The organism is Ruegeria sp. SCP11 (assembly GCF_040329455.1).
GTDB classification, from domain to species: Bacteria; Pseudomonadota; Alphaproteobacteria; order Rhodobacterales; family Rhodobacteraceae; genus Ruegeria; species Ruegeria atlantica_E.
Window position 1 is genome coordinate 112635 of sequence record NZ_JBDZYG010000005.1, and the last position, 213683, is coordinate 326317.

Below are 213683 nucleotides of genomic sequence, written 5' to 3' on the forward strand. Positions count from 1 at the left end.
GAGCACGGTACACGTCAACATGGACGCCGCCGCACGGTCGCTGGGCCAGACCCCGCTGGGCACCCTGCGCCGAATTCACTTGCCGATCCTGACGCCCTCACTGCTGACGGCGCTGCTGATCGTCTTTGTTGACGTGATGAAAGAGCTGCCCGCGACCCTGATTATGCGGCCTTTCAACTTTGATACATTGGCTGTGCAGGCATACAGGCTGGCTTCGGATGAGCGGTTGGAGGGCGCCGCCGTGCCGTCCCTGGTCATTCTTGCGGTGGGGCTTTTGCCAGTGATTCTGATCTGTCGCCAGGTTGGGCGGCGCTAGGACACAGCGGGCCAAAATATCACACCCTTGTGTGCTCGGGCTTGATTCAAACGCATTTTCCGGCAAGGCTAAAGGTATGAACATGCAGCCTCCCAGCCGGTTTTCTGCAAACTCGGCCCAGATGCCCGTCGCGTTTAACCGGCACGAGATGTCCCACATCCTGTCTGTTTATGGCCGGATGGTCGCCGCCGGAGAATGGCGCGATTACGGAATTTCCAACCTGCGAGATATGGCGGTATTTTCCATCTTTCGGCGCACGGCGGAACACCCGATTTACCGGGTTGAGAAACATCCGCGTCTGCGCCAAAGGCAGGGAATGTATTCCGTGATTGGTATGGATGGCCGCATTCTGAAACGCGGACACGATCTGCGCACAGTCCTGCGGGTGCTGGAGCGCAAACTGATCCGCTCTATTGACCTTGATTAGAGCCTTTTATGGGAGGTGACAGGTCCGTCACCCTGATCCAGAATGCGCGTGATTGCCTGATCCATCGGCTCGAACGTCACATCCATATGATAGGCATTGGCGTGTAGCAGCATATTCTCGCCATAGACCCAGGCCACGTGACCTTTCCAAAACAGTAGATCTCCGTGCTTCGGTTCCGTTCCCGCGGGCAGGGCCTCGCCTAGTTCACGTTCCTGTTCACTGCTGTCGCCCGGGCAGGGGATGCCACACGCTAACAATCCAGCCTGCACGAGGCCCGAGCAGTCCAGTCCAAACCGGCTGTTGCCACCCCACAGATAGGGCGTGCCCAGAAACAGCTCGGCAACGGCGACCGGATCGGTCAAATGTGTGGCAATGAGCTTGGCGTGCACAGCAGGGATGAAACCCAGTTCGGTTTCCAGAAACCGGTTCTGTTCCGACAGGACCTGAACCCGGCTGCCGAAACTCAACGAGATTCGGTCCGGGCTTTTCATATCCGGCTGCGCATAGGCATGGGTCGCGGGGGCGGTAATCCAGTGCGTGTCCGGCACTGGCGCGCCCAGTTGGTCCGAGGCCACCCAACCGCTGTACTTGTCCTTGTCCGCTGTGACTCGGCTCCAACCGCCTTGGGTTTCCTCAACGGTTACCGTGTCTCCAAACAACAATTGCCGGTCCCGCGGGCCTTCGGGTTGACGCAGCAGATCAACGACCGGGTTTATGATGCGCCGCCGGGTCATAGGCTCAGAATCTCGGGCAGAGCCGTCAGCAAAGCGCGCGGTCCCTGCCCGAGACCGCCTTTGCTGCGACCGGGTGCCTTGCTGGGTTGCCAGGAATAGATGTCGAAATGCATGTATCGACTATCGCCCACAAACCGTCGCAGGAACAGCGCGGCGGTGATCGATCCTGCAAACCCACCCGAGGGCGCATTGTCCAGATCGGCGATGCCCGGTTCGATCATCGCCTCATAGGGTTCGTGGAAGGGCATCCGCCAGACCGGGTCGGCGGCCTGCTGTCCGGCCCGCGTCAGCGCGTCGGCGGCACTGTCATCATCGGTGTAGAATGGCGCCAGATCACCGCCAACGGCCACCCGTGCCGCGCCGGTCAGCGTGGCCATCGAGATCACCAGATCGGGGGCGCCCTCATCCGCCAATGCCAGCGCATCAGCCAGCACCAGTCGCCCTTCGGCGTCGGTATTGTTGATCTCAACCGTCAGACCTTTGCGCGAGGTCAGGATATCACCGGGGCGGAACGCATTTCCGGCCACCGAGTTCTCAACCGCCGGGATCAGCACTCGCAGCTGCAGCGGCAGGTCCAGCGCCATGATCATCCGCGCCAGACCCAGCACATTGGCTGATCCGCCCATGTCCTTTTTCATCAACGCCATCGAGTTGCCGGGCTTCAGGTTCAGGCCGCCGGTGTCGAAACAAACGCCTTTGCCAACAAGGGTCAGCTTGGGACCGGCACTGCCCCAGTTCATCTCGATCAGGCGCGGCTCTTGTGCGGCGGCGCGGCCGACGGCGTGGATCATCGGGAAATTCTGCTCTAGCAGTGCGTCACCCCGGATCACGCTGCACGAGGCATTGAAATCCTGCGCCAGTTCTTCAGCGGTGGCTTGTAGCTGGTCGGGCCCCATATCTGCCGTTGGTGTGTTGACCAAATCGCGGGTCAGGGCCTCGGCCTGCGCCAGAATTTCAATCCGCGCGGCGTCAACGCCTTCGGGTGCGACCAGACGCGCCTTGGCCGGAGATTGCTTGGCATAGCGGTCGAACGCATAACCAGTCAGCAACCAGCCCAGACATTCCGTGTGCAGAGCGTCCTCGGGCAGACCTGATGCGATGTGATACACACCCTCGGGCAATGCCTCGGCCGCGCCGGCCAGCGGAAACCGCTTGCGCGCGCGACCTGATGCCTTGCCGTACCCTGCCACCGCAAAGTCTGGTGCCCCATCCCTACCGGGGATAAGCGCAACTTGGCCCAACGCGCCGGTGAAACCACTGGCTCCAATCCAATTTGCCACCGTCTCGGACTGGTCTGCCAGCCAAACATCCAGATCGGGTTGCGCGATGACATGCAGCGGCAGGGACGGGTCAGAGGGCGAAGCGAAAGACAGGGTCATGGGTATCTCGGCTGGTTCGATTTGCGCCCAGCCTAGCTACCCACAGCCCGTCCGCAAGCCCCGTCAGACCGAAAGATCCTGCTGATCCCAGATCACTGTCAGCGATTTCTCACCGACCCGGATCAACCGCGACAGGGTGGCGCCTGTTGCCACCGCATCTCCGGCATCCACGGACTGCGCCACATCCCCTGCGACGCGGGCCAGCGCGACCATGCCGATCTGATCGGCAATCGCCACCAGTGAGCGCGCGCATTTGCGCAGCCCTGCCCAATCGCGCTGTCGCCAGAAGCGCTCACAATTCGACAGCCGCACGGCCAGTTCCTCGACCGTGCGACACAGCACATCCAGTGCATTCTTGTCGCCCAGTTGCCGGTACAACCCATTTAGCTGGTCTGGGTCCAGACGGACGGTTTCTTTGTGTTCAAGCGTGAGTATTTTATCCACCACATTCACCCAAATTTATTTTGCCCCCACGGCACAAAGCGACTTTGACGGGGAATTTCTTTGCAAAACCTTGCAGTCGTGCAGGATAATTGCTCGAATTTTCCGCGAATTCGGGCTAGAGCAGCGGGAACGACTATTCGAGGAACTACTAAATGGACTATGCCAAACCTTTGCCGTCCTATCTGGTAAATCGGTATCATGGCTGGAAAGCCACCACTTATTCAGAAAACCAGGTCTGGTATCGCCGTCTGGCGACCGAAGGGCAGCGTCCGCGCGCGATGGTGATTTCGTGCTGCGACAGCCGGGTCCATGTTACCTCGATCTTTGGGGCTGATCAGGGTGAGTTCTTTATTCACCGCAATATTGCCAACCTTGTGCCGCCCTATGCGCCCGACGGCGACCATCACGGCACCAGTGCGGCGATCGAATACGCCGTAACCGCGCTGAAAGTAGCGCATTTGATTGTATTGGGTCATTCTCAGTGTGGCGGGGTGCAGGGGTGTATCGACATGTGCAAAGGGCAGGCGCCGCAACTGGAAGCCAAAGAGAGCTTTGTCGGACGCTGGATGGATATTCTGAAGCCGAAATACGAACTGGTCGCAGATGTCGAGGACTCCGCGGACCAGGCACGCCAGTTCGAACGGCAGGCAGTTGTTGCCTCGCTTGAGAACCTTATGACCTTTCCGTTCGTTTCGTCAGCGGTGCAGGACGGTTCGCTCAGTCTGCATGGTTTGTGGACCGATATCGGTGAAGGCGGTTTGCAATGTTACGACCCGCAGGAGAAAAAATTCGTGGTCGTCTAAGCCACTGGCAATTTCCCATATTTGAAGGGCGCTGGGTCAAGTCTCTGATTCAGCGCCCATTTTTTTGGTTTAGTCGCTCAATCCGATGTTGGGTTGAACCTGATAGGCTGTCAGCCAGAGAGCGCGACTGGTCCGCAACTAGCTGTTGATTGAAACCGAGGCGTGGTTCGCCGGTGTAGAAATTTGTGCATGCGGCGCGGTTCCTGACAGCACATCTGTTCGACCGCGAAGATCGTTAAAAAAATAATCACGATGCAAATTTTTTAACTTTTCCGTTGCCGAAACCGGTTTCGGAACAAACAAATGGAAAAAATGAATGCGAATCTCTCATATCCTGCTCGCTCGACGATGAATCGCACCTCGGTTTCGGGGCGCGTAAAACTGGATGAGCTGGCTGCGCATCTGGGTTTGTCGAAAAGCACAGTGTCGCGCGCATTGAACGGCTATTCAGATATTTCCGAGGTCACGCGTGCGCGTGTTGAAGCCGCGGCGCGAAAGCTGGGATACCGTCCGCTAAGCCATGCACAGGCGATCCGCACCGGGCAGGTGCGCGCGATTGCGATGGTGCTGAATGCGGATGAACCGGACCAGCACAATCCCTTCCTGCAGGATTTCCTGGCTGGTGCCTGCGAAGCCGCCAGTAGCCACGACTGGACCATGACGATTTCCACTGCGACCTCCGAGCAGGACACGCTGAAAGTGCTCAGCCGCCTGTATGAGGAACGCAAGGCCGACGGTTTTATTCTGCCGCGCACATTAGTGAAGGACGCCCGGATCAGCCTGCTGCGCAACCTCGAAGTGCCACATATCCTGTACGGCCGCACTGGCTACGGTAACCCGAAAGACTGGTTGGACGTGTCATGGTTCGACATTGCCGGTGAAACTGCCATTTGCAAGGCGGTGCAACGTCTGGCGGGGTTGGGGCATGAGCGTATCGGCTATGTTGGTAGCGATCTGAAGTTCAACTACAGCCACCTACGCCGGGATGGCTATATCGAAGGGCTGCGGGCCGAGAGTCTGCCGCTTGATCCTGATCTGATCCGCGACGGTGCGCGCACGCGGGATGCAGGTGCGGTACAGGCCCGCGCCCTGATGGCTTTGGATAATCCGCCCACGGCGATTGTCTTTGCCACTGATCTGGCCGCTTTGGGCTTTTACTCCGTGGCCGAGGATCTGGGGCTTGAAATCGGTCGTGACGTGTCAGTCATCGCCTATGACGGCATTCCCGAAAGCCGTTATGCGCGCCCGGCGCTTACCACCTTTGCCGTTGACTCGCGAATGGCCGGTCAGCGGCTTGCGACACTGCTGATCCGTCAAATTCGGGGTGAGCCTCCCGCGACGCTTCGCGAGTTGGCCGAGGCCAGTTTGATCGAAGGGGGGTCGGACGGGTCGCCGAACCTGACGCCCAGTGAATTGGCACAAAAAATACAACATCAAGAGTGAACACAACCGGGGAGGAAACCATCGATGAAACTCACACCCAAAGCCGTGAAGCTTATGCTTGGCTCGTCGCTTGCAGTGGTACTGACCGCGTTGTCGGTGCAGGCCGACACGATCCGTTTCTGGACTACTGAGGAACAACCCGAGCGTTTGGCCAAGCAGCAGGAGATGGCGGATCAGTTCAAAGCTGAAACCGGCACCACCGTCGAGGTGATCCCGGTCACCGAAAGCGATCTGGGCACCCGCGCCACCGCCGCCTTTGCCGCAGGCGATCTACCGGATGTGGTCTATCACACGCTGCAATATGCTCTGCCCTGGGCCGAGGCCGGTATTCTGGACACCGAAGCCGCGACTGAAGTGATTGAAGAACTGGGCGCAGACACTTTCGCCCCCGGCGCTTTGGCGATGGCTGCGTTCAACGACGAAACCGCCTCGGTGCCTGTTGATGGCTGGACCCAGATGGTGGTTTACCGCAAGGACCTGTTCGACGAGGCTGGTTTGGAAGCGCCGGACAGCTTTGCCGACATTCAGGCTGCGCTGGAGGCTCTGCACAATCCGCCGGAGATGTATGGTTTCGTCTCGGCTACCAAAGTGGACGAGAACTTCATGAGCCAGGTGTTGGAGCATGTCTTCCTCGCCAATGGTGTGTCACCCGTGGGCCCGGACGGTTTCCAGCCGCTGGACGAAGCCAAAACCACCGAGGTTCTGGACTTTTACAAAGCGATCTCCGAGGCCTCGCCTCCGGGTGAACTGTACTGGAAGCAGTCGCGTGAACTGTATTTCGACGGCAAGGCCGCGATGATCATCTGGTCACCCTTCATTCTGGACGAGCTGGCCGGTCTGCGCGACAGCGCCCCGCCGACAATCAACGACGACCCGACTTCGCGCGATCTGGCGGGCAAAACCGGTATTGTCACCAAACTGTCCGGCCCGTCGAACCCGGATGGTGCAGCCTGGGGTGACGTTCGCTACTTTGGCATTACCAATGATGCGGATACCGATGCAGCAATGGAATTCGTGAAATATGCCATGGATCAGGGGTATACCCAGACGCTGGCGATTGCGCCCGAGGGCAAGTTCCCAGTCCGTCGTGGTAATGCCGACAACCCAACCGTGTTCTCCGAGGCCTGGGCCGAGCTGCCGGTGGGTGTCGACCGCAAGGCACCTCTGGGTGAGCTGTACGAACAGGCGATGATTGATGAGATCGTTGGTGGTCTGGACGTGGCACAGCGCTGGGGCGTGGCCGAGGGCCAACTGGCGCTGGCGTCGAAAATGATTAACTCACAGGCCGTCAACCGCGTTGTCCGTCAGTATATCGACGGCGAAATTGACGCCGCCGCCGCCGTTGCGGCGATGAACGAAGAGCTGGCCAAGGTTCAGTAATCCACCAGCACCTGCAGCGGCGTTCGCGCTGCTGCGTCCCAACCCTTCGAGGTACCCCATGACTTCGGCCACCCCACCGACCGGAACCGGGGCGTTAGCCAAACGCGAGGCGCGTTTGGCCTGGACGCTGCTGGCTCCAACCATCATCAGCGTGTCGCTGGTTGTGATCCTGCCCTTGCTGGCGATCATCTGGATCAGCTTCAAACCCTTCACCCTGTCCGATTTGCGCCCGCCCGCACCGGTCGTGCGTGAAAGCCTGCGCGGATCGGGTGACGATCTGCGGATCGAATACCGCCTGCGCAACTCCAGTCAGGAAATCTCAATCGCTGGCGTGACATTTCGAGATGTTTTGCCTGACGGTGTAACGCCAATGGGCGAAGTCGCTACCCCCTGCGTACTGGACGGGCAGGAGTTGTTCTGTGACTTCGGCACGCTGGAGGGGGGGCAGCGCGAACGCATTCGTATCCCGGTTTCGCTCGATGGCGACCCCGATGCATTTGAAGATCTGGTCGAAGGATCTGAACCCGATGTCACTGGTAGCGGGCCGAGTGTCCTGACAAATTTCGAATTCAGCCTGGAAAACTTTGCCCGAATTTTTGACGGGGACGAGTTCTGGGGCGTGCTAGGCGTGACCCTGTTTTATACCGTGTTCGGCACCATCGGCGCGCTGGTTATGGGGCTGTTTGCCGCCTTGCTGCTGAACAAGAGCTTCAAGGGGCAGGGCTTCATCCGCGGCCTTTACCTGTTCCCCTATGTGGCACCCGTCATTGCCGTCGCCTTTACCTGGGTGACGCTGTTTGACCCGTTCTCGGGCTCGGCCAACGCGCTGCTGGTGCAGATGGGGCTGAGCAGCGAGCCGATCAATTTCTTTGGCGAGCGGCCTCTGGCGCTGATCATGGTTACTGTGTTCGAGATCTGGCGCTATTTCCCGCTGTCCTTCCTGTTCATCCTTGCGCGGATGCAGTCCATCGACTCCAGCATGTATGAGGCGGCGGATATGGACGGGGCCTCTCCGTTCCAGAAGTTCTGGCTGCTGAGCATACCGCAGCTGCTGGGCATCCTCTCGGTGTTGTTCCTGCTGCGCTTTATCTGGACCTTCAACAAGTTCGACGACATCTTCCTGCTGACCGGCGGCAATGCTGGCACTCGCACACTGACCGTGAATGTCTATGAACAGGCCTTTGCGGTCTCGAACATTGGGGCGGGCGCGGCGGTGGCCGTGGTGATCCTGATGTGCCTGATCGCCTTCAGCTTCGTCTTCTTCCGCTTCATCAGCCGTGAGGAGGGTCTGTGATGCGCAAAGGGTATATCACTGGCCCGATCCTGGGCGCGCTGTGGTTGGTAGTGATAGCCACCACCATCGCGGTTACCATGTCCTTCGCCACGGGGGCAGCCTTCCGTCCGCAGGTTCTGCTGAGCTTGATTTGGGGCGCATTGGCAGGTCTGGCTTATGTTCGCTTTCCCGCCCGTCATGCCCCGGCGCGTCTGGGCGTGTCGGCCCTGCTGGGTCTGACCTGTCTGACCGGCTTTGGCCCGGTTCTGATCGGCTCGGACACCACGCTGCAGGCGGTGCTGGTCACTATAGTGGCGATTGCTGCCGTCATGCATCTGTCGATGGCGGAAATCCTGAAAGAGCTGCCCTTCGGCGAACTCACCCGTCACGAATACGAAGACGCGGTGATCCGCTTCTGCACCGGCTTTGGCTATATCTTTTTCACCGCCATCGTAATCATCCCGTTCTACGTGATGGTGATGACCAGCCTGAAATCGCAACAGGCGCTGTTGCAGAACCCGCTGGACTTCTCGGTCGACCTGTCTCAGGGCTGGGCGTTGTTCCGCAGCTATACCGAGCTGTTCCGCGACTTTAATTTCGGCACCTATCTGTGGACGTCTTTCTATGTCTCGTGCCTGACCGTGTTCATCACGCTGCTGTTCAGCGTGCCGGGCGCCTATGCCGTGGCGCGGTTCCGGTTCAAGGGGCAAAAGGCGTTCTCACGTTCGATTCTGCTGATCTACATGGTGCCGATGATCGTTCTGGCGCTGCCGATCTATATCGCATTCTCGTTGACCGGCCTGCGCAACTCGATCCTTGGCATCGTGATGATCTACCCGGTCACCACGATCCCGGTCGCGCTCTATATGCTGCAGGGCTATTTCCGCGGACTGCCGACCGAGGTGGAAGAGGCCGGTCTGATGGATGGCCTGTCGCGTCTGGCGGTGATCTGGAAGATCACCCTGCCGCTCAGCCTGCCGGCACTGGCGTCGGTGTCGCTCTATGTTTTCATGATTGCCTGGAATGAATTCCTGCTGGCCTTCATGCTGCTGGACGACCCGTCGAAATTCACTCTGACCCGAGGCGTCACGATGCTGAACTCCTCAGAAATCCCCCGCCAACACCTGATGGCCGGGGCGGTGATAGCCACCGTTCCAATCATGGCCCTGTTCCTGGGGCTTGAACGTTTCATGACCAAGGGCCTGACGGCTGGCTCGGTCAAAGGATGACAGACATGAACTACTATACGACGCCGAGTGAATCGGCTCGCAACATCCTGATTGCCAATGATCGGGGCGGTTACACGATCCCGACCAGTGGCCTCTATCCCTATCAGTGGAACTGGGACAGCGCGGTTGCAGCGGTAGGCTTTGCCGAGTTCGACATCGACCGCGCCTGGGTCGAGCTTGAGACGTTGTTTTCGGGCCAGTGGGCGGACGGCATGGTGCCCCATATCCTGTTCCACAAGCCTGATCCGGGCTATTTCCCCGGGCCGGACGTCTGGGGCGGCACCGGGCCGGTTGCGTCGTCGGGCATAACCCAGCCGCCGCTGGCCGCCACCATGGCACGGCGGGTCTGGGACAAGGACCGCGTGGTGGGTGAGGCACGCCTCCGCGCCCTGTTCCCGGCCATGCTGGCCTGGCACCGCTGGATCATGAAATGGCGTTTAGACGAACACGGCGCCGTCTGCACAACCCATCCCTGGGAGGCCGGACGTGACAACGCGCCGGACTGGGATGGCGCAATGGCGGGGATCGATGCCTCGGACGTGGGTGAATATCAGCGCCGCGACACCAGCCATGTGAACAGTGCTGACCGGCCCACCAAATACGACTATGACCGCTATATCAAACTGGTGCAAATCGGGCGCGAGGTCGGATGGGATCAGGCGCAACTGCTGGAGCTGAACCCGTTCCGCGTTGCCGACCCGACCATGAGTTTCACCACCCTGCGCGCCGCCCGCGATCTGCTGACCATCAGCCAGAAACTTGGCATCGAATCCAAGGGTCTTGACGCGGATGTGGCCCGGCTTGAGGCGGGCGCGCGGTCGCTGTGGAACGAGGCGCTGGGCGCCTTTGACGCCCGCGATGCGCATACGGGTGAATGGGCCGAAAGCGTCTCTAACGCGAGCTATCTGTGCTGGTACGGGGGGGTTGACTCCCCGCAGATGCTGGACCGAGTGAAAACCGTTCTGACCACCGTGCCGCATCCGATCCCCAGCTATGATCCGAACATGCCCAAATTTGATGAACGCCGCTATTGGCGCGGACCGACCTGGGCCTTCATGAACATGCTAGTGGGCATTGGCCTGAAGGATATGGGCCACGGCGTCGAGGCCGAGGCCCTGCGCCTGAAAACCGGTCGCCTTATCGCGGGCTACGGCTTTGCAGAATATTACGACCCGATCACTGGCAGCCCGGCCGGGGGCAATTCGTTCACATGGACAGCCGCCGTTTGGCTGCATTGGGCAGGGAGGAACTGATGGGCAGCATCGAACTCAAGGCCGTCGAGAAATGGTTCGGCGAAGTACAGGTGATCAAAGGCATCGACCTGCAGATCGAAGAGGGCGAGTTCGTCGTCTTCGTTGGCCCCTCGGGCTGCGGCAAATCCACCCTGTTGCGGATGATCGGCGGGCTCGAGGATATTTCGCGTGGGTCGCTTCTGATCAACGGGAATGACGTTACCGATCACCCGCCGTCAAAACGTGGGCTGACCATGGTGTTCCAGTCTTATGCGCTGTATCCCCACCTGACCGTGGCCGAGAACATGGGGTTCTCGCTGAAGGTGGCGGGCGTTCCGAAGGCCGAGATCGCCGAGCGTGTGGGCAAGGCCGCCGAGGTGCTCAAGCTGGAACCTTATCTGGAACGTCGCCCCAAGGATCTGTCAGGTGGGCAGCGTCAGCGCGTGGCGATTGGCCGGTCCATCGTGCGCGACCCCACCGCGTTCCTGTTCGACGAGCCGCTGTCGAACCTCGACGCCGCCCTGCGGGTCGAGATGCGGTATGAGATCGCCAAGCTGCACCAGAGCCTCAACCGCACCATGATTTACGTGACCCATGATCAGGTCGAAGCGATGACTCTGGCCGACCGCATTGTCGTGCTGGAGTTCGGCAAGATCGCGCAGGTCGGTACGCCCCGAGAGCTGTACGAACGCCCTGCCAACCTGTTTGTGGCGCAGTTCATCGGCAGCCCGAAGATGAACGTCATCCCCTGCACCGTATCGGGGGATCAGTTCCAGCTGGAAAACGGTGGCAGTGGTCCATTCGACCGAACCGGCACAGCTACGAAGCTGGGTATCCGCCCAGAACATATCAGCGTGGTCGAACCCGGCGCGGGTCACAGTAACGGGATGGTTGAAGTGGTCGAATACCTCGGCGCGGACATGTTCGTCATCGTCGATTGTGGGACCGAGGAAAAGGTCACCGTTCGCCTTGGTGGCGACACCCAGATCAAGGCGGGGACCAAGATCGGACTGCATTTCGCGCCCGAGAAGCTGCAGTTCTTTGATGCAGAAGGGAAGGCGCTGTAAGCAGGAGGGGTGGTGATGAGGGTTACCTCAACACCATCCCCTCCGGCCAGCTGAGGGTAGTATTCAGCTCAATGATTTTGGATTGGCCTGGTGTCAACTCCATCTCCCAGGCCAGAATGCCGCGTTTGTTATCCACGTTTTCGTCCGTTGGGATTGGGTTTGCGGTCCAAGAAATTTCCAGATCGCTCTGTTCCGAGAACGGGACACGGTCGATGACGCGCAGAGGCCAGGTTTCGTTCGTGAGATTCTCAACTTGAATCTGGGCGCGCTGCAGATCCTCGTTAGATCGCGAAATCAACCCGACATCACCACTGCTACGGCTCAGAACATCGCGGTCGACCACCAAGCCATACAGTGGGCCAAAGCCAAGTTCGATCTCTTCGCCGGGGCCGATTTCCGGGCCGATATCAGCCGCTACCAGGGCACCGTTAACGAGATACCGCGCCAGGCTGGAGGCCAGTAGGTTCTGATCATAGGGGTTTGTGAAGCGCGCAGTGCGATAGGCAGTGTCATCATAGCGCGGTGTGGCGAGAGCGAAAACTTCGGCGCTCTGGGTCAGGCTGTCGAGCTCAAACTCGGCAATCGACTGGCCACTGGAGATCGAAATCGGATTGGGCAGTGTATAGGTGACGCCTGTGCCCTGGACTGATGATGGATCAATCATAAACCCTTGTGTTTCTTCAACAATCACCGGCGCTTCAACCACCGGCTCTTCCAGATTGCCAAAGCTGTCGCTAGCGGGTTTCTGCACGACCTTTTCTCGGATGAACATACGCCGCGAGTTCATTCTGCTTGCGCTGTTTTGACCCGCAGGTTGTAAGGTCGAAACATTCAGTTTGACGTTCTGCCAGTTCTCACCGGTGTCTTGGCTGACCAGGACGCGGCGCGTTATCTGAACTTCTGGGGTTTCGCCAGTTGTCAAGTCAAACTCATAACCAGGGTACCAATTGGCCTCGTAGAGGTTCAGGTACGACAGCGACAGCGATCCCTGGGTGGCTGTCTGGGCTGTGACGTCCACGGCCACAAACAAGAGATCTTCGGTCTCAGGGAGCAAGGCAACAAGATTTGCCTGTGCGGCCTCCAGTTCAATTTCCAGGTCTTCAAGCTGGAATTCGACGTTGCGGGCCTGGATTTCCGCGGACTGGGCTGCGGCTTCGGCCTCGAGACTTTCATCGCCCACCATGCGAGCGATGCTGCGCAGGGCGTCAGCATCCGACCCGGCCAATCCTTCGTTCCGGCCAAGGTTTGACAGAAACGCAATCTTTTGGCGGGCTGCTTCTGCGGTCAACCGCGCGGTTGCCGCCTGATCTTCGACCGTCCTGATAGATCTTCGATGCCAGCGATACGATCTTCGGCTTGTTTGATCTCATCGCTTACATAATCGTGCCAAGGCACATCCTCGGCGCGCATGATCAGAGACGTTTGTGTCAAACCCTCGGCCTGGAATTGCATCGTCCAAAGCTGCTGCTCATCTTCACCGGCGGGAACGCCCAGCAGCACAATGCGATGATTGCCTGCTGGAATGTCGAAGGTGCCGGTGCGGAGAATCTCAGCGCCCTCGGGATAAATCGTCACTTCGCTGACCGTGGTATCAATGGTGAAGGTTTCGGAATTCAGAAACGTGGGCGCAAAGGCCAGTAGAAAAGTCAGGTGTTTCATAAAATCTCGCGGTAAACATATATGTCTACCGCATAAGTTGCAGCCGTTCCCGGACACATCAAGCAAAAAAGGGCCGCCTGGAAAAGGCGGCCCTCGTGGTTTTTCGGTTGGGACCCACCTCAGCCCTTTTTCAGAACCTCACGGCCCAGCAGCTCGGCGATCTGGACTGCGTTCAGGGCTGCACCTTTGCGCAGGTTGTCCGAAACGCACCACAGGTTGATGCCGTTCTCAACGGTCGAGTCCTGACGGATGCGGCTGATGAACGTGGCGAAGTCGCCCGCGCATTCAACCGGCGAGACGTAGCCACCGGCTTCTCGCTTGTCGATCACCATGATGCCCGGTGCTTCGCGCAGGATGTCGCGGGCTTCGTCCTCGTCCAGGAATTCCTCGAACTCGATATTCACGGCCTCGGAGTGGCCAACGAACACCGGAACGCGGACGCAGGTGGCTGTGACCTTGATCGACGGATCGACGATCTTTTTGGTCTCGACAACCATCTTCCACTCTTCCTTGGTCGAGCCGTCTTCCATGAAGACATCGATCTGCGGAATGACGTTGAAGGCGATCTGCTTCTGAAACTTTTTCGGCGGAACGTCGGTGGTGGGGTTGTAGACCGCTTTGGTCTGATCCCACAGCTCGTCCATACCTTCTTTACCGGCGCCTGAAACCGACTGATAGGTCGACACGACAACGCGCTTGATTTTGGCGCGGTCATGCAGCGGCTTCAGCGCAACAACCATCTGCGCGGTCGAGCAGTTTGGGTTGGCGATGATGTTTTTGTTTTTGTAGTCGTGGATCGCCTCGGGGTTACATTCCGGTACGATCAGCGGAATCTCAGGGTCATAGCGATACAGCGACGAGTTATCGATCACCACGCAACCGGCCTCGGCCGCCTTAGGGGCGTAGACCTTGGTTGCGTCCGAGCCGATGGCGAACAACGCCATGTCCCAGCCGGTGAAATCGAAGGTGTCGATGTCCTGGGTCGTCAGTGTCTTGTCGCCAAAGCTAACTTCTGTGCCCAGCGAACGACGGCTTGCCAGAACGGCGAGTTCATCGACTGGGAACTGGCGTTCCGCCAGGATGTTCAGCATTTCGCGGCCCACGTTACCCGTGGCGCCGGCGACAACGACGCGATAGCCCATTTCATGTCTCCAAAGTTAAGGACGCGCGTTCATAGCCGCGTTGCAGCAAAGAAAAAAGGGTTTTCGGTGCCAATTTCCGCGATTAACGACGAATTGACACGGATCGGTGCGCCTTAGGCAGTATTCAGCAGCGACCGGTAGACTTTTACGATGGCTTCGGCCTCGCCTTCGATTCGAAAATTCTGCTCAACATGGTCCCGTGCGACCCGTCCGGCGGCGGCCAGTTTGGCGGGGTCCTCCAGCATTTGGGCCAGTGCGTCGGCCAACGCGGTGGCATTGTCCTTTTCCACCAGACGACCCGTCTCACCATCTTTGATCTGAGCACTGAACGCCCCCACATCGTGGCAGGCTATTGCCGGCACACCCGAGGCCATCGCTTCAAGCGGGGTCAGGCCAAAGCCTTCGTGGCGCGCGGGGGCGACGAACAGGTCCAGCGCCCGATAAGTCTCCACAATTTCGTCCCAGGGGCGTTCCCCCAGAAAATGCACTCGATCTCTAATCCCTGCCTCTTGCAGCTTTTGTTCCTGCTCGCGTTGAAAAGCTTCGAATTCAGCGGTGGTGCGGCCTGTGAAGATGATGCTGGCGTCCGGATGAGAAGGCAAAACAGCGATCGCGGCGTCCACCAGAAGATCGACGCCCTTCTGCGGGCGTATACGACCGAAACAGCCGATCACAGTTCCACCGGGCAAGCCCAGCTTGTCGCGCAGCACCTGCTTGTCTTCGGCGGGGTGAAACAGCTTGGTGTTCACGCCATGCATGATGACGGTCGACGGGTGCTGCAAGAACGAGGCCGCTTGCGGAGTCGTGGCGATCAGCGCGTCCATCTTCGAGATCAGCCATTTCGTGAAGCCGGAATGATCCCGCTGTGCCGCTGAAGTGAACAGCAGTTTCAGATTCCGGCGCAGGATATGGCGCAAGAACAGACCCATCAGCATTTCGGTATTGCGACGCGCGTGCCAGACCCGCAGTCTCCGGTTCGACAGGAACGGAACCTTGATCAGCCGGATATGAGGCAGATTGTCCGGCAGGCCGGGTCCTGTAGCAACAATGCCGATCATATCTTTTTGGATCGGCAGCAGACGAATAACCGTTGTGGTCACCCCTGACAGGCTGTGTTTCAGGTTCGGCGCGATCACCTCGATGTCCTGCACAGCGCTCTCCATAGTTGATGTCAGTTCACGTTGTCCCGGCTGAATAGATAAATCACGCAGCCAATGGCAAGCGTGACCGCGAAAAAGCCGAATATCGCTGTGTAGGGTGCAGTTGGGCTGATGTCCACTGTGGCGGCATGTATGCGACCGGTGACGAATTGCGCCAAGCCGACCCCACCAACACCGAAGAGGTTCAACAGGGTCATGCCGCGCCCAACCAGATGTGGCGGGGCAAAAGCCCGGCCATGGGCCATGATGACCGGAAAGCTGGCTCCCAGCAAACCGATCACTGCCATCAAAACCACAGACAGCCAGACCGCGTTTTCGACCCAAAGGTACAACAACACCAAACCGGCCACGGTTAAAGCATTGCCGCCAAAGATCACCCATTTGCGGGTGCCCAGCATCCTGTCCAGCGGTCCATAGGCAAAGGTCCCGGTGATCATTGCTGCGCCCATGATCAGCGTGGCCTGTCCGATCTGGGTTGTGCTCAAACCGAAAATGTCGCTGAGATACGGTCCGGCCCATAATCCGCGAATTGCGCCAGATGGTGCATAAGAGACAAGCATCAACGGCAGAATTGTCCAAAGTGCCGGTTCCCTGAGCAGGTCCAGAAAGGAACCTCTTTGTTCCGTTTCGACTTTCTTGGGGTCCTTTACTTTGGTCCATATGCCCAATGCGATGGCCGCCGAAAAAACAGCCAGCGAGACCATCGTGGCACGCCAGCCCATCAGCTCAACCGCCAGCGCGGTGGGGTAAGAGGCCACCAGATTGCCCACCGACCCAACACCCAACATTAGTGCGGCCAGCGTCGCAAAGCGTGCCGGAGGGTATTCGCGCGCAAAGATGTAGTAGGACGCCATCAGGACCGGAGAGCAGCCGATCCCGATCAGTGCCATGGCAATAGCGATGTGAAAGGGCGTGCTGGCCGCAGCAAACAGCGCCGCACCGCCAGCCCCCCCAACCATCAGCAATACCGCCGCTGTCAGGCGCGGCCCGACCCGGTCCAGTGCCCATCCCACGGGCAATTGCATGGCGGCAAAGATCAGAAACCAAAGGCCCGAGGCAAATGCCAGATCTTCGGGAGTTGCCCCGATATCGCGACCCAGATCAACACTGAGCACCGCCAGAAAAGCGCGAAAGAACTGGCTGAGCACGTAGCCCAGACACAAGACCACCAGACCCGCTTTCATGAAATGCCCCTACTACCCCAAGCTTCGGAGAAATGCTTGGCACGTTGCAGTGCCTTGCACAAGCGCGTGTGCTATACTGATTGCACCGGACAGAGATCACAATCGGGCTACCTTTACTCTGACACATCGCCCCGAGGTATCGATGAAAGACGCACAGGCTGCATTTTACGAAAACCTGCCCTTGCAGCGGGATTTCACCCGCTTGACGCACCCCGGGCGGTTCGCCGCCGTTCCCGATGACTGGGCGTTGGGTGTGGCCGATATCGTCGATTCCACCGGTGAGATTGCCAAAGGTCGCTACAAGACGGTCAACATGGTCGGCGCGGCGGTTATTTCGGCCATGATCAACGCGTTGAAGGGGCAGGAGTTTCCCTATGTTTTTGGTGGTGACGGGGCGGGATTCGCCGTTCCTGCAAGCGCGGTCGATACAGCCCGATCAGTTCTTGCCGATCTGCGGCGCTGGGCGGACGAAGAGTTCTCGATCTCATTGCGCGGTGCACTTGTGCCAGTGTCGGAGCTTCGACAAGCCGGTAAGGATTTGCGTGTAGCACGCTATGCGCCCTCGGACGGGGTGGATTACGCCATGTTCTCCGGTGGTGGGTTGGTCTGGGCCGAAGCGCAGATGAAAGAGGGTCAGTTCGAAATCACCCCTGCTGAACCCGGCGCGCAACCTGATCTAACCGGGCTCTCCTGCCGCTGGTCCAACAGCAAAGCACGGCATGGAAAGATTGTGTCCCTCGTGGTGCAGCCTACGCCCAAGGCAACCGAGAGCGATTTTTCCGACTTGGCCCAATCGGTCCTGTCTGCGGCCGAGCGGCTGGAACGTGCCGGCCATCCAGTGCCGGAGAACGGCCCTCCGATAAGCTGGCCGCCGCCGGATACCACGCTCGATGCGCGCGTGTCGCGGGCCGGGGGCAATCTGTTTGCACAGAAGATGAAGCTGCTGGGGCAGAACCTGCTGATCGCGCTGTTGTTCAAGACCGGCAAACGCTTGGGGCAGTTCGATCCTGAGCATTACAAGCGCATGGTCAGCCGCAACGCCGATTTTCGTAAATTCGATGACGGGCTGAAAATGACGCTGGATTGTGATCCGACGACCCTTTCACAGATCCAGGTGATGCTGGAACAGGCGCGCGGGCAAGGCAAGGTCCGCTATGGTCTGCACGCGCAGGATGAGGCGATGATGACTTGCTTTGTGCCTTCGGCCACGCGCGACGACCATGTACACTTTGTCGACGGGGCCTCGGGTGGCTATGCACAGGCCGCCGCCACGATGCAGGGCTAACGGGGGTTATTTCGCCTTCCATTTGGCGGCCAGCGTACGTGCTGCTTGTGTCAGCAGCATCACGTCGATCCCCACGGCCAGAAACTGCGCCCCCATGTCCATGTAAGCTTGGTTGGCTTCGTCATTGGTGCCCAGAATACCGGGAGCTTTGCCCGCTGCCCTGATCCGCTTGATTGCATCAGCAATGGTGGCCTGCACCTCGGGCGCGGCGCTGTTTCCCTGAAAACCCATATCGGTGGACAGGTCCGCGGGGCCGATGAACACACCGTCAACACCCTCGACTGACAAGATATCGTCAAGCGCCGTCATGCCGGCACGGTTTTCCACCTGTACCAGCAGGCAAATCTGCGCATCTACGGTTTGGATATAGTTGCGGACCGATCCGTAACCGGTGGCCCGCGCAGCGCCAGCCCCGACGCCCCGCACACCTTCGGGCGGATAGCGACAGGCACGCACCAGTTCACGGGCCTTCTCCGCGCTTTCCACCATTGGCACTAGAACGGTCTGTGCACCGACATCCAGCACCATTTTGATCAGCGCCGTATCCCCAATCGGCACCCGTACCACCGGATGAGTAGGGCTGGCCGCCAGCGCCATCAGCTGATCGCGGATCGAGCGGATGTCATTCGGCGCATGCTCACCATCAATCACCAGCCAGTCGAAACCGGCGGTGCCCATGATTTCGGCCGTAACGGCTTCGCCGAAACTACTCCAGCAGCCGATCAGTCGATTCCCTTCGATCAGAGCCTGTTTGAAGGCGTTATTTGGCGCAGGCATAGTAGGACCTCTAGATCAATGAACGGGCGATTTCTGTGATGACATCATAGGCCATGCGAACGTCATACTCGGTGGTTTCGAACTGGCCGGCCTGAAAGCGGATGACCAAATCGCCGTCGACTCGGGTTTGTGTCAGATAAATGCGTCCATCGTCGTTGATGGCGTTGACCAACTGAAGGTTCAGATCGTCCAGACCGGAATATCCTTCAGGTGCGTAGCGGAATGTCCAGAGCGACCACATCGGTGGCGTGACAATCTGGAAATCCGGCTCAGCCGCCAGCCGGTCATGCAGATTGACAGACCAGTTCACATGATTGCGCAGCCGTTCGCGTAGCCCTTCCAGCCCATAGGCACGCATCACAAACCATAATTTCAGCGCCCGGAACCGGCGGCCCAGAGGTACCGACCATTCCGAGTAGTTAATGATCCCGTCCTTGCCATGGGTCTTGAGGTATTCCGGGCTGATCGCAAGTGTCTGCACCAGATCGTCCGGGTCTTTCAGAAAATGCGCGCAGCAATCGAATTGCACGCCCAGCCATTTATGCGGGTTGAACACGATACTGTCGGCTTGATCGACACCCGGCCAGTAATGGCGGTATTCCGGGCAGATCATCGCCGATCCCGCCCACGCTGCATCTACATGGGAATAGAGGCCATATTTTTGCGCGACCTTCAGGCATTCATCCACCGGGTCGGTCGCCCCAGTGCCGGTTCCTCCGACACATAGAATGACGCCAGCGGGCTGTAAACCAGAGTCTAAATCAGCTTGAATTGCAGTTTCCAGTGCTGTCGGATCCATCCCGCGCCAGTCGCCTTTAATTGGAATGCGAACCAGATTGTCCTGCCCGATCCCCGCAACCCAGATGGCGCGATCCACAGATGTATGAACTTCGGCAGAACAATAGACCCGTAACGGTTTTTGCCCGAACAACCCTTGTTGGTTGCCTTGCCAGCTCAACGCCTTTTCTCGCATGGTCAGCACTGCGGCCAATGTCGCGGATGAGGCTGAATCCTGAATCACACCCGCAAATCCATTCGGCAGGTCCAACGCCTGCCGCAGCCAGTCCATCATCCGCGTTTCCATCTCAGTCGCGGCGGGTGAGGTCTGCCACAGCATACATTGCGGCGCGATGGCGCTGGCAAGAAATTCTCCCAAAACGGACGGGGCCGAAGCGTTCGAGTTAAAATAGGCAAAGAACCTGGGATGCTGCCAGTGGGTGACCCCAGGCATCACGATCTCTTCGAAATCGCTAAATATTTCTTCCATCGCCTGCGACTTCTCGGGCGGATGGGCGGGCAGGGCGTTCAGGACGTCCCCCGGCTCGGTCCGGGCGCGTACCGGTTTGTCGCCGACTGTCAGGTGATAATCCTGTGTCCATTCGGCAATCTTCTTGGCCCAATCCGAGAATTCATCCCATTTCATTTCAAACCTCAGTAGCGTTCAGCAAAGGGTAATCCCCCGCTGACAGTGATGGGCATCTGCTGCCGAAGGTCAACGATCTTTCGATTTCTCGCCGCCCAGAGTGTGACGAGTGACGAACTGTTTCGAGCCTAACTTGAGCTAAATCATCATAAACATGCAGAAAAACAGATTGTTGAGTTGCTAAAAATGTGGATTTCGGCAAGAATTTCGTATGACCAATGAAGTACCATTGACGTCACGTTCACTGCCCATTGCGTTGCTTCGGGCTCGGGAACGGGTCATGGGACCCATTCGAAAGATGCTAGCGGATGTTGGTGTAACCGAACAGCAGTGGCGCGTTTTGCGTGTCCTGAATGAGGAAGGCCCGCAAGAGCCGACCCATATTGCGGATCGGGCCTGTCTGTTATTGCCTAGCCTTACCCGTATCCTGCAAAAGCTAGAGGCCAAAGGGCTGATCGTGCGGCGTGTGCACCCTTGCGACAAGCGGCGACAGATTGTCGACATTTCTGACAAGGGTAAGCAGATTATCCGGGACAATATCCAGGTTACAATTCATCTAGCCGAGGATCTGCGTACTAAGCTTGGGCCCGAACGCCACGAGGCGTTGCTGGACCTGTTGAACGAATTGCGTGATCTGGACTCGTGATGTCCCATATTTGAAACCCGCCAGAGACTGGTGCGGTCTCTGGCGGGGTGGCCAGACGTGTACTGGATCTTGTGCCTGGCCTGAGGCCGGTTGAGTCGGCTAGTTTCCGACGGTCCGGCCCGCGATTCAGAGAACGCTCCAGCCCGAAATAAGACCGGCTGTCTGGCACAAAGACATGTGGGGGCGTGCCTTTGACCACTGTTCCCTGAAATAGTTACTCCAACATTGCCGGTGCGCTGCACCTATGTGTTGGGCCGTCTTCGCGTTGTGGCGGATGTTCGAACCTCCGCCAACCTGAGAGCGGTGACCAGAACGCGTGACACCCCGATTTGTCAGCTGTTGATCGTTCTGTCACCTCACTACGTAGAGCTCTTCAGGTCGTTTTCAAAGGTAGGACATCTAAACTGTGAACGCAAGATTAACAAGCAATTTAACCTAATGAAAAATTTTCAAATAATTCCGGTGAAGCTCATGTGAAACGCCTAACTTGCTCCGAAGGCCTTCTGCACAAAGATGCGCGCTGAAGGATAGTTTTAGGGGTCGAAATGCCTGACAGTTTGTTTTCTCTCCCCAGTCTGATTGAAACACCGGTGCAGGGGCAGGACCGTCTATATCCGGTGGGCCGGATTTTGTGTCGTCGCAACTATGCGGCACATGCGGCTGAAATGGGACAGGACGTTGCCCTGAGGTGCCAATTTACTTTACCAAATCGGCACCAAACGCGGTGCTAACCGGGGTAAGAGGCCCATACCCGCCAGGAACCGAAGATTTCCACCATGAGATGGAACTGACGGTGGCCATCGGCAAACCCATGTTCCGGGCTACCGGCGCGCAAGCTTGGGATGCGGTTTATGGCTACGGCTGCGCTCTGGACATGACCCGCCGAGATCTACAGATCCGTGAGCGCAACAAACAGCGCCCGTGGGATTTGGGGAAGGATCTTGAGGCTGCCACTGTGCTTACACCGCTGATTCCGGCTGCGGATTGGGCGCCTAAGGACGACATTCGCATTTACCTGAGCGTGAACGGCGAGACCCGGCAGGATGCAACGCTGAGCGAGCTGCTCTGGAAGGTTGACGAAATCATCAGTCATTTGTCTGGCTATTATCATTTACGCCCCGGAGATATGATCCTGACCGGCACACCTGCTGTCGTCGGCCCCGTTCAGGCTGGGGATGTGATTGAAGGCGGAATGGATGGGTTGCAACCGATCCAACTGACCCTGTCCAAGTCAGAATAATCCCTATTTAGGGTCTTTTAGCCAGTCCTTCGCAAATTCCACGTCTTCCAATCCGGCAAAGCGGCGAACACGGTCCAGCTCTGATTGCGAGCGTCGGGTGCGAGCGTCTGACCAGCGCACTGAGCGTTCCGGCCACAGTGCGCTCACTTGAAGGATACCGCGGTCTCGGTGCGCTTTCATGTCGATACGACCGATCATCCGGTCTCCTTCCAAAAGCGGGAAGACGTAGTATCCGTAGGTCCGTTTGGCGGCGGGGACAAAAACTTCGATCCTGTAATGGAACCCGAACAGCCGCTCGGCCCGGTTGCGGTCGCGCAACATCGGATCAAAGGGGCTGAGTACCCGGATGCGGCCTGGTGGCGATGGTGTTTCAACTTCGGTCAAGCCCGGCTGGGCGACCAGTTTGCGGAGCCGCCCATCAGCGCAAGTGATTTCGACTTCCTGCACTAATCCCTTAGTTAGAGCCTTTTCACACCATTGCTTTGCTTCTGCCACGCTAACGGTATCCCAGAAGGCCGCAAGTTCTCCGGGCGTCGCAAAACCCAACCGGTCCAGCGCGGCGTTGCACAGCCAGTCCACGGTTGCCTCGGCATCGCAAGCCAGGTTGCCTGGGCACAAATGCGTGTCGATCACCCGTTCGGTCAGATCATATCGTTTTTGAAACCCGTTGCGGCCAATCACTGTCAGGGCACCCGACCGCCACAGGAATTCCAGCGCAGTTTTCGACGGGTGCCAGTCCCACCAGCCGCCCGAGCCTTTCTTTTCGTCCTGACCCACATCCGAGGACGAAACTGGCCCATGGTCGCGGATGTGTTGCAGGACAGTGGCAAACTGTTGTTCGAACCCATCCCGGCGCCAGTTCTTCCAGCGTGATTTCAGCAGAGCCTCATCGCGCTGAAACCGCAGATGCCAATGAGGATAGAACTCCATCGGGATGACGGCGGCATCGTGGGTCCAGTGCTCGAAAAGAGCTTTGTCGCGTTCGTAAAGGCGCTTGAGGTTGTTCGCGCGATAGGACGGCCTGCGCGAGTACAGGATCATGTCATGGGCGCGGGCCACGGTGTTGATACTGTCCAGCTGCACAAACCCCAGCCGGTGGATCAATTGCAGCAAATCCGCGCCCTTTGCCCCGCCCGAGGGCTGTTCGGCCAGCGCGTGGCGGTCCATGAACAGGGCACGGGCCGCCTTGTTGTCCAGCCGGGGTAGTGTCACAGGTCAGCGCCGTTTCAGCGTGTCGCCGTAGCTGATCTTGGGTGTCAGTGTTACACGGGTCTCAACCTCGGCATTCGGGTCAGCCAGCTGAGCCGCGATGATTTCCGCCGCCTTGCGTCCGATCTCTGACCGACAGGCATCCATCGTGGCCAGTTTACGCGGCAGCCCTTGCAGAAGCTCGACATTGTTGAAGCCGGCCAAACCGATCTGACCCGGTACATCGATGCCTTGTTCCAGCAGGTACAGTAGTCCACCTGCGCCGATCATATCGTTGGAATAATACAGGAAATCCAGTTCCGGTGATCGTTCCAGCATGGCCTGCGTCATCTCGCGCCCCTTGGCCAGGGCAGAGCCGCCGGAATAGAACTCGCGATCTTCGATCTCGACACCGTTTTTGCCCAGCACTTCGGTGAAGCCTTCAAAGCGCTTCCGTGCCCGGTGGTCCAGCGGCATTTTGGTACCCATGAAGCCAATATGCTGATACCCGGCCTTCAGGATCGCCTCGGCCATCTCGCGCCCGGCGCGTCGGTGAGAGATACCGACCATTGCATCAACCGGCTTGCCGTCCGTATCCATGATCTCGACCACCGGGATACCGGCCGAGTCCAGCATGGCGCGGGCCGCTTCAGTATGCTCCAGCCCGGCAATGATCACGCCCGATGGTCGCCACGAGAGCATCTCGTACAGCACTTTTTCCTCTTTTTCAGGCAAGTAATCGGTGACGCCGACCACCGGCTGTAGTTCGGTATCCTCCAGCACCTGGTTGACACCGGTCAGCACCTCGGGGAACACCATGTTAGACAGCGAGGGGATAATCACCGCGACCAGATTCACCCGGCTGGACGCCAACGCGCCCGCGATCTTGTTAGGCACATAACCCAGCTCTTTTGCGGCGGCCAGAACACGGGTGCGGGTGGCGTCGGACACGTCGCCCCGGTTCCTCAGAACTCGGCTGACCGTCATCTCAGATACTCCGGAAGCCTCTGATACATCGCGAAGGGTAAGCGGGCGTTTTGTTTCTGTGGTCACGGAGAGCACCTGCACTGTTGTTTTGCCCGATGGTAGCGTGAACAGGACGCGATTTACAACTGTTCAGCAAACCCCATGACAAGCAGAAAAAACACAGGTACAGAGAGCCTTGCGCGGCCCCGTGGCTCAACTGGATAGAGCAGCCCCCTCCTAAGGGGCAGGTTGCAGGTTCGAATCCTGCCGGGGTCGCCAGTGTTAATTCGCCTCAAGTTGAGGCCGGACGGTACTTCAGACGACGCCGACGTCCGACAGCGGGGTTCTCGTGGCGGAGATAGAGGTCAGATACCCGTCTCAACAGGCGCCAATCCGTGGCCAGCTAGCCAGTCGAATTTGCTTATCAATCAGGTGGCCATTTTGTAGCCCCGGTACAGTGAACACCCAATTGACCCGTCGGTTGAGCCTGTCATCGACCTACTTGGACTTTGGCTGTTAGAGCCCGGCAAAATGAGCGAGTCCCTTTTGGCCGGCAGTTGTCTTGCCGTGCCGAACACATTGATCACCGCTAAGGCTTCAGCTCTTCAACGTTGAGCGTCGCCAATGGCTCTGGAAACCGGGCACGAGTGCGGTTGGCAAATGCTACCAACGACAGCATCACAGGCACTTCGACCAGAACGCCCACGACTGTTGCCAGCGCCGCGCCCGAATTCAGCCCGAACAGGCTGATGGCAACAGCAACTGCCAGCTCAAAGAAGTTCGATGTGCCTATCATGGCACAGGGGGCCGCGATCCGGTGGGGAACTTTCAAAGCATAAGCGGCACCGTAGGCCAGCGCGAAAATACCGTAGCTTTGGATCAAGATAGGCACTGCGATCAGGGCGATCACCAGCGGTTTGGCCAGAATGGTCTGACCCTGCAGACCGAACAGGATCACCACCGTTGCGATCAAGCCCATGATGGACCACGGTTTAACGCGAGCAGAAAACGCATCGATGGCCTCTGTTGAACCCAGTTTCCGGCGGGTGATCAGCCCAGCGATCAGCGGTAGGACGACGTACAGCACCGTCGCCAGAACCAGTGTCTGCCATGGGACGGCGATATCGGTAACACCCAACAAGAAGGCGACGATGGGCGCAAAGGCCACCACCATGATCAGGTCGTTCACTGAAACCTGCACCAGTGTATAGGTGGCATCCCCTTTGGTCAGTTGCGACCAGACGAAGACCATCGCGGTGCAGGGGGCGGCGCCCAGCAGGATCAGGCCGGCGGTGTATTGCGCAGCGTCTTCGGGCTGAATCCACGGCGCAAAAACATAGTCGAAGAACAGAACGGCAAGAAGCGCCATGGTGAAGGGTTTGATCAACCAGTTGACCACCAGCGTCACGATCAACCCTTTGGGTTGGCGCGCCACGCCCGCGACGGCACCAAAATCGACGCCGACCATCATCGGATAGACCATCGCCCAGATCAGCAAGGCCACCACCAGATTGACACTGGCCACTTCGGCAGAGGCGACCAATGCGACAAGACCGGGCGCAGCCAGACCGATGAGTATCCCTGCGATCATGGCGAGGGCGACCCAGACGGTCAGGTAACGTTCGAAGATGCTCATGTGTACGCCTCAGTGGTTTGATCGGTCAGTTTGCCCGAGGTCAGCGCGGCCAGCGCCACCATCACCGCCGCAGTGCCCAGAACAAGGGGCAGGCCGCCTATCTGATAGGTGAAGCCAGACAGAACGGTGCCCGCTAGACGGCCCGTTGCGTTAGCCATGTAGTAAAAACCCACGTCCATCGTGACCCGTTCCGATTTGGTAAAGGCGAGGATCAGGTAGGAATGCAGTGAGGAATTGACCGCAAAGATCGCCCCGAACACCAGCAGACCAACAACAAGTGTGGTGGTCAGCCACTCCTCCTGCCCTGAGGACATCAGTACAGCCACAGTCAATACGGCAGGTACGCAGAACAGTGCGGCGGCCCAGTTGCGGGCGGCGCGGATCAGGTCGCCTTCGCTTCGTTCGTTTGCACGCAGAATTTTGGGCGCGCTGGCCTGAACGGCTCCGTATAGAATGATCCAGACTGCCATGAAGGTGCCGATCATGAAGAAAGCAGCGCGGTTGCCCTCCTCTGTGCCGTCCGACAGCACGGCGTAGAAATAGATCGGGATGCCGACCACGAACCACACATCCCGCGCGCCGAACAGGAAGACTCGCGCTGCCGACAGCCAGTTCACATTTGCGGATTTCGAAAAGACCTCGGAGAACTTCGCCCCCTTGCGCCCTTTGGGCAAGCCCGGCGGCATGAACAAAATGACGGCAATTAGTATCACGGCCAGAACCGCGGCCATTACCAATACGGCCCAAGTGAAGCCCAGCGTCGCCAACAGCGCCGCGCCGAGCAAGAACCCCAGACCTTTCACGGCGTTCTTAGACCCGGTCAGTACTGCGACCCAGCGGAACAACCCACCATCCTCGGTCGGGGCCAGCAGTTTGACGGCGGATTTCGAGGACATCTTGGCCAGATCCTTGGCGACTCCACTGGCGCCCTGTACCAGCATGACAAAGGCAACAGATGCACCAATCGCCCAGTTAGGGTCTAGTTGCGTCAGTGCAAGCAGAGCAACAACCTGTAACCCAAGTCCGGCATATAGCGTCGAGGTCAATCCGAAACGCGCTGCGATCCAGCCCGCCGCAAGGTTCGTCACCATGCCGGCGATCTCATACAGAACAAAGAGATAAGCCAGTTGCACCGGCGAGAAACCCAGCGTATGAAAGTGCAACAGCACCAACATCCGCAAGGCTCCGTCGGTCAGCATAAAGGCCCAATAGGCCGCCGTAACCGCGATATAGGCCGACAGTCCCTCGGGCCTCTGGGTCACAGCGAGGCCCCAACCATCAACGTGACGTCAACCAGACGATGTGCATAGCCCATCTCGTTGTCGTACCAGGCATAGATCTTCACCTGCGTCCCGTTCACCACCATTGTCGAGGGCGCGTCGATGATCGAGGAGCGCTCGTCATTGGTGTAGTCGGTCGAGACCAGAGGACGGGTCTCATAGCCCAGAATGCCCTTCATCTCGCCGTCGGCCGCGGCTTTGAAGAGGGCGTTGACCTCTTCGACCGTGGTTTCACGCTCAACCTCGAACACGCAATCGGTCAGTGAGGCGTTCAGCAACGGAACGCGCACGGCATGGCCGTTCAGGCGTCCCTTGAGCTCCGGGTAAATCAGCGTGATCGCCGTGGCCGAACCAGTGGTGGTCGGGATCAGCGAATTTAGGGCCGAGCGCGCGCGACGCAGGTCTTTCGCAGGGCGATCAACGATGGTTTGAGTGTTTGTCACGTCATGGATTGTGGTCATCGAGCCGTGGCGGATACCGAGATTCTCGTGGATCACCTTAACGACAGGAGCGAGGCAGTTGGTGGTGCAAGAGGCCGCCGTTACGATATGATGAGCGGTCGGATCGTAGACTTCGTCATTGACCCCCACAACAATATTGGCGGTCGGCCCGTCTTTGACAGGGGCCGAGACGACGACTTTCTTCACGCCAGCCTCGAAATAGGGTGCCAGCTTGGCCTCGGTCTTGAACACGCCGGTGCAGTCGATCACCACGTCGACACCGTCCAGAGGCAGTTCGTTCAAATTCTTGGTGCCGATAAAGGGCAAGCGGGTGCCGTTGACGGTGACGCTTTCGGCATCGTGCGAAAACTCAGCGTTCCAACGGCCATGCACGGTATCGAACTCCAGCAGATGCGCGTGCATCTCGGGAACGCCAACCCCGTCGTTGATCCAGGCGATGTTCGCGCCCTTTTCCAGCAGCGGCTTCAGGGCCAGTTTTCCCATCCGGCCCAGGCCGTTCAGTGCATAAGTCGTCATTTTTGGTCCTCAAAAGACTCTCTGCCGATGTCATCGACAGCAGATTGCAAAGCGATCCGGTCGAGGCTTTCGACCGGCAAAGAGGTAAAAGCCTGAATCCTGCGCTGCAGCGCGCCATAGGCGTTCTGGAAAGCCAGGCTTTTTTCGGCATCCGTGCCAGTTGCCTTGACCGGGTCTACCATGCCCCAGTGGCCGCTGATCGGCTGACCTTCCCACGCCGGGCATTCCTCGTTTGCGGCCTGGTTGCAGACGGTGAAAACGAAATCCATCTCGGGTGCACCCTCAGCGGCGAACTCGGACATGTGCTTGGACCGCAACACCGAAGTATCGTGCCCCTTGTCCTTCAGGACCTGCATGGCGAAGGGGTTGAGCTCGGATGTCGGTTGAGTTCCAGCGGAATACACATTGAACCGTTCACCGCCCAATTCGCGCAGCAGCGACTCAGCAAATATCGAACGGGCGGAATTGCCCACACATAGAAACAGTACATTGAATTTGCGGTCCGTCATGGTGTCATTTCCTTGATTAAAGGGCATGCAAATATCGGGGCGACCACGGCAGCAATCGAGAACCAGAAAATCCAGCATCTGCTGCACGTTCTTCATATCAACCGAATAGAGCAGAGATGTTCCCGACCGCTCCTGTGTCACCAGACCCGAGCGTTGCAGCGCGTTCAGGTAGTTCGACAGGGTGCTGGCCTTGATGTTCAACTCAACGGCCAGCTCTCCTGCGGGTACAGCGTCAGGAAAGCGCCGCATTAACATGCGAAACACGGAAATGCGCTGAGGGTGGCCGAGGATGGCCAGTTGGCTTGAGATCTCTTCTATCATATTTCATGAAATATTGAATTAATGAGGATGCGTCAATCAATGAAAGAGGCTGTAATAAAAAATTCACAATCTGAATATGCTGCTGGATGCCGTGCCGGCTGAGGGATCTATCGGGCGGTAGATGGGGTCACGGATCTTCACCCTTCTTTAGAAGAAGCTTGAATTCCCACACAACGAGACTTGCGCGTACAACTCCGACCGTTTAAACGAAGCGTCGCTTGCCTCAATAGCTCTACAGCACAGGCGGTTCCTTCGAACCTCGAGAATACCTTTTCGATTGACCTGTGAAGCAGAAAGTTAGGAGTGCAGGAGAAGAAATTTGGGGCCATTCTATGGCCCGGAAAGCCGCTGTAGCTCAGCTGGTAGAGCACGTCATTCGTAATGATGGGGTCGGGGGTTCGAGTCCCTTCAGCGGCACCACTTCTCTCAACAATCCGCTTTCTGAAAGTCGGTGCCATTTCGGCGGTCCCAGACCTTTCAATCGGAAAAGGCGCGTTTGCTCAAATTCGCGTCTGGATCGGTCGGTGTTATTGATATGCTGCATCCGGCTCGCTCGGAGCTCCAAAAAATTTCCCAAATAGCGTGTGGGTTTGTGAGAAGGGGGGTTCGCGCCAAACGTGGCGGCACTGTATGATGGTGATGCGAGCCCAATTCAAAGGACGAGTATCATGCAGACATTTTGGATGCGGCGCAGTTGCAACTTCGCCGCTGTATTAGGATTGGTTCTTCTTTTTTCTCCGGCGACCTTGGCTGCCGATCAAAGTGACGCGGACAAAGCTGTAGACACCTTCAATCATGCGATGCTTTCAATATTCCATCGTGGTCAAGGGGCGCTGTCAGAAGATACCCGACCGATCATGGTGATTGCGCGCGATGTCATCGTGATTTCAAAAGATGGTAAAGCAACATATCCAAGGAGCGCTCCGCGCTACCAGCAACTCAAGTCCACAACTCATGTTTTATTGGGGATCATTGGGGCGGTGACGCCCTGGCCTGATGACGATGCTGGCAACGACCGCTGGAAGCGTGAGTTTTCAACGATTTCTGCCGAGATTGATGCGCTTTTGGCCGCGATTGATGGTCTTGGGCTGTCGCAAGACTCGTTGGCCAGTCAGAAGGAAATGCTGGAGAAGGCCCGAGCCTTTACCGAACAGGCACTGGCCCAAGGCGAACTCACGCGCGAGGCGGTATCTAAGGTCATCAACGACACGCGACCGATTTGGGTGGAAAACATGCGCGAGACCGCACGCGCAGAGCTAACGGCGCTCCATTCTGCTGTGTCTTCAGCGCGCGCCGCAATGGATGAGGAGGATTGGGCCAAGATGTACATCGTCCACCACGGAGGCTCCAGCGTGGAAGACGTCAATGTGGTTCTCTTGTATCTACAGCGCGTAATGCCCGAGAAAGTTGCCGCAGGACAAGTGATGTTCGCCGAGAACGCTCATGGGACGGATGCTCTGGCAAACCACGTGGGCTACGTGATCATGCAGCGAAATGTAGGCGCATGGGCGTTCGGAGATCCAGCGCGCATGGAAGTTGATCTTTTGGGCTACGAGGCCGGATCAATCTTAGACGAAATGATCGAAGCTCCTCCGCCTGCTGACGTTGAATAAAACTGCAATGCCGGGAATACTAAAACCTGATCTTCCGTTTCCCATACTTACGTTCGGGCAAATCCATTTGGGGAGGCTCAGTGTGTTGTGGCATTGGCACTAGATCAGTGCCTCAATGTGCTCGCCGTTTTTCTGATCGAATAGGTGACGGATGATCGCTTCACAAGCGGATCTCTTGTTGAACTTAACAGTTACGTGAGTTTTCAGCGTTAAAGCGAAGTAAGCTTTGCTCTTCGACCTGTCTCAACTCAATACTGAAGCACATGTCGCTACTTTCGGAGCTTTAATGCGAATTAGCGTGGGCATCGCTGTATCAATACTGGTTGCCATATCCATCGGCGTGTCGACGGTTATTGTCCATTCCCTGTGGTGGAAGACTGCGCATGACAATAGCCGCATGCTCGCAGCCGAGATCAACAGTCAAATTGCAAACACCGTCCGCATAGAGGTGGGCGTTACGCTCAGGTCCGCCGAAGCCGCCTGGGCAGCCGTACGCACGATCTTTGTCCAGAACGTTATCGCGACGCGACAAGCCGACAAGAGAGAGTTTGTGTTTTTATCTCAACTACAGGCGCAACCGAATATTTCATGGATTTTCTTCGGCTGGCCGGATGGGAACTTTTTCGCGTCACATCGCTTAGGTAACGGCGGGCTTGAGATGATTGAAATCGACAAGGATATCCGTGACAGGATGTTGCGGAAGGACCGCTATATCTTCATTCCGGGTGACATCCAGTTCGAAGAGCGAACCTTTACCGAAACATCCTACGATCCACGCGCACATGCTTGGTTCGAAAACTTTATGGGCCTTGAGTCAACGGGGTGGATCGAAGCGCGCGACCTCCCGGGTAGTGACAAAACCGTCTACGCATTTGCTGGCCCGATAGACGTCAACCGAACTCGGCAAGGTGTCCTGGCTGTGGCGATCGAAACAGATCGGCTTTCGCGCTTTTTGGCGACAATTGCGCCCGGCGAGTTTGGCGCGGCGTTTATTCTGGATTCCGATGGTAAAGTGATCGCCGTACCGGACGCGGAAGCGGATGAGGTTACACCCGCGGGCATGGGTGAGGGCGAGCTTTATGAGGTCGCTAAGATCGCAGGGGAAAAGCTGTTGGGTGACCCTACAACAAATGCCCCGGGCGCATTGACAAAGCGTGTTGTCCTAGGAGGCGTGCCCTATGCAGTCGCTCTTACGCCTTTGGGATTTTACGGCTGGCGCGTTGCCACAGTCATTCCTGAATCTGCCTTTCTTTCGGAAATAGACAAGACGTTGATAAACCTGATCTATATACTGATCGGTGTGGTTGTCGTTGCCACCGGCTTGGCGATATGGTTGGTGCGCAAAATAGTCGCGAACCCGTTGGCGTATATCGCCGAAGACCTGAGCAAAATCGAACGCTTCGATGTCGAACGCATTGCGCGCAGGCCTTCCAAACTGTCTGAGCTTGCAAATCTTTCCGCGGCGACCGCAAGCATGGCTGCGGGTCTATCAGCGTTCCGCAAGTATGTACCTACCGACTTGGTGCGCATGCTGGTTGCCGAGGGTATCAAGACTCAGCCAGGCGGAGACATAAAGCAGATTTCCGTATTATTTTGCGATGTTACGGGTTTCACAGGTCTGTCTGAGAAACTGGGCCCCAAGATCGTCCAAATGATGGAACCCTTCTTCAACGCGTCCTCTACGGCCATCGCCCGTAATGGGGGAACTATCGACAAATTCATGGGCGACGCTGTGATGGCCTTCTGGGGCGCACCGCGCAAGGATATTAACCACGCCGAAAACGCCTGTCGCGCGGCACTGGACCTTGTCGCCGCTGTAGAGGAGGCCGGCATTGAAGACGATGCTGGCAACCCCCTGCGCGTCAGGATCGGGCTAAACAGTGGCGAGGCTCTGGTTGGTAACATAGGGTCAGAGCAGCGTTTGAATTATACTGCTATTGGCGATGTGGTGAACGTTGCCAGCCGGTTAGAGGGAGCCAATAAGGATTACGACACACTGATCCTGATTGGTCCAGAAACCCGACGCCAAGCGGCCGATAAGATCGTAGTGCGCGAACTGGACACGTTAACAGTATTTGGGCGCACAAAGGAGTTGGTGGTCTACGAACTGATCGCGATGGCGGATGGGATTGACGGATCGCTTGCGTGGATTGAGCCCTACGAAAAAGGCCTTGCACATTATCGAGCAGGGCAGTTTGAAAAGGCCGTCGCTGCCTTTAGGGCCGCTGATCAAGCACGAAACGGAGATCCCGCCTCGGCCGTCATGATGTCCCGCGCCCAATTTCTGTTGGAAAATCCGCCACCGGAAGATTGGAGTGCAGTTACGAACACCAACAAGAAGCGGTAGATTGCGGGGCCCGTAGACAGTAATTGTCCGTTGAATATTGGAACACAAAGAGTTTTGCACCAACAAACAATTTCAAGGTATGCTTTGCTGCGCAATGTTACTGTTCGATGTGCTTGGTGCCGCAACCGCAGCGAATGACAACTGTGCGGCCTGACCTGTCCCGAATATTGTGCCCCCGCGTCCCAAAGGTCGCGCCCGGCTCTAGCCACAGCCAATAACCGTACCGCTGTCTGCCGATAGCCGCGCCGCGCTACGACTATATCGTCTATCTGGCATTCCTACCTGCGGTCATTTGGCTGTTCTACAAGTATGCGACACCACTCAGTGCATGGCTTGATCAGCAGACGGTGTTCCTTAACGTAATTCTCGGCATTTATGGCCTGTTGCTATCGCTTTTACTTGCACGTTTTCTGTTTCAGTATGGCAGGTGGCTATTTCCACCAATGGAGTATTACAAACGCAACAGGTGGCCCGCGTTTATTCATCGAACGGCGGCAGGGTTTGTCGCAGCTGCGATTGGTGGGGGCGCTGCCTATGATCTCGCGAAGGCCATTTGGGCCACGATATTTCCGTGAAAGCGTCTTACACGGAATGTGATGTGCCTTGCCTTTTTCGTTGCAAACTTTGAGCCGATTGTTGTCGTTTCCAAAGTCATTTCGCGGTGTTGTTGAGGCGGGACAGTCACAACCTATAAGCGACAATTGACCCCCGCGAATGGGGGCTCGCTTTCACCCGCAACTTGGTCCAGAAAATCTCTACGCCGCAGCAACTAACAGGCATCATGTCCATATGCGCTATGACTTTTCCAATTTGTCAGCCCTTGATTTTGAAGAACTTGTGCACGATCTGTTGCAAAATTTGTGGGGCATTCGCCTCGAACTCTTTAAGCCGGGCCGGGATGGAGGTATAGATCTGCGCGCAGGGTCCGATGGTAAGGACCTAATAGTCCAATGTAAAAATTTTGCGAAATCGACTTATTCCAACCTCAAAACAAAGATGCGGGAAGAGGAATTGCCGAAGCTTCGACGACTGAAGCCCGGCAGATATGTTCTCGTTACTTCGCTTCCTCTTAGTGTCAGCCAAAAAGATGATCTTTTGGCTTTGCTGTCGCCTTATGTGCTCAACGGAAACGACATCATTGGGGGGAACGAACTGGAGAGGATGCTTGAGACTGAAGAACAAATTGTCAAACGGCACCATAAACTCTGGCTTACGAGCATCCCGGTTCTTAAGACTATCCTTCATGCCGCCGAACATCACCAGACGAGTTCATATTTGGAGCGCATCAGGAGAAAGCTTCCACTTTACGTGCAAACTAGTGCTTTTTCTCGCGCCTCAGATATCTTGGCAGACACAGGAGTTGCAATCATATCAGGCCCCCCGGGTATCGGCAAATCAACGCTTGCCGATATGCTGCTATATAACCACATGGCGAGCGGTTTTAGCCCTGTTGTAATCAGAGGAGGACTCTCAGAAGGCAGGCGCTTAGCCATAGGCAACGAAAAGATTATCTTTCATTTCGATGACTTTCTGGGTCAAACAAATCTTGGCGACAGGCCTGAATTCCTCGGTAGACGCGAGGATTCTGATTTAGTCGATTTCATTGATTGGGTCGTTTCAAGCCGCAGGCATAGATTTGTCCTTACTACAAGAGAGCATGTCCTTTCTGATGCTCTTCAGCGTTCAGAAAAGCTCCGCCAGCTTGAACTCACAAAGAAACGATGCTTAGTCACGGTGGCGGATTATGGCCGCGATCAACGGGCGCGAATTCTTTACAACCATCTATGGTTCAGTGAGCTACCCACGGAATACTTGCAAGAATTACTTCGTGACGACTTCTTTTTCGAGATCGTTGATCACAGAGACTTCAACCCGCGGATCGTGGAATGGTTGGCTAGCTATCAGCGCGTCCATTCAGTTACGTCAAACCAATACCAAAGTCATGTGAAAAGACTGCTCGAGAATCCGCACGAGATCTGGCGCCATGCCTACCGCTACGAGCTTTCGCAGGCAGCGCGTGATCTTCTTTCGACGATGCACTCACTCGCCTATGTTGTCTTCCTCGATGACCTTGAAAGAGCCTTTGGGAAGTTGCACGCAGCATCTTTAAAGCGCACAAACCGTCAAGATGTTCCCGCCGCTTGGCGAACCGCCATGAAAGATCTGGAGGGATCATTTATTACTGTTCGCGATGGCGTCGTAGAATTTCTAAACCCTTCGCTTCGAGACTTTATGGCGACCATTCTAGATGAGGATCCTGACGTATCACTTGATATCGTTGCTTCGGCAACCCGTTTCCATCAGCTTGAGCGGCTATGGCGCGGATCAAAATCGGATGGGCCATTCCCTTCCGTCCGTGAGCGCCTCCTAAGGGACCGCGAAAACCTCGTAGCGGGATTCCATCGACTTCTTCAAGAACCGAATCTGCGATGGTTTCAGTTGCCAGCAGGGCGCTCTGGTCACTACGTAGATGCGGGGTTTGCCGAGCGCGCAGAAATTCTACTTTTGATGCGTTTTGATATTCCCGAAATAGCACCGGTGGCACGCAAGGCAGTCGAACTAGTGGCAAGGAAACTCAAGTCTTGGAAGCTCAACATCGATGACGTAGCAGGCTTCCTCCAGCGCGTCGTCATTGGTGAAGTGAAAATTGACATTGAGGACGTCGTTCCGATTTTCAATGAGATTGATGCGCGTCTTCTCGAAGCACGGGCGGAAGAGTGGGTTTACCTACACAAACTGCGCGAGGCGTTGGGTGAACATGCATCCTTACGTTTACCGAGCTTTGGCGAGAGTTTTGAACACTTCTGTCAGAGTGGGCTTTCTGATGAGGCGCTAAATTACTACGAACCATCCGATTTCCAGTTACTCCAGCATGCGCTGGAACAGCTCCAAGATCTTTCAGATTTCGACTTTTCTTATGAGATTAGCGCAATTGATGAGCGATTGAGCGAAGTGGAATACGACGATTATACAAGTTCGAGTTTTATCAAATCCGGCGCAGGTAGCCTAGAAAAAAATAGCGTCTCAGCTATCGATGATGATGAAATTCGAGAGATGTTTTCGACCTTGAACTATGGTTGAGAAAAGGACGCCATTACAACGCTGCGCCATTTGGTTCAAAAAGGCCGTGAAGATTTTGATCATCGCTGAAATGCAAAACCAAAAAAGACGGGCATGCTAGCTACTGAGCCTGCCATTGGAAGTTATTTAGTGAAACCACGTTTCGTGGTAGCCCGGTGGTAGCCAAGCCTTCTCAAATCAGACACTAAGGTCATCTAAGTTATTGAAAAAGTGGTGAGCCGTGCAGGATTCGAACCTGCGACCCACTGATTAAAAGTCAGTTGCTCTACCAACTGAGCTAACGGCCCACTCTTCTGTTGGATCTTTCGATCCGTGGCGCTCTCTAAGGCATTTTCCCGACCGGGTTCAAGTCCTTATTTTGCACCTCGTTTCGCCATCACTTAACTTGTTTCCGGCGCCCCGATAGGCGGCCTAATTAGGCAGGTGGCGCGGGGGGGTCAACCCCTTTTTTCAGGAATCTTCACCGCAGGGTGGATTCCTTTGCTGCGCAGCGTTATATGCCCGCCATGCAACGAATGCTGACCTCTGGTTTGCCCTTCATGAAGATGCACGGGCTGGGCAATGACTTTGTCATCGTGGATGCGCGCGCGCAGCCCATTGAGATTTCGTCCGCCCTGGCCAAGGGAATCGGGCATCGGCAGTTCGGTGTGGGTTTTGACCAATTGGCCGTGATCGAAAATGGCGAATCGGATGCGCATCTCGTGTTTTTTAATGCCGACGGATCGACGTCGGCGGCCTGCGGAAACGCCACGCGCTGTATCGCGCGGTTTCTGATGGACGAATCCGGCAAATCCGACCTGACCCTGACCACCGAACGGGGCACGCTTTTTGCCCGTGATGCCGGGGATGGCTTGACCGCTGTGAATATGGGGCCGCCGCAGTTGGACTGGCAGGAAATTCCACTGGCTGAAGAGGTCGATACGTTGGAACTGCCGATTGAAGGTGGCCCGACGGCGACAGGCATGGGCAACCCGCACTGCACGTTCTTCGTCGAGGATGCCGAGGCGATCCCGCTGACCGAGTTCGGCGCGCGCTATGAATATCACCCGCTTTACCCCGAGCGCACCAATGTTCAGGTGGCTCAGATCATCGGTCCGGATCATATCCGTATGCGCGTGTGGGAGCGCGGCGTTGGATTAACGCTGGCCTCCGGGTCATCATCCTGCGCGACAGCCGTGGCGGCTGCGCGGCGCGGATTGACGGGGCGTAAGGTGCGGATCGACCTGGACGGCGGCACCATCTGGATCGACTGGCGCGAGGATGGCGTCTGGATGACCGGACCGACCTGCCATGTATTCTCGGGCACGCTGACGCCGGAATTTCTGAGGTCGCTGGCATGAGCGCTCCTAAGTTCACCACTCTGGGCTGTCGCTTGAATGCTTATGAGACCGAGGCGATGAAAGAACTGTCGCAGCAGGCCGGTCTGTCCGATGCCGTGGTGGTGAACACTTGTGCAGTGACAGCTGAAGCTGTGCGTAAGGCACGGCAAGAGATACGCAAGCTGCGCCGGGAAAACCCCAACGCACGGCTGATCGTGACCGGATGTGCTGCACAGACCGAACCCGAGACCTTTTCCCGGATGGACGAGGTCGATGCCGTCATTGGCAATACCGAGAAGATGCAGCCCGACACCTGGAAAGGCATGGCGGCAGATTTCATCGGCCAGACCGAAGCCGTACAGGTCGATGACATCATGTCGGTCACCGAAACGGCTGGTCACCTGATTGACGGCTTCGGAACCCGCTCGCGCGCCTATGTGCAGGTCCAGAATGGCTGTGACCACCGCTGTACCTTCTGCATCATTCCCTACGGTCGTGGGAACTCACGCAGCGTCCCTGCGGGCGTAGTGGTGGATCAGATCAAGCGGCTGGTGGACAAGGGGTACAACGAGGTCGTTCTGACCGGTGTTGACCTGACTTCATGGGGCGCAGATTTGCCCGCACAGCCCAAGTTGGGCGATCTGGTGATGCGCATCCTGAAGCTGGTGCCCGATCTACCGCGCTTGAGGATCAGCTCGATCGACTCGATCGAGGTGGATGAAAACCTGATGCATGCCATCGCGACGGAACCGCGGCTGATGCCACATCTGCACTTGTCGCTGCAACACGGGGACGACCTGATCCTGAAACGGATGAAACGCCGTCACCTGCGCGACGATGCCATCCGTTTCACCGAAGAGGCTCGCAAGCTGCGCCCCGAGATGACCTTCGGCGCGGATATCATCGCAGGCTTTCCGACCGAGTCCGAGGCGCATTTCGAGAACTCGCTCAAGCTGGTCACCGACTGCGATCTGACCTGGCTGCATGTCTTCCCTTATTCCAAACGTGAAGGCACTCCCGCGGCCCGGATACCGCAGCAGATCAACGGGAACATAATTAAAGACCGCGCGGCCCGCCTGCGCGCTGCAGGCGAGGCTCAGGTGGCCAACCACCTGAGCGCCCAGATCGGCAAAACCCATCACATCCTGATGGAGAATCCCCATATGGGCCGGACTGAGCAATTCACCGAAGTCACATTCGACACCCCACAAAACGAGGGGCAGATCGTGACAGCAAAAGTGCTGGGTTGCACCGAGACGCAGCTGATTGCCTGAGGCAGGCTCAACTAGCTGGTAACCGCAGAAACAGCGGCGGTATCGTAGTATTCATCGTATTCGCAGATCATCCCATCGCGGAACCGGCATATGATGACGATCGGCGTCTCGACCCGTTTGCCGGTGCCTTTGTGGGTCCAGGCGCACGCGCCGATGCCGACGACACGATCGTCCTGTGCGATGGTATCTTTCAGGGTCCAATGCTCCATTTCGAAGGCGCTGGTCAGATCTTCCAGATATTTCCACATCTCGGCTCGGCCATCGCGGGCACAACTGAAATCCAGCCCGTATTGCCCCCGACCCAGTGAGCGCATGCACAGATCCTCGGTCATGTATTTTTCCCACATCCCGACGTCCGACGCTTTGCTGTCGTGCCACTCCGCGAATGCCTTCCGCAACATTGCGACATTGCCCTGCGTGTCCATAATCCGTTCTCCCAAATGAAATTCCCTGAAATAATGCCCGCCCTAAAATTGACCGGAGCTTTGGGAGTATAGCACTGTCTGACACACCAACAAAAAAGGCCCGGCGCTAAGCACCGGGCCTTTTGAAACCTAAGAGGGGCCGATCAGACGGTCTTCTTGCCTTTCACGCCTGCCCACAGGCGCTTGTTGACCAGGTACAGCAGCACCGACAGCACGGACAGGAAAATCACGCCAACGAAGCCAGAGTACTTACGCTCCATCATCTTCGGCTCGGCTGTCCACATCAGGAAGGCTGCGATGTCTTCGGACATTGCTTCGACCGTGGCCGGGTGACCATCGGCGAATTCAACCTGATCTTCGGACAGCGGTGGTGCCATCGAGATCCAGCCTCCGGGGAAGGCTTTGTTCTCATACAGGATGGTGCCTGCCTCTTCCTTTTCCTCACCAGTATAACCATCCATCAGCGAGGCGATGTATTCCGCACCACCCATGCCTTTGAAGAACTGGTTGATGCCCAGACCGTAAGGACCATGGAAGCCCGCGCGGGCCTTGGCCATCAGGCTCAGGTCCGGTGCGCCAACGCCATTGTTGGCCGGGAAGTGGTCGGTCGGGATCGCCGGGCGGAAATCGTCCAGCTCGGGGTCGAACACTTCAAAGTTGGCTGCCGCATAAGCGATGACTTCTTCTTCCGAATAACCCAGCGCTTCCAGATCACGCAGAGGCACGTATTGCAGGCCGTGGCAGGCTGCACAGACCTCTGTATAGACCTGAAGTCCGCGCTGCAGTTGGTTCTGGTCCCAAGTACCAAACGGCCCTTCGAACGAGAAGTGGAAGTCCTCGACATGTCCCTCGCCACCTGCCGCGAAGGACGCGGCTGGGGTCAATGCGAGGGCAAACGCGGCACCGATTGCAAGTTTCTTGAACATGTTTCCGGTCCCTCTTCTTACTCGGCCGGCGTGGCGTCGGCGTCAGCCTTGCCATAATGCGCGTTGAAGTCTTCTTCGATGGTCTCGGGCTGGGCCAGAGGCTTCTCGATCACACCAAGGATCGGAAGGATCACGAAGAAATAGGCGAACCAGTAGGCGGACGCGATCAGCGAGAAGGTCGCATAGGGCTCTTCCGCGGGCATCGCACCCAGCCACATCAGGGCAAAGAAGTCGATGACCAGCAGGTAGAACCACCATTTGAACATCGGACGGTACTTGCCCGAACGCACGGTCGAGGTGTCCAGCCAAGGCGCCAGAGCCATCGCCAAGATCGCACCGAACATCGCAATCACACCAAAGAACTTGGCGTCGATGATGCCGCCGGTGATGAAGCTGGCGAATTGAACAACCCAGACCTCACCGGTAAAGGCCCGCAGGATCGCGTAGAACGGCAGGAAGTACCATTCGGGCACGATGTGCGCAGGTGTAACCAGCGGGTTGGCTTCGATGTAGTTATCCGGGTGGCCCAGATAGTTCGGCATGAAACCGACAATCGCCCAGAACACGACCAGGATCACGGCCAGCGCGAACAGGTCCTTGATCACGAAGTACGGCCAGAAGGGCAGGGTGTCTTTTTCTGCCTCGGCTTTTGAACCACGACGCACTTCAACACCTGTCGGGTTGTTGTTGCCGGTGGTGTGGAAGGCCCAGATATGCACGATCACCAGCGCCGCGATGACAAACGGCAGCAGGTAGTGCAGTGAGAAGAAGCGGTTCAGCGTGGCGTTGTCCACCGCGGGTCCGCCCAGCAGCCAGGTCTGGATCGCGTCACCCACAAACGGGATCGCGCCAAACAGGCCGGTGATCACGGTCGCACCCCAGAAGGACATCTGACCCCAGGGCAGAACGTAACCCATGAAGGCGGTGCCCATCATCATCAGGTAAATCAGCATCCCGATGATCCACGTGATCTCACGCGGGGCTTTGTACGAGCCGTAGAACAGGCCGCGGAAGATGTGGATGTAGACTGCAACAAAGAACAGCGACGCGCCGTTCATGTGCAGGTAGCGCAGCATATAGCCGCCATTCACGTTGCGCATGATGTGCTCGATGCTGGCAAAGGCCAGATCGACATGCGGGGTGTAGTGCATCACCAGGACGATACCGGTGACGATTTGCAGCGCCAGGCAGAACGCCAGGACGATGCCCCAGATCCACCACCAGTTCAGGTTCTTGGGGGTGGGAATCATCAGGGTGTCATACAGCAGGCCGACGATGGGCAGGCGGCTGTTCAGCCACTTCTCGCCGTTTGTCTTCGGCTCGTAATGATCGTGGGGAATTCCGGACATGCGTTGGGTCTCCCTTAGCCGAGTCTGATGGTGGTGTTGTCCGTCCATTCCGCAGGCGGAACGGGCAGGTTTTCAGGCGCGGGGCCCTTACGGATACGACCGGCAAGGTCATAGTGAGAACCGTGGCAGGGGCAGAACCAGCCGCCAAAGTCACCGGCATCACCCAGAGGCACACAGCCCAGGTGCGTACACACGCCCATCTGAACCAGCCAAGCGCCGGGTGCTTCGCCTTCGGGCGAAGGCATCACGCGGTTGGCGTCGGTCGCCGGGGCATCTGCCGCCAGATTCAGGTTCCGCGCCAGCGGGTCGGGCAGCGCAGCAACGCCTTCGGCGTCCTGTTCTTGCGCTTCTGCGATCTCGGCACCGGTGCGGTGACGAATGAATACAGGCTTACCCAGCCACTTCACCGTCAGCTGCGTGCCCGGCTCAACGCCGCTCACATCCACGCGGATCGAGGACAGCGCCTGAACGTCTGCCGATGGGTTCATTTGGTTGATCAGGGGCCATACGGCTGCACCCGTCGCAACGACACCTGCGCCGCCAGCGACGTAATAGAGGAAGTCTCTGCGAGTGCCTTCGTGGTCTTCTGCGTGGGACACGAGGTTTTCTCCGGTTTTCTGGCGCCCGCGTACGGGCAAATAGCTCGCGCACCGCACGAATGCGGTGTCTCAACGCGGGTATCTAGCTGGGAGAAATCGGTTCGTCCAGCGGTCATAGGCGCGCACTACGCCGCATCTGGGCATTCATGTCACAACGAGGCGGTATTTTTTCAAGATACAGGTGGGTTTAAGTGGTGAAAATCGCCGAGCATCCGGACTCAGAAATCATGTGATTCGGACCGGCCAACCACCCGTCAAAAAGTGTTGGTTGCGACGGTCCACACCCATGCTAAGAGCAGCTGGCGGGCAAGATTCTGACCAGTTTTCGCCACGCAATTTCCCACTTCTCGGGAATGTGTGGCTGTAAAAAATCTGAGTCAAAAATAGATATTTTATAAAGACTTACACGTGTCCGATTTCGATTGCACTTTTAACGGGAATCCTTGAAGGCGCGGGAAATTCCCAACCTCAGCAGGACGTTTCCCATGTCAAAGCTCATTGCCCCTACTCTGACCCTTGTTCTGACCCTTGCGTCTCAGGCCGTGGCCGCTGGCGATCCGGCAAAAGGCGAAAAACTCTATAATCGCTGCTCATCCTGCCACGCGATCATCAAAGATGGAGAAGTTTTGGTCAAAGGGGGAATCACCGGGCCGAATCTTTACGGCGTCGTCGGTCGCGTGGCCGGTTCCGAGAATGATTATCGCTATGGCAGCGAACGCCTGCCGGTCGGCATGTTCACCGATGACATGATCCGCGCGGGCGAGGAAGGGTTGATCTGGTCCGAGGAGAACATAGCCGCCTATTCGCAAGACCCCATCAACTTCATCAAAGAGTTTCTGGACGACGATACCGCGCGTCCGAACATGAGCGTCAAACTGAAAAAAGGCGCCGAGGATATTGCTGCCTATCTCGCCACCTTTAACGCTCAGTAACTGTAAAACGCCCTGCGCCACCTGAGGTGCAGGGCAGACTGCCTAGCTCGGCGGGCGCGTAGTGGTCATGCTGGGCCGCTCGTTGAATTCGGCAAACCACGCGGCGAGTGCGTCGTTGCCATTGCGCCAGCCCCGCGCGTCGTGACGCAAGTCCAGATAACCCAACGCGCACCCGATGGCTATCTGCCCCATATCCAGAGAGCCGGACAAATGTGCCATCCAGCGCTGGTTCAGCGCGGCGCAGGCGCGTTCGATCTTGACCCATTGCGCTTCGACCCATTCATTCCACCTCTTGTCTTCGGGGCGCAGGCGGGATTCGTAGGTCATCAGCAAAGCGGCATCCAGAATGCCGTCGGCCAGCGCCTCAAGCGTCAGTACATCCCAGTGTGCAGAACCGTCGGGATATAGTCCTGCCTTGGCACGTGAATCCAGAAAGGCACAGATCACTCGACTGTCGAACAGGGTCGGACCATCCGGGCGCTCCAACGCCGGAACCTTGGTCAGCGGTGCCTTGCTCAGTAAAGGCGTGGCCGGTGAAACCGGTGTGTTCTCAACCGTCTCCAGCTCAACATCCTGTAGCTGATCGGTTTCGTGCAGCAACACCATGACTTTGCGCACATAAGGTGACGTCGGACTGTGATAGAGTTTCATTCGCGATCTCCCTGCTTGCGCCGACCTTACAGCACAAGGTCTGAAACAGAACCCGCCAATTCGCTGACATTAATATCCCTTGCGGAACCCCGCGTGTCTTGGCAATGTCCGCCCGTTCTCAGGGCGGGGTGGAATTCCCCACCGGCGGTAAGCGGGCTGCGATCCGTAAGCCCGCGAGCGGCCCCGTTTGTCGGGGTGACAAGCAGATCTGGTGAGATACCAGAGCCGACGGTTACAGTCCGGATGAAAGAGAACGTGCAGCGCGCCATTAAACCGGCGTGTCTGCTCGTGATCGCCTTGGGTGACGTGTCTGTTGCGAAAGGAGATCATGATGACACACACCCGCTATGCTTTTGTCAAAGCCAACTGGCATTCAGATATCGTTGACCGTGCGCTTGATGGGTTTCTGGAACTCATCCCTGCCGAGCAAGTCGATGTTTTCGACGTTCCTGGCGCGTTCGAAATGCCCCTGCTGGCGCGCGATCTGGCCCAAACCGGCAAATATGCCGCCGTCGCCTGCGCCGCCTTTGTGGTGGATGGTGGCATCTACCGGCACGATTTCGTGGCGCAAGCGGTGGTCGATGGCCTGATGCGCGTAGGGCTGGACACAGGCGTTCCTGTCCTGTCGGTCTCGCTGACCCCGCATCAGTATCAGGAAACTGACCATCATAATGCCATCTACCGCGAGCATTTCATTGAAAAAGGTCGCGAGGCCGCGCAAGCCGCGCTCAAGATCACACAAACTCGCACCGGATTGGCATCGGCTGCGTGACGTGACTAAGGTTGGGGTCAAACCGCCCCAACCGCAAATCCGCTTGAGGCTGCGGGCCTTGCCCGCTAATCACGACGCGCAAAGGAGCATGCCCCATGTCGATGAACAGCTTTGGACACATTTTCCGCGTCACTACCTGGGGTGAAAGCCACGGACCTGCGCTGGGCGCAACCGTCGACGGCTGCCCTCCGGGCGTCGCGATTGACGAAAGCATGATCCAGCACTGGTTGGACAAGCGTAAACCCGGTCAGAACAAGTTCACCACCCAACGGCGTGAACCTGATCAGGTGAAAATCCTGTCCGGCGTTTTCGAAGGCCAGACCACCGGGACGCCTGTGCAGCTGATGATCGAGAACACCGATCAGCGCTCGAAGGACTATGGCGATATCATGGACAAGTTCCGTCCGGGCCACGCCGATATCACCTATTGGCAGAAATACGGCATCCGGGATTATCGCGGCGGTGGGCGCAGCTCGGCCCGGGAAACTGCGTCGCGTGTCGCCGCGGGTGGGCTGGCGCGCGAAGCGATCAAACAGATCGCGCCCAATGTGCAGATCACCGGCTACATGGTGCAAATGGGACCGCGCAAGATTGACCGTGCCAATTTCGACTGGGCGCAGATCGAGCAAAACCCGTTCTGGACGCCCGACGCACAAGCCGCCGAGGATTGGGCCACCTATCTGGACGACCTGCGCAAGTCCGGCAACTCGGTCGGCGCAGTGGTCGAGGTTGTGGCGCGTGGTGTCCCAGCCGGGATCGGAGCGCCTGTTTACGCCAAGTTAGACACTGATCTGGCCGCTGCGATGATGTCGATCAACGCGGTCAAAGGCGTTGAGATCGGTGAAGGTATGGCTGCCGCGGAACTGACCGGTGAGGCCAACGCGGACGAAATCTTTATGGGTCAGGATGGCCCGCAATACAGCTCGAACCACGCGGGTGGCATCTTGGGAGGCATCTCGACCGGGCAGGACCTTGTGGTGCGCTTTGCGGTCAAACCGACATCGTCGATTCTGACGACCCGTAAGACCATCACCAAATCGGGCGAAGAGACCGAAATCATCACCAAAGGCCGCCACGACCCCTGCGTCGGCATCCGCGCGGTGCCAGTGGGTGAGGCGATGATGGCCTGCGTGATCCTAGACCACCTGCTGCTGCACCGTGGCCAGATCGGAGAGAACCGTGGACGGATCGGCTGATCTGCGCTCGCGCCTACGCGCCGTTGTTGCGCAGCGGATGGAGACCGATCCGGCACATGATCTGGCTCATCTTGACCGGGTTTGGGTGAACGCGCAGGCTATTGCGGACGAGCAGACAGATATGCCCGTCCTTCTGGCGGCCTGCTACCTGCATGATCTGGTAAACCTGTCCAAGGACGACCCTGACCGTCACCTGGCCTCTCGTCAGTCTGCGCAGGAATCAGATCCTATTCTGGACAAACTCGGTTATTCATCTGATCAGATACGCGCAATTCAACATGCGATTGAGGCGCATAGCTTTTCGGCCAATATCACCCCGGCAACGCCCGAAGCCTGTATCCTGCGCGATGCAGACCGTCTGGACGCTCTGGGTGCGATTGGCGTTGCCCGGAACTTTTCTGTTTCGGGCGCTTTGGGTCGCGCGCTTTATGACCCGGCGGACCCGTTTGCCGCGGATCGACCGTTGGACGATCTGACCTATTCGCTGGATCACTGGAAGGTCAAACTCCTGTCTCTGCCGACCGACATGCTGACCGAGGGCGGGCGGGTTATCGCGCAAACGCGCGTGCAACGCATGATCCGGTTTCTTGAGGAATTTTCCGAAGAAATCGGCAGCGCTCTGCCCTCCGACTGGGTCAATGAATGACCGCGACGACGGGCCGTTGATCTTTTCCCGCTAAAAGCGCAGGGTCGCGCGCATGGCAAAATCGTTAACATCGCATCGACCTCTTTTGTCCGTCGCTCTGAAGACGAGTGCGGTGTTTCTGTTCACCGTCATGGCGGCGCTAATTAAATCGCAGTCCGATCACTTCCCGCCGGGTGAGATGGTATTTTTCCGGTCGCTGTTCGCCATTCCGGTGATCATCATATGGCTGATCTCACGCGGAGAATTGGTACAGGGCTTTGTCGTGCGCAAACCCATGGGCCACTTCTGGCGTGGCGTTCTGGGCACAACCGCGATGGGGCTGACCTTTACTGGTCTTGGTCTGATTCCTCTACCCGAGGCGACAGCAATTGGTTACGCCACCCCGATCTTCACCCTGATTCTGGCGGCGATCATGCTCGGTGAGCGTATCCGCAAGATCCGAATCGCCGCCGTCGCCATCGGGCTGTTGGGGGTTCTGATCATGATCTGGCCCCGACTGGGCGGCAACAATTTGGAGACCGCCGCCACCATCGGTGCTCTTTGTATTCTGGGCGCGACCATCGCCCGTGCTTTCGTGCAGATCCACATCCGGCAGTTGGTGCAGGTGGATCACCCTGCGGCTATCGTGTTCTATTTCTCGATGACAGCAACGCTCCTGTCCGGGCTGACCGTCTTTTGGGGCTGGGTCCTGCCCACATGGGAGCAAGCCGCCGTACTGATCATGGCCGGGCTCATCGGGGGTGTGGCACAGATTCTGGTGACCTCGTCCTATCGCTTTGGCCAGGCCTCGATGCTGGCGCCCTATGACTATACCTCGATGCTGTTTGCCATCGTCATCGGCTATGTTTGGTTCAGTGAATTGCCGACGCTGGTGATGCTGGCTGGCGCGGCATTGGTGATTGCGGGCAACATCGTCGTGATCTGGCGCGAGCATCAGTTGGGGTTGGAACGCGGAAAGGCCCGCGCAGTCACCGATCCCAAAGCCTGACCTTTACCTTTGCAGAACTTCCCCTAGGGTGTGCCCAACAAAAGATGAGGGTTTCCCATGAGCGACGCACAAGATCACAAGGAAAAGATGCAAAAGGTGCAAGCCCAGCACCGCAAGAAAGTGTCCGAGGCCGTCGACCCGGAACGCGGACTGGTTCTGATCAATACCGGCAAGGGCAAGGGCAAATCCTCGGCCGCGTTCGGCGTCGTGATCCGTGCACTTGGATGGGGTCAGAAAGTCGCCGTAGTGCAGTTCATCAAAGGCAAATGGAAGACCGGTGAGCGGCGCTTTTTCGAGGAGCGCGATCTGGTGACCTGGCACACCATGGGCGAGGGCTTTACCTGGGACACGCAGGACCGCCAGCGGGACATCGCTGCCGCAAATGCCGCCTTCGACAAAGCGCGCGCCCTGATGTCCAGTGGCGACTACGATCTTGTGGTGTTGGATGAGATCAATATCGCGCTGCGTTATGAATACCTGTCGGTCGAACAAGTGATCGACGGGCTGAAAGGGCGTTCCGAAAAGACCAGCGTGTTCCTGACCGGGCGTGACGCCCCGCAGGCGCTGCGCGACTATGCTGATCTGGTCACAGAAATGACCGAGGAAAAGCACCCGTTCCAAGCCGGAATCAAAGCCCAGCGTGGTGTAGATTTCTAGGATCAGAGTCAAAACAGCCCCAAACGGGGCTGTTATCCGGGTCGGGTTTCGTTCAGAAACCGGACCGAACCGCGTCGGCTGGCGGCACTGGCCGGTAAGGTGTTTTCTGCCTTGCGGTCGTCGATGGCGTCTTTCTTGTCGACATAGGCGCAAAAATCATCGTCGCAGCAGCATCCGCACGCGGTAGCCGCTTCGTGCCGTGCCATGATTTCGTCCAGCGGATCACCCATACCCAAACTCTTGACCTTGCCAACGACGGTTCGTTTCCGAGGCGGCGGCGTGCTCTCACCATTTCATGCGCTAAGCCCGCAAACCGCCTCGAAACTCTGTGCCTGACGCTTCTGCATCTGGTGTCGCCTTTTATCTGATTATTTTTGTCGGGAATTGCAAGGGCAAATGCGTCGCGCCCCCGAGTCAAACCTCTGAGGCGCGAAGGCACAATCAGATGCCTTGTGGCTGCGGGTCGAGCGTAACCGACCACAATTCGGTATCTGCACGGTCCATCAGGCGGACGGTCATCTGTTGCGTTGCGCCGTCGATATCCACCAGCCCAAAGAACTGCAGCCCTGCGCTGGGTGGAAGATTCACGCCTTGGCCTTCAATCGGAGCTTTGACGAACTTAACCTCGGGGCCAAACGTTCCATCCAACGCGTTTGGACCAAAAGTACCAGCGTGAAGCGGCCCGGATACAAATTCCCAGAAAGGTTCAAAATCTTGGAATTGAGCCTTATTAGGGTCATAATAGTGCGCCGCGGTATAGTGCACATCAGCCGTGAACCAGACAGTGTTAGTGACCCCCGCCGTCTTGATAAAGCGCAGCAGATCCGCAATCTCCAGCTCTCGCCCCTTCGCCGGGCCACTGTCACCGTTCGAGATCGCCTCGGCTCCGGCCTGCTCTTTCCAGTTATCCCACACGATCAGACCGATGGGCATGTCAGAGGCGATTACTTTCCACGTGGCTTGGGACCCGGCGAGTTCCTGTTTCAGCCAGACCAGTTGCTCGGCCCCCAGAATGCGGGACTGATCAGTGATCTCATCTTCCATTGATGGGCCATTTGCGCCGCGATAGCTGCGCAGGTCCAGGAAGAACACATCCAGCATCGGACCGTAGGAGATTTTGCGGTACACCCGCCCCGGTTCCGCGGGCGTAATCCGCAGCGGAGTCATCTCATGAAACGCTCGCCCGGCGCGGGATTGCAGCACGTGCACCGATTTCTCGGTATAGCGATCATCCGAGATCAGGTCCTTGGCATCCGACCAGTTGTTGACCACCTCATGATCATCCCACTGGAAAAAGGTCGGGCAAACGGCATTCATCGCGCGCACATGCGCGTCCATCATGTTGTATTTCCACTGGGCGCGAAATTCGTCCAGCGTTTCGGCAACCTTGCGTTTTTCATCGATCAGAGTGGTGTTCTTCCAGATCACTTGACCGTCTTTTTCAACCTCATCCTGCATCGGACCGTCGGCATAAATGGTATCGCCAGAGTGGATGAAGAAATCTGGCTTGTGCTGGGCCATGGTCGCATAAGTGCGCATGCCTTCGTTATCAATGCCCCAGCCCTGACCTGCCGTGTCACCCGACCAGGCAAAGCGGATATTGCGGCGTGAGGTTGGCGCGGTGCGGAATTGGCCAATAATAGGTTCTGATACGACGTTGATGTCGCTCAGATCGGCAGCCACAAAGCGATAGAAGATATCCTGATCCGAAGGTAGCCCCTCAACCAGCCGTTTCACTGCAAAATCGCTGTTCGGGATCGCGTCTATCGGAGTCAACTGGCGGGCATCGGCGAAGCTTTCGGTGGTCGATACTTCCATCATCACCCGCGCCGGGCGGTCGGTGCGGGTCCAGATCATGCCCGAGGTCGTATCCACATCACCCGACTGCACACCATGGGTGAACACGGGACGCGACGAAGCGCGGCTGATCGCGGGCATGGACAAAGACGCGGCAAATGCGGTGCTGCCGGCAAGAAAGGCACGGCGGTTGGGGCGAAGGATTCGGGTCATCTGGGCTCTCCTGTCTGGTGACCTGTGATTGGTCACGCGATTGGTGAGCGGCAGTGAGCCGCCTGTTTGTAAAACAAGCGGCTCAGATTTTTGAAAGTATCACGATGATATTGTGACACTTTGTGGACTACTTGCTCAGGCAGTTACGCCTTCTTCCGGCGCACTAAGCGAGATGACGGCGACCACCGCCGCGCCGTTCAGCCAGTAGTATATCGCATCCAGGCCTGAGAACCCAAACAGGCTGGGCGCGGCCAAAAACACGACACCGACCAACAGATCAACGGCCAGGTGGAGCTTGTAGGGCAGCACCCGCCACAGTCCCAGATGGTGGTCAGTCAGAACGGTGAGTACAAAGGCCGCCGCGCCGGTGGCCACTGACAGCCACAAGGCCATTGGATTGGATTGCCCCAGCCCCAGAACGAAGGGCAGCACCATCAGCGCGAAGGCGACGGGGTAATCCAGATAAGCGTGCACAGTGCGGGTAACGAAACGGACAGACATTGAGTTTTCCTTTCCTTGCTTGGCATGACCTCAAGCTAGGACAGGTGTATTGAACGCTTAATTCCGGATCGTTCGTGAAATTATGCAGATCGTTCAGATCTGAGGTGGATCAGTGCGTGGACCGGTAAGCAGCCGGCGACAGACCAATCTGCTTCTTGAACACGCGGGAGAATGCAGCCTCGGAGGCATAGCCAACCTCGGCTGCTGCATCGGCCACGTTCCAGCGGGCCTCGGTCAGACCGTGGCAGGCGATCTGCATCCGCCAGTCCGTCAGGTATTGCATCGGCGTCGTGCCCATCTTCTCGGCAAAGAGCTGAGCGAAGGCAGTGCGCGACATGCCAGCCTCACGGGCCAGCAACTCGACGCTCCACTCCTGCGCCGGGGCTTGATGAAAGGCGGTCAGCGCGCGGGATATGCGCGGATCGGCGAACCCTGCCAACGCTGTATCGCTGGGGCTTTGATGTTCCAAATGTGCGCGGATAGCCTGTGCAAACAGCACCTCGGACAGTTTCAGGGCGATCAGATCACCACCGATCCGGGTTCCGTTAATCTCGGACCCGATCATGCGCAGAGTCGATTCGATCCAGGCCCCGGCCTCTTCGCCGTAATTTTCGATCAGGATGTAAGGAGGTAGCCGGTCGATCAGCATATGTCCGGTACCTTGCCGCCCCGGTGGGCCGGTGAACGAGAAATGTCCGCAGATCAGCTGAGTGTCGCGGCTTTTGTCCTCCCCGCCATATATCAGGACGCCATCGCCCCGATAACCGGCGTCTTCCAGAACTTGTTCCAGTGGCAGAGCATCCAATGGTTTGACCTCATTACACAGCAGAGCATGGGCAGCTCCGTGTGGAATCAGAATCAAATCGCCCTGCTTCAGGCGCAGCATTTCCCCTGAGTTAGAGACATACACTTTCAACTCCCCTCGTTGCACAAAGTGAAACCGGGCGACGTTCTGATAGGCCGGAACCTGAATGCCGAAAGGCGGCGTGAAGGAGGTTCGGAAATAGAACGTCCCGCGCAGGGACAGGCGGGTAAGAATATCGCTGAGGAGGTCCAACATGGGTTAAACCTACACCCGCTTGCGCATTCGTCCAGCAATCTGGACGATCTGCACAAAAGCTTGAACGGCGGGCAAAGAAAAACCCCCGCGAAACGCGGGGGCTTTCGAATTCGTCGTCTCTTTTTTGATCAGGCGCGGACCAACGCCTCGTAATCGGCAGCGATCTCACGGGTGATGTCACCAACCTCAAAGGTATAGTCACCGATCTGACCCACCGGAGTGACCTCGGCCGCGGTGCCGGTCAGCCAACACTGTTCAAAATCGGCCATCTCTTCAGGTTTGATATGGCGCTCGATCACGTTGATGCCCTTGTCTTTCAGCATCTGGATCACCGTCTGGCGGGTGATGCCGTTCAGGAAGCAATCCGCCAGCGGCGTGTGAACCTCTCCGTCCTTGACGAAGAACACGTTGGCTCCGGTCGCTTCGGCCACATACCCGCGGTAATCCATGAACAGCGCGTCCGAACAGCCCTTGGCCTCAGCCTTGTGCTTCGAAATGGTGCAGATCATGTAGAGACCCGCTGCCTTAGCATGGACCGGAATGGTTTCCGGGCTGGGGCGTTTCCATTCGGCAATGTCCAGCTTGGCGCCCTGCATCTTGGCGTCGCCGTAATAGGCACCCCACGGCCAGACCGCGACGGCCATACGCACAGGGTTGCGGGCCGATGCCACGCCCATATCCTCACCGGAACCGCGCCAGACCAGCGCACGGATATAGGCATCCTGCAGGCCGCTGGCTTTCAAGGCTTCTTCCTTGGCGGCTTCGATCTGATCGACCGTGTAGGGCATCGGGATGTCCAGCGCTTCGGCCGAGGCGATCAGACGCTCGGAATGTTCGCGGCTTTTGAAGATCTTGCCATTATAGGCGCGCTCACCCTCAAACACCGAAGAGGCATAGTGCATCGCGTGGGACAGGATGTGCACATTGGCCTCACGCCAAGGCACCAGTTCGCCATCCATCCAGATCACGCCGTCACGATCATCATACCCCGCCATGCGAAACCTCCTGACTTGGGTTGAATTTTGCGATTGTTGCGCCATTTAAGTCCGATGCGGACATAAAGTTGCGCAGAAACTGAAGTTCGATACCTGTCCACTCTTGGAATGTCAATAACGCTGACATAAAGTCGATCCCGAGTAACGAATGAGGCATACTATGTCGGATACGCGCCCCGCCCAAGTCTTTGGCGGTGAAAGCCTTTTGTTTCTGACCGACGAACAGTTGCGGCAAGGGATAGAAGCGATGTTTTTCGCCTATCGGGGCTTTACCGCCGATCCTGACCGTATTTTAGCCCAGCTGGCCTATGGCCGGGCGCATCACCGTGCAGTCCATTTCATCAACCGCGCACCGGGTACGACCGTGAACAACTTGCTTGCCATTTTGGGGGTGACAAAACAGTCCCTGAACCGGGTGCTTCGGACGCTGATCGAAGACGGTCTGGTAGAAAGCCGCGTGGGCACGGTGGATAAACGTGAACGGCACCTGTTTTTGACCGAAAAGGGCAAGGCGCTTGAGGCGAAACTGTCCGAGGCCCAGCGCGTCCGGATGCGTGCCGCCTACAAGGATGCTGGTCCCGAAGCGGTCTCAGGATTTCGTAAAGTACTTGAAGCGATGATGGATGCTGATATGCGTCATGCTTACACGAAACTGCGGGATACCACCTCATGAGCGATATGGACGCCCATCTGCTGATCGTCGACGACGATGAGCGTATTCGTGATTTGCTCAAGAAGTTCTTGATGCGCAGCGGTTTTCTGGTCACCGCGGCCCGCGATGCGGCACATGCGCGGCGGGTGTTGTCGGGATTGGATTTCGACATGATCGTGCTGGATGTGATGATGCCGGGCGAAGATGGCGTCAGCCTGACGAAGACACTGCGCGAAACTCATAGCACGCCGATCCTGCTGCTGACGGCGCGCGGCGAGACCGAGCATCGCATCGCCGGGCTTGAGGCCGGGGCGGATGACTACCTCGCCAAACCTTTCGAGCCGAAAGAGCTGTTGCTGCGGATCAACGCGATTTTACGGCGAATGCCGGAAACGCCGGCGCAGGATACCGCGACCAAGATTCTGAACCTCGGCCCGATCCGCTATGACGTGGAACGTGGTGAAATGTGGCAAGGCGAAGAGCCGGTCCGTCTAACCGCGACCGAGAGCCAGTTGATGAAGATCTTCTCGGCCCAGCCGGGGGAACCGATCAGCCGGGCCAAGCTGGTTGAGGATCTGGGCCGCGATAAGGGTCAGGCGCAGGAGCGCGCTGTGGACGTGCAGATCACGCGTTTGCGTCGCAAGATCGAGCAGGATCCGAAGCAGCCTAGGTATTTGCAGACTGTCCGGGGTGCCGGATACATGTTGGCGCCGGATTGATTTGGCCGCTGCGTGGCGATTCCATTGCCTTCGGCGAGAAAATTAATAGCCAGATGAACAGGGGATCGTTATGAAGACAGCCCTTTTGACCCATGCCGATTGTTTGGGACATGTGACACCGGACGGGCACCCAGAGCGGGTGGCGCGGCTGGAGCATATTCTGCACGCGCTTGAGGCTTTGGACCTGAACCGGGTGACGGCCCCTTTGGCGGCGGACGATGACCTGTTGCGGGTGCATCCCGAAAGCTACATCCGGGATGTTCGTCAGGCGTGCCCGGCGGAGGGGTTTGCGCAGATCGACGGGGACACGTTCATGTCACCGGGTTCGGTCGATTCAGCCTATCGTGCCGCAGGGGCTGTGGTACGGGCGGTGGATATGGTTCTGGTCGGAGAAGCTCCGAACGCGTTTTGTGCGATTCGGCCTCCGGGGCATCATGCGGAGACAGACACTGCGATGGGGTTTTGCCTGTTTGGCAACGCGGCGCTGGCGGCGAAACATGCGCTGGATCATCACGGGCTAAAGCGCGTCGCTGTGGTGGATTTCGACGTTCATCACGGAAATGGCACGCAGGATTTGCTGTGGGATGAACGGCGCGCGCTTGTGATCACCAGCCAGCAGATGCCTCTGTGGCCCGGATCGGGGCGACCGGATGAGACCGGCGCTTTTGAGACCATTCTCAATATACCTCTTGCACCCGGGACAGGCGGGGCTGAGATGCGCAGGGCTTATGAAACGCAAGCCTTCCCGCGCCTGCGTGCTTTCAAGCCGGAACTGATCATCATCTCGGCCGGGTTTGACGCGCATCAGGACGATCCGCTGGCCAATCTGAACTGGTCCACCGGCGATTTCGCCTGGGTCACGGCCGAACTGTGCAAGATCGCCGATGAGCTGTGTGAGGGACGTATCGTCTCGACTCTGGAAGGCGGGTATGATCTGAACGCACTGGCCGAGGCCACCCGCGCCCATGTGGAAGAATTGATGAAGGCAGCCCGATGACCGATACTCCCGTTGATCAGATGACATTCGAACAGGCGATGAAAGAGCTTGAGGCCGTGGTCGGCCAGCTGGAGCGCGGCGACGTGGCGCTGGACCAGTCCATCGCGCTCTATGAACGTGGGGCGGCGTTGAAAAAGCGCTGCGAGGATGAGCTGAAGCGGGCCGAAGAAAAGGTCGCTGCGATCACTTTGGACGCCAATGGTCAGCCGACCGGGACGACACCTGTCGAAGGTCAGTAAATGTTTCGCGAAAAGTTAGCGCAGGATGCGGCGCGGATTCAGGATCAGTTCGATCTGGTTCTGGGGGCGTTGGACGATCTGGATGTGACCCGTGCGATGGCATATGCCACCGAGGGCGGTAAGCGGCTGCGCGGATTTCTGGTGTTGGAAAGCGCGCGCCTGCACGGTGTGGACGAGGATTGCGCGATCTGGCCCGCCGTGGGGATCGAGGCGCTGCATGCCTATTCGCTGGTGCATGACGATCTGCCCTGTATGGACGACGATGACTTGCGCCGCGGGCGGCCCACTGTGCATATAAAATGGGATGAAGGTACTGCCGTTCTGGCTGGAGATGCGCTGCAAACGCTGGCGTTTGAGCTGTGCACCCGGCCCGAGGTTGGCGAGGCAGAGGTGCGGGCGGAATTGGCTCTAACACTGGCCAAAGCCAGCGGAGCGCAGGGTATGGTTCAGGGTCAGGCGCTGGATATTGCGGCTGAGACGGCTGCGACCCCGCTGACGCTGGACGACATTACGCGCCTACAGGCAGGCAAGACGGGGGCGCTGTTCGAATGGTCGGCCTGCGCCGGTGCGCGGCTGGCGCAAGCAGACCCTGAGCCGTTGCGCCAATATGCCCAAGCTCTGGGCCTTGCTTTTCAGATCGCAGACGACATCCTTGATGTGGAGGGTGATGCCGAAAAGGCCGGAAAACGCCTGCAAAAGGACGCGGGTGCGGGCAAGGCGACTTTTGTTTCGCTTCTGGGGCTGGACGCGGCCAAAGCCCGGGCGGTGGAACTGGTGGAGCGGGGGTGCGCTGCGTTGGACGGGTATGGCGCATCTGCTGAAACCTTGAAGGACGCCGCCCGCTTCGTTATTGCCCGGGACAGCTAAGCCAGGAACGCCATATGTCTGACCGCCCGAACACGCCTCTGCTGGACCTTGTGAGTCGCCCTGCTGATCTCAAGCAGTTCTCGGACGCGCAACTGCAGCAGGTGGCGCAGGAGCTGCGGGCTGAGACGATCTCGGCCGTGTCCGTGACTGGCGGGCATCTGGGGGCGGGTCTCGGCGTGGTCGAGCTGACCACCGCTCTTCACGCGGTGTTTGACACGCCCCGCGACAAAATCATCTGGGACGTAGGGCACCAGTGTTATCCGCACAAAATCCTGACCGAACGCCGTGACCGTATCCGCACCCTGCGGATGAAAGACGGCCTCAGCGGCTTCACCAAGCGCAGCGAAAGCCCCTATGACCCGTTTGGTGCAGCCCATTCCAGCACCTCTATTAGCGCTGCACTGGGTTTTGCCGTTGCGCGCGATTTGGGCGGCGTTACCCCCGAAGGTCTGGGCGACGCGATTGCGGTAATTGGCGATGGCTCGATGTCGGCGGGTATGGCCTTTGAGGCAATGAACAACGCAGGTCATCTGCGCAAACGCCTGATCGTGATCCTGAACGACAATGAGATGAGCATCGCCCCACCAGTCGGCGCGCTGTCCAGCTACCTGTCTCGGATTTATACCGAGGCTCCGTTCCACGACTTGAAAGCCGCTGCAAAGGGCGCTGTTTCGCTGTTGCCCGAGCCCTTCCGCGAAGGCGCCAAGCGAGCCAAGGAAATGCTGAAGGGCATGGCCGTAGGTGGCACATTGTTCGAAGAGCTCGGCTTTTCTTATATCGGCCCGCTGGACGGGCACGACATGGATCAGTTGTTGCCGGTTCTGCGCACAGTCAAAGCGCGGGCGACTGGCCCTATCCTGATCCACATACTGACCAAGAAAGGCAAAGGCTACGCCCCCGCCGAACAGGCTCGTGACAAGGGACACGCTACGGCCAAATTCGATGTGGTGACGGGAAAACAGCACAAGACACCATCCAACGCACCGTCTTATACTTCGGTCTTTGGCAAGGCACTTGTCGAAGAGGCCGGGCGCGATGACAAGATCGTCGCCGTCACTGCTGCGATGCCGGATGGTACTGGGCTGAACCTGTTTGCGGAGCGCTACCCCTCTCGCTGTTTCGACGTGGCGATTGCCGAGCAGCATGGCGTGACTTTCGCGGCGGCGCTGGCGGCCGGGGGGATGAAACCGTTTTGCGCGATGTATTCGACATTCCTGCAGCGCGGTTACGATCAGGTGGTGCATGACGTGGCCATTCAGCGCCTGCCGGTGCGCTTTGCCATTGATCGCGCGGGTCTGGTAGGCGCCGATGGCGCAACCCATGCAGGGTCGTTCGACATCGCCTATCTGGCGAACCTGCCCGGCATGACCGTCATGGCCGCCGCAGATGAGGCCGAACTTGTGCATATGGTTGCCACCGCAGCCGCCCATGACGATGGCCCCATCGCCTTCCGCTATCCGCGCGGAGAAGGGGTGGGCGTCGATCTGCCGGAGCGCGGCGAGGTGCTGGAAATAGGAAAAGGCCGCATGATCCAGTCAGGCGCGCGCGTGGCGTTGCTGTCGTTTGGCACCCGTCTGGCCGAAGTTCAAAAGGCCGCCGAAGCCCTTTCGGCCCGGGGGATCACCCCCACCATCGCCGACGCGCGGTTTGCCAAACCGCTGGATCGCGAGTTGATCCTTGATCTGGCCGCGAACCACGAGGCCCTGATCACCATCGAAGAAGGAGCTGTCGGTGGTTTCGGCAGCCATGTGGCGCAACTATTGGCGGATGAAGGCGTGTTCGATCACGGGCTGAAATACCGCTCGATGGTGCTGCCGGATACCTTCATTGACCAAGCCAGCCCTGCCGATATGTACGCCGTTGCTGGCATGAATGCCGAACAGATCGAAGCCAAGGTGTTGTCGGTTCTGGGCGTGACAAGCATCGGCGAAAAACGCGCCTGATCGATCAATGTGTGCTTAGCTGAAGCAAACTACACTGCCTAATCGATGCCACCTGCCAATCGATCGCCTCTCATTTCCTCGGTCTTTGTTGCCGTCATGGTTGAACGGGCCGAAAATCGTCCTTTATCACAATGATGTCGGCAACCCTTTCGCGCCCGAACGGTCTTGGCTAAGACAGATCAATACCGTCAGAACCCCGCCTGCGTTGAACAACTGGGAGCGCATTCATGAAGTTTTACCGTACGGTTCTCGCCGCTATCGTCTGTGCGCTGCCAATAGCGGCTCAGGCTCAATCCGAAAGCGAGACCGCACCCGGTTTGATGGTCGAATTGAATGCCGTCCAGGACGTCGAAGGTGCCTGCCGGTTGACCTTTCTGGTTGAGAACGAAACCGAGACGTCAATTGATGCAGCCAGCTATCAAGTGGTGATTTTCGACGCAGCCGGTGTTTTTGAGCGCCTCACCCTTTTCGGTTTTCGCGAATTGCCCGCTGGGCGCCCACGTGTGCGTCAATTCGATGTTCGAAACATCACTTGTGAAAACTTGGGGCGTGTTCTTATCAATGGTGTCAGCAGCTGTGTTGTCGGTGGGTCCGAAAGCAATATATGCGATCAGACACCGACCCTGCGCAGCCGAACAGAAGTGGAGCTTTTGGGATGAGTTTTCTGGACGCCCTCCGTGAAATCCTGGCCCTTGGCGGGCCGGTTGTGGCCATCCTGATCGCCATGTCCGTGGTGACGCTGGCGGTGACGCTGTACAAGCTCTGGCAGTTTACGGCGTCGGGTGTTGGGCGGCACCGGGTGCTGTCGCAGGCGTTGGAGGCTTGGGACGCCGGTGACAAGCAAGCGGCCCGTGCGCGGCTGGCGAAAAGCCACAGCTATCTCGCACCGCTGGTGGGTGTGGCAATGGACGCGCCGGATGCGCCCGGCTTGGATCAACGATTGGACGCCGAAGCCGGGTTGGCACTGGCCGGGCTCGAACGTGGATTCCGCCTGTTGGATACTGTGGCGCAGTTGGCACCTTTGCTGGGTCTGTTCGGCACGGTTTTGGGCATGATCGAAGCGTTCCGCAGCTTGCAGTCCGCCGGGTCTTCGGTTGATCCGTCTCTGCTAGCCGGTGGTATCTGGGTGGCGCTGGTGACGACGGCGGTGGGGCTGGCTGTGGCGATGCCGACCTCGATGGTGCTGTCGTGGTTCGAAAGCCGCACAGCGCGCGAACGGGTGTTCGCTGACAAGGCGCTGCGCACGGTTCTGGTGCCGGGGCAGGCCATCCCGCTTGCTGAGGACGCGCAAGGCATGGCGGTCGCGCCCGGACATGCGTAACGTCGCACCTTTTGTCAGACGGCCAATGGCGATGACACCGCTCATCGACGTGATTTTTCTGCTGTTGCTGTTCTTCATGCTGACCTCGACCTTCTCGAAATATGCTGAGATCGAGCTGAGCAACGCCACGGCCGGTGGGGCGCCCTCGGACGCGCCCCAGGATCGCGCCTTTATCCAGTTGGGGGCCGAGCGGGTGGTCCTGAACGGCGCACCGATCACGCTGGAGGAGCTGACGGAACAGGTCACGACCGGGCAGGTGTTGATCAGCCTTGATCCCGATACGACGGCGCAGCGTCTGGTGGACCTGCTGGTGCTGCTGCGCGGTCGCGAGGGCCTCAGCGTTCTGGTGCTGGAATGATCCGTGTTAACCGCCCCCGCCGCAAACGAGATTCGACCATTGCGCTGATCAATGTCGTTTTCCTGATGCTGATCTTCTTTTTGATCGCAGGTACGGTGGCGACGCCGTTGGACCCTGATCTGAATCTGGTCGACACATCCGAGCTGGACGGGCGCGAGCCGCCCGACGCGTTGGTCTTGCATCAGGACGGAACACTCAGCTTTCGCGGCGCGCCGATAGACGCCGAAACCTACATGGCAGGTCGTGACCCCGGGCCGGTGCGGATCGTGCCGGACCGTGAAGCATCGGGTGCGCGGCTGATCGAGGTGACCGGCCAGTTGCGCCGTCTGGGTGCGCAATCGGTATTTGTCGTGACCGAGAAGGCGCTGGAATGATCCGTGGCTCGGTCGTCATAGCGGTTCTGGCAGCGCTGCTGTCGCTGCTGTTGCACTTGATGGGGCTAAGCCTGACCGCGCCGCGATTGGCGGAACAGCCCAGTCAGACCGGTTCATCAGATGCGGTCGAGCTGAGCAACAGTTTTGAAGATCTGGTCGAAGCTGTTGCCGAACCGGTCGAACCCGAGCCTGAGGCGGCTCCAGAGCCTCCGGTCGAGGAACCGCCGGAGCCCGCGCCTGAACCGGCTGAGCTTCCGACCAGCGAGGTACATGTGGCCTCAGACGACCCCAAGCAAACTTTCGCCCCCGATACAGGTAAGTCCGAGGTCTTGCAGCCGGTTGCGCCCGAACCCGTTGAAACCGAAGCGCCAAAGACCGAAGACACAACCGATGGCGAGGCAAATGCCAGCGACGATGTGGACGAGACCCCACCCACTGAAACGACTGAGGTTGTTGAGGCGCCCGAGGGCAACCCCGAAGCGCCTGAACCGGCTGATGAAACCCCGGCGGCACCCGAACCCACTGAAACCGAGGAGATTGCCACGCTGCCCGAACCGTCCGAAGATCCCGTGCCATCGGTAGCTCCGGTTGTCCCATCCGAAAGCGACGTGGTTGAGGCTGACATCCCCACCGCCGAGGAAGAACCGTTGCCTGAAACCGAAAACAATAGAGAAGGAACGGAATTGGCTGTGACCTCTTCGATCCGACCGAAATTGCCGGACCGGAATCCACAGGCAGAACCACAGGGCACGTTGAACGGGGCGCGGGATTTCAGTGCTTTACAGTTTCCAACCCGCGAGGTCGAGTCGCCCTTGACCACGTATAGACGCAGGGGCGTAGATGTTTTTACCTCGGGCGACAGTGGAGCGCGTTCGGGCGGTAGGAACCCCGGAAACTCGGACCGCACCAACTATGCCGGGCGCGTTCTGATCCACCTGAACCGCTCACCTATCGTCTACACCGCAGCGCGGGGTTTCGCGAGAGTGTTCTTTGTGATCAACCCGGACGGAACTTTGGCTTATGTCGAAGTCGTGGATACCAACGGCTCGCCAGATCTTGAACGGGCAGCCAAGGCGCAGGTTGAAGCGGCCTCTCCCTTCCCAAAGCCACCTGGCGGGACCAGCCGGTCGCTGTCTTTTGTGTATTCCAGTAAATGAGCGGTCTAGGGCGTCCAGGGGTGATGACCTTATTCCTTTTCAAAGAACAGAATAACTTCGCCCAGTCGCACACCATAGCGCGAGACATAGGCGCGGTTCAGCAGGCGGTCATCGCTCAGCAACCACATCCAGTCGTCGAAAGTTACCCGCATTGTGCCATCTTTTACCGGCAGGTCGATCTTGTATTTCCAGTTGAACGTATCGCCGCGCTCAACCCCGCTGGCAGTGCCCAAAACGCCCGGCGCGGTGCCGGTCCAGGTATCCTCGCCGGTCTTGGTCAGGGTCCATATGCGCTGTTCTGTGGCGCCGTCATCATAGACGAAATCCTCGACTAGGGTCAGGGTTGTGCCGTCCCAAGTGCCCTCGATTTCGACGGTAAAGCGGCGGGGGATATTCCCCAAGACGTCTTGAAACTGACCGTAGGCAACCGTTTTGCCCTCAAAGAATTCCTCAAGGTTCAATTGCCGGTCAGACAGGAAACTCTTGGGCACACGCGGTTTGGCCGAACAGGCCGCCAGTGCCGCCAGTCCCGCAACGGCAAGCGCCAAGATCAGAAATCGACGGGCGATCATTGCAGAGTCCTCGTCTCTGCCGCGGCATCATAGCCGTTGGAGCCGCTGACATGCGCGGTTTTAGCGTCCGGTGCCGGGCGCATAGTCGCAACCAGTTCGGCGACCTTTATGCCAAACTTGCGCATTTCGGATCGGTTCATGATCACGCCGTTTTCGGTCAGGTACATCCAGTCAGTGACGTCCAATGTGTGCCCGCCCGCGTCTTCGGGCAGGATGATGCGGTAAGACAGCTTGACGGTCGAGCCTGAGATGGTGCCTTTGCCTTCACCGACAATATCATCCGCCGTAGCGGTAAATGTGTTGCCAGTGCCCAGCGTCAGATACCATTTGCGAGTCATCTTCTTGCCGTTGGAATAGGTGAAGTGCTCGGCCAGCGTGCCGGTATTGCCGTCCCATTCGCCAACCATGCGGGCGACGAAGCTGTTCGACATCTTGCCATTGGGTCCATAGATCAGCCCTTCGGACAGGATCTCTCCATTTAGCGCTTCTTTCATTTTAAATTCCGGTCCGGTGCCTGTGTAGTCCGACGGCGACTGCGACCGAAAGCTCAGGAAACGGTTTTTTGCGACGAGCAGAGCCAGGATGGCGAGGAGTAAAACGACAAGCGTTTTCATTTGGCTGTGACCTCCGTAGGCAGCGTCAGGACCAGCCCGAACGCGCCGAGTTTCAGGATGCAGGGCAGCACGGCATAGGCGAGGGTGAGCGTCCTCAACGCTTCCGTTGAATTGGCTTGCCCGGGAGTGAAACCGCTGCGTTCCAGCAGCGGCAGGGTGAAAAAGGCAGCAAGGGCGAGGCCCAGCTTGCCTGCAAATGACCAGATGCCGAATGCAGCCGAGGCGTTCAGCCCGGCGCGTGTCAGCACGACCGAGAACATGGCCGGCAGCACCACCATATCCGCCCCCAGCGCCGCGCCGGAGGCCAGACAGATCAGTGCAAACCCGGTGAGATTTCCGGCTGACAGCATGGCGGCACCGACGAAACTCGCGATGGACAGTGGCATGGCGATCATCAGGGTCTGTTTTGGGCCAATTCTGTTGCTGAGCTTGGCCCAAAGCGGCACCGTAACGCCGGCGCTGAGAAAGAACAGGATCAGTAGCGGCCCGGCTTTTCCGGTCAGTTGCAGTCGATCTTCGACGAAGAAGAGAAACAGGGTCGAGGTGATCGCCACAGGCAAGCTGTTGACGAGCGCCAGCAGCAGCAGACGCAGCGCTCCAGCCTGACCGAGCCCTGCAAACGAGAGACCTTCACCGGTGATCGGCGTGCGCCGCCACATTGGTAAGGTCAGAGTCAAGGTCAGGATGGCTAGCAGTCCCAGAAACAGACCGAACGCCGGATAGCCCTGAGCGCTTGCCCCGAAGGCCACGAACAGGGCCGGAGCGCTGGCGGCGAGGATCACGCCGGTCAGTTGCCCCCCTTCGCGCCATGCGGCCAATGTCATCAGTTCCTTTGCGTCCGGGCGTTTCGCCAGCGTTGCGCTGCGGCCATAGAGCAAGATAGTCCCAAGGCTATAGGCCGAGAACAGAAGCACCAAAACAGACACTAAAACGGAGATATTGGCGCCTTCGGGCAGGCCAAACAGTAGTGGAAACCCTATCGCCAAACCAATCGCAGCCGTTGAGGCGAATAGCAGTTGCGCGTGCGGCCATCGGTCGATCGCCCAGCCGATCAGCGGATCCTGCACCAGATCAACCAGCCGGATTACCAGCAAGACGGTACCGATCACCCCCAACCCGATGCCCAGATTAACCGCCGCAAATCGTGGGAGATGGATGTACAGAGGAATACCCGCTGCTGCCAACATCAGGGCATAAAGGCTGACCCGAGGATACAGCATCACTGGCCTTTCAGCTGCCGGGTGAAGCTGGCGGATCTGGTATCACTGCCCAGGAAAATTGACATAAAGGCCCGTTTGGCGCCCGGATATGACAGCGTGCAGGTCTTTTGGCCGTTGCGCCAGAACCCGACCTTGTTTGCGCCCTCCGAGATCGCAATGTAGTTGTCGCCCTTGCTGACGGCTTTGAAACATTGCTCCAACTGGCTCTGCGTTGGGACTGGATTTCCTTGGCGGGCCATCTCATCCAACGTGGATTCGACCAGAGCCTTTTGCTTCAGGTTCTTGCGATAGGTCAGTTGCAGGCCGACATCCTCATTCCAACTGAACGCTGCGCCCTGCGGCGTGTAAAGCTTGGCGTCGTATACCGGTACACCCAAAAACCGGAACGTCGCGCTGCCCTTTAGCTGGGCGTCGGTCAGTGCCTGCGTAATAGGCGATGCTGCCAGCCCAGCCGGGGCCAGTATGACAAAAGAGACCAGAGCCGCACGGCACATGTCGTTGATTGGCCTAAGCAGGGATGGCCGGGTCTTTTTCAAGCAAGCCATTGTCAGCTCCGAGTGTATGCGGGGTGCCGTTCAGGCGCTCGACAACATGCATCGCGCTGGCAATCCCGTCTTCGTGAAAGCCATGCCGGTTGTAAGCACCGGCAAACCAAGTTCGGTTCTGTCCCTGCATCTCGCGGATTTGCCCTTGTGCTTTCAGGGCCGCCTTGTCGAAGACCGGATGGGCAAATTCGACCTGATCATAGGTTTTATCCGCGGCAATCTCTGACGACGCGTTCAGCGTCACGAACAGCGGGTCGCTGTCCGGAATGTTCTGTAGCCGGTTCATCCAGTAGGTGACGCCGACGTTCCCGGCTTGCGAGCGGTAGGTCCAACTGGACCAGCAGGCGCGCCGCCGGGGCATCTGACGCGGGTCACAATGCAAGATGGCGGTATTGGGCTGGTAGCGTATAGACCCTAATGCAGCTTTTTCTGCCTCGGTAGCCGCTTGACCCAGGATGGCAAGGGACTGATCGGAATGAGTGGCAAGAATGATCTCGTCAAACAGATCGGCCTGTCCCTGGCTGTGGACGGTAACGCCGGTTTCATCGCGTTGAATGTGGCCGACAGGCGAGGCCAGACGGATTTCGCTCCCGCGCGCGCGAAGGGCAGCGTCGATGCGACGGACATATTCGATACTGCCGCCTTTCACCGTGTACCACTGATGCTGGTTTGCGCGTCCGCTGGCCAGCAGGGCGTGGTTGCGGAAGAACTGTACCAGCGAGCGGGCCGGGAACTGATCCACAAACTCCACCGGAGTGGACCAGATCGCACCGCACATCGGCATCAGATAGTTGTGGCGGAACCAGTGGCCCAGACGCAGCTGGTCTACCAGCTCTCCGATCGTGGTGTCATCGTCTTGGGCAGCCTCGGGGGCCTCTTTACCGAACCGCAGAATGTCCGCGATCATCTTGTAATATGCAGGTCGGGCGAGATTGCGTTTTTGCGCTGTCAGCGTGCGCAAGTTGTTCAGCCCGTATTCGATGCGGCCATTGTCAATGGTGGCGCCAAAGCTCATCTCAGATTTGATGACCGGCACGTTTAACTCGTCAAACAGGCGCGTCAGATACGGGTAGGTGACATAGTTGAAAACGATGAACCCGGTGTCCACGGGCTGTTCCCCATTCTTTCCAGCCATTACGGTGCGCGCGTGGCCGCCAAGTCGGGGTTCGGCTTCAAACACGGTCACATCGTTAATTTCTGAGAGATAGTAAGCAGCTGACAGACCTGAGATACCTGCACCTACCACCGCGATTTTCTTGCGTACGCCTCGGGTTTCGTCGAACATGCCATCCTCTTTGTGCGACATTTTACAATAGGATACGCATGGTATGCGGGGGTGGATCAATCGGATTAGAAGTTTTTCGCAGACGCGCTACGTCGTGATGTCTGGTGATGTGATCCAGCCCCCTGCACCAGCCGTAACACCTGCATCACAACGGAAGTGGCCTGGGCATGAGCAGCTTTAACGGAAAAACCTATTGGATCATCGGCGCCAGCGAAGGTCTGGGTCGTGCGTTGGCCGAGGCGTTGAACCGTAAGGGCGCGCACCTGATCCTGTCCGCGCGCAATGCCGATCGTCTGGCCGAGATCTGCGCAGCCCTGCCCGATGCACAAGCCGTACCTTGTGATGTGACCGATCTGGACTCGGTGCGCCGTGCCGCGGTTGAGGCTGGAGATGTCGATGGGCTGGTCTACAACGCCGGGGCTTATGAGCCGATGCGCTCGGGTGAATGGGATACAGAGGCGGTTTTGGCAATGACCGATGTGAATTATACCGGCGCGCTGCGGGTTCTGGGCGAGACGGTGCCCGGGTTCGTGCGTGGGGGCCGGGGGGATATCACTTTGATTGGCTCGCTGTCCGGCTATCGCGGTCTGCCGGCTGCGGTGGGGTATGCCGCCAGCAAGGCAGCGTTGGTCTCGCTGGCGGAAACGATGCGGTTCGATCTGGCGGGCACTGGGGTGACGGTCAGGATCGTCAATCCGGGTTTCATCAAAACTCGCCTGACCGAGAAGAACAGTTTCAAAATGCCGATGTTGATGACGCCCGAGGACGCGGCAGAAAGGGTGGTCCAGGCGATGTCACGCCGCCGCTTCCGTACCGATTTCCCGGCGCCGTTTTCCTGGGTGATCCGGTTGCTAGATTACCTTCCGGATTGGCTGATCTATCGCGGATAATAGACCCTAATAAATGCATTTCAACCGAACTGCCCTTGGCAAAACCAGCCTGCCGACATGGTGCCGCCATGGCCGTAGAACAGCCACAGCCGCTCACCCTGTTCGGTCACCACGACCCAGTAATCGCGCACACCGCTGCGCCAATTGGGATCGTCCAGCCACCATTCCGGCGCGATGCGCTCCGGGCCGGTGGCCTGCGCCAGTTGCCAGTCGCGACCACGCCAGCGGAATGCGCTGGGGACGTCCGGGGTTTCCGGCGCCATCACCGGTTCGGGCTGCCACATCTGCAAGGGCCGGGGGCGCGGCGGCGCAGGCCAGTCGCGCGCTGGCTCCGACCACGCCGCTGCCAGCGTCTGCGCGGTTTTCTCGGGGATATGCGAGGCGGCTGGATGTCGCCGTGTGATCGCCTCAAGCCCGACCCGCGCGCCCAGTTTGCCGATCAGGTCATCCACGGCGGTATTGCCCTCAAGCCGGTCGCGGACGGCGCGGCGGGCCTCGGCATGTCCGGTGCGGGTGCGGGCGTGGATGGGTTCGGTCTGGATTGCCTCAAGTCGCAGCATGTCGATGCCATAACCTGCATCGATCTTGTCTATTTTCATCTCTAACAAAGGACGAATACGATGTTTATCATAGGTCGGGCGGGCCAGACCGACCTCAATGATCTCGGCGGCTTGATCGGCGCGATGCGCCTCAAGCCGAAGCGTTCGTACCCCACGATCTTTTTCTTCCAGTTTGGCACAGAGCGTCGGCAGAATTCGATCGACGGCAGCCATGACGTCCTCAATCAACCCGATCGGATTGGGTAAGGTCATCCGCACCGCAAAGTGATGTGGCGAACGGGCGGGCGAGACCGGCTCGGGCGCGCTGCCCATGGCCTGATCCAGCCGCAGCACCAGCCCGCGTCCGAACCGACGCGCCAGCGAGGCACGCGGTTGGCCCAGCAGATCGCCGATCCGGCGCAGACCCAGACGGTTCAGCTGCGCGATCACCTGATCCTCCAGCCGCAGTGCCGCGATGGGCAGGGGGCTGAGCGCACCATAGGACTGCCCCGACGCGGCGATGCGGGCACCACCGCCCAAGGCCATCACCTGCGGCGCGGCCCCGCCCTTGGTCCAGTGCCGCCGCTTGGTGGCGCGGGCGCGGGTGGCGCGGGCCTCTTGGCTGATGGCGTCGCCGTTGCGGTCGGATGTGGCCTCTTGCCCGGCGTAGCGGGCCAAAGCCCAGGCCGCGCCCAGCGTGTCGGCGATGCCCATCTGCACGCTCAGCCCCATATCGGCGCAGTCGGTTTCAAGCACGCTCAGCAAGGCCTCTTCGCCGCCGAACAGATGCGCGCAGCCCGACAGGTCGACGATCAGTCCGTCCGGAGCCTCTTCGGCCACCCACGGGCTGAACTTGCCAGCCCAGCGGCGCAAAGCAGTCAGGAATGCAGCCTCGGCCGGAGCGTTGCGGGGGCGCGTTACCAGCGTCGCGCACATGGCGTGGGCGTCGCGTACTGGCTGGCCCACACGCAGACCGGCAGCCTGAGCCTCGGTATTCAGCGAGGTGACCACCTGCATGTTCGACTGTTCTGCCACCACGGCCAAAGGCCCATCCTGCAGGCCCCGCGCGGCGCGGACCAGCCGTTCAGCCCCCAGACGGGGAAACCAGAGCGAGAGTATTCGGCGTTTGGGCATCGGCAGACATCAAAATGTTCCCATTTTGTTCTTACCGTAGAATCATGCCCTGAGTCCACGCTTACCCGCAGGTCAGGCGTTGAATGATCCCGGCGCCATTGACGAACACGTTCAAACGGTCGATCCGGTAATCTTGCGTGGCAATGTCATCCGGCCCCAAAACCCTGGCGCGTTCGGGAAGCGCCGCCTGAATGGTTGAGACCGGCTGACCAATGGAATCGGCGAAGGCGTCACCCTCACAAAAGGCCAGACCAACGGGCGCGGCCTCGGGCGAAAGGCGGGCGTCTTCCGGCGCGGGAGATGTCTCGGCGCAAGCGCTCAGCAGGATCAGGATCGGGATAAAATGGCGCATTGGCGTTCCTCTTTGGGGCAATGTCGTTTCTGCAATATCAAATCATTAGCCAATCTGTCACCAAAGCGCAGTTGAAAACGTCCTGCGATTGACGCAGGGTCGGGTCAAAGATGACAGGGAGATAACGATATGCGTACCCGTGCCGCCGTCGCCGTTCAGGCGGGCAAACCTTTGGAAGTGATGGATGTGAACCTCGAAGGCCCCAAAGCGGGCGAGGTTTTGGTGGAAATCAAGGCCACCGGCATTTGCCACACCGATGAATTCACCCTGTCGGGTGCTGACCCCGAGGGCCTGTTTCCAGCCATTCTGGGCCACGAAGGCGCAGGCGTCGTGGTTGAGGTCGGTCCGGGCGTGACCAGCCTGAAGCCGGGCGATCACGTGATTCCGCTCTACACTCCGGAATGTCGTGAGTGTGAATACTGTCTGCACCCCAAGACCAACCTGTGTCAGGCGATCCGTGAGACGCAGGGCAAGGGTCTGATGCCGGACGGCACCTCGCGTTTCTCGACGCTGGATGGCGACCCGATCCTGCACTACATGGGCTGCTCGACCTTCTCGAACCACACGGTTCTGCCTGAAATCGCGTTGGCCAAAGTGCGCGAGGACGCGCCGTTCGACAAGATCTGCTATATCGGTTGCGGTGTAACCACCGGCATCGGTGCGGTGATCAACACCGCCAAGGTGGAAATCGGCAGCCGTGCCATCGTGTTCGGTCTGGGCGGCATCGGCCTGAACGTGATCCAGGGCCTGCGTCTGGCCGGAGCCGATCAGATCGTCGGTGTCGACCTGAACCCCTCCAAAGTGGAAATGGCCACCAAGTTCGGCATGACCGACTTCGTGAACCCCAAAGAGGTCGAGGGCGATCTGGTTCCCTATCTCGTGAACCTGACCAAAGGCGGCGCGGATTACACATTCGATGCCACTGGTAATGTCGGCGTGATGCGCGACGCGTTGGAATCGGCACATAAGGGCTGGGGGGAGTCGATCATCATCGGCGTGGCGCCTGCGGGTGCTGAAATCTCAACCCGTCCGTTCCAGTTGGTCACCGGCCGATCCTGGCGCGGGACTGCCTTCGGCGGCGCGCGGGGGCGGACCGACGTGCCCAAGATCGTCGATTGGTATATGGAAGGGAAGATCGAGATCGACCCAATGATCACTCACACCATGGGTCTGGACGACATCAACCACGGCTTTGATCTGATGCATAAGGGTGAGAGCATCCGCTCGGTGGTGATCTACTAAGCCACTATACCGAGAGTTTTTGAGGACGGCGCGCTGTTTCGCGCGCCGTTTCTTATTTTCCGGGCCGTGTCGCGCCAGTGTCCGACCGCGGCGACCGGACCCGCAAAACCGGAGTATTGACCGATGACGTGTTGGCCCGGCTCTCGCGCCAAACCACGAAAACGCCCGACGCAATGATGATGCTGGCCCCGACCGCAACCCAGATGTCGGGGGTTTCGCCAAAGAAGATCATGCCGAACAGGGTGGCCCAGATGATCTGGCTGTACTGGCTGGGTGCAACGACTCCGGCAGGGGCTGCGCGGTAGGCGAGGATGATCAGGTGCTGCGCGATGACCGAGAACACGCCGACCAGCGCCATCATCGCCAGATGCAGCAGTGAGGGCGGTTGATAGACGGCGGGTTGCACTAGGCTCATCACCACGATGGCCAGTAGCATAGGATAGAGGATTAGTACGGCCGAGCGTTCCTCGTTTCCGATCTTTCGGACCAAAACAGACCCTAGTGCACTACAAAACGCCGCTGTCAGGGCTGCCATGTGTCCCAATGTGATGTCGGTCGCACCAGGGCGTAAGACGATCAGAACGCCGATCAGACCGACGCCGACGGCGGCCCAGCGTTGGGCGCGCACGACCTCTCCCAGTATAGGGATCGACAGGACCGTGACGAACAAGGGGAAGGCAAATAACAGCGAATAGACCTCGGCCAGAGGCAGCACCGAGAAGGCGTAGAAGGCGCAGACCATGGAGGTCACCATTAGGGCCGAGCGCAGCAGCACCAGCCACGGGTGATGCGGCAAGAAGTTGCCCGTCGTGCGGTCCGTCAGGATCGTCACAGCCATCGGCACAAAGGAAAACAACGTGGCGAAAAAGATGATCTGCATCACCGAATAGGTCCCGCCCAGCACTTTGATCAGTGCGTCATGGCTGGCAAAGACTGCGAATCCCAGAAACGCGAAACCAAGTCCCCGGAGGGTGGTGTTTTGAGTGCTCATCGGTGTGGCCTCGGGTGATGTCGGTGTAGTGGCACTGTGCCGTCGCAGCACAAAAGGGCTGTCTTGCCCCTGAGTAAACCCATTTCGCTGGTCCGCATAGCCCCTATTTTACCGCTAACATCGCAAAGCCGCCATGTTCAGGGATCAACGCAGGATCGGCGGCGCGTCCTTGGGTTGGCGGGCCGTTTGCACACCGGCCTTCATCCCCACCCCGATACGCCGGGCCAAAGCGACCCATGGGGTGGCAGTTTCCGGGGGCAATGTCTGGGTGGCGACCTCTTCAAACAGGTCCAGCCAATGGGCGAACATCTCGGGCTTCACGTCGGGCCGTTCGATATGGACGCGTTGGGGATTGCCGTCATAGCTGCGCTCAAACAGGATGGCGTTGCGCCAGAAGGCAGCGATCTTTTCCTCATGGCTGGGCCAGTCGGTGACATGGTTTCCAAAGACCGGACCCAGCACAGCATCCTCGCGCACGCGGGCATAGAAGGCGCGGACCTGAGCGTTGATCTGATCGGGCGTTGCCTGAAAGCGCGGCGGCAGGGTGGGTCTGGTCATAAGGGCGCCGAATTCGACTCTGTTTCGGGCCAATACCCCGTTCAGCCGTCATGCAACAGGCGTGGTTTTGTCGCGTGCCTCTGGCGTCAGCAGATGCCGCAGCAGGGCGACCGGATGCGCGCGCAGGCTGAGGCGGGTGGCGACGTAATCTTCGACCACCTGCTCGCCCAGTGTCATCTGCGGAAGGTAGGTTTCGGGCTCGTCCAGTGCCTCACCCTCCAGATCCTGCGAGAACAGCGGTAGGGGCTTGGCGGTCGCAATCGCCTTGGCCTGCCACAACGCCTCGCGCCGGGTCAGGTCGCAGGCGGCAAAGGCGTCGGCCTCGGTCAGTCGTTCGATCACCGACGGCCCCAGCCCGGCCCTGCGCCAGACATCGTCGACCTGATGGTAACCGTTGCCGCGCGCGGCGGTCAGCCAACTGGCGTCTTCTTCGCTCAGCCCTTTGATCTGACGGAAGCCCAGCCGCAGGGCCAGCCCGCCATGGCCGTCAGGCTCCATCACATTGTCCCAGAAGCTGGCATTGATGCAGACCGGGCGCACCTGAACCCCGTGTTCGCGCGCATCCCGCACGATCTGGGCGGGTGCATAGAACCCCATCGGCTGCGAGTTCAGCAGCGCGCAGGCAAAAATCCCCGGGTGGTGGCATTTGATCCAGGCCGAGGCATAGACCAGCAGCGCAAAGCTGGCTGCGTGGCTTTCGGGGAAACCGTAAGAGCCGAAGCCTTCGATCTGCGAGAAACAGCGCTCGGCAAAGTCATCCTCATATCCGTTGCGCTTCATACCGCGCAGGAACAGGGCGCGGAACTCGCTGACATTGCCGTGCTTCTTGAACGTCGCCAGAGACCGGCGCAGCCGGTCGGCCTGTTCCGGGGTGAAGCCTGCGCCGACAATGGCGATCTGCATCGCCTGTTCCTGAAACAGCGGTACGCCCAGCGTTTTGCCCAGAACCTCGCCCAATTCGTCCGAAGGGAAGCTGACCTCCTCCTCTCCGTTCCGGCGGCGGATATAGGGGTGGACCATGTCGCCCTGAATGGGGCCGGGGCGGATGATGGCGACCTCGATCACTAGATCATAGAAATTGCGCGGCCGCATCCGGGGCAGGAAGTTCATCTGCGCGCGTGATTCCACCTGAAACACGCCGATACTGTCCGCCTTGCACAGCATGTCATAGATCGCTGGGTCCTCAGGCGGGAGGGTGGCCAGCGTATAGCTGGTCTGGTGGTGCTGTCCGATCAGGTCGAACGCCTTGCGGATACAGGTCAGCATCCCGAGGCTGAGGACATCGACCTTGAGAATCCCAAGGCTGTCGATGTCGTCCTTGTCCCAGCAGATGACCGTGCGGTCCTCCATCGTAGCGTTTTCGATGGGGACAAGTTCGTCCAGCCGCCCCTCGGTGATGATGAATCCGCCCACGTGCTGAGACAGGTGCCGGGGGAAGCCGTCGATCTCATACACTAACATTAGAGTCTGCTTCAGGCGCCGATCCTCGGGGTCGAGGCCGATTTCACGCATGCGCTGGGCTTCAAGGCCAGAGGCGGAAAAGAAGCCCCAGAGCTGCGAGGAAAGCGCCGAGATGGTGTCTTCGGTCAGCCCCATGGCGCGGCCAACCTCGCGAATGGCGCGTTTGCCGCGATAGTGGATGACAGTGGCACACAGCCCCGCGCGGTGGCGGCCATAGCGGTCATAGATGTGCTGGATTATCTCTTCGCGGCGTTCATGTTCGAAATCCACGTCGATATCTGGCGGCTCGTCCCGCGCCTCGGAGACGAAGCGTTCGAAGACCATGGTGCCCAGTTCGGGGCTGACCTCGGTAATGCCGAGACAGAAGCAGACCACCGAATTGGCCGCTGAGCCCCGCCCCTGGCATAGGATATCGCGGGACCGGGCGAATTTGACGATGTCGCGGACGGTGAGGAAATAGGGTTCGTATTTAAGCTTGCCGATCAGGGTGAGCTCATGGGCGAGCATCTTTTTTGCCTTCTCTGACGCGCCCGCCGGATAGCGCCATTTCAGCCCCTCATGTGCCAGACGGTGCAGGCGTTCGGTCGGGGTTTCCTGCTCGCTGCCCTCGCTGGGATATTCATAACGCAATTCGTCGAGCGAGAATTTGAGCTGTTCGCTGAGTGCATGGGCGCGGGCGACGGCGCCCTCATGGCCTTTGAAAATGCGCAGCATCTCGGATTCGGACCGTAGGCGCTGTTCACCATTGGCCAGCGCCTCGCGGCCAAGATCGTCGACCTTACGGCGCAGGCGGATGGCGGTCACCACATCGGCCAGCTTGCGGCGGGTACCGTGATGCATAATCGGTGTTGCGCTGGCGAGGGTGGGGATGCCGAGCTGTATTGATTCAGCCTCTAATGCAGAGAAATGTGTGCTATCTGCGCCATCATACCGGGGGTGCATCAACAGATGCATCCGCCCGGTAAAGCGGCGCGTCAGCTGTTGCGCCTGTGTCCGCCAGGCGTCCGCGCCGCCCGGAGACAGTGTCGCTTGTGGCCAGAGCAGCAGGTGGAGGTCGTCGGAGAACTCCAGCAGGTCGGACAGGTGCAGGATGCAATCGCCTTTTTCGGCGCGCAGGCGACCTTTGGAGAGGATGCGACACAGGTTGGCCCAGCCCTGCCGGTTCAAGGGCAGGGCGGTGACGGTGGGCGCGTCGGTGAAGGTCAGGCGCGCCGCTGGGATCAGACGGGGGACCGCGTGGACCGGGTATGACGGCGGTTTCGGGATGTGATCGGGGCAGGGCGGGCCGATTGCGGTGTTCTGTGTTTCCCACGTCAGCCGTTCGCGCACCTTGCGGGCGATTTCGCGCCCTTGGGTGTGGGCGCGGACGATCCCGGCGACCGAATTGTCATCGGCAATTGCGATGGCAGGCAAACCGAGGGTGACGGCACGCTCCATGTACTCCTCGGGGTGCGAGGCCCCGGTGAGGAAGGTGAAATTCGACGTGATCGACAGCTCGGCATACATGGCGATTCCATATTATATTCACGTTTTGTTCTTTTTCGAGTCCTTTGCGCAGGAACCGGGTCGATTGGATTTACTCAGCTAGGCATGGTTGGGAAAAAGGAGACCCGATATGTTCAAGATTACCGCATTGCCGACCGACGATGTGCGTGCCCTTCAGGCCGGAGGGCCGGATGCCTATGGCGCCACCCCAGAGCGCACCGTTTCGACGGGGGCAGGCAATCCCTGCCGTCACTGCCTGCAGAATATCCCAGAAGGCAAAGAGATGCTGATTTTGGCGCATCGGCCTTTTTTAGAGACACAACCTTACGCTGAGACCGGTCCGATCTTCCTATGTGCCGCGTCCTGCGAACGGCACGAGGGTGCAGGGATGCCGGAGATTCTGACCACATCACCGGACTATCTGATCAAGGGCTACGGGCTGGATGACCGCATTGTTTATGGAACGGGGGTCGTCACACCTATGGATCGGATGAGTGCGGCGATAACAGAGATATTTGCACGACCAGACGTAGCTTATATCCATGTCCGTTCTGCCCGGAACAACTGCTATCAGGCGCGGATCGACCGGGCTTAAAGCTTGACCCGATGCATCCCCCGGCGGGGTTGATCCTCATCCTCAGTTGGAAGGTCATCCGCGCGACTGGACGTCAGTGCGAGGAAGACATCCTCAAGGTCTGCTTCTTCGGTTCGAACGTCGCGGATGCGGATACCAGCGGCGCGTACGGATTCCAGCACCTGCTCGGCGCTGGTCTGAGTGCTGCGGTATTGCAGAACGAGGTTGCCGTCTTCGCGCAGCGTGGCTTCGACGCCTTGCGCTGCGGGCAGATCAACAACCGGGCTGTCGGGCGAGATGACCATCGTCCGGCTGTCCATGCGGCCCAGCAGGTTCGCCGTGCTGTCCTGAGCGATCTTTTCGCCGTGGTTGATTATGGCGATCTCGTCACACATCTCCTGCGCTTCTTCTAGATAGTGCGTGGTTAGGATAATGGTCATTCCCTGCTCGTTCAGTTTGCGCACATTGGTCCAGAGCATCTGGCGCAGCTCGATATCCACACCCGCCGTGGGTTCGTCCAGCACCAACACTTTGGGGTGATGGACCAATGCCTTGGCCAGCAGCAACCGCCGCCGCATCCCGCCCGACAAGGTACGGGCATAGGCTTCGGCCTTGTCGCTGAGGCCGACCAGTTCGAGTATCTCATCGCTGCGGCGCTGCGCCTTGGGCACGCCGTACAACCCAGCCTGAACTTCCAACGCGCCGCGTGGAGTGAAAAACGGATCGAGATTCAGCTCCTGCGGCATCACGCCGATGGCCGCACGGGACTGGCGCGGGTTCTGGTCCTGGTCGAATCCCCAGATCGAAACATTGCCCGCTGATTTCACGACGAGCCCGGCCAGAATGTTGATCAGAGTCGATTTCCCAGCCCCGTTCGGCCCCAGCAGGCCAAAAACCGAGCCACGCGGGACGGTCAGATCAATGCCTTTCAGCGCGTGTTTCTCGGGCTGGCCCTTGCCGCCCCGATAGGTCTTGCGCAGCCCGTCGATCCTGATTGCCGCATCGGTCATGTGGCTCTTGCCCCCGGTTTGCTCATCGCTCATAAACGCACCTAATACATGCCCGCGAGGCCGACAACCGCAGAAGGATCGCCAGCCGTGAACATCGAAGCGCCGGAAACCAAGATCGTCGAAACCGCCCGCGTCGCCTGTGACGGCGGCGAAGGGGCGCTGGGCCATCCGCGCGTCTGGTTGCAGATCCCTGAAGATATCGGGTGGGTCGAATGCCCCTATTGCGACTGCAAATATGTTCTGAAGGGCACAGAACAGAGCTGACTGACTGTCAGGTGCCGGGTTTGGCAAAACTCTGACAGAGCGCGCCCGCGTCCACATCGCCGTATCTGTTGATCAGGAACTGATCCACATTGGCGCCAGACCAAACTTGAAATGCCTCACCATTGCTAAGCAGGCCAATTCCGCTGGCGGTACCTGTTTCTGCATGCTGATAGGTGAAAAATGCGTTTCCCGTGAGTCCGTTATCACATTCCAGAGTGGCTTCTCCGAAGCCCAAGCTACCTTGCGCGCGCCACTCGCCGTGGCAACTGAAATCGGCACTTGTTCGGCCAGCATGGGTGCCCTGCCCCCATCCAACAGCGCGGCCGGTGAAGTAAACGCCACTGCTGCCCAAACAAGCCAGAATAGGAGCGCAATTGGACGAACTCCCACGGTTTTCAAGACAATCCGCAGGCAGTTTTGGGCCCGCTTGGGCCACCGTCACGACAAGAGCGATTGCGGTTGCTGGCGCGATGGCCGATAAAACGTGCAGACTTAACATGACCACGATCTTATGAGGCACGCCACCATGAGCAAGAGCAATTTCGGAAAAGGCTGTCACCTGCATCTGATCGATGGATCGGCCTTTATTTTCAGGGCCTATCACGCATTACCCCCGCTAACGCGCAAGTCTGACGGGCTGCCGATTGGCGCGGTTTCGGGCTTTTGCAACATGCTGCAGAAATATGTCGAAGGAAATGCCGGGCCGGATGCGCCGACCCACGTGGCGGTGATCTTCGACAAGGGGTCGCACACGTTCCGTAACGATCTCTATGACCTTTACAAAGCCAACCGCGAAGCGATGCCCGAGGACCTGCGCCCGCAGATGCCTTTGACCCGCGAGGCAACCAAGGCGTTCAACATCGCCTGCAAAGAACTTGAAGGATACGAGGCCGACGACATTATTGCCACTTTGGCCGTTCAGGCCCGGGACGCGGGCGGGCGTGTGACCATCGTCAGTTCGGATAAGGATCTGATGCAGCTGGTCGGCGGCGGCGTGGAAATGCTGGACGCGATGAAGAACAAGCGCATCGACACCGATGGTGTGTTTGAGAAATTCGGCGTGGGTCCTGACCGTGTGGTTGATGTTCAAGCCTTGGCCGGGGATTCGGTCGATAACGTGCCGGGGGCGCCGGGTATTGGTGTGAAGACCGCAGCTCTGCTCATCAATGAATATGGCGATCTGGAAACCCTGCTGGACCGTGCGGAAGAGATAAAACAGCCCAAACGCCGCCAGACCCTGATCGAAAAGCGTGATCAGATCGAGCTGTCGAAGAAGTTGGTGCAGCTGGACGAAAATACGCCGCTGGACTTCACGCTGGACGATCTGGAGGTCAAAGACCCCGATGCCGAGACCTTGCTGGGTTTTCTGGCTGAGATGGAGTTTCGCACCCTCACCAAGCGCATTGCCGACAAGCTGGGGGCGGAAACTCCGGTGATCGCAGATGCGCCCGCGCCTGTTGCCGAAGTGGAAGAGGCTGAAGCACTACCGTTTGATGCCTCGAAATACGAATGTGTGCGCGAAGCGGGCGCGCTGCAGAAATGGATTGACCAGGCCTATGAGCGCGGGTGGGTGGCGGTCGATACCGAAACCACCGGACTGAACGAAATGATTGCTGATCTGGTCGGGATTTCTCTGTGTATCGAGGCGGGCGAGGCCTGCTATATCCCGCTGACTCACCGCGATGGCGCGGCGGATGACCTTTTCGGATCGGACGCGCTGGCCGAGGGGCAGATGCCGCTGGATGAGGCTCTAACCCTGTTAAAACCGATGCTCGAGGACCCATCGATCCTCAAGATCGGGCAGAATATGAAATACGATGCCAAGATATTTAAGCGCTACGGCATCGATGTCGCCCCGATCGACGACACGATGCTGATGTCCTACGCCATGCATGGAGGCGAACATGGGCATGGCATGGATACGCTCTCCGAACGCTACCTGAGCCACACGCCGATTCCGATCAAACCGCTGCTGGGCTCGGGCAAGTCGGCGATCACCTTCGATAAGGTGCCGATTGATGAGGCCACCGCCTATGCCGCCGAGGATGCGGATATCACCCTGCGCCTATGGAAGCTGTTCAAACCGCAACTGCATCAGGTGCAGGTGACGACGGTGTATGAGACGCTGGAACGGCCTTTGGTGCCGGTTCTGGCCGAGATGGAGATGCACGGCATCAAGGTCGACCGCGATGTCCTAAGCCGCATGTCGAACGCCTTTGCCCAGAAAATGGCCGGGTTAGAGGCTGAAATCCACGAACTGGCCGGAGAGAATTTTAATGTGGGTTCCCCTGCTCAGTTGGGTGAGATTCTGTTCGACAAGATGGGGCTGGAAGGCGGCAAGAAGGGCAAGACCGGGAAATATTCGACCGGGGCCGATATTCTGGAAGACCTCGCCACCGAGCATGAACTGCCGCGCAGGGTTTTGGATTGGCGGCAGCTTTCCAAGCTAAAATCCACCTACACCGACGCGCTGCAGACCCATATCAACCCCGACACGGGCCGGGTGCATACGTCTTACTCAATCACCGGGGCGAACACGGGACGTCTGGCCTCGACCGATCCGAACCTGCAGAACATTCCGGTGCGGACTGAGGAAGGGCGGCGCATTCGTGAGGCCTTCATTGCCGAACCGGGCAATGTGCTGGTCAGCCTCGACTACAGCCAGATCGAACTGCGGATTCTGGCGCATATCGCCGATATCCCCGCCTTGAAACAGGCGTTTGCCGATGGGTTGGACATTCACGCCATGACCGCGTCCGAGATGTTCGATGTTCCGCTGGACGAGATGACACCGGATATCCGCCGTCAGGCCAAGGCGATCAACTTCGGTGTGATCTATGGCATTTCGGGCTTTGGTCTGGCGCGGAATCTGCGCATTCCGCGGGCCGAGGCGCAGGGCTTCATCGACCGCTATTTTGAGCGTTTCCCGGGTATCCGGCGCTATATGGATGACACCGTCGCCTTCGCCAAAGAGCACGGCTATGTGCAGACCCTGTTCGGGCGCAAAATTCACACACCCGAAATCAACGCCAAAGGGCCGCATGCGGGCTTCTCACGCCGCGCGGCGATAAACGCGCCAATTCAGGGCACGGCGGCCGATGTGATCCGGCGCGCGATGGTGCGGATGCCGGATGCAATCAACGGTCTGCCCGCCAAGATGCTGTTGCAGGTGCACGATGAATTGCTGTTCGAAGTGGCCGAGAATGCGGTGGATCAGGTGATTGATGTCGCGCGCGACGTGATGGAGGGTGCTTCGGACCCGGCGGTGAAGCTGGATGTAAAGCTGAGCGTGGATGCCGGGCAGGGCGCCAACTGGGCCGAGGCGCACTAAGGGTTACGTTGGCGCGCTGCTCATCAGGCCCGGCGGGCCCTCTTCGCAGCGGGTCAGTCCTGTGGCCTGACCAGACGGTTCACAAATCGTTGCACGGAAGGGCCAAACAACAAGATGACGGTGAAGGCGATGGGCCAGGAAAAGGCCCACGAGGCCATCCAGTCGCCTGCGGTGCTTGTACCGAACCCGATGGCCTTCACCGTTGCGATGCCGGTCACGACGCAGGACATCAGGCCAGACATGATCAGGCTAAATAGGGCGCGGGCGTAACGGGCAGGGATCATGTCAGGCATCCTATCGGTCGCAATGCCTGAGATGTGCTGTATTTCTCGCCAAAATGCCAGTGCTAGACCGCCATCCAGCCAAGGCTGTCGGGGGTACGCGGTGTCGAAGGCGTATATTCGGCGCTGACCCAGCCGGAATAACCTGCGGCGTCGATGGCAGAGAACAAGCCTGCGAAATCGGTCTGCCCGCGCCCCGGTTCGGACCGGTCAGGGGCGGCACCTATCTGGGCGTGGACAATTCGCGAGTGGAAACGATCCCAGATCGTTTGCGCGTCGCCATGGATCATGTGGGCATGGAAACTGTCATATTGCAGGCCCACATTGGGGCGGCTCACGCGGTCCAGCACCTGTACCGCCAGATCATAGTCATTGAGGAAGTAACCGGGCTGCGAAACAGGATTGAGCGGTTCGATTGTGAACTGCTGCTGGGGCGAATAGTCGGCGGCCCATTGCAGGTTGCGCACGAAACACTCCTGCGCATCCGGCCCCGAGGCATAACCTGACATGATGTGGATCAGTCCCGGCTTTAGGACTTCGGCATAGCGCATGACGCGGCGGATATCTGATTGGAACCGGGCCTCGCCACCCGGAACCGCAGCATAGCCGGGTTCGCCGCCGGTGTAATTCGGCGGAGGCGCATTGATCAGCACCAGTTCCAGCCCGTTGGCCAGCAGGGCGCGGCGGGTTTCCTTGGCAGCAAGCTCATAGGGGAACAGGATTTCGACCGCTTTGAATCCGGCTTCGGCCGCGGCCTGGAAACGCTCCAGATAGGGAAGCTCGGCAAAGAGCAGAGAGATATTGGCGGCGAATTTAGGCATGAGGAATCTCGGGCAGTTATTGGACGAACCTTACCTGCGCGGCATTTTTTGGGGAAGAGGATCAAAAACGACAGATTGTCGAAAATCGACCAGATCGCGCACGGTGAATCAGAGACCCTTAAACCCATTGCGGCGAATCATTTTTAAAGCGCCAAGCCAACAGAAGGTCTGAAACCCATGGCGATGAGCCCTGACCCCGTGCGCGGGACCTCTTTGTCGATGTCTGCAGGTCGCAATTCCGCCTTGTCTGGCAACGGCTTGGCGGTGGCCTCAATGCTGACATGGGCGGCCGGATTTCCGGCGGCTGAGGTGTTGTTGCAAACTTGGCCACCCGTAGCGCTATTTGCGGCACGGCTGGCGTTGGCCGTGGCGGTCATGTTTCCGATCTGGCTGTTGATCGACGGACCTCGGCGTGTGGTGAACGCTCGCTGGATGCGCGCGATGGTGGTCGGTGGCTGCGGCATTGGGTTGGGCATGTTCCTTCTAATCGTGGCGCAAAAACTGACCGATCCGGTGACGGTGGCGATCATTGCCTCGTGCGCGCCTTTGGTGGCGACTCTGTTGGAGCTTGCTGCTGGTACCCGACGGATACGCTGGAATTTCGCACTGGGCGTGCTGGTGTCGATTGTAGGTGGGTTGATAGCGACCAGCGCGATGGCCCCGGGACAGTTGGGGCTGGGGGCTGCCCTTGCCATTGCATCGACTGGCCTGTTTTGCTGGGCCAGCATGGCTACCGCAAGAGATTTCCCCGAACTCAGCCAGACTGGCCGCGCCACAATCACCTTTACGGGAGGTTTGGTCATGGCTTCGGTGCTGCTTTCAGGGGCTGCGCTATTGGGAATGGATGTCATGCCTACGACCGCCTTTGACATTCAACAGGCCGGGATGCTGGCCATATTTGCGCTGATTGCGATGGGACTGAGCCAGGTTTTGTTTGTTGCCTCCATCGGCAAGCTGGGCGTTGCCCTGTCCTCATTCCACATCAACATTGCGCCGTTTTACGTGATGATGATCATGATGATGTTAGGCGAGGAGTGGAACAGCACCCGCGCGCTGGGTGCAGGGATCGTCGCGCTGGCCGTAGTGCTGGCGCAGGATCGCAAGGCGCAACGTACGGCTTAATCCGGCAAATCTTCCGAGCGGATCAGCGGAAAGAACTGCCCGCCAGACCAGACGCCGAACCAGTTGTCCTGATGTTCGGCGATATCCACAAGGCGGTAGAATGTCTTGCGGTCGATGCGCGCCTCAAGGTTTGCGCGAACCAATACGTAAGGTGACGGCTCTTCTGTTTCCGGGTTTATGACAATTCGGATCGGATGGTCCGGCCCGGTAACTGCGGTATCTCCGACCTGAGTGGTAAAAGTCAGGTTTTGCGTGTCGCCTGCGCCTTCGGTGTCGAAATCGACGGCAACAAAGGGCGCGTCTTCAACAGTGATTCCCACCTTTTCGACCGGGGTCACCAGATAGTATTTCCCGCCTTCTTTCTTAAGAATTGAGGAAAATAGCTTCACAAGCTCGAACCGGTTGATGGGTGACCCTAAGTAACTCCATGACCCATCTTTTGCGATCCGGATGTCCAGATCGCCGCAAAACGGAGGATTCCACAGGTGAACGGGCGGTAAACCCTTGGTTTTTGACGCTTTGACTGATGCAGCCAGGCCATCAGGAGAGGGTGTCACAGGTTTTTGTCCGCTCATTGCTTTTGCCATTTCATATTCGCGCGATACACTTCAATCATAATAGTCCACGGAAGGGAAAGTCATGACCGAACCTGCCGACCTCGTGTTCGAGATCGAAGCGCTGGAAAACAAGCTGCAAGAGGCCAAGTCCTCGATCACCCGTCGCTTTATCGGACAGGAAAGGGTCGTGGATCTGACCCTGACCGCCCTGCTGTGCGGTGGGCACGCCCTGCTGATCGGTCTGCCGGGTCTGGGCAAGACGCGGTTGGTCGAGACTTTGTCGACCGTGATGGGCCTGCACGGCAACCGAATCCAGTTCACGCCAGATCTGATGCCTGCCGATATCCTCGGGTCCGAAGTTCTGGATACTGCCGATGACGGCTCGCGTCATTTCCGCTTTATCTCTGGCCCCATCTTTTGCCAGCTGTTGATGGCGGATGAAATCAACCGCGCCAGTCCCCGGACGCAGTCGGCGCTGCTGCAGGCGATGCAGGAACGCACTGTGACCGTGGCCGGGGAGGACCGCTCTTTGGGGGAGCCCTTCCACGTGCTTGCCACGCAAAACCCGATTGAACAGGAAGGTACCTATCCGCTGCCCGAGGCGCAGTTGGACAGGTTTCTAGTGCAGATTGATGTGGAATACCCGGACCGTCAGACAGAGCGCGAGATCCTGATTTCGACCACGGGTGTTGAAGAAGATGATGCGCATCAGATTTTCACCAAAGAGGAATTGCTGGCCGCGCAGGTCCTGTTGCGGCGGATGCCGGTGGGCGACTCGGTTGTTGAGCTGATCCTTGATCTGGTCCGCGCCTTTCGGCCCGAAGAGGCGGGCGTATCTGATCGCGTAGCCGAGACCGTCGCCTGGGGCCCCGGACCCCGTGCGGCGCAGGCTTTGATGATGACAGTGCGGGCGCGGGCAATGTTGCAAGGGCGTCTGGCTCCAAATGCCGAGGATGTGCTGGATATGGCCCGGCCGGTTCTCAGCCATCGGATGGCGCTGAACTTCGCGGCGCGGGCACGCGGCGATAGTCTGGCTGACCTGATCGAAACGACAGCCACCGGTCTGATCCGTGCTGAGGCAGCGGCGTGAATGCCGCGCTGACCCTTCGCGAAAGATCCGAGGCCGAGGCGTCCCGGCTACCGCCCTTGCTGGCGCGCGCCGAACACCTGGCCGGAACCGTTCTTCTGGGGGACCACGGGCGCAGGCGTTCGGGTCTCGGGGACGATTTCTGGCAATACCGTCCGGCGCAGATCGGTGACAGCCGCCGAATGATCGACCACCGGCGATCGGCGCGCGGAGATCAGCAATTCGTGCGCGAGCGGGAATGGCAGATCGCGCAATCGGTGATGCTCTGGGTGGATCAGGGCGCGTCTATGCGGTTTGCCTCGGACAAGAACCATCCCACCAAGGCGGATCGTGCGCGTTTGCTGGGGCTGGCCACAGCCATCCTTTTGGTGCGCGGAGGCGAGCGTGTGGGTCTGACCGGTACGACCCTGCCGCCTCGGCGCGGAAACGCGCAAATCATTCGGTTGGCAGAAGCGTGGTCCGAGGATGTTGAGACGGATTATTCTCCGCCTGAACACCGCGCAATGATCCCTCATGCCCGCGCTGTCTTCGTTTCCGATTTCCTCGGCGCGATGGACGAAGTCGAGTTGGCCCTGACCAAAGCCGCCGATCGCGGTGTACGGGGTGTTCTGTTGCAGGTTCTCGATCCGAGCGAGGAAACCTTCCCGTATCGGGGTCGCACCATCTTCGAGAGCGTCGGCGGCACGACCCGTCACGAGACCCTAAAGGCCGGAGATCTGCGTGACCGGTATCTTGAACGCCTCGCCAAACGCAAGGACGCGCTGACGCAGTTGTGTCGTGCGACCGGCTGGCAGTTGGGCTTGCACCATACAGGTGACAGTGCACAAGCGGCTCTATTGTGGCTCTATCGAGCGTTGGACGGGGGCACGCGATGACGGTTCTGGCGGGCATCGGCTTTACCGCCCCATGGGTGCTGCTGGGGTTACTGACCCTTCCGATCCTGTGGTTGATCCTGCGCGCGGTGCCACCCGCGCCGATCCGCAGGCTGTTCCCGGCGGTGACACTGCTGCTGGGGCTGAAAGATGACGAAAGCGTCTCGGACCGTACCCCGTGGTGGCTCTTGTTGCTGCGCATGCTGGCAGCGGCGGCGATCATCATAGGGCTGGCCGGTCCGGTCCTGAACCCCTCTCGGGACGAAACCGGAACGGGGCCGTTGTTGCTGGTGTTGGATGCCAGTTGGGCCGGGGCGACACGGTGGTCTTCGACGCTGGATCAGATCGACGTGCAACTGACCGAGGCCGGTCGGGCAGGGCGCACCGTGGCAATCCTAAGCCTGACCGCACCCGAGACACCGGTGTTTCAGGCGGCTGAGGCGTGGCGCGGGCGTTTGCCGGGCCTGACGCCGACACCGTGGCAGCCAACAGAAACACAAATCGAACAGTCGCTGGCCGCTTTGAATCAATTGGACGGAGGCTTTGACACGCATTGGTTCAGTGACCGTTTAGCCTATGAGGGGCAGGACAGGGTTCTGTCAGAGCTTCAGGCGCGGGGCGCGGTGATTGTATATCAGTCCGCAGCGCCGGTGGTTGCGATTCTGCCCGCCGCTTATCAGGACGGTGTCATCCAACTGACCGCTCAGCGGGCTGAGCCGGGTCCGGCTGAGAGCCTGACCTTGCTGGCACAGGGTCGCGATCCTGCCGGTGCGATGCGGGTTCTGCAATCGGCCGAGATGGAATTCCCAAGTGGAGAAACACAGGCTCAAGTGGATCTTGCGCTCCCCTCCGAGCTGCGCGCCCGCATCACCCGGTTTGAAATTCAAGGAGAACGCTCGGCTGGTGCAGTGACGCTGACCGATGACAGCCTGCGCCGCCGGGAGGTCGCTCTGATCGCCGGAACGCTAAACCGCGAAGGGCTGGAGTTGCTCTCGCCACTGCACTACCTGACCCAGGTTCTGAGCCCAACGGCGGATTTTGTTGAAGGTGGACTGTTGGAAGTACTGCCCGCGAACCCCGACGTGATCGTTCTGGCCGACGTGGCGAAACTGTCCGAGGGCGAACAGGCTGCTCTGATCGAATGGGTTGAACAGGGCGGGTTGCTATTGCGCTTTGCAGGCCCGCGCATGGCCGCCAGCGATCTGGGTCGCGATGCCGAGGATACTCTGCTGCCGGTACGCCTGCGCAGCGGTGGCCGCTCGGTTGGCGGCGCGATGAGCTGGGGTGAGGCCAAGGGGCTGGCCCCCTTCCCCGAAAACTCACCGTTCTACGGATTGCGGGTGCCTGGAGATGTCACAGTAACCACACAGGTCATGGCGCAACCAGACCCTAATCTGGCGGATCGAGTGATTGCATCGCTGTCGGATGGCACGCCGTTGGTCACGCGCAAAACGCTGGGACTGGGGCAGGTGGTACTGTTCCACGTGACGGCGGATGCGGAGTGGTCCAGCCTGCCGCTCTCGGGTTTGTTTGTTGAGATGCTGGACCGTCTGGCCGTGGCTTCCGCCGCGAAATCCCGTGAGGACGCGCAGTTGCAGGGGACCACGTGGGAGCCGATCCAGGTCATGGACGGGTTTGGTACCTTGTCTGATGCGGGCAATCTGGCTGGTGTGGATGGGGTTGAACTGGTGTCCGGTACGATTGGTCCTGAATTGCAACCTGGGCTTTATGAAAGTGGCAAACAGAAACTGGCGCTGAACGTTCTTTCAAATGAGATGGTGCTGAACCCAGTAGTCTGGCCTTCGGACGTTCCGATCAAAGGGCAGGAAGTCAGCAATGAGACACCCATTGGAGGCATCTTGCTCAGCCTTGCGCTGCTGCTTCTGACGATTGACGTGATCGCTTCGCTGGCCCTTTCAGGACGGCTTGGGCTGGCTAAAGCGGCCGCTGTTGCGCTGGGCACGGTAATGCTGGTGCCAGAAGCGCAGGCGCAGACGCCCGAAGAAACTGATTTTGCACTGAACGCGACCAAGGAACTGGTGCTGGCCCATGTATTGACCGGAAATGCGCAGGTCGATGATGTGGCTCGCGCAGGGATGCGCGGGCTGGCGCAGGTACTGTTCTATCGTACTTCGGTCGAACCCGCTGAACCCATCGGCGTGGATTTGGAACGCGATGAGCTGGCCTTCTTTCCCTTGCTTTATTGGCCGATCACGCCGGACCAGCCGCAGCCCTCTATCGAAGCTTATGCAAAGCTGAACACCTATCTACGCTCGGGTGGTATGATCCTGTTCGACACACGCGACGCGGATGTGGCGCGGTTCGGGGCGTCCAGCCCCAATGGCCGCAAGCTGCAACAGCTGGCCGCACCGCTGAACATCCCAGCGTTAGAGCCTGTACCCCGCGATCACGTGCTGACCCGCGCCTTTTACCTGTTGCAGGATTTCCCGGGTCGTTACGCAGGCACTGAAGTCTGGGTTGAGGCAGCGCCGCTGGATGCGGAACAGATCGAAGGCATGCCATTCCGCAACCTCAATGACAACGTGACCCCGGTGGTGATCGGCGGCAATGACTGGGCTTCGGCTTGGGCAGTGGATCGCAATGGGCAGGCGTTATTGCCGGTCGGGCGCGGCTATGCCGGCGAACGTCAGCGCGAGCTGGCCAATCGCTTTGGCGTCAATCTGGTGATGCATGTGCTGACCGGGAATTACAAATCGGATCAGGTGCATGTGCCTGCGCTATTGGACAGGTTGGGACAATGACTGGAACCGTCATCTTTGATCCGCTGATCCCGTGGCCCGTTCTGGCAATCGTAGCTTCGATAGCGGTTGCCGGGGTCATTCTAGCCCTGTGGCGCGGCCTGTCCGGCTGGGCTTTGCGGGGGTTGGCAGCCTTGGTGGTGATCGCGGCGCTTGCGGGCCCGGTCTATCAGGTCGAAGACCGCGCGCCGCTGACCGATATCGTACTGATGATCGAGGATGAAAGCGCTAGTCAGACCCTCTCGGACCGTGCTGATCAGACGGCTCAGGCGGCCGAGGAACTGGCTGCCGAGATTGAATCTCGTGACAATACCGAGCTGCGTCGGATCAAGGTGGGTGACGGCGATGGCGACGAAGGCACGCAGGTCATGGCGGCCCTGAACGCTGCGCTGGCCGAAGAACCTCGCGCGCGGATCGCCGGGATTCTGGTAGTGTCGGACGGCATCGTGCACGACGTCGACCAAGCCCCCGACTTGCCCGCGCCGATGCACCTGCTGCAAACCGGGCGCGAAAGCGACTGGGACCGCCGCTTAATTGTTCGCAATGCTCCGGCCTTTGCCATTATTGGCGAACCGGTCACTTTGACCCTGCGTGTCGAGGATAGCGGAGCCGCGCCCGTTGGCGCTGCGAGCGCGCCGCTTGAGATTTCCGTGGACGGGGCCGAGCCCGAGCAGTTCAGCATTCCCATCGGCGTCGACGTCGAATTGCCCATCACGCTGCCGCATGGCGGGCGTAATGTCATCCAGTTCACCGTGCCCCAGGCTGAGGGCGAGTTGACCGACCGCAACAACACGGCGTTGATCCAGATGAACGGCGTGCGCGACCGGCTGCGGGTTCTGCTGGTTTCGGGCGAGCCTCACCCGGGCGGGCGTACATGGCGCAACCTGCTGAAATCCGACAGCTCGGTCGATCTGGTGCATTTCACCATCCTGCGTCCGCCCGAGAAGCAGGACGGTGTGCCGGTTGACGAACTCTCGTTGATCGCTTTCCCCACGCGCGAGCTGTTTTTGGAGAAGATCAACGATTTCGACCTGATCATCTTTGATCGCTACAAACGCCGCGGCATCCTGCCCGCGATATATCTGGACAACGTCACCAACTATATCAACGACGGTGGCGCGGTTCTGATTGCCGCGGGGCCGGATTTTGCCAGTGCCGACAGTATCTTCCGGTCTCCGCTAGCGCCGATTTTGCCCGCACAACCCACAGCCCGTGTGATCGAGGAGCGCTTCGTACCCATGGTCACCGATCTGGGCCACCGGCATCCGGTCACGACGAATTTGGGCGACTCTGAGGATTGGGGCGCGTGGCTGCGCCAGATTGACGTCAATCATCGCACGGGTGAGTTGTTGATGACCGGCGTCGATGAACGTCCGTTGCTGGTGCTGGACCGTGTCGGCGAAGGGCGTGTAGCTCTGCTGGCCTCAGACCACGCCTGGCTTTGGAGCCGTGGGTTCGAAGGCGGCGGGCCGCAGCTGGAACTACTGCGCCGTCTGGCCCATTGGATGATGAAAGAGCCGGAGTTGGAAGAAGAGGCCCTGTGGGCCGAGGCCAACGGCCAGATCATGCGTATCATCCGTCAGACACTAGAGGATGAGGTCGGGCCGGTGACTGTCACCCGTCCCGACGGGGAAACGCTTGAGATCACGCTGGACGAGGTGTCCCCGGGCCGGTTCGAGGCGCTGTATTATGGGCCTGAGATCGGCCTCTATCGCCTGCAGGAAGGGGATCAGATGGCCGTGATCGGCCTCGGCCCCGCCGCGCCGAAGGAATTTGAGCGCACCATCGCCACCTCTGAGGTGTTGGACCCGGTATTGGCCCAATTGCGCGGCGGCGCGGTCCGGCTGGAAGAAGGGCTGCCCTCGATCCGCAATGTCCGCGCCGGGCGCCCGGCTGCCGGGCGTGGCTGGATCGGCCTGACCCCACGTGAAGCCTATGAGACGCGCGATGTCACGCAGGCCGGTTTGCTCCCGCCCTGGCTGGTACTGGTGCTTGCAGGTGGCTTCCTACTGGGCGGGTGGCTGCGCGAAGGGCGACGCTGACTATTCGAACACAACGCTGACCGTCGGATCACCGGGCAAACCATCATAGGTGACGGAGGCGCCGCCCTTGCCCTTTGCGGGCGGTACGAGCGGACCGAAAGACCCGACCGAAATCAGGTCTCCGGGCTGAAACTCGATCCCTTTCGACATCAACCACAGGGCAGCGTTGGCCGGATGCCCCAGAACCGCCACGCCCGGTGCCTGCGCCAGAACCTCACCATCTGCAGCGCGAAGCGTGATGGTCATTTCCGCAAGTGCCTTCGTTATCGCCTCCGTGTCTGTGACAGGAATTTCAGAGCCTAACACTCCCAGTTTCGGCGCGACCCCGATGGCAGTCAGTGTCACCGGCGTGATCGGTTCACCTTCGGTCAATGTCAGGTCGGGCAGTTCGATAAAGGGGCGGACGGCCGCTATATTCGCGATGATCTCTGAAGGTGTAGTTGCCTGATTGATCCCTGCGTCCCCAACAACAAGCACCAGATCCGCCTCAAAGACCGGACGGGCGCCCCATGCGGAGGGAACCGCCGCCCCGTCTTCCAACATCATATCTCGGAAAAGAACACCCTGGACTGGTTCGGATGCACCGAACCGCTCCTGTGCGGGGGCGCTGGTCAGGCCCGCCTTGTAGCCGATTACCGGGCCCAAGTGAGGTTCTAGCGCTGAGACTATTTTGGCTTGCGTGCAGAGTGCGTCTTCCATGCTGCCGCCCGTAGACAAAGCGGGTGTGGGGGTATTGCTCAGGTAATCCAGCACGTATTGATCCACCTGCGCATCCGTGGCGCACTCGGCCGCTACCGACGAAGCGAAACTTGCTAGGCAGAAAAGTGCTAAGTGCGAGTGAATTAGTCGCATGGCAGACCTCCGGTTTTCAAAACTCTGACACGGGCCGTGCGAGTCCGACAACGGCTTAAACACTTGTTCACGCTCTGAGTGGATGCTGTTCGTGGATTGTTCCGGGGTCACCAAAGATGAGTCTTGCAAACAAACTGGCACAGGAGCGGCGCGCAAGACTGGCGGCCGAGCGCCTGTTGGAGATGAAGCAAGCCGAGTTGTCGGCGGCCAATCGAAAACTTGGCTTGCACGCGATGGCGCTGACCAAACGCATCGGCGAGACCCAGGCCGAGGTCGAGACGGTCCGCGATGAGAATGAAAAGGTAAAATCCGACCTGACTCGGGCCAACGCCAAGATCGAAGTGGCCGAGCGTCGCCTGTGGCATTCGATGCAGACTATCCAGGATGGGTTCGCGTTTTTTGATGACCAAAGCCGCCTGATCGGCGCCAATGCAGCCTATCTCAGCGTGTTTGACGGATTGGATGAGGTCGCGCCCGGCATCACCTATGCGCGTATCCTCGAGATCCTGACTGATGAGGGCTTGATCGACATTGGCGCCGAAACTCCGGTGGATTGGCAGGCACGAATGCTGGTGCGCTGGGCGCAGCCCCAACCGGATTCGGTGGTGATCAAGCTGTGGAATGGTGAGTATTTCAAAATGATCGACCAGCGCGGCAATGGCGGTGACGTGGTCAGTCTGGGCTTGAACATCACGGCTTCGGTTCGGCATGAGACCGAACTGAAAGCCGCCCGTGAACGAGCCGAGGCTGCGAACCGCGCGAAATCGGCCTTTCTGGCCAATATGAGTCACGAGATCAGAACCCCGATGAATGGCATTGTCGGGATGACAGAGTTGATGTCCGAAACTCCGCTGGATGATGAGCAGAGGCTGTATCTCAACACCATCCGTAACTCCGGCGAGGCGCTGCTGGTGATCATCAACGACGTGCTGGACTATTCGAAGATCGAGGCCGACAAGTTGATCCTGCACCCGGAACAATTCGATTTTGAACGCTGCATTCTTGAGGTCGCGATGCTGATGCAGCCTAGCGTGCGCGACAAGGGGCTATCCTTGCTTGTGGATTACGACCTCTTCTTGCCGACCCTGTTTGTGGGTGATCCGGGACGGGTTCGTCAGGTGCTGACCAATTTGGTGGGCAACGCAGTCAAGTTTACGTCCGAAGGGCATGTTCTCATCCGTGTGACGGGGGTGCCGAATTCAAATTCAGAGACGTGTGATATCCATGTTGCGATTGAGGATACCGGCATTGGTATAGAAGCAGAAAAGATTGGGCACATCTTCGGCGAATTCAATCAGGTCGAGGGCGAGAAAAACCGCGAATTCGAAGGTACCGGGCTGGGGTTGGCCATCACAAAACGGCTGGTCACGCTGATGGGCGGGTCGGTCTGGGTTGAAAGCGAGCCAGGGCAAGGGTCATGTTTCGGATTCCGGGTCTCGTTGCCAACGGCTGAAGGCCCGCAGCCCGGGCCACCCGATCTGGCGGGACGTCTGAGCCACGTGATCGTGGTCGAGGATTTGGCGGCAAACCGCGCAATCCTGTCGAAACAGCTGGGGCGGTTGGGAGCCAGAGTAACGGTGTGCACATCGGGTGGAGAGGCGCTTTCGGCCATCGATGACAGTGTGGATCTGCTGCTATGCGACCACGACCTGCCGGATATGGACGGGCTAGAGTTGGCTACGACACTGAAAGACCGGGGCTGGGGGGAATTGCCGGTTGTCGTGATGTCGGCCAATCCGGGCGTAATCCATGCCAACCCGGCCCGGCACCTGATTGAAGGAGTGCTACACAAACCCATTCCCCGGGCCGAACTCTATTCACGCCTGACCATGCTGGGGCGTTCGCCCGCCACGCCGGAGGCCGCGTCAATCGCGGAGAAAACACCTGTGACGCAGCAGAGTGGTGGTCACCGGAAAATGCGTGTTTTGGCGGCCGAAGATAATCGAACCAATCAACTGATACTGCAAAAGATGGTCAAGGACCTGAACATTGACCTGCAGTTTGCAGGCAATGGGATTGAAGCGGTGGAGCAGTACCAGACCTTTGATCCGGACCTGATTTTCATGGATATCTCGATGCCCAAGATGGATGGGAAACAGGCCACGGCGGAAATCCGGCGGCGCGAGATTGAAACGGAGCGCCACGTACCGATTGTCGCTCTGACCGCGCATGCCATGACCGGGGATGATCAGGGTATCCTGTCGGCTGGGCTGGATCACTATCTGACCAAACCGCTGCAGAAGCAGAAAATCCATCAGATAATCGTCGATCACCAGCCGGTGGGGGTCTTGCCAGTCATTGCCGAAAATGCAGAGGCTGACTAGGTTGTAACCATGTCAGAACGTGGATTTCAGCCTCGTGCTCTGGGCGAGATAGCCATTCGCTGTGCCGATATGCGCGCGATGGTCGAGTTTTATGAAGACGTGATCGGGTTAGTGCGTCTGACGGGTGATCATAATAGCGCCATCACCTTTTTTCGCATTGCCGAGGGGTTTGGCGGGCACACGCAGGTGTTGGCCCTGTTCCATTACACCGCCGATCCGCGCCCCGGCCTGCATCCGACCGGGGACAACACGCCAGTGACAGGGGCTAAATCATCGCTGCATCACATCGCGCTCTCGTTGCCATTTGATGAGCAAGAGGCCGTGATGCACTGGTACGACAAGATCGGCCAACCCTACCGGGTCGAGCAGTTCGGCTGGATCGGATGGCGCGGCATTTTTACCGAAGACCCCGAGGGAAACACCGTCGAACTGGTTGCTTATAACCCGTCGATGCTGGATCAGGCCTGATAGGGGCGCACGAAGACAGGTTTGTCCTCTTCTGACAGGTCGGGGCGATATTCATAGCCACCGGTATCAAAATCCAGCAAACTTTTAGGGTCAGTCAAGCGGTGCTGAATGACGTAACGCGCCATGGCGCCACGCGCTTTCTTGGCAAAGAAGCTGACGATTTTGGGTGTGCCCGCTTTATCTTCCATGAAAACCGGCGTGATGACCTTCAGTTTCAGCGCCTTGGGGTCGACGGCGCCGAAATATTCCTGACTGGCGCAGTTCACCAGAATATTTGATCCGATTTCTTCGCCCTGCGCGTTCAGTGCCTTGCTCAGTTGATCGCGCCAGTATTCGTACAGGTTCTTACCGCGGCGGGTTTTCAGCTTGCTGCCCATCTCCAGCCGGTAGGCCTGAATGGCGTCCAAGGGGCGCAGCACGCCATAGAGACCGGACAAAATACGCAGATGATCCTGCGCCCAAGACATTTCCTCGGCATCCAGCGAGGATGCTTCAAGACCTTGATAAGTGTCGCCTGCAAAAGCCAGTGCGGCGGGGCGGATCAGATCGGCCTCAGGTGCATCGGAAAAAGCACGATAACGGTCGCGGTTTAGGCGGGCCAGATCATCGCTGAGGTCCATCAGCTTTTTCAGATCGCCCAGAGTCAGATTGCGGGCGGTTTTCGACAGGCGGATCGCGTCATCCTGAAAATCGGGTTGCGTGACCTCAATATCCCGTTCTGCCCAGTCCAGCCGCTTGGCCGGGGAAATGACTACCAGCATATCCGCCCTCGTTTCTTACCTGTCGTTGGGTATCTAGCCCGCCTGACGCAACACGTCCAGAAAGGCGGCACCAAACCTTTCGTGACGGCGATCACCCAGTAGTTTCTCCATCGCGCGCGGGTCGTCGCTGCGAAGCTGAGCGACCTTGGCCAGTTGCGAGGCGGAGCAGGTCAGTGGCTTGTCGATCCCGTCTGGTCCCCGCGAAAGTTGCGTCTGAATTTCCAACAATTGGTCATAGATTTCGCCCTGATTACGCCCTGCCAGTTTGCGCCGAGCGGGGTGGACCTCTTCGGCGGCTCCGGCCAGCACCTCGAGGAAAGTGTCACCGTAGCGTTCCAGCTTCTTGGCGCCGATGCCGCTGATCCGGGCCATGTCGTCCAGCGTCATGGGGCGTTTCTCGGCCATTTCGATCAGGGTTCGGTCGGGGAAGATGACATAGGCGGGGACACGTGCGGATTCCGCCAGCGCCCGGCGTTTGGCCTTGAGCGCGCTGAGCAGCGGTGCGTCTTCTTCGGACACCATCATTTTGACGGCGGGGCGGCGGGTGGCCTTACGGATCGTGTCCTTGCGCAGGTTGATTTGCGCCTCGCCCTTCAGGATCGGTTTGGCGGCTTCGGTCATCCGCAGCGCGCCGTGGCGTTCCGGGTCCGGTCGAACTAGATCGTGGCCCATCATCTGCCGGAAAATTGCCTGCCATTGCGACCGCGACCAGTCCTTTCCGATGCTCCACGTGGATAGATTGTCATGCCGCCGCGCGCGGATCTTGTCGGTTTCATTGCCCAGCAGGATGTCGATCAGATGGCCCGCACCGAACCATTCCTCGGTCCTCAGGATCGCGGACAGGGCCATGCGGACGGGTGTGGTACCGTCGAAGACTTCGGGCGGGGCATCGCACAGATCGCATTTGCCGCAAGGTTCTGCTTGTTCGCCAAAGTACCCCAGCAAAGTTTGACGGCGGCAGACCAACGCTTCGGCCAGACCCAACAGGGAATTTAGCCGGGCGTGGTCAGCCATACGCCGTTCGGGCGGGGCTAGCCCCTCGTCGATCTGCGAGCGGCGCAGTCGAATGTCGTCGGGGCCGAACAGAGTCAAGGTCTCAGCCGGTCCGCCATCGCGCCCGGCGCGGCCGATTTCCTGATAATAGGCCTCAATGGATTTCGGCAGGTCCGCATGGGCAACCCAGCGGATATCCGGTTTGTCGATGCCCATGCCAAAGGCGACGGTGGCGACCACGATCAGCCCGTCCTCGCGGGCAAAGCGGGTCTCAACAATGCGGCGGTCTTCGGCGTCCATCCCGCCGTGATAGTGGCAGGCGGTATGGCCCTCGGCGCGCAGAGCCTGGGCCAGGACTTCGGTCTTGTTACGGGTGCCGCAATAGACGATGCCGGATTGCCCCTTTCGGACGGCGGCGAAATCGAGGACCTGTTTGCGCGGCCCGTCCTTGGCGGCAAAGGCCAGATGGATGTTGGGCCGGTCAAACCCGCGCAGGAATTTGCGCGGCGGGGTGCCATCGAACAGCTTCTGAACGATCTCGTCCTGCGTTTCCGCGTCCGCCGTGGCGGTGAAGGCGGCGAGAGGGACGTCTAAAGCGCGCCGCAACTCTCCGATCCGCAGATAGTCGGGGCGGAAATCGTGGCCCCACTGGCTGACGCAGTGGGCTTCGTCCACGGCGATCAGGCTAACATTGATCCGCCGCAGCATTCCTAGCGCCGATCCGGCGGCCAGGCGTTCGGGTGCCATGTAAAGTAGTTTGAGCCGCCCGGCCTCCAGCGCCTCCCACACCGCGTCGGTTTCTTCTTGGGTGTTGCCTGAGGTCAGCGCACCGGCCTCAACGCCCGCCTCCTGCAATCCGCGCACCTGATCTCGCATCAGGGCGATCAGCGGGGAAATTACCACCGTCACCCCATTGCGTAACAGGGCAGGTAGCTGATAACACAGGGATTTACCACCGCCCGTAGGCATGATCGCCAGCACGTTTTCACCTGCGGTCACGGCATCGACGATCTCTTCCTGCCCGGGGCGGAAGTCGTCGAATCCAAAGACATCTCGCAGCAAAGGCGCGGCGTCGAACATGTGCGGGGTTGCCCTGTTTTAAGGTTTATCTGCTCTTAAGACAGGACAATCACATACTAAGATTCGGTGAACAAGAGGTCAGACGAAATAGACCATATTGTTGATCAGGATGATCCGCAGCGCATAGACGCCGACCAGTACCACCAGAGGCGTCAGGTCCAGCCCGCCCATCGCAGGCAAAAAGCGCCGGATCGGGCCATAGATAGGCTCTAAAATCCGGTTCAAACCGTACCAGATCTGCGCGACCAGCTGTTGATGCAGGTTGAGCACCTGAAAGTTGATCAGCCAACTCATGATCACATGGGCCAGAATGATGAACCAGACAATGTCCAGGATCAGCAGCAGAATTTGGATCAGCGACAGCATGGGGCCTCCGGTAAATACGTGAGACGAGAGGTAAGCGCCCCCGCGACAAAGAGCAAGCCCGCGCCAACACAACGCTTGCGAAACAGGTCAAAGCCCCGTCTTATAAAAGCAACAATAAACAGGGGCGGTTATGGCAGAGATTTCCAAGCGCAGGCGCATTTGGGGCTGGTGGTTTTTCGACTGGGCCAGTCAGCCTTATCACACCCTTCTGGTCACTTTTGTCTTTGGTCCCTATTTCGCCGGGGTCGCGGCTGGATATTTCTCGGGCACCGGGCTGGACGCCGAGGCCGCAGCGGCACGGGCGCAAACGATCTGGGCCAATTGCCTGACGATCACTGGGCTGATCATTGCGTTTGGGGCGCCACTCTTGGGTGCAATGGCGGATGTATCCGGCCGCCGCATTCCGTGGATTTTTGCCTTTTCGGTGATGTACGCGGTGGGGTCCGCCGCGTTGTGGTACACGTTGCCGGACGGCTCGAACATGTGGATGATGTTATCGGCCTTTGGGCTGGGCTTCGTAGGCGCGGAATATGCGCTGATCTTCATCAACTCGCAGTTGCCGGATCTGGGGGACGACAATGAGGTCGGTGAGATCTCGGGCTCGGGCTTTGCCTTTGGCTATTTCGGCGGGTTGATCTCATTGGCGATCATGTTGGCGCTGTTTGTCGAACAGCCCAATGGCAAAACGCTGATCGGAATAGACCCGATATTCGGGTTGGATGCTGCCCAGCAAGAGGGCACGCGCTTCGTCGGCCCCTTTACCGCCGGGTGGTTCATTCTGTTCATGGTGCCGTATTTCCTGTGGGTGCGGGATGATCCCGACAGTAACAAAACGGGCAGTCTGGGCGAGGCGCTGCGTCTGCTGGGTAAGTTAGTCTCGGACCTGCGACATCGCGGCAGTCTGGCCTGCTATCTGGGTTCATCCATGTTCTATCGCGATGCGCTGAACGGGCTGTACAGCTTTGGCGGCGTCTATGCGCGGCTGGTGTTGGAATGGGACCTGATCAAGATTGGCGTGTTCGGAATCGTCAGCGTTCTGGCCTCGGCCATTTTTGCGTGGATCGGCGGCAAGCTGGACAAGAAATACGGCCCTAAACCGGTCATTCTAGTGACGATCTGGGTGCTGATCTTCGTCTGTGTCACCGTGGTGTCGATGGACCGGACGCAAGTCTATGGTATCTCGCTGCCCGAAGGGTCGGGTCTTCCGGATCTCGTGTTCTTTGGCTGCGGTGTCCTGATCGGCGGCATGGGGGGCATCCTGCAATCGGCCAGCCGTTCGCTGATGGTGCGCCATACGGACCCCAAGACCCCGGTCGAGAGCTTTGGTCTTTATGGTCTGTCTGGGCGCGCGACTGCCTTTGCCGCGCCGATGCTGATCGGAATTGCTACAACCGTGACCGGCAGTGCGCGTCTGGGGGTGTCACCGATCATTCTGTTGTTTATTCTGGGTCTGTTCCTAATACGCTGGGTTAAACCGGAAGGGGATCAGAGCAGATGATTTTACTACGTTTTTTAGCAATATTGGCCACGATCACATGGGCAGGATCGGCGGGGGCCGCTCCCCTGGCCAAGCAATTGTTCGGGGCGCAAAAGCAAAGTTCACAGCAGAAACCGGCCGCTTTCGGCAGTTATTCGCGCGGATGCGCCGCCGGGTCTGTGCAACTGCCCGAGACGGGGCCGACATGGCAGGCGATGCGCCTGTCACGCAACCGCAACTGGGGGCACCCGCAAGCAATCGACTATGTGCAGGACCTCAGCAAGTTTGCGGCCAAGCAGCCGGGGTGGAATGGTCTCTATATCGGGGATATCAGCCAGCCACGGGGCGGACCGATGACCTCGGGCCACCGATCACATCAAATGGGATTGGACATCGACATCTGGATGCTGCCCGGAGACAACATGCGGCTGTCGCGAAAGGCGCGCGAGAATATCTCGTCTATTTCCCTGCGCCGCTCTAACGGAGCCTTCGTGAACAGCAACTGGACCAAGCAGCATCACGCCGTGTTGCGCGAGGCGGCCAAAGACAAACGCGTGGCGCGGATTTTCGTCTTTCCGGGTGCCAAAGTTCAGATGTGCAAGGATGAGAAAGGGAACCGCGCCTATCTGCGCAAAGTCCGCCCCTGGTGGGGGCATCACTACCATTTCCACGTGCGTTTAAAATGCCCCAGAGGCTCGCGCGGCTGCGTCGACCAAGATCCGCCCCCCAAGGGTGATGGCTGCGCACAAGCGCAGGAATGGGTAAACAATATCCTCAACCCGCCTCCACCTGATCCAAACGCACCACCACCCAAGAAACGCCGGGAGTATGTTCTGGCTGATTTGCCTCAGCAATGCGCCTCAGTTTTGCAATCCAACTAAGCTCGGCCTTGCTACTGGCCGCGTCGGCCTGGGCGGTCGAGGTCAAAACGGCCACGCACCTGAGTAGCTATACGTGGCGGCACAGTGCTGACTGGTTTGGCGGGTTTTCGGCCCTGCAGGTTTCGGATAATGGCCGTCAAATAGTTGTGCTGAGCGACAGTGCGGTTCTGGCTCGTGCGGTGATCGAACGGGATGGGGACGAAATCACCGGGGTTCGGTTCACCGGCGACTGGCCTGTTCTGTCCAGCAAAGGTCGGCCTATGTCGGGCAAAGCGGGGGATTCCGAAGGTATCGCGGTGGCACCGGATGGTAGTTACTATATCTCATTCGAAGCTTTGCATCGTGTCGCATGGTACGCGGCCTCTGATGCCAAAGCAGTTGTTTTGCCGCGCCCGGAGGCTTTTGAAAATCTAAGCGACAACGGGTCATTGGAAGCGCTGGCAATCGACGACAAGGGCTGGTTGTATACCCTGCCCGAGAAAAGCCGGACCAAACTGGGCAAGATTCCCGTCTATCGCTGGGACGGACAGGCTTGGTCGACACCATTCGTACTACCGCAGCGGGGTAATTTTCTTCCGGTGTCTGCCGATTTCGGACCTGATGGTCGATTTTATGTGTTGGAACGCAGCCTGTCCCTGATTGGTTTTCGTACACGGCTCCGTAGGTGGCAGATCACAGAAGACGGGGCAGAGGCCGAGGAAACCCTCTTTGAATCAGGCACCGGAACCCATGACAATCTCGAAGGACTGTCCGTCTGGCGCGACGATCAGGGCAGGCTACGGGCCACGATGGTCTCGGATGATAACTTTATGATCCTGCAACGCACCGAGCTGGTGGAATATCTATTGCCCGATTGACACAAGGCTATCGAAGGTCTAAACGCACGGCTTGCCTTGGGATGAGCCCGGGGCCAAGTCGCCGCTACCTTGTCAAAACGGGCATCTGAAAATGCAACGCGCTTATATTCCCGGCATTCTTGCCATGGCCGCCATTGTTGTGGCCTCAAACATTCTGGTTCAGTTCCTGATCCTTGACGGGCTGCTGACCTGGGGTGCTTTTACCTATCCGCTGGCCTTCCTGGTCACAGACATCATGAACCGCGTCTATGGCGTGGCAACGGCCCGCAAGGTTGTGTTTGCCGGATTTATCACCGGCATCATCTGCTCTTTGATCGGCAGCCAGATCATGCTGCAGGGCGATGGCTTCACCTATGCCGCCGTACCACTACGGATCGCGGTCGCGTCGGGTACTGCTTTCCTGATCGCGCAATTGACGGACGTCACCGTGTTCAATGCGATGCGCGGTGGCCGCTGGTGGCGCGCACCTCTGGTTTCGACTCTGGTTGGCTCGGCTCTGGACACCGCGCTGTTCTTCACTATCGCGTTTTCGGCTTCGATCACCGTTTTTGGTGCCAATGCTGATGCTGCGATCAACTGGGCATGGGAGCCTGTTCCGTTCATGCTTTCAGGCCCGATGGCCCCGCTGTGGGTCACGCTGGCATTTGCGGACTGGCTGGTGAAACTGTCACTGGCTTTGATCGCGCTGATCCCGTTCAAGGTGATCGTTGCGCGCCTGACTGCGCAGCCCGCGTAAAAAAACGCTTTGAGAATAGCACAACTTGTGTCACCATCCTTGTTAACCGCAACAGATAGAAAAGGAGGTGATCCAGTGTCGAGAAAGAGATTGGAGAGAGGTGTCGGAACAACCGGGGGGATCGCCTGTTAAGGCAGCCCTTGGCGGAGCGAGCGCTCCGGCTGGTCGATTGATCTAACCGACCCGACCTCCTGAACTTTCGAAGGGCCGTCCCACCGGGGCGGCCCTTTTTGTTTCTGCGCGTGCTTAGTAAGGTCCGGCTCATGTTGCGCATCAATGACGATATCACCCTGCAAGACTGGGAAATGACCGAGAGCTTTATCCGTTCGTCCGGCCCCGGCGGGCAGAACGTCAACAAGGTCTCAACCGCCGTTGAACTGCGGTTCGAGGCTGCGCGCTCGCCTTCTTTGCCCGATCCGGTCAAGGCGCGGCTGAAACGGCTCGCCGGGCGGCGTTGGACCAAGGATGGCGCGATCATCATCCAGTGCGATGAGACACGATCGCAGGCCCGCAACCGAGAGATAGCGCGCACCCGTCTGGCCGAACTGATCACCCGAGCGCTGGTCAAACCCAAACGGCGCATTGCCACCAAACCTACCTATGGTTCGGTTAAACGGCGGCTGGCGGCGAAAAAGGCTCGCTCGGACGTGAAGGCGCTGCGCGGCAAGATCTCGGAAGATTGATCTGGAAACTTCGCGGGGCCTTGCTACTTTGGTCTTATAGGGGAGAGTAAGATCATGAGGTTAGAGGGGAAAACCGCCATCGTGACCGGCAGCGCCTCCGGTTTCGGCGCCGGGATTGCGCAGAAGTTCCTGTCCGAAGGGGCGCGTGTCATGATTGCCGATATCAACGGTGAGGCGGCGGAAGTGCAGGCCAAGCAACTCGGTCCCAACACGCTGGCTCAATTGGTTGATGTTGCAGACGCCTCTTCGGTGCAAGCGATGGCGAATGTCGCGTTTGAGCGGTTCGGCCATCTGGACATTCTGGTCAACAATGCGGGTGTGACGCACCTGCCCACACCACTGGATGAGGTAACCGAAGAGGATTTCGACCGGGTCTTCAATGTGAACATGAAATCCGTCTACCTGACGGCAAAGGCGTTTGTCCCCGCCATGAAAGCGCGTGGAGCAGGCGCAATCCTGAATGTTGCCTCCACCGCTGGGCTCTCACCCCGGCCGAACCTGAACTGGTACAACGCCTCCAAGGGCTGGATGATCACGGCAACCAAAACCATGGCTGTCGAACTGGCCCCGTCGGGCGTACGGGTAAACGCGATCTGCCCGGTGGCTGGGGAAACGCCCCTGCTGAAATCTTTCATGGGGGAAGACACGCCCGAGATGCGCGCCAAGTTTCTCTCAACCATTCCGTTGGGTCGTTTCTCAACCCCCGATGACATGGCCAACGCGGCCCTGTTCCTGTGTTCGGACGAGGCCAGCATGATCACCGGCACAGCATTGGAGGTCGACGGTGGCCGTTGCATCTGATCCACTCTTCAAACGGCTGAGAATTTCTTCGCCGGAAGCAGCGCAAGTGTGCGCTTCCCGGCCACAACACCAAAGATCGCAATGACCCCCGGACCCAGAAACCTGATAACCGATGTCCCCGGCCTGCGGGTCGGAAACGCGCAGGATGACATATTGAAGTCCGGCACAACCGTGCTGACCGCGGAACAGGCGTTCACCACGTCAGTCCACGTGATGGGCGGTGCACCAGGAACGCGGGAAACCGATCTTTTGGCTCCGGACAAATCTGTCTCGCGTGTGGACGCGATCGCTCTGTCCGGTGGCTCGGCCTTTGGGTTGGATGCCTGCTCCGGTGTGTCGGACGCATTGCGCGCGCGGGGGAAGGGGTATGCCGTCGGGAACGCAATTGTGCCCATCGTGCCCGGAGCGATCCTGTTTGACCTGCTGAATGGCGGTGACAAGGCGTGGTCCGAAAACCCTTATCGAGCCCTGGGGCGCACCGCGTATGAAAAAGCCGCCGAAGATTTTGAACTCGGTACGGCCGGTGCGGGGACCGGAGCCTTGGCAGCGCGGCACAAGGGTGGGCTGGGCTCAGCTTCGCTGGTGTTGGAAAACGGCATAACTGTCGGCGCGCTGGTGGCAGCTAACCCGTTGGGAAGCGTCACCACTCCGGGCGACCGCCATTTTTGGGCCGCGCCTTTTGAATTTAACGCAGAATTCGGCGGATTAGGGCCTGATCCGAGCATTAGCCTCGGCCAACCCGCGCCCAGCCTTAAGGCGCAGGCGATGCGACCTGCCGAACCGGACAAGGGCAATACCACCATCGCCATCGTGGCCACCGATGCGGACCTGTCCAAACCGCAATGTCAGCGATTGGCCGTGGCTGCACATGACGGTATCGCGCGGGCGATTCTGCCTGCTCACACGCCTGGAGACGGAGATCTGGTCTTTGGCGTCAGCACGGGCGAACGCGCTGTCAACGCCGAAGCGGAACTGGGGCTCATTGGTCACGCGGCTTCGATCTGTCTGGCAAGGGCTATTGCGCGGGCGATTTATTTGGCCTCTCCGGCTGCAGGCGATCTTCTGCCCTGTTGGTCCGCGCACATGACTTAAGTTAAGGACGACCTATATGCCGCAGTGGCACAGTGCCCGCGCGCGGCAATCTGCGCGTTGACTCTTTTTTGCGCCGACGGTCCATTCGGCGCAGCCAATTCGTATCGGAGCAAAAGCTATGAATCGCATCCTCGCTACCGCCATCGTCGGCCTGCTGGCCCTTCCAGTTTATGCTGAAGGTGACGCTGAAGCCGGTAAAAAGGCCTTTAACAAGTGCAAGTCCTGCCACCTGATCGCTGATCCTGCTGGCGAAGTGATTGTCAAAGGCGGCAAGACTGGTCCGAACCTCTACGGAATCGCAGGTCGTACCGCGGGTACTGTTGAAGGGTTCAAATACGGCGACAGCATCGTTGCTGCCGGCGAAAATGGTCTGGTTTGGGACGAAACAACCTTCGTTGAATATGCTCAGGACCCCAAGGCGTTTCTGAAATCCTACCTGGATGACACCGCCGCCAAGTCAAAGATGACCTTTAAACTGAAAAAAGGTGCCGAAGACGTTTACGCCTATATCGTAAGCGTGTCGGGCGAATAACAACGTCCGAAGCAGATTAGTTTTGCAGTTACAAAAGGCCGCAGCCCCTGCGGCCTTTCGTGCGATTGATAACTGGATCAATCAGCGCCACCTTGGGTTTGCGCGGTTCATCATGCGTTGCGCGCATGGTTTCGCAGAGCCAAGCCGATCCGGCCGCAGCCAATTTCGAAAAACCGGCCTATCACGCAGATCGGCAGCAGGAGACAAGACATGGGAATTCTGATCCCAGCCTGGGTTGATGGCGAATTAACCCCCGTGGACAAGCTTGAGGCGCATGAAAAGGGCCTGCGGCACAAGGCTGTGTCGGTCTTTGTTGTGCGCGGCACCGAGATTTTGATGCAAAGGCGGGCCTTGGGCAAATACCATACGCCGGGCCTGTGGGCGAATACCTGCTGCACCCATCCCGATTGGGGTGAGACGCCTTCAGAATGCGCCGTGCGTCGTTTGCGCGAAGAACTGGGGATCACTGGGCTTTATCCCGAATACCGTCACCGGCTGGAGTATCACGCCGATGTCGGCAACAACATGATCGAGCATGAGGTGGTTGATATCTTCCTCGCGCATGTCCGCGGTCCGCTCAAAATCGAGCCTAATCCGGACGAAGTCATGGATATCCGCTGGATCGATTACCATGATCTTCTGGCGGAGGTGAAACGCCATCCACAGCGGTTCACTCCCTGGCTGAAGATATATTTGCACAACCACGCGGACACGATTTTCGGCCCTGATTTGATAATCTCGGCGGCGACCTGAGTTCTACCGCTTGCAAGGTCTGCCCAAGCCGCCTAAATCAACGCGTCATGGCCAAGCAAAAGCAGAAGACAGACCCGAACTACAAAGTGATCGCCGAAAACCGGCGTGCCCGCTTCGATTACGCGATCGAAGAGGATATTGAGTGCGGCATCGTGCTGGAAGGGTCCGAGGTCAAATCCCTGCGCGCGGGCGGGTCGAACATCGCCGAGAGCTATGCCTCGGTCGATGATGGAGAGTTGTGGCTGGTCAACAGCTATATCGCGCCGTACGAGCAGGCGAAGGTGTTCAAACACGAAGAACGCCGCCGCCGCAAGCTGCTGGTGTCGCGCAAAGAGTTGTCGAACCTGTGGAATGCGACCCAGCGCAAAGGCATGACGCTGGTGCCGCTGGTGCTGTATTTCAACCACAAGGGGCGGGCCAAGATCAAACTCGGCATCGCCAAGGGTAAGAAGCTGCACGATAAGCGTGAAACTCAGGCCAAGCGAGACTGGTCACGTCAGAAACAGCGGCTGATGAAGGATCACAGCTGATCCTTCACCCGATTCAGAACGCCATGGCAGCGGACACGGCGCGTTTCCAGCGGTCATAGGCGGCGTCTCGGTCCTCGGCAGACAATTCCGGTTTGAACCGGTGATCCAGCGCCCAGGTTTCCGAAAATCCCTGTTGATCCGGGTAAACACCAGCCCGCATCCCGGCCAGCCAGGCCGCGCCCAAAGCGGTGGTCTCCTGCATCACGGGACGGTCCACCTCGGCTCCCAGATAGTCTGAAAGACCTTGCATCGCCCAGTCCGAGGCACTGGCCCCTCCGTCCACACGTAGCGTTACTTCGGTATCTGCACCCCAGTCGCCCTGCATTGCGTGCCACAGGTCGCGTGTCTGGTAGGCGATGCTCTCCAGCGTGGCCTTGGCGAATTCTGCACGACCCGAATTGCGGGTCAGGCCGAACACTGCGCCGCGGCAGTCGGGCTTCCAGTAAGGCGCGCCGAGGCCGGTAAAGGCAGGTACCAGAACCACATGTTGGTTCGGGTCGGCTTGTTTTGCCAGCTCTCCGCTTTCGGGGGCTGAATCGATGATCTGCAGCGCGTCGCGAAGCCATTGCACGGCGGCGCCAGCCACAAAGATCGACCCCTCCAGCGCATAGGTCCGCTTGCCGTCCAGCTGATAGGCGATGGTTGTCAGCAGGCGGTTCTTCGACTCAACCGGTTTGTCGCCGGTGTTCAGAAGCGCGAAACAGCCGGTGCCATAGGTCGATTTCATCATGCCCGGCTGGAAACAAGCCTGCCCAATCGTGGCGGCTTGCTGATCCCCAGCTACGCCCAAAATCGGGATATTTCCTCTAAATAGAGTCGTATATCCAAAATCCGAGGCGCAATCGTGCACCTCGGGCAGCATGTTCATCGGCACGTCCAGCAGGTCGCAAATCTCGGTGCTCCACTCACCCTTATGGATGTCAAACAGCAGAGTGCGCGCGGCGTTGGTGGCGTCGGTGGCGTGGCTGCGCCCTTCGGTCAGGCGCCAAATGAGAAAGCAGTCGATGGTGCCGAACATCAACTCCCCGGCCTCGGCTTTTTCGCGCGCACCCGGCACGGAATCCAGCAGCCATTTGACCTTGGTGCCCGAGAAATACGGGTCCAGCAGCAGCCCGGTCTGGGCGGTCACGTCATCCTCGCACCCAGCCTGCTTGTACCGCGTGCAGATCTCGGCAGTGCGGCGGTCCTGCCAGACGATCGCGTTGTGGATCGGCTTGCCGGTGGCACGGTCCCAGATCACGGTGGTTTCGCGCTGGTTGGTGATGCCGATGCCCGCGATTTGGTCGGGGGTGACGCCGGTGGTTTGCATCACTTCACGACAGACGTTCAGAACGCTGTCCCAGATTTCCTCGGCATCGTGCTCGACCCAGCCTTCCAGTGGGAAATGCTGGGTGAATTCATGCTGCGCAGTGCCTGCGCGCTGCATCTCTGCGTCGAATAAAATGGCCCGCGATGATGTAGTGCCCTGATCAATGGCGAGAATATAGGTCATTCCCCGCGCCCCTCCCGTTTAGTTTTGCGGGACTTTAGCGCAAACAGTGACGTTCGGGCCAGAGGCTCAGACAGGAATATTATCGATCAGCCGAACCCCATCCGCCCAGGTCGCCGCAAACAACCGTGCTGGACGCGTGGCGTGGGTCAGAGGCTCGAGCGTTTCGGCGCAGCGCAGGTGAACATATTCAACCTGCGTAAATCCTGCGGCCAGCAGATCGGACTCGGCCTTGGCAGCCAATGTGTCAAACGCCGCCCCGGCTTTCAGCGACTGGGCCAGGCCTTGCATAATCCGATGCTTGTTGGCGGCAATCGCCAGCCCTTCGGGTGAGAGCAACAGGTTGCGTGAGGACATCGCCAACCCCGAGGGTTCGCGTATCGTTGGGCAGCCGATCACTTCGATCGGAATATCCAAATCACGCGCCATCCGGCGGACGATCATCAATTGCTGATAGTCTTTTTCCCCAAAATAGGCTCGATCCGCCTGCGTTTGCAGGAACAGCTTGGCAACCACCGTGGAAACGCCATCAAAGTGACCGGGCCGGAATTCTCCCTCCATCACATTGGTCAGGCCGGCGACGGAAACGGTGGTGGCAAAGCCTTGCGGGTAAATCTCTTCGGGGTCAGGCACATAGATCGCGTCAACGTCATAGGGGGCCAGTTTTTGCGCGTCTTCATTCTCGGTGCGAGGGTATTTGGCCAGATCTTCGGGGTTGTTGAACTGTTTGGGGTTCACAAAAATCGTCACGATTACCTGGTCTGTCCCGGCCTTGGCGGCCTCGACCAGAGACAGGTGCCCCTGATGCAGCGCGCCCATTGTGGGGACAACACCAATCGTCTCGCCTTTGCGGTGCCATTCGGAGGTCAGGGCGCGCAGGTCTGACAGGCGGCGCAGGATGGGGGCGGTCATGTCTTGGATCCTTTGACCGGAGCCTGATCGGAAAATACGTGTTCGTCCGCCGGGAAGGCGCGGGCGCGTACTTCTGCGGCGTATTCGGCGATGGCGGCTTCGGCCTGTGGGCCAAGCTCGGCATAGCGTTTGACGAATTTCGGTTTAAAGGCAGTGAAGAAACCAACCATGTCGTCGACCACCAGAATTTGTCCGTCGCAGCCAGCCGACGCGCCGATGCCGATGGTCGGGATCGAGACCTCGGCCGTGATCTGGTCGGCCAAACCCTGAGGCACCTTCTCGAGCACAACAGAGAACGCGCCAGCCTCGGCCACCGCACGCGCATCGGCCAGCACAGCCTCGGCCTGTTCATCCCGGCCTTGGACCTTGTAGCCGCCCAGTGTGTTGATCGACTGCGGCGTCAGGCCGATATGGGCCATCACTGGGATGCCGCGCTTGACCAGAAAGCGGATGGTTTCGGCCATCTCGACCCCGCCTTCCAGCTTGACCGCACCGGCGTTGGTGTCGGCTATCAGGCGGGCCGCGTTGCGGAAAGCGTCGGCCGGGGAATGCTCATAGCTGCCAAAGGGCATGTCGATAACCATCATCGCCTTGTCCAGACCGCGCGAAACGGCCTGACCGTGCATCACCATCATCTCCATAGTCACGCCCAGCGTCGATTCTAGCCCGTGCAGCACCATTCCGACGCTGTCCCCCACCAGAACAAAGTCGCAATGTGCATCCATCAGCCGCGCCATTGGCGTGGTGTAGGCGGTCAGACTGACCAGAGGTTCACTCCCTTTGCGGGCGCGGATGTCCTCGGCATTCGGGGCTTTTTTTCGGGCGGTGGCGCTCATGGTCGCTCCTCCGGTGTTCATATTGCAGCGCGGCATAGCAGATTGCACAAGCTTATAGAAACCCCGGTTGCGCGAACATTTCCTTGAATGACCCAAGGTTTACAGAGACAGTACTCTTAGAAATGCCCAGAAAACAGCGGGTTCAGTTATTTCAACGGGGAGTTATTTTCATGACAAAGCAGACCTTTCGGACATTTGTCTCGGGATTGGCCCTCGGCGCCAGCCTGTTCGCGACGCAGGTTTTTGCAAAATCCGATATCACAATTGCGATGCAGTTGGAGCCGCCACATCTGGACCCCACAAGTGCCGCGGCACAGGCAATTGATTCCGTGGTCTATACCAATATCTTCGAAGGTCTGACCCGGTTCATGGGCGACGGCTCGGTCGTGCCCGGTCTTGCCGAAAGCTGGGAGATTTCCGAAGACGGCACCGTTTACACCTTCAAGCTGCATGATGGCGTGACTTTCCATGATGGCACCACGATGGATGCCGAAGACGTCAAATTCAGCCTCGACCGGGCCATGGCCGAAGACAGCGCGAATGCGCAAAAGGCGCTGTTTGCAGGGATTGAAAGTGTTGAGGTTGTGGACCCTCTGACTGTCCAAGTCACTTTGTCTGAACCCGACGGCAATTTCCTGTTCAACATGGCCTGGGGCGATGCGGTGATTGTCTCGCCGGAAAGCATCGAAGATATCAAAACCAACCCTGTCGGCACCGGGGCGTTCACCTTTGGCAATTGGGTGCAGGGCGACAGCATTACACTGAACCGCAACCCTGACTATTGGGGTGACCAGCCTGCGTTAGAAACGGCAACGTTCAAATTTATCTCGGACCCGACTGCCGCCTTTGCCGCGATGATGGCCGAAGATGTGGATGTGTTCGACAACTTCCCTGCGCCTGAAAACCTGCCTCAGTTCGAGGCCGATCCACGCTTTCAGGTGCTGGTTGGCACCACCGAAGGGGAAACAATCCTGTCGACCAACAACAAGCAGCCGCCTTTTGACGATATTCGCGTGCGACAGGCGCTGGCTCATGCGATCGACCGTCAGGCGATCATCGACGGCGCAATGTTCGGCTATGGTACCCCTATCGGCACTCATTTCGCGCCACATAACCCGGCCTATGTCGATCTGATCGGCAATTCGGCCTATGATCCGAAGAAGGCTGCCAAACTTCTGGCCGATGCTGGCTATGAGAAGGGGTTGGAAACCACACTGCACCTGCCGCCGCCGTCTTATGCTCGGCGCGGGGGTGAGATTGTAGCCGCACAACTGGCTGAGGTTGGCATCAAAGCCGAGATCATCAACGTGGAATGGGCGCAGTGGTTGGAGTCGGTGTTCAAAGGCAAAGATTACGGCCTAACCATCGTAAGCCACACCGAACCGATGGATATCGGCATTTATGCGCGCCCCGATTACTATTTCCAATATGACAGTCTGGATGCCCAGACGCTGATGGATACTTTGAAGGGATCCACCGACCCCGAGGAACGTAAGAAACTGCTAGGTGAAATGCAGCGCCTTATCTCGAATGATTTCGTCAACGGGTATCTGTTCCAGCTGGCCAAGCTGGGCGTTGCCAAGGTCGGTGTGCAGGGGCTGTGGAAGAATGCGCCAACCGCTGCCATTGACCTGACCCAGATTAGTTGGTCCGATTGATTCATCTTCGGGGTTGCCAACTGTGGCCCCGGTACTCCGTAGTTCTGAGCGAGCCTAAACATGACCTTGGTCCGCGCCATTTGCTTCGTTGCTTTAACCCTGTGCCTGATCACCTTCGGCGGTGGGCAGGCCGCGGCACAAAGTGGTTTGGAAGGCGGGTTGGGCAGGTTGGTCGGCACGCCCGAAAACCCGCTGAACGTGGGGATCGGTATTCACATTGATCAGGTCACCAGCGTCGATCAGAAGGCAGAGAACTATGGTGCGGTCGTTGTCCTGCGGGCCGAATGGACCGACCCGGCGCTGGCTTTTGATCGTGATGAGGTCGGACGGGAATTTCAGGTCTTCAACCCTTCGGTGTTGGCCGACCACGCGCGAGCGCTCAACGCAGTCATACCTGCCTTTGTCATCCACAACCAACAATCCAACAAATGGATTCACGAATCCGCCGCCTCGCTGAGCTATGACGGCGATGTGGTTTATGTCGAGAAATCCTCGCTGACCTTGCAGGCACCACATTTCGATTTCCGCAAATACCCGTTCGATACACAGGAGTTCTTTTTCGAAGTCGTCTCGGTCTTTCCTTCCGAATACGTGACTTATTATCCGCTGGAGGAGTTTTCTGGCCTCGGTGACTTGCTAGGCGAGGAAGAATGGATACTGGACAACGCACGGGTTGAGCATTCCAAGGTTATTGGCCTGTCTGGTCGGGAAAGCGATCAGATCGCTCTGGCGTTTGAGGGCCACCGGCACCTGACCTATTACGTGATCCGGGTGTTCCTGCCGATGCTGGTTCTGATCACCGTCGGTTGGGCACTGTTCTTCCTCGACGAATACCGCCGTCGGATCGAAATCGCCGGGGGCAATCTTCTGGTCTTCGTGGCCTTTAACTGGGCCATCTCGGCCGACTTGCCAAAACTGGGCTATCTGACCTTTTTGGATTTCATCCTGCAATGCATGTTCCTGATGACCGGGGCGCTGATCGTGTTCAACGTTGCCCTGCGCAAACTGAAGGTTTCCGGGCGCGAGGGCGGGGCCAGAAAACTAGACAATTATGCGATCAAATGGATCTATCCGCTGGGCTATGGGGCCATCGTCGCCTATGCGATTTTTGCCTATCTGCTGACGCCTTAGACGCTGGACCCGCGCGATATGTGACCCTAACGTAGCCCCAATGCTCCGCTATGCCCTCAAACGTCTGATGTCTTTGCTGATCAGCCTCGCGGTTGCTTCGGTTGTCATTTTCGCAGTGATCGAGGTGGCACCGGGCGATCCGGCCTCTTTCATGCTGGGAGTGAATGCGCAGGATGATACACTGGCCGCGCTACGGGCCGAGCTTGGCCTGGATGTGTCCAAGGTACAGCGGTATTTCAACTGGGTTGGCGGCATGCTGGCGGGGGATTTCGGCACCTCTTATACGTATCGCACGCCAGTGTCGCAAATGATTGCAGATCGGTTGTGGGTGTCCCTGCCGCTGGCGCTCTATGCGCTGACACTGTCAACTCTGATCGCTTTTCCCGCCGGGATTTATGCCGCTGCCCGACGGGGCAAACCCGGAGATCTGACGGTGATGGGGGCGACACAGCTGGGTATTGCGGTGCCAAATTTCTGGTTCGCCATGATGCTGGTGCTGATCTTCGCAATCAACCTGCGCTGGTTCAATGCGGGCGGGTTTGCGGGGTGGGAAAAAGGGCTCTGGGCCGGTGTGCATTCGCTGACCCTTCCTGCAATTGCCCTGGCCCTGCCGCAGGCGGCGATTCTGGCGCGGGTCATGCGGTCCTCATTGCTGGATGTTCTGGGTGAGGATTTCATGCGTACTGCCCGAGCCAAGGGTCTGTCCCGCCGTCAGGCGCTCTGGCGGCACGGCGTACGCAATGCCCTGATCCCGGTGCTGACCATCATCGGCCTCCAGTTTTCTTTCCTATTGGCCGGATCGATCATCATCGAGCAGGTGTTCTACCTGCCCGGTCTCGGGAGATTGGTGTTTCAGGCGATCTCGGCCCGTGATCTGATCGTGGTAGAATCCGTGGTGATGCTGCTGGTCTTTGCCGTCATCACCGTGAATTTCTTGGTCGATCTGGCCTATGCCGCCGTTGACCCGCGCCTGAGGAGCCGGACATGAGCCGTAACCTGATCTTTGGCGCGGCTCTGTCCTCGTTGGTGTTGCTGGCTGCACTCATCTCGTTTGTCTGGACGCCCTATGACTATGCGGCGTTGGATATCCCTAACAAGTTGCAGCCGCCCAACGGAAAACACTGGTTCGGCACCGATCATTTTGGGCGCGACATGTTCTCGATGATCATGGTTGGTGCGCGGACGTCGATTGCAGTCGCGCTGGTGGCCGTGGGAATTGGCATGGCGCTCGGCGTGCCTCTGGGCCTGACGGCGGCCGCGCGCAAGGGGTCTTGGCTGGACGAGGTGATCATGCGCGGTAATGATCTGGTCTTTGCCTTTCCTTCGCTGGTCATTGCCATTCTGATCACTGCTGTTTTCGGTGCCGGGGCTATCAACGCGATCATCGCTATCGGTATCTTCAACATTCCGGTCTTTGCCCGCATCACCCGCGGGGCGGCGCTGCCTTTGTGGGAGAGGGAGTTTATCCTCGCTGCACGTGTATCGGGTAAGGGCGCGGCGCGGATATCGGCGGAGCATATCCTGCCCAACGTGGCGAACCTGCTCATCGTGCAGGGGACCATCCAGTTCAGTCTTGGTATTCTGGCAGAGGCAGGGCTGTCTTATGTCGGTCTGGGCGCGCAACCGCCCACGCCAAGCTGGGGCAGAATGCTGGCCGACGCACAGACAATGGTCAGTTTTGCCCCGCATTTGGCTCTGATTCCGGGATTAGCGATCATAGTGACGGTGCTGGGTTTGAATCTGTTGGGGGACGGGTTGCGAGACTGGCTGGACCCTAGAATACGGGTGGCGCGCGCATGAGTCTGCTGCAGATTGAGAACCTGTCTCTGACGATCCACGGTGCGGACATCCTGAAACGGGTCAGCTTGTCCATTGCTTCGGGGCAAATCGTGGCTGTGACTGGCGAGAGCGGTTCGGGCAAGTCGATGACCGCGCTGGCCGTGATGCAACTGCTGCCGAACGGGGCCGAGGCAGCGGGAGCGATCCAGTTAGAGGGCAAGGACCTGTTGAACGTCCCGGAAGCTGAGATGTGCGCTCTGCGTGGTGCATCCATCGGAATGGTGTTTCAGGAGCCGATGACGGCTCTCAACCCGGTTAAAACCATTGGCGATCAGGTGATGGAGACGATCCTGATCCATAAGGCCATGACCCGCGCGCTGGCCCGGGAACGCGCGCAAGAGGTGTTGACCCGTGTAGGCCTGCCCCCCGATCGCTTTCCTCTGTCACGCTATCCGCATGAGCTGTCCGGCGGTCAGCGGCAACGCGTAGTGATCGCCATGGCCATCGCTCTGCGCCCCAAACTATTAATCGCAGATGAGCCGACCACCGCGCTGGACGTTACCACTCAGGCTCAAATTCTCGATCTTCTTAAAGGGCTTGTGACCGAATATGGTATGGGTCTGCTGATGATCACCCATGATCTGGCGGTGGTGGCCGATATTGCAGACCGGATCGTGGTGATGCGCTACGGAGAAGTGGTCGAAAGCGGCGCGACCGTCGATCTGATGGGCAATATGCAGCATCCCTATACGCGCATGTTGTTTGCGGCGTCTGGCCATCAGGTGACATTACCTGCATCTCCTGCACCAGGCCCATTGCTTGAGGTCCGGCACGTTGTCCGTGACTATCGCTTGCCTCGAAAGCGCCTGTTCGACACGCCGGGCCATCACCGCGCAGTGAATGATGTCACCTTTACCCTCAACCGAGGTGAACGCCTGGGACTGGTCGGTGAATCTGGGTGCGGAAAATCGACCCTAACGCGGTCTATTCTTGGCATTGATGATGTGCAGGCTGGAGAAATCAGGTTGGACGGTGAACCTGTATTCTCGGGCCACAAACCCAACCCCGCAGTGCGTCGAAAGATGCAGGTTGTGTTTCAAGACCCCTACGGCAGTTTCAACCCCCGTCACCGTGTCTCTCGCCTGATCACCGAGCCGTTCCACCTGCTGGAGAAGCCGCCCACAGGGTCCGAGCGACAAGACCGCATCGCCGAAATGCTGACCGCAGTGGGACTCAGCCCTGATGATGCAGGCAAGTACATCCATGAATTCTCGGGGGGGCAGCGGCAACGCATTGCCATAGCGCGCGCCTTGTTGATCCGGCCGGATCTGATCCTGTTCGACGAGGCTGTCTCGGCTCTCGACGTTTCGGTCCGGGCGCAAATCCTGGATTTGCTGGCCGAGCTTTGTGCCACCTATGACCTGACCTATCTGTTTATCAGCCACGACCTGAGCGTCGTGCGAACGATCACGGACCGGGTGATGGTGATGCAAGCTGGCAGGATTGTGGAGCAGGGCGAGACCGAGCAAGTCTTTTCCGATCCGCGACACCCGTATACCCGAACCTTGATCGAAGCTGCGTCAATCCTGCCGGACATCAGTGTTACTGTAGAAAATACCTTTATTTAGAGCCGAAATGGAGGCCCAAATGTCCAATCCTCTCTGGTTCAATCCCAGCCTGTGTCTGATTGGCAGTGCGTGGGTCAGCCCCGCGTCGCAGGCAACCCTTCCGATGATCAACCCGTCGGACGGTTCGGAAATTTGCCGTATCGCGCGCGGGGATGCAGCAGATATCAACGCGGCGGTCCAGACCGCGCAAACGGCGCTGGATGGCGAGTGGGGCCATAAAACAGCTTTGGAACGGGGCCGTATCCTCACGCGCTTGGGGCAGTTGGTGTTGGAACGCGTGGATGATTTAGCCGCGTTGGAGGCGATGGATGTGGGCAAGCCTCTGACACAGGCGCGAGCGGATGCGGTGGCGCTGGCGCGGTATTGCGAGTTCTACGGCGGTGCGGCGGACAAGGTGATGGGCGAGACCATTCCCTATCTGGACGGCTACACCGTCTACACCCTGCGCGAGCCGCATGGGGTCACGGGCCATATCGTGCCGTGGAATTACCCGATGCAGATCATCGGCCGCTCGGTCGGGGCGGCGCTGGCGATGGGCAATGCCTGCGTGTTGAAACCGGCGGAGGAGGCTTGTCTGACCGCATTGGCCTTTGCTCATCTGGCACAGCAGGCCGGTCTGCCTGCCGGGGCGTTAAACGTGGTTCCTGGTCTGGGGACCGAGGCCGGGGCAGCACTGTCGGCGCATCCGGGTGTGCATCACGTCTCTTTCACCGGGTCGGTTGCCACAGGCGCGCTGGTGCAGCAGGCAGCGGGGCGCAATGTGGTGCCTGTGACGCTGGAGCTGGGCGGCAAATCCCCGCAACTGGTATTCGACGATGCTAATCTGGACGCCGCGCTGCCGTTTCTGGTGAATGCGGGCATTCAGAATGCGGGTCAGACCTGTTCGGCCTCGTCCCGTATTCTGGTGCAGCGCGGGGTCTACGAGCAGGTGAAAGCCCGAATGGCTGTGGCCTATGCCGACCTGACTGTCGGCCCGGCGAAAGAGGATTTGAGAGTCGGTCCGCTGATTTCAGCCCGACAGAAAGAGATTGTAGAGGGGTTTCTGGCCAAGGGTGCTAATCTCACCGTCGCCGGGCAGGGGCGTATCGTCGAACACGCCCCCAAGAACGGCGCATATGTGCAGCCAACCTTGTTTGCCGATGTTCCGCCGGATCATGTTCTGGCGCAGGATGAAATCTTTGGCCCGGTGCAGGTGCTGATCCCGTTCGGCACCGAGGATGAAGCCATCCAGATCGCAAATGCCACCGACTATGGTCTGGTTGCCAGCGTATGGACTCGCGACGGGGCGCGACAGATGCGATTGGCGAAACGGTTAAGGTCCGGTCAGGTGTTCATCAACAACTACGGCGCAGGTGGGGGGGTAGAGCTGCCTTTTGGAGGTGTTGGCAAATCGGGTCACGGGCGGGAAAAGGGGTTTGAGGCGCTTTATGGCTTTTCACAGCTGAAAACCGTGGCTGTGTACCATGGTTAGGGCCTAAACGATCACCTCAATCGACTCTTGCGTACCGACGCCGAATACACGTTTGTAACGGGTGATCTCATCCTCTGGACCCATCGCCTTTTCCGGATTGTCCGACAGTTTCACGGTCGGGAGGCCATTGGCGGACACCGCTTTGCAAACCAGCGAAAACGGCGCCAGCGCGTCGTCGGGCACCAGCCCGCGAAAATCATTGGTCAACAAGGTGCCCCAACCAAACGAGACTTTGGTCCGGTGTGCGAACTGGCTGTGCAATTCTCGGATTTTGTCCACGTCCAGCCCGTCAGAGAAGATCACCCGCTTTTGCGTCGGGTCCTCACCACGGGCCTTCCACCAGTTGATGGCGATCTCGGCCCCTGCTGCCGGATCACCACTGTCGACCCGAATACCGGTCCAGCCTGCCAGCCAATCGGGCGCACGGTCCAGAAACCCCTGGGTGCCGTAGGTGTCGGGCAGAATGATGCGCAGATTGCCGTCATGCTCCTCGTGCCAGTCGCTGAGAACGTCATAAGGGGCTCGCGCCAACGCCTCATCTGAATCGGCCAGTGCGGAATAGACCATGGGCAACTCATGCGCATTTGTTCCGATCGCCTCAACCTCGCGCCGCATGGCGATCAAACAGTTGGAAGTGCCGGTAAATGAAGGCCCCAACCCTTCGATCATCGCCTGAACGCACCAGTCTTGCCAGAGGAAGGAATGTCGCCGCCTCGTCCCAAAATCAGCGATGCCGAGCCCGTCAATCTTGCGCAGCTCTTCGATCTTCTCCCAAACGCGGGTCATGGCGCGGGCGTAGAGCACCTGCAGTTCGAACCGACGCATGTCGTTCAGAACCGCGCGGGATCGTAGCTCCATCAATACGGCCAAAGCCGGGATTTCCCATAACATAACCTCGGGCCAACTGCCCTCGAACGTCAGCTCATACTGATCGCCTTTGCGCTCCAAGTGATAAGGTGGCAGGCGCAGATTCTCGAACCATTCCATGAAATCCGAGCGGAACATCTGCCGTTTGCCGTAAAAAGTGTTGCCTCGCAGCCAGGTGCTTTCCCCCCGGCTGAGGCCGAGCGAACGAATGTGGTCCAACTGTTCGCGCAACTCGCCTTCATCGATTAATTTGGCCAATGGAATGTGATTCGACCGGTTAATCAGCGAAAAAACAACGTCCGTTTGGGGCTTATTTCGAAACACTGACTGGCACATCAGCAGTTTGTAGAAGTCTGTGTCGATTAAAGACCGCACAATTGGATCAATCTTCCATTTATGATTGTACACGCGCGTCGCAATATCGACCATGGGGAACTCCTGCGATTTCCGTTGTTAGATCAATAGGTGCGTTGATTGGCAAGAGTCGCTAGATTGAGGACAATGACAAGGTCACGTCACAAAGCGAGCATATTGTGAGTTCTTTTCACCGGTTAGTGGAAAGATAGGTTGGAAGGACAAGGTTTAGTTAGTGAATGGGTCTCGAGTACGACTTTGATATTGTAGAGATCGCTCCGGACGAAGTGGATCCTGAGCATGGCATGTCTGCCGTGACAGGCCATAAAGCCGTGCGTGCGTCCTTCCGCAATGCTCGTACTGTTCAGGCCCTGCACAGTGCGTCTCCGAAGATTCGTCGCATATTCGTTGAATCAGGTTTTAGCCTCGAGCCAAAAGGTGGTGATCTGCCACATGGGCTTTATCTGCCCGAAGATGCAGAGGATCGCGAACGTATCCTGAAGCGCTTGTTCGCCAATATCCGAAATATGGGTGTCCAAGGTGAATACTGCGGAGATTTCGATTTCTGGCAATTTCTCGATGACGTGAAAACAGCCCGGCCGCAGGCCAAAGTAGCCCGCGACGTCCCGAACCAAACGCCACAGCCAAAGCCAAAGCAATCTGCAGTGTCCAAACCTAAAAGACGCTCGCTTCAATGGCGTATCGGGGTTGCGCTGGGTCTGGCCGTTATTGTGATTGCTATCCTGAGATACCTGGCAGCAATGGGGGCCACCCCCTAGGCCAATGTGACCCCAGCGTCTCGCATTGCGTCTTCGGCGGCAGCTAAGGATCCGTCCAGATCTATCGCTCGGCAGGCCTCGGTTCGGACAGTTACGTCAAACCCCAAGCGGGCCGCGTCGATTGCAGAGTAGTGGACACAAAAATCTGTGGCCAATCCGACCAGTGTTAAATGTGTGATCCCGCGGGTTTTCAGGTATCCTTCCAAACCCGTGGGTGTGGTCTGATCATTCTCAAAAAAAGCCGAATAACTGTCGATGCCTTTGCGAAATCCCTTGCGAATGACAAGATCTGCATGGGTGTTCAGGTCAGGGTGGAAATCGGCACCTTCAGTTCCCTGCACACAATGCTCTGGCCAAAGAACCTGCGGGCCGTAGTGCATTTCTGTCAATTCGAACGGATTTTTCCCGGTATGCGAACTGGCGAATGAGGAATGGCTCGCGGGATGCCAGTCCTGCGTCAATATCACAGTGTCGAAATCGTCCATCATGGCATTGATCACGGGTACGACCTCATCACCCCCTGGCACGGCCAATGCGCCACCGGGGCAGAAATCGTTCTGGACGTCGATTACAAGCAGGGCGTGGGTCATCGCGGTCACTCCTCGGGTTGCCCTATCGGTACGGGGCGGGGGCGCGGTCGTCAATCTTGCAGGGGTCTCAGTCCGATCCCTTGCGACTCTGTGCCAGCAGGTTTAGACCGCGCGCATGTATACAATCGCTGCTCTGTATCACTTCACCCGTTTCCCGGATCACGTGACCCTGCGTGAGCCTCTGCTGGAACTTTGCCGTTTGCATTCGGTCAAAGGCACGCTGCTGCTGGCGCAAGAGGGGATCAATGGCACCATCGCAGGCCCGCGCGCGGGGATCGACGCGGTGCTGGCGCATATTCGTGCGTTGCCGGGATGTGGTGACCTGGAATGGAAAGAGGCGACAGCCGACCATCCTCCATTTGGTAAGATGAAGGTCCGCCTGAAGAAAGAGATCGTTACCATGGGGCAGCCGGATGTCGATCCGCGCGCTCGGGTTGGGAACTATGTCGAGCCCGAGGATTGGAACGACCTGATTCGCTCGGACGACGTAGTGGTGATCGACACCCGCAACGACTATGAGGTGGCGATCGGGACGTTTGAGGGCGCAATAGACCCTGAAACAGCCAGTTTCCGCGATTTCCCGGCGTGGTGGGAAGAGAACAAAGAACGCTTCCACAACAAACGTGTCGCCATGTTCTGCACTGGTGGCATTCGTTGTGAGAAATCCACGAACTTCCTGCTGGGGCAGGGCGTTGAGGATGTGTATCACCTGAAAGGCGGCATCCTGCGCTATCTTGAGGAAATGCCTGCCGAAGACAGCACCTGGCAGGGGGAGTGTTTCGTGTTCGACAACCGTGTGTCCGTTGGGCACGGGTTGGTCGAAGGGCCGCACAACTTGTGCCACGGTTGTCGTCGCCCGATCCTGCCCGAGGATATGAAGCGCCCCGAATACGAACACGGCGTGTCCTGCCATCAATGCGTCAACGAGACCTCCGAGGCTGACAAGATGCGGTTCCGCGAGCGGCAAAAACAGATCGGTCTGGCGCGCCAGCGTGGCCAAGAGCATCTGGGCACCGACTAACTCTCTGATAAATAAGGTTGCGGGCACGGGCCGGAATGCAGATCATTGTGCCCGTATCACCGTATCGGAGGTTTCATGCATCGCGACCCGACAACTCTGGAAGAGTGGAAATCGACACTGGTCGCAGCCTTGGGTCTTGTATTGGTCAGTTTTCTCGCTTGGTACGGCCTGTCGCGGTTAAGTGAGACCACCGCTGGTGACACGATCGGCACAGCGACGACTGTGCTGCTTTCGATTTGGCTGGTGTCCCAGACCTGGTACTACATGACACAGGTGAAATCCCCGAAGCGTCAACTGTTGCTCATGGGAATTTCCTTTATTCAGGTCGTGCCCTTCCTGTTTGCGGCCGTCTATGGCTCGTTTGGATATTACGACTTGTGCGTGGTGGGGGCCAAAGGGCCGTCGGATGTTCTGTATTTCTCATATGTCACGTTCACGACGGTCGGTTTTGGAGACCTGCACCCCGCAGGCCTGTGCCGCGGTCTGGCCGTAGCCGAGGCAATTACCGGGTATATCCTGCTGGGCCTCTTCGTTGCGGCCGCTGTCGGAGTATATGCGCGTGGGCACAATCAGCACTGACCGGTTACTTGTTGTGGTCGATTCATTGAGACATGGCGTGCTTGTCCCGGAAACACTCTGACGGTATGGGCCTGCGTTTGCTGCGCGAAATCCGCTCGGCATAAGCAACCTGTTTGCCGGTCGGGTAATTGGCAAATGGTGACGGGTCATGCGGCTTATGTGCTGAAATCCAATCTGACATTGAGCGCCGGTCGCGTTGAGCTTCGACCGGAATTTCAAGCGCTGACTGTTCGGCAATTGCGCGGGCATAGCGCATCTGCCGGTCTGTAACGGGCAGCAGGTGATAGTCATTTGACGGACCGCCTAGGGCGGAATTTCGCGAGTACTGGGCCATCGGGTGTTCCTCTGACTATGTGGAACATCTGTGGAACATTAGCCATTTTTTTCAAGAGGGGGTGGTCGGGACTGGGCGGGAAACTGCCGGTTTCAGCTTTTATTGACTGACCAATCAATAATAGATAAGTCCGAGAAAGTTCTCTGCCCGCTCGGGGCGCATAAAAGAAAAGGACGCGGCATGAAGTTTCAGCCCAAGGCCAGTCATTTCATCAACGGCGAATACGTTGAGGACACGAACGGTGCTCTGATCGATGTCATCTACCCGGCCACCGGAGAGGTCATTGCCAGGCTGCATTCAGCTACGCCTGAGATCGTAGATCAGGCTCTAAACAGCGCAAAAGCGGCACAATCCGAATGGGCCGCTATGTCGGGCACAGAACGCGGTCGCGTGCTGCGCCGTGCCTCAGACATCATGCGGGACCGCAATCGTGAGCTGTCGATCCTCGAAACTCACGACACCGGCAAACCCCTTCAGGAAACGCTTGTAGCAGATGCCACCAGCGGTGCTGATGCGCTGGAGTATTTTGGCGGCCTAGCCGCATCGTTGACCGGCGAGCATATTCCACTGGGTGGCGGCGATTTCGTTTACACGATCCGCGAGGCGCTAGGCGTTTGCGTGGGTATCGGCGCTTGGAACTATCCGACCCAAATCGCCTGCTGGAAGGGTGCGCCCGCACTGGCCTGTGGCAACACGATGGTGTTCAAACCTTCCGAGACCACCCCGTTGTCGGCGTTGCAAGTGGCCGAGATCCTGATCGAAGCCGGGGCGCCCAAAGGCGTCTATAACGTGGTGCAGGGCTATGGCGATGTGGGAGCGTCTCTGGTGACCGATCCGCGCGTTGCCAAGGTTTCGTTGACCGGATCGGTGCCAACAGGCCGTAAAGTCTACGCTGCCGCAGCAGACGGCATGAAGCACGTGACCATGGAGCTGGGCGGCAAGTCCCCGATGATCGTGTTCGATGATGCGGATATCGAAAACGCCGTCTCAGGCGCGATTCTGGGCAATTTCTACTCTTCGGGTCAGGTCTGTTCCAACGGCACCCGTGTCTTTGTGCAAAAAGGTATCAAAGAGGCCTTCCTGACCCGCCTGTCCGAACGCCTCGCCACCGCGAAAATCGGCGATCCGCTGGGTGAAGAGGTCAATTTCGGCCCAATGGTCAGCGAAAACCAGATGAACATCGCGCTGGGTTATGTCGAAAAGGGCAAGACCGAAGGCGCCCGTCTGGTCTATGGCGGCGAGCGGATCGAAGGCGATGGCTTCTACATGCAGCCTACTGTCTTTGCGGATGTCACCGACGATATGACCATCGCACGCGAAGAAATCTTTGGCCCGGTCATGTCGGTGCTGGATTTCGACACCGAGGAAGAGGTCATGGCCCGTGCCAATGATACTGAGTTCGGTCTGGCTGCGGGTGTGTTTACCAACGACCTGACCCGCGCCCACCGCATCGTGGCCGGATTCGAGGCAGGCACCTGCTATATCAACACCTACAATCTCGCCCCGGTTGAAGCGCCCTTTGGCGGGTCCAAGATGTCTGGGGTCGGGCGCGAGAACTCGAAACTCGCAATCAACCACTTCAGCGAGATGAAAACGGTTTATGTCTCGATGAACGATGTCGAGGCACCCTACTGATCCGAACCGTCTATTCAGGCTCTGTTCCATGCAAAATCGTATATGGAGCAGAGCAGAACCGTACGTGGCTCGCTGTTGAATTTGCAGTCGGTGCGTCCAGCCTCAATAACCGGCGCAAACCAAAACCGTGCCAAAGTCTCTGATGTGCATGTCACGGGTTTCGTTTAGCGCGACCAACCCCTTTGTTAGAGACTAAATCGCGGCAACTTCTTCTTTGGGAGTTTGCTCGCCAAAAAAAGGTGTCAGAGCCTGGCCTGCGGTCGGCCATTGCACGAGTTTCTAAAAGAGTGAGGCCCGGATGCAGCGGGATCAAAGGATGATGCCAATACTCTGGAATTCGTACATAGCGCAATCAGGAACTTGGCGCTCGTGAAGTTTACGTGCGGCGTATTGTGATGCCTGCCTCTACCCAGATCGTGCGGCAGCAACAGAAAATGCCCCAAAACATAAACAAAAAAAGCACCCAATTCTGCTTGATTGCTTTGCGTCAGAGCCAGTTCTAGTTCAGCTGCAACACCTTGAACAACTCGGCGATCTCGTGGCGAGCTTCTACGCTGTCCTGCAGCAGTTTTTCTGCGTCGGCCAGGGGTTTGTCAGGCACACGCGGTTGCGGAGTCACGAGGCGCTTCGTCGCTTCAACAACCTGGCTGTACTTTGCACCGTGTTCCAAATTCGCTTCAGTGGACTGATCGGCCAGCCAAAACAGTCGGTTTGCCTCGTCAATACGATCCGAAGCGCGCATCAGAGCACCCGCCTTGGTATAGTCCCCAACTACGACCAAAGCTTCAGCGCGCAAAGCAACGGCCGCGCCCGTCGAGTCGTCGGCCAGTTCCAACATCGCTTGATGTGGGTGCTGGTCCAAAAGAGCTGCCTTGGCGCGCAGGCGGGCGCGCTCGCCGCGTCTGACCCTGTCCTGAGGCCGTTTTGCCAGAGCGATTGCCTGCCGTGGGAAACCAAGCTCTGCTAACCTGGTTGCAACAGCGATTGCGGCATCTGTCGTTAGATTCAGCGTCTGCTCAGATGGCATACTGAGGATGCGGCGCAGAAAAGTGGCGTCATCGGCCCGTTCGGTCAAAATATACACCACACGATTCAGCGTCTCAGCGCTTTCTGTGTCTTCCGGCAGTTTTGCAATCAAGTCGAGCGCAGCGTCGAATTCGTGACCCAGACTCAGTGCAACAGCATGGGTTCGCTGCATCATGGGCCCGATCTCGGCCCTGCGGAACTCGACCGTGTAGGATTCGGCCAAGTCAATCTCCTGAGGCGCGATTGCTCCGCGTTCGATCCAGCGTTTGTCGACTAGGCGAGCCAATGCCAACGGGGCTTCCAGAGTGGCGTCTGAGGATTCGATTACCTCGGTTAACAAGGCGTCTGTTTGGGGCGCATCACCCTCAGCAGATGAAACTTTGGCCTTGGCCTGCGTTACACTCGCGCTGGTTTGTGTTTTGACGCGATCCACTGAACGCAAAACTCGGCGAGCGGCTTCCAATTCCTCTCCATCCACCAAAATTTCCGACAGCGGCGGGCCGACGTGGCGCCTCAAGTGATCTGGTAGGCGCACAAATGTCTGTTCAATCGCAGTAAGATTGGCGTCGCTGTGCAAATGACCTTCGGAAAGCACGGCCCACAAAGCCGCATCGCTGTCGCATCGCTGCAGATCGGAGAACGGATTTGCTCCGGTCAACGGGCCGTTATCCAGAACGTGGCCCACGGCTGCGATACGTTCTACCTCTGCAGTATGCTCGCCCAACAGTTCGAGGGCCGTTTTAGCCTCGGCTCCAAAACCGGAGTAAGCGTAGAGTTTGGCCAATTGCAGTGCGTGCGTTTTGTCGATGGTGTCGAACTCCTGAAACAGGCCGGACCGTAGCTGCGCAATCTGTTCGGAAAATGAGCGATCATCTGTCCATTCATCAAAGGCCAGTTCAGCGCTGGACACACAGGGGGGGCGGCGCTCCACCTGCGGAATGTCCGGGCCTAAAAGCCCGTTCAGGTCATCCAAGATTGAGGTCACCTGGACATTCCGTTCCACTTCGGAAGGTATAATCAGACTCTGATCGTAGGTGGATGCGCGTGGTCCCGTTGGGGCAATGTCCAAATCAACGATACCGCGATCAACGCCTTGCAGTAGTCGCATGGACAGCTGATCTTCGAACCCGTTTGCGTTCAGGGTCAGTAACGGCAGGGCCAGCTTATCAAATGTTTGATCGGGTTCTAACGCTTTGTCTTCCTTTGGGGCTTTGGGCAGCACGGGCGCTGAGATATCGCTGGTCAGTGGCGGAAGGAAAGTTCCGGGCGCAATGTCTACAACGATCATTGTCCGTTTGAACAGAAAGGCCGAGGCAACGCAGTCGCAGCCAAACTCCAACTCAAGGGCCCCGCCCGGATCCAATTGGGAAATTGTCGCCAGCCGGTTTTTGGTTAGTCGCTGAAAAACCGAACCGGTTTCAAAGATTGCACCCTCCAGCGCGACGTTCAAGCGGGCACCGTTCTTCGTCTGTTTCAGCACCCATCCGGTGTCCGGTGGAACCTGAACAACCAGCCTAGTATAGCCGTCATGTTCGCCCGAGCGCACCGTAAGATCTCGCGCAGCGGCGCTGCCGGCCACCGCAATCAGGGCAGAGACGAAGATCGCGAACCGGGTCATGCCGCTGCCTGCTTGAGTTCTTTCAGTGCTTCTTCAAGCTCGGTAAAGTCCGGGCGGTTATGGGTTGGCGTGTTCTGGCGCCCGACCTCAATGCACATGGAGGCGTTGTGGTTGTGTAGATTGGCGACCAGAACCTCTTTGATCAGCTGGTAGAAATGGTTGTCTTCTTCGACAACAGCCTTCAGCTTGCCGGCGAAGGGCCCGACCAGACCATAGGCCAGAAACACTCCCAGAAAGGTTCCCACCAGCGCGCCACCAATGAGCTTGCCTAACACCTCGGGCGGTTGGTCGATTGACCCCATCGTCTTGATCACACCCAAAACCGCCGCCACGATGCCCAAGGCAGGCAGACCATCCGCAACGGTCTGAAGGGCATGGCTGGAATGCATGGCGTGGTGAAAATTCGCTTCCATCCTTTTTTCCAGCACCTCTTCCACCTGATGCGGATCGTCATAGTTCATCGACGCAGATCGCATTGTGTCGCAGATCAGGTCTACCGCCTCCTTGTCGGCCTGAATCTTGGGATAGGCCGAAAAAAGTGACGATTTTTCGGGGTCTTCGATATGCTGCTCAACCTCGACCGGGTTGGCCTTGGCGATGCGGATCAGAGAAAACAGCAAGCATAGCAGGTCGCGATAGTCTTCGGGCTTCCATTTCGGCCCCTTGAACACTTTTCCCATGTCCTTCGCGGTGTGCTTCACAGCGCTCATATCGTTGCTGATCAGAAACGCGCCTATTGCAGCACCACCGATCATCATCATCTCAAAAGGAAGCGATTTCATAATGATGGCCATTTTGCCGCCCGCAGCCAGATAGCCGCCGAACACCATGGCGAAAATGACCACAATTCCGATTAGTCCGATCATGGGGGATCTCCAGCAAAGTCCTGCGCGGGGTTAAGGGGTTACTCCTGAGGGGCCGCCGCGTTGCGGCCCGCCATGATGACACTGATGGTGTAGGCGGCCTCGGGGCTTAACCCGGCTAGAACGCCAGCCGCCGCATCCGGAGGCATCCGCGAGAGGAAACCGGCGGCAAAACCCGGGTCCATCGTCTCGAATAGCGCGGCGGCGTCTTTCGGTTTCATGCTTTGATAGACATCAGTCAGGCGCGTCAGGTCTGTCTCGGCGGCATTCTCGGCGATTGCGAGTGTCGCGCGCAGGGCTTCTTCGGCTTCCTGCAAGGCAACCAGTCGCATTTCGATTGCCTGACCGGCAATGTCCAACGCTTTTTCCTTGTCCAATACCGTAGATTCGCGCTGCTTCAGGGCTTCTTCCCGGCGCAATAGTTCTGTCAGCAGAACCTGCGCTCCAGGCAGATCATCCTGCACCTGGTTGACCCTAAGGGCGGAAGGCTCGGACGTTTTTGCCAATGCAGGCCCAGCTTCCAGCCCAAGCCGAATCGCAGCGGACCCGATCATCAGCAGCGAGATGACCGCCAATACGCCGCCTTTCGGGCGCCTATCGGTTTGCTTGAGGGTCATCTTGCAAGTTCACTTTTTGGGCGATCATGCCGGAAAAACATCAAACCGCCGGGCCGCTTCGCCGTAGCCGGGGCAACGGCCTCATTTTCCGGGTCCGCAGTCTGCTCAGTCGCCTCGGCAGTGTCTTCACCATTGGATGTGGTGATTTCCCTAGCTTCTTCGGGCGTTTTGCCGGAGTCATGAACAGGCGTGGACGCCTCTGGCTTTGACGCCGTTTTTTCAGGTAGCTCCACGTCATGCATGGAGGCCATCATCAACTCCAGCCGCTTTGCAACTGTCTCGGCGCGTTCCGTCAATTCCTTGAGATTCGCGCCTGATTGATCCGAAGCGTCTCGTGCAGACTCCAGTGACTTCTTCAACTCATCCGCTTGCGTCGACAGAACAGCGACCGCCCCGCCTACACCTTTTTCCAGGTCGGTGAAGCGCTTGAGCCGCCGGGACAGCACGAAACAGTAAAGACCCGCACCCAGCGCGCCGGCGACCAGTAAAATATCTGCAATCAGCTCCAACTTCGCCTCCTAATTCAATACGAATTCCATCACGAGAACGTCGCGCACGCGGCCTTCTCCTACGACGATTTCAATGGGCCGCAGCAGGTGGCCGCGGATGCGCATCAGGGCCAGAGAATCCTCTAGATCCGACACTTCAACCGCGCGCAGATACCCGTTCAGGATGTCCATGATTCGGGGTTTCATCTTTTCCACGTCAGCGGCATATTCGGAGTTCACCTCCAACTGAGCGTGAAACTTCAAATGCCGTGAATCGCCTGCGTTGACCGAGACGATCAACGGCGGAAGATCGATGAATCCCACCTGGGGCAATGCCTTCACCGCCTTGGTCTGGTGCTTGTTTTCTGCCTCTTCGACCGCAGGCTTTCCACCGAACGGCAACCGGCCAGAGGTGGTCAGGAAATACCCACCAGCTGCTCCGGTGACCGCCAGAATCATCCCAATGACTATCCCCTTTTTCCCCGACTTTTCAGTGGCTTCACCCTGCTCTGTAGTCGCGTCAGTCATGACGTCCTCATTTATCCGTTCGGTTAGTGTCATAACCCGGCAGGGACTAACCGATTGTTAAGGGCATTCGTCCAAACAGGGGATGCGTCAGGCAGAATGTCGGCGAGTCGGAGGTGAGCGTGCAGCAGATCGGAACTGTCTGGGCAAGTTTGGACAGGCGTAAACAAATCATCGTCGCCGGTGCTGTCGTGCTGGTTTTTCTTGGGGTCCTTGCGATGTCGCGTCTGGTGACTGCGCCATCGATGACCTTGCTCTATGCCGGGCTGGAAAGCGGCGCAGCTGGGGACATTGTCCGTTCGCTTGATCAGCGCGGGGTTGCGTATGAAATTCGAGGCGGCTCGATCTATGTGCCTGGGTCGCAGCGGGACGAACTACGCCTGACGCTGGCCAGCGAAGGCCTGCCCGCCAACGGCAATCAGGGCTATGAACTGCTGGATTCGCTCAGCGGTTTCGGCACCACATCGCAGATGTTTGACGCTGCGTATTGGCGCGCGAAAGAGGGTGAGTTAGCCCGCACAATCGTCGGCAGCCCTCATATCAATCAGGCGCGGATTCATATCGCCAATGGGTCGACCAATCCGTTCCAGCGCAGCGTGGCGCCAACGGCTTCCGTGTATCTGGTGCCATCGGGGGCTCAGATCACATCCGATCAAGCCAAGGCGATCCGGTTTCTGGTGGCTTCTGCGGTTAGTGGACTGGCACCCGAGAAGGTCACGGTGGTCGACTCGAACGGGGCTGTGATTGGTGCGCAGGAGACAGCTGGTGCCAACGATTCAGCGGATGACAAGGCGCGTCAGCTGCGTGAACGGGTGATGCGGTTGGTCGAGGCACGCGTCGGTGCCGGAAATGCGGTGGTCGAAGTCAGCGTCGATACGGTGACCAAAACCGAATCCATCCGTGAACGCCGCTTTGATCCCAACGGGCGCGTCGCCATCAGCACCGATATCGAGGAACGCTCAGACAGTGCCCGCAACCAGTCCGCCGATGTCACCGTGGCATCGAATTTGCCCGACGGAGACGGCGCGGGTGGAGACGAGTCGAACTCAAACGCAACGCAAACGCGGGAGCGCGTGAATTATGAGGTCTCGGAAACCGAGCTGGAGGTCCACAATGCCCCAGGGGCGATCAAGCGGCTGACCGTGGCAGTTCTGGTCAACGGGACACGCACGTTAGACGCATCCGGGGTGGAAAGTTTTGAACCCATGCCCGAGACGGAAATGGATGCGTTGAAAGAACTTGTGGCCTCGGCCGTTGGTTTTGATGAGGCCCGCGGAGACGTCATTACTCTGAAATCGCTGGACCTTCCGGTGGTCGAACCGCAGGGCACGCTGGCGTCTGCCTCGATCTGGCAGAAAGTGCATTTCGACGCGATTTCGTTGATCCAGATGACCGTTCTGGCGCTTGTCTCTCTGGTTCTTGGGCTGTTCGTGATCCGCCCGATCCTGACAAAACCTGCGATGGGCCCGGCATTACTGCCTGCCGAGGAGTCCCCCGAACCCGAGGCATTTCTGACCGGAGAGATTGCGACCGAAGAGAACGGGCAATTCACCTCGCTTCCGGGGCAAACCTCTGCTGGCGACGTTCCCGCATTGGCGAGTCAGCCAGGTACCGATCCGGTGGACCGCTTGCGGGCGATGATCGGCGACAAACAGGAAGAGACGGTCGAAATCCTGCGCAGTTGGCTCGAAGAAGGCGAGGAGCGTGTCTGATGTCGATTGCCCATCTTCTTGAAGATTTCACACTACAGGCCGGGGGCGGGAAACTGCACCTACTGGATGAGGACGCGTTGGAGGAACAGCGACTCGCGTCCTTCGAGCAGGGCTACAGCGCCGGATGGGAAGACGCGGTTCAGGCGCAGGAGCAGAGCCGCGGGCAGGTCTCGGCCGAACTGGCCAAATCGCTTGAGGATATGTCCTTTACCTACCACGAGGCCATCACACGGATGACCCTGTCATTGGAACCGATGTTCCAAAGCTTGGTGAATGCCGTCCTGCCAGAAACGCTGGAGCGGAGCTTTGCCGTCCGGCTGGTGGAGCAGATGTCAGACATGGCGAGTGATCAGATTGGTCAGCCGATGCAGATCTTTGTGCCCACAGGCTGCGCGATTGAGGTGGAAGACATGCTGCCTCAGGACCTGTCCGCGCCCACCCGCGTGATCGAAGAGCCGTCTCTGGGGGCCGGGCAGGCTCGTTTGCAGGTCGGAATCTTGCAGCGCGAGGTGGATTGCAGCGGTCTGCTCGCCTCGGTCGCAGGGGCATTCGACGCATATGTATTTGAGGCAAAAGAGGCTGAGAACCATGAGTGATCCCCAGACCCCAAAACACGAAAAAGCCAACCCGTTTGGGGCCGTTCCGATCGAGGTTACGGTCTCGGTCGGCCGTGCGCGCCCACTGATCCGAGACTTGCTGAACATGGGTGAAAATGCCGTTCTGACGCTGGACAAACGGGTCGAGGACCCGGTGGACCTTTATGTCGGAGACCAGCTTGTCGCTCGTGGCTTGCTGGAAGAGATGGAGGGCGATCAGGCCGGGCAACTCGCCGTGCGTCTGACTGAGATTGCGGATTTGCAGAACGGGCTTGGTTGATGCGGGGTTTGTTCTGGCTGGTTGTCGCGTTGGCGACACTGTCGCCCTCGCTGGCTGCGGCGCAAGAGCTGTCGCTGTCTCTGGGCGAAGGCGGCTCAATCTCAGCGCGCACCATCCAGTTGATCCTGTTGATCACGATCCTCAGCCTCGCACCGGGACTGGCGATTATGATCACCTGCTTTCCGTTTCTGATCACTGTTCTGGCGATCCTGCGGCAGGGCATCGGCTTGCAGCAATCGCCGCCCAACATGCTGATCGTCAGCCTGGCCCTGTTCCTAACCTATTTCATCATGGAGCCGGTCTTCTCCGAGGCCTGGGCCACCGGCATCCGCCCGATGGTCGAAGAAACGATGGAAGTAGAACCGGCGTTGCAGATCGCGATCCAACCCTTCCGCGTTTTCATGGCCGCGCGGCTGGACCCGGATACGTTTCACGCCATGGCAGCCTTACGGCCCGGCGGTGATACGGTTGCCTTGACGCCCGAGGCACCGCTGTCGATCCTGATGCCGTCCTTCATGCTGTCCGAGATCGCCCGCGCCTTTCAGATCGGTTTCCTGATCTTTCTGCCGTTTCTGATCATCGACCTTGTAGTGGCGGCGGTGTTGATGTCGATGGGGATGATGATGGTGCCGCCCGCGACCGTGTCGCTGCCATTCAAGCTGGCCTTTTTCGTCATCGCTGATGGCTGGTCGCTGATCGCCGGGGCGCTCGTGCGCAGCTACATGAGCTGAGCTGTCACTGCCGGGTGATCTGGAGTTGCGCGCGCAGGCCCTGATCTCCGGCCTCGAAACTCAGCGAACCACCGTGCTGTTCCGCAATCGTGGCGACGATGGTCAGGCCGAGCCCGAACCCGTCTGAGGACCCGGTGTTGGAGCCGCGCCGAAACGGGGCCATCAGCGCCTCGATATCCGAGACGGAAAGATCGGTGCCTTTGTCTTCGACAGTGATGGTGGCGGTGCGTGCGTCGGTTTCCAGTTGAACCTCGGCGTGGCGACCATATTTAAGCGCGTTGTCGATCAGGTTGGTCAGTGCGCGTTTCAGTGAAATCGGTCGCGCCATCACCAGAATTCGACGTGTCTCGGGCAATGACCCGTGACCCCTGCGAGACATGAAAACCGAGGGTGCGCCCTCGACCGCTACCGGATCGACTTTCCTAAGTGTCACAGGCAGATCCATGTCCTGGTAGTCGGACACAAGGGACTCGACCAGCGCTGTCAGCGAAATCTGCTGCGGTTTCTCGACGCTCAGCTCTGACCGCGTATAGGTGAGCACGCTTTCGATCATGCCGGTCATCTGGTCAACGTCGGCTTCCAGCTTTTCGCGCAACTCGTGATCAGAGATCAGCGCAGCCCTCAGGCGGACGCGAGTGGCGGGTGTACCTAAATCGTGACTGACACCGGACAGAACAGTGGCCCGTTTTTCCAGTTGCATTCGTTCGGCATCCAGATGGTCATTAACGGCCGAGACGATTTCTCGCAGTTCCGCAGGACCATCAGCGTCATAGCTGTTCGGCCCGCCACGGCGTTTGCGGTCACGCAGAGCTTGGGAAAATCGGGTGAAGCTGTCCGAGACATTTCCAATAGAGGTCAGAATGACCGCCAGCGCTACAATCGCGACCAGAATGGCGGGCAGGCGCAGGTCGGCGGGTGCGGCCTTGCAGCCCCAGATTTCGGTGCCGTCAACCTGCTGCCAGTCATTGCGTCCAAACCGAGCGATCAGGATTGGTTCGCTGCAATAGGTGGCTAGCAAGCGGGTCAGATTGCCCATCTTTTCCGCCCCGGTCTGGTCGATGCGGGACAGGATATCCGATACCGGATAGACAAGCCGGTCCGACATTATCGCAAGAGTCAGTTCGCGTCCTGCCAGGGGGGTGGTGTTGTCAGTCAGGATCGACAGGTTGGTTACAAAGCTGCGGTCCGACAGGTTGGGCAATTGCGCGAATTGCCCGGAAGCGGCCAGTTGCGCCGCCTCTGGCGACAAGGGCGTGATCGTGATCCCCGGCGGCGGGGTCTGGCCCACGCGCAAATCCTCGTAGATCGCAAAACCGGAGACAAAGGCGCGGGTCAGGAAATCATCCCACGCGCGGGCAGAAGCGAACCATAAACCTGCCGCAAGCAGGCCCGAGGCAAAGGCCGCCCCGGTCCAGATCCAGCCAAGGCTGCGCAGGCGCGGGGCGCGCGTTGTCATGCGTCCTCTTCCACCGAGACCTCGGCGGCGAAGACGTAACCGACCCCACGCTCGGTGCGTAGCATCTGCGGGTCTTTCGGGTTGGCCTCAATCTTGGACCGCAGCCGCCCGACCAGCATGTCGATGGCGCGGCCCTGAGCCTCGGGCTTGTCGGCGCTGCCGGTGACGTCCAGCGCAGCGGCGATCTCATCCCGTGTCAGGGGGATATGCGGGTTGGCCAGCAGAACCTTGAGCAGCGCGGTCTCCCGTTGCGACAGCGACACCAGATATCCTTCGGGCGAGTGAACCTCATCGCGTTTACCGTCATAGCTCCAGTTGTTGAACCGAAAGCTCTTGGTCCGGCGGCGATAGGCCAGCGAAGGCGTGCGACGGGCGCGCTGCATCACCGCGCGGACGCGGGCCAGTAGCAGTTGGGGGTTGAACGGCTTGGCGATATAGTCATCGGCCCCGACCTCATACCCCGCCATGCGCTGATGATCGGCGGACAGGGCCGAGACCAGAATGATCGGAACATCCTGCTCGGCCCGCAGGCGGGCGCAGATTTCTACACCGTTCTCATCCCCCAGCATCACGTCCAGCAGGATCAGGTCGACCCGGCCTGCGGTCAGATGCGACCGGATTTCGTTTTCAGAACTCGCGGGCAGGGCGATGAATCCGTTCTGCTGCAGGAACTGGGTCATCATCGACCGCATCTCGGGGTCGTCATCCACCACCAAAAGTCGCGGAATGCTCACGCGGTTTGTCCTCCCAGTTTCTGCTCCTCCGACGCCATGCATTGTAACGAATGGAAACAGATTCAATGTCAACGTAACACGCTGTAACAAAAGCGGTGAATTTTTGGGCGTTGGCGTGCATTCGCCCCGGATTACACGTTGCCAGACGGCAATCTGGCCGCAGTATGTCGGGCATCGCTGCTTTTGCAGTCACTAGGTTCTCTAGGGAGGAGACAAGAAATGAAGCGTTTTGCATTTGCGACCGTTTCGACTTTGGCCGTGGTAGCCGGGTCGTCGGTTCTGGCCGGTCCGCAGGCCGAGGTTCTGCATTGGTGGACATCGGGCGGTGAGGCCAAATCGGTGGCCGTATTGCAGGAAGAATTTGCCTCGAACGGTGGCACCTGGACCGATATGCCGGTGGCCGGTGGGGGTGGCGATGCGGCCATGACCGCGCTGCGCGCCCGGGTTCTTGCGGGTAACGCGCCGACCGCCGTTCAGCTGAAAGGCCCCGCCATTCAGGAATGGTATGAAGAAGGCGTTCTGGCAGACATCTCATCCGTGGCCGAGGCCGAAGGTTGGGCTGATGTGCTGCCTGCATCCATCGCGGGCCACATGATGTGCGAAGGCGCATGGTGCGCCGCGCCGGTGAACGTGCACCGCGTGGACTGGATTTGGGCCAACGCCGATATTCTGGCCGCCAATGGTGTCGAAATGCCGACCACTTGGGACGAATTCAACGCGGCTGCCGTCAAACTGATGGATGCCGGCGTGATCCCGTTGGCCCATGGCGGTCAGTCGTGGCAGGACGCGACCGTATTCGAAGCGGTTCTGCTAGGCATTGGCGGGCCTGAGTTCTACCAAAAGGCGCTGGTTGATTTGGATCCCGAGGCGTTGACCTCGGACACGATGGTGCAGGTGTTTGACCAGATGCGACTAATGCGCGGCTATGTGGACGAGAACTTCTCGGGCCGCGATTGGAACCTGGCCACCGCGATGGTCATGAACGGCGAAGCAGCGTTCCAGATCATGGGCGACTGGGCCAAAGGTGAATTCCTGGCGGCTGGCAAGACCCCCGGCGAAGATTTCCTGTGCGCCTCGACCCCCGGCGACGGTTACCTGTACAATGTCGACAGCTTCGCCATGTTCGATGTGGATGGGGACGACAAGAAAGCCGGTCAGGACCTGTTGGCCAAGCTGATCGTCGCGCCGAACTTCCAGAAAGTGTTCAACCTGAACAAAGGGTCGATTCCGGCGCGGACCGACGTTGCACTGGATGACTTCGACATCTGCGCCAACCTGTCGGCAGAAGATATGGGCGCGACTTCGGACGCAGGCTCGCTGCTGCCGTCCTATGCTCATGGCATGGCTCTGCGCGGGTCGCAGTCCGGTGCGATCACCGACGTTGTGACCGCGCATTTCAACTCGGATATGTCCTCGGCTGATGCAGTTCAGCAATTGGCGGACGCGGTAGCAAACAGCTACTGATCCAACTCGCTCTGCCCCCTATACTGAGGGGCAGAGCATCTTTCCCCGGAGGAAAAAATGTCCGAATGGCTGGAAAACCACCTTCCCAAGGTGGTGCTGGCACCGTCGTTCATCGCCGTGTTGATCTTTGTCTACGGTTTTATCGGATGGACCGCATGGGTGTCGCTAACCCGATCGAAACTACTGCCGAAATACGAGATCAAGGGCTTCATCCAATATGAACGCCTGTTCGACTCCCCTCGCTGGGATACGGCAATCAACAACCTGTACATCTTTGGCGCGCTGTTCATCGTGATCGCGATGGTGCTGGGCCTGTTGCTAGCCATCCTGCTGGATCAGAAGATCCGCGTCGAAGGGGCAATCCGCACCATCTACCTGTACCCGATGGCGCTGTCGATGATCGTGACCGGCACCGCGTGGAAGTGGATTTTGAACCCGGGTCTGGGTATCGAGTCCATGGTGCAGGGATGGGGCTTTCCGAATTTCAAATTCGACTGGCTGGTGAACCCCGATTACGCCATCTACACCATCGTGATGGCCGCGATCTGGCAAAGCTCGGGCTTCGTCATGGCGCTGTTCCTGGCTGGGCTGCGTTCGGTGGATGGAGAGATCATCAAGGCCGCGCAGGTCGATGGTATCCCCACATGGCGCATCTATACGGCAATCATCATCCCCTCGATGGCCCCGATCTTCCTGTCCGCCTTCATCGTGCTGGCGCACCTTGCAATCAAGAGCTTTGACCTTGTCATCGCCCTGACAGGTGGCGGTCCGGGCTATGCGACCGACCTGCCGGCAACCTACATGTACGCAATGGCCTTTTCACGCGGCGATATCGGTCAGGCGGCGTCCTCCGCGATGATCATGATGCTGGTCGTCTTTGCCATCGTGGTTCCTTACCTTTACTCAGAGCTGAGGGCTAAAAATGACTGATCTGTCGATGCCCCATACCGAAACCCGCACCCAAAGCGCCACGGGCAAGATTGCCCTGCGTTGGTTGCTCTATGTCCTGCTGAGCCTGTTCGCGCTGTACTACCTGATGCCGCTTTTTGTGATGTTGACTACATCTCTGAAAAGCCTCGAGGAAATCCGAACCGGCAGTCTGATTTCCCTGCCTCGTGAAGTCAGCTTCGATGCCTGGAAAACCGCGTGGTCCGGGGCCTGTACCGGTATCCAGTGTGAAGGCCTGCGGCCCTATTTCTGGAACTCGGTCCTGATTGCGGTGCCTGCGGTGGCGATCTCGACCCTGCTGGGCGCGCTGAATGGCTATGTCGTGGCTCAATGGCGGTTCAAAGGGGCGAACATCATCTTCTCGCTGATGCTGTTTGGCTGCTTCATTCCGTTTCAGGTGGTTCTGCTGCCAATGGCGCGTCTGCTGGGCATGATGGGGATCGCCGGGACCATTCCGGGCCTGATCTTTGTCCATGTGATCTACGGGCTGGGTTTCACCACGCTCTTCTTCCGCAACTACTATGTCACCATTCCGTCCGAACTGACCAAGGCCGCCCGCGTTGACGGGGCCGGGTTCCTGCGGATCTTCTGGTCGATCTTCCTGCCGCTGTCGCTGCCCATCATCGTGGTGACCGTGATCTGGCAGTTCACGCAGATCTGGAACGACTTCCTGTTCGGTGTGTCGTTCAGCCAAGCGGGCACGCAGCCCGTGACCGTGGCGCTCAACAACATCGTAAACTCCACCACCGGCGTCAAAGAATACAACGTCGACATGGCCGCCGCGATCATCGCGGGGCTGCCGACGCTGCTCGTCTATGTCGTTGCCGGTAAGTATTTCATCCGCGGCCTGACCGCTGGCTCTGTGAAGGGATAAGACCCATGGCTCCCATCCTTGATATAAACAACCTTTATAAGAACTACGGTGCGACCGAGATTCTGAAGGACATCAACATCTCGATCGATCCGGGCGACTTCCTGGTGCTGGTCGGCCCTTCGGGTTGCGGTAAATCCACCCTGCTGAACTGTATTGCAGGGCTTGAGGAGATCACCGGCGGTACCCTGTCCATCGGCGGCAACGACATGACTCATGTCAGCCCCAAGGACCGCGACATCGCGATGGTGTTCCAGTCCTATGCGCTTTACCCGACCATGACGGTGGCAAAGAACATCACCTTCGGGATGAAGGTCCGCGGGGTCGATCAGGCCACACAGGACGCCAAGCTTAAGGAGGTCGCCTCGCTGCTGCAGATCGAGCCTTTGCTGAACCGCCGCCCCAGCCAATTGTCGGGCGGTCAGCGTCAGCGTGTGGCGATGGGTCGGGCGTTGGTGCGCGACCCCAAGCTGTTCCTGTTTGATGAGCCTTTGTCCAACCTCGACGCAAAGCTGCGGGTCGAGATGCGGACCGAGATCAAAAAGCTGCACCAGACGCTGGATGCGTCCATCGTTTACGTAACCCACGACCAGATCGAGGCGATGACGCTGGCGACCAAAATTGTCGTTCTGAAAGGTGGTGTCGTGCAGCAAATCGGCACCCCGGCTGAGATCTACAACAATCCGGCTAACCTGTTCGTGGCCGATTTCATGGGATCGCCGGCTATGAACCTGATCCCGGCGCAAGCCACCAAGAACGGGTCCGGGACGCAGATCGCCATCGCCCGCGAAACCGGCGAGACACTGGTTCTGAACGACGCGCGCGACCTGTCATTGCCGCAGGACGTGATCCTTGGACTGCGCCCCGAAGACATCGCCGAGGCCGGGTTCCGGGCAGGTGATGGCGTACAAGAAGCCCCCTGCATGGTCGACATGGTCGAGCCAGCCGGGGCTGACACTTACGTCGTGTCAGAACTGGGGGGAAAGCAGGTCACTGCGCGTCTGCACGCGGAAACCACCGCACAGGCAGGCAAGATGCTGAACCTCGCGTTCGACATGAGCAAGGTGTCCTACTTCGCCAAGGAAACCGGCGAGCGCCTGAACTGAAAAAAAAAGCGCCGCGCGATTGGCTTTGCGCGGCGCTTTTTCAACCTATGAACCAGATCAGCTGACTTTGTTCCGGTTCATGTCCTTGATCAGACGGTTCAGGTCCCCGCCCCGGGCATCCAGCATCGCGCCAATCTCGGTCCGTTCGGTCAACAACATATTCACCCCTTCGATGAACATGTTGAAGAACTTGTCGCTGCCCGATTTGTCCGAAACCAGGAAGGTCACTTCGAACGGCGACGAGCCCTGCAGCTTGACCGAGGTGCGCACCTCGTAACCTGCCTTGATCTTGCGGGCGTTGCGCACGGTGACCTGACCGCCAATGAATTCACGGAAACGACGCCCGTATTTGTTCGAGATATAGCCCTGAAATGCCTTAGTGAACTGTTTGATCTGCGACGGGCTGGCCGAGCGGCCATCGGCACCCAGCACATAACGCGCCATGATCGGCACATCGGCATACCGCACAAAGATTTTCTCGAAGTCGCGGATCATGGCTTTTTCGGATTTGCCCGAAGCAATCACGCGGTTGATATCGTCGACAACACTGACAACGAGAGCTTTGGCGCTGGCCTCGGTTTGGGCAAATGCGGGCAGGGCGGTCAGCATGGCGCCGGCCAGTCCAGTTGCGATAAAACTACGTCGATTTAAATTTTTATTCGGCATAGGGGTCCTCGTAGGGGTCTATGTAGGGGTCCATGACAGGGTCGGTCCCGGTTTCGGCATAGGGGTCATCATACAGACCCAAATAGGCGTCCTCATCATCCCGTGCCAGTTCGAAGCGGCGGTTTTGGATGTAAATTGTTTGAGCCTGCCTGTAACTGTCGGCACTTTCATAGAGAATTGAGTCGACCGTGTCCGAGAACCGCCCCCGGTCGCCCATCCGGCGCACGATCTCGGCATAGACGCCGATATTGTCGACCGGCCGGACCGGGCTGAAATTGATCGGGTTAGAGAACAGGTTGACGATTACACCAATCGAATCCCGCTGCGTTGAGGGGCCATAGAAAGGGAGCTCGACATAGGCGCCCTCGCCGACGCCCCAGACGTGCAGGGTTTCGCCGAAATCGGTATCCACCGGCGGCAGGTTCAGCTCGGCAGCGGGATCAGACAGGCCTGCGCCACCCACCGTGGTGTTGACCACAAAGCGCAGCAACGCATTGCCAGATTGCTTGATATTGCCTTGCAGCAGGTAATCCAGCGCTTGCCCAGGCATCGTCAGGTTTTCGGCGAAATGGTTGAAGCTGGTCACCATCGGATCAGGCACGATTTTCACGTAGCCTTTCGAGGCCGGGCGGAACAGGAACCTGTCCACGCCGAGATTGAATTTGTGAATGCCCCGGTTGGTGTTTTCGTAGGGGTCAAACACTTCACTCGGAGGCGTGCCCTCGGGTGGTCGCGTGGCGCAGGCGCTCAAGACTGTCATCAGGGACAGAACGATCAGATGTTTCAGGCGGGGTCTGCTCAACACGGTCTTTGCCACTCCAAACCATTCGGGATCGTCTGCCCGAACTATCAATCAATACTGCCTATGGCCACATAGCGCGGCCCAATCCGAGTTCACATATACGTTTCAAAACCAAAACGAAACAGATAGCGTTTAACCCGCCCGACAGGCCGAGGTAAAGCGGCACGGGTCCAACCGTTCGGAATAAGAAGAGTTACGCGCACCTTTCAGGCACGTCCATCCCTGTTTTCGTACTTTCCGAACCTGCCTTTCCCGGTTAGCTTCGCCGCGACTCAAAGATTTGGAGGAAACCTCATGAGCATCGCAGCGAAACTGGAAAGCCTGGGCGTCACTCTGCCGGACGCGCCCGCGCCCGCGGCCAACTATGTCCCCTTCGTGCGCGTGGGAAACATCGTTTATGTATCAGGCCAGATTTCCAAGGCAGATGATCTGATCACCGGTAAGCTGGGTGATGACATGGAGATCGAGGCTGGTGCTGAGGCCGCAAAGGTCTGCGCCATCAACCTGCTGGCGCAGGTCAAGGCGGCCTGTGACGGGGACATCAACAAGCTGGTGAAGGTGATCAAGCTAACCGGTTTCGTGAACTCGACCGCAGATTTCACCGCGCAGCCACAGGTGATTAATGGTGCGTCGGATTTCCTGGTCGAGGCGCTGGGCGATGCAGGCCGTCATTCCCGTTCCGCCGTTAGCGCCGCGGCGCTGCCGTTGGGCGTAGCCGTCGAAATCGAAGGCATTTTCGAGGTCCAATGACCCCGTCTTTACCGTCCGTATTCCTGCAGGCTCCGATCGCGCATCGAGCGCTGCATGACAAGACCGATAACCGCCCGGAAAACAGCCGGGCGGCAATCCGTGCCGCCATCGAGGCCGGTTACGGGATTGAAATTGATCTACAGCTGACTTCGGACAACCAGGCAATGGTGTTCCATGACTATGACATGACCCGCCTGACCGGGCAGTCTGGTCCAATCCAGCAGATTTCGGCATCGCAGGCTCAGGCCACCCCTTTGCTGCATGCCGATGACGGCATACCGACGCTGGACGAAGTGCTTGAGATGGTGGGCGGTAAAGTGCCCTTGCTGATCGAGTTCAAGGACCAGGATGGTGCAATGGGCACCAATGTCGGACGGCTTGAGGCCGATGCCGTGCGCGCGTTGCGGGGTTATGACGGCCCGGTGGCGCTGATGTCTTTCAACCCCAACAGCGTTGCTGAGTTGGCCCGTCTTGCTCCGCATCTGCCGCGCGGCATTGTGACGTGCTCATTTCAGCCCAAGGTCGAATTGTTGCCGCAGAAGGTCTGCGATCACCTGCGCGACATTCCCGATTTCGAAAGGGTTGGTGCCAGTTTCATCAGCCATGAGGTCGCCGATCTGTCCCGGCCCCGCGTGGCTGAACTGAAAGCGCGCGGTGTGCCGATCTTGTGTTGGACCGTGCGCTCGCCCGAACAAGAGGCAGAGGCCCGCGCTGTTGCCGACAATGTGACCTTCGAAGGGTATTTGGCCCAGCACCCGGGTTGAACCCTGCCCCCACCGTCACAGATAAAGATCAGACGCGGAGGGTACATGGATCAGGCGCAAATTGAAGTACAGGTTCTGGGGTCGCTCTCGCAGATATCTGCGGCGGAGTGGGACGCTTGTGCCTGCCCCGAAGCCGCTGACAGGGGGCGTCCGCTTGATCCCTTTACCACTCATCGGTTCCTTCTGGCGTTGGAAAACAGTGACTCAGTCGGGCCGGGGACTGGCTGGCAACCGCAATACCTAACCACCTATCTGGATGGGATGCTGATCGCGGCGGCGCCGATGTATGCCAAGTCGCACAGCCAGGGCGAGTATATTTTCGACCACAACTGGGCCCATGCCTATGAAAACGCGGGCGGGCGGTATTATCCCAAGTTGCAGATTGCGGTACCCTTCACACCCGCCACCGGACGGCGCTTTCTGGTCCGACCGGGGTATGAGGCGCTTGGCATGTCGGCCTTGGTACAGGGGGCGGTACAATTGGCAGCGGACAATCGGGTGTCATCGCTACACGCCACCTTCTGCACCGAGGATGAGGCGCTGGCAGGCGAACAGATGGGTTTGTTGGTTCGCCAATCGCAGCAATTTCACTGGCTGAATGACGATTATGCTGATTTTGATGGGTTTCTGGCCGCGTTGTCTTCGCGCAAACGCAAGAATATCCGCAAGGAACGCGGCCAGGCCTGCGGTTTTGGCGGTGAAATCCGCACTTTGACCGGTGGTGACCTGCGTCCTGAGCATTGGGATGCGTTTTGGCGGTTTTATCAGGACACCGGCGCGCGGAAATGGGGTTCGCCTTATCTGACGCGGCAATTCTTTGATATCGCACAGGAAACCCTGGCTGATGATATGGCGCTGGTGCTGGCGGAACGGGATGGGTATGCCATCGCCGGGGCGCTGAATTTCATCGGGCGCGAAACGCTTTATGGCCGCTACTGGGGCTGTGTCGAGCATCACGCATGCCTGCATTTCGAATTGTGTTATTATAGGGCAATCGACTTTGCCATTGCGGAAGGTCTGGCTCGGGTTGAAGCTGGCGCGCAGGGCGAACACAAGTTGGCACGTGGTTATCTGCCGATGCGCACACACAGCTTGCACTGGGTCGCCGATCCCGGTTTTGCCGATGCGATCAAGAAATATCTGGACGCCGAGGCCCACGCAGTGGGACAAGAGATTGAGATTCTGACGGAATATGGCCCGTTCAGGAAATCGAACCCGGAGGAACAGCAATGACCGAACTATTGTCGCCCGAGACCCGCGGACCGCTTCTGGACCCGCTGTTCAAGAACGGCTGGACTATGGTTGAAGACCGGGATGCGATCACCAAAACCTTTATTTTCGAGGATTTCGTTCATGCCTTCGGCTGGATGACCCAAGTGGCGATCTTTGCCGAAAAATGGAATCACCACCCCGAATGGTCCAACGTTTACCGCACGGTCAAGGTCACGCTGGCCACCCATGATGTTGGTGGGGTGTCTGCGTTGGACGCCAAGCTTGCACGCAAGATGGACAGCCTCTGCTAACGGTTGCCTGAACCAACGCCGCCCGCAAGGGACGCGGCGATGCCCATCTGTTCAAATTCGGAAGGGGTCACACTGCCGCTGCTGACGTCGATATCACGTGGAATGCCGGTTGTCCGATTGCCGACCTGACGGACGCTGCGCGCGGCGGGGTTAATGTCCAGACAGCGATTGTTGTAGCAGGTCAGTCCGGACGTGTTGATCTGAATGCGTGCCTGCCCGTCCGGACCGGTTACCACCGGTGCTTGCGGCACATCACAGGCCGCAAGTAGTGTAAGTGCTCCGAAACTGATCCATTTGTACATGGCTCGTCCAAGTTTTTAATCTAGCTGACCATTTCCATCCTGATCCGCCGTGTTGAAATCATCGTTCATCTGTTCGTCGTATTCCGCCCTTGAAATAAAGTTATCATTGTCGCGGTCAACGTCCTGGAACTGTTTTATGTCTAGGAATGGCTTGGCCTCATCCAATCCCAGCGTACCGTTCTTGTCCTCGTCCATCTCCTGAAAGGCGTAATCGGAAAAGGCGTTGAACTCATCACGGGAAAGGAACCCGTCATTGTTGCTGTCGATGGCTTTCAGCTCATTTTCGTGCAGTTCGCCCACAGTTTCGGCCGAGGCCGCACCCGCCACCAGAATAATCGCTGCTATCAATATTCCACGTGTCATCCCAGCTCTCCTCAACATGCGAATCTGTTGCCTTCAACGGCTCCGGCGGCTGCACCAGCCCCAGTCAGGATGGCTTTGCCGGACCCGCCGCCGAACTGGTTGCCGATGGCACCGCCAATCAGTGCCCCGCCCAAAGTGCCACTGAGGCAGGCAATCTCATGTTGGCGTGCCGCTTGTTGTTGTGGCGTGGGGGCTGGACCGCAGGCGGCGAGCGCCCCCGCTGTGCCCAGCACTAGCGTGAAAATTTTCAATTTCATCAATGAACTCCCGGATAGTATGTCACAACTATTGGCTGATCAGGGTAGTGCATCAAGTTAATTAGTACTCACGGCCCCGAGGTGCCCCGGGGGCCACGCGTAAAATCAGATTACGGCCAGCAAGCCCTCACCCTTTGAAATTTCACACGAACCTGGGTTTTCTTCCAGATTAAGCGTGATCACCTTGCCGTCTTCAACCAACATCGCATAGCGCTTTGATCGTGCAAACAGCCCAACGGGCGGGGCGTCGAAATCCATGCCGATGGCCTTGGTGAACTCTGATGCGGCATCCGACAGCATCGAAAGGCCAGCATTCGTCGCCCCTGTGGTCTCACCCCAAGCGTTCATTACAAACGGGTCATTGACCGAGATGCAGATGATTTCGTCCACGCCTTTAGTGTCGAACTGATCCTTGGTTTGGATAAAACTCGGCACATGCGTGTTTGTACAGGTGCCGGTAAACGCGCCGGGAACAGCGAAGATGACTACTTTGCGGCCCATTGTCTTGTCTGAAAGCCGCACCTCTTCTGGGCCGTCTGCACTCAATTGCAGCAATGTGGCTTCGGGCAGTGTGTCACCTGTTGAAATCATTTTTAAGCTCCTGTCGTTTGGATTTGCAGAGTCGGGCTTAGCCGCAATATAGGTGGTCGAGTGGATGAGACCACGGGAATTCGACAGGGTGGGAGGAACATGAGCCATATTGTCGTGATCGGTGCGGGGCAGGCGGGGTCTTCGCTTGTTGCCAGACTGCGCAAAGACGGGTTTGAGGGGGATATCACACTTATTGGGGCCGAACCGCATCTGCCCTATCAGCGCCCGCCTTTGTCTAAGGCTTATCTGCTGGGGGAGATGGAGCTGGAACGTCTGTTCCTGCGGCCCGAGAGCTTTTATGCCGAGAACAATATCGCCCTGCGATTGGGTCAGCGTGTCACCGCAATTGACCCGCAGGCCAAAACCGTCACCGTGGGTGATCAGGTAATTTCCTACGACGAGCTTGCGCTGACCACCGGATCCGACCCGCGTCGTTTGCCTGCTGCGATTGGAGGCGATCTGGAGGGTGTGCACGTGGTTCGCGATCTGGCCCACATCGACGAGATGGAACCCAGAGTGAAAGACGGCGCGCGCGCGCTCATCGTGGGCGGCGGCTATATCGGCCTTGAGGCTGCGGCGGTTTGTGCCAAGCGCGGGGTCAAGGTGACTCTGGTCGAGATGGCGGATCGTATCCTGCAACGTGTCGCCGCGCCTGAAACCAGCGATTACTTCCGTGCGCTGCACACAGAATACGGCGCGGATATCCGCGAAGGTGTTGGACTGGACCATCTGGTTGGTGACAACGGCAAGGTTGACGGAGCGGTCCTGACCGATGGCACCGAGTTGGACGTGGATTTCGTTGTCGTTGGCGTGGGCATCGTTCCCTCAACGCAACTGGCCGAGATGGCGGGGCTGGAGCTGGAAAACGGCATCAAGACCGACGCGCACGGCCGTACATCCGATCCGTCGATATGGGCGGCGGGTGATTGCGCATCTTTCCCGCATGCTGGTACTCGGATCCGTCTGGAGAGTGTTCCGAACGCAATTGACCAGGCCGAGATCGTGGCGCAGAACATGCTCGGCGCGGCCAAGGATTACGTGGCAACGCCGTGGTTCTGGTCGGACCAGTACGACGTCAAATTACAGATCGCGGGGCTGAACACCGGCTATGACCGCGTCGTAACCCGTCAGGGCGATGGGCAGACGGTGTCTTTCTGGTACTACAAGGGCGATAAGTTGATCGCTGTCGACGCGATGAATGACCCACGCGCCTACATGGTCGGCAAACGCCTCATCGAAATGGGCAAATCCGCTGATCCGGCTGTGGTTGCCGACGCGGGCGCGGATCTGAAACCGCTTCTCAAGGCGTGAGGATCATCGCCGGAGAGTTCCGGGGCCGGGCATTGGCCTCGGTCGGCAAAGGGGATGCGGGCGCACATCTGCGCCCCACCACCGATCGGGTGCGTGAAAGCCTGTTCAATGTTCTCAGCCATCAGATCGACTTTGACGCGTTGCGCGTGCTGGACCTGTTCGCAGGTACAGGCGCGCTGGGGCTTGAGGCCCTGTCGCGCGGCGCGGCACATGTGACTTTCGTGGATGACGGACGTGTAGCGCAGGGTCTGATCCGCAAGAATATCGAGCTAACTCGCAGTGCCGACCGCACCGAACTGATCCGCCGGGATGCCACACGGCTGGGTGATAACTCCGGAACGCCGTACGATCTGATCTTTCTGGACCCGCCTTACGGAAAGTCCATGGGCCATAAGGCCATCGCGGCCCTGTCACAGGGCTGGATCGCCGAAGATGCGCTGATCGTGTGGGAGGAAAACACCCCGATGCAACCGCCTGAGGGGTTTACACTGCAGGACAGCCGCAAATACGGCGACACGCATATCACCCTGATGTGGAGCGGGGCCTCGGATGCATGATCTGGTCATTTTCGATTGCGACGGCGTTCTGGTGGACAGTGAACCGCTGTCTAATCAAGTGATGGTCGCAAACTTTGCTCGACACGGGTTGTCTTTGACGGCGGACGAGTGCCACAGGGTTTTTACCGGCAAGACCATGCCGGAAGTTCAGGATATTGCGCGCGGTCTGGGGGCTGATCTGCCCAAAAACTGGATCGAGGAATTCGATGCTGAGACCGATGCTCATCTTCGGCAGGGTGTGCCGTTGGTTCCCGGCGTATTGGAATTGCTGACACTTCTGGATGAACGCGGCGTGCCTTTCTGCGTTGCCTCCAATGGCGGGCCCGACAAAATGCGAGTCACACTGGGGCAGAACGGCCTTTGGGACCGTTTCAAGGATGCGATGTTCTCGGCCTATACGTTGGGAGTCGGCAAGCCCGATCCAACGATGTTTCTGACGGCAGCCCGTCACTTTGACGCCACCGCGCCGGTTGTGATCGAAGACAGCGCCAGCGGAGTTACCGCGGCGATCCGAGCCAATATGCGCTGTCTGGCTTATGTGCCCCATGGGGGTGGAGAAAAGCTGGCTGATCTAGGGGCAGAAGTCTTTACAGACATGGCCGAGGTTCCGGTGCTTTTGGGGATTTGACCGGGGCGTGTTAATATCCAGAGCATGGACCGTGCCCTGATCCCTACGCTCTGGACCTTTTCACAGGATAGCGATGCCGCCACCGGGCCGGAGCGCAAGCCGATGCGCGCTCCGATATTCATTCATGACGCAGTCACGCCCTGGGGGCAGGAAACACTGCTGCTGAAACTGCTGCGCGAGCAGGCCGCAGATCAGGACGAATAAGTTGGGTGGAACTTTCCGCCCGGCGAGAGCGTAAATATCTCGACCCCATCAGCTGTCACACCCACTGAATGTTCAAACTGCGCCGACAGCGACTTGTCGCGGGTCACAGCGGTCCAGTCATCGGACAGCGTCTTGGTCTCGGGGCGGCCCAAATTCACCATCGGCTCGATGGTGAAGAACATGCCTTCTTCCAGCTTGGCGCCGGTGCCCGGGCGGCCATAGTGCAACACGTTTGGCGGCGCGTGGAACACACGGCCCAGCCCGTGGCCGCAGAAATCGCGCACAACGCTCATCCGGTGCGCCTCGACATAGGCCTGAATTGCGTGGCCGATATCGCCGAACGTGTTGCCCGGTTTGACCATCTCGATGCCTTTGAACAGGGCGTCGTGGGTCACCTGGATCAGGCGTTCTGCCTTGCGGGGCAGTTTACCGGCCACGAACATGCGCGAAGTATCGCCGAACCAGCCATCTACGATAACCGTCACGTCGATATTCAGGATGTCGCCATCCTTCAGCCGCTTGTCGCCGGGAATGCCGTGGCAGACCACGTGATTTACGCTGATGCAGCTGGCGTGCTGATAGCCCTTGTAACCAATGGTCGCCGAAGTCGCGCCTGCGTCCTCGACCATCTGAGTGATGAGTCCGTCAATCGCGCCGGTGGTCTGGCCGGGAAAGACGTGCTCTGCAATGTCATCCAGAATCCGCGCAGCCAAGGCCCCTGCGGCGTGCATGCCGGCAAAGTCACCCTGTTCATAGATGCGGATGCCATCCTTGGTCAGACGGCCACGATGTTCTTTCATGGATGCAAGGCTCCAAATGTTTCGCGCAGCGCTCCTTTTACGCTGCTTGTGCAGAAAGTACCAGAGGGCGCGCGGTCGCATTGTCAAACCCGCTGACATTGCTGCGCCCGATCGTCTGTAGACCCTCAGGTAATTTTGAACTAGCACATGGCAAGTCTGCACCGGTGCGGGAAACAGAGAAGGGCATGCAAATGCAAAGAAAAGCTGACCAGTTGAGGGCCGAGATTGCCAGCATCAGCGAACTTCTCAAGGCCGGGCGTCCGGATCGTGCCTTCAAACGGGCCACCAAAGCCGCCAAGAAGTGGCCAAATGCTGCGGCATTGCCCAGACTTGCCGGTTTATGCGCGATTCAGCAGCAGAATTTCCAGCAGGCCCAAACGCAATTCGAACGCGCCTGGCGGCGGGACCCCGGCAATGCCGAGTTGATCCAGAACTACGCGCTGAGTCTGGTTCAGGGCGGTGATCCCGCCGCGGCCCTGAAGTTTCTCGCGAAGATCAGTGGGCGTGGTCCCCTCAGTCCTGCTCAGCAGTTCATACAGGCACTAGCGCTGCTGCAAGAGCAGGAACCGGAGAAGGCGCTTGCCATCGTTGACCAGGTTTTGAAGCGCGAGCCCGCCAACCTGAACGCGCAGATTCTGAAAGCGGACTGTCTGGACGCGATGCATCAGTGGGACAGCGCGGTCGACGTTCTGACAGCTATGGTCAGAAAGAACCCTAGGTTCCTCCCCGGCCTGTTGCGTCTGGCCAGATCACAAGTTGGCCTCGGGCAACTGAGTGACGTGTTGAAAAACGTGCGCGCGGCTTTGGCGATTGCGCCAGGTCACCCCGAAGCGCTGGAGATCATGGCCGGGCTGCCCAATCTCACCTTCGATGATATCGCGGCTCTGAAGCCTCAGGTATCCGGGGCGATTGAGCGGGGTGCAGCCAACCCGCAGGATGCGGTGAAGTTGCGCTTCGCGGCGGCAAACCTCGCGCGCCGGGACAAGAACACACCGTTGGAAATGCAGCATCTGGCTGAGGCCCATAAGCTCCAGCGCGCCGGGTTCGAGGCATGGGAGGCGCAAAGCGAACAGGACTGTGCCAAACGGCTGACTGTCCCGCTGCCCGAGGCCTTGCCGAGCAAAGACGGTGCCCGACCGATTTTCGTGGTCGGTCTGCCCCGCTCGGGCACAACGCTGGTTGAACGTATTCTGGCCCGCCATTCCCGTGTACAGGGCTTGGGTGAGCTTGCATCCGTCCACCAATGGGCCAGGCAGGCCGAGGCGCAATCACCTGAATGGCGCACAGTTCATAACTTGGCCGATTTCTACCTTGATAAGCTGCCAACCGTGCCCAAGGATGCCGCGGCCTTCGTCGACAAAGCTCCGGGAAACTATGCGTTCCTTGGCGAAATCGCGCAGGCGTTTCCCGAAGCTGTGATTCTCAACGTGTTGCGCGACCCCCGAGACATTGCCCTGTCCATGTGGCGCGCGAATTTCGGCGCGGGTGGCTTGTACTATACCCATGACCAGAAATGGATGGCGGCCGAGGCCAACCGCTATCAGCGCTATATGCGGCACTGGCACACGATTCTTCCGGGTCGGGTTCATGACATCCGATACGAGACACTGGTCAAGAACCTGCAGGACACCGCGCACGAACTTGCGCGGATTTGTGACCTGCCCTTCGAGGAAGCCATGCTGTCGCCCGACAAATCTGAGGACGCCATACGGACGGCCAGTAACCTGCAGGCCCGCAAACCGGTGAACACCGCCTCGGTCGGCGGCTGGCAGACGGTGGCGGATCAGTTCGAACCGTTTGTAACGGCGCTGGATGCCGAGCTGTGGCCGGAAGTACGGGGTTAGGAAAGAAGCCGATCGGCAAGAGCATGTCGCGAGCATAGACCAATGTAGAATATCCCTTGCGGCCCGACGCATTCGCAAAAAACAGAAAGTTGGATAGAATCTGTTAAGTTGCTCAGAGCAATTGGTCGGGGGGCTGATATGTCTGATAAGTCTGCAGAATTCGTTGGCGATATTCCAAGCCACTATGATCATGGCTTGGGGCCGAACATCTTCGTTGATTTCGCGGATAGATTGGCTGACCTATGTAGCAGTCAAAAGAGCGAGCATGTTTTAGAGCTTGCTGCCGGAACGGGTATCGTCAGCCGACGACTGCGTGATCGCTTACATCCGCGAACGTCGCTGGTTGCAACGGACCTGAACGCTCCGATGCTTGAGATAGCGAAAGGTAAGTTTTCCGCGGACGAAAACGTGGAATTCGTGACTGCAGACGCAATGGACTTGCCGTTTGAAGATGACACCTTTGATCTGTTGGTCTGTCAGTTCGGTGTCATGTTCTTTCCAGACAAAACTGAATCTTATCGGGAAGCTGCTCGTGTCTTGAAACCCGGCGGGCGCTACGTGTTCAATGTCTGGAGTGAAATGTCTGAGAACCCGTTTTCAGAAACCGCACATAAGACGGTCGCGCAGTTCTTTCCGGACGATCCGCCGGGGTTTTACAAGGTTCCCTTTCACTACGGTGATCCAGAGGCCGTGCGCGCAGATCTCGCTTCTGCCGGCTGGAAGGATATCACTCACGAAACCATTAGATTGAAGAAATCGATCAAGAATATTGAGAAGTTTGCAACCGCTCTGGTCTATGGAAACCCGTTGATTGATGAAATTAAAGAGCGGGGCGGAGTGGACCCGGATTTAATAGTTACGGAAATTTTGTCGGCCCTTCGGACGCGTTTCGAGCCCAGCGATTTAACAATGCCGCTTTCTGCCACCATGTTTGAATGTCGCGTGTAAGGCTCGTGGGCAACGTTGGCGCGTGAAGCGTCTTGATTTTGTAAGCTTAATTTTAAGCTTTGAGGAACGAGGTTTCGACCCAAACCCCATCTGGTGAAATCCGCGTCCCATAGACCAACCGCTCGACCCCCTGCGCCTGTGCAGCCTCAAACGCCGCCGCATAGGTCGGGTCGATATCCGCCGACAGCGCGAATCGGTCGCAATCGGTGCGCTGCACCAGATACAGCATGATCGCCCGGTGGCCCTGTGCCACCATCGCCGCCAATTCGCCCAGATGCTTGGTGCCGCGCGCGGTGACGCTGTCGGGGAATTCAGCCAGTCCGGGTCGGCGGGATAGGGTGACGCTTTTGACCTCGACATAGGCGTCCGGCAGGCCGGGCCCAGTCAGCAGAAAGTCGATGCGGCTGTTTTCGCCGTATTTTACCTCGGGGCGGACGGTTTCGTAGGCGGCCAGTTCGGGGATTTCACGCGCTTCCAACGCTGCGCGCAGGGCCTTGTTGGGGACGGACGTATCGACCCCGGTGAAATGATCGTTTTCGTGGTCGACCAGTCGCCAGCCGTATTTCAGCTTTTTCTTAGGGTCGTCATTCGGCTCCAGCCAGATTTTCTCACCCGGTTCCGCTAACCCCATCATCGAGCCCGGATTGGCGCAGTGGGCGGTGACCTCGCGCCCGTCCTCCAGCGTGCAATCCGCCAGAAAGCGTTTGTAGCGGCGGATCAGGCGGGCGGGGACAAGGGGGGTTTCAAATCGCATGCCTCAGGGCCTATACCTGCCCTAACGGTCGATCAAGGGGGCACGCGCCATGGAAAATCCAACCGCTGCAATGCTGGTGATCGGGGATGAAATCCTCTCGGGCCGAACCCGTGATGCGAATATGCATTACCTTGCCGGTGAATTGACCAAACACGGTATCGACCTGAAAGAGGTGCGGATCGTGAGTGACGATGCGCCAGCCATTGAGGCGGCGGTCAAGGCGCTGTCCGAAGGCTTTGACCATGTGTTTACAAGCGGTGGGATCGGTCCCACGCATGATGATATCACTGCCGACTGCATCGCACGCGCTTTCGGGGTGCCTATCAACATACGCGATGACGCGCGCGCCTTGTTGCAGGCGCATTATGACAAATCCGGGCTGGAGCTGAACGAGGCCCGGATGCGCATGGCCCGTATTCCCGAAGGCGCTGCACTGATCGAGAACCCGGTCTCGACCGCACCGGGATTTACCATCGGAAACGTGCATGTGATGGCTGGGGTGCCGTCCGTGTTTCAGGCGATGGTCGCAAGCGTTCTGCCCGGCCTGACCGGAGGTAGCCCGCTGTTGTCTCAGACCCTGCGGGTGGATCGGGGCGAGGGCGATATCGCGGCGACTCTCTCGAATCTGGCAGGGGAGTTTCAGGACCTCTCGATCGGGTGTTATCCGTTCCAGATCAACGGTGTATTTGGTGCCAATGTGGTCGTACGCGGCACCGACGGTGCTCGCATCGACGCCGCCACCACCCGTCTTGCGAAAGAGCTGGGTCTGTGAGCGTCGACTGGCCCAATATCGTTGATGGCACTTGGCCCGCTGCCGGGTACGAACAGCTGGGACCGTTCAGGTTGCGGCAGGGGCAGGGTGGAGGATCACGTGTGTCGGCTGCCAGCGCGCTGGGCCCGGTGACAGAAGCCGATATCGACGCCGCCGAGGTTGCGATGCGGGCGATGGGGCAAAAGCGCATCTTCTGCCTGCGCCCAGGGGATGAGGCGCTGGACGCGCAGTTGGCCGCCCGCGGTTATGAGGTGCTAGACCCGGTCAATATCTACATGTGCCCGGTTGATCACCTGACTGATCTACCGATCCCGCGCGTGACGGTCTTCACCACATGGGAGCCGCTGGCCATCATGCGCGAGATCTGGGCGCAGGGCGGCGTCGGCCCGGCACGGGTTGCGGTGATGGAGCGTGCAACGGGCCCAAAAATCGGGTTGCTATTGCGCAACAACGATCAGCCCGCGGGTGCCGGCTTTGTCGCCATTCAGGACGGAGTGGCGATGGTCCACGCGCTGGAGATTCTTCCCGATCACCGTCGTCAGGGTCTGGGCAATTGGGCGATGCGCGCCGCCGCGTTCTGGGCGCGGGATAACGGAGCGCAGACGCTCAGCGTGATCTGCACCAAGGCGAATGACGGGGCCAACGGGCTTTATCACGCGCTCGGGATGGAGATTGTTGGCGAATACCACTACCGTCAGTTTGTCTAAGGAGAGAGCCTGACGTGACTGACCAGAAATTGCCCACCGCGCTGAACTTGCCGATGGTAGAACCGCTGCCACCCGAGACGCAGAAATACTTTGATATCTGCGTGGAAAAACTGGGATTTGTGCCAAATGTTTTGCGGGCCTATGCCTTTGATATCGACAAGCTGAACGCCTTCACCGCGATGTATAATGACCTGATGCTGGGCGACAGCGGTCTGACGAAGCTTGAGCGGGAGATGATCGCGGTGGTCGTGTCGGCGATCAACAAATGCTTCTATTGCCTCGTGGCTCATGGCGCGGCGGTGCGGCAGCTGTCGGGTGATCCGCAACTGGGTGAGATGCTGGTGTTGAATTATCGCGTGGCATCACTGGATCCGCGCCAGCGCGCCATGCTAGATTTTGCCGCCAAGATGACATCTGCCAGCACAGAGATTGAAGAACCCGACCGCCAGCGTCTGCGGGATGCGGGGTTCTCTGACCGGGATATCTGGGACATCGCCAATGTCACCGGATTTTTTAATATGTCGAACCGGGTTGCCAGCGCGACGGCGATGGTTCCAAACGATGATTACCACGCGCAGGCCCGATGATCCGAATTGCCTCTCTGATCCTTATACTGCTGGCTGGACCGTTGGCTGCGCAGGACCTGACCCTGCCTGCGGGTGCGCGTCAGATCAGCGACAGGACTAGCCCGTTGGACAGTTATGACTTGCCTACCGGTCCTTTTGCGGATGGTAGCCTGCCAGTGCGGCAGATCGAAGGTCGGGTCGAGCGGCTCACTTGGCGCGTGCAGTCGGGGTCTAGCACCACGCTGCAACTACTGGCGCCATTGCGCGAGCAGATCGTTGCACAGGGCTACGAGGTGCTGTTCGAATGCGAGGCCCGTTCCTGTGGTGGTTTCGATTTCCGCTTTGGCACCGAGGTGGTCCCGACACCCGACATGTATGTGGCCATTCAAGACTACCGCTTTCTATCCGCCACGCGCGGGGACGATGTGCTGAGCCTGCTTGTCAGCCGTAACCCACCCAGCGGGTATATACAAATGATCCGTGTCACTCCGGGTAGTGCCGAAGCCCCGCCGCCGTTGGTGATCGAGGAAACGGTCAATCAGGCAGGCGGTCTGACATCGGCTCTTGAACAGAACGGGCATGTCATTTTGGATGATCTGCATTTTCGCACCGGAGAGATCACGCTGGGCGATGGTCCCTTTGCTTCGTTGACCGAGATTGCCGACTATCTGACCGCCAATCCGGGTACGCGGCTGGCGCTTGTAGGACACACGGACGACACTGGCGCGCTGGACGCCAATATCTCGGTCAGCACTGGACGTGCGCAGGCGGTACGCGCTCGTCTGATCGAAGCGCATGGGGTAGCCGCAGACCGACTAGAGGCCCGCGGCATCGGATATCTTGCCCCGCTCACGTCGAACGCCTCACCCGAAGGTCGAGAGTTGAATCGCCGGGTCGAAGCAGTTTTGCTGGTTAACTGAGCGCGGTGATATAGCTCAGGAACAGGTTCGCAATCACAGGAGTTCCCATGACCGACCCGTCTCATTCTCCGCAGGCATTGATCATCGGCGCTGGGGTTGGCCTGTCAGCCTCATTCGCGCGGGCACTGGCGCGCGAAGGTTATGCGGTCCATCTGACTGCGCGTGATGTCACGAAACTGGAACCTTTGGCTACCGAAACGGGCGCTACTCTGCACCAATTGGATGGCACAGATGTACAGGGCGTGACCGAATTGGTCGCTGGTCTGCCGGGTGAGTTGCGCGTTGCCTGTTACAACCCATCGGCCCGTCAGCGCGGCCCGATCACCGAGTTGGATCCTGAAACTGTTCGTAAATCGGTTGAAGTCACGGCGCATGGCGCCTTCTTGTTGGGTCAGGCCGCTGCCCGCCGCATGTTGGATCAGCCAATGCGCGATAACAGGCGCGGCACCATCCTGTTCACTGGCGCATCGGCGGGCGTCAAGGGCTTTCCGCTGTCGGCGCCCTTTGCAATGGGTAAGTTCGCACAGCGCGGCCTGGCACAATCCATGGCGCGGGAACTGCACCCCAAGGGTATTCACGTCGCTTGGATCAACATTGACGGCGGCATCCGCAATGCAGCACGCCCGGAACGCATTGAGGCGACCGACAACCCCGACAGCATGCTGAACCCGGATGCTATCGCGCAGGAATACATGCATCTGGTACATCAGGACCGATCCGCCTGGAGCGATGAGCTTACTTTGCGTCCTTGGGTGGAAAAGTTCTGATTTGAAAAAAATAGCCCGCGCTGAAGCGCGGGCCGTCGAGGTTCACCGGGGGAGATATTGCAACTTGTTTGTAGTATTCCGCGGAAAAGCGTCAGTTTGTCGACGAAACGAAGACAAACCTTGGTCTTTTACGAGTTTAATTCTCGGCGAGGGTGCCTTTTTGGCGCTGTTTCTAAGGGTGTGCAGCGTCAGCGAAACCTATGGCGTTTGGCGAAATTCTGGTTCGAACTATTTGGCCCTAGAGCCGTGGCAGACCAAGAAACTTTGGATCAAAGGCTTTGACGCGCCATTGTTCTGTTACTTAGCGGTGAACGACGAAATCCAAACAAGTCAACCGGACGTAAACTTGACTGCGGTGTGTCGTACAAAGGCAAGTTTGCATATCGCTGCTTGACCACCGATTTCGGGCGTTTCAGCAATATGCGTTCGCCATGTATGTCGCGGTATTTTGCGATTTATGAGCCTGTCCAGTCCATCAGACCTTTGTCAGAGAAGGCTTCTACCAGAAAGTCGATGAAAGCGCGAACCTTGGGCTGGGTAAAGCGACCGGGCGGGTAAACTGCGTAGATACCCTGCACTTCATCGGGCAGCGATGGCATCGCATCAAGCACCGCGCCGGATTTCAGCGCGTCGGCGTACAGATAGCTGGGCAGATACGCGATCCCCAGCCCCGAGATGGCCGCATTCAAAAGGGATTGACCGTCGTTGACGCTTAACCAACCTGCCGTGCGCACCTGACGTTTTTCACCCGAGGGTGCGGTCAGTCTCCAGACGTTGCCGGAAGACTGGCTAGAGTAATGCAGCAACTTGTGTTCGTTCAGATCGTCGATCTTTTGTGGACGCCCGAATTTCTCGATATAGCTGGGCGCGGCGACCATCCGTTTGACGGTCTCTGTCAGCTTGCGCGCGCGCAGGGTGCTGTCTTCCAACTCACCGATACGCACGGCGACATCGAACCCTTCTGAGATCAGTTCCACATAGCGGTTGTTCAGCACCATATTCACGGTGATATCGGGGTAAGCGGCCAGGAATTGCGACAGGACCGGAGACAGATGATTCACCCCGAAATCGGTCGCCACGCTGATTCGCAGCAAACCGGACGGGGCTGACTGCATCGAAGTCACCAGCGCATCAGCCTCGCCCGCGTCGTTCAGGACGCGACGGGCGCGGTCATAGTAGGCCAGCCCGATTTCAGTCGGCGAAACGCGCCGGGTCGTGCGGTTCAGCAGCCGTGCACCCAATCGCGCCTCAAGGCTCGAAACGTGCTTAGATACGGCCGATTTGGAGATGCCCATCTTTTTCGCCGCATCGGTGAAGCCACCCTGGTCCACCACATTGGCAAAGGCCTCCATTTCGGTCAGTCGATCCATTCTCGTTCCCCAGGTCTTCTCGTCAGGCTTTCACTATTGAGGACAATCTGGGCGGAAACTGGGCAGACATGGGATAATATCAGGGATTTAAATCAGATCGTTTGCAGTTGGGAAACGCGGAAACAGTGGTTTCCAAGGGCTATACAACCCAAAAGAGAAAGGGATTTAGGGGCTTTGGCGCAGATATGCTATGATGAGAATGGCAAATTTGTGTCCACGGAGGAGATCATGAAAGCCTTTTTCGCCATTGCCGCAATATTCATGTCGGCCACCCTTGCGCTGGCTGGGGGGGAGACACCTTCCAACCCCGATGCCAAAGTCTATTTTGTGAATCTTTCAGATGGTGACACCGTACAGTCGCCCGTCACGGTGGTCTTTGGACTCAGCGGTATGGGCGTAGCCCCTGCCGGAACCGAGAAGGAAAACACCGGCCATCACCACCTGCTGATCGACCGTCCTCCATTGGGTGAGGGCGAAGACGGCGCGGATGAATTGGCTTTCGGGCTACCGTCTGACGATAACCACCTGCATTTCGGTGGCGGCCAAACCGAGGTCACGCTGGATCTTGCCCCCGGTGAGCACACGCTGCAACTGGTGCTGGGTGATGCTGGTCACGTGCCGCATGCCACCCCGATAGTGTCCGAGGTGATTTCAATCACGGTGGAATAAACATCAGCTGTAATGCTGGTGCCTAAAACAGAGTTCTAATGCCGAGTATCCAGAGTGGTAGTGTTACGGCGCTCAGAAGCGTCGATTGCGCGATCAGCGTAGCGACCAGTTTTCTGTCGGCCCCAAATCCTGACGCCAGAATATGTGCAGCGGAGGCAGTCGGAAGAGCAGCAAACAGGATCAGCACAGGCGCCAGACCATTGGCACTGACGATGAGCAGACAACTCACCAATGTCACACCCGGCACCAATACCAATTGGGTCAAGCACACATAGGCGTTGAAACGCGCCATTTTTGCCAAGGCGCTCCAATTCATGGTGGCGCCAATGGAAATCAAGGCAATCGGGATCGCTGCTGCTGCAACCATTTCAAGCGGCGCAAGTATGGGGGCAGGAATAGTGATGCCAGTCAGGCCAACCGTGACACCCAAAACGCTTGCCAGCAAGAAAGGGTTCAGCACGACTTTCGAAATCGTTTGAAAGATACTCAGGCTTCCGCCACGGGAAAGTACAATGACCGCGAGCATATTGGCGACGGGAACTGCCATGCCAATCGCCACCGCCATTTCGCCAATTACGTCCGGCCCAATCGTTTGAGATGCGACCAGTGCAATGGCCGAATTGAATCGCCAGACCGTTTGCCAACCGCCGGCAAAATCCAGAAACCGCTCCGGCCCAATGGGCCGCGCCAACCACCCCAAAAGCATTGCTAGAACAAGAATTGCCCAGACCGCTGGCCCAATCTGCAGAACTTCCGAAAAGGCAATCGGCCGTTTGCTGGCAGCAACAAACAACAATGCGGGGAAGAGGATTTCAAAGTTCAGCTTGTCCAGACCCTGCCAAGCATTTTCCGACAATCGTGCGCGGATTATCCCACCCAGCGCGACCATCAGAAAACTCGGCGCAAGTCCGGACAAGATGGTGGCAAACACCATGGCAGGCTATTCCTTAGATCAACCTGCACTTATGTAAGTGGTCGGTATAAATGTTCTTTGCGAATACCGACATGGCTATGTCGAAAATGACAAAGCTTTACAGTTCCGCCGCCAGCCGCGTCCCCTGATTGATCGCCCGCTTGGCGTCCAATTCGGCGGCCACATCCGCCCCTCCGATGACATGCGGAGTGATCCCGCGTTCGATCAGCGCGTCCGCAAGGCTGCGCTCAGAGACCTGTCCGGAACACAGAACGATCGTATCCGCCGCGATGGCAGTCGGATCAGCGCGCTCTTCGCCAAAGCTCACATGCAGGCCATCGTCGTCGATGCGTTCATAGTTCACGCCGCCGACAAAATTGACGTCTTTCATCTTCAGCGTTGTGCGGTGAATCCAGCCGGTGGTCTTGCCGAGTCCCTTGCCATGCGCCTGTTTCTTACGTTGCAGCAGGGTGACCCGCCGCTTTGGCATCCCGGGCTGCGGCCCCTCAGGTGCCAAACCCGAGCGGTGTTCCTCGGGGTCGGTCACGCCCCATTCCTTCATCCAGGCGGGCAGGTCGGTGGTCGGGCTGTGGCCTTCTTCGACCAGAAATTCCGACACGTCAAAGCCAATACCGCCTGCGCCGATCACCGCGACGGATGCGCCGACTTCCGCTTTGTTGCGCAGCACGTCGATATAACTGAGGACGTTATCACGCTCCTGCCCAGGAATTTGCGGATCGCGCGGGATGACGCCTGTGGCGATGACGACTTCGTCAAAGCCGGTCAGGTCATCGGCGCCGACCTCGCGGTTCAGTTCTACCTTGACGCCCAGGTCAGCCATCATGGTGCGGTACCAATCGACCAGACCCCAGAACTCCTCTTTCCCCGGTACCTGTTTCGCCATGTTCAACTGGCCACCAATCTCGCTGGCGCGGTCGAACAGAGTCACATCATGGCCGCGCTGGGCGGCAGTCATTGCGGTGGACAGGCCAGCCGGACCTGCGCCGACGATGGCAACGGTTTTCGGCGTTTCGGCTTTGCCAATTTCCAACTCGGTCTCATGGCAGGCGCGCGGATTGACCAGACACGAGGTCAGCTTGCCGTTGAACGTATGGTCAAGACAGGCCTGATTGCAGGCGATACAGGGCGCGATCTGCGCGGACTGACCGGCAATCGCCTTATTCACGAAATCCGCATCCGCCAGCATCGGACGGGCCAGAGACACCATGTCAGCGCAGCCGGTGGACAGAACCTCTTCGGCCACTTCCGGTGTGTTGATCCGGTTCGAGGTGATCACCGGGATACCAACCTTGCCCATCAATTTCTTGGTGACCCAGGCAAAGGCCGCTCGGGGAACGGAAGTGGCGATGGTTGGAATCCGTGCCTCATGCCAGCCGATGCCAGTGTTGATGATCGTGGCCCCGGCCTGTTCGATACGTTGGGCCAGCTCCACAACCTCTTCATGTGTCGAGCCATTGGGGATCAGGTCAATCATCGACAGGCGGTAGATGATGATGAAGTCTGTGCCCACGGCCTCACGCGTGCGGCGTACCACCTCGATGGGCAGGCGCATCCGGTTCTCATACGATCCCCCCCAGCGATCCTCGCGCTTGTTGGTGTGGGTCACGAGGAACTGATTCAGGAAATACCCCTCGGAGCCCATGATCTCGACGCCGTCATAGCCCGCTTTCTGAGCCAGAACGGCGGCGTTGATGATGTCACTGATCTGTTTTTCGATCCCCTCCTCATCCAACTCGTTCGGCGGGAAGGGCGAGATTGGAGATTTTACTGGGCTGGGCGCCACGCATTTCGGGCCATAGGCATAACGACCTGCGTGCAGAATCTGCATGGCGATCTTGCCACCTGCCTGATGCACGCGATCGGTCACGATGGAATGGTTCGCTACATCCTTGTCGGTGGTCATCATCGCGGCACCTGGCAGCACCGAGCCTTCAAGGTTCGGGCCAATCCCACCTGTCACCATCAGCGCCACGCCACCCCGCGCGCGATCTGCGTAAAACTCGGCCACACGGTTCCAGTCGCCGGTCTCTTCTAGCCCGGTATGCATCGAGCCCATCAGCACGCGGTTCTTCAGCGTGGTAAAGCCCAGATCCAGCGGGGCCAGCATGTTTGGGTACGCAGTCATGGCGAACTCTCCCTCCCGATTCTTCGGTGCTAGATTGACGTTCGCGTCAACTTTGTCACGCAGAACCTAACGTCACACCCTTTGCTGTTCCTCAAACGCTTGTTACAGAGTTTTCAGAGCAATTTATGAGGCCGCGCATGACCCCCGAAGAGATCGCCAAACTGCCCTATCGCTCCTGTGTGGGACTTATGCTGATGAATGCCGAGGGCAAGATTTTCGTGGGCCAGCGCAATGACCGCCACAAGGACGCCTGGCAGATGCCTCAGGGCGGCGTGGACAAGGGTGAAGACCCCCGCGATGCCGCCCTGCGCGAACTGTGGGAAGAAACCGGTGTCACCGCCGATCTGGTCGAAGTCGTGGCTGAGACCAGCGGCTGGCTGCCCTATGATCTGCCGCATGACATTGTGCCCAGAATTTGGAAAGGCCGTTATCGCGGGCAGGAACAAAAGTGGTTTCTGTTGCGATTCACCGGTCGGGATGAGCAGATCAATATCGAAACAGAACATCCGGAATTCACCCGCTGGAAATGGCAGGACCCGGCAAAGCTGATCGAGGAGATCGTGCCGTTCAAACGTGAAGTGTATGAGCAGGTAGTCGCGGCCTTTGCCGATCACTTGGACTAAGGGCGCTGACCAAAGCCTTGGGGTTTGAAGCGCACGTGTGCGTCAGGCCCTTTGGGGTCCAAGTCGAACATTTCCTTGCGCGCAGCCAGATATCCGCGCCAGGTCTTTTCGGGATACGTGCTGATCTTGATATCGTGTAGCCGTCGCATACGAACATTTAATTCGGCGATAAGTATGCCTTGCCCCTTATTGCTGCCCTGAGCAATCACTGTCTGGATTTTCCTATCGAGGTCGGTCGGCGTCTGTGCTCTGTTGTCGGACGCCTCGGAGGTTAGCTTTTGCTGAAGCTCAACAAACTCTGTGCAATTCTCCCGCATGGACAGTGGTGCTTTGGATTCCCCAATGCCGACTGTTCCAACACCGAACTCACGTAGACGGCGATGCAGATGCGTGAAATCGCCGTCCGAACTGACGAGTACCATGGTTTCGATGTTTCGGTTCAAGGCAAGCTCGATTGCGTCGATGGCAAGCAGGAGATCAGTGGCGTTCTTTCCTGTCCCGCTGTGGATCAGGTTAAACCGATATGCATCATGCCAGCAGGAGTTTCCCTGTGCATTCACATAGACCCGCGCAATGTCGACCCGCCCGATATCCTGACTGATCCTAAAAATCTCGTCCTGATAGGTCGCGCTGACATTGTCGCCGTCCACCAGGATCGCCACTCTTGGCGCCATGGTTCCTCTAAATTTCTCTTATCAATCCAGTTATTGTTAGTGTCATTGTGCGGCGAGATTATGACGCCGTGATAGTTGCCTCACCCATACCTCGCCTTCCGACAACTTGCCGTGAGGGGGCGTGGCTCGGGTGAACAGAGGCCTCTAGCTTGGGGTCTATGAAAGACAATACCCACAGTATTCCCACCATTGCCCCCGCCGGGCGGAAGTTCACTGGTACAGACCGCCGCGCGCCGTTGCGCGATGGTCTGAAGCGCTGCGGTGAATATGGAGCGGGCCAAACCGCCGGGCGCTTCTATCCCATCGCTTGCGTGGCGCTTGAGGTTACACAGCGCTGCAATCTGGACTGTGCGCTCTGCTACCTCTCGGATCGTGCCGAGATGACCTACGATCCACCTCTCTCGGTCCTGTTTGCCCGTCTGGCCACGATCCGCAGCCACTATGGCACCGGCGTTTCGGTGCAACTGACTGGGGGCGACCCGACCCTGCGCAAGGTTGAGGACCTTGAAGCGCTGTGCCGCGAGATAAAACGGCTGGGCATGCGGTCCTGTCTGATGACCAATGGTATTCGCGCCAGCGGGGCGTTTCTGACCCGGCTTGCGGCGGCGGGGTTGGACGATGTGGCCTTTCACGTCGACATGACGCAAGACCGCAAGGGGTTCAGCAGCGAGGTTGAACTCAACACCGTACGCCGTGCCTATATCCGACGTGCGCGCGGGCTGGGGTTGCGGATACTGTTCAACACCACGGTCTTTGGTGGCAATTTTGATGAGCTTCCCGCTCTGGCCCGGTTTCTGCGGGATTGCCCCGAGGTTGCCTTTGTCTCGTTCCAGATGCAGGCCGATACCGGGCGCGGTGTGTTGCGGGCGCGACCCGATGAAATCACGCAGGACAGCGTGGCGCGCGCGATTGAGGAGGGCTATGGCACGCCCTTGCATTTCGATACGGCGGCGGTCGGGCATTCCAAATGCAACCGTTACGCCAGCGTCGTCACCGCAGGCGGTCGAGCGATCTCGCTGCTGTCAAACCGGCAGCTGGTGCATCGGGTGATGGCCGCGTTGGAGGCGGCGGATGACCAGCAGGATGCGCATATTCGCATCCGTCCCAAGGTGCGGCGCTTGATCTGTCGTCACCCACTACTGGCTCTGTACGTGTTGGGCCAGTTAGCGTTGAGCGTGGCGCGCCTTGGGCGGGGCTTGTTGCGCGGGCCGGTGCGGCGGCAGGCGGTGTTCATCCACAATTTCATGGCCGCCGACACGCTTAACGAAGACCGCTGTGCCTCCTGCGTGTTCATGGTGGCCGCGGCAAACGGCCCCCTGTCGATGTGTTTACATAACGCGCAGCGTGATCTGCACTTGGCCAGCCCTGATCGGATCGACGGCCCCGCCGGGCCAAGCTGGTGGAACGCCGCCGTGCCGCGTCTGTCCGGGGGTTCCGATTTGCCGGATCTGAGCGATCCGGCGTTGGCGCCGCTGAAACGGCTCAAGGGCCAGATGCGGGCCCTGCGTCAAAAGCAAAAGGACGCGTCATGAGAAAGTACCTGATCCTGTTTTTGCTGCCTCTTCTTGCAGCTTGCGCGAGTGTCGAACGTCTTGCCTTGCCCGCTCCTGAGGCCCTGCCGGGGCAGACACTGACCAGCTATGCGCCTCCGCCCGGAAAGCAGGTCGATCATCGGGATTGGAGCGCCTTCCTGTCTCGCTATGTCGCGCCGGATGCGCAAGGTGTGAACCGAGTGGCGTACGGTCAGGTGTCACAGGCCGACCGGGCGCGGTTGGACGAGTATCTGGCCGATCTGCAGGCCATTGACCCGGCAACGCTGACCCGCGATCAGCAACTTGCCTATTGGATCAACCTCTACAATGCGGTGACGGTGGAAGTGGTACTTGAGAATTACCCTGTCGCCTCGATCCGCGACATTAAAGATGGGCCACTGTCAATTGGACCGTGGAACCGGCCTTTGGTGCAGGTGGCTGGTGAGACGCTGACGCTGAACGATATCGAGCATCGCATTATTCGCCCCACATTCAACGAGCCACGCATCCACTATGCCCTGAACTGCGCCGCTGTGGGCTGCCCCAACCTGATGGGGCGGGCCTGGCAAGCCGAAACTCTGGAACGCGACCTCGCCGCTGCCGAGCGCGCCTATATCAACGATCCGCGCGGGGTACGGTTCGATGAGCGTGGAGGGCTGATCCTGTCGAAGATCTATATCTGGTTCCGCGAGGATTTCGGGCCGAACGAGCAGGCTGTGCTGAGCCATATCCAATGGGTCGCTGAACCCGAGCTACGGGCACGATTGCAAGAGGTTCAGCGTGTGAAGGCCTACAAATACGACTGGGCTTTGAACGATGCGGCCTCGGGTTCTTAGTGGTACGGAGCCGCCTCTGGGGGCGGTTCCGGCCCGGCTCAGAGTAACCCTTCGGAGCGCAGCAGTTCCTGCATGTTTGCCTCGGGGCGCGGGCCGATATGGCTGATCACTTCACGGGCACAGACATTGCCGATTTTTGCGCAGGTCTCGTAATCGCGGCCTGTGGCCATACCGAACAGGAACCCGGCGGCGAACTGGTCGCCTGCGCCGGTCGCGTCTACCGGAATCACCTTTTCTACGGGTACGTCAATGCGCTGGCCGTCATACAGAACCGTCACGCCATCTCCCGACCGGGTGCACACGACCAGAGGACAAATCTCGGCTGTTTTGGCTAATGCCTCTTCCAGATCTTCGGTTTCGAACAAAGACTTGATCTCGGCTTCGTTGCCGATAAGGAAATCCAGCTCATTTTCGATCAGCAGCAGAAAATCGACCCGGTGACGCTCCACGCAGAACGGATCAGAGATTGCGATCCCGGCCTTGCCACCGCCCTTGTGGCAGGTGCGCGCGGCCTCAAGAAACGCGGCCTTGCCCTTTTCCTTGTCAAACAGATAGCCTTCAAGGAACATGATCTTGCTGTTGCCTGCCACGTCCTGAGAGACATCGTCGGAGGACAGTTCAGAAGAAATCCCCAGATAGGTGTTCATCGACCGCTCGCCATCGGGCGAGACAAAGATCATCGACCGCGAAGTCGGAAGTTCCCCACCCGGCACCGGTGGGTTGACGAAATCGACGCCGTCCTCGTTCATCGCATCCGCGTAGAAGCGGCCCAGAGCGTCATCATGCACGCGACCGATGAATGCGGAATCCAGGCCAAGCGCGCCAGCCCCAGCAATGGTATTGGCGACCGAGCCACCCGGCGTCTGCACCCGGCCTTCCATCGAGGCATAGAGAACTTCACCGCGTTCCTGCTCGATCAGCTGCATGATGCCCTTTTCGATGCCCATCAATTCCAGGAAACTGTCATCGGCCTGGGAAATCACGTCCACAACGGCATTTCCGATGCCGACAAGCTGGTAAGTTTTCATAGGTTCTTGTCCTCAAATTCGCAGAGATCGCGGATAATGCAGGTGCCGCACATAGGTTTGCGCGCCTTACAGTGATAGCGGCCATGCAGGATCAGCCAGTGATGCGCATGTAGCTGAAAGTCGGTTGGGATGTTGTCTTCGATGGCGCGTTCGACAGCGTCCACGTTTTTGCCCGGGCATATGCCGGTACGGTTTCCGACACGAAAGATATGCGTGTCCACCGCCTGAGCGGGATAACGCCACCACATGTTCAAAACCACATTCGCCGTCTTGCGCCCTACGCCCGGCAGCGATTGCAACGCTGCGCGTGAGTTGGGCACCTTACCGTCGTAGTCCTCGACCAGAATGCGACTAAGCTTAATGACGTTCTTGGCTTTCTGGCGAAACAGGCCGATAGTCTTGATGTGTTCGATCAAGCCCTCTTCGCCCAGATCTAGCATCTTCTGTGGCGTGTCGGCGATCTTGAACAGTTCACGCGTGGCTTTGTTGACGCCCGCATCGGTTGCCTGCGCCGATAGCGCCACAGCAACGACCAGAGTATAGACGTTCACATGCTCCAACTCGCCCTTGGGTTCGGGGTCGGCCTCCTGAAAACGCGTAAAGATCTCGCGGATTCGGTGATATCCAAGTTGTTTTGCCATCCGGGCCTTAATGCCGCCCGGGGACGTGTGACACAAGCCCAAAGCCAATGCGCATGTTCCGGGTCGCGGGGGCGTGACCGGCGCGCTATGTTTAATCCCAGACAATGAGGTGAGAGACATGAACGTCCAGACCCCCGAAAGCGGCTATCACTACAACGTCATGCGGCGCGCGATCGAGCTGATCGACCAGGGCGGTGAAAGCCTCAGCCTTGACGAGCTGGCCCGCCAGATGGACATGAGCCCGGCCCATTTCCAGCGCCTGTTCTCACGCTGGACCGGTGTATCGCCGAAACGGTATCAGCAATACCTGACATTGGGCCATGCCAAGGCGCTGCTGCGTGAACGGTTCACGACATTGGAAACTGCGCATAACGTCGGCCTCTCCGGCAGCGGCCGCCTGCATGATCTGTTCCTTAAATGGGAATCCATGAGCCCCGGCGAATACGCTCGCAAAGGCGCTGGCCTGACGATCTATTGGGGCTGGTTCGAAAGCCCCTTTGGCCCGGCACTTGTCATGGGCACCGACAAGGGCATCTGCGGCATGGCTTTCGGCGCCGAGACCGGCGAGGAGGAGGCGATGGAGGATATGCTGTCCCGCTGGCCGCAGGCAGAGTTCTTCGAGGACCCAATGCGCCTGCGTCCCTGGGTGCTGAGCGCCTTCGGGTCTGTCAGCGACCGGCTGGAACCAACGCCGCTGTACTTGATCGGCTCACCCCTGCAGATCAAAGTGTGGGAAGCGCTGATGCATATCCCGTCCGGTCAGGTCACAACCTATTCCGAAATCGCGGAACGTGTGGGCTCACCACAGGCGGTGCGCGCCGTTGGCACGGCGGTCGGGCGCAACCCTGTCAGCTGGCTGATCCCGTGTCACCGGGCATTGCGCAAATCCGGTGGTCTGGGCGGTTACCATTGGGGTCTGCCGGTCAAACGCGCAATGTTGGCTTATGAAGCCGCTCAGGCGGACGCCTGAGACATAGAGCGAGGCACCGTTAAGTGCCTCTCAACTGGATCAAATTATTCTGCGACCCAACCGCCGACAGCTTTGACTTCCAGGAAGTCTTCCAATCCCCAGACGCCGCCTTCGCGCCCGTTCCCGGATTGCTTCATTCCCCCGAACGGAGAGCCCGCGCTGCGCGATTGGCCGTTCATTTCCACCATGCCCGACCGCAACACGCGCGCCATGCGGTTGGCACGTGCGCCGTCCTGCGTCTGGACATAGTTGGTCAGGCCGTAAGGTGTGTCATTGGCGATCTCAACCGCCTCTTGCTCGGTGTCGAAGGGGATCATGGTCAGGACCGGGCCAAAGATTTCCTCGCGGGCGATGGTCATCTGGTTGTGGGCGTCGGCAAAGACCGTGGGGCGCACGTAGTAGCCCTTGTTCAGCCCTTCGGGTCGCCCGGTGCCGCCTGCAACCAGACGGGCGCCCTCATCAATGCCCTTCTGGATCAAGTCCTGAATCTTGGTCCACTGGACTTCATTCACCACCGGGCCGATATGGCGGCCTTCTTCAAGCGCCGGTCCTACAGCGACCATGTTGGCCAATTCGGCAGCGGTCTCGACCGCCTGATCATAGATCGGGCGCTGCACCAGCATACGGCTGGGGGCGTTACAGCTTTGGCCGGTGTTCTGCATCATGTGCAACACACCACGTTTGACCGCCTTGTCATCGGCATCGGAAAAGATAACATTCGCGCCCTTACCACCCAACTCCAGATGCACCTTTTTCAGCGTCTCTGCAGCGGCTTTGGAAATTGCCGTTCCTGCGCGTGTCGAGCCGGTAAAGCTGACCATATCCACATCAGGATGCGCGGACAGCTGAGAACCAACCCCGATGCCATCCCCGTTCACCAGATTGAATACCCCGGCGGGGAACCCTGCTTCGTCCATCATCTCTGCAAAGATCATCGCGTTCAGCGGGCTTTGTTCTGATGGTTTCAGCACCATCGTACAGCCCGCAATCGCTGCCGCCCCTACCTTGAGCGTGATCTGGTTCATCGGCCAGTTCCACGGGGTGATCAGGGCTGCCACGCCCACGGCCTCATAGATGATCCGGTCATTGGGCGCGTGATCGCCTAGTGGGCGTTCGAATTGGAACGCCTTTGCGGCGCGAATGAAGTTCTTGAGGTGATAAATCCCGGCACCTGACTGTGCGCTGCGCGACAGGTCCAGCGGCGCGCCCATTTCAAGTGACATCGCCTGCGCCAAATCTTCGGACCGAGTCTGGTAGATCTCCGCGAGTTTTTCCACCAGCGCGATGCGATCCGCAACCGGTGTTGCCATCCAGCCGGGCAGGGCGGCCTTGGCGGCGGCGACGGCGGCATCCGTATCTGCCTGCCCGCCCAGCGAGATCACGGCGCAGGACTCCTCGGTCGAGGGGTCGATCACGTAAAAGTCATTGGCAGTCGACGGGGCGACCCACTGACCGTTGATGTAGAATTCGCGTTTTTCGATCATGACGCATCCTCATGTTCCAGCTGTCCGAAGTTGGTGTGTTGGGGCACTCTGGCAGCAGAGCGAGCGGGCGGCAAGGAATAATTTGATCAAATTATTTAGTGCCTATGCATGGTTTAACAATTGCGCAAAGTGTTTAGGTTTACGGCAACCGACTCGGGTTTTTACAAGAAGGGAGATGCATCATGGGTTTGCGCATCAACGATACGGTTCCGAATTTCACCGCAGAAACGGATCAGGGCACCATTCAGTTTCACGATTGGATTGGCGACAACTGGGCCATCCTGTTCTCGCACCCCAAAGATTTCACCCCTGTCTGCACCACTGAGTTTTCCGCTGTGGCGCAGCTGAATGACGAATGGGCCGCGCGGGGAACCAAAGTGATCGGCGTGTCGGTGGACAATGTCGAAGACCATAAGAAGTGGAAGAAAGACATCGAAGCCTATGGCAATGCCAACCCGGGCTTCCCGATCATCGCCGACGACGGACTGGCCGTATCCAAGGCCTTCGACATGCTTCCAGCCGAGGCCTATCTGCCCGATGGCCGTACTCCTGCGGACAGTGCAACGGTACGCTCGGTCTTTATCATCGGGCCAGACAAACAACTTAAACTGTCGATGACCTACCCGATGACTGTAGGCCGCAACTTTGCCGAGATCCTACGTGCGCTGGACGGTTTGCAGATGTCGGCTAAAGGCGTTGCGACGCCTGCCAACTGGGTGCCGGGTGAGGACGTGATCATTCCGCCCGCAGTATCGAACGACGAAGCGAAAGAGAAGTTCGGCGATTTCGAGACGATCTTTCCCTATCTGCGTAAGACCAAGGCTCCGTCTTAAGGCGGGACCGGGTCAGGGGGGCTGTCTGCCCCCCATCGCGCCATGGGGCGCGGTGCCCCGAGGATACTTCTGGCCAGATGAAGCGGGCGGGGGACGAGTAGCCGTTTGGAAATACGAACTTTGTCTGGCGGACAAGTGCCGTGACGCAGAGCGCTTCTGACGCTGAGTGTGCGGAAGTTTCACCTTGCCTATTTGGCTAATGGGATGAAACGTGCGCGAAAACACGGCTGGGGCCTTACTTTTTGGCGGGCGAGCCGCTGGCTCAGTTGCCTGTCAGCCAATTTTAGGACCCGGCGAATTTATTGTGACTTCGAACTGGAGCACGCAGGTCTCGGGCTTGCGAAAGTCTACTGAACCAACCTTGCGCCCAACATCGTCAGTGGCGGCTCAATAAGGTCCTTGGTTCGGGAAATGACAAAAATATGCTAGGGTAACGCAGGCAGACCACCTTCAGGCAGGCGATCATCAACATCGGGCATTCACACTGTGCATAACAGGAGAAGACGATGGCATTTGTTGATTGGTACATTGAAGGCGATGCTTTTGGGAACTGCAATTGCGGCTATGCATGCCCATGCCAATTCGAAGACCTACCGACCCATGGTCACTGTCGCGGTTTCGAGGTTCTAGAAATCACAAAGGGACACTTTGGAGATACGGATTTGACCGGCACCAAGGCGGCGCTGATCTACGCCTGGCCGGGTCCGGTCTTTGAGGGCGGCGGCGAGTTGCAGGTTATTATCGATCCCAGTGCTACGGAGGCGCAGCGAACCGCGCTGGAAAAGGTCTTTCACGGTAAGGAAACTGAAGAAATGGCGACCCATTGGTTCGTCTTTCGGGCGATGTGTGACACCGTACATGAGACGCTGCACCTACCGATAGATTTTAAGATGGACATGGAGGAGCGCTCGGCCAGTGTCACGATAGGTGATGTGCTGACTTCGACCGGGCGACCGATTGAGGCACCGCATGGCGGAGGCCCGCATCGTGTGCGGATCGACATCCCCGGCGGTATCGAATTCACTTTGGCCGAAATCGGCAGCGCCTCGACCAAGGCGGATGCGGCGATCAAACTGGATCTGAACGATAGCTACGGCCAATGGCATGTCATGAAACACGGGCCGTCAGGTGTAGCGCACTAAGCGTCAGGCTTCGCCGAAATCTACCAGAACCGGAGCGGTGTCATAGATGATCCGAACCGATTTGAAGCGACTCTTGTCTTCAGTCAGTTCGAACAGGTCGACGCATTCGATAGTCTCAGGGTGCCCGTCCCGGATGGTGCGCGTGTAATCGAAATGCACAGCCATTTGTGGTGAGCCTGAGGTGTCGGCGAAGGTGTTCTTGTGAATTGTTGTCCGGTCGTGGGTGATGTGCATGACGTTGGTGTAAAAGTCCCGCGCCGGTTGCTTGCCCGAGATCGGGGATGTTGCCGTTGCATCCTCGGCAAACAGGTTCAGCATTTCAGACACATCACCGCTTTCGATAGCCTGTAAATACTGTCGCGCCAACGCGTCCATACGATCTTTGTCCGACATCGCCATCCCTCCTGCTGGGGCTGACGGCACTGTACCACAAAAAAGGCCCCGGTGGTTCCACCGAGGCCTTCGTCACTTGAGAAAAGAGCAGATTATTCTGCGCTTTCCTCTTTCTTTTCTTTCTTCTCAGGAACGATCTCTTCGCCGGTTTCCTGATCGACGATCTTCATCGACAGGCGAACCTTGCCGCGATCGTCAAAGCCCAGCAGCTTGACCTTCACTTCCTGACCTTCCTTCAGAACATCCGAGGGATGGTTCAGGCGGCGGTTTTCGATCTGGGACACGTGGACCAGACCGTCGCGCTTGCCAAAGAAGTTCACGAAGGCGCCGAAGTCGACGATCTTGACCACTTTACCGGTGTAGATCTGACCTTCTTCCGGCTCGGCCACGATCGAATAGATCATGTCATAGGCCTTTTTGATCGATTCACCATCCGGCGAGGCGATCTTGATGACGCCGTCGTCGTTGATGTCGACCTTGGCACCCGAGGTTTCCACGATCTCGCGGATGACCTTACCGCCCGAGCCGATCACTTCACGGATCTTGTCGGTCGGGATGTTCATGGTTTCGATACGCGGGGCGTGGACTGAGAATTCGTTGGTCTCGGACAGCGCTTTGCCCATCTCGCCCAGGATGTGCATCCGGCCTTCTTTGGCCTGTGCCAGAGCGGTTTCCATGATCTGCGGCGTGATGCCTGCGACCTTGATGTCCATCTGCAGCGAGGTGATGCCGTTTTCGGTACCTGCCACTTTGAAGTCCATGTCGCCCAGGTGGTCTTCATCACCCAGAATGTCGGTCAGAACAGCGTACTCACCGTCATCTTCCAGGATCAGACCCATGGCCACACCGGCAACAGGCGCTTTCAGCGGAACACCAGCATCCATCATCGACAGCGAACCGCCGCAGACAGAGGCCATCGAGCTTGAGCCATTGGATTCAGTGATCTCCGACACCACGCGAACGGTGTAGGGGAAGTCGGTCGGCGCAGGCAGAACAGCCTGCAGTGCGCGCCATGCCAACTTGCCGTGGCCGATCTCACGACGGCCGGGCGACCCAACGCGGCCCACTTCACCCACCGAATACGGAGGGAAGTTGTAGTGCAGCAGGAAGTTCGATTTGAAGTTGCCATGCAGTGCGTCGATGAATTGCTCGTCATCACCGGTGCCCAGCGTGGTCACGGCCAGCGCCTGCGTTTCACCACGGGTGAACAGGGCGGAACCATGGGTGCGCGGCAGCAGCGAGGTTTCGGCGTCGATGGCGCGAACATCGGTGGTCGAACGACCGTCGATGCGCTTACCGCCTTTGACGACGTCACCGCGCAGGATGCCTGCTTCCAGCTTTTTCATCGCCGAACCCAGGTTGCCGTCTTCCAACTGTTCCTCGGTCAGCGCTTCCTTGATCGCTTCACGCGCAGCGGCAACAGCGGCGGTGCGCTCTTGCTTGTCGGTGATCGCGAAGGCGGCGCGCATCTGCTCTTCACCGGCTGCGGCAACAGCGGCGTACAGCTCCGAGTAATCGGGGGCGACGAATTCAAACGGCTCTTTCGCGGTTTCTTCGGCCAGATCGATGATCAGGTCCAGAACCGGCTGGATCTGCTCGTGCGCAAAGTTCACCGCGCCCAGCATTTCAGCCTCGGACAGCTCATAGGCTTCCGATTCCACCATCATCACGGCGTTCTTGGTACCGGCGACAACCAGATCCAGACGCTGTTCGGGGTTCAGGCGCAGGTCCTGCATGTCGTCCACGGTCGGGTTCAGGACGTATTCGCCATCCACGAAACCAACACGGGCACCGGCGATCGGGCCCATGAACGGCGCGCCGGAAATGGTCAGAGCAGCCGAGGCAGCGATCATTGCAACGATGTCGGGGTCGTTGACCAGATCGTGGCTCAGCACGGTGCACATCACCAGAACTTCGTTTTTGAAGCCGTCAACGAATAGTGGGCGGATCGGACGGTCGATCAGACGCGCGGTCAGCGTCTCTTTCTCGGTCGGGCGCGCCTCGCGCTTGAAGAAGCCACCCGGAACCTTGCCAGCGGCATAGTATTTCTCTTGATAGTGCACGGTCAGCGGGAAAAAGTCCTGGCCGGGCTTTTGTTGCTTGGCAAAGGTCACGTTCGCCATGACGCTGGTTTCGCCCAGCGTGGCGATCACGGTGCCGTCGGCCTGACGGGCAACCTTGCCGGTTTCCAGTGTCAGCGTCTCTTCGCCCCACTGAATCGATTTCTTTGTTACATCAAACATATGCGTATCCTAGATGGGAGCACTCCCGGCCCTCCGGGTCTCCCGTTTTGCATGGCGGCCCCATTGCCGCCGACCCGATTTTAACTTTCGTCTGAGTGCCGGGGTCAGGGCACAACGTCTCAGATGCAGCGCGCATACATGAGATTGCGCCCAAAGGAAAGCGAAACCGAACTGATTGGGCGGTTGACCGCCCTGTTGATTTCATGAGGATTGCAGCATGGACGCCGGGCTGTTGCGCCCGCTAAGATACCGGTGCAATGCAGAATTCAGGCGGAGACTGCGGATGAAAATCTGGTTGAAGATTGCATCACTGGTGTTGTTGGGTCTGACCGGTTCTGCGTATGCCGCGCCAGGCACGCCGCTGGACTGGGCGGCTCTTCCGGACCCGGCGGCGCAGAGCTACGACGACCCGTTTCGTGACCTTACACCTGAACAGTTCGACGACCTGTTGTTTGCTTTGCGCCTGCGTGGCCGTTTGCAACAGGACGTCGGCAGCGCCGAAGAACATCAGAAATGGCAGGAGCTTCTGACCGAAACAGAAGAAGCCCTTGCCGCCGATCAGATCGACATCGACTGGCTGCTGTCCCAGCGCGAGGTAGTTATTGCGCGCCGCGAAAGGGCTGAAACCAGCGGAAACCCCAACCTCGACGGGCAGACGGTAACCCTTATGGGTTTTGCCCTTCCCGCGCCACCGGATGACGACGGACAATCGGTGGTTTATCTGGTGCCACAACCCGGTATGTGTAGTCATCTGCCGCCTCCCGCACCAAATCAGATGATCCGGGTGAAACTGCGTGACGGTTGGACGCCCGCCTATGTCCATGAACCGGTGCGTCTGACGGGCCAGTTGGTTATTGATCCTTCAGACTACGAGATGAACGTGGTCGATGGGTTGATGCCAATGCGCGCCACTTTCCGCATGGATGCCGAAATTGTGGAGACTTTGGAGAACCGCAGTGGCGAAACCGCTTGGAAACCTACCATAGAGGACCAGCTGCGGGCTGCGGGCAGTCGCAAAACCGGTGGCGAGCAGACGCCGGAATAGGCGCCCGATACCCCTAATTTAATAGGAAAAAACATCGAAATTTGAATGCATTTTGCGAATTTTTGATGACGGTGTAAGCTCTTACCGTAAGACCTGCGGTCGAAATGACGGGAAACGCGCCAAGGGGAATCCGAAAGTACCGCCGTCCACCGACCGAAGACCTTGGCGTTTGCACGCAGCAAACTGAGGGAAAGTCGAATGGCACAAACCAAGAAAATGCTGGATCCGGATCCTCGGATCTATGATTTTGAAACCGAGTATGAGCTTGGACAAGATAATGTCCGGCCCTTCGGTCTGGACATCCACAACCCGGTCTTCTTGATCTCGAGCATCGTGATTTTTGCGTTCGTTCTGATCGCATTAGCAAACCAAGAGGCCGCCGCAACGTTCTTTGGCTGGCTCCGGCCATGGCTGACCAGCACGTTTGACTGGTTCCTGGTTCTGTCTGTCGACTTGATCACGCTGTTCTGTCTGGTGCTGATCATTTTGCCTGTCGGAAAGGTGCGGATCGGCGGCAAGGACGCCAAGCCCGACTACTCCTACGCGGGGTGGATCGCGATGATGTTCGCGGCCGGCATCGGTATTGGTCTTTTGTTCTTTGGCGTGATGGAGCCTGTCTACTACAACTTTGCCGAGGACGGGAACGCGCGCCCGTTGGGTATCGATATCGCGGTGCCGGGTAATGAATACATCGGTATTGTTGGCACGATCCACCACTGGGGGCTTGAGGGCTGGGCGGTCTATGCCGCTGTGGGCCTAAGCCTTGCGATCTTCAGCTATAATCTGGGTCTGCCTTTGACCCTGCGCTCGGCATTCTATCCGCTTCTGGGTGAACGCGTCTGGGGCTGGTGGGGCCATATCATCGACACGCTGGCGGTGTTTGCGACGCTGTTCGGTTTGACCACTTCACTGGGTCTGGGCGCGCAACAGGTCGCGGCGGGGCTGAACGAGGTGTTCGGAATCGCACCCAGCCCAACCGTCGTCGTCCTGTTGATCATCGGCATCACCATGATCGCGCTGGGCTCGGTGCTGCTGGGCATGGATGCGGGGGTGAAACGGCTGAGTGAAATCAACATGGTTATGGCCGTAGGCCTGTTCCTGTTCGTGATCGCAGTTACCGGCATCGGAACCGCCATCGCGCGGTATTTCAATGTGATGACGGATTACGTGCTGCATCTGCCAGCTCTGTCCAACCCGTTCGGTCGAGAGGACACCAGCTACTTCCACGGCTGGACGACGTTCTATTGGGCCTGGTGGATCGCGTGGTCGCCGTTTGTGGGCATGTTCATCGCCCGCATCTCTAAAGGCCGCACGGTGCGAGAGTTCGTTATCTGCGCCTTGCTTGCGCCGACAGCGGTTTGCGCCCTGTGGATGTCGACATTTGGCGGCGCTGCCATCGACATGCTGAACACAGGCGGAGCCGAAGGTGTTCGCGCTACGGTGATCGACAGCTACGCGCCCGAAGGTGCCTTGTTTGGCTTCCTGAAAGAACTGCCGCTTTACGGCATCGTGGCTCCGATCGCGCTGATCCTGATCGTGATCTTCTTCGTTACCTCATCGGATTCCGGCTCGCTGGTGATCGACACGATCACGGCTGGCGGCAAGATGGATGCGCCGGTTATCCAGCGCGTCTTCTGGTGCACGTTGGAGGGACTCGTCGCCATCGCGTTGTTGCTTGGAGGAGGTCTCTCCGCCCTGCAAGGTGCCGCGGTGTCTACCGGTATCCCCTTTACGCTTGTGGTTCTGATGATGTGCTACTGCCTGTGGCTGGCGCTGAAGTCGGAGAAGGCAAAGATGTAAGATCTGGGTCTTTATAAATTGAGACGCCCGCCATGAGGCGGGCGTTTCTTTGTTGGGTTTGTTGTTCAGCGGTGTCCACCACAAAATCTGTGACGACAGCGGTCGCGCTGGGGCCGCGTTCACATGCCGTGGCATACGCGGCCTGCTTAATTTCGGTGTCAATCTGTCGGCGTCACGTCGACAATAGTCGGTTCGCGATTGCCGCTGGTTTCAAATACGATCATCTCGTCGCCCATGGCACCAAAATCGATCTGCTTCAGGTCCACCATATGCACAGTCCGGTCGTACATTGTGTGGTAGTAGTAGGTAAGGTTTTGGGAGTCGCTGGCAGTCGTCACCTGGGTTGCGCTGTAGAGCAAGTCTTCCGATTGAACATCGTCCTGGGCACCTTCGGCAGCATCAGCTGGGATGTTGAAATTGTCGAGAATTCGGAAAGCTTCCCGTACCGTGTCATAGCCGCCCTCTGTTTCCCGTGCGGTTTGCGAGAATGCGACGGCGCGCACAAAACGCGACGGGGGCGTGAAATCGCCCGGAAGACCGATCATGCCGCTTCCCGCGCCGAGCGGAGCAAAGGTGACGCCGCTGACTTCGACTTCGGGCAGGCCGATTGCTGAAAGGTTGACGTAATTGTTGAGGTTCGTCATGTGCCAATCGTAAGTTGGCGAATTGGTGATTACTCCGAGTGGGGCCTCAAAGACCGTCAACTCGCCATCAATGTACTCAATAACGATCCGTCCACCAAAGCGGTCCGCCACCAACATGTGGAATGGAAACGGAAAACCAAGCGTCTCGTCCACAACGCCTACGACACGAACGTCTTCAAGACCTGCCCGAGCTTCCTCTACCGTTTCGAACATCGACAAGACATAGCTGGCCAGTAAATCGCCGGGGATCGAGTTATCCGCAAGTTCTGGCAGATACTCTTGGTATTCGGTGAAGCCCGGTAGGTAGAACAGCCCGGCAGTCAACCCTGCTTCGTTGATCCCATCGGCGGGCGCGCCGTGATCTAACATGCTGATGCCGGCCATTCCAAAACGTCCGGTCCAGGAAGCCCCTTCCTGGCCGTCCGGCATCTCTCCCGCACTATATGAGTATCCGCGTGGGATTATATTGATCTTTGTCTCGAGATCGAACGGTCCCCATTCTGCTGTTCTTGCCCGAACGATACTTCCATCACTGCCGGTTAGCATGATCCCGGTGCATGCCCATGCTATCGATACGGTTGAAATAAGGGCGACCGTGGCGCGAATACCGGTCTTCAGGAAGCTGAATATCGTCATCAAGTATCTCCTTATTGCCTGCATATCAAAATGAGAGCAGATTGTTTGGATGACGACATGTTGGTCGCTTGATGCACAAGTGGCAACTTTTTCTTCGGGAACGTGCGACAAAGAAAAAACGCCTACCACATGGCAGGCGTTTTGATTTTCAAAGCGGGTTGAGAACCCTTGGTAAGCGCCAATGTGGCGATTAGCGGCGGATGCCCAGCTTTTTAATCAGGTCCTGATAACGCGCTTCTTCTTTGCCCTTCAGGTAGTCCAGAAGCTTACGGCGCTGGGCGACCATTTTCAGCAGACCGCGACGACCGTGGTTGTCTTTCTTGTGGGTCTTGAAGTGCTCGGTCAGGGTGTTGATGCGCGAGGTCAGTATGGCAACCTGGACTTCAGGCGAACCGGTGTCGCCCTCTTTGGTTGCGAATTCTTTCATGACGCGTGTTTTTTCAGCGGCAGTAATCGACATCGGGGTCTCCTTTAAAGGTTAGAGTTGATGGCGCAGGCCGGGATGTCGTCCAGCGCAGGCCCATGGAGAAAACCGCACCGTTTCCGATACGGATGCGCGCGTATAAGCGTATTTTGAGCGAATGGCAAAGGGATTCTAGCGGGTCAGCCCAAGGCGCTCAGCCGTGCCAGTTCAGCTTCGGCAATCAGCTGGATATCCTCCGCGGTTATCCCGTCGACCCCAAGCAGGTGCGCCACATTTTGCCCGGCGATCTGAACATGGGTCAGGTTTTCGTTGTCGGCGTCCTTCTCGATCTGGATATCGGGATCTTCCTGACCATCCCACGAAATAAACAGTTTGTCCTGACCCGGCTGGAAATCCATCACGGTGATAGCTTCGTCTTCAGGTTCGGGCGCGAGGACGATGTCGTCGGCGCCGTCCCCACCCGTCACGATGTCACCGCCGTCGGCCAGGATCGTATCCTGACCGGCGCCACCGTTCAGAAAATCGGAGGAGTGTTCGTTCTCGCCGTCGTCGCCGGTTAGGAAGTCGTCGCCATCTCCGCCGAACAACACATCCCGGCCGGCGCCTCCGTGCAGTTTGTCGTCGCCAAAGCCACCGTGCAGAGCGTCGTCGCCTTCTCCCCCGATCAGAATGTCTTCATCCTGACCGCCATAAAGGTCGTCATCGCCTTCTCCCCCGTCAATTCGATCCTGCCCGAAGTGACCGTAAAGCGCATCGTCGCCTTCTTCTCCGATCAACAGGTCGTCGCCACCCTCGCCATGAAGGGTATCGTCGTCGCTACCGCCTGCGATGAAATCGACCCCTTCGCCCCCATGCAAAACATCATTGCCAGCACCGCCATGGATCAAGTCATCCCCATCAAATCCGTTGATCTGATCGTCCCCCTCCAACCCGGTCAGCACATCGTTTCCATCGGTGCCTGTGATGACCAGGTCGCCTTCGAATTCGGACAGGATGGTCCCGGTCGAGAGTTCCGCAGCTTCAGCGCTTTCTTCAGGTGTAGCCGGTTCTTCTGCGCTTTCGTCAATTTCAAGGTAGTTGCCTTCAGAGATTTCGTCGGGCTGGTCTTCGATGCTGTCGTCATCGTCGAGGTCGTCATCGGCCATGAACGCATCACTCACTGCGTAGGCGGCGCCCCCAACGGCGGCCAGGCTCAGGAATCCGATCAGAAACATGGGAACCCTCCGTCAACGTATTGCTCCGAGGATAAATGTCTCATGAGATCAATCTCTTGGTCAAAGCCAAGCTGATCTTGTGGTTAACCCTTTGTCACCATGGTTCGGGTTGCTGGGTATAGGCGATATAGAGTGGATGCTTCGGATGCCCGGCTTTGGTCAGACCCAGATGGAACAGCGGTTGGCCAGTGCCGCGCAGCAGGGTTTCGACCGCAGGTCCACGCTCCAGATGCGCGCCGTGAGTGCCCCAAGCCGCGATAACCTGATCGGCCCAGCCCACACCGTCCAGAATAGCCGCGTCATTCTCAGGCCCCACCGGATCGACAGCGGCGCGCATCTTGCGCGGGTCGGTATCGCGCCATGCAAAGATGTTGGTCACTTGAAACGCGCCGAATCCCAACGCCCGCGCGCGGCGTTCGCAGCGTTCAACCGTGGGGTCGTTCTGCACCTCGGTCGCGGTGGATGGGTTTAGCATCACGAACAGCGCTTTGCGCCCCGCCGGGTCCCAGATGCGGGTCAGGCTATAGCGATACTTCTCGCAATCGGAGTATACGGCGGTCGAGGGCGCGTCGCCCTTGGTATGGGAGCGGGTGATCATGCCACCCGCCTAGCACGCCGTTCAGTCAACGAACACCCGGTTGGGATGCAATTCCCCGGATTTGTAGATGCCCACCGCCACAGCCTTGCCATCCAGCGAGGCCCAGGCCTCATCGCCGTATTCCACGTCCGAGGCCAGAACCATGCCCGGATTGCCGTTGCGCAGTCGGGTGGCACCTTCGGGTGTGCATTTCAATTCAGGCAGGTCGGCGAGTCCGGTCTCCAGCGGGTGCAGGTATTCGTCCAGCGCGGTGGTCTTGGCCATCTCGTCGATCTGTTCGATGGACAGGCCATCTTCAACCTCGAACGGACCAGACCAGATGCGGCGGAGGACTTTGACGTGACCATGACATCCCAGCGCCGCACCCAGATCGCGGGCGATCGAGCGGACATACCCGCCTTTACCGCAGGTCATTTCCAACACGACATGATCTTCGTCTGGACGGTCGACCAGAATCAATTCCTCGACCCATAGCGGGCGGGCGGACAGTTCCACGTCCTCTCCATCTCGGGCCAGTTTGTAGGCGCGCTGACCGTCGATTTTCACGGCCGAGAACTTGGGCGGCACCTGCATGATGTCGCCCAGGAACGGGGCCAGCGCTTGTTTGATATCGTCATCCGAGGGGCGCGCATCGCTTTCGGCAATCACTTCGCCCTCGGCATCGTCGGTGTTGGTGGCCTGACCCAGACGTACGGTGAAGGTATAGGCCTTCAGCGCGTCGGTGATGTAGGGAACGGTTTTGGTCGCCTCGCCCAAGGCCACGGCCAACACGCCAGTTGCCTCTGGGTCCAGCGTGCCCGCATGGCCCGCTTTCTTGGCGTCCATCGCCCAACGCACCTTGTTGACCACCGCGGTCGAGGTCATGCCCGCGGGCTTGTCCACCACCAGCCAACCGGAAATGTCGCGACCCTTGCGTTTGCGTCCCATCTTGCACCTTGAATCTTGCTGAGGCGCGCGACCTAACGGATCGGTCGGGCGCTGTCAATTTAGCATGTCAGGACGGGTTTGCGTCAGGGAATATCCTGCACCACGCCTACGATCGGGCCTAGCGAAAACCCAACATCCGAACGGTTCGAAGCGCGGTCATACATGCGAGAGATATTGCCGTCGAGGAATAGTGCATTCGGGGTGTCCAGCACATCGCGGAACAGACTTCCGAACTCGTGAAAGGTGACATAGTCATCCGAAATCGCGAAAACCGCCCTCGTGCCGTCGGCGCTGGTACCCACCCCATTGCGCACGTAGAGCGAGGTCGAATCGGGCAGAAAACGCGGGTGCAACTCTCCGTCAATCACCAGCATCGGTCCGGATTGTGTGGCAAAACGGCATTCGGGCGCTTGGTCGACGAAATCCAGCGTCTCGTACACGTCGGCGCGGCCCTCGCGGATGCAGAATACACCGTTGGGCAGCAGGCCGAAATTGCCGGGGCCGGGGTTGGCGATCACGCGCATGACCTCTTCGCCTTGCTCCACATAGTAGCCGACGGGCGAGCGGTCATCGTGATACATTCCCGCGTTCATCGCAAATGCCAGACGCTGGCCATCAGGTTCAAGCGCCTCGTTCACCGATGAAAAGTGGCCTAGCAGGTCACCGTTGTCGTCATTCAGGAATAGGCGCAGGTCTTCGTTAGCGGCGTCCACCTCGCACACGGTGTACCGCTTGTCCTCGTTGGTGATCTTTTCACAGCTCACCGCTTCAGCTTGCGCGGCCCAAAGGACCGCGCTCAGCGTGGCCAGCGCTCGGATCACTCGTCCAGATCGCGGCGTACCGCGTCCTGTTCGAACATGCGGCGCGTGTCGTCCAAACGGTCAAACGTATCATCCAGACGGAACCGCAGATCGGGCGAGAATTTCAGGCCGACCTTCTTGCCGACCATGCGCCGCAGCTCGCCCTTGTTGCGGGCCAGCAGTTCAATCACATCCTCCTGCCCCTTGCCGCCCAAAGGCAGCACATAGGCGGTGGCGATCTTCAGATCGGGCGAGGTGCGTACCTCACCCACAGTGATCGACATGCGGTTCAGGTCGGGGTCGTGGACATCTCCGCGTGCCAGAACTTCGGACAGTGTGCGGCGGATGAGTTCGCCGACGCGCAGCTGTCGTTGGGACGGGCCGGGGCCATCGTGGAATTTGTTCTTTGCCATATCCCCGATCTAAGCCCAAAGCAGGGCTTTGCCAAGCGGGCGCGAACGGGGTAGGAGGCTTTGAGCCGACTTAAACAAAAAGGACCAGCGCAATGACCCATATTCCGGGGATCGTCATCACAGGGGCTTCGGGCCGCATGGGGCAGATGCTGATCAAGACCGTGACCGACAGCGATCAGGTACGTCTGGTCGGCGTGGTTGAACGCGCGGGCCACGACTGGATCGGTCAGGACGTGGGCGAAGCAATGGGCGGTCAGGCGCTGGGCGTGAAAGTCACCGATGATCCGCTTGAGGCGTTTGCACAGGCACAGGCGGTGATCGACTTTACAGCCCCCGAGGCGACTCTGGAGTTCGCCGCTCTGGCCGCGCAGGCACGGTGTGTGCATGTGATCGGTACGACAGGCATGACCGAAGAGCAGACCGCCGCGCTGGAACCTGCTGCGCGCCACGCAGTGATCGTGCGGGCCGGAAACATGAGCCTTGGCGTCAATCTGCTAGTGCAGTTGACCAAAAAGGTTGCCGCCGCGCTGGATGAGGATTTCGATATCGAGGTGATCGAAGGCCACCACCATCACAAGGTTGACGCGCCTTCGGGCACCGCGTTGATGCTGGGTGAAGCCGCCGCCGAAGGGCGGGGCGTCAATCTGGCCGATGTGTCGGATCGCGGTCGCGACGGAATCACCGGCGCGCGCCAACGCGGCAATATCGGCTTCCACGCCATTCGAGGTGGCGACATTGTGGGTGAGCATGACGTGTTGTTCGCCGCCCCCGGAGAACGCATCGTCCTGCGCCACTTGGCCACCGATCGGGCCATCTTTGCCCGGGGCGCATTGAAGGCAGCATTGTGGGGGCAGGGCAAAGCGCCTGGCCAATATGACATGGTGGATGTGCTGGGGCTGTAATCCCCGTCATCGAAACGCGGCCAGACCGGGCGGTTCTGCGCCGTCCTGTGCCGCCGTTGCAAAGAGCAGCCCCAACCGTTGCTTCCATATCGGGTACTGGCCAGTCAGAGCGTACGTGAGGCGCTCGGCCCCGATGGAAATGCCAAGGGGCGCGGCCTCGCCTCCGATCACGATCTCACCAATCTCGGTCCAGTTGGCGGAAGGGGGATAGGCGGTAGGGACCGGTTCATCCGTATCGCCCACGCGGTAGTAAACACCCATCGTCACGATGTAGTCATTGCCAAAGGGATCGGGAAAGAAAAAGCCCGAGGCATCGCGGGCTGCCAGGGCTTCGGTCTCATCCCGCAATAGGACCTTTTCGGAAAACGGCAGGCCGATCTCATCCAGCACCGGACGAATATTGTCGGCCTGGGGTACGCTGACAAATGCAATGCGGGACGGGTTTAGGTCGAAGACTTCGGTCAGAATGTGCATCATCAGACGCGTCGTAGCCTGACCGTCAGCGTCCGCGGGATGACAGCCGACCTCGTGAAACAGCGGCAACACGTCCGCACGCGATTTTTCGTCGACATCGGCAACTCTGGCCAGCGGTTGGATGACAAAAGCGTTCGAGGGCAACGTGGACTGATCGAAATCGTGCCGCAGCCCACCGTTATATTCATCACGCCCGGATGTAATGGTACGTGGCGCAACTTCGTTGACCCCAATTTCCGAGAACGTCGTGCTCAGATGATCGGCTGCAATACTAAGTGGCGCAACTTCGCTGAACCCAAGGTCCGAGAACGTCGTTCTCAGATGATCGAGCGTCTTGCTGAACTCCTGTTCGAACGCCTCATTCCGGTCTGCCGCTGCAATCGCCACACGTGGCAACAACGTTCCGACCGTTGCTGCGGTTCCCAACTGGACGACTCTGCGTCTGTTCAATCCCATCGGAGGCCTCCCGTACCCATTGGACTGGTGTCGAGACTACCACAGATGCTTCGGATAAGGGTTAAGGCTTTCTGAAGACGCGCCACCCAGATGGGCGGCGCGCTTGTTTACAGATCCTTGATCTTGTCTGCCCGTAGTGGGCAGGCGAGGTAGACGCCGAACTCTTTTCCAATATCAGCACTGACCCGTGCATGAACCGCGCCCTGACGGTCTTGGAATCGTTGGCTGTCTTCGACTGGGAAAATTCCCTCATGCCAGATGCCAGGATGAATATAGAAACCCCGCGAACCGTCGCACCAGAACGCCACCACTTTGTCCGGTGTCAGATTGTCTCCGGGCAATGCGGCAGGAACGATGAAGGGTTTGTTGTCCAGAGGCCAGAACATCTGCCCGCCATCCGGGTGGTAGTTCATGTGCCAAAGCAGAACCTGATCCCTGGCTGCGGTTTGACTGTCTGTCTGCGCCGTCTGTGGATCAGCGGACCAGCCGAGGACGTAGTGGCCCTTGACTGCCTCGTTCTCGCCATACAGCACGTCGCCCTGCCAATCGCATTTGAAGGTGCCCTCGACCCAGCCGCCTTCGTCGCCGGTGCCTTCGTCGATGGGGCGCCAGCCTTGCTGCGGCCAGCGCACGATCTCGATTTCAAAACCCTCGGGGTCATCGACCAGACAGCCGTAGCCCTCGACCGACTCGTCGGTGGCTCGGATCAGAGGCACCTCATGCCAGGGCAGGGATGGTTTAGAACTGGCCTCAAAGATGTACTCCGGCGCGGTCATGCTGCACCCAGATGCCTGTCGACCATGCGCTGAACCATCGGCGCGAAATGGGCGAAATCCGGCGTTTCCATATCCGCGCGTTTGCCTGCCTCGTCCAGATAGCGGACCTGAATGATCTCATTGAGGTTCGGGTTGTCCTCGAATTCCGCAACTTCCTCGGCGCTCATCGGCCCGCCTTGCAGCTCCAAGGTATGGACCGAAGCGGCAGACAGACGGTTGAAATACTCGGGCTTGGTTGCGCAGAGATAGCGCTTGGCCGCCACGTGATAACGGCAGCAGTCGGTGATGACCGAGGGGAAGAACTGCTCCAGTACTTCCGCGCCCGCGTCTTCATGATGACGGTCTTCGGTATCATCCGGGTGGTACATGCCAAACTCGGATGTAAAATGACCGATGTCATGCAGCAGCGCGCCGACGATGATCTCCTGGGGTTGGCCGTTCTGCTCGGCAATTGTAGCACCTTGCAGCATGTGTTCGGCCATGGTGACGGGTTCGCCCAGGTATTCCTCCCCGCCGCGGCGCTCGAAGATATCGCCGATGAAGGCCACGATATTATCCCGGTTCAGGGTCGAGAAATCGGGTTTCATTCCGCCGCCTCCGGCTGTGCCATCTCCATCGCGGCCAGCGTAGACAGCAAACCGTCTTTGTCGGCGTAGCAGCCCTGCAACCAGCGTGAACCTGCACCGGAATAGCCCAGACGCGCATGCAGAACGCGGGTGTTGTCGACGATAAAGCTTTCACCCGGTTCCAGCTTGAAGGACACGCCCATGGCCGGATCGTCGATAATGTCGCCCAGTTGGCGATAGGCGGCGTAGTAGACCTCCATCTGGTCGAAGGGCACATCAACGAAGGGTGCGGACGAACGGTTGTTGAATCGAATGCCGATCAGTTCTCCGTCCGGCGACAGTTCGATCATCGGGCGGCGCGAGCGCAGGCAGACACCGTCCGAACCCTTGTATTCGAAGCGCGCAGGGTAGCCTGCCAGCAGGGCAAATCCATCCGGGTTCTGTTCGCGCAGCTTTTCAGCGGCGCGAAAGCCATCGACTACGATGGAATCCCCGCCCTCAGCGCTGTTTTCGAGACAGTACAGAATTTGCAGCGTCGGAACCGGATCGCGATAGGGGTTGTCGGTATGTGCCTGCAGACCAAGTCCGGTATAGGCGAGGTTGGTCGGATTCACCTCGGTCCGAACCTCGAAATAGGGGCCATAGTTGGTTTCACGCACATAGCCGAACAGTTCGGCGACTTTCAGCAGCGACTCAGGCTCGGTCGGGCCGCCGGTCAGTTTGGCAAAGCCGAACTCGGCGACGGCAGCCAGCCAGCCACGTTTGGTGGTTGGGTTGGTATGAACCTCGGTCCAATCCGAGCTGGGCGCGTCGATGCCGCGTTCCCAGGTGGTGATACCGGGGGCGACGCGGCCGGTTTGCTGAGTCTGGTCGCGGTCATAGACATGATCTGCCAGCCAGACGGCGGGGAAGGTCACGGTCTTACCTTCGGGCTGGAAAGTAACCTGAAGGTCGCCGTTCACAACCTCGGCTGCGCTGACCGTAATATCGACGGGAATGTCGCCGATCGTGATCAAGCGCTGGCCATTGCCCGGCGCGCGTGTGTCGGGGTCCAGCGCGTTGTCGCGCAGCCAGATGGCGTGGAAACGAGCCTTGGTGCCGGTGTCGAATTCAACGGTCACAACCGAGGCGTCATGGGTGGCGATGCGCAGCATGGGGGTCTCCTGTTCAGCGCGGCTTTGCTTGAGGAAATACGCGTCCCGTGGCATTACGACAATTAATCCTTATTGCTGCTGAGGTTTGGAAAAACTAATGGCTAAGAAAAAGATCGGATTGCCGCCGCTGGACTGGTTGCGCGTGTTCGAAGCGGCCGGGCGGTTGGGCGGGTTTTCCGCCGCCGCGAAGGAGTTTGGCCTGACGCAGGCAGCCGTCAGCCAGCGGATCGCAAATCTTGAAACGTGGCTGGGCCGAACGCTGTTCGTGCGCGAGGCGCGGGGCGTGTCGCTGACGGTCGAGGGCGAAAGCTACCTGCCGCTGGTTCAGGACAGTTTGCAGGCGTTGGAGCGCAATACCGAGGACCTGTTCGGAAAGTCGCCTCGAGAGCTGCGGGTGGCGGGGCTGTCTTCGAACATCCATGCTCTTGTTGTCCCAGCTTTGGCTCGATTTCAGGAGATCCGGCCCAAAGTGCGGGTGATGACGGATTCCGTTGCGCGCCGATCCTCGCTGGATGAAGAGCGGACCTGGTTACAAATCCGCTATGGCCGCGGGGCCTGGCCCGGGCGTGATGCAGCCCTGATTGCGCGTGAGGTGCTGGTGCCGATGGCAGCGCCCAGCGTGGACTGGGGAGCGCCTTTGATTGACCTGCGCGGCGAGCGGCCGGCGTGGCGGGATTGGGCGCGCAAAAGGGATCAGGCTGAACTGCCACCCTCGCAGATCAGTTTTGATTCGATGGAACACGCGATCTCGGCGGCGCGACAAGGGATGGGTGTGGTTTTGGGGTCGGTGCCTTTGGCACATGCCGAATTGCGGGTGGGACGTCTGCGCAAGCTGGACTTACCGGAATTGCAGACCAAGGACGGTTATTGGCTGACTTGGCCCGAGGAACGGGCGAAATCGAAGAGGCAACGTGCCCTGATCACCGATTTTCTGCAGGCATTGCAGGGTTGAGCGATCAGAAGTCGATCGCGATCCCCTTTTTCTCCCAATCGCCATAGCGGGCCGGATCGGGGCCGTCGCGCCCACCCAGTTCCTTGGGTAGCTCTTTCGCCTCTGCCTCGGCCTTCTTGCGGCGTTCCTCGGCCTCGGCCAACGCGCGCTGTGCAGCGGGCGGCAGGTCTTTGCGGTCGTCATTCATGACATCGGGTTCCTTTCCGTGCTGGGGCTTGATATACGCCCGCGTCCGCCCTTGGCAATGCGGGCGACGGTCACATCAAAGGCGGTTCCATGTCCGACAATGCAACAGCGGCGCGACGCAGCGCTATCTATCTGCTGGATCAGATCTTGGGGGAAGGGCGGTTGCTGTCTGAATGCCTGGCCGCAGGCGCGCTAGATCGGTTGGGGCCGGAAGATCGCGCGCGGGCGCAGCGTCTGACGCTGGAAACCCTGCGCGGGTTGGAGCGTGCAGACCGGCTTTTGGAAAACCATCTGAACCGTACGCCCGCCCTGACTGTACACAATGCCCTGCGTTTGGGCGCGGTGGAACTGTGCCACGGCGAAGCGGCGCATGGCGTGGTCAATTCCATGGTCGAGATCGTGGGCCGCTCGCGCAAGCATGGCCGTCTCAATGGGCTGGTGAATGCGGTGTTGCGCAAAGTGGCCGCCGAAGGCCCAGAGGCCTGGCCGAAAATGCGGGTGCCACGCCTGCCTGAATGGCTGCGCGAGCCTTTGATCATGGCCTGGGGTAAAGAGGCAGTTGCGGGCATGGAACAAGCCCATTTCGCGGCAGCCCCACTCGATATCACTGTAAAGCCGGGCGCCCAGGCACCGGGTGAGGTGCTGCCGACCGGGTCGATGCGGGTGCAGGATGCGGGTCAGGTCTCGACCCTGCCGGGGTTCGACAAGGGCGATTGGTGGGTGCAGGATGCCGCCGCTGCTGTTCCAGTGCGCGTTCTGGCTCCGCAAGCCGAAGAGAAAATTCTCGATCTCTGCGCCGCACCGGGCGGCAAGACGCTGCAATTGGCGGCTGCAGGGGCCGAGGTTACGGCGCTGGACATCTCAGGGTCTCGGCTGGAACGGGTGCGCGAAAACCTCAAGCGCACCGGGCTTAAGGCAAATGTTATCGCGGGCGACGCGCTGGAGCATCAGGGGCAATACGATGCCATCCTGCTGGACGCCCCCTGCTCGGCCACTGGCACCATCCGACGTCATCCCGATCTGCCTTTTGCCAAGGACGGCTCGGAATTCGGCGGGCTGATCGAGTTGCAGGCGCAGATGCTTGCGCATGCCTGGACCCTGCTGAAACCCGGTGGGCGCTTGGTTTATTGCACCTGTTCCCTGTTGCCGGACGAGGGTGAGGTGCAGATCGAAGAGGCGCTGGATCAGTATCCCGACATGACGGTGGACCGCGATGCGCTCAACGTCACCGGTGTTGAAACGGACTGGATAACCGAAGAAGGCGGCCTGCGCCTGCGGCCCGATTATTGGGCGGATCGCGGTGGTATGGACGGGTTCTACGTGGCCTGCCTGAACAAATCCGCCTGATAGCACGCTTTTCGATGACTTGACGATCGCACCGGTCTATCGTTGGGTCTCAGGCGCCAGCAGAGCGCGAGGGGCAGAGTAACGAGCGTCATGTCGACATCAGATACCATGACCGGCCGCTGGACCCGGTTTCAAAACCGCCTTTATGCGCGGCTTAGCCAGCGGCGTAAGGCGGTCGTAGGGTTTGTCGCTGAGCCCGAGCCGCGCACCGTCGGCTCTTTTGCGCGCGGGCGACAGTTGGTTGCGGGAAATCTGTTATTTGCCGGTTATCTGGTTGAGGCTGAGGACACCGGCCTTTGGGACGTCACCGCTCCCAGCATCGGGTTTGACAACGAACGTCACGGTTTTGCGTGGTTGGATGATCTGGCGGCTGTCGGCGACATGCGCGCGCGCGAAAAGGCCCAGCGCTGGGTCTGGGGGTGGATCGACGCGCATGGTCGCGGGCACGGGCCCGGATGGGAGCCGGATTTGACCGGACGACGGATTCTGCGCTGGATCAATCATTCGGCGTTTTTGTTGCGCGGCATGAATGAAAAAAAACGCCAACTATTCTTCCGCGCCTTGGCGCAGCAAACTTGGTTTCTGTCAAAGCGCTGGCCTGCCGCCACACCGGGCCTGCCCCGGTTCGAGGCACTGGCCGGTCTGGTGCAAGCCGGGCTGGCGTTGAAGGGGCTTGAGCAGATGGCCGACCCGGCACTGCGGGCCCTTGCGAAAGAGTGTGAGAAACAGATCGATCCGCAGGGTGGGATTTCCACGCGCAACCCGGAAGAGCTGCTCGAGGTGTTTACACTCCTGTCCTGGACCTCGGCGGCGCTCGGCGATTTGGGGCGTGGGACGCCCGGTGCGCAGGCGGATGCGATCAAACGTATGGCCCCGACGTTGCGCAGCTTGCGCCATTCGGATGGCGCGCTTGCTCGGTTTCATGGTGGCGGTCGTGGGGTCGAGGGGCGGCTGGATCAGGCACTGGCCCAAAGCGGGGTCAGGCCGCAGCACGCCACAGGTCTGGCGATGGGATTTGCGCGACTTTACGCGGCGCGAACCAGTGTCATCGTCGATTCCAGCACCCCGCCCAAGGGGACCGCATCCTATAATGCCCATGCCTCGACCCTGGCCTTCGAGTTGACCTCGGGGCGGCGGCCTCTGATCGTGAATTGCGGGTCAGGTGAAAGCTTCGGCTCTGAATGGCGCCGCGCCGGGCGCGCGACCCCGTCCCATTCGACCATGTGTCTGGATGGCTATTCCAGCGCCCGGCTGGCGGATTCCGGGAATGGCAGCGAAAACGAAGCGCTGGTCGACGCGCCCCAGGATGTTCCGACTGAATTTGAAGAGGCGTTCGAGGGTGCCCGCTTCATGGTCGGGCATGACGGTTACACCAAGACCTTCGGCCTGACCCACGCCCGCACTTTCGAGCTGCGCTTCGATGGGCGCGAGTTGACGGGAGAGGACATCCTGCTGACCGCCTCGGACAAAGCCAAGCGGCAATTTGACAAGGCGATGGACGCCTCGGGTCTGAAAGGTATTGGCTTCGACATCCGGTTTCACCTGCATCCAGACGTGGATGCGGCTATAGATCTGGGCGGTGCGGCGGTCTCGATGGCGCTCAAAAGCGGTGAGATCTGGGTTTTCCGTCATGATGGTGTTGGAAAATTATCCGTTGAACCAAGCGTTTATCTTGAAAAGGGGCGTTTAAAGCCACGCGCGACAAAACAGATCGTTCTATCCGGGCGCGCAATGGAGTATGCGACCCGCATCCGGTGGACGCTGAGCAAGGCACAGGATACAGCCTATGCCGTGCGCGATGTGCACCGGGACGAACCCGATTTCGACTGACGCCAAAAGGACCTTTGGACCCATGACCGACCTTCACCCCGTGCGCCGCGCGTTGCTTTCCGTTTCCGACAAGACCGGACTGATCGAGCTGGGAAAGGCGCTGGCCGAGCGCGGGGTCGAACTGTTGTCGACCGGCGGCACTGCCAAAGCGCTGCGTGATGCAGGGCTTGAGGTGAAGGATGTCAGTGAGATCACCGGTTTCCCCGAAATGATGGATGGCCGTGTGAAAACCCTGCATCCGATGGTGCATGGCGGCCTGCTGGCCCTGCGCGACAATGACAGCCACGTGGCCGCGATGAACGAACACGGAATCGGCGCGATCGACCTGCTGGTGGTGAACCTCTACCCGTTTGAGGCCACCGTGGCGAAAGGCGCGGATTACGACACCTGCATCGAAAACATCGATATCGGTGGTCCAGCGATGATCCGCGCGGCCTCGAAAAACCACGCTTTCGTCAACGTGGTGGTGGATGTCGAGGATTACGACGCGCTGCTTTCGGAACTGGCGGCGAATGATGGTCAGACCTCTTACGCATTCCGTCAGAACCTGGCGCAGACTGCTTATGCACGCACCGCCGCTTATGACGCCGCCGTGTCGAACTGGATGGCGGACGCTCTGGCCGCCGAGGCTCCGCGCCGCCGCGCCTTTGCCGGTGAGCTGAAACAGACCCTGCGCTATGGCGAGAACAGCCACCAGCAGGCTGTGTTCTATACTGATGGCACCAACCGCCCCGGCGTTGCGACCGCTGTACAGCATCAGGGCAAGGAACTGAGCTACAACAACATCAACGACACAGATGCGGCCTTTGAATTGGTGGCCGAATTTGATCCGGCGCAAGGCGCGGCCTGTGCGATCATCAAGCACGCCAACCCCTGCGGCGTGGCCACAGGCGCGACCTTGCTGGACGCTTATAAGTCGGCGTTTGACTGCGACCGTACCTCGGCCTTTGGCGGAATCGTCGCGTTGAACCAGCCGCTCGACGCCGAAACCGCGCAGGAAATCACCGGTATCTTCACCGAGGTTGTGATTGCCCCCGGCGCATCTGATGAGGCCAAGGCCATCTTCGCGGCCAAGAAAAACCTGCGTCTGTTGACGACCGAAGGCCTGCCGGATGTGACCGCAGGTGGCAAAACCGTGCGTCAGGTGGCCGGTGGCTTGCTGGTACAGGATAAGGACAACGGCTTTGTCGGCATGGATGATCTGAAAGTGGTCACCAAGAAGGCCCCAACCGATGAGCAGATGCGCGACCTTCTGTTTGCCTGGAAAGTGGCGAAGCACGTCAAGTCCAACGCTATCGTTTATGTCAAAGACGGCGCCACCGTCGGGGTGGGCGCGGGCCAGATGAGCCGTGTGGATTCGGCCCTGATCGCAGCCAAGAAAGCCGAACGCATGGCCGACGCGCTGGGCTTGCCGCAACCGCTGACCATGGGCTCAGCCGTGGCGTCCGATGCGTTCTTCCCTTTCCCAGACGGACTGATGGAGGCAGCAGAGGCCGGTGCCACTTGTGTGATCCAGCCCGGCGGTTCGATGCGCGATGACGAGGTGATCGCGGCGGCAGATGAGGCAGGTCTCGCCATGGTCTTCACCGGCATGCGTCACTTCCGCCACTGATGCGCTCTCGCCTTTTGCTCTGGGCCGCGCTGGCCGCGTTTTTGATCGACCAGATCAGCAAGTATCTGGTCGTCCACGTTATGCGCGTGGCCGAGGGCAATATCGACGTCCTGCCGCCTCTGCTGGTTTTCAAATACGGCGAGAACCGGGGCATCAATTTCGGCTTGCTTCAGGGCAATACCGAAGCGGCCCGCTGGATTCTGATTGGCGTGTCACTGGCAATCTCGGTTGGCGTCCTGATCTGGCTGATGCGCACGACGCCGTCGAAGCTGATGCTGTTCTGCGGCGGGCTGCTGATCGGTGGTGCGCTTGGCAATGTGGTGGACCGTGTTTTGTACGGCTATGTTCTGGACTTCCTCAACATGTCCTGCTGCGGCATCAACAACCCATTCGTGTTCAATCTGGCCGATGTCTTCATCTTTGCCGGTGCTATCGGACTTGTGTTGTTCGACGGCAAAAAGGCCTCGTGACGCGCCGGGTGATATGCGATAAAAGCGCCTGAAACTGGCTGGAGACTTTGATGCGGCTGCCGCGTTCCATACTTGCTGTGACATTGGCCTTTGGTGTTGCCGGATGCTCGGATATCGGTCTGCGTCACCTTGAGGCACCAGGGGACGGCCCGGATGAGTTTTCGGTCATGCCGGTCAAGCCGCTGACGCAGCCGAAGGACTATTCCTTCCTGCCTGCACCAACGCCGGGCGGTGGGAACCTGACCGATCCGAACCCCAAGGCGGATGCTGTGGTGGCACTGGGCGGCAGTGAGGCTGCACTGAACGCAAACACCGCCATTCCCTCGTCAGAAGCAGCGCTGGTAACGGCGTCCAGTCGCTATGGCGTACCAGCCAATACGCGGCAGGTTGTCGACACCGAGGATGCCGAATTCCGCAAAAAGCAGGGCCGTTGGACAAGGTTGCGCCTGTTCAAGGTCGACCGGTATGAACAGGTCTATCAGCGTCAGGCGCTGGATGCGGAGGCTCAGAACCAAGCGGCGCGGCGTGCGGGGTTTGAAACACCATCTGCGCCTCCGGGAAATGAATAAATCTTAACTTTCCGTCATCGGCCTTGAACCTGCGTCATACCACCGTAGTTTGAACACCATCAAATGAAACGGAGGATGCCCCATGGTTCGGGCCTTGGCACTGTCTGCCGCCCTGTTCGCTGCCACCCCTTTGATGGCCAAAGAAGGGCATGAGGCGGTCACAACCTTTACGCTGGACAACGGAATGGACGTCGTCGTGATCGAGGACCACCGCGCCCCGGTCGTGCAGCACATGGTTTGGTACCGCGCCGGATCGGCGGATGAACCTGTCGGATCATCCGGCGTGGCGCATTTCCTGGAACATCTGCTGTTCAAAGGCACTGATACACTGGCGCCCGGCGAGTTTTCTGCCACTGTCGCGGCCAATGGCGGCAACGACAATGCATTCACCTCGTACGACTACACCGCCTATTTTCAGCGTGTCGCTGCCGACCGCCTGGAACTGATGATGCGGATGGAGGCGGACCGGATGCGCAACATCCGCCTGTCTGAAGATGATATCGTCACCGAGCGCGACGTAATTCTTGAAGAACGCAACCAGCGCACGGAAAACAGCCCGAGGGCCCTGTTTGGTGAGCAGATGAGCGCGGCGCAGTACCTCAACCATCGCTACGGCGTGCCCATTATCGGTTGGCGGCATGAGATGGAGACGCTGGACATGGACGACGCGTTGTCCTTCTACCAAACCCATTACGCGCCTAATAACGCAATTCTGGTTGTCACCGGCGATGTCGAACCTGACGCGGTCAAGGCGCTGGCCGAACAGTACTACGGTGTCATCCCAGCCAATCCGGACCTGCCCGAACGGGTGCGTTCGCAAGAACCACCGCAGACCGCCGAACGTCGACTCACCTATAAAGACGCACGTGTGTCGCAGCCCTATGTCCAGCGCAGCTATCTGGCGCCCGAACGCGATCCGGGCGAGCAGGAAAAAGCTGCGGCCTTGTTTCTGCTGGCCGATTTGCTGGGTGGCAGCACCACATCTTACTTGAACGAAAAGCTACAGTTCGAGCAGCAAATGGTCGTTTACGCTGGGGCGTTCTACCGCGGTGTCTCTTTGGACGATACAACCTTTGATCTGCTGGTCGTTCCAGCACAGGGTGTGTCCCTGCAAGAGGCCGAGGACGCAATGGATCAGGCCGTTGCCGATTTCATTGCCGAGGGTGTGAACGAGGAAGACCTGGACCGGATCAAGATGCAACTTCGTGCCGCGCAAACCTATGCGCGTGACAATGTAGACGGGATTGGCAACCGCTACGGCCGCGCCCTGACCAGCGGTCTGACGGTCGAGGATGTGCAGGCTTGGCCCGATATCCTGCAGGCTGTGACGGGCGAGGAAATCATCGCTGCTGCCCGTGAGGTTCTGCAACCTGAAGCATCCGTGACCGGCTGGCTGATGAAAGACGATGAGGTGACGCAATGAAACGCATCTTCGCAACCCTGATCGCCGTCGTTTTCGCGCTGCCCGCCTGGGCCGAGATCGAGATAGAAGAGGTCACCTCGCCCGGTGGTATCACCGCCTGGCTGGTCGAGGACCACTCGATCCCCTTCACCGCGTTGGAGCTGCGCTTTCGTGGCGGTACCACGCTGGACGAGCCTGGCAAGCGCGGGGCTGTCTATCTGATGAGCGGCCTTATCGAAGAAGGCGCAGGTGATATGGACGCCCGGACCTATGCGCGCGAACTTGAATCTCTGGCGGCATCGTTTCGCTATGATGCGTCGGACGACTCGGTGACTGTCTCGGCCCAGTTCCTGACGGAAAACCGCGACGATGTGATCGACCTGCTGCGCACAACGATCCACGAGCCTCGGTTCGACGAGGACGCTGTCGAGCGGGTGAAGGCGCAGATTGTGTCTGGTCTTCGGTCGGACCAGACCGACCCCAACGACATCGCCGGACGCAACTTCGCTAAGATGGCTTATGGCGATCACCCCTATGGCACCGAAGGCAAGGGTACGATCGAAAGTGTCAGCGCGCTGACGCGTGATGATGTGGTCACTGCCTATGACAATGTGTTCGCCAAGGACCGGCTTTATGTCGGTGCCGTGGGTGATATTACGGCCGAGGAACTCGGTGCGTTGCTGGACCAGTTGCTGGCCGACCTGCCTGAAACCGGCAAACTCATTCCGGATCGAGCCGACGTGAACATCCCCGGCGGTATCAGCGTGGTCGAATTTGACACGCCACAATCCGTGGCCCTGTTCGGCCATGCTGGTATCGACCGTGACGATCCCGATTTCTTTGCCGCATTTATCCTGAACCACATCCTTGGCGGTGGCGGGTTCGAGAGTCGTCTGATGCAGGAAGTGCGTGAAAAACGCGGCCTGACTTATGGAGTGGCAACCTATCTGGTGCCCAAGGATTTGGCGTCGGTCTACTTGGGGTCAGTGTCCTCGGCCAATGATCGCATTGCTGAAACGGTTGAGGTAATCCGCGAGGAATGGGCTCGTGCTGCGGCAGAGGGCGTGACGCAGAAGGAACTGGACGATGCCAAGACCTATCTGACCGGAGCCTACCCGCTGCGGTTTGACGGCAATGGCCGGATCGCCGGTATCATGGTGGGCATGCAGATGGAGGATCTGCCCATCGACTATATCGCCACCCGCAATGACAAGGTGAACGCGGTGACCTTGGATGAGGTCAACCGCGTGGCCAGCGAATTGCTGGACCCTGAAAACCTGCACTTTACCGTCGTTGGCAAACCCGAAGGGTTGGAAACCACAAACTGACGAAACGGGGCTGAGCGGGTGCTCAGCCCTTTTTTCCCGCCGCGCTACGCAGCATCTGCCCCATCATCTGCCCGAACTTGCCGGACCCGCGCTGATAGAGCGCGCCATCCACGGACAGAACCGTGCCGCTGATATAGCTGGCCATATCGGAGCTGAGGAACAGGCAGGCATTGGCCACATCCTGTGTGGTGCCCCAGCGGCCTAGTGGCACATCACGGCGCAGTTCTTCATGGGCGTTTTCCGTCGGTGCTAAACGCCGTGCGCCTTCGGTGCCTTCGATGAAACCCGGCACGACCGAGTTCACGCGAATGCCCTCAACGCCCCATTCCATCGACAGCGTTCGGGTGATCTGGTCGACACCCGCCTTGGCGGCACAGACATGTGCCTGCCCTTCATAGGGCAGAAACGCCTGCGGTGCAGAGATGTTGATGATGCTGGCACCTGGGCGTTTCAGATAGGGGTAGGTCCCTTTCATCACGTGGACAGTGCCCATCAGGTCGATATCTACCACTGTCTTGAATGCGTTGACGGACATCTCTGCCGTTAGTGCCGGGAAATTGCCCGCCGCGCCCGAGACCAGAACATCGAAATCACCCAAAGCTTCATGGAACTCCTTGAGGCCGTCGGCCACGGCTTGCGCGTCGCGCACGTCAAACGCTGCGCCAATCACTTCGGCTGCGCCGAGGTTTTTTAGCGCGGCGATGGTATCATCCACCTTCTCTTGCGACCGGCTGGCAACGGCCAGTTTGGCACCCGAGGCCGCAAAGGCCTCGGCAATGCCGCGATTGATACCGCTGGTTCCGCCAATGACGATGACGGTTTGTCCTGCGAAGTCCATGTGTTTCTCCCTAGTTGTGATCAGCCACGTTTCCCTGACTCAGCTTGCCACGCATCTCTTCGACCATTGGGATAACGATGTTTTCGACGTTTGCGAGCAGGAAGGCCAAACAAGCCAAAGCACCAGCCGTGCACCAAATCACAAGGCGAACAACGGTAGTCTTAGTCGTTTTGTCAGTAGGTAGAACCAAAGTGGCTGCTCCCGTGATGCGGGAGCCCTACTCGCCGTAGGGCACCCAGATGTTTTTCACTTCGGTCGCAGCCTGCAGGAAGCGGCCCGAATGGTCCACGCCCCAGTCAAATGCCGTCGCGTTATTCACCCAGGTCCGTTTGAGGTTCCCGGCCGAGACGACCTCGATCTCTTTCGACAGGTCGGTGGACGAGAAAGACCAGACCGCGTCCACGTTCAGATGCGAGGCCAGCGGTTTCGCCAGTTCCGCATGGCTACCAGTCAGGATGTTGACCACGCCCGCGGGCACGTCCGAGGTTTCGAGGATCTGGTAGAAATCCGTCGCCGCCAGCGGATAGGGCTCGGAGGCCGTCAGCACCACTCGGTTGCCCATCGCAATCGCCGGGGCCATGGCTGAAACCAGACCCAGCAGCGGTGCCTCATCCGCGCAGAGCGCACCGATGACACCAACCGGCTCTTTCATCGCGATGGCAACGCCCCGGATCGGAACGCCATGCACTTGACCGTCATATTTGTCGGCCCAGGCGGCGGCAGTGAACAGGCGCTGGATCGAGGCTTCGACCTCTTTCGCGCCGTCTTTCTTGCCGGTCATGGCGTCGATACGGACGGCGAATTCACCCGCTCGGGCTGAGAGGTTCTCCCCGATATAGTAAAGGATCTGTGCTCGCAGATGGCTGGTGGTTTTGGACCAGCCTTTCGCGCCCGCCGCAGCCTCAACCGCGTTACGCACGTCCTTGCGGTTCGCCAGTCCCACGTGGCCCAACAGGCCGGACTTGCCCCAGACGGGTTTCGAATACCCACTATCGGGCCGCGCCTGCTTGCCGCCGACATACATCTTGGCGGTGCGGTCGATCGGATCGACTGGAGCGCCTTCGCCCATGGTCGCCTCGACCTTCGCCAGAGGTTTGGCCTTGCCTTTGGGTTTGGTGTAGGCCGTCAGCCCTTCCCATCCGCCTTCGCGGCCAAAGCCGCTTTCCCGTACGCCGCCAAACCCGGCAGCAGCATCGAACAGGTTAGTGGCATTCACCCAGACCACGCCCGCAACCAGCTTGGGCGCGATATCCAGCGCGAGGTTCACATTCTCGGTCCAGACCGTCGCGGCCAGCCCATAGCGGGTGTTGTTGGCCAGCTCGACCGCTTCAGCCGGGGTGCGGAAGGTCGAGGAGACAAGAACCGGGCCGAAGATTTCCTCCTGCATCAGCGGGTCGGATGTTTCGAGGCCTGAGATCAGCGTTGGCGGGTAATAGCAGCCGTTTTCTGGCAGTTCACACGCGGCCTGATGCACGTGACCCACCGTGTTGCTCTCGACCATCCCTTTGATGGTCTGCAACTGAACCGGGTCCACCACCGCACCCACGTCGATGCATTTGTCCAGCGGATCGCCAATGCGCAAGCCGTCCATCCGAGCACGCAGTTTCTCATGGAACCGATCCGCGATGCCCTCCTGCACCAGCAGGCGGGAGCCCGCACAGCAGACCTGACCCTGATTGAACCAGATCGCGTCGACCAGACCTTCGATGGCGCTGTCGATATCGGCATCGTCGAACACGACGTAGGCGGACTTACCACCCAGCTCCAAGGTCAGTTCTTTGCCCGAACCGGCGGTTGCCTCACGGATTCGGCGGCCAACGACGGTCGAGCCGGTAAAGGCGATTTTGTCGACGTCCGAGGACACGATCATCTCACCCACAGCACCGTCTCCGGTGACGATGTTGACCACGCCCTTCGGCAGCCCGGCCTGCGAACAGATGTCAGCAAACAGCAGCGCGGTCAGCGAGGTGTACTCGGCCGGTTTCAGAACCACCGTGTTGCCCATCGCGATCGCAGGCGCGATTTTCCACGCCAGCATCAGCAGCGGGAAGTTCCACGGGATGATCTGACCGCAAACACCCAACGCCTCAGCGTCTGGCAGCTCGCTTTCCATCAGCTGTGCCATACCCGCGTGGTAATAGAAGTGACGCTGCACCAGCGGGATGTCGATGTCGCGCGATTCACGGATCGGCTTGCCGTTGTCGAGGCTTTCCAGCACTGCAAACAGGCGGGAATGCTTCTGCAGCAGGCGCGCAATGGCATAGAGGTACCGTGCGCGGCCTGCGCCACCCAATTTCTCCCATTTCGGCTGCGCCTTTCGGGCTGCTGCAACGGCGGCATCCACGTCAGCCTGCTTGGCCTGGGTCAGCTTGGCCAGCACCTCTCCGGTCGCTGGGTTGCGGCTTTCAAAGCCCTTGCCGGGCTTGGTGAAAGCACCGTCGATATAGTGACCGAACTTATCGCCCTGATCGACCAGCCAGGCCAGAGCCTCGGCAGCGCTTTCGGGGGCAGGGCCGTAATCCATGGTTTCGAAAATCTCTTTGACTGTCATTGTTCTTGTCCTCAGCCCATGGAGTGACGGTAGCCAGCCGAGTAGGACCCGGTGACATAGTGTTCCAACTGCCGTTCAATATCGCCCAGCAACGACGATGCGCCAAAGCGAAATAGGTCTGGTTCCAGCCAGCGGTCGCCCAGTTCGTCCTTGATCAGCGACAGGTAGACCAACGCGTCCTTGGCTTTTGAGATGCCACCAGCAGGCTTGTACCCGACGCGATACCCTGTGCGGTCATAGTAGTCGCGGATCGCGCGGATCATCACCAGTGACACGGGCAGTGTGGCGTTGACGCTTTCCTTACCGGTTGAGGTCTTGATGAAATCTGCTCCGGCCATCATGCAGACCAGAGAAGCGCGGGCGACGTTGCGCAGGCTGCCCAGCTCTCCGGTGGCGAGGATGGCTTTGACATGCGCATCGCCACAGGCGACGCGGAAGGCTTTCATCTCATCATACAGCGCCTGCCAATCGCCCGACAGCACATGACGGCGCGAGATCACGATGTCGATTTCTTCGGCTCCGGCCTTCACGCTTTCTTCGATCTCTGCCGCGCGCAGGTGAAAAGGCGACAGGCCTGCCGGAAATCCGGTGGATACTGCGGCGACCGGAATACCGGTACCCTTCAGCGCCTCAACGGCGGTTTCGATCATGTCGTGGTAGACGCAGACGGCCCCGGTGGTGATCGGTGGCATGTCCAACGCCTGCAGAACGGACGACGCAACCGGTTGGCGCGCTTTGGCGCACAGACGGCGCACACGGCCGATAGTGTCATCACCCGACAGGGTGGTCAGGTCGATCATGGTGATCGCCTTCAGCAGCCACGCGGCCTGATAGTCTTTTTTCACCGACCGCCGACCTGGCAGGGTCGCGGCGCGGCGCTCGATGGCCGAGGTGTTGGCTTGCACGGCGCGCACCCAGTCCAGATCCAGATCCATGCCGGGGTTTCTGGGCTCGGTCACTTGCGGCAGATGCGCTGTGCGCACGGGGCTTTCTGAGCTCTGCGTATCCATCTTCACATCCTTTGGGAGGTTTGCGCCAAATTCGCACGGGTGGCGGGCAATTGGAAGGCATAGCGCGGGATGCAGGGGTTATTTTTTGACCAAATGGACAAATTAGGCGTTTTCTTGCGAATAATTCTCAATAGCATTGACTTACTTGCGAATGGTTCGCATATTCATTCGGAATTAGTCATCAGATCGGGGTCAGACATGATTCGTCGCAGCTTTCTTGCAGCACTGGCATTTGCCGCTGCTCTGCCACTGACGGCCTTGGCCGAAGCGCCGCTCAAAGTGGTCGCCACCACGGGCATGATTGCCGATGCAGCGCGTCAGGTTGGCGGTGATCAGGTTGAGGTCAAGGGCCTGATGGGTCCCGGCGTCGACCCGCATGCCTATCGTCAGACCCGCAGTGATATTGTGGCGATGACACGCGCAGATCTGATCCTGTGGCACGGCCTGTATCTTGAGGCGCAGATGGAAGACTTCTTTCATGACCTCGAGCGCAAGCGCCCGGTTGTGGCCGTGGCCGAAGGGGTAGATACATCCAAATTGCGCGCCCATGACGACTATGCAGACAAATATGACCCGCATGTATGGATGAGTCCCGCCCTTTGGCGCGATGTGGTTGTCGAAGTGCAAGAGGCATTGACCGAAGCGCGCCCCGAGGCGGCCGACATCTTTGCCGCCAACGCGCAAACGCATCTGGCTGAAATCAACCAGTTGGAAGCTTATGCCAAACAAGCACTGGTTGCTGTGCCTGAAAACAATCGAGTTTTGGTCACGGCGCATGATGCGTTTGGCTATTTCGGCGCCGAGTATGGCTATGAGGTAATGGGCATCCAGGGCATCTCGACCCAGTCCGAGGCCGGATTGAACCGTATCGGAGAACTGGTGGATGCGCTGGTCGACAAGCAGTTGAAAGCGGTGTTCGTGGAAAGTTCGGTATCCGACCGGTCGATGCGCGCATTGATCGAAGGGGCTGCGGCCAAAGGTCATGATGTAGGTGTCGGAGGAGAACTTTATTCCGACGCCATGGGCGAACCGGGCACCTATGAGGGCACCTATATCGGCATGCTGGATCACAACATAACCGTCATTGCCGGCGCGCTGGGTGCGGATGTCCCGGATCGCGGCATGAACGGTAAATTGTCTGCGGGGTTTTGAGGGATGTTGGAACTGGCCGCTGATCAGGGAGTAGCAATTTCCGAGCAGAGCTTGGAAAACAGCCCTCTGGCCATTCGCGGCCTGACCGTCTCCTACGGGCAGAAGCCTGCGGTGTTCTCGGTAGATATGACCGTGCAGCCCGGCGCGATGACAGCCATTATAGGCCCGAACGGGGCGGGCAAATCGACCCTGCTCAAGGCCGCATTGGGGGTCGTGTCGCCACTATCTGGGCAAGTCACTGTTTGTGGTAAACCGCTGGAACAACAACGCGCCCGCATCGCTTATGTGCCGCAGCGCGCCAGCGTCGACTGGGATTTCCCGACCCGCGTGATTGACGTAGTCCTTATGGGCCTGTCCCGGCAATTGGGCTTGCTGGGACGTATTCGTGCGCGGCACATGTCGCGCGCGATGGATTGCCTGAACCGTGTCGGCATGCGCGATTTTGCAAAGCGTCAGATTGGCCAGCTATCGGGCGGTCAGCAGCAACGGGTCTTTCTGGCCCGCGCTCTGGCACAGGAAGCGGACCTTTACTTGCTGGACGAGCCCTTTGCAGGTGTCGACGCGGCAACGGAAAAAGCTATCATCGCCGTGCTGAAGTCATTGAAAGAGGCAGGCAAGACCGTCGTTGTCGTGCATCACGATCTGGCCACCGTCACCGACTATTTTGACCATGTCTTCCTGATTAACACCCGCAAAGTGGCTGAAGGTCCGGTGGCAGAGGCCTTCACAGCCGAAACCCTGCAATCGGCCTATGGAGGCCGTTTGGCCACCGCCCAGATCGACCAGATTTCACGCGCGCTGGGGTAAAGCATGCTTTGGGACGCACTGACCCTGCAGCTGGGCTATAACGCCACGCTGGTTGCCATTGGTGCGACCTTGTTGGGGATTTCGGCCGGAGTTACTGGCACTTTTCTGTTTCTACGCAAACGCGCGCTGGTCAGCGATGCGATCAGTCACGCAACGCTGCCGGGCGTGTGTCTCGCCTTTATGGTGCTGGTCGCCTTTGGGGGCGACGGGCGCAACCTTATCGGCCTGCTGGCTGGATCTGCCATCTCGGCCTGGATTGGCCTTTTGTGCATGAACTGGCTGACGCGCCGCACGCGACTGGCCGAAGACGCCGCCATTGGTGCAGTTCTCTCCGTCTTCTTCGGTTTAGGCATCGTCCTTTTGACGGTAATACAAACGATGGGTGTCGGGCGTCAGGCCGGGCTGGAAGGGTTCCTGCTGGGCTCGACTGCCGGGATGCTATGGGCCGATGCGCTGATTATCGCGATCGGAGGGGCGGCGACGTTGGCCTTGGTGATGATCATCCGCCGCCCGATGACCATGGTCGCCTTTGACCCTGAATACGCAGCGGCACGAGGGCTGCCGGTGCATCGCGTAGACCTTGCCATGATGGGGCTGGTAATGGCCGTCACCGTGGTCGGCCTGAAAATCGTCGGACTTATCCTGATCGTGGCGCTGCTGATCATTCCGCCGGTGACCGCCCGGTTCTGGACTGAACGTTCGGACCGGGTGGTGCTGCTGGCCGGTCTGTCGGGAGGTCTGGCCGGGTATCTGGGGGCGGCGCTGTCGGCCTCGGCACCGAATCTGCCGACCGGTCCGATCATCGTTCTGGTCAGCTTCGGTTTCTTTGCCCTGTCTCTTCTGTTTGCGCCCGTCCGGGGCGTTCTGGCTGCGGTGCTGCAACATCTGAAGTTCCAGCGCCGGGTACATATCCGTCAGGGTCTGCTGGCGCTGGCACAGGATCAGAAAATCTATGAACCGCTGACCCTGCGCCTGCTGAAACGTGCCGGGCTGGCCCGCGCCGATGGCGTCGCCACCGAGGCTGGCAAAGCCCGCGCCGCCAAAGCCCTGCGTGATGAAAAGCGGTGGGAGGTCGTCCGCGCCGATCAGGCACATGAGGCGACGGCGGCGCTCTATGACGGGTTGCGTGATATCGAGACCGTTCTGACACGCGACCAGATCGCAGAGATTGACCGCCAGATCGGTGGCCCGCAGGGAGTGCCTTCATGAGTGGTGAAGAATTTGTTCCCCTGTCCCTGACGCCTTTGCTGATCGGCACCTTTGCGGCGATTGCCTGCGCGTTGCCCGGAAATTTTCTGGTGCTGCGCAAACAGGCCCTCATCGGGGATGCGATAAGCCACGTGGTGCTGCCCGGTATTGTGGTGGCCTTTCTGGTGACAGGAGCGATCTCGACATGGCCGATGATGCTGGGTGCGGCAGGTGCCTCCATTGTGGCGGTGGTGATGATCGAAGCTATCCGGCGGCTGGGTCAAATCGAACCGGGGGCCGCGATGGGCGTGGTGTTCACCACCATGTTCGCGGGCGGTGTGCTGCTTCTGGAACAGACTGATACTTCGACCGTGCATCTGGACGTGGAACATGCGCTTTACGGCAACCTGGAAAGTCTGATCTGGTTGGACGCCGTGGGGTGGTCGTCGCTGATGGACCTAACGGCTTTGGCCGGCCTGCCGCCGGAACTGCCGCGTATTGCGCTGACACTGGTAGGTGTGATCCTGTTCATCTGGCTGTTCTGGCGTCCGCTGAAAATTTCTACCTTTGATGAGGGATTTGCCCGTACCATAGGCATTCGCACCGGCGCGCTGGGTTTGGCTTTGGTAATCGTCGCAGCGATCTCTGCCGTGGCTGCTTTTGACGCGGTGGGATCGATCATCGTGATCGCCATGTTCATCTGCCCTCCGGCGGCAGCCCGTATGATGACCAATCGACTGGAAACCCAGATCACCTGGAGCGTCGTCTTTGCCGTCCTGTCAGCGACCTCGGGTTATGTTCTGGCGGGCTATGGGCCGCTTTGGCTGGGGGGATCGGACGCCGTCAGCGCAGCAGGGATGATTGCGACCATGTCCGGTCTGATACTGGCAGGTGCTGCGCTGTGGGGGCCGTGCCGCACCCGAGTTGGAGCGCCCAGCACCGCTTGATACAGCGTAATCCCGCTGCTGCTACACGCGGGTCGTCGGCTGAAAATTGCCCAGAATTTAAGCACCGGCAGAGTTAATCACCACGATCCCGTTTTTCGTGTTAGGTCCCCCGCTATTAAAATCTGAATGACCACCACTCACTTCGGATCGTTCGGACAATCTCGCTCAAGTTCGCCTTGTGTTAACATCGGCGCCGCGAGATTGTTCGAACGCCCCCTCCTTAAAAATAGAGAAACCTAAGCAGTGGCAGAATCGTGCGCGCCTGTGCTAGGTCTGGTGGTATGGCACAGGCGAACCCCAATATCAGCGAAAACCGCCCCGTGATCCGGCAGCTCGACGATGCTGCCATCAACCGTATTGCGGCGGGTGAAGTGGTGGAGCGTCCAGCCTCGGCAGTCAAAGAACTGGTCGAGAATGCAATCGACGCCGGGGCGACCCGGGTTGCCATCGACATTGCCGATGGCGGCAAAACCTTGATTCGCGTTACCGACGATGGCTGCGGAATTTCGGCAGAAGATTTGCCGCTGGCGTTGTCACGTCATGCAACGTCGAAGATCGATGGCTCGGACCTGTTGAACATCCATACCTTTGGTTTCCGGGGTGAGGCATTGCCGTCGCTGGGGGCCGTCGGTCGGCTGGCCATCACAAGTCGGGTTCCGGGAGCGGATGCTGCACAGATACACGTGGCGGGCGGTAAGATGGAGGCAGTAAAACCAGCTGCCCTGCGCGCGGGTACAGTGGTGGAGTTGCGCGATCTGTTCTTTGCCACACCCGCGCGGCTGAAATTCATGCGTACCGACCGGGCCGAGGCACAGGCGATCACCGACACCGTCAAGCGCCTCGCCATGGCCGAGCCCGCCATCACCTTCACTCTGCGCGATGTCTCAGGTGGCGGCGAGGGCCGCGTGACCTTCCGGGCCGACCGCGAAAACGGTAATTTGTTCGACGCGCTGTATGCCCGTCTGGCCCGTGTGATCGGGCGCGAGTTTGCCGAGAATGCGTTGCAGATCGACGCATCGCGCGAGGGTATTAGGCTTTATGGTTACGCCGCGCTGCCGACCTATTCCAGAGGAGCTGCGGTCGCCCAGTATCTATTCGTCAATGGCCGCCCTGTGCGGGACAAGATGCTGACCGGTGCGTTGCGTGCTGCCTATTTCGACTTCCTCAGCCGCGACCGGCATCCGGCGGCGGCTTTGTTCATCGACTGTGACCCCACGCTGGTCGATGTGAATGTGCACCCGGCCAAATCCGAAGTCCGGTTCCGAGATCCCGGTGTGGCCCGGGGGTTGATTATCTCGGCCCTGCGGCACGCATTGGCCGAGGCAGGGCATCGGGCCTCGACCACCGTGGCCAATGCAACTCTGGGCGCGATGCGACCCGAACCGACCCAACCCGCGCCTGTGCGGGTGTATCAGATGGACCGGCCCTCGCCGGCGGCGCGTCAGGCTGCTTTTCAGGCGCAGGCGCCAGGGTTTGCCGAGCTGTCCCGTGATTACAGCGGCAGCTTCGTGGACCCGGTTCCGGCAGCTTCGGTTGCGGTCGAAGAACCGACACCGCAAGATCTGCCCTTGGGGGCTGCACGCGGGCAGGTGCATGAGAATTACATCATCGCCCAAACCACCGATGGCATGGTTATTGTCGATCAGCACGCAGCGCATGAGCGGCTGGTTTATGAGAAACTCAAGACCCAAATGGCCGAGAATGGCGTGGCCGCGCAGGCGCTGTTGATCCCTGAAATCGTTGAACTTTCAGAAGGTGACTGCGCGCGTCTGATGGCGGTGGCTGACGACCTGTCGCGCCTTGGCCTGACCCTTGAACCCTTTGGTGGTGGAGCCATCGCCGTACGCGAAACACCTGCCATTCTGGGCGAGGTCGACGCTCGTGCAATGATCCTAGATATCCTCGACGAACTGGCTGATCAGGGCGAAAGCCAAACGGTACAAGCGCGGATCGAGGCGATCCTCAGCCGGGTGGCCTGCCATGGCTCTGTCCGCTCGGGCCGCCGGATGCGGGCCGAGGAAATGAACGCCCTGCTGCGCGAGATGGAAGCGACACCCCATTCCGGCCAGTGCAACCACGGGCGGCCCACTTATGTCGAGTTGAAGCTGAGCGATATCGAACGTCTGTTCGGACGCAGTTGATCCTGTGGCCCTGCCGGGCTATGAGGAATAAAACAAGAACATCTGAGGTGACATGATCGAGATTGCCGGTACCCAATATGCGCTGAACGACCCCGTTATTCTGACCGTGGGCGGGGTGGTGGCGCTGATCCTGTTGCTGCTGTTCCTGTTGTTGCGGGCGGCCAACCGCTCGGCCAGGATGGCGGAACCTCTGGCGCGGCAGATGGCGCATCTGGGCCAGCATGTGCAGCAGTTGGGGCAGGGGCAGGAACAGTTGCGTGGCGGGTTGCAGCATGTCTCGGACACGCAGGCCAATGCGCAGGTGCAGGTGATCCAGACGGTTGAATCGCGCCTGTCCTCGGTGCAGCAGCAGATGAATGACCGGCTGGCGGATAACGCCATGAAATCCGCCCGTGCTTTGGCCGAGATGCAGGAGCGGATGAAGGAATCGTTGCATGGCTCGTCCAAGCAAACCGCGACCTCGCTGACTCAGTTGCAGGAACGTCTGGCCGCCATCGACAAAGCGCAGGACAATATCACCAAACTGTCGGGCGATGTGCTGTCGCTGCAGGATATCCTGTCGAACAAACAAACACGCGGTGCGTTTGGCGAGATTCAGCTGAACGATATCGTCTCGAAGGCGCTGCCCTCGGACAGTTTCCGGTTGCAGGCCACTTTGTCGAACGGGCGGCGAGCGGACTGTCTGATCAACTTGCCGAACCCTCCGGGGCCGATCGTGATCGACAGTAAGTTCCCGTTGGAGGCCTATGAGGCGCTGATCGGCTCGACCAACGACGCGGAACTTAAGGCGGCGGTTCAGATGTTTCGCAGCACGGTGCGCAAGCACATCACCGATATCGCCGAGAAGTACATTCTGGATGGCGAAACCGCCGATGGCGCGCTGATGTTTCTGCCGTCCGAGGCTGTCTATGCCGAGTTGCATGCCAAGTTTCCCGAACTGGTGCAGGAAAGCTTTTCGAAACGTGTTTGGATCGTCTCGCCCACCACCTGCATGGCAACGCTGAACACGATGCGAGCAATCCTGAAAGATGCCCGGATGCGCGAGCAGGCCGGTGCAATCCGTAAAGAACTGGGCATGCTGCACAAGGATGTTGAGCGGCTGGGCGACCGTGTTTCCAACCTGGATCGTCATTTCGGTCAGGCAGCGAAGGATATCTCGGAAATCAAGATCAGCGCCGAAAAGGCCGGACGCCGGGCGCAGCGATTGGACAATTTCGATTTCGAGGAATTGGCCCCGGACGATCACACCAACGTCGTGCCCTTGGGCAAGACCGAGGGTTAGGCGCTACTGGATCGACAGATCCAGATTGTAGCCGACCGTTTTTCCGGTATCCCGGTCATTGCCCATCAGATAGACGCGGATCGTGTAATCACCATCCTCGGGCAGGTCGATCCGGGCTGTGTTACCATTTATCGACCCATTGTAGATCGCAACGCCATCGCTTCCCGGCGGCAGGATGTTGAAATAGATCACGCCATTTCCATTGGTATCGCTGACTTGAAGCTCGGCAAACATTTCCTGACCAGCCTGCGCACCCAGAGTGTAATCGAAGTATTCATCTCCGGTGATTGTGCCATTGACCATGGTACCGAAATTGCCGGGTTCGAATTTAACTTCGGCCGCGCGTTGCGCCCATGCGGCGCCCGCCAGGGTGGCTAAAAAAGCAGTCAGTATGAAATGCGTTTTCATAGTTTACTCCCAACGGATTGCTAGGGCTTTGAAGCGCGGAATCTCAGATGCGCAGGAACGGCTGGAACAGACGTGGCATCAGCTTGTTGAACTTCAGCGGTGCATCAGTCACGGCCAGACAGATGCAATCCTCTGAAATATCGGCTGTCGGCGTGTGATGCAGGTCTTCGTCTGCGATTTCGACATCGCCACGAGCAAAGCGATCGACCTCATCCGAGAACGCACCCTGCAGAACCATCGTCAGTTCTATGCCGTTGTGGCTATGGTCGGGCACGGCGGCACCAGCTGGGATAAACAGCAGACGAGCAGTCGCCTCGCGTGTCGTCGGCAGGATTGCTTGTTTCACCCCCATGCCAATAGGCCGCCATTTGATGTCGTTTACATCTCCGCCCACATAGTCCTGCAAGGGTGCAGGAAGCACCGAACAACTGGGACGAGGTGGTTTGGCAATCGGCGCGCCCTTTGCAATCAGCGCCATCGTTGCGGCCAAAGCGTCTTCACTCATGCTGGCAGTAGCATCCTGATCCTGCAGAACACAGCCTCCAACAGCGTCGAAACTCTCCGCCCGGGCGCGGCAATGGTCGCACAGGGACAAATGCGTTGCGACCATCAGGTCGAACGCCTCGGGCAGGGTACCTGCGGCATAGGCCATCAGCAGGTCATCTGTCAGGTGATGTTTGATTTCGTTGCTCATCGTTATCATCTCAGTTCATCGCGTGGCGCAAGCGGTCCAGCGCCAGCCGTATGCGTGATTTGATCGTTCCCAGTGGCAATCCAGTCTGCGAGGCAATCTCGCGGTGGCTCAGGTCGCCAAAATAGGCCTTCTCAATCAGTTCTCTTTGCGCTTCGGGCAACGCCGCCATGGCGTCACGCAGCTGCGCGGTTTCCTGTTGCAGCGCCAACACGTCGTCCTGATCCGGTTCCGCCTCGGGACCCCATCCTAAGTCCTCGGGTTCGGGTCGGCGTTGTTTTCGCAGGACGTCGATGCGTTTGTTCCTTGCGATAGTGAACACCCAGGTGGCCACGGTCGCTCGGGCCGGATCGAACAGATGCGCCTTATGCCACAAAGTCGCCATGACCTCTTGCGCGCACTCCTCGGCCGTGGTGGCGTCCGATCCCGACTTGATCAGGAACGCCTTAATCCGCGGCGCGAAATGCTGAAACAGCTCGGCAAAGGCCGCCTGATCCTGCGCGTCCCGAATGCGTTTGACGTGGCTCACCCACTCAGTTCTGGTTTCGCAACTGCCGTTCGCTTTGTTCACCGGCTTGCCCCTGATGCGTTTCTTCTCGCGCCAAGGTTTCAGTGCAGGCCTGTCGGCCGCCGGTTCATCCAAGGTCACGGTATCGATCTCGGTAAACATAACCACATTACGCGGGTTGGCCCAAGGCGGATCACTTTCGTGGGTGTTTTTGATCCGAATTGGGCTAACTATCGTAGTAAATGATACACGCAGATGGAAAAAAGAACGCCGTCTGAACAGTTTGCGGGCAAGTTGGGGAACGCGGATTGAATAAGGTCGACCACGTAGCAGGCCATACGTTTCACGGGCGGAAAGGGGTGATTCAGAACTCTTTTCGTTATTCCGTCGACTACATTCTGCTGGACCCGGAAGGTTCGATTAATACACCTGCGCTGTTTTCCGTGAACCGGCCCAATATCACCAACTGGCGGGACCGCGATCATGGCGGGGTGCCGGGACAGGGGCGCGGCGCAGCTTGGCTGCGCGACCAGTTCGAACAGATGGGTGTAGCGCAGCCGGACAGAATCACGCTGCTGACCCAACCGCGCGTGCTGGGCCATGTCTTCAACCCGGTCAGTTTCTGGTTTTGCTTCGATACGAAAAGTCAGCTGTATGCAGTGGTGGCCGAGGTCACAAATACCTATGGTACGCGCCACAGTTATCTGTGCCATAACGCTGAGTTCGCGCCGATCCGGCCTTCGGACCGAATCTTGGCCGATAAACTGATGCACGTCTCGCCGTTTCAGAAAATCGAGGGGTCTTATACCTTCCGGTTCGACTATCGCTGTGACCGGGTGGGAGTCTGGATCGACTACGGGCGTGAGAACGGCGGTTTGATCGCGACGCTGACCGGCCCCCGGGCGCCTCTGACCAACCGCACTATTCTTTGGTCGTTGATGCGCCGGCCTTTTGGCGCGCGTCGGGCGTTTTTCCTGATCCTGTGGCAAGCCTTGAAACTGCGGGTAAAAAAGGCCCGGTTCCGCCCGTTTCGCTCCGCCCCCGTTCCCGAGCAACCGGTTTCCCGCGCCCGCGAGCCCTGAGGCTGCCTTGTTTGCGTAAGATCAAAGACTCAGTCCTCGTGTAGTGGTTGTGCTAGGATGGAAACCGCGAACACGAGGAGTTGGGTAATGTTGGAAATCTCGGCAAGGAAGATCGCTCAGGTCGCAATGATGGGGCGCGAACTGGACCGCGCAGAGGGCGAACTGCGTGCCTTTATCGACCGGATGGGCGAAGACGAGCAGGCCGAGTTGGTCGCTGTCATGTGGATCGGGCGCGAGAGTTTCTTTGCCGAGGATCTGGCCGAAGCCATCGCAACCGCCAAGTCCGAGGCTTCGACCCCATGCGCCGATTACCTTATCGGCACGCCTCACCTTTCTGACCATCTGGAGAACGGACTGGATGCGTTGGGAATTTCGGCCGAGGATGTTGAAAACGATCTGATGTAGATTTACCGCCAAGCAACCAGATTGCGGCGGCCACAGGACCGGTCGCCTGATTTGTATCTTTGAGGTATTCTGAGCAGAGCAAATGGATGCGGCCCTGTCTTGGTGTGGTCGCCAGAGGGGTATATGCGGCGCGTTTGGCATTTTCTCGGAGGAATATTGATTGTTGCTGCCACCGTTGCGGTTCCTCGCATTTCGGCCGCCTGCTCTGTCTGTGTCACGTTGCCCGAATACTCACTTGCCGACCGCGTCCTGTCGGCACACGTGGTCGTGTTGGCCGCGCCGTCGCCTGACAGTCCTTTCAGATACACCCCGGTCTCGTTGTTGAAAGGAACGCCCAAGCAGCTGGCGTCCCTACCTGAGATTCCTTTCCTTATCGACAGCGTTACTCGAACCGCTTTCCGAACCGATCCGAGCAAAACCGTTTTGATGATCTACGGTGGTGGGTTCCAGGACAAAGCGGGGCGCAGTGTCTTTAACGCCTGGTCCAAAGGTTTTCTGATGACGCCAGAGCGGGCTGATTTTCTCGACACGGTGCGTGCTCAGGAAAAAAACTGGAGTATTGGGGAAACCGGTGACCCCGATCGAGTTGCGTTTTTTAGTCGATACCTGACTAACGAAGATCGGCTGCTGCGGAATGCCGCTCTAGTCGAAATTCACCGGGCGCCTTACGCGACTGTGCGGCAAGTGCAGCATGTTGTGCCAACCACGTACTTATTGCAGGAACTGAGGACAGTGCAGCGTCTGGCCTATGCACCAGCCGTCATACGCCTGATGGGGTTGCAATCAGACCCCGAGGCAAAGGCGTTGGTGCGAAGCCGATATCGCTCAGCGCTGCGATCCGGCAGCGCCAATCTGACGGATTGGGCGCTCGCAGGTATAGAAGTGGATGGGGCTGAAGCCGTCGAATTGTTGGGTGAAGTACTGGTATCGCGCAGTCGGCCAGCCGAGGACAGGCAGAAACTGATTCAGGTTCTGGCCGAAGGCGGTACCACGTGGCCAGAATTGCAGGAGCAGATCCTGAAAATCTACAGGCGGTCACTTGAGATTGACACAGCCATGGCAGGTTGGATTGCCCTCGCCGTTAAAGCTTGGGGAACGGATGCTCTGAACACTCCGCTTCAAGATGTGTTGCTCCGGTCAGAGGCAGACCCGGCGACGCTGTTCCTGATCCAATACGTGCTAAACGCGGATCTGGCAAAGTGAACAGCGCATCTGGGTTTCGGGTGTTACGCACAACGGTCGTTTAGCGCTCGATGTGGGCAAAATTAACCGAAGTTAATCCGACCCACCGGATTCATTAATCCTGACACCTTTAGTCTGTTTTGCAACGACACACGCAACTCAGAGATAAAGGAGAAAGTCATGGGTTACGCACAAACAGTTACCCCGCAGAAGGGGCTCTTCTTCGGTATGTTCTCGAATTACGCCGAAGCACGGGTCGAACATTTTCGTCGTGGGATCTACGCCAAGACCGTGCGCGAACTGGAAAATCTCAGTGACAAGCAGTTGGCTGATATCGGAGTTCCGCGCGACGAGATCAAACAGCGCGCCTACCAGAGCGTCTATCACAAGCAGCCCTACAAGCGCCCAGTTCACTGATTTATATGCCGCCACGGGCGCGGCAGAAGTGTGGAGGAGAAAATGTTTGACTCAAACTCGCCCCGAAAGACGCCAGTCAAAGCCAGTAGCGTCTTGCTCTTTGATCGGGCAATGCGATTGCATGCAATCAGATCAAGCATTGTTCGCGCGGCGCAGGAGCTGAGTCGCTTGTCTGATCAGGAACTGGCCGATCTTGGCATCAATCGCAGCGATATCGACCAAACGATCGAACGCTACATCTGAAAGACGAAAACGCGACCAAAGCGAACTCGGACCCCGAAAAAAGCCATTCCAATATCCGGAATGGCTTTTTCTTTTTCAGGCTATGTGGTCGACCACTTGAAGATGTTGGGCCAGCGTGTCGATCTGTGCCATCCACCCCTGTACCAGCTTCGGATCGCTGGGGGCTGCGTGAACACCGGCCGGGATGGCGCGGTTCAGGACCGCCTCAACCGCCAGCGACACCGGGATTGAGACCAGCCGCGCCATGGCTGTGCCGCGCGCGTCGCCCCAGGCGTCCATCACATAGGTCTTGTGCCAGACCGGAATGCCGTCTTTTTCCGCCTTCAACCCGACACACAGAACCACGCGGTCCGGCTCGCCCTCGTCATAGGCGTTTTCTTCCCAGAACTGATCCGACATCTCTTTCAGGCGGGCGTCGCCTTCGGGACCAGACAAGGTCTCGATCTCGGTGAACACGTCCGACCAGGCATCGGCCCAGCCGTTCAGGCGCAGGGTGCCGCGGACGAACTCCTTGACTGGCCAGTGCTTTTCGAACTGGTACTCGGCCATAAAGGGAATCGAGTCGCGGTTGGGGTAGACCTCGAAGCTTTCGGGTGTTGGCAAGGGCGCGATATAGCTGCTGATTGCGTCCCATGGGCGGGCAACGTTCAGCGGGGCATAATCGCGGATCGACTTTGACGGTGAGCGCAGCGCCTTGAGTACGCCCAGAGGCGACCAGCTGAACTTGTAGCGGAACAGGTTCGGGTTCTTGGGGATGCCGCCGCAATAAGAGATGAAGCTCAGGTGGTTCTGAGCATCAAAAGCGTCCGAAGCGCGGTAGTCGGCCACCAAAGCATGGGCCATCAGGTGATCAATACCCGGGTCCAGACCCACCTCGTTGACCAGCGCGACACCGGCCTCGCGCGCCTTGTCGTCCAGCGCGCGCATCTCGGGGGCAATGTAGGAGGACGAGACGAAATTGGCCTCTTTCGAGATAGCCAGCTCCGCCAACGGCACGTGCCAGTCGCCCGGCAGCATCGAGACGATCACGTCGCCCTTCTCCAGCACCGCGCCCAGAGCGTCTATGTCGAAGGCGCGGATGTCGTCGGTCAGGTCTCCGACCTCGGCTTTGGCTTTTTCAATGGTTCGGTTCCAGACGGTGACCTTATGCCCGCCCTCGATCAGACGGCGCAGGCCGGGGATGGCCGACAGGCCGGTGCCACACCAGTGAATCGTCATCGTTCAGATCCCTTCGCTATGCGTTTTGTAAGTTGCTTCTGCCCGCCCCCAGACGCCGCTGCCCAGATCGGTCAGGGTCAGCAGGGAGGGCAGCAATTGCGCTGCGTAATCTTCCGAGCTTTCGGCTGGCAGCATCGATGGCAGGTTGTCGATGGCCATCACATCCATCACTGGATCGGTGGCCACGCGCAGGGCAGGGTGCTCCCACGTGGTGGCGTGATCATAGACCGGCACCGGATTGTAATCGCTGTCCGGGTCACAGGCCACGTCGCCGATGGCTGTCAGTTTGCGCGGTGCGGTCAGGGCTTCGCGCGGAACGAAGATCGGAGTACCGGGGCGCGCAAAGATACAGTTCAGGAACAGGTCGTGGTCGAGGATATCCAGGAACGGCCCACCGCTGGCGGTTTCTGCCATGTCCCATTTGGTGACGGTCACGCCCATAGCTTCGCATAGGTCCGCCGCTCCGGTGCCAACGCGGCCCAAAGCACCGATCACGATAGCCCGGGGGCGGTCGGCTCCGGTTGCATCCAGTTCGGCTAGCAGTTCGGCATTCAGCGCGTCTTTGCTGGGATAGACACCAACGGGCGGACATTCCTCACCGTGCTGCTGTGCCGCCCATGTCTTGAGCGTTACCGCAGCGCCTGCGTAACCTGCCCAATAGCCAAAGGCTGCAACCCGGCGACCGTTTTCGTCTACCAGATACTCCAGATCATAGAGTGTGCCGCCCCCGGCCTTGAACCGCTCCAGAAGCGCGCGACCCGAATGCTGGCCTTTAAAAGCATGGCCGAACATAATGTGGCGATGGGGAAGGGGCGTGCCGTCCTCGGGCAGTTCCTTCAGGCCGAAGATGATCGCATCCAGCGGGGCCCCGGGCCAGGAATTCTCGGGCGCGATCTCGCAGCCTGCGTCTTTGTAGCCGTCAATTGGGATCGCACGCACCGAGCTTTCCTCGACCGTCACGCGGATGCCTGCTGCGATCAAAGCGGCGGCGCCTTCGGGGGTCAGCCCGACCCGTTCCTCGTTCGGGCGCTGTTCTGCCCGGACCCAGAGATGTGTCATCGTATATCCTTTTGTCAAAGCATGTTGGCGGCGCGTACCGCCTGAACCGAAGACCGAGCCTCTATCGCCTCACGGAAGGCGACGATCTTGGGGAAGGCCGAGACATCAACGCCGTCGCCTTCCAGCCAGCTGCACACCACGTACAGATAGGTATCAGCCAGAGAGAACGCCTCGCCCAGCACAAACGGACCGCGCAGGCCGTTCGACGATATGTACTCGCAAGACGCAGTCATTGTCTGGGGAACCTTGTCTTTCATGTCTTTCCAGCTGGATTTCTTGTCGGCCCAACGAGGCCCGCGCAGCTTGTGCGCATGGTTCACATGCATGGTCGAGGCGAGGTAGAACATCACTTCACGCATTCGGGCGGCCATGATCGGATCTGTAGGCACCAGCCTGGCATCGGGGGCCTTTGCTGCGATATACTCCAGCAGCGCGCCGGTTTCAGTCAGAATGCCGCCGTCTACCACAAGCGCGGGAACCCGGCCCTTGGGATTGATCTGCTTGTAGGCGGACTTGGTCTGTTCTCCATCTGCAAAGTCCAGCTTGATTGCCTCATACTCCAGCCCAGCCTCTTCCAGGGCAATTGCGACAGCAACCGAGATGGTGCGGGGGGCATAGTAAAGCTGCATGGGGCCTCCGAAAGATTACAGATGGGTTTGCGCGAACTGCCGGTCGGGCGCTTCCAGATGCGGAACGGCGTTGAACAGAACCGGGCTGAGTTGCGTGCCAATCGGATGCAGACGATGCATGGACGTGTTCATAATGGCAAGCGCCACTCGCGCCATTGCCGGGACGTCCAGCCCCATCGCCTGTCGCACCACCATCGAGATCAGCCCGCCCGAGGTCACAACGATGGCAGGTCCGCCCTCGGTCCCGATGTCGCGCAGCGCATCGCGGACGCGGGTTTCGAATGCATCGAAGGTCTCGGGTGTGTCCGCAATCTCCCCCCGCGCCCAGGCAGCGAAAGTGCGGGGCAGGTGTTCCACGAACCCTTCCCGATCCGTCGGGACCGTAACGCCGTGTTGCTGTTCATAAAGCTGCGCAATGTTGAAATACTCGATTTCGTTTAATCGCGCGTCCCGGATCGGATCCGGGAGACCCATGCTGGCGGCTGTTTCCACATGCCGCTGCAACGTACCGCAATAGACTCGCGGGTGATGCGCACGTGTGTCTTGCAGATGTGCCCCCAACCAGCGCGCCTGCTGATGACCCAAATCGCTGAGCCGGTCATAGCTTTCCTCGTCACGAGCCGTAGTGTTGGCCTGACCGTGACGAACCAGTGTAATATGTGACATTGCGGTCCCTCTTGGGCGAATTCTTAGGGCAGGACTCGCGCAGGGACCAGAGGTGTTCGACGGCCATCGGGTAAAAATCGGCCGCCGCTGGGGGATTAACTCTCTCACAATCTGATCCGGGTTTTTGTAGCTCAAATGTTGCCTAACGGAGAAAAGTTTCCTATAGGATACAAAATTGCCGCATGCGGCCGCATACTGTCCACTCCAGCGACCCGCCAATTCCTGTTGACTCAACACTGCGTCCCGGGAACCTTGGTGTCGATTGGTATTCAGACAGAGCTGCCATTGAATTCAACGCGGCGATCATTGAAAACGGCACATGAAAGGCCCCGGATATGAGCACCACACCGAAGCGCACGCCTTTGCATTCGTTGCATGTTGAGTTGGGCGGTAAGATGGTTGATTTTGCTGGATGGGAGATGCCTGTTCAGTATCCGCTGGGGATTATGGGTGAGCATAAG

214 protein-coding genes, 3 tRNA genes, 2 pseudogenes and 1 riboswitch (1 of these 220 only partly in view) are annotated in these 213683 nt (G+C 58.8%); of the genes and pseudogenes, 121 read left to right on the forward strand and 98 right to left on the reverse strand.

What is annotated here, in order from left to right; genetic code table 11:
• A protein-coding gene (locus tag ABLN94_RS09410) for an ABC transporter permease (RefSeq protein ID WP_170488024.1) crosses the window boundary here: on the forward strand, window positions 1-316 show its 3' end. 1349 nt of this gene lie to the left of the window's left edge; only the last 316 of its 1665 coding nucleotides appear in the window; the start codon falls outside the window, past its left edge; it ends in the stop codon at window positions 314-316.
• Window positions 317-392: 76 nt separating this feature from the next.
• Window positions 393-743, forward strand: a complete 351-nt coding sequence (locus ABLN94_RS09415) for a DUF2794 domain-containing protein (RefSeq protein WP_170488026.1) — start codon at window positions 393-395, stop codon at window positions 741-743.
• Here the strand turns inward: ABLN94_RS09415 and ABLN94_RS09420 are convergent.
• The 3 genes from ABLN94_RS09420 to ABLN94_RS09430 all read right to left on the reverse strand — a co-directional run bounded on the left by ABLN94_RS09420 (window position 740) and on the right by ABLN94_RS09430 (window position 3309).
• Entirely contained in the window at window positions 740-1477 is a 738-nt protein-coding gene (locus tag ABLN94_RS09420; protein WP_352991848.1) for a C40 family peptidase, read from the reverse strand. The two genes, ABLN94_RS09415 and ABLN94_RS09420, sit on opposite strands and share 4 nt — an antisense overlap.
• The gene (locus tag ABLN94_RS09425; RefSeq protein WP_352991849.1) at window positions 1474-2856 is read right to left on the reverse strand and encodes a leucyl aminopeptidase family protein; all 1383 of its coding nucleotides are present in this window, start codon (window positions 2854-2856) and stop codon (window positions 1474-1476) included. The genes ABLN94_RS09420 and ABLN94_RS09425 overlap by 4 nt, the downstream gene beginning before the upstream one ends.
• A 63-nt stretch (window positions 2857-2919) precedes the next feature.
• On the reverse strand, window positions 2920-3309 hold the full coding sequence (locus tag ABLN94_RS09430) for a hypothetical protein (protein WP_352991851.1): 390 nt from the start codon (window positions 3307-3309) through the stop codon (window positions 2920-2922).
• Between the two features lie 143 nt (window positions 3310-3452).
• Here ABLN94_RS09430 and ABLN94_RS09435 point away from each other — a divergent pair, with 143 nt between their 5' ends.
• From ABLN94_RS09435 to ABLN94_RS09465, 7 genes are all read left to right on the forward strand, one after another.
• On the forward strand, window positions 3453-4103 hold the full coding sequence (locus ABLN94_RS09435) for a carbonic anhydrase (protein ID WP_352991853.1): 651 nt from the start codon (window positions 3453-3455) through the stop codon (window positions 4101-4103).
• 303 nt (window positions 4104-4406) lie between these two features.
• Window positions 4407-5546 (forward strand): LacI family DNA-binding transcriptional regulator, encoded by a 1140-nt coding sequence (locus tag ABLN94_RS09440; protein ID WP_352991855.1) that lies wholly within the window; start codon window positions 4407-4409, stop codon window positions 5544-5546.
• A 24-nt stretch (window positions 5547-5570) separates the two neighbouring features.
• Window positions 5571-6926, forward strand: a complete 1356-nt coding sequence (locus ABLN94_RS09445; protein ID WP_352991857.1) for an ABC transporter substrate-binding protein — start codon at window positions 5571-5573, stop codon at window positions 6924-6926.
• A 58-nt stretch (window positions 6927-6984) separates the two neighbouring features.
• Window positions 6985-8220 carry a carbohydrate ABC transporter permease gene (locus ABLN94_RS09450; protein ID WP_352991859.1) on the forward strand — a complete coding sequence of 412 codons (1236 nt, stop codon included), beginning with the start codon at window positions 6985-6987 and terminating at the stop codon, window positions 8218-8220.
• The gene (locus tag ABLN94_RS09455) at window positions 8220-9428 is read left to right on the forward strand and encodes a carbohydrate ABC transporter permease (protein WP_352991861.1); all 1209 of its coding nucleotides are present in this window, start codon (window positions 8220-8222) and stop codon (window positions 9426-9428) included. The genes ABLN94_RS09450 and ABLN94_RS09455 overlap by 1 nt, the downstream gene beginning before the upstream one ends.
• Before the next feature lie 5 nt (window positions 9429-9433).
• A complete protein-coding gene (locus tag ABLN94_RS09460) occupies window positions 9434-10681 on the forward strand; it encodes an MGH1-like glycoside hydrolase domain-containing protein (RefSeq protein ID WP_352991862.1) in 1248 nt (415 codons plus the stop codon).
• Window positions 10681-11727, forward strand: coding sequence for an ABC transporter ATP-binding protein (locus ABLN94_RS09465; protein ID WP_352991864.1), 1047 nt, complete (start codon window positions 10681-10683; stop codon window positions 11725-11727). The genes ABLN94_RS09460 and ABLN94_RS09465 overlap by 1 nt, the downstream gene beginning before the upstream one ends.
• A gap of 22 nt (window positions 11728-11749) precedes the next feature.
• On the opposite strand, the gene ABLN94_RS09470 is transcribed toward ABLN94_RS09465, so the two are convergent.
• From ABLN94_RS09470 to ABLN94_RS09490, 5 genes are all read right to left on the reverse strand, one after another.
• Window positions 11750-13015: a DUF4139 domain-containing protein gene (locus tag ABLN94_RS09470; RefSeq protein ID WP_352991866.1), complete on the reverse strand. Its 1266-nt coding sequence runs from the start codon at window positions 13013-13015 to the stop codon at window positions 11750-11752.
• Complete coding sequence (locus tag ABLN94_RS09475) at window positions 13012-13386, reverse strand: DUF4140 domain-containing protein (protein WP_352991868.1); 375 nt, start codon at window positions 13384-13386, stop codon at window positions 13012-13014. Before ABLN94_RS09475 ends, ABLN94_RS09470 begins: the two co-directional genes overlap by 4 nt.
• Window positions 13387-13505: 119 nt before the next feature.
• A complete protein-coding gene (locus ABLN94_RS09480; protein WP_352991870.1) occupies window positions 13506-14528 on the reverse strand; it encodes an aspartate-semialdehyde dehydrogenase in 1023 nt (340 codons plus the stop codon).
• Between the two features lie 113 nt (window positions 14529-14641).
• Window positions 14642-15679: a glycosyltransferase family 4 protein gene (locus ABLN94_RS09485; RefSeq protein ID WP_352991872.1), complete on the reverse strand. Its 1038-nt coding sequence runs from the start codon at window positions 15677-15679 to the stop codon at window positions 14642-14644.
• Between the two features lie 20 nt (window positions 15680-15699).
• Window positions 15700-16872: an MFS transporter gene (locus tag ABLN94_RS09490; protein ID WP_352991874.1), complete on the reverse strand. Its 1173-nt coding sequence runs from the start codon at window positions 16870-16872 to the stop codon at window positions 15700-15702.
• 142 nt (window positions 16873-17014) lie between these two features.
• Between ABLN94_RS09490 and ABLN94_RS09495 the strand changes: the two genes are divergently transcribed.
• Complete coding sequence (locus tag ABLN94_RS09495) at window positions 17015-18157, forward strand: DUF3095 domain-containing protein (RefSeq protein ID WP_352991875.1); 1143 nt, start codon at window positions 17015-17017, stop codon at window positions 18155-18157.
• A gap of 6 nt (window positions 18158-18163) precedes the next feature.
• Here ABLN94_RS09495 and ABLN94_RS09500 read toward each other — a convergent pair whose 3' ends face one another.
• Both ABLN94_RS09500 and ABLN94_RS09505 read right to left on the reverse strand, forming a co-directional pair.
• A complete protein-coding gene (locus tag ABLN94_RS09500; RefSeq protein WP_352991876.1) occupies window positions 18164-18934 on the reverse strand; it encodes an HpcH/HpaI aldolase family protein in 771 nt (256 codons plus the stop codon).
• Window positions 18935-18944: 10 nt separating this feature from the next.
• A complete protein-coding gene (locus tag ABLN94_RS09505; protein WP_352991878.1) occupies window positions 18945-20357 on the reverse strand; it encodes a pyridoxal phosphate-dependent decarboxylase family protein in 1413 nt (470 codons plus the stop codon).
• A gap of 211 nt (window positions 20358-20568) precedes the next feature.
• Here ABLN94_RS09505 and hpaR point away from each other — a divergent pair, with 211 nt between their 5' ends.
• Together hpaR and ABLN94_RS09515 are read left to right on the forward strand one after the other, a co-directional pair.
• On the forward strand, window positions 20569-21003 hold the full coding sequence (gene hpaR, locus ABLN94_RS09510) for a homoprotocatechuate degradation operon regulator HpaR (protein WP_352991879.1): 435 nt from the start codon (window positions 20569-20571) through the stop codon (window positions 21001-21003).
• 545 nt (window positions 21004-21548) lie between these two features.
• Window positions 21549-22243, forward strand: a pseudogene (locus ABLN94_RS09515) (fumarylacetoacetate hydrolase family protein).
• 3 nt (window positions 22244-22246) lie between these two features.
• Here ABLN94_RS09515 and ABLN94_RS09520 read toward each other — a convergent pair.
• Both ABLN94_RS09520 and ABLN94_RS09525 read right to left on the reverse strand, forming a co-directional pair.
• Window positions 22247-23455, reverse strand: a complete 1209-nt coding sequence (locus ABLN94_RS09520; RefSeq protein WP_352991881.1) for a winged helix-turn-helix domain-containing protein — start codon at window positions 23453-23455, stop codon at window positions 22247-22249.
• 3 nt (window positions 23456-23458) lie between these two features.
• Window positions 23459-24484 (reverse strand): LacI family DNA-binding transcriptional regulator, encoded by a 1026-nt coding sequence (locus ABLN94_RS09525; protein WP_170488061.1) that lies wholly within the window; start codon window positions 24482-24484, stop codon window positions 23459-23461.
• 115 nt (window positions 24485-24599) lie between these two features.
• On the opposite strand from ABLN94_RS09525, the gene ABLN94_RS09530 reads away from it, so the two are divergent.
• Window positions 24600-24676 (forward strand) — tRNA-Arg (locus tag ABLN94_RS09530).
• Between the two features lie 310 nt (window positions 24677-24986).
• On the opposite strand, the gene arsB is transcribed toward ABLN94_RS09530, so the two are convergent.
• From arsB to ABLN94_RS09550, 4 genes are read right to left on the reverse strand one after another with little or no spacing between them, the layout of a single operon-like run.
• Entirely contained in the window at window positions 24987-26033 is a 1047-nt protein-coding gene (arsB, locus tag ABLN94_RS09535; protein WP_352991883.1) for an ACR3 family arsenite efflux transporter, read from the reverse strand.
• A complete protein-coding gene (gene arsJ / locus ABLN94_RS09540; protein WP_352991885.1) occupies window positions 26030-27295 on the reverse strand; it encodes an organoarsenical effux MFS transporter ArsJ in 1266 nt (421 codons plus the stop codon). The genes arsB and arsJ overlap by 4 nt, the downstream gene beginning before the upstream one ends.
• The gene (locus ABLN94_RS09545; protein ID WP_352991886.1) at window positions 27292-28290 is read right to left on the reverse strand and encodes an ArsJ-associated glyceraldehyde-3-phosphate dehydrogenase; all 999 of its coding nucleotides are present in this window, start codon (window positions 28288-28290) and stop codon (window positions 27292-27294) included. The genes arsJ and ABLN94_RS09545 overlap by 4 nt, the downstream gene beginning before the upstream one ends.
• Window positions 28287-29120, reverse strand: a complete 834-nt coding sequence (locus ABLN94_RS09550) for a MarR family transcriptional regulator (protein ID WP_352991888.1) — start codon at window positions 29118-29120, stop codon at window positions 28287-28289. The genes ABLN94_RS09545 and ABLN94_RS09550 overlap by 4 nt, the downstream gene beginning before the upstream one ends.
• 344 nt (window positions 29121-29464) lie before the next feature.
• Between ABLN94_RS09550 and ABLN94_RS09555 the strand changes: the two genes are divergently transcribed.
• From ABLN94_RS09555 to ABLN94_RS09570, 4 genes are all read left to right on the forward strand, one after another.
• Window positions 29465-29540 (forward strand) — tRNA-Thr (locus ABLN94_RS09555).
• 248 nt (window positions 29541-29788) lie between these two features.
• Complete coding sequence (locus tag ABLN94_RS09560) at window positions 29789-30733, forward strand: hypothetical protein (RefSeq protein ID WP_352991890.1); 945 nt, start codon at window positions 29789-29791, stop codon at window positions 30731-30733.
• A 286-nt stretch (window positions 30734-31019) separates the two neighbouring features.
• Window positions 31020-33080, forward strand: coding sequence for an adenylate/guanylate cyclase domain-containing protein (locus tag ABLN94_RS09565; RefSeq protein ID WP_352991891.1), 2061 nt, complete (start codon window positions 31020-31022; stop codon window positions 33078-33080).
• A 789-nt stretch (window positions 33081-33869) separates the two neighbouring features.
• Entirely contained in the window at window positions 33870-36161 is a 2292-nt protein-coding gene (locus ABLN94_RS09570) for a restriction endonuclease (protein ID WP_352991892.1), read from the forward strand.
• A gap of 211 nt (window positions 36162-36372) precedes the next feature.
• On the opposite strand, the gene ABLN94_RS09575 is transcribed toward ABLN94_RS09570, so the two are convergent.
• Window positions 36373-36448, reverse strand: a tRNA-Lys gene (locus ABLN94_RS09575).
• A gap of 210 nt (window positions 36449-36658) precedes the next feature.
• Here ABLN94_RS09575 and dapF point away from each other — a divergent pair.
• Window positions 36659-37501 carry a diaminopimelate epimerase gene (gene dapF, locus ABLN94_RS09580; protein ID WP_352991894.1) on the forward strand — a complete coding sequence of 281 codons (843 nt, stop codon included), beginning with the start codon at window positions 36659-36661 and terminating at the stop codon, window positions 37499-37501.
• The gene (gene mtaB / locus ABLN94_RS09585) at window positions 37498-38754 is read left to right on the forward strand and encodes a tRNA (N(6)-L-threonylcarbamoyladenosine(37)-C(2))-methylthiotransferase MtaB (RefSeq protein WP_352991896.1); all 1257 of its coding nucleotides are present in this window, start codon (window positions 37498-37500) and stop codon (window positions 38752-38754) included. Before dapF ends, mtaB begins: the two co-directional genes overlap by 4 nt.
• An 11-nt stretch (window positions 38755-38765) precedes the next feature.
• Here the strand turns inward: mtaB and ABLN94_RS09590 are convergent, their stop codons facing one another.
• From ABLN94_RS09590 to petA, 4 genes are all read right to left on the reverse strand, one after another.
• Window positions 38766-39179 (reverse strand): nuclear transport factor 2 family protein, encoded by a 414-nt coding sequence (locus ABLN94_RS09590; RefSeq protein ID WP_352991897.1) that lies wholly within the window; start codon window positions 39177-39179, stop codon window positions 38766-38768.
• Between the two features lie 143 nt (window positions 39180-39322).
• Window positions 39323-40105 (reverse strand): cytochrome c1, encoded by a 783-nt coding sequence (locus ABLN94_RS09595; protein WP_352991899.1) that lies wholly within the window; start codon window positions 40103-40105, stop codon window positions 39323-39325.
• A 17-nt stretch (window positions 40106-40122) separates the two neighbouring features.
• On the reverse strand, window positions 40123-41454 hold the full coding sequence (gene petB, locus ABLN94_RS09600; protein WP_170488087.1) for a cytochrome b: 1332 nt from the start codon (window positions 41452-41454) through the stop codon (window positions 40123-40125).
• A gap of 14 nt (window positions 41455-41468) precedes the next feature.
• Entirely contained in the window at window positions 41469-42053 is a 585-nt protein-coding gene (gene petA / locus ABLN94_RS09605; protein ID WP_170488089.1) for a ubiquinol-cytochrome c reductase iron-sulfur subunit, read from the reverse strand.
• Between the two features lie 485 nt (window positions 42054-42538).
• Between petA and ABLN94_RS09610 the strand changes: the two genes are divergently transcribed.
• Window positions 42539-42985, forward strand: coding sequence for a c-type cytochrome (locus ABLN94_RS09610; protein WP_352991901.1), 447 nt, complete (start codon window positions 42539-42541; stop codon window positions 42983-42985).
• A 42-nt stretch (window positions 42986-43027) separates the two neighbouring features.
• Here ABLN94_RS09610 and ABLN94_RS09615 read toward each other — a convergent pair whose 3' ends face one another.
• Complete coding sequence (locus tag ABLN94_RS09615; RefSeq protein WP_352991902.1) at window positions 43028-43636, reverse strand: glutathione S-transferase; 609 nt, start codon at window positions 43634-43636, stop codon at window positions 43028-43030.
• A gap of 110 nt (window positions 43637-43746) precedes the next feature.
• Window positions 43747-43895, forward strand: a riboswitch (FMN riboswitch).
• A gap of 72 nt (window positions 43896-43967) precedes the next feature.
• Here ABLN94_RS09615 and ABLN94_RS09620 point away from each other — a divergent pair.
• The 5 genes from ABLN94_RS09620 to cobO all read left to right on the forward strand — a co-directional run bounded on the left by ABLN94_RS09620 (window position 43968) and on the right by cobO (window position 47895).
• Window positions 43968-44408, forward strand: a complete 441-nt coding sequence (locus ABLN94_RS09620; protein ID WP_352991903.1) for a 6,7-dimethyl-8-ribityllumazine synthase — start codon at window positions 43968-43970, stop codon at window positions 44406-44408.
• 95 nt (window positions 44409-44503) lie between these two features.
• Window positions 44504-45604 (forward strand): chorismate synthase, encoded by a 1101-nt coding sequence (gene aroC, locus ABLN94_RS09625; RefSeq protein WP_352991904.1) that lies wholly within the window; start codon window positions 44504-44506, stop codon window positions 45602-45604.
• Window positions 45588-46250, forward strand: a complete 663-nt coding sequence (locus ABLN94_RS09630; protein WP_170488099.1) for an HD domain-containing protein — start codon at window positions 45588-45590, stop codon at window positions 46248-46250. The genes aroC and ABLN94_RS09630 overlap by 17 nt, the downstream gene beginning before the upstream one ends.
• 52 nt (window positions 46251-46302) lie before the next feature.
• Window positions 46303-47238, forward strand: a complete 936-nt coding sequence (locus tag ABLN94_RS09635) for a DMT family transporter (RefSeq protein ID WP_352991905.1) — start codon at window positions 46303-46305, stop codon at window positions 47236-47238.
• A 57-nt stretch (window positions 47239-47295) separates the two neighbouring features.
• The gene (gene cobO, locus ABLN94_RS09640) at window positions 47296-47895 is read left to right on the forward strand and encodes a cob(I)yrinic acid a,c-diamide adenosyltransferase (RefSeq protein ID WP_352991906.1); all 600 of its coding nucleotides are present in this window, start codon (window positions 47296-47298) and stop codon (window positions 47893-47895) included.
• Between the two features lie 32 nt (window positions 47896-47927).
• Here cobO and ABLN94_RS09645 read toward each other — a convergent pair whose 3' ends face one another.
• The 5 genes from ABLN94_RS09645 to ABLN94_RS09665 form a co-directional block, all read right to left on the reverse strand.
• On the reverse strand, window positions 47928-48125 hold the full coding sequence (locus ABLN94_RS09645; protein ID WP_170488105.1) for a hypothetical protein: 198 nt from the start codon (window positions 48123-48125) through the stop codon (window positions 47928-47930).
• A gap of 211 nt (window positions 48126-48336) precedes the next feature.
• Window positions 48337-49905 (reverse strand): alkaline phosphatase D family protein, encoded by a 1569-nt coding sequence (locus ABLN94_RS09650; RefSeq protein ID WP_352991908.1) that lies wholly within the window; start codon window positions 49903-49905, stop codon window positions 48337-48339.
• Window positions 49906-50040: 135 nt separating this feature from the next.
• Window positions 50041-50406 carry an SPW repeat domain-containing protein gene (locus tag ABLN94_RS09655; protein WP_352991910.1) on the reverse strand — a complete coding sequence of 122 codons (366 nt, stop codon included), beginning with the start codon at window positions 50404-50406 and terminating at the stop codon, window positions 50041-50043.
• Between the two features lie 109 nt (window positions 50407-50515).
• A complete protein-coding gene (locus ABLN94_RS09660; RefSeq protein ID WP_352991911.1) occupies window positions 50516-51466 on the reverse strand; it encodes an AraC family transcriptional regulator in 951 nt (316 codons plus the stop codon).
• A 128-nt stretch (window positions 51467-51594) separates the two neighbouring features.
• Window positions 51595-52461, reverse strand: a complete 867-nt coding sequence (locus tag ABLN94_RS09665) for a branched-chain amino acid aminotransferase (RefSeq protein ID WP_170488112.1) — start codon at window positions 52459-52461, stop codon at window positions 51595-51597.
• Between the two features lie 160 nt (window positions 52462-52621).
• Here ABLN94_RS09665 and ABLN94_RS09670 point away from each other — a divergent pair, with 160 nt between their 5' ends.
• From ABLN94_RS09670 to ABLN94_RS09720, 11 genes are all read left to right on the forward strand, one after another.
• The gene (locus ABLN94_RS09670) at window positions 52622-53134 is read left to right on the forward strand and encodes a MarR family winged helix-turn-helix transcriptional regulator (protein ID WP_352991913.1); all 513 of its coding nucleotides are present in this window, start codon (window positions 52622-52624) and stop codon (window positions 53132-53134) included.
• Window positions 53131-53832, forward strand: a complete 702-nt coding sequence (locus ABLN94_RS09675; RefSeq protein ID WP_170488116.1) for a response regulator — start codon at window positions 53131-53133, stop codon at window positions 53830-53832. Before ABLN94_RS09670 ends, ABLN94_RS09675 begins: the two co-directional genes overlap by 4 nt.
• Before the next feature lie 70 nt (window positions 53833-53902).
• A complete protein-coding gene (locus ABLN94_RS09680; protein WP_352991915.1) occupies window positions 53903-54829 on the forward strand; it encodes a histone deacetylase family protein in 927 nt (308 codons plus the stop codon).
• Window positions 54826-55068 carry an exodeoxyribonuclease VII small subunit gene (locus ABLN94_RS09685; protein WP_058272726.1) on the forward strand — a complete coding sequence of 81 codons (243 nt, stop codon included), beginning with the start codon at window positions 54826-54828 and terminating at the stop codon, window positions 55066-55068. Before ABLN94_RS09680 ends, ABLN94_RS09685 begins: the two co-directional genes overlap by 4 nt.
• Entirely contained in the window at window positions 55069-55935 is an 867-nt protein-coding gene (locus ABLN94_RS09690) for a polyprenyl synthetase family protein (RefSeq protein ID WP_352991917.1), read from the forward strand.
• A 14-nt stretch (window positions 55936-55949) separates the two neighbouring features.
• Complete coding sequence (dxs, locus tag ABLN94_RS09695; RefSeq protein WP_352991918.1) at window positions 55950-57878, forward strand: 1-deoxy-D-xylulose-5-phosphate synthase; 1929 nt, start codon at window positions 55950-55952, stop codon at window positions 57876-57878.
• Window positions 57879-58105: 227 nt separating this feature from the next.
• Window positions 58106-58537: a hypothetical protein gene (locus ABLN94_RS09700; RefSeq protein WP_352991920.1), complete on the forward strand. Its 432-nt coding sequence runs from the start codon at window positions 58106-58108 to the stop codon at window positions 58535-58537.
• Complete coding sequence (locus ABLN94_RS09705; protein ID WP_170488126.1) at window positions 58534-59199, forward strand: MotA/TolQ/ExbB proton channel family protein; 666 nt, start codon at window positions 58534-58536, stop codon at window positions 59197-59199. Before ABLN94_RS09700 ends, ABLN94_RS09705 begins: the two co-directional genes overlap by 4 nt.
• Window positions 59200-59230: 31 nt before the next feature.
• Window positions 59231-59557: a biopolymer transporter ExbD gene (locus tag ABLN94_RS09710; protein WP_170488128.1), complete on the forward strand. Its 327-nt coding sequence runs from the start codon at window positions 59231-59233 to the stop codon at window positions 59555-59557.
• Window positions 59554-59931: an ExbD/TolR family protein gene (locus ABLN94_RS09715; protein ID WP_352991922.1), complete on the forward strand. Its 378-nt coding sequence runs from the start codon at window positions 59554-59556 to the stop codon at window positions 59929-59931. Before ABLN94_RS09710 ends, ABLN94_RS09715 begins: the two co-directional genes overlap by 4 nt.
• Complete coding sequence (locus ABLN94_RS09720) at window positions 59928-61088, forward strand: energy transducer TonB family protein (protein WP_352991924.1); 1161 nt, start codon at window positions 59928-59930, stop codon at window positions 61086-61088. Before ABLN94_RS09715 ends, ABLN94_RS09720 begins: the two co-directional genes overlap by 4 nt.
• 29 nt (window positions 61089-61117) lie before the next feature.
• On the opposite strand, the gene ABLN94_RS09725 is transcribed toward ABLN94_RS09720, so the two are convergent.
• The 5 genes from ABLN94_RS09725 to ABLN94_RS09745 are packed head-to-tail and all read right to left on the reverse strand — an operon-like array spanning window position 61118 to window position 65324.
• Window positions 61118-61660, reverse strand: a complete 543-nt coding sequence (locus ABLN94_RS09725) for a DUF3833 domain-containing protein (RefSeq protein WP_352991925.1) — start codon at window positions 61658-61660, stop codon at window positions 61118-61120.
• The gene (locus ABLN94_RS09730) at window positions 61657-62274 is read right to left on the reverse strand and encodes a DUF3833 domain-containing protein (RefSeq protein ID WP_352991926.1); all 618 of its coding nucleotides are present in this window, start codon (window positions 62272-62274) and stop codon (window positions 61657-61659) included. The genes ABLN94_RS09725 and ABLN94_RS09730 overlap by 4 nt, the downstream gene beginning before the upstream one ends.
• Entirely contained in the window at window positions 62271-63494 is a 1224-nt protein-coding gene (locus ABLN94_RS09735) for an MFS transporter (RefSeq protein ID WP_352992170.1), read from the reverse strand. Before ABLN94_RS09735 ends, ABLN94_RS09730 begins: the two co-directional genes overlap by 4 nt.
• Window positions 63494-64039: a hypothetical protein gene (locus tag ABLN94_RS09740; RefSeq protein ID WP_352991928.1), complete on the reverse strand. Its 546-nt coding sequence runs from the start codon at window positions 64037-64039 to the stop codon at window positions 63494-63496. Before ABLN94_RS09740 ends, ABLN94_RS09735 begins: the two co-directional genes overlap by 1 nt.
• Window positions 64002-65324, reverse strand: coding sequence for an NAD(P)/FAD-dependent oxidoreductase (locus tag ABLN94_RS09745; RefSeq protein ID WP_352991930.1), 1323 nt, complete (start codon window positions 65322-65324; stop codon window positions 64002-64004). The genes ABLN94_RS09740 and ABLN94_RS09745 overlap by 38 nt, the downstream gene beginning before the upstream one ends.
• Window positions 65325-65491: 167 nt before the next feature.
• Here ABLN94_RS09745 and ABLN94_RS09750 point away from each other — a divergent pair, with 167 nt between their 5' ends.
• Window positions 65492-66214: an SDR family NAD(P)-dependent oxidoreductase gene (locus ABLN94_RS09750; RefSeq protein ID WP_352991932.1), complete on the forward strand. Its 723-nt coding sequence runs from the start codon at window positions 65492-65494 to the stop codon at window positions 66212-66214.
• Window positions 66215-66234: 20 nt separating this feature from the next.
• On the opposite strand, the gene ABLN94_RS09755 is transcribed toward ABLN94_RS09750, so the two are convergent.
• Both ABLN94_RS09755 and ABLN94_RS09760 read right to left on the reverse strand, forming a co-directional pair.
• Entirely contained in the window at window positions 66235-67887 is a 1653-nt protein-coding gene (locus ABLN94_RS09755; protein WP_352991933.1) for a DUF6504 family protein, read from the reverse strand.
• 61 nt (window positions 67888-67948) lie between these two features.
• A complete protein-coding gene (locus ABLN94_RS09760) occupies window positions 67949-68239 on the reverse strand; it encodes an I78 family peptidase inhibitor (RefSeq protein ID WP_352991935.1) in 291 nt (96 codons plus the stop codon).
• Between the two features lie 129 nt (window positions 68240-68368).
• Here ABLN94_RS09760 and ABLN94_RS09765 point away from each other — a divergent pair, with 129 nt between their 5' ends.
• Window positions 68369-69481, forward strand: a complete 1113-nt coding sequence (locus ABLN94_RS09765; protein WP_352991936.1) for an S-(hydroxymethyl)glutathione dehydrogenase/class III alcohol dehydrogenase — start codon at window positions 68369-68371, stop codon at window positions 69479-69481.
• Between the two features lie 52 nt (window positions 69482-69533).
• Here the strand turns inward: ABLN94_RS09765 and ABLN94_RS09770 are convergent, their stop codons facing one another.
• The 3 genes from ABLN94_RS09770 to ABLN94_RS09780 all read right to left on the reverse strand — a co-directional run bounded on the left by ABLN94_RS09770 (window position 69534) and on the right by ABLN94_RS09780 (window position 73997).
• A complete protein-coding gene (locus tag ABLN94_RS09770; RefSeq protein ID WP_352991938.1) occupies window positions 69534-70472 on the reverse strand; it encodes a DMT family transporter in 939 nt (312 codons plus the stop codon).
• A 144-nt stretch (window positions 70473-70616) separates the two neighbouring features.
• Window positions 70617-71030 (reverse strand): group III truncated hemoglobin, encoded by a 414-nt coding sequence (locus ABLN94_RS09775; protein WP_352991939.1) that lies wholly within the window; start codon window positions 71028-71030, stop codon window positions 70617-70619.
• A gap of 48 nt (window positions 71031-71078) precedes the next feature.
• On the reverse strand, window positions 71079-73997 hold the full coding sequence (locus ABLN94_RS09780; protein ID WP_352991941.1) for an error-prone DNA polymerase: 2919 nt from the start codon (window positions 73995-73997) through the stop codon (window positions 71079-71081).
• Between the two features lie 109 nt (window positions 73998-74106).
• Between ABLN94_RS09780 and ABLN94_RS09785 the strand changes: the two genes are divergently transcribed.
• Complete coding sequence (locus ABLN94_RS09785) at window positions 74107-74571, forward strand: DUF1203 domain-containing protein (protein ID WP_170488157.1); 465 nt, start codon at window positions 74107-74109, stop codon at window positions 74569-74571.
• On the opposite strand, the gene ABLN94_RS09790 is transcribed toward ABLN94_RS09785, so the two are convergent.
• Window positions 74568-75560, reverse strand: coding sequence for an ABC transporter ATP-binding protein (locus tag ABLN94_RS09790; protein ID WP_352992171.1), 993 nt, complete (start codon window positions 75558-75560; stop codon window positions 74568-74570). The genes ABLN94_RS09785 and ABLN94_RS09790 overlap by 4 nt on opposite strands.
• Window positions 75561-75647: 87 nt before the next feature.
• Between ABLN94_RS09790 and ABLN94_RS09795 the strand changes: the two genes are divergently transcribed.
• Window positions 75648-75824: a zinc-finger domain-containing protein gene (locus ABLN94_RS09795; RefSeq protein WP_352991943.1), complete on the forward strand. Its 177-nt coding sequence runs from the start codon at window positions 75648-75650 to the stop codon at window positions 75822-75824.
• Between the two features lie 7 nt (window positions 75825-75831).
• On the opposite strand, the gene ABLN94_RS09800 is transcribed toward ABLN94_RS09795, so the two are convergent.
• On the reverse strand, window positions 75832-76323 hold the full coding sequence (locus tag ABLN94_RS09800) for a hypothetical protein (RefSeq protein ID WP_352991945.1): 492 nt from the start codon (window positions 76321-76323) through the stop codon (window positions 75832-75834).
• A gap of 27 nt (window positions 76324-76350) precedes the next feature.
• Here ABLN94_RS09800 and polA point away from each other — a divergent pair, with 27 nt between their 5' ends.
• Complete coding sequence (polA, locus tag ABLN94_RS09805; RefSeq protein WP_352991947.1) at window positions 76351-79155, forward strand: DNA polymerase I; 2805 nt, start codon at window positions 76351-76353, stop codon at window positions 79153-79155.
• Between the two features lie 53 nt (window positions 79156-79208).
• Here polA and ABLN94_RS09810 read toward each other — a convergent pair whose 3' ends face one another.
• Window positions 79209-79439, reverse strand: coding sequence for a DUF2798 domain-containing protein (locus tag ABLN94_RS09810; protein WP_352991949.1), 231 nt, complete (start codon window positions 79437-79439; stop codon window positions 79209-79211).
• 62 nt (window positions 79440-79501) lie between these two features.
• A complete protein-coding gene (locus ABLN94_RS09815; protein WP_352991950.1) occupies window positions 79502-80257 on the reverse strand; it encodes a hydroxypyruvate isomerase family protein in 756 nt (251 codons plus the stop codon).
• Between the two features lie 183 nt (window positions 80258-80440).
• Here ABLN94_RS09815 and ABLN94_RS09820 point away from each other — a divergent pair, with 183 nt between their 5' ends.
• Window positions 80441-81379 (forward strand): DMT family transporter, encoded by a 939-nt coding sequence (locus ABLN94_RS09820; protein ID WP_352991952.1) that lies wholly within the window; start codon window positions 80441-80443, stop codon window positions 81377-81379.
• Here the strand turns inward: ABLN94_RS09820 and ABLN94_RS09825 are convergent.
• Window positions 81376-81954, reverse strand: coding sequence for a DUF1285 domain-containing protein (locus ABLN94_RS09825; RefSeq protein ID WP_352991954.1), 579 nt, complete (start codon window positions 81952-81954; stop codon window positions 81376-81378). The genes ABLN94_RS09820 and ABLN94_RS09825 overlap by 4 nt on opposite strands.
• 64 nt (window positions 81955-82018) lie before the next feature.
• Between ABLN94_RS09825 and ABLN94_RS09830 the strand changes: the two genes are divergently transcribed.
• Genes ABLN94_RS09830 through ABLN94_RS09845 form a run of 4 tightly spaced genes read left to right on the forward strand, consistent with a single transcriptional unit; the run spans window position 82019 to window position 88696 of the window.
• Entirely contained in the window at window positions 82019-83026 is a 1008-nt protein-coding gene (locus tag ABLN94_RS09830; RefSeq protein ID WP_352991956.1) for an AAA family ATPase, read from the forward strand.
• Window positions 83023-83898: a DUF58 domain-containing protein gene (locus tag ABLN94_RS09835; RefSeq protein ID WP_352991958.1), complete on the forward strand. Its 876-nt coding sequence runs from the start codon at window positions 83023-83025 to the stop codon at window positions 83896-83898. The genes ABLN94_RS09830 and ABLN94_RS09835 overlap by 4 nt, the downstream gene beginning before the upstream one ends.
• A complete protein-coding gene (locus ABLN94_RS09840) occupies window positions 83895-86657 on the forward strand; it encodes a DUF4159 domain-containing protein (RefSeq protein WP_352991960.1) in 2763 nt (920 codons plus the stop codon). The genes ABLN94_RS09835 and ABLN94_RS09840 overlap by 4 nt, the downstream gene beginning before the upstream one ends.
• Window positions 86654-88696 carry a hypothetical protein gene (locus ABLN94_RS09845; protein WP_352991961.1) on the forward strand — a complete coding sequence of 681 codons (2043 nt, stop codon included), beginning with the start codon at window positions 86654-86656 and terminating at the stop codon, window positions 88694-88696. The genes ABLN94_RS09840 and ABLN94_RS09845 overlap by 4 nt, the downstream gene beginning before the upstream one ends.
• On the opposite strand, the gene ABLN94_RS09850 is transcribed toward ABLN94_RS09845, so the two are convergent.
• Entirely contained in the window at window positions 88697-89548 is an 852-nt protein-coding gene (locus ABLN94_RS09850) for a 2-keto-4-pentenoate hydratase (RefSeq protein ID WP_352991962.1), read from the reverse strand.
• 116 nt (window positions 89549-89664) lie between these two features.
• Here ABLN94_RS09850 and ABLN94_RS09855 point away from each other — a divergent pair, with 116 nt between their 5' ends.
• On the forward strand, window positions 89665-91872 hold the full coding sequence (locus ABLN94_RS09855) for a response regulator (RefSeq protein WP_352991963.1): 2208 nt from the start codon (window positions 89665-89667) through the stop codon (window positions 91870-91872).
• Between the two features lie 9 nt (window positions 91873-91881).
• Window positions 91882-92340, forward strand: coding sequence for a VOC family protein (locus tag ABLN94_RS09860; RefSeq protein ID WP_352991965.1), 459 nt, complete (start codon window positions 91882-91884; stop codon window positions 92338-92340).
• Here the strand turns inward: ABLN94_RS09860 and yaaA are convergent.
• From yaaA to ABLN94_RS09875, 3 genes are all read right to left on the reverse strand, one after another.
• Entirely contained in the window at window positions 92331-93101 is a 771-nt protein-coding gene (gene yaaA / locus ABLN94_RS09865; protein WP_352991967.1) for a peroxide stress protein YaaA, read from the reverse strand. The genes ABLN94_RS09860 and yaaA overlap by 10 nt on opposite strands.
• Before the next feature lie 33 nt (window positions 93102-93134).
• Window positions 93135-95174, reverse strand: coding sequence for a DNA helicase RecQ (recQ, locus tag ABLN94_RS09870; protein WP_352991969.1), 2040 nt, complete (start codon window positions 95172-95174; stop codon window positions 93135-93137).
• A gap of 78 nt (window positions 95175-95252) precedes the next feature.
• Window positions 95253-95540, reverse strand: a complete 288-nt coding sequence (locus ABLN94_RS09875) for a YggT family protein (protein ID WP_170329719.1) — start codon at window positions 95538-95540, stop codon at window positions 95253-95255.
• Window positions 95541-95670: 130 nt separating this feature from the next.
• Between ABLN94_RS09875 and ABLN94_RS09880 the strand changes: the two genes are divergently transcribed.
• The 10 genes from ABLN94_RS09880 (at window position 95671) to smpB (ending at window position 103882) form a co-directional block, all read left to right on the forward strand.
• On the forward strand, window positions 95671-97038 hold the full coding sequence (locus ABLN94_RS09880; protein WP_352991971.1) for an MFS transporter: 1368 nt from the start codon (window positions 95671-95673) through the stop codon (window positions 97036-97038).
• Entirely contained in the window at window positions 97035-97898 is an 864-nt protein-coding gene (gene mepA, locus ABLN94_RS09885; RefSeq protein WP_352991973.1) for a penicillin-insensitive murein endopeptidase, read from the forward strand. The genes ABLN94_RS09880 and mepA overlap by 4 nt, the downstream gene beginning before the upstream one ends.
• Window positions 97871-98755 (forward strand): esterase-like activity of phytase family protein, encoded by an 885-nt coding sequence (locus ABLN94_RS09890; protein ID WP_352991975.1) that lies wholly within the window; start codon window positions 97871-97873, stop codon window positions 98753-98755. Before mepA ends, ABLN94_RS09890 begins: the two co-directional genes overlap by 28 nt.
• Window positions 98756-98846: 91 nt before the next feature.
• Window positions 98847-99491: a queuosine precursor transporter gene (locus ABLN94_RS09895; RefSeq protein ID WP_352991977.1), complete on the forward strand. Its 645-nt coding sequence runs from the start codon at window positions 98847-98849 to the stop codon at window positions 99489-99491.
• A gap of 263 nt (window positions 99492-99754) precedes the next feature.
• Window positions 99755-100174, forward strand: coding sequence for an alternative ribosome rescue aminoacyl-tRNA hydrolase ArfB (gene arfB / locus ABLN94_RS09900; protein ID WP_352991979.1), 420 nt, complete (start codon window positions 99755-99757; stop codon window positions 100172-100174).
• Window positions 100175-100228: 54 nt separating this feature from the next.
• Window positions 100229-100975, forward strand: a complete 747-nt coding sequence (locus ABLN94_RS09905) for an SDR family oxidoreductase (protein WP_352991980.1) — start codon at window positions 100229-100231, stop codon at window positions 100973-100975.
• Between the two features lie 81 nt (window positions 100976-101056).
• Entirely contained in the window at window positions 101057-102067 is a 1011-nt protein-coding gene (locus ABLN94_RS09910; protein WP_352991982.1) for a P1 family peptidase, read from the forward strand.
• A 118-nt stretch (window positions 102068-102185) separates the two neighbouring features.
• Window positions 102186-102599 carry a c-type cytochrome gene (locus tag ABLN94_RS09915; protein WP_170488201.1) on the forward strand — a complete coding sequence of 138 codons (414 nt, stop codon included), beginning with the start codon at window positions 102186-102188 and terminating at the stop codon, window positions 102597-102599.
• A 210-nt stretch (window positions 102600-102809) separates the two neighbouring features.
• Window positions 102810-103352 (forward strand): isopentenyl-diphosphate Delta-isomerase, encoded by a 543-nt coding sequence (gene idi, locus ABLN94_RS09920; RefSeq protein WP_352991984.1) that lies wholly within the window; start codon window positions 102810-102812, stop codon window positions 103350-103352.
• Between the two features lie 47 nt (window positions 103353-103399).
• Entirely contained in the window at window positions 103400-103882 is a 483-nt protein-coding gene (gene smpB / locus ABLN94_RS09925; RefSeq protein ID WP_352991986.1) for an SsrA-binding protein SmpB, read from the forward strand.
• A 13-nt stretch (window positions 103883-103895) separates the two neighbouring features.
• Here the strand turns inward: smpB and glpK are convergent, their stop codons facing one another.
• The 3 genes from glpK to panB all read right to left on the reverse strand — a co-directional run bounded on the left by glpK (window position 103896) and on the right by panB (window position 107119).
• Window positions 103896-105374: a glycerol kinase GlpK gene (glpK, locus tag ABLN94_RS09930; RefSeq protein ID WP_352991988.1), complete on the reverse strand. Its 1479-nt coding sequence runs from the start codon at window positions 105372-105374 to the stop codon at window positions 103896-103898.
• Window positions 105375-105440: 66 nt separating this feature from the next.
• A complete protein-coding gene (gene panC / locus ABLN94_RS09935; RefSeq protein ID WP_352991989.1) occupies window positions 105441-106283 on the reverse strand; it encodes a pantoate--beta-alanine ligase in 843 nt (280 codons plus the stop codon).
• The gene (panB, locus tag ABLN94_RS09940) at window positions 106280-107119 is read right to left on the reverse strand and encodes a 3-methyl-2-oxobutanoate hydroxymethyltransferase (protein WP_352991991.1); all 840 of its coding nucleotides are present in this window, start codon (window positions 107117-107119) and stop codon (window positions 106280-106282) included. The genes panC and panB overlap by 4 nt, the downstream gene beginning before the upstream one ends.
• Before the next feature lie 170 nt (window positions 107120-107289).
• Between panB and ABLN94_RS09945 the strand changes: the two genes are divergently transcribed.
• From ABLN94_RS09945 to ABLN94_RS09970, 6 genes are read left to right on the forward strand one after another with little or no spacing between them, the layout of a single operon-like run.
• Complete coding sequence (locus ABLN94_RS09945; protein ID WP_352991993.1) at window positions 107290-108777, forward strand: ABC transporter substrate-binding protein; 1488 nt, start codon at window positions 107290-107292, stop codon at window positions 108775-108777.
• Between the two features lie 60 nt (window positions 108778-108837).
• A complete protein-coding gene (locus ABLN94_RS09950) occupies window positions 108838-109908 on the forward strand; it encodes a hypothetical protein (RefSeq protein ID WP_352991994.1) in 1071 nt (356 codons plus the stop codon).
• Between the two features lie 40 nt (window positions 109909-109948).
• Complete coding sequence (locus ABLN94_RS09955) at window positions 109949-110896, forward strand: ABC transporter permease (RefSeq protein WP_352991996.1); 948 nt, start codon at window positions 109949-109951, stop codon at window positions 110894-110896.
• Complete coding sequence (locus ABLN94_RS09960; RefSeq protein WP_352991998.1) at window positions 110893-111708, forward strand: ABC transporter permease; 816 nt, start codon at window positions 110893-110895, stop codon at window positions 111706-111708. The genes ABLN94_RS09955 and ABLN94_RS09960 overlap by 4 nt, the downstream gene beginning before the upstream one ends.
• Window positions 111705-113315: an ABC transporter ATP-binding protein gene (locus ABLN94_RS09965; RefSeq protein ID WP_352991999.1), complete on the forward strand. Its 1611-nt coding sequence runs from the start codon at window positions 111705-111707 to the stop codon at window positions 113313-113315. The genes ABLN94_RS09960 and ABLN94_RS09965 overlap by 4 nt, the downstream gene beginning before the upstream one ends.
• A 19-nt stretch (window positions 113316-113334) precedes the next feature.
• Window positions 113335-114786, forward strand: a complete 1452-nt coding sequence (locus ABLN94_RS09970; RefSeq protein ID WP_352992001.1) for an aldehyde dehydrogenase family protein — start codon at window positions 113335-113337, stop codon at window positions 114784-114786.
• A 3-nt stretch (window positions 114787-114789) separates the two neighbouring features.
• On the opposite strand, the gene pncB is transcribed toward ABLN94_RS09970, so the two are convergent.
• A complete protein-coding gene (gene pncB, locus ABLN94_RS09975) occupies window positions 114790-116082 on the reverse strand; it encodes a nicotinate phosphoribosyltransferase (protein WP_352992002.1) in 1293 nt (430 codons plus the stop codon).
• A 164-nt stretch (window positions 116083-116246) separates the two neighbouring features.
• On the opposite strand from pncB, the gene ABLN94_RS09980 reads away from it, so the two are divergent.
• Window positions 116247-116786: a hypothetical protein gene (locus tag ABLN94_RS09980; protein ID WP_352992004.1), complete on the forward strand. Its 540-nt coding sequence runs from the start codon at window positions 116247-116249 to the stop codon at window positions 116784-116786.
• Here the strand turns inward: ABLN94_RS09980 and pncA are convergent.
• Complete coding sequence (gene pncA, locus ABLN94_RS09985; RefSeq protein WP_170488226.1) at window positions 116783-117376, reverse strand: bifunctional nicotinamidase/pyrazinamidase; 594 nt, start codon at window positions 117374-117376, stop codon at window positions 116783-116785. The genes ABLN94_RS09980 and pncA overlap by 4 nt on opposite strands.
• Before the next feature lie 115 nt (window positions 117377-117491).
• On the opposite strand from pncA, the gene ABLN94_RS09990 reads away from it, so the two are divergent.
• Both ABLN94_RS09990 and ABLN94_RS09995 read left to right on the forward strand, forming a co-directional pair.
• Window positions 117492-118397, forward strand: coding sequence for a rhodanese-related sulfurtransferase (locus ABLN94_RS09990; RefSeq protein WP_352992006.1), 906 nt, complete (start codon window positions 117492-117494; stop codon window positions 118395-118397).
• 75 nt (window positions 118398-118472) lie between these two features.
• A complete protein-coding gene (locus ABLN94_RS09995; protein ID WP_170488230.1) occupies window positions 118473-118976 on the forward strand; it encodes a potassium channel family protein in 504 nt (167 codons plus the stop codon).
• Between the two features lie 22 nt (window positions 118977-118998).
• Here the strand turns inward: ABLN94_RS09995 and ABLN94_RS10000 are convergent, their stop codons facing one another.
• Window positions 118999-119310 carry a hypothetical protein gene (locus tag ABLN94_RS10000; protein WP_352992008.1) on the reverse strand — a complete coding sequence of 104 codons (312 nt, stop codon included), beginning with the start codon at window positions 119308-119310 and terminating at the stop codon, window positions 118999-119001.
• 180 nt (window positions 119311-119490) lie between these two features.
• Here ABLN94_RS10000 and betB point away from each other — a divergent pair, with 180 nt between their 5' ends.
• Window positions 119491-120945, forward strand: a complete 1455-nt coding sequence (gene betB / locus ABLN94_RS10005; protein ID WP_352992010.1) for a betaine-aldehyde dehydrogenase — start codon at window positions 119491-119493, stop codon at window positions 120943-120945.
• Between the two features lie 499 nt (window positions 120946-121444).
• On the opposite strand, the gene ABLN94_RS10010 is transcribed toward betB, so the two are convergent.
• From ABLN94_RS10010 to ABLN94_RS10030, 5 genes are read right to left on the reverse strand one after another with little or no spacing between them, the layout of a single operon-like run.
• The gene (locus tag ABLN94_RS10010) at window positions 121445-123589 is read right to left on the reverse strand and encodes a hypothetical protein (protein ID WP_352992012.1); all 2145 of its coding nucleotides are present in this window, start codon (window positions 123587-123589) and stop codon (window positions 121445-121447) included.
• A complete protein-coding gene (gene motA / locus ABLN94_RS10015) occupies window positions 123586-124455 on the reverse strand; it encodes a flagellar motor stator protein MotA (RefSeq protein WP_352992014.1) in 870 nt (289 codons plus the stop codon). Before motA ends, ABLN94_RS10010 begins: the two co-directional genes overlap by 4 nt.
• A gap of 38 nt (window positions 124456-124493) precedes the next feature.
• Entirely contained in the window at window positions 124494-125069 is a 576-nt protein-coding gene (locus tag ABLN94_RS10020; RefSeq protein WP_352992015.1) for a MotE family protein, read from the reverse strand.
• On the reverse strand, window positions 125066-125578 hold the full coding sequence (locus ABLN94_RS10025; RefSeq protein ID WP_352992017.1) for a hypothetical protein: 513 nt from the start codon (window positions 125576-125578) through the stop codon (window positions 125066-125068). Before ABLN94_RS10025 ends, ABLN94_RS10020 begins: the two co-directional genes overlap by 4 nt.
• A 9-nt stretch (window positions 125579-125587) precedes the next feature.
• Window positions 125588-126085: a flagellar basal body-associated FliL family protein gene (locus tag ABLN94_RS10030; protein WP_352992018.1), complete on the reverse strand. Its 498-nt coding sequence runs from the start codon at window positions 126083-126085 to the stop codon at window positions 125588-125590.
• A gap of 119 nt (window positions 126086-126204) precedes the next feature.
• On the opposite strand from ABLN94_RS10030, the gene fliF reads away from it, so the two are divergent.
• The 4 genes from fliF to fliP are packed head-to-tail and all read left to right on the forward strand — an operon-like array spanning window position 126205 to window position 129401.
• Window positions 126205-127794 (forward strand): flagellar basal-body MS-ring/collar protein FliF, encoded by a 1590-nt coding sequence (fliF, locus tag ABLN94_RS10035; protein ID WP_352992020.1) that lies wholly within the window; start codon window positions 126205-126207, stop codon window positions 127792-127794.
• Complete coding sequence (locus ABLN94_RS10040) at window positions 127794-128390, forward strand: ABC transporter ATP-binding protein (protein ID WP_352992022.1); 597 nt, start codon at window positions 127794-127796, stop codon at window positions 128388-128390. Before fliF ends, ABLN94_RS10040 begins: the two co-directional genes overlap by 1 nt.
• Complete coding sequence (locus ABLN94_RS10045) at window positions 128383-128670, forward strand: FliM/FliN family flagellar motor C-terminal domain-containing protein (RefSeq protein WP_352992024.1); 288 nt, start codon at window positions 128383-128385, stop codon at window positions 128668-128670. Before ABLN94_RS10040 ends, ABLN94_RS10045 begins: the two co-directional genes overlap by 8 nt.
• A complete protein-coding gene (gene fliP / locus ABLN94_RS10050; protein WP_352992026.1) occupies window positions 128670-129401 on the forward strand; it encodes a flagellar type III secretion system pore protein FliP in 732 nt (243 codons plus the stop codon). The genes ABLN94_RS10045 and fliP overlap by 1 nt, the downstream gene beginning before the upstream one ends.
• Before the next feature lie 4 nt (window positions 129402-129405).
• Here fliP and ABLN94_RS10055 read toward each other — a convergent pair whose 3' ends face one another.
• Both ABLN94_RS10055 and ABLN94_RS10060 read right to left on the reverse strand, forming a co-directional pair.
• Complete coding sequence (locus ABLN94_RS10055) at window positions 129406-130857, reverse strand: sensor histidine kinase (RefSeq protein ID WP_352992028.1); 1452 nt, start codon at window positions 130855-130857, stop codon at window positions 129406-129408.
• The gene (locus tag ABLN94_RS10060; protein ID WP_352992030.1) at window positions 130854-131591 is read right to left on the reverse strand and encodes a response regulator transcription factor; all 738 of its coding nucleotides are present in this window, start codon (window positions 131589-131591) and stop codon (window positions 130854-130856) included. The genes ABLN94_RS10055 and ABLN94_RS10060 overlap by 4 nt, the downstream gene beginning before the upstream one ends.
• Window positions 131592-131810: 219 nt before the next feature.
• Here ABLN94_RS10060 and ABLN94_RS10065 point away from each other — a divergent pair, with 219 nt between their 5' ends.
• The 4 genes from ABLN94_RS10065 to ABLN94_RS10080 are packed head-to-tail and all read left to right on the forward strand — an operon-like array spanning window position 131811 to window position 135980.
• Window positions 131811-133055 (forward strand): ABC transporter substrate-binding protein, encoded by a 1245-nt coding sequence (locus tag ABLN94_RS10065; RefSeq protein WP_352992032.1) that lies wholly within the window; start codon window positions 131811-131813, stop codon window positions 133053-133055.
• 57 nt (window positions 133056-133112) lie between these two features.
• Window positions 133113-133985, forward strand: coding sequence for a carbohydrate ABC transporter permease (locus ABLN94_RS10070; protein ID WP_170488259.1), 873 nt, complete (start codon window positions 133113-133115; stop codon window positions 133983-133985).
• Window positions 133978-134877 carry a carbohydrate ABC transporter permease gene (locus tag ABLN94_RS10075; RefSeq protein WP_352992034.1) on the forward strand — a complete coding sequence of 300 codons (900 nt, stop codon included), beginning with the start codon at window positions 133978-133980 and terminating at the stop codon, window positions 134875-134877. The genes ABLN94_RS10070 and ABLN94_RS10075 overlap by 8 nt, the downstream gene beginning before the upstream one ends.
• A gap of 5 nt (window positions 134878-134882) precedes the next feature.
• Complete coding sequence (locus ABLN94_RS10080; protein ID WP_352992036.1) at window positions 134883-135980, forward strand: ABC transporter ATP-binding protein; 1098 nt, start codon at window positions 134883-134885, stop codon at window positions 135978-135980.
• Window positions 135981-136037: 57 nt separating this feature from the next.
• Here ABLN94_RS10080 and ABLN94_RS10085 read toward each other — a convergent pair whose 3' ends face one another.
• The gene (locus ABLN94_RS10085) at window positions 136038-136646 is read right to left on the reverse strand and encodes an MlaC/ttg2D family ABC transporter substrate-binding protein (protein ID WP_352992038.1); all 609 of its coding nucleotides are present in this window, start codon (window positions 136644-136646) and stop codon (window positions 136038-136040) included.
• Window positions 136636-137406, reverse strand: a complete 771-nt coding sequence (locus tag ABLN94_RS10090; RefSeq protein ID WP_352992173.1) for an MlaA family lipoprotein — start codon at window positions 137404-137406, stop codon at window positions 136636-136638. The genes ABLN94_RS10085 and ABLN94_RS10090 overlap by 11 nt, the downstream gene beginning before the upstream one ends.
• Window positions 137407-137742: 336 nt before the next feature.
• On the opposite strand from ABLN94_RS10090, the gene ABLN94_RS10095 reads away from it, so the two are divergent.
• From ABLN94_RS10095 to ABLN94_RS10110, 4 genes are read left to right on the forward strand one after another with little or no spacing between them, the layout of a single operon-like run.
• Window positions 137743-138198 (forward strand): RidA family protein, encoded by a 456-nt coding sequence (locus ABLN94_RS10095; protein ID WP_352992040.1) that lies wholly within the window; start codon window positions 137743-137745, stop codon window positions 138196-138198.
• A complete protein-coding gene (locus tag ABLN94_RS10100; protein WP_352992042.1) occupies window positions 138195-138962 on the forward strand; it encodes a glycerophosphodiester phosphodiesterase family protein in 768 nt (255 codons plus the stop codon). Before ABLN94_RS10095 ends, ABLN94_RS10100 begins: the two co-directional genes overlap by 4 nt.
• Before the next feature lie 45 nt (window positions 138963-139007).
• Complete coding sequence (locus ABLN94_RS10105) at window positions 139008-140195, forward strand: GNAT family N-acetyltransferase (RefSeq protein WP_352992043.1); 1188 nt, start codon at window positions 139008-139010, stop codon at window positions 140193-140195.
• Window positions 140192-140485, forward strand: a complete 294-nt coding sequence (locus ABLN94_RS10110; RefSeq protein ID WP_352992045.1) for a 4a-hydroxytetrahydrobiopterin dehydratase — start codon at window positions 140192-140194, stop codon at window positions 140483-140485. Before ABLN94_RS10105 ends, ABLN94_RS10110 begins: the two co-directional genes overlap by 4 nt.
• Here ABLN94_RS10110 and ABLN94_RS10115 read toward each other — a convergent pair.
• The 4 genes from ABLN94_RS10115 to ABLN94_RS10130 form a co-directional block, all read right to left on the reverse strand.
• Window positions 140482-140787, reverse strand: a complete 306-nt coding sequence (locus ABLN94_RS10115) for a hypothetical protein (RefSeq protein ID WP_352992047.1) — start codon at window positions 140785-140787, stop codon at window positions 140482-140484. The two genes, ABLN94_RS10110 and ABLN94_RS10115, sit on opposite strands and share 4 nt — an antisense overlap.
• Window positions 140788-140802: 15 nt before the next feature.
• Window positions 140803-141150, reverse strand: coding sequence for a hypothetical protein (locus ABLN94_RS10120; RefSeq protein ID WP_352992049.1), 348 nt, complete (start codon window positions 141148-141150; stop codon window positions 140803-140805).
• 11 nt (window positions 141151-141161) lie between these two features.
• Window positions 141162-141407 (reverse strand): glycine zipper 2TM domain-containing protein, encoded by a 246-nt coding sequence (locus tag ABLN94_RS10125; RefSeq protein ID WP_352992051.1) that lies wholly within the window; start codon window positions 141405-141407, stop codon window positions 141162-141164.
• A gap of 105 nt (window positions 141408-141512) precedes the next feature.
• Window positions 141513-141998 carry a peroxiredoxin gene (locus ABLN94_RS10130; RefSeq protein WP_352992053.1) on the reverse strand — a complete coding sequence of 162 codons (486 nt, stop codon included), beginning with the start codon at window positions 141996-141998 and terminating at the stop codon, window positions 141513-141515.
• A gap of 99 nt (window positions 141999-142097) precedes the next feature.
• Here ABLN94_RS10130 and ABLN94_RS10135 point away from each other — a divergent pair, with 99 nt between their 5' ends.
• From ABLN94_RS10135 to ABLN94_RS10150, 4 genes are read left to right on the forward strand one after another with little or no spacing between them, the layout of a single operon-like run.
• Entirely contained in the window at window positions 142098-143309 is a 1212-nt protein-coding gene (locus ABLN94_RS10135) for an NAD(P)/FAD-dependent oxidoreductase (protein ID WP_352992055.1), read from the forward strand.
• Window positions 143306-143866: a 16S rRNA (guanine(966)-N(2))-methyltransferase RsmD gene (gene rsmD / locus ABLN94_RS10140; protein ID WP_352992056.1), complete on the forward strand. Its 561-nt coding sequence runs from the start codon at window positions 143306-143308 to the stop codon at window positions 143864-143866. The genes ABLN94_RS10135 and rsmD overlap by 4 nt, the downstream gene beginning before the upstream one ends.
• Window positions 143859-144494 carry an HAD family hydrolase gene (locus ABLN94_RS10145; protein WP_352992058.1) on the forward strand — a complete coding sequence of 212 codons (636 nt, stop codon included), beginning with the start codon at window positions 143859-143861 and terminating at the stop codon, window positions 144492-144494. Before rsmD ends, ABLN94_RS10145 begins: the two co-directional genes overlap by 8 nt.
• A gap of 24 nt (window positions 144495-144518) precedes the next feature.
• Complete coding sequence (locus ABLN94_RS10150; RefSeq protein ID WP_352992060.1) at window positions 144519-144698, forward strand: hypothetical protein; 180 nt, start codon at window positions 144519-144521, stop codon at window positions 144696-144698.
• Here the strand turns inward: ABLN94_RS10150 and map are convergent.
• Complete coding sequence (gene map, locus ABLN94_RS10155) at window positions 144686-145498, reverse strand: type I methionyl aminopeptidase (protein ID WP_352992062.1); 813 nt, start codon at window positions 145496-145498, stop codon at window positions 144686-144688. The two genes, ABLN94_RS10150 and map, sit on opposite strands and share 13 nt — an antisense overlap.
• 191 nt (window positions 145499-145689) lie before the next feature.
• Here map and ABLN94_RS10160 point away from each other — a divergent pair, with 191 nt between their 5' ends.
• Both ABLN94_RS10160 and ABLN94_RS10165 read left to right on the forward strand, forming a co-directional pair.
• Window positions 145690-147342 (forward strand): tetratricopeptide repeat-containing sulfotransferase family protein, encoded by a 1653-nt coding sequence (locus tag ABLN94_RS10160; RefSeq protein ID WP_352992063.1) that lies wholly within the window; start codon window positions 145690-145692, stop codon window positions 147340-147342.
• Between the two features lie 138 nt (window positions 147343-147480).
• Window positions 147481-148290 (forward strand): class I SAM-dependent methyltransferase, encoded by an 810-nt coding sequence (locus ABLN94_RS10165; protein WP_352992065.1) that lies wholly within the window; start codon window positions 147481-147483, stop codon window positions 148288-148290.
• A 52-nt stretch (window positions 148291-148342) separates the two neighbouring features.
• Here ABLN94_RS10165 and sfsA read toward each other — a convergent pair whose 3' ends face one another.
• A complete protein-coding gene (sfsA, locus tag ABLN94_RS10170; protein ID WP_352992067.1) occupies window positions 148343-149044 on the reverse strand; it encodes a DNA/RNA nuclease SfsA in 702 nt (233 codons plus the stop codon).
• A gap of 49 nt (window positions 149045-149093) precedes the next feature.
• On the opposite strand from sfsA, the gene ABLN94_RS10175 reads away from it, so the two are divergent.
• The 5 genes from ABLN94_RS10175 to ABLN94_RS10195 are packed head-to-tail and all read left to right on the forward strand — an operon-like array spanning window position 149094 to window position 152776.
• Window positions 149094-149816 (forward strand): competence/damage-inducible protein A, encoded by a 723-nt coding sequence (locus ABLN94_RS10175; protein WP_352992069.1) that lies wholly within the window; start codon window positions 149094-149096, stop codon window positions 149814-149816.
• Window positions 149813-150523, forward strand: coding sequence for a GNAT family N-acetyltransferase (locus ABLN94_RS10180; RefSeq protein WP_352992071.1), 711 nt, complete (start codon window positions 149813-149815; stop codon window positions 150521-150523). The genes ABLN94_RS10175 and ABLN94_RS10180 overlap by 4 nt, the downstream gene beginning before the upstream one ends.
• Window positions 150524-150537: 14 nt before the next feature.
• Window positions 150538-151110, forward strand: coding sequence for a peroxidase-related enzyme (locus ABLN94_RS10185; protein ID WP_352992072.1), 573 nt, complete (start codon window positions 150538-150540; stop codon window positions 151108-151110).
• Window positions 151107-152009, forward strand: coding sequence for an OmpA family protein (locus ABLN94_RS10190; RefSeq protein WP_352992073.1), 903 nt, complete (start codon window positions 151107-151109; stop codon window positions 152007-152009). The genes ABLN94_RS10185 and ABLN94_RS10190 overlap by 4 nt, the downstream gene beginning before the upstream one ends.
• A gap of 47 nt (window positions 152010-152056) precedes the next feature.
• A complete protein-coding gene (locus tag ABLN94_RS10195) occupies window positions 152057-152776 on the forward strand; it encodes an SDR family NAD(P)-dependent oxidoreductase (protein WP_352992074.1) in 720 nt (239 codons plus the stop codon).
• Window positions 152777-153231: 455 nt separating this feature from the next.
• Here ABLN94_RS10195 and ABLN94_RS10200 read toward each other — a convergent pair whose 3' ends face one another.
• Window positions 153232-154146: a LysR family transcriptional regulator gene (locus tag ABLN94_RS10200; protein WP_352992075.1), complete on the reverse strand. Its 915-nt coding sequence runs from the start codon at window positions 154144-154146 to the stop codon at window positions 153232-153234.
• A gap of 228 nt (window positions 154147-154374) precedes the next feature.
• On the opposite strand from ABLN94_RS10200, the gene ABLN94_RS10205 reads away from it, so the two are divergent.
• Window positions 154375-154815 carry a DUF4399 domain-containing protein gene (locus ABLN94_RS10205; protein WP_352992077.1) on the forward strand — a complete coding sequence of 147 codons (441 nt, stop codon included), beginning with the start codon at window positions 154375-154377 and terminating at the stop codon, window positions 154813-154815.
• A gap of 22 nt (window positions 154816-154837) precedes the next feature.
• On the opposite strand, the gene ABLN94_RS10210 is transcribed toward ABLN94_RS10205, so the two are convergent.
• A complete protein-coding gene (locus tag ABLN94_RS10210; protein ID WP_352992078.1) occupies window positions 154838-155749 on the reverse strand; it encodes an AEC family transporter in 912 nt (303 codons plus the stop codon).
• Between the two features lie 97 nt (window positions 155750-155846).
• Complete coding sequence (locus ABLN94_RS10215; protein WP_352992080.1) at window positions 155847-157874, reverse strand: NADPH-dependent 2,4-dienoyl-CoA reductase; 2028 nt, start codon at window positions 157872-157874, stop codon at window positions 155847-155849.
• A 137-nt stretch (window positions 157875-158011) separates the two neighbouring features.
• On the opposite strand from ABLN94_RS10215, the gene ABLN94_RS10220 reads away from it, so the two are divergent.
• A complete protein-coding gene (locus ABLN94_RS10220; protein ID WP_352992082.1) occupies window positions 158012-158497 on the forward strand; it encodes an RNA pyrophosphohydrolase in 486 nt (161 codons plus the stop codon).
• Here ABLN94_RS10220 and ABLN94_RS10225 read toward each other — a convergent pair.
• Window positions 158494-159171 (reverse strand): NYN domain-containing protein, encoded by a 678-nt coding sequence (locus ABLN94_RS10225; protein ID WP_352992083.1) that lies wholly within the window; start codon window positions 159169-159171, stop codon window positions 158494-158496. The two genes, ABLN94_RS10220 and ABLN94_RS10225, sit on opposite strands and share 4 nt — an antisense overlap.
• Window positions 159172-159329: 158 nt before the next feature.
• Here ABLN94_RS10225 and ABLN94_RS10230 point away from each other — a divergent pair, with 158 nt between their 5' ends.
• Both ABLN94_RS10230 and ABLN94_RS10235 read left to right on the forward strand, forming a co-directional pair.
• Window positions 159330-160703, forward strand: a complete 1374-nt coding sequence (locus ABLN94_RS10230; RefSeq protein ID WP_352992084.1) for a radical SAM protein — start codon at window positions 159330-159332, stop codon at window positions 160701-160703.
• Entirely contained in the window at window positions 160700-161539 is an 840-nt protein-coding gene (locus ABLN94_RS10235) for a DUF547 domain-containing protein (RefSeq protein ID WP_352992086.1), read from the forward strand. The genes ABLN94_RS10230 and ABLN94_RS10235 overlap by 4 nt, the downstream gene beginning before the upstream one ends.
• A 38-nt stretch (window positions 161540-161577) precedes the next feature.
• On the opposite strand, the gene ABLN94_RS10240 is transcribed toward ABLN94_RS10235, so the two are convergent.
• Together ABLN94_RS10240 and nth are read right to left on the reverse strand one after the other, a co-directional pair.
• Complete coding sequence (locus ABLN94_RS10240) at window positions 161578-162567, reverse strand: adenosine kinase (protein WP_352992088.1); 990 nt, start codon at window positions 162565-162567, stop codon at window positions 161578-161580.
• Window positions 162564-163208 carry an endonuclease III gene (gene nth / locus ABLN94_RS10245; protein WP_352992090.1) on the reverse strand — a complete coding sequence of 215 codons (645 nt, stop codon included), beginning with the start codon at window positions 163206-163208 and terminating at the stop codon, window positions 162564-162566. Before nth ends, ABLN94_RS10240 begins: the two co-directional genes overlap by 4 nt.
• Window positions 163209-163326: 118 nt before the next feature.
• Here nth and ABLN94_RS10250 point away from each other — a divergent pair, with 118 nt between their 5' ends.
• Window positions 163327-164178, forward strand: coding sequence for a bifunctional helix-turn-helix domain-containing protein/methylated-DNA--[protein]-cysteine S-methyltransferase (locus ABLN94_RS10250; protein ID WP_352992092.1), 852 nt, complete (start codon window positions 163327-163329; stop codon window positions 164176-164178).
• 44 nt (window positions 164179-164222) lie between these two features.
• Here ABLN94_RS10250 and ABLN94_RS10255 read toward each other — a convergent pair whose 3' ends face one another.
• Window positions 164223-165662, reverse strand: coding sequence for an aldehyde dehydrogenase family protein (locus tag ABLN94_RS10255; RefSeq protein WP_352992093.1), 1440 nt, complete (start codon window positions 165660-165662; stop codon window positions 164223-164225).
• 182 nt (window positions 165663-165844) lie between these two features.
• Here ABLN94_RS10255 and ABLN94_RS10260 point away from each other — a divergent pair, with 182 nt between their 5' ends.
• Window positions 165845-166495 (forward strand): peroxiredoxin, encoded by a 651-nt coding sequence (locus ABLN94_RS10260; protein ID WP_170488332.1) that lies wholly within the window; start codon window positions 165845-165847, stop codon window positions 166493-166495.
• Window positions 166496-167001: 506 nt separating this feature from the next.
• Window positions 167002-167637 (forward strand): DUF1326 domain-containing protein, encoded by a 636-nt coding sequence (locus tag ABLN94_RS10265; protein WP_352992095.1) that lies wholly within the window; start codon window positions 167002-167004, stop codon window positions 167635-167637.
• A gap of 3 nt (window positions 167638-167640) precedes the next feature.
• Here ABLN94_RS10265 and ABLN94_RS10270 read toward each other — a convergent pair whose 3' ends face one another.
• Together ABLN94_RS10270 and pnp are read right to left on the reverse strand one after the other, a co-directional pair.
• Complete coding sequence (locus ABLN94_RS10270; RefSeq protein ID WP_352992097.1) at window positions 167641-168030, reverse strand: nuclear transport factor 2 family protein; 390 nt, start codon at window positions 168028-168030, stop codon at window positions 167641-167643.
• 92 nt (window positions 168031-168122) lie between these two features.
• On the reverse strand, window positions 168123-170273 hold the full coding sequence (gene pnp, locus ABLN94_RS10275; protein ID WP_352992098.1) for a polyribonucleotide nucleotidyltransferase: 2151 nt from the start codon (window positions 170271-170273) through the stop codon (window positions 168123-168125).
• 283 nt (window positions 170274-170556) lie between these two features.
• Between pnp and ABLN94_RS10280 the strand changes: the two genes are divergently transcribed.
• Entirely contained in the window at window positions 170557-171318 is a 762-nt protein-coding gene (locus tag ABLN94_RS10280) for a DUF3299 domain-containing protein (protein WP_352992100.1), read from the forward strand.
• Window positions 171319-171516: 198 nt separating this feature from the next.
• A complete protein-coding gene (locus tag ABLN94_RS10285; protein WP_352992101.1) occupies window positions 171517-173118 on the forward strand; it encodes a BCCT family transporter in 1602 nt (533 codons plus the stop codon).
• A gap of 158 nt (window positions 173119-173276) precedes the next feature.
• Here the strand turns inward: ABLN94_RS10285 and ABLN94_RS10290 are convergent, their stop codons facing one another.
• The 7 genes from ABLN94_RS10290 to rbfA form a co-directional block, all read right to left on the reverse strand.
• Window positions 173277-174398, reverse strand: a complete 1122-nt coding sequence (locus ABLN94_RS10290; RefSeq protein WP_352992103.1) for a choloylglycine hydrolase family protein — start codon at window positions 174396-174398, stop codon at window positions 173277-173279.
• 190 nt (window positions 174399-174588) lie between these two features.
• Window positions 174589-174858 carry a 30S ribosomal protein S15 gene (gene rpsO, locus ABLN94_RS10295; RefSeq protein WP_170613058.1) on the reverse strand — a complete coding sequence of 90 codons (270 nt, stop codon included), beginning with the start codon at window positions 174856-174858 and terminating at the stop codon, window positions 174589-174591.
• 143 nt (window positions 174859-175001) lie between these two features.
• Window positions 175002-176036 (reverse strand): calcium-binding protein, encoded by a 1035-nt coding sequence (locus ABLN94_RS10300; RefSeq protein WP_352992105.1) that lies wholly within the window; start codon window positions 176034-176036, stop codon window positions 175002-175004.
• 94 nt (window positions 176037-176130) lie between these two features.
• On the reverse strand, window positions 176131-176634 hold the full coding sequence (locus tag ABLN94_RS10305; RefSeq protein WP_352992107.1) for a DUF1643 domain-containing protein: 504 nt from the start codon (window positions 176632-176634) through the stop codon (window positions 176131-176133).
• A 21-nt stretch (window positions 176635-176655) separates the two neighbouring features.
• Window positions 176656-177561: a tRNA pseudouridine(55) synthase TruB gene (gene truB / locus ABLN94_RS10310; protein ID WP_352992109.1), complete on the reverse strand. Its 906-nt coding sequence runs from the start codon at window positions 177559-177561 to the stop codon at window positions 176656-176658.
• Window positions 177562-177644: 83 nt separating this feature from the next.
• On the reverse strand, window positions 177645-178382 hold the full coding sequence (locus ABLN94_RS10315; protein ID WP_352992111.1) for a phosphodiester glycosidase family protein: 738 nt from the start codon (window positions 178380-178382) through the stop codon (window positions 177645-177647).
• Complete coding sequence (rbfA, locus tag ABLN94_RS10320; protein WP_010438628.1) at window positions 178379-178774, reverse strand: 30S ribosome-binding factor RbfA; 396 nt, start codon at window positions 178772-178774, stop codon at window positions 178379-178381. Before rbfA ends, ABLN94_RS10315 begins: the two co-directional genes overlap by 4 nt.
• A gap of 92 nt (window positions 178775-178866) precedes the next feature.
• Between rbfA and dapB the strand changes: the two genes are divergently transcribed.
• Window positions 178867-179676 carry a 4-hydroxy-tetrahydrodipicolinate reductase gene (gene dapB, locus ABLN94_RS10325; RefSeq protein WP_352992113.1) on the forward strand — a complete coding sequence of 270 codons (810 nt, stop codon included), beginning with the start codon at window positions 178867-178869 and terminating at the stop codon, window positions 179674-179676.
• A 6-nt stretch (window positions 179677-179682) separates the two neighbouring features.
• Here the strand turns inward: dapB and ABLN94_RS10330 are convergent, their stop codons facing one another.
• The 4 genes from ABLN94_RS10330 to tmpA form a co-directional block, all read right to left on the reverse strand.
• Entirely contained in the window at window positions 179683-180606 is a 924-nt protein-coding gene (locus ABLN94_RS10330; protein ID WP_352992115.1) for a hypothetical protein, read from the reverse strand.
• A gap of 107 nt (window positions 180607-180713) precedes the next feature.
• The gene (locus ABLN94_RS10335) at window positions 180714-181382 is read right to left on the reverse strand and encodes an ureidoglycolate lyase (RefSeq protein WP_352992116.1); all 669 of its coding nucleotides are present in this window, start codon (window positions 181380-181382) and stop codon (window positions 180714-180716) included.
• Window positions 181379-181969: a (R)-1-hydroxy-2-trimethylaminoethylphosphonate oxygenase gene (gene tmpB / locus ABLN94_RS10340; protein WP_352992117.1), complete on the reverse strand. Its 591-nt coding sequence runs from the start codon at window positions 181967-181969 to the stop codon at window positions 181379-181381. The genes ABLN94_RS10335 and tmpB overlap by 4 nt, the downstream gene beginning before the upstream one ends.
• Window positions 181966-183102 carry a 2-trimethylaminoethylphosphonate dioxygenase gene (gene tmpA, locus ABLN94_RS10345; protein ID WP_352992118.1) on the reverse strand — a complete coding sequence of 379 codons (1137 nt, stop codon included), beginning with the start codon at window positions 183100-183102 and terminating at the stop codon, window positions 181966-181968. The genes tmpB and tmpA overlap by 4 nt, the downstream gene beginning before the upstream one ends.
• A gap of 97 nt (window positions 183103-183199) precedes the next feature.
• Between tmpA and ABLN94_RS10350 the strand changes: the two genes are divergently transcribed.
• Window positions 183200-184054, forward strand: coding sequence for a LysR family transcriptional regulator (locus ABLN94_RS10350; RefSeq protein ID WP_352992119.1), 855 nt, complete (start codon window positions 183200-183202; stop codon window positions 184052-184054).
• Window positions 184055-184058: 4 nt separating this feature from the next.
• On the opposite strand, the gene ABLN94_RS10355 is transcribed toward ABLN94_RS10350, so the two are convergent.
• Window positions 184059-184241, reverse strand: a complete 183-nt coding sequence (locus tag ABLN94_RS10355; protein ID WP_352992121.1) for a DUF1674 domain-containing protein — start codon at window positions 184239-184241, stop codon at window positions 184059-184061.
• A gap of 89 nt (window positions 184242-184330) precedes the next feature.
• Between ABLN94_RS10355 and ABLN94_RS10360 the strand changes: the two genes are divergently transcribed.
• From ABLN94_RS10360 to ABLN94_RS10390, 7 genes are all read left to right on the forward strand, one after another.
• Complete coding sequence (locus ABLN94_RS10360) at window positions 184331-185587, forward strand: RsmB/NOP family class I SAM-dependent RNA methyltransferase (RefSeq protein ID WP_352992122.1); 1257 nt, start codon at window positions 184331-184333, stop codon at window positions 185585-185587.
• Window positions 185588-185677: 90 nt separating this feature from the next.
• A complete protein-coding gene (locus ABLN94_RS10365; RefSeq protein ID WP_352992123.1) occupies window positions 185678-187417 on the forward strand; it encodes a heparinase II/III family protein in 1740 nt (579 codons plus the stop codon).
• Window positions 187418-187439: 22 nt separating this feature from the next.
• The gene (purH, locus tag ABLN94_RS10370) at window positions 187440-189029 is read left to right on the forward strand and encodes a bifunctional phosphoribosylaminoimidazolecarboxamide formyltransferase/IMP cyclohydrolase (protein WP_352992124.1); all 1590 of its coding nucleotides are present in this window, start codon (window positions 187440-187442) and stop codon (window positions 189027-189029) included.
• Window positions 189029-189499 carry a signal peptidase II gene (gene lspA / locus ABLN94_RS10375; RefSeq protein ID WP_352992126.1) on the forward strand — a complete coding sequence of 157 codons (471 nt, stop codon included), beginning with the start codon at window positions 189029-189031 and terminating at the stop codon, window positions 189497-189499. Before purH ends, lspA begins: the two co-directional genes overlap by 1 nt.
• 50 nt (window positions 189500-189549) lie before the next feature.
• Window positions 189550-190068, forward strand: coding sequence for a DUF3035 domain-containing protein (locus tag ABLN94_RS10380; RefSeq protein ID WP_352992128.1), 519 nt, complete (start codon window positions 189550-189552; stop codon window positions 190066-190068).
• Between the two features lie 82 nt (window positions 190069-190150).
• Window positions 190151-191491, forward strand: coding sequence for a M16 family metallopeptidase (locus tag ABLN94_RS10385; protein ID WP_352992129.1), 1341 nt, complete (start codon window positions 190151-190153; stop codon window positions 191489-191491).
• On the forward strand, window positions 191488-192798 hold the full coding sequence (locus ABLN94_RS10390; RefSeq protein WP_352992131.1) for a M16 family metallopeptidase: 1311 nt from the start codon (window positions 191488-191490) through the stop codon (window positions 192796-192798). Before ABLN94_RS10385 ends, ABLN94_RS10390 begins: the two co-directional genes overlap by 4 nt.
• Window positions 192799-192820: 22 nt before the next feature.
• Here the strand turns inward: ABLN94_RS10390 and ABLN94_RS10395 are convergent, their stop codons facing one another.
• The 3 genes from ABLN94_RS10395 to deoC form a co-directional block, all read right to left on the reverse strand.
• Window positions 192821-193636 carry an SDR family oxidoreductase gene (locus ABLN94_RS10395; protein WP_352992133.1) on the reverse strand — a complete coding sequence of 272 codons (816 nt, stop codon included), beginning with the start codon at window positions 193634-193636 and terminating at the stop codon, window positions 192821-192823.
• Window positions 193637-193853: 217 nt separating this feature from the next.
• Window positions 193854-196187, reverse strand: coding sequence for an aldehyde dehydrogenase family protein (locus tag ABLN94_RS10400; RefSeq protein ID WP_352992135.1), 2334 nt, complete (start codon window positions 196185-196187; stop codon window positions 193854-193856).
• Window positions 196188-196198: 11 nt separating this feature from the next.
• Window positions 196199-197197: a deoxyribose-phosphate aldolase gene (gene deoC / locus ABLN94_RS10405; RefSeq protein ID WP_352992137.1), complete on the reverse strand. Its 999-nt coding sequence runs from the start codon at window positions 197195-197197 to the stop codon at window positions 196199-196201.
• Window positions 197198-197395: 198 nt separating this feature from the next.
• Between deoC and ABLN94_RS10410 the strand changes: the two genes are divergently transcribed.
• The 6 genes from ABLN94_RS10410 (at window position 197396) to ABLN94_RS10435 (ending at window position 204714) form a co-directional block, all read left to right on the forward strand.
• Entirely contained in the window at window positions 197396-198349 is a 954-nt protein-coding gene (locus ABLN94_RS10410) for a metal ABC transporter solute-binding protein, Zn/Mn family (protein ID WP_352992139.1), read from the forward strand.
• Window positions 198350-198352: 3 nt separating this feature from the next.
• The gene (locus tag ABLN94_RS10415) at window positions 198353-199156 is read left to right on the forward strand and encodes a metal ABC transporter ATP-binding protein (protein ID WP_352992140.1); all 804 of its coding nucleotides are present in this window, start codon (window positions 198353-198355) and stop codon (window positions 199154-199156) included.
• 3 nt (window positions 199157-199159) lie between these two features.
• Complete coding sequence (locus tag ABLN94_RS10420) at window positions 199160-200365, forward strand: metal ABC transporter permease (RefSeq protein WP_352992141.1); 1206 nt, start codon at window positions 199160-199162, stop codon at window positions 200363-200365.
• Window positions 200362-201291: a metal ABC transporter permease gene (locus tag ABLN94_RS10425; RefSeq protein WP_352992143.1), complete on the forward strand. Its 930-nt coding sequence runs from the start codon at window positions 200362-200364 to the stop codon at window positions 201289-201291. The genes ABLN94_RS10420 and ABLN94_RS10425 overlap by 4 nt, the downstream gene beginning before the upstream one ends.
• 281 nt (window positions 201292-201572) lie before the next feature.
• On the forward strand, window positions 201573-203432 hold the full coding sequence (gene mutL / locus ABLN94_RS10430; RefSeq protein ID WP_352992145.1) for a DNA mismatch repair endonuclease MutL: 1860 nt from the start codon (window positions 201573-201575) through the stop codon (window positions 203430-203432).
• 52 nt (window positions 203433-203484) lie between these two features.
• Window positions 203485-204714: a DNA recombination protein RmuC gene (locus tag ABLN94_RS10435; protein ID WP_352992147.1), complete on the forward strand. Its 1230-nt coding sequence runs from the start codon at window positions 203485-203487 to the stop codon at window positions 204712-204714.
• 3 nt (window positions 204715-204717) lie between these two features.
• Here ABLN94_RS10435 and ABLN94_RS10440 read toward each other — a convergent pair whose 3' ends face one another.
• The 3 genes from ABLN94_RS10440 to ABLN94_RS10450 are packed head-to-tail and all read right to left on the reverse strand — an operon-like array spanning window position 204718 to window position 206342.
• On the reverse strand, window positions 204718-205122 hold the full coding sequence (locus tag ABLN94_RS10440) for a hypothetical protein (RefSeq protein ID WP_352992148.1): 405 nt from the start codon (window positions 205120-205122) through the stop codon (window positions 204718-204720).
• A gap of 43 nt (window positions 205123-205165) precedes the next feature.
• Complete coding sequence (locus tag ABLN94_RS10445) at window positions 205166-205816, reverse strand: ChrR family anti-sigma-E factor (protein WP_352992150.1); 651 nt, start codon at window positions 205814-205816, stop codon at window positions 205166-205168.
• A 10-nt stretch (window positions 205817-205826) separates the two neighbouring features.
• The gene (locus tag ABLN94_RS10450; protein WP_417750515.1) at window positions 205827-206342 is read right to left on the reverse strand and encodes a sigma-70 family RNA polymerase sigma factor; all 516 of its coding nucleotides are present in this window, start codon (window positions 206340-206342) and stop codon (window positions 205827-205829) included.
• 287 nt (window positions 206343-206629) lie between these two features.
• Between ABLN94_RS10450 and ABLN94_RS10455 the strand changes: the two genes are divergently transcribed.
• From ABLN94_RS10455 to ABLN94_RS10475, 5 genes are all read left to right on the forward strand, one after another.
• Window positions 206630-207403, forward strand: a complete 774-nt coding sequence (locus tag ABLN94_RS10455) for a DUF1365 domain-containing protein (RefSeq protein WP_352992154.1) — start codon at window positions 206630-206632, stop codon at window positions 207401-207403.
• A gap of 87 nt (window positions 207404-207490) precedes the next feature.
• Window positions 207491-207808: a DUF3775 domain-containing protein gene (locus ABLN94_RS10460; RefSeq protein ID WP_170408475.1), complete on the forward strand. Its 318-nt coding sequence runs from the start codon at window positions 207491-207493 to the stop codon at window positions 207806-207808.
• A 156-nt stretch (window positions 207809-207964) separates the two neighbouring features.
• Window positions 207965-209011 carry a hypothetical protein gene (locus ABLN94_RS10465; protein ID WP_352992156.1) on the forward strand — a complete coding sequence of 349 codons (1047 nt, stop codon included), beginning with the start codon at window positions 207965-207967 and terminating at the stop codon, window positions 209009-209011.
• Between the two features lie 159 nt (window positions 209012-209170).
• Window positions 209171-209407, forward strand: a complete 237-nt coding sequence (locus ABLN94_RS10470) for a DUF1127 domain-containing protein (RefSeq protein WP_170488409.1) — start codon at window positions 209171-209173, stop codon at window positions 209405-209407.
• A 42-nt stretch (window positions 209408-209449) separates the two neighbouring features.
• Window positions 209450-209650, forward strand: a complete 201-nt coding sequence (locus ABLN94_RS10475; protein ID WP_352992158.1) for a DUF1127 domain-containing protein — start codon at window positions 209450-209452, stop codon at window positions 209648-209650.
• A gap of 75 nt (window positions 209651-209725) precedes the next feature.
• On the opposite strand, the gene ABLN94_RS10480 is transcribed toward ABLN94_RS10475, so the two are convergent.
• From ABLN94_RS10480 to ABLN94_RS10495, 4 genes are read right to left on the reverse strand one after another with little or no spacing between them, the layout of a single operon-like run.
• Window positions 209726-210868: a saccharopine dehydrogenase family protein gene (locus tag ABLN94_RS10480; RefSeq protein WP_352992160.1), complete on the reverse strand. Its 1143-nt coding sequence runs from the start codon at window positions 210866-210868 to the stop codon at window positions 209726-209728.
• Window positions 210869-210871: 3 nt separating this feature from the next.
• Complete coding sequence (locus ABLN94_RS10485) at window positions 210872-211927, reverse strand: saccharopine dehydrogenase (RefSeq protein ID WP_352992162.1); 1056 nt, start codon at window positions 211925-211927, stop codon at window positions 210872-210874.
• A gap of 14 nt (window positions 211928-211941) precedes the next feature.
• Window positions 211942-212556, reverse strand: a complete 615-nt coding sequence (locus ABLN94_RS10490; protein ID WP_352992163.1) for a glutathione S-transferase family protein — start codon at window positions 212554-212556, stop codon at window positions 211942-211944.
• A gap of 15 nt (window positions 212557-212571) precedes the next feature.
• The gene (locus tag ABLN94_RS10495; RefSeq protein WP_352992164.1) at window positions 212572-213222 is read right to left on the reverse strand and encodes a histidine phosphatase family protein; all 651 of its coding nucleotides are present in this window, start codon (window positions 213220-213222) and stop codon (window positions 212572-212574) included.
• Between the two features lie 335 nt (window positions 213223-213557).
• Between ABLN94_RS10495 and gcvT the strand changes: the two are divergent.
• A pseudogene (gene gcvT, locus ABLN94_RS10500) lies at window positions 213558-213683 on the forward strand (glycine cleavage system aminomethyltransferase GcvT); the annotation flags it as partial.

What these genes read in the sequence shown, in the direction of transcription:
- ABLN94_RS09765 (WP_352991936.1), top strand. Translation starts at nt 68,369, where the DNA reads ATGCGTACCCGTGCCGCCGTCGCCGTTCAGGCGGGCAAACCTTTGGAA.
- ABLN94_RS09715 (WP_352991922.1), top strand. Translation starts at nt 59,554, where the DNA reads ATGATCCGTGTTAACCGCCCCCGCCGCAAACGAGATTCGACCATTGCG.
- idi (WP_352991984.1), top strand. Translation starts at nt 102,810, where the DNA reads ATGGGAATTCTGATCCCAGCCTGGGTTGATGGCGAATTAACCCCCGTG.
- ABLN94_RS10290 (WP_352992103.1), bottom strand. Translation starts at nt 174,398, where the DNA reads ATGACGATATTCAGCTTCCTGAAGACCGGTATTCGCGCCACGGTCGCC.
- ABLN94_RS10350 (WP_352992119.1), top strand. Translation starts at nt 183,200, where the DNA reads ATGGCTAAGAAAAAGATCGGATTGCCGCCGCTGGACTGGTTGCGCGTG.
- map (WP_352992062.1), bottom strand. Translation starts at nt 145,498, where the DNA reads ATGAAAGAACATCGTGGCCGTCTGACCAAGGATGGCATCCGCATCTAT.
- ABLN94_RS09770 (WP_352991938.1), bottom strand. Translation starts at nt 70,472, where the DNA reads ATGAGCACTCAAAACACCACCCTCCGGGGACTTGGTTTCGCGTTTCTG.
- ABLN94_RS10385 (WP_352992129.1), top strand. Translation starts at nt 190,151, where the DNA reads ATGGTTCGGGCCTTGGCACTGTCTGCCGCCCTGTTCGCTGCCACCCCT.
- ABLN94_RS09990 (WP_352992006.1), top strand. Translation starts at nt 117,492, where the DNA reads ATGTATACAATCGCTGCTCTGTATCACTTCACCCGTTTCCCGGATCAC.
- ABLN94_RS10205 (WP_352992077.1), top strand. Translation starts at nt 154,375, where the DNA reads ATGAAAGCCTTTTTCGCCATTGCCGCAATATTCATGTCGGCCACCCTT.
- ABLN94_RS10085 (WP_352992038.1), bottom strand. Translation starts at nt 136,646, where the DNA reads ATGCCGAATAAAAATTTAAATCGACGTAGTTTTATCGCAACTGGACTG.
- polA (WP_352991947.1), top strand. Translation starts at nt 76,351, where the DNA reads ATGAGCAAGAGCAATTTCGGAAAAGGCTGTCACCTGCATCTGATCGAT.
- ABLN94_RS09465 (WP_352991864.1), top strand. Translation starts at nt 10,681, where the DNA reads ATGGGCAGCATCGAACTCAAGGCCGTCGAGAAATGGTTCGGCGAAGTA.
- ABLN94_RS10120 (WP_352992049.1), bottom strand. Translation starts at nt 141,150, where the DNA reads ATGACACGTGGAATATTGATAGCAGCGATTATTCTGGTGGCGGGTGCG.
- ABLN94_RS10135 (WP_352992055.1), top strand. Translation starts at nt 142,098, where the DNA reads ATGAGCCATATTGTCGTGATCGGTGCGGGGCAGGCGGGGTCTTCGCTT.
- ABLN94_RS10110 (WP_352992045.1), top strand. Translation starts at nt 140,192, where the DNA reads ATGACCGAACTATTGTCGCCCGAGACCCGCGGACCGCTTCTGGACCCG.
- sfsA (WP_352992067.1), bottom strand. Translation starts at nt 149,044, where the DNA reads ATGCGATTTGAAACCCCCCTTGTCCCCGCCCGCCTGATCCGCCGCTAC.
- ABLN94_RS10065 (WP_352992032.1), top strand. Translation starts at nt 131,811, where the DNA reads ATGAAGCGTTTTGCATTTGCGACCGTTTCGACTTTGGCCGTGGTAGCC.
- panC (WP_352991989.1), bottom strand. Translation starts at nt 106,283, where the DNA reads ATGACCGCCCCCATCCTGCGCCGCCTGTCAGACCTGCGCGCCCTGACC.
- ABLN94_RS09850 (WP_352991962.1), bottom strand. Translation starts at nt 89,548, where the DNA reads ATGCGACTAATTCACTCGCACTTAGCACTTTTCTGCCTAGCAAGTTTC.
- ABLN94_RS09435 (WP_352991853.1), top strand. Translation starts at nt 3,453, where the DNA reads ATGGACTATGCCAAACCTTTGCCGTCCTATCTGGTAAATCGGTATCAT.
- ABLN94_RS10260 (WP_170488332.1), top strand. Translation starts at nt 165,845, where the DNA reads ATGGGTTTGCGCATCAACGATACGGTTCCGAATTTCACCGCAGAAACG.
- ABLN94_RS09455 (WP_352991861.1), top strand. Translation starts at nt 8,220, where the DNA reads ATGCGCAAAGGGTATATCACTGGCCCGATCCTGGGCGCGCTGTGGTTG.
- ABLN94_RS10165 (WP_352992065.1), top strand. Translation starts at nt 147,481, where the DNA reads ATGTCTGATAAGTCTGCAGAATTCGTTGGCGATATTCCAAGCCACTAT.
- ABLN94_RS10020 (WP_352992015.1), bottom strand. Translation starts at nt 125,069, where the DNA reads ATGACCCTCAAGCAAACCGATAGGCGCCCGAAAGGCGGCGTATTGGCG.
- ABLN94_RS10070 (WP_170488259.1), top strand. Translation starts at nt 133,113, where the DNA reads ATGTCCGAATGGCTGGAAAACCACCTTCCCAAGGTGGTGCTGGCACCG.
- ABLN94_RS10470 (WP_170488409.1), top strand. Translation starts at nt 209,171, where the DNA reads ATGGGTTACGCACAAACAGTTACCCCGCAGAAGGGGCTCTTCTTCGGT.
- ABLN94_RS10095 (WP_352992040.1), top strand. Translation starts at nt 137,743, where the DNA reads ATGAGCATCGCAGCGAAACTGGAAAGCCTGGGCGTCACTCTGCCGGAC.
- betB (WP_352992010.1), top strand. Translation starts at nt 119,491, where the DNA reads ATGAAGTTTCAGCCCAAGGCCAGTCATTTCATCAACGGCGAATACGTT.
- ABLN94_RS09505 (WP_352991878.1), bottom strand. Translation starts at nt 20,357, where the DNA reads ATGAAATGGGATGAATTCTCGGATTGGGCCAAGAAGATTGCCGAATGG.
- ABLN94_RS09570 (WP_352991892.1), top strand. Translation starts at nt 33,870, where the DNA reads ATGCGCTATGACTTTTCCAATTTGTCAGCCCTTGATTTTGAAGAACTT.
- ABLN94_RS09685 (WP_058272726.1), top strand. Translation starts at nt 54,826, where the DNA reads ATGACCGATACTCCCGTTGATCAGATGACATTCGAACAGGCGATGAAA.
- cobO (WP_352991906.1), top strand. Translation starts at nt 47,296, where the DNA reads ATGAGCGACGCACAAGATCACAAGGAAAAGATGCAAAAGGTGCAAGCC.
- ABLN94_RS09480 (WP_352991870.1), bottom strand. Translation starts at nt 14,528, where the DNA reads ATGGGCTATCGCGTCGTTGTCGCCGGCGCCACGGGTAACGTGGGCCGC.
- ABLN94_RS09945 (WP_352991993.1), top strand. Translation starts at nt 107,290, where the DNA reads ATGACAAAGCAGACCTTTCGGACATTTGTCTCGGGATTGGCCCTCGGC.
- deoC (WP_352992137.1), bottom strand. Translation starts at nt 197,197, where the DNA reads ATGGATACGCAGAGCTCAGAAAGCCCCGTGCGCACAGCGCATCTGCCG.
- ABLN94_RS10360 (WP_352992122.1), top strand. Translation starts at nt 184,331, where the DNA reads ATGTCCGACAATGCAACAGCGGCGCGACGCAGCGCTATCTATCTGCTG.
- ABLN94_RS09550 (WP_352991888.1), bottom strand. Translation starts at nt 29,120, where the DNA reads ATGATAGAAGAGATCTCAAGCCAACTGGCCATCCTCGGCCACCCTCAG.
- ABLN94_RS10230 (WP_352992084.1), top strand. Translation starts at nt 159,330, where the DNA reads ATGAAAGACAATACCCACAGTATTCCCACCATTGCCCCCGCCGGGCGG.
- ABLN94_RS09855 (WP_352991963.1), top strand. Translation starts at nt 89,665, where the DNA reads ATGAGTCTTGCAAACAAACTGGCACAGGAGCGGCGCGCAAGACTGGCG.
- recQ (WP_352991969.1), bottom strand. Translation starts at nt 95,174, where the DNA reads ATGTTCGACGCCGCGCCTTTGCTGCGAGATGTCTTTGGATTCGACGAC.
- ABLN94_RS09825 (WP_352991954.1), bottom strand. Translation starts at nt 81,954, where the DNA reads ATGAGCGGACAAAAACCTGTGACACCCTCTCCTGATGGCCTGGCTGCA.
- ABLN94_RS10365 (WP_352992123.1), top strand. Translation starts at nt 185,678, where the DNA reads ATGTCGACATCAGATACCATGACCGGCCGCTGGACCCGGTTTCAAAAC.
- ABLN94_RS09740 (WP_352991928.1), bottom strand. Translation starts at nt 64,039, where the DNA reads ATGGCTTGCTTGAAAAAGACCCGGCCATCCCTGCTTAGGCCAATCAAC.
- ABLN94_RS09595 (WP_352991899.1), bottom strand. Translation starts at nt 40,105, where the DNA reads ATGTTCAAGAAACTTGCAATCGGTGCCGCGTTTGCCCTCGCATTGACC.
- ABLN94_RS09775 (WP_352991939.1), bottom strand. Translation starts at nt 71,030, where the DNA reads ATGACCAGACCCACCCTGCCGCCGCGCTTTCAGGCAACGCCCGATCAG.
- ABLN94_RS09950 (WP_352991994.1), top strand. Translation starts at nt 108,838, where the DNA reads ATGACCTTGGTCCGCGCCATTTGCTTCGTTGCTTTAACCCTGTGCCTG.
- truB (WP_352992109.1), bottom strand. Translation starts at nt 177,561, where the DNA reads ATGGGACGCAAACGCAAGGGTCGCGACATTTCCGGTTGGCTGGTGGTG.
- ABLN94_RS10030 (WP_352992018.1), bottom strand. Translation starts at nt 126,085, where the DNA reads ATGACTGACGCGACTACAGAGCAGGGTGAAGCCACTGAAAAGTCGGGG.
- ABLN94_RS10210 (WP_352992078.1), bottom strand. Translation starts at nt 155,749, where the DNA reads ATGGTGTTTGCCACCATCTTGTCCGGACTTGCGCCGAGTTTTCTGATG.
- ABLN94_RS09545 (WP_352991886.1), bottom strand. Translation starts at nt 28,290, where the DNA reads ATGACGACTTATGCACTGAACGGCCTGGGCCGGATGGGAAAACTGGCC.
- ABLN94_RS09670 (WP_352991913.1), top strand. Translation starts at nt 52,622, where the DNA reads ATGTCGGATACGCGCCCCGCCCAAGTCTTTGGCGGTGAAAGCCTTTTG.
- tmpB (WP_352992117.1), bottom strand. Translation starts at nt 181,969, where the DNA reads ATGAAACCCGATTTCTCGACCCTGAACCGGGATAATATCGTGGCCTTC.
- ABLN94_RS09615 (WP_352991902.1), bottom strand. Translation starts at nt 43,636, where the DNA reads ATGAAACTCTATCACAGTCCGACGTCACCTTATGTGCGCAAAGTCATG.
- ABLN94_RS09500 (WP_352991876.1), bottom strand. Translation starts at nt 18,934, where the DNA reads ATGCCTGCGCCAAATAACGCCTTCAAACAGGCTCTGATCGAAGGGAAT.
- panB (WP_352991991.1), bottom strand. Translation starts at nt 107,119, where the DNA reads ATGAGCGCCACCGCCCGAAAAAAAGCCCCGAATGCCGAGGACATCCGC.
- ABLN94_RS10390 (WP_352992131.1), top strand. Translation starts at nt 191,488, where the DNA reads ATGAAACGCATCTTCGCAACCCTGATCGCCGTCGTTTTCGCGCTGCCC.
- lspA (WP_352992126.1), top strand. Translation starts at nt 189,029, where the DNA reads ATGCGCTCTCGCCTTTTGCTCTGGGCCGCGCTGGCCGCGTTTTTGATC.
- ABLN94_RS09710 (WP_170488128.1), top strand. Translation starts at nt 59,231, where the DNA reads ATGACACCGCTCATCGACGTGATTTTTCTGCTGTTGCTGTTCTTCATG.
- ABLN94_RS10225 (WP_352992083.1), bottom strand. Translation starts at nt 159,171, where the DNA reads ATGGCGCCAAGAGTGGCGATCCTGGTGGACGGCGACAATGTCAGCGCG.
- ABLN94_RS10200 (WP_352992075.1), bottom strand. Translation starts at nt 154,146, where the DNA reads ATGGATCGACTGACCGAAATGGAGGCCTTTGCCAATGTGGTGGACCAG.
- arfB (WP_352991979.1), top strand. Translation starts at nt 99,755, where the DNA reads ATGTTGCGCATCAATGACGATATCACCCTGCAAGACTGGGAAATGACC.
- ABLN94_RS10125 (WP_352992051.1), bottom strand. Translation starts at nt 141,407, where the DNA reads ATGAAATTGAAAATTTTCACGCTAGTGCTGGGCACAGCGGGGGCGCTC.
- ABLN94_RS09980 (WP_352992004.1), top strand. Translation starts at nt 116,247, where the DNA reads ATGGGTCTCGAGTACGACTTTGATATTGTAGAGATCGCTCCGGACGAA.
- ABLN94_RS09495 (WP_352991875.1), top strand. Translation starts at nt 17,015, where the DNA reads ATGAAAGACGCACAGGCTGCATTTTACGAAAACCTGCCCTTGCAGCGG.
- ABLN94_RS10485 (WP_352992162.1), bottom strand. Translation starts at nt 211,927, where the DNA reads ATGACACATCTCTGGGTCCGGGCAGAACAGCGCCCGAACGAGGAACGG.
- ABLN94_RS10420 (WP_352992141.1), top strand. Translation starts at nt 199,160, where the DNA reads ATGCTTTGGGACGCACTGACCCTGCAGCTGGGCTATAACGCCACGCTG.
- ABLN94_RS09845 (WP_352991961.1), top strand. Translation starts at nt 86,654, where the DNA reads ATGACTGGAACCGTCATCTTTGATCCGCTGATCCCGTGGCCCGTTCTG.
- ABLN94_RS10215 (WP_352992080.1), bottom strand. Translation starts at nt 157,874, where the DNA reads ATGACTGCGTACCCAAACATGCTGGCCCCGCTGGATCTGGGCTTTACC.
- ABLN94_RS10285 (WP_352992101.1), top strand. Translation starts at nt 171,517, where the DNA reads ATGGCACAAACCAAGAAAATGCTGGATCCGGATCCTCGGATCTATGAT.
- ABLN94_RS10195 (WP_352992074.1), top strand. Translation starts at nt 152,057, where the DNA reads ATGACCGACCCGTCTCATTCTCCGCAGGCATTGATCATCGGCGCTGGG.
- ABLN94_RS09810 (WP_352991949.1), bottom strand. Translation starts at nt 79,439, where the DNA reads ATGATCCCTGCCCGTTACGCCCGCGCCCTATTTAGCCTGATCATGTCT.
- ABLN94_RS09425 (WP_352991849.1), bottom strand. Translation starts at nt 2,856, where the DNA reads ATGACCCTGTCTTTCGCTTCGCCCTCTGACCCGTCCCTGCCGCTGCAT.
- ABLN94_RS09915 (WP_170488201.1), top strand. Translation starts at nt 102,186, where the DNA reads ATGAATCGCATCCTCGCTACCGCCATCGTCGGCCTGCTGGCCCTTCCA.
- ABLN94_RS09635 (WP_352991905.1), top strand. Translation starts at nt 46,303, where the DNA reads ATGGCAAAATCGTTAACATCGCATCGACCTCTTTTGTCCGTCGCTCTG.
- hpaR (WP_352991879.1), top strand. Translation starts at nt 20,569, where the DNA reads ATGACCAATGAAGTACCATTGACGTCACGTTCACTGCCCATTGCGTTG.
- petB (WP_170488087.1), bottom strand. Translation starts at nt 41,454, where the DNA reads ATGTCCGGAATTCCCCACGATCATTACGAGCCGAAGACAAACGGCGAG.
- ABLN94_RS10175 (WP_352992069.1), top strand. Translation starts at nt 149,094, where the DNA reads ATGGAAAATCCAACCGCTGCAATGCTGGTGATCGGGGATGAAATCCTC.
- ABLN94_RS09730 (WP_352991926.1), bottom strand. Translation starts at nt 62,274, where the DNA reads ATGAAAACGCTTGTCGTTTTACTCCTCGCCATCCTGGCTCTGCTCGTC.
- dapF (WP_352991894.1), top strand. Translation starts at nt 36,659, where the DNA reads ATGCCCGCCATGCAACGAATGCTGACCTCTGGTTTGCCCTTCATGAAG.
- ABLN94_RS09790 (WP_352992171.1), bottom strand. Translation starts at nt 75,560, where the DNA reads ATGACCGATGCGGCAATCAGGATCGACGGGCTGCGCAAGACCTATCGG.
- ABLN94_RS09955 (WP_352991996.1), top strand. Translation starts at nt 109,949, where the DNA reads ATGCTCCGCTATGCCCTCAAACGTCTGATGTCTTTGCTGATCAGCCTC.
- ABLN94_RS10240 (WP_352992088.1), bottom strand. Translation starts at nt 162,567, where the DNA reads ATGAAAACTTACCAGCTTGTCGGCATCGGAAATGCCGTTGTGGACGTG.
- ABLN94_RS10145 (WP_352992058.1), top strand. Translation starts at nt 143,859, where the DNA reads ATGCATGATCTGGTCATTTTCGATTGCGACGGCGTTCTGGTGGACAGT.
- mtaB (WP_352991896.1), top strand. Translation starts at nt 37,498, where the DNA reads ATGAGCGCTCCTAAGTTCACCACTCTGGGCTGTCGCTTGAATGCTTAT.
- ABLN94_RS10305 (WP_352992107.1), bottom strand. Translation starts at nt 176,634, where the DNA reads ATGATCACCCGCTCCCATACCAAGGGCGACGCGCCCTCGACCGCCGTA.
- ABLN94_RS09665 (WP_170488112.1), bottom strand. Translation starts at nt 52,461, where the DNA reads ATGGCGGGGTATGATGATCGTGACGGCGTGATCTGGATGGATGGCGAA.
- glpK (WP_352991988.1), bottom strand. Translation starts at nt 105,374, where the DNA reads ATGACCTATATTCTCGCCATTGATCAGGGCACTACATCATCGCGGGCC.
- ABLN94_RS09840 (WP_352991960.1), top strand. Translation starts at nt 83,895, where the DNA reads ATGACGGTTCTGGCGGGCATCGGCTTTACCGCCCCATGGGTGCTGCTG.
- tmpA (WP_352992118.1), bottom strand. Translation starts at nt 183,102, where the DNA reads ATGCTGCGCATCGCCACCCATGACGCCTCGGTTGTGACCGTTGAATTC.
- ABLN94_RS10150 (WP_352992060.1), top strand. Translation starts at nt 144,519, where the DNA reads ATGGACCGTGCCCTGATCCCTACGCTCTGGACCTTTTCACAGGATAGC.
- ABLN94_RS09450 (WP_352991859.1), top strand. Translation starts at nt 6,985, where the DNA reads ATGACTTCGGCCACCCCACCGACCGGAACCGGGGCGTTAGCCAAACGC.
- ABLN94_RS09725 (WP_352991925.1), bottom strand. Translation starts at nt 61,660, where the DNA reads ATGATCGCCCGTCGATTTCTGATCTTGGCGCTTGCCGTTGCGGGACTG.
- ABLN94_RS10335 (WP_352992116.1), bottom strand. Translation starts at nt 181,382, where the DNA reads ATGACCGCGCCGGAGTACATCTTTGAGGCCAGTTCTAAACCATCCCTG.
- ABLN94_RS09890 (WP_352991975.1), top strand. Translation starts at nt 97,871, where the DNA reads ATGCGCCTCAGTTTTGCAATCCAACTAAGCTCGGCCTTGCTACTGGCC.
- ABLN94_RS10460 (WP_170408475.1), top strand. Translation starts at nt 207,491, where the DNA reads ATGTTGGAAATCTCGGCAAGGAAGATCGCTCAGGTCGCAATGATGGGG.
- ABLN94_RS09880 (WP_352991971.1), top strand. Translation starts at nt 95,671, where the DNA reads ATGGCAGAGATTTCCAAGCGCAGGCGCATTTGGGGCTGGTGGTTTTTC.
- ABLN94_RS10075 (WP_352992034.1), top strand. Translation starts at nt 133,978, where the DNA reads ATGACTGATCTGTCGATGCCCCATACCGAAACCCGCACCCAAAGCGCC.
- ABLN94_RS09475 (WP_352991868.1), bottom strand. Translation starts at nt 13,386, where the DNA reads ATGAAACACCTGACTTTTCTACTGGCCTTTGCGCCCACGTTTCTGAAT.
- fliP (WP_352992026.1), top strand. Translation starts at nt 128,670, where the DNA reads ATGCGGGGTTTGTTCTGGCTGGTTGTCGCGTTGGCGACACTGTCGCCC.
- ABLN94_RS10355 (WP_352992121.1), bottom strand. Translation starts at nt 184,241, where the DNA reads ATGAATGACGACCGCAAAGACCTGCCGCCCGCTGCACAGCGCGCGTTG.
- arsB (WP_352991883.1), bottom strand. Translation starts at nt 26,033, where the DNA reads ATGAGCATCTTCGAACGTTACCTGACCGTCTGGGTCGCCCTCGCCATG.
- ABLN94_RS09650 (WP_352991908.1), bottom strand. Translation starts at nt 49,905, where the DNA reads ATGACCCGAATCCTTCGCCCCAACCGCCGTGCCTTTCTTGCCGGCAGC.
- ABLN94_RS09565 (WP_352991891.1), top strand. Translation starts at nt 31,020, where the DNA reads ATGCGAATTAGCGTGGGCATCGCTGTATCAATACTGGTTGCCATATCC.
- ABLN94_RS10440 (WP_352992148.1), bottom strand. Translation starts at nt 205,122, where the DNA reads ATGAAAACGCATTTCATACTGACTGCTTTTTTAGCCACCCTGGCGGGC.
- ABLN94_RS10040 (WP_352992022.1), top strand. Translation starts at nt 127,794, where the DNA reads ATGTCGATTGCCCATCTTCTTGAAGATTTCACACTACAGGCCGGGGGC.
- ABLN94_RS09445 (WP_352991857.1), top strand. Translation starts at nt 5,571, where the DNA reads ATGAAACTCACACCCAAAGCCGTGAAGCTTATGCTTGGCTCGTCGCTT.
- ABLN94_RS09745 (WP_352991930.1), bottom strand. Translation starts at nt 65,324, where the DNA reads ATGTTCGACGAAACCCGAGGCGTACGCAAGAAAATCGCGGTGGTAGGT.
- ABLN94_RS10435 (WP_352992147.1), top strand. Translation starts at nt 203,485, where the DNA reads ATGATCGAGATTGCCGGTACCCAATATGCGCTGAACGACCCCGTTATT.
- ABLN94_RS09415 (WP_170488026.1), top strand. Translation starts at nt 393, where the DNA reads ATGAACATGCAGCCTCCCAGCCGGTTTTCTGCAAACTCGGCCCAGATG.
- ABLN94_RS09690 (WP_352991917.1), top strand. Translation starts at nt 55,069, where the DNA reads ATGTTTCGCGAAAAGTTAGCGCAGGATGCGGCGCGGATTCAGGATCAG.
- rpsO (WP_170613058.1), bottom strand. Translation starts at nt 174,858, where the DNA reads ATGTCGATTACTGCCGCTGAAAAAACACGCGTCATGAAAGAATTCGCA.
- aroC (WP_352991904.1), top strand. Translation starts at nt 44,504, where the DNA reads ATGTCGATGAACAGCTTTGGACACATTTTCCGCGTCACTACCTGGGGT.
- ABLN94_RS10400 (WP_352992135.1), bottom strand. Translation starts at nt 196,187, where the DNA reads ATGACAGTCAAAGAGATTTTCGAAACCATGGATTACGGCCCTGCCCCC.
- ABLN94_RS09490 (WP_352991874.1), bottom strand. Translation starts at nt 16,872, where the DNA reads ATGAAAGCGGGTCTGGTGGTCTTGTGTCTGGGCTACGTGCTCAGCCAG.
- ABLN94_RS10080 (WP_352992036.1), top strand. Translation starts at nt 134,883, where the DNA reads ATGGCTCCCATCCTTGATATAAACAACCTTTATAAGAACTACGGTGCG.
- ABLN94_RS09755 (WP_352991933.1), bottom strand. Translation starts at nt 67,887, where the DNA reads ATGCCCAAACGCCGAATACTCTCGCTCTGGTTTCCCCGTCTGGGGGCT.
- ABLN94_RS10255 (WP_352992093.1), bottom strand. Translation starts at nt 165,662, where the DNA reads ATGATCGAAAAACGCGAATTCTACATCAACGGTCAGTGGGTCGCCCCG.
- ABLN94_RS10270 (WP_352992097.1), bottom strand. Translation starts at nt 168,030, where the DNA reads ATGTCGGACAAAGATCGTATGGACGCGTTGGCGCGACAGTATTTACAG.
- dxs (WP_352991918.1), top strand. Translation starts at nt 55,950, where the DNA reads ATGTCTGACCGCCCGAACACGCCTCTGCTGGACCTTGTGAGTCGCCCT.
- ABLN94_RS09830 (WP_352991956.1), top strand. Translation starts at nt 82,019, where the DNA reads ATGACCGAACCTGCCGACCTCGTGTTCGAGATCGAAGCGCTGGAAAAC.
- mepA (WP_352991973.1), top strand. Translation starts at nt 97,035, where the DNA reads ATGATTTTACTACGTTTTTTAGCAATATTGGCCACGATCACATGGGCA.
- purH (WP_352992124.1), top strand. Translation starts at nt 187,440, where the DNA reads ATGACCGACCTTCACCCCGTGCGCCGCGCGTTGCTTTCCGTTTCCGAC.
- smpB (WP_352991986.1), top strand. Translation starts at nt 103,400, where the DNA reads ATGGCCAAGCAAAAGCAGAAGACAGACCCGAACTACAAAGTGATCGCC.
- ABLN94_RS09875 (WP_170329719.1), bottom strand. Translation starts at nt 95,540, where the DNA reads ATGCTGTCGCTGATCCAAATTCTGCTGCTGATCCTGGACATTGTCTGG.
- ABLN94_RS09910 (WP_352991982.1), top strand. Translation starts at nt 101,057, where the DNA reads ATGACCCCCGGACCCAGAAACCTGATAACCGATGTCCCCGGCCTGCGG.
- ABLN94_RS10280 (WP_352992100.1), top strand. Translation starts at nt 170,557, where the DNA reads ATGAAAATCTGGTTGAAGATTGCATCACTGGTGTTGTTGGGTCTGACC.
- ABLN94_RS09675 (WP_170488116.1), top strand. Translation starts at nt 53,131, where the DNA reads ATGAGCGATATGGACGCCCATCTGCTGATCGTCGACGACGATGAGCGT.
- ABLN94_RS10045 (WP_352992024.1), top strand. Translation starts at nt 128,383, where the DNA reads ATGAGTGATCCCCAGACCCCAAAACACGAAAAAGCCAACCCGTTTGGG.
- mutL (WP_352992145.1), top strand. Translation starts at nt 201,573, where the DNA reads ATGGCACAGGCGAACCCCAATATCAGCGAAAACCGCCCCGTGATCCGG.
- ABLN94_RS10160 (WP_352992063.1), top strand. Translation starts at nt 145,690, where the DNA reads ATGCAAAGAAAAGCTGACCAGTTGAGGGCCGAGATTGCCAGCATCAGC.
- ABLN94_RS10410 (WP_352992139.1), top strand. Translation starts at nt 197,396, where the DNA reads ATGATTCGTCGCAGCTTTCTTGCAGCACTGGCATTTGCCGCTGCTCTG.
- ABLN94_RS10000 (WP_352992008.1), bottom strand. Translation starts at nt 119,310, where the DNA reads ATGGCCCAGTACTCGCGAAATTCCGCCCTAGGCGGTCCGTCAAATGAC.
- ABLN94_RS10010 (WP_352992012.1), bottom strand. Translation starts at nt 123,589, where the DNA reads ATGACCCGGTTCGCGATCTTCGTCTCTGCCCTGATTGCGGTGGCCGGC.
- ABLN94_RS09700 (WP_352991920.1), top strand. Translation starts at nt 58,106, where the DNA reads ATGAAGTTTTACCGTACGGTTCTCGCCGCTATCGTCTGTGCGCTGCCA.
- ABLN94_RS09590 (WP_352991897.1), bottom strand. Translation starts at nt 39,179, where the DNA reads ATGGACACGCAGGGCAATGTCGCAATGTTGCGGAAGGCATTCGCGGAG.
- dapB (WP_352992113.1), top strand. Translation starts at nt 178,867, where the DNA reads ATGACCCATATTCCGGGGATCGTCATCACAGGGGCTTCGGGCCGCATG.
- ABLN94_RS09645 (WP_170488105.1), bottom strand. Translation starts at nt 48,125, where the DNA reads ATGGGTGATCCGCTGGACGAAATCATGGCACGGCACGAAGCGGCTACC.
- ABLN94_RS10475 (WP_352992158.1), top strand. Translation starts at nt 209,450, where the DNA reads ATGTTTGACTCAAACTCGCCCCGAAAGACGCCAGTCAAAGCCAGTAGC.
- ABLN94_RS09895 (WP_352991977.1), top strand. Translation starts at nt 98,847, where the DNA reads ATGCAACGCGCTTATATTCCCGGCATTCTTGCCATGGCCGCCATTGTT.
- ABLN94_RS10190 (WP_352992073.1), top strand. Translation starts at nt 151,107, where the DNA reads ATGATCCGAATTGCCTCTCTGATCCTTATACTGCTGGCTGGACCGTTG.
- ABLN94_RS10265 (WP_352992095.1), top strand. Translation starts at nt 167,002, where the DNA reads ATGGCATTTGTTGATTGGTACATTGAAGGCGATGCTTTTGGGAACTGC.
- ABLN94_RS09420 (WP_352991848.1), bottom strand. Translation starts at nt 1,477, where the DNA reads ATGACCCGGCGGCGCATCATAAACCCGGTCGTTGATCTGCTGCGTCAA.
- ABLN94_RS10425 (WP_352992143.1), top strand. Translation starts at nt 200,362, where the DNA reads ATGAGTGGTGAAGAATTTGTTCCCCTGTCCCTGACGCCTTTGCTGATC.
- ABLN94_RS09860 (WP_352991965.1), top strand. Translation starts at nt 91,882, where the DNA reads ATGTCAGAACGTGGATTTCAGCCTCGTGCTCTGGGCGAGATAGCCATT.
- ABLN94_RS09620 (WP_352991903.1), top strand. Translation starts at nt 43,968, where the DNA reads ATGACACACACCCGCTATGCTTTTGTCAAAGCCAACTGGCATTCAGAT.
- ABLN94_RS10250 (WP_352992092.1), top strand. Translation starts at nt 163,327, where the DNA reads ATGAACGTCCAGACCCCCGAAAGCGGCTATCACTACAACGTCATGCGG.
- ABLN94_RS09960 (WP_352991998.1), top strand. Translation starts at nt 110,893, where the DNA reads ATGAGCCGTAACCTGATCTTTGGCGCGGCTCTGTCCTCGTTGGTGTTG.
- ABLN94_RS10055 (WP_352992028.1), bottom strand. Translation starts at nt 130,857, where the DNA reads ATGACAACGCGCGCCCCGCGCCTGCGCAGCCTTGGCTGGATCTGGACC.
- ABLN94_RS09680 (WP_352991915.1), top strand. Translation starts at nt 53,903, where the DNA reads ATGAAGACAGCCCTTTTGACCCATGCCGATTGTTTGGGACATGTGACA.
- motA (WP_352992014.1), bottom strand. Translation starts at nt 124,455, where the DNA reads ATGATCGGACTAATCGGAATTGTGGTCATTTTCGCCATGGTGTTCGGC.
- ABLN94_RS10415 (WP_352992140.1), top strand. Translation starts at nt 198,353, where the DNA reads ATGTTGGAACTGGCCGCTGATCAGGGAGTAGCAATTTCCGAGCAGAGC.
- ABLN94_RS09610 (WP_352991901.1), top strand. Translation starts at nt 42,539, where the DNA reads ATGTCAAAGCTCATTGCCCCTACTCTGACCCTTGTTCTGACCCTTGCG.
- ABLN94_RS09750 (WP_352991932.1), top strand. Translation starts at nt 65,492, where the DNA reads ATGAGCAGCTTTAACGGAAAAACCTATTGGATCATCGGCGCCAGCGAA.
- ABLN94_RS09800 (WP_352991945.1), bottom strand. Translation starts at nt 76,323, where the DNA reads ATGTTAAGTCTGCACGTTTTATCGGCCATCGCGCCAGCAACCGCAATC.
- ABLN94_RS09655 (WP_352991910.1), bottom strand. Translation starts at nt 50,406, where the DNA reads ATGTCTGTCCGTTTCGTTACCCGCACTGTGCACGCTTATCTGGATTAC.
- ABLN94_RS09815 (WP_352991950.1), bottom strand. Translation starts at nt 80,257, where the DNA reads ATGCCTAAATTCGCCGCCAATATCTCTCTGCTCTTTGCCGAGCTTCCC.
- ABLN94_RS09780 (WP_352991941.1), bottom strand. Translation starts at nt 73,997, where the DNA reads ATGTATGCCGAGCTGTCGATCACGTCGAATTTCACCTTCCTCACCGGG.
- ABLN94_RS10495 (WP_352992164.1), bottom strand. Translation starts at nt 213,222, where the DNA reads ATGTCACATATTACACTGGTTCGTCACGGTCAGGCCAACACTACGGCT.
- rbfA (WP_010438628.1), bottom strand. Translation starts at nt 178,774, where the DNA reads ATGGCAAAGAACAAATTCCACGATGGCCCCGGCCCGTCCCAACGACAG.
- ABLN94_RS09785 (WP_170488157.1), top strand. Translation starts at nt 74,107, where the DNA reads ATGTTCAAGATTACCGCATTGCCGACCGACGATGTGCGTGCCCTTCAG.
- ABLN94_RS09995 (WP_170488230.1), top strand. Translation starts at nt 118,473, where the DNA reads ATGCATCGCGACCCGACAACTCTGGAAGAGTGGAAATCGACACTGGTC.
- ABLN94_RS09560 (WP_352991890.1), top strand. Translation starts at nt 29,789, where the DNA reads ATGCAGACATTTTGGATGCGGCGCAGTTGCAACTTCGCCGCTGTATTA.
- yaaA (WP_352991967.1), bottom strand. Translation starts at nt 93,101, where the DNA reads ATGCTGGTAGTCATTTCCCCGGCCAAGCGGCTGGACTGGGCAGAACGG.
- ABLN94_RS10445 (WP_352992150.1), bottom strand. Translation starts at nt 205,816, where the DNA reads ATGAGCAACGAAATCAAACATCACCTGACAGATGACCTGCTGATGGCC.
- ABLN94_RS10100 (WP_352992042.1), top strand. Translation starts at nt 138,195, where the DNA reads ATGACCCCGTCTTTACCGTCCGTATTCCTGCAGGCTCCGATCGCGCAT.
- ABLN94_RS10480 (WP_352992160.1), bottom strand. Translation starts at nt 210,868, where the DNA reads ATGACGATTCACTGGTGTGGCACCGGCCTGTCGGCCATCCCCGGCCTG.
- ABLN94_RS09735 (WP_352992170.1), bottom strand. Translation starts at nt 63,494, where the DNA reads ATGCTGTATCCTCGGGTCAGCCTTTATGCCCTGATGTTGGCAGCAGCG.
- ABLN94_RS10235 (WP_352992086.1), top strand. Translation starts at nt 160,700, where the DNA reads ATGAGAAAGTACCTGATCCTGTTTTTGCTGCCTCTTCTTGCAGCTTGC.
- ABLN94_RS10330 (WP_352992115.1), bottom strand. Translation starts at nt 180,606, where the DNA reads ATGGGATTGAACAGACGCAGAGTCGTCCAGTTGGGAACCGCAGCAACG.
- ABLN94_RS09760 (WP_352991935.1), bottom strand. Translation starts at nt 68,239, where the DNA reads ATGCGCCATTTTATCCCGATCCTGATCCTGCTGAGCGCTTGCGCCGAG.
- ABLN94_RS09820 (WP_352991952.1), top strand. Translation starts at nt 80,441, where the DNA reads ATGAGCCCTGACCCCGTGCGCGGGACCTCTTTGTCGATGTCTGCAGGT.
- pncB (WP_352992002.1), bottom strand. Translation starts at nt 116,082, where the DNA reads ATGGTCGATATTGCGACGCGCGTGTACAATCATAAATGGAAGATTGAT.
- ABLN94_RS09705 (WP_170488126.1), top strand. Translation starts at nt 58,534, where the DNA reads ATGAGTTTTCTGGACGCCCTCCGTGAAATCCTGGCCCTTGGCGGGCCG.
- ABLN94_RS10395 (WP_352992133.1), bottom strand. Translation starts at nt 193,636, where the DNA reads ATGGACTTCGCAGGACAAACCGTCATCGTCATTGGCGGAACCAGCGGT.
- ABLN94_RS09970 (WP_352992001.1), top strand. Translation starts at nt 113,335, where the DNA reads ATGTCCAATCCTCTCTGGTTCAATCCCAGCCTGTGTCTGATTGGCAGT.
- ABLN94_RS10220 (WP_352992082.1), top strand. Translation starts at nt 158,012, where the DNA reads ATGACCCCCGAAGAGATCGCCAAACTGCCCTATCGCTCCTGTGTGGGA.
- ABLN94_RS10490 (WP_352992163.1), bottom strand. Translation starts at nt 212,556, where the DNA reads ATGCAGCTTTACTATGCCCCCCGCACCATCTCGGTTGCTGTCGCAATT.
- ABLN94_RS09905 (WP_352991980.1), top strand. Translation starts at nt 100,229, where the DNA reads ATGAGGTTAGAGGGGAAAACCGCCATCGTGACCGGCAGCGCCTCCGGT.
- ABLN94_RS09720 (WP_352991924.1), top strand. Translation starts at nt 59,928, where the DNA reads ATGATCCGTGGCTCGGTCGTCATAGCGGTTCTGGCAGCGCTGCTGTCG.
- nth (WP_352992090.1), bottom strand. Translation starts at nt 163,208, where the DNA reads ATGGCAAAACAACTTGGATATCACCGAATCCGCGAGATCTTTACGCGT.
- ABLN94_RS09660 (WP_352991911.1), bottom strand. Translation starts at nt 51,466, where the DNA reads ATGTTGGACCTCCTCAGCGATATTCTTACCCGCCTGTCCCTGCGCGGG.
- ABLN94_RS09965 (WP_352991999.1), top strand. Translation starts at nt 111,705, where the DNA reads ATGAGTCTGCTGCAGATTGAGAACCTGTCTCTGACGATCCACGGTGCG.
- ABLN94_RS10090 (WP_352992173.1), bottom strand. Translation starts at nt 137,406, where the DNA reads ATGACAGTCTTGAGCGCCTGCGCCACGCGACCACCCGAGGGCACGCCT.
- pnp (WP_352992098.1), bottom strand. Translation starts at nt 170,273, where the DNA reads ATGTTTGATGTAACAAAGAAATCGATTCAGTGGGGCGAAGAGACGCTG.
- ABLN94_RS10130 (WP_352992053.1), bottom strand. Translation starts at nt 141,998, where the DNA reads ATGATTTCAACAGGTGACACACTGCCCGAAGCCACATTGCTGCAATTG.
- pncA (WP_170488226.1), bottom strand. Translation starts at nt 117,376, where the DNA reads ATGACCCACGCCCTGCTTGTAATCGACGTCCAGAACGATTTCTGCCCC.
- ABLN94_RS09460 (WP_352991862.1), top strand. Translation starts at nt 9,434, where the DNA reads ATGAACTACTATACGACGCCGAGTGAATCGGCTCGCAACATCCTGATT.
- ABLN94_RS09440 (WP_352991855.1), top strand. Translation starts at nt 4,407, where the DNA reads ATGGAAAAAATGAATGCGAATCTCTCATATCCTGCTCGCTCGACGATG.
- ABLN94_RS10115 (WP_352992047.1), bottom strand. Translation starts at nt 140,787, where the DNA reads ATGTACAAATGGATCAGTTTCGGAGCACTTACACTACTTGCGGCCTGT.
- ABLN94_RS10105 (WP_352992043.1), top strand. Translation starts at nt 139,008, where the DNA reads ATGGATCAGGCGCAAATTGAAGTACAGGTTCTGGGGTCGCTCTCGCAG.
- ABLN94_RS10380 (WP_352992128.1), top strand. Translation starts at nt 189,550, where the DNA reads ATGCGGCTGCCGCGTTCCATACTTGCTGTGACATTGGCCTTTGGTGTT.
- ABLN94_RS10300 (WP_352992105.1), bottom strand. Translation starts at nt 176,036, where the DNA reads ATGTTTCTGATCGGATTCCTGAGCCTGGCCGCCGTTGGGGGCGCCGCC.